We start from the raw sequence: 230,686 nt of genomic DNA, 5'->3' as shown, positions 1-230,686 counted from the left end.
CGAACGGGACGCTGAAGAGACTAATAAAGCTATGCTTTATTGTTCATAGTAGAGTAGATAACTACCCTACTGTTCACCAAAAAATGGCTAAAACCTAAGATAAAATTAAGTGGCATCCCGTACGAGATTTGAACTCGTGTTACCGCCGTGAAAGGGCGGTGTCCTAGGCCTCTAGACGAACGGGACACAGAAATTGCTTTTAAAACACTGCATATGCAGCTATTGCAATCTTTGGTGTCTGTTGAGGATTTCACTCAACTGGCACTAAGAACTTATTCACTTAACAGCGAAAATAAATTGGCATCCCGTACGAGATTTGAACTCGTGTTACCGCCGTGAAAGGGCGGTGTCCTAGGCCTCTAGACGAACGGGACGCAGAATACGCATACGAAACGAAGTTTCGTTATTCTGCGTAGAGTGAACGTTGAAACTTGTTTCAACTGAACAATCATTATTTGAATTATGTTAAACAACCCAAATTGCAGAATATTCTGTGTCTGATGAGACTTTCACTCACCTGGCACTAAGAACTTTTATTTACCTTTCGGTACAATCTATTTTCTAAAAATATTGGCATCCCGTACGAGATTTGAACTCGTGTTACCGCCGTGAAAGGGCGGTGTCCTAGGCCTCTAGACGAACGGGACACAGTAACAACTACAAAACTAGGTTTTAAAACTATGCTTTGTCGCTATTGTGCAAGTGATAAACAATGTTTAGCACTTAACATCGTATTGTCACATTATAGAATACTACAATAATAACAATGAAGTTAACTGGTGGAGCCATGCGGGATCGAACCGCAGACCTCTTCGCTGCCAGCGAAGCGCTCTCCCAGCTGAGCTATGGCCCCTCAACTTCACTTTCAACTACCTGACCTAGACTCGTTGAAAGCGAGGCGAATTCTAGGCAGTTGCACTAAAACTGTCAACACCTTTTTTGAAGAAAACGATAAAAAAGTGCAAATAAATGATTGTTCGTTCAATAATCGATCGCATTGAACAAATTTTGTTAGAAATTTGAAACAACCCTTCACAACTAGCGAACACTATTTAACCAATTATTATTCACTACTTTGTATAATATAACCGTTTTAATTATTCTATTGAATAATATTGTTTTGATAGAAAACAACACAATTTGGTAATTTAGTTGTTTTACCATTAATATAAATATACAACTATAAAAAATAATAAAGCAGATCCGTTACTTTATTTTCCATTAGATTTGCTTGGGATGATTTATGCAGTTAAAGAAATTAAAGGTCGTTGCCATTGGTGGCGGTCATGGATTAGGTCGAGTGTTATCCACCCTATCCTTTCTAGGTGACCAGCTAACTGGTATCGTTGCCACCACAGATAATGGTGGCTCTACCGGTAAGTTGCGTAAGCGCGCCAGCTCAATTGCTTGGGGTGATTTAAGAAATTGTCTAACCCAATTAGTCGATCAAGACTCTGTTGGTAGTCAGTTGTTTAATTTCCGCTTTGATGGCAAAGATGAACTCGCCGGCCACAATCTTGGCAACCTTATTTTATACGCATTAAACGATATCCAAACTCGCCCTCTTGATTCGATCAAACTAATTCGTCGCATATTAAGAGTGAAAACGCGTGTTCAGCCGATGTCTGAAACACCAACCGATCTTATGGCATTTTACGCCGAAGGCCGTTGTCGTGTTGGAGAGCTATCGGTAGATGATATGGCAACCATGCCGAAAAATATGATGTTAGCGCCACTGGTAAAAGCCATGCCAGAAACAATTAAGGCACTAGAAAACGCCGACCTAATTATTCTTGGTCCTGGTAGTTTTTTAACTTCAGTGGTACCGCCACTGTTAGTGAGAGATATTTCTAAGGCGATCAACAAAAGCAATGCTCATTGCGTTTTCATTGATAATATTGCCAAAGAAAACAGCCCTGCTGGTGAGCTATCCATCGATGAAAAATTAGAATGGATAACCTACAATATCGGCTGCCAACCTGTGGATACGGTTATTACTCAAAACCAAGAAGCAACCTCTGAATTCGTTAATTTAGTGATACAGCCACTGGCAAGTGATCGTGTGAATTATCGTCACGATAAAGTAAGGTTAGTAGATGCACTCGAACAATGTATCGAAAATTACGCATCTATTTCTAAGTTAGAAGCTGTTAATAATAAAGCAGTGAACCAGTAATAAAACCATGACCTATATATACTGAAAAGCCCGCAATTAGCGGGCTTTTTTTATGTCGTTAAAGAAAGTTGCTTAAAAATCGATTGTCACAACTCTCAAGGCACTTTAACGTCTATTTAGATGTTTTATCATCTTCACTAATACGGCTAGCGACAGCGCCAGTTTGACCTTTATATTTTGCATCTTCACGCTTATTGTACGGACGAATTGCATAATCAGACATTGTTTCGAAATTAAGCGCTGCAATTTTCATTAATGGACGCAAAGCTAATGGTAATTTACCAGAGTTGTAAAATTCTAAAACAATTTGACCCGACCAACCTGGATCGATTCGATGCGCAGTCACATGAACCATTAAACCAAGGCGTGCTAATGAAGAACGGCCATCTAACCAACCAACAATATTCGCAGGTAAAGTAACTGATTCATGAGTCACTGCAAGCGCCAACTCGCCAGGGTGCAAGAAAAATGCATCTTCATCGGCAATGTGAATTTCATCGCTCATTACCGTGTTCATTGCTTCTTGAACTTCAGCTTTAGGTCCACTTAAGTCAATATATGGTGCATTGTGGTCTTGAAAAACACGAAATTTATTACCAAGGCGGATATCAACACTTACCCCTGAAATCATTGAATCGTCAGGTGTCGGACTGATGACAATTTCACCGTCGTCAATTAAGGTTTTTATATCTTTGTCACAAAGTCTCATGTTCTATTCTTCTTTTATCGTTATTTGGGCGGTTAGTGGGCTACGATTATCTAATTGTAAGTACAATTCGGAGGCCATTTTTCGAGCTATTTTACGGTATAAATGGGTTATTTCGCTAGCAGTATTTGTTAAAACTGTTGAATTACCATTATCCATATCTTCACGCACTTCAATATCAAGCGGCAATTGTCCAAGCGTAGCGATTTTAAACTGCTTGCTTAGGGCTTCAGCACCACCTTTACCAAACAAATGTGATTGATGCTGACAGTTACTGCAAATGTGATAACTCATGTTCTCAATGACGCCAAGCACTGGCACCTGTACTTTATCAAACATACTTACACCTTTCATTGCATCTTTCAACGCAATATCTTGTGGCGTCGTTATAATTGTTGCGGCCGCAACCGGCACTTTTTGGGCAAGTGTTAATTGAATATCGCCAGTACCTGGCGGCATATCAATGATCAGATAATCTAAATCTGGCCATTCTGTTTCATTAAGCATTTGTGAAAACGCCGAACTTGCCATCGGACCGCGCCATACAGTAGCGTTATCTTCATCAACAAGAAAACCGATAGACATCGCCGTTAAACCACTAGCATCAAGTGGTTGCATGGTTTTGCCATCGACAGATGAAGGCCTTTGGTCGGCGATACCTAACATAGTAGGAATTGATGGCCCGTAAATATCGGCATCCAGTATGCCAACTTTCGCACCTTCAGCAATTAACGCATAAGCAAGGTTAACCGAAGTAGTCGACTTCCCTACTCCGCCTTTGCCTGATGCAATAGCGATAATATTTTTAAGCCCTTTAATACCATGAGTGCGAACCGCGTTTACCTGACAATCAATGAGCAGCTCGACATCAATATCAAATTCCAATACCAATTGTTGTGCCAAATTTTCAAGCTCGCCTTGGCATGGAAACGGAGTTTTAAAACTCAGTAAATAGGTATTGCCATCTTTGGTGATGGCAGGCTCAGGTATGATCGCTAAAATTCCTTTAGGGAAAACCTCAGAACTATATTGAGCGATATATTGGCTTATTGTATCTTGCATATTTTCGCCTTGATCTGGCTTGCTAAAGGGATTTTTAAACATAATGTCCGGCTTTTAGTGATTTTTATTAAATTTGTAATGAAAAAACGCCTTAAATTTTGTACTATCCGTCACCATATTTCCATTAAAATATTTTAACTTAGGCAATTAAGTCAATGACAAGCAATAATCGCAAAATTCTTGTGACCAGTGCGTTACCATACGCAAACGGCCCAATCCATTTAGGCCACCTTCTAGAATACATCCAAACAGATATCTGGGTACGCTTCCAAAAGATGCGTGGTCATGAAGCATATTATGTCTGTGCAGACGATGCTCACGGTACTCCTATCATGCTTAAAGCACAGCAATTAGGTATTACTCCGGAGCAAATGATCAACCAAGTGCGTGAAGAGCACATGGCTGATTTTGCCGATTTCCACATTGAATTTGATAACTATCACTCAACCCATAGTGAAGAAAACAAAGCCTTTGCCGAACAAATATACACACGTCTTGATGACAATGGCTACATCAAGCGTCGTACAATTTCTCAATTGTTCGATCCAGAAAAAGAAATGTTCTTACCTGATCGCTTCGTAAAAGGTACATGCCCAACTTGTAAGAGCGAAGATCAAAACGGTGATAACTGTGATAGCTGTGGTGCGACATATTCACCAACAGATTTAATAAACCCGGTATCGGTTGTTTCAGGTGCAACACCTGTGCTGAAAGATTCAGAGCATTACTTCTTTGACTTACCAGCGTTTGAGCAAATGCTTAAAGACTGGACGCGCAGTGGTGCGCTACAAGAAGAGATGGCAAACAAACTGAACGAATGGTTTGAGTCTGGCCTACAACAGTGGGATATCAGCCGTGATGCACCATACTTTGGTTTTGAAATTCCAAATGCGCCAGGTAAATTCTTCTACGTTTGGTTAGATGCTCCAATTGGATATATGGGTAGCTTTAAAAACCTATGTGATAAAAAAGGCATTAACTTTGATGAGTTTTGGAAAAAAGACTCAGAAGCTGAGCTTTACCATTTTATCGGTAAAGACATTATTTATTTCCATTCACTATTTTGGCCAGCAATGCTTAAAGGTGCTGACTACCGTCAACCGACAAGCGTTTATGCCCATGGTTTTGTAACCGTTAACGGTACAAAAATGAGTAAATCAAAAGGTACGTTCATTAAAGGCCGTACTTACCTTGAACACTTAAACCCAGAATATTTACGTTACTACTTCGCCGCTAAACTGACTTCTCGTATTGATGACTTAGATCTTAACCTTGAGGACTTCGCACAACGCGTTAATTCAGACATGGTTGGTAAAGTAGTGAACATTGCTTCTCGCTGTGCCAGCTTTATTAGTAAGAAATTTGACGGCATGCTGTCGGCAAACATTGATGATGAAGCACTTGCTAAAGAAGTTATGAACGCCGGTGACTCAATTGCCGCTCATTATGAAAGTCGTGAATTTGGTAAAGCGATGCGTGAAATAATGGCATTAGCAGACAAAGTAAACGAATATATCGCGATTAAAGAGCCATGGCAGTTAATTAAAGAAGACGGAAAGCAACAAGAAGTACAAGACATTTGTTCTTTAGGTATTAACTTGTTCCGTATTTTAATGATTTACTTAAAACCAGTATTGCCAGAGCTTTCAGCTAAAACAGCTGGCTTCTTAAACGATGAGCTTAACTGGGATGGTCATAAAGCGCTATTACAAGATCACAAAATTAATAAATTTAAAGCGTTAATGCAACGCGTAGAAATGGATAAGATTAACGCCATGGTAGAAGATTCAAAAGATAACTTGGTTGCTGCACAAGCAGAACCAGTAACTGGTCCATTAGCTGATGATCCTATTGCAGACGAAATTGGTTTTGAAGATTTCGCTAAAGTGGATTTACGTGTTGCTAAGATCGTTGTCGCCGAGCATGTTGAGAAAGCAGACAAACTGCTGCGTATCGAAGTAGATTTAGGCGGCGAAACTCGTCAAATTTTTGCGGGTATTAAGTCAGCGTATCAACCGGAAGACTTAGTCGGTAAATTAACGGTAGTTGTCGCTAATTTAGCACCTCGTAAAATGCGTTTTGGTATGTCTGAAGGAATGATTATTGCGGCAGGCCCTGGAGGTAAAGATATCTTTATTCTTAACCCAGATGATGGTGCACAACCTGGTATGCGCGTGATGTAAGATTGCCTAAAGGCCGCTACATTAAATTAAGCATTTAAAAGGGAGCGTTGGCTCTCTTTTTATTTTTGAAACGAATCTACCAATGCTTGTTAATTAGATAAAAACTGACTGACCTGTTGTGCTATTAACAACCCTTGACGTAATCCAGTTTCGGCAGCAGCAGACTTTTTCTCAGGCGCCAGCGGATCTTTCCCCATTTGTTGTTTCGCTATCAAATCAGGGGTGATCAAAAACACTTTTGCCCCATTGCTTTCAAGCAAGGTAATCTCTTGTTGTAAATTATTACCTGGAAAGCTGCCGTGCCCTTCCCCCATAGGAGAGAGAATTAGCACCTTATCAGCACCAATAGCAAGATCGGCGTTATTTAATGAACGGACGCCACCATCAATAAAATACTCACCGTTAATTTTGTGAGCGGGCCAAACAAGCGGAACAGCACAACTTGCGGTAACGGCGTCAGCAAGCATTACATTAGAACTTTGATTAAATACGGCTTTATCACCAGTTTCAGCATTTAAAGCAACTATATTAACAGCGCTATGCCAATGATCGCCGCTTAATCGAGATTTAACCGCTTCAAATCGCTGCGTTGTTAATTCAAATCCCCTTTTTAATGCTATCTCAGCAACTTTTTTTCGAAATGCTCGCGGTTTCTTCCAGTAAAAAAGCGCAGGGAGCAACTTAAACAATAACCACATTTTATTTAACTTGGGTTTAAATTCACTACTTTGCTTTGTTGACTGCACCTGATTTAGGTACAATTCGCCAATTGGCACCTCACTATATATTTGCGCCGCAACCGCAGAGCCTGCAGATGTGCCAATTGCTTTAGAGAATGATTGTGGCGATATATCGTGCTGTTCCAACGCTGACAAAATACCTGTCATCCATGCAATACCAGTTAAGCCACCACCACCGAGTACTAGAGTGTTTTTATTCATATTGTTTTAATATTGTTTTTAGTTTTTGTTATACAAAATTAATGGCAATTCGATAATTTGAGGTTACCATTCAATTTTAATTTTAGTGCCACTATCAACAAGCTCAAGCAACTCATCCATTTCTTTATTAGTCAACGCAATACAGCCATTGGTCCAGTTAAAACGCTGTACCAGCTTAGGATTTTTAGTCGACTCATTTTTTTGACCGTGGATCATTATTTGCCCGCCAGGATGAACGCCAAGTTCATTGGCATTTTTAATGTCATTCAGATTAGGGTAGTTAATATGAAAAGCTCGATAAAAAGCTGAGTTTTCTTTCTTGTAATCAAGAACATAGTTACCTTCAGGAGTCCTGTTATCCCCTTCTTGTACTTTGTGGCCTTTAGGGTTTTCACCAAGGGCGATATGGTATTGTTTGACAATCTTGCCTTGCGATAGCAGATACATTTTGCGAGCAGATTTATCTACTTTCACTAAATCGATAGTGAAATGTGCATTGTTAATGCTACTAATACTGTTGGCTACTGCTAACTGACAAAATGCCGTTAAACAGACAATTAAAAAGACTCGTTTAATGATCATATTATCGCGTTGTAATTCTCTTCTATTTTATCTGGCTTGCTAAGTAACCAGTTAAGGTTAAGATAGCCTGATACTACGAAATTAGGAAGCATTTAACAAATGCTAACCCATTGGTTAATTGACACCAATACCATTCAAATTGAGAAAACCTCTTTTCAGTAGATAGTTTACCCTTTACTTAAAGGCACTCTCTGCACATTATTTATTCTAGCAATTTATCAAACTCATGGTATTGAATACGAATGTCTAAAGATAAAAAACAAAACCCAACAATGATAGACGCTCCATTTGCAGCGGTTACAACAAAGTCGCCTGTAAATACTATAGGTATAGGCGAGTTATATGCCCAGGACCCAATAGAAGCTGATTTAAAAGTCTTTGGCCGCACCCACGATCCAATTACCCGCCGTGGATTTTTACGTGGCTTAACGGCAATGACAACCCTACTTGGCGCAGAAATCGTGTTTAGCCGATTTATGCCCGCAGGTCTCATACCTGCAGCACTGGCGCAAACAACCGAAAAGTTTATGATTGAAGGAAAAGATCCGGGGTTAATCGTACTAAATGATAAACCCATCAATGCCGAAACGCCTGCTCATTTGCTTGACGACAACATTACCCCTGCCAACAGATTATTCGTTCGAAATAATGGCATTCCACCAAAGAACATTGACGCAGAGAATTGGACACTTACCATAGCTGGCGAATCAGTTAAACAATCAAAAACCTATACCTTGGCTGAATTGAAGTCAAAATTTAAGCATCATACCTATCAATTAACCTTAGAATGCGGTGGTAACGGTCGTAGCGAGTTTAACCCACCAGCAAAAGGTAACCAGTGGACCACAGGTGCTATTGGCTGCCCAGAGTGGACTGGCGTGCGTCTGAAGGACGTATTGGCAGACTGTGGCATTAAAGACGATGCCGTTTATATTGGCTATCACGGTGCAGATTCACATTTAAGTGGCGATCCAAATAAAGCAGCAATCTCTCGTGGTGTACCAATCAATAAAGCATTAGAACAAGAGTCGTTAATCGCCTGGGCAATTAATGGCGAAGACATGCCGGTGATGAATGGCCATCCTTTGCGTTTAGTCTTTGGCGGTTGGCCGGCATCTACAGGCGGAAAGTGGCTAACAGGAATCGATATCCGTAATAAAGTTCACGACGGTGCAAAAATGACGGGAACTGCTTATCGAGTGCCTTGCGAGTCAGTAGCACCTGGGAGTAAAGTTGCTGACGAAGACATGTGCATCATCGAAAATATGCCGGTTAAATCACTCGTTACCTTTCCAAAGTCTGGAGTATTGCAAAAACTCGACACTAAGATGACCGTTAGAGGACACGCTTGGGCTGGCGATAAAAGCGTTGTTGCAATGCAAGTATCAATCGACTTCGGACAAACATGGCAAGATGTCACGGTTACCAAGCCTGTAAACCAAAACGCATGGCAACATTGGAAAACCGAGGTTTCTTTTCCAAAACCAGGATATTACGAAGTCTGGGCGAAAGCCACTGATTCGGACGGGATTAGCCAGCCAATGATTTTACCCGGCTGGAACCCTAAAGGTTATTTAAACAATGCCTGCCATCGAATTGCAGTAAAAGTTGTTTAGGAATAATGATGAAGAAATTACTCTCAATATCAATAGTCATGGCTCCAGTAGTTACTGCGTTAATTTTAGGATTTTCTGCAATTGCAGCACCAAATAAAACCTATGATATCGATCCGCCTACAGGGCTAATTATTGATGAAGGCTTTATTATGGTAAAAGCTCATTGTACTGCCTGCCACAGTGCCAAATTGGTGACTCAAAATAGAATGAGTCGTGATACCTGGCTAGAAACAATTCGCTGGATGCAGAAAAGCCAAGGATTGTGGCCGCTGATGGATAATGAGAAAGTGATTTTGGATTACTTAGAAAAGCACTACAGTCCTAAAGATACTGGTCGACGTAAAAATTTACCTGAGCATTTGTTACCAACTAAAGATTGAGTATTAAATTAGTTTTAGTCAGCTAATTTGTTGGCTTTGGATTAGGCTTAGCCAAATTAGCAATAAAAAACCCGCTTACGCGGGTTTGTTTATTTATATAAGCATCGAATCGTCGATTAAGACATATGCATGATCATGCTTGTCGGATCTTCTAGGAACGACTTCCAAAGATTACAGAAACGAGCGATTGTGCCGCCATCAATTACGCGATGGTCTCCAGACCAACTTACTTGCATAATTGAACGCGCTTCAACTTCACCTTTATCATTAAAACGAGGCAGTTTTTGCAATTTACCTAACGCAACAATTGCTACTTCAGGCTTGTTTATAATTGGCGTAGCAATTGTTCCACCTAGTGCACCGATATTAGAGATACTGATTGTACCGCCTTTAATATCTTGGGTAGCAACACGACCGTTACGAGCGTCATTGGTTAATCGACTTACCTCTTTCGCTACTTCAATAATTGAAAGGTTTTGTACTTGTTTAACATTAGGCACTAACAAGCCAACTTTTGAATCAACTGCCATACCAATATTATGATCATCAAAATACGTTAACTCAGTGCAATCATCGTTCACTTTCGTATTTACTAGTGGGAACTCTTTGATTGCTAATGACATTGCTTTCATAAAGAAAGGCATCATAGTTAATTTAATATCTTGTTTTGCATAAACTTCTTTAAGTTTTAAACGCAACGCAATAAGGTCAGTCATGTCAATTTCTTCACAGTAAGTGAAGTGAGGGATTGTCGATACTGAAGCAACCATCGCTTTCGCCATCGCAGCTTTAACACCACGAATCGGTTCAACTCTATTTTCGCCCGCTGTTGCAGAAACTGTCGCTGTAGCTGCTGTCGCCGCAGTGCTTACCGGAGCTTCATTAAAGTTAACAACGTCTTGTTTATATACACGACCTTTTGGTCCTGTACCTGGCACCTCATGAATATTGACATTTAATTCACGAGCCACACGTCGAACCGCAGGACTTGCTAATGCTTTACCTGTATTACTCTTTTGTGCAACAGGTGCTGCCTCGTCTTGCTTAGTAGCAACAGTCGGCGCTTTAACTGGCGCTGATGCCGCTTTTTGAGGCGCTGATACAGTGTGCGCAGTTGGCGCTGCAGCAGCTGGAGCACCACCGGTAATTTCAATAGCAAACAATGGCTGGTGTACTTTTGCAATGTCACCTTTGGCATAGTGAAGTTTAACCACTTTACCTGCATATTTTGCTGGAATTTGTACCAACGCTTTATCGGTCATTACATCGACAACGGCTTGATCTTCTTCGATCATATCGCCTTCGCTTACTAACCAATCAACAATTTCACATTCAACAATGCCTTCACCAATATCCGGTAAGATAAAGTCATCGATTACCGTTTCCGAGCTCGCAGACACTTCGGTTACAACAGCAGCTTCAACCGCTGGAGTTTCAACTGCTGGCGCAGCAGGAGCAGCAGCGTCGCCTTCTGGTGTCATAGCAAACAATGGAGAATGAACTTTGGCAATATCGCCTTTTGCGTAATACAACTTGTCAACAACGCCAGAATGCATTGCTGGGATTTGCACTAATGCTTTATCAGTCATTACGTCAGCAACAGGTTGGTCTTCTTTAATGTGTTCGCCTTCAGCTACTAGCCATTCAACCAGTTCACATTCAACAATACCTTCACCGATATCTGGTAATATAAAATCAATACTCATCGATAAATTCCTAGTAGTTAACCGAGGCCATAATGGCTTCAAATGTTTTCAATTCGTCTGGCATGTATTCTTTTTCATGTGCCAACGGGAATGGTGTATCAATACCACATACACGAGCAATTGGAGACTCTAAGTTTAAGAAACACTTGTCTTGAATCGTTGCTGCGATTTCACCAGCAAAGCCACCAGTTAATGGTGCTTCATGGTTAATCAATAAACGACCTGTTTTAGTAACAGATTGAGCAACAGTGTCCACATCCCATGGAAGAATCGAACGTAAATCAATTATTTCACAAGAAACGCCCTTCTTCTCTGCCATTTCAGCAGCGGCTTCAATCGTTTCCATTTGTGCGCCCCAACCTAATAGGGTGATATCACTGCCTTGTTTTACAACTTCAGCTTTACCTAACGGTAACTGATAATCTTCTTCTGGCACTTCGCCAATTGAAGCACGATATAACTTCTTAGGTTCAAAAAATACAACAGGGTTGTCGTCACGTATCGCAGCAAGTAATAAACCTTTTGCTTGATAAGGATTACGAGGAACAACAATTTTCAATCCTGGCGTATGAGCAAAGTATGCTTCTGGTGATTGAGAGTGGTATAAACCACCAGCAATACCACCGCCGTATGGCGTACGAATCGTAAGTTTACCAACGTTAAATTCGTTACCACTGCGATATCTAAATTTCGCAGACTCATTAACGATTTGGTCAAATGCCGGAAAGATATAATCAGCGAACTGAATTTCAGCAACCGTACAACTACCTTGAGCTGCTAAACCATTGGCAAAACCCATGATACCTTGCTCAGTTAAAGGTGTGTTAAAACAACGGTCTTTACCAAACTTTTCCTGCAAGTTACTGGTAGCGCGGAATACACCACCAAAATGGCCAACATCTTCACCAAAACATACTGTTGTCGGGTCGTCTTTCATCGCGATTTCAAGGGCATTATTGATCGCGTGTAATAAATTCATTTGTGCCATTATTTAATTCTCCCTGCCGTTACTGGGTAGGCATCTGGGTACTTCTTGATGTGATCTTTTAATTCTGCCAGCTGTTGCTTTAAATGCTCACTTGGCGTGTCATATACATCAGTAATTAATTCTTCAACTTGTGGTTTCTCGATAACTTCAGCAACTTTTACCGCTGCTAAAATCTCTTCTCGGTATGAATCAAATAACTCTGTTTCTTGTTCTTCATTCCACCATTTTTTCGCTAACATGTAGTTTTTCATGCGCAAAATAGGATCGTGATCAGCGTACTTAGCTTCTTCTTCACGAGTACGGTAGCCACTTGGGTCATCCGATGTTGAATGCGCACCTAAACGATAAGACATTGCCTCAATCATCATAGGTTTGTTTTCTTTAAGCACGTAAGCGCGAGCTTCTTGAGTTGCTTTTAAAACAGCAAGTAAGTCATTACCGTCAACACGAATTGTTTTAATACCGTAACCTACACCACGAGGGGCAATACCGTTACCGGCGTACTGCTCCGTTGAAGGTGTTGAAATAGCATAGCCATTGTTACGAACAAAAAATATTACCGGCGCGTTATGCACTGCGGCCATATTAAGTCCGGCATGGAAGTCACCTTCAGAAGCGGCTCCTTCACCGATATAACAAATCGTACAAGCATCTAAACCTTGTAGCTTTTGACCGTAAGCATAACCAGCAGCTTGTGGAACTTGCGTACATAGCGGCGATGAAATCGTCATATAGTTCAATTCTTTTGAACCGTAATGGATTGGCATTTGACGACCTTTACCCAAATCTTTTTCATTTGAAAACATTTGGTTCATAAAGTTTTCTAAGCTAAAGCCACGGAACATTAAAGCGCCCTGTTCACGGTATTGCGCCATGATCATATCTTGTGGCTCTAATGCTGCTGCACTACCAACACTTGCTGCTTCTTCACCTAAAGCGGTCATATAAAAACTTAAACGACCTTGACGTTGTGACGCAGTCATACGTTCATCTAATACACGGTGAAACGCTAAGGTTTTATAGATTTTGGTCGCAAGTTCTTGATCAAGTTCTGGTAAGTCAGCATTTTTATAAACGCTTCCATCTTGCTTTAAGATTCTTAAAATAGGAATGTTAACGGAATGGCCATCGATATATGTAGGTTGATGAACCGTTTCACTCTCTTGATACTTTTCAGTGTCCATAGTTTTCTCTTCTTACCGCATATGAATGCTAGTTAATTTCGTCTAAACCTTTGCTTATCAATAGCTTGTAAAGCTGATTTTACTTAGACGTAACATTAGTTGTAATTTTTGATTGCCGAGACTTTACAATTCAAGTGAATGAGTTGCAATTATTTGGCATAACTAAGAACCTCGCGCTTTAAAACGAGTGGAAATTTACCTTTACACCTTTGCCTAGTAACTAATCAATAGAGGTCGGGATCACTGTTAACAATGCTCTCTGGCCCAGAGCTACTTTGGCATTAGGGAAAATAATTGCTTCGCCTACTCGTGTAGTACGAAACTCTTTATCACCGTCTGTAGCAATCAAAGTATCAAGTGGATAGTCGGTGAAATTCTTAACATCATCAGAGAAATGCAAGAAGAAATCTTCATTTTCACGATTAACCGTTTGATAAATTTCAAATATATTAAAATCCTTTGGATCGAATTCTTTAACTGATAATTGCTCTGCACTGATCATTTGAGCAAGGGTTTGATGACAAGCTGCAAAACTGTCCATATCGTTTTGACCAAATGGTTTAACTTGACCAAGCTCAACGGTAAACGCATGAGCATTAAATTCGTTAGCTGAGTAGTAACTGAATGTTGTCGTTGGGCTATGTGATAACAATATAGTGCTTACACCACAGCTTGCTAATATCTCTAGTTGAGCTTTGCTGCGAGGCTTGCCGTTTAAGAATGGATAAACGGCAAATTTTTCATATTTAGAACCACGAATCGCCGTATGTAAATCGTAATGATAGCGAGTCCTGTCGCCGCTAATTTGACTACCTTGATCGAAGAAATCACGAACATAATCTTCTAATGCTTTGGCTCGAATACGCTCTGCGTTAACTAACCCTTCACCGTCGCTGTGAGTACCGCTAAATAGGCGATTTAGATTTTCCTCAACAAAGCGTTTATCTATGTTGATGGCACTTGGATTAGCAAACAAAAACAACACGCGTTGTTTTAATGCTAAATCGCCTGACATTAGATCTTTTACAAGCTGCTGGCAAATCTCTATAGGAGCGGTCTCATTGCCATGAACAGCACAAGAAAGGACAATATCGCTGTCTGTCACTTGATCGATTGGTTCAAAACAAATGACGCCTGTATCTAATACGCTAACTAAGCATTGTTGATTGTTATTTGGGTTTGTCAGAGTAAGGTTAAATGTTTGAGGTAATGCATCAGGGTATTGACAAGTAATCGCTAGAAAGTCACCAGTGGCTTTTAATTGTTCTGCAATTTCGTTTGTGGTGTTTTGTTTTTGTTCTGACATTGTGGCTGAAAATATTCCTGATACTAGTTTACACATAAATTAAAAATTTAGTTAAGACTGTTCTAAATATCGGTGCAAACAAAAGATAGTTTATGGAGGGGATTTTAGGTCAAAATATCAATAAGCGCTAATAACTTATTAATTCTAAAGCGACCAAAGCGTAAATTAAATAATACTTGTGCAAAAATACCGGTGTCAGAGTCCAGTAAATAGTTTTAGTGGACTCTGACACCGGAATCTAAGGTTTTATAAACCTGCGTTTTTAAATGCTGCGCTAACCAAAGTTTGAGCTTCAGAGATGATCAGCTGTAGATGTTGCTCATCAATAAAACTTTCGGCATAAATTTTATAAATTTCTTCAGTGCCAGATGGACGCGCAGCAAACCAACCATTATCAGTAACGACTTTCACGCCGCCAATGGCCGCATCATTACCTGGCGCATGGCTTAAAATAGCCACTATCTTTTCACCAGCTAAGGTATCTTGTGCAACATCATCTTGCGATAAAGATGTTAGTACTTTCTTTTGCGCAGTCGTAGCTACTGCTTCAACTCGGCCATATTTCGGTTCGCCAAGCTCTGCTGCTAATTCTAAATACCATTGATAAGGGTCTTTACCTGTTACCGCTAAAATTTCAGCCGCTAATAGACACATAACAAAACCGTCTTTATCGGTTGTCCAGCAACTGCCATCAAGTGCAAGGAATGAAGCGCCAGCGCTTTCTTCACCGCCAAAGGCATAACTTCCGTCTTTTAAGCCATCAACAAACCATTTAAAACCAACTGGTACTTCAGATAGTGGTTTTTGTAGTTTATTAGCAACACGATCAATCAATGAGCTCGACACCAAGGTCTTACCGATTTTCACTGATTCATCCCATTGGCGATGCGTTAACAAGTAATTAATCGCGACCGCTAGGAAATGATTAGGATTCATCAAGCCGCCGCTTTTGGTCACAATACCGTGACGGTCAAAATCAGGGTCATTACCGACACTAATATCGAAATCGTCCTTCATCGCGATTAAACCTGACATTGCATATGGCGATGAGCAATCCATGCGAATTTTGCCATCTTTATCAAGCGGCATAAAAGCAAAACTGGCGTCAACAACAGGATTAACAATTTTAATATTTAAGTTATGCAACTTGGCAATCTCTGGCCAGTAATCAATACCTGAACCACCAAGTGGATCAACACCAATCTCGATACCTGCTTTGCTAATCGCGTATAAATCGATAACGTCAGATAACTGTTTGGCATAAAAATTAATAAAATTCGATTTCGTTAAGTACTCTGATTGCATGGCAACAGTTAAATCAAGACGCTTTACGTCATTTAAGCCATTAGCCAAAATTTCGTTTGCACGTTGTTCAATTAACTTCGTTATCTCGCCTTCAGCCGGACCGCCATGTGGAGGGTTGTATTTAATACCGCCATCGCTAGGAGGGTTATGAGACGGTGTAATAATCAATCCGTCAGCTTGCGATTCATTGTTTTTATTATGATCAATGATTAGACGAGAAATAACTGGCGTTGGTGTAAAGCCGTGGTCATGTTGAATTACTACAGGAACATTATTAGCAATCAATACCGACAATGCTGAAGCAAATGCAGGCTCAGACAAAGCATGAGTGTCTTTACCGAGAAAAAGTGGTCCATCGAAACCTTGCTGCAATCGATATTCTGCTACAGCTTGGCAAATAGCTAAAATATGATCTTCATTGAAGCTAATCTTCGTTGCACTGCCACGATGACCAGACGTGCCGAAACTGACTTTTTGCTCAGCAACATTAACGTCTGGTTTTAATAGGAAATAATCGCTGGCTAATTTACCAAGATTAATTCTGTCTTCTGGTCGCGCTGGTTTTCCAGCATGTTCGTGTACACTCATCTAATTCCCTTACTTTAAAAACGTACGTTGTTTGTAATTACAAAAGGTCGCGAATTTTTTCTACATCGCTTTTACTATAACCTAATACAGTGGCAACGTTCGTTAACATTGATTTTTTCTTTGTAGTATTTGAGTTAGTAATCACCCAAAAATCTGTTTCTGGAATTTGCTTAGGTTTGGTTGAACTGCCCGCTTTTAATAATGCTTCCTCAGAATTTGAGAAATATAAACGGTCACGTCCACGAATATCCAACACAGCATCAAATTGTTTTGGTTGCACTCGATACAAATTAGACAATATTAATAAAAATCTGCCTACTGCCCCGCGTTGGGTAGCAAGCTCTTCTTTGTTAACCAGATCAAAAATACTCTGACGATTAATCTCATCATTTATTTGCTTCTCTGTTTTAACTGAGTTTTTAGTGTCAACTTGTTCAGTGCCTATTGGCTCTTTAACTTGTTCGTCGGCAGGTATGTCTGTAGCAACAACTGACGCTTGGTCGGTGTTGTTTTCTAATGGTTCTACGTTTTGGTCTACGTTGAGTAGTCGACGCAAAATGTCGGTTGCGCTTTCGCCTATAAACTTAGTGTTACTGGCGATGTATTGATATAGTTCGTCATCGATTTCGAGGGTTTTCATTTACGTTCCAATGATATTATTTTTCGAAAGTGGGAAGATTATACTTACCTTAAAGAAAACTTCCTACCCTGTTTTGCCGACATTTTAATATTTTTCTAAAGAATTTGAGTATCAAAACATTAATCTTTAAAATGCAGGCAAATATTAAGACCAATTAATGAGTAAAATCGTGCAAAAAGACAGTTTATTAAATTATGTTGAACGCGGCAGTGGTGAACCTATCTTATTGATCCACGGCCTGTTTGGTAGTTTAGAAAACTTAAATATGATCGCCCGAGCACTCGAGCAAGATTATCGAGTAGTCAGTGTTGATGTCCGCAATCATGGCAGTTCGTTTCATCACAAATCAATGAATTATAAAGACATGGCGCAGGATATTTTAGATCTTGTCGAGCATTTACAACTAGAGAATTTTCACTTATTAGGTCATTCGATGGGCGGAAAAATAGCGATGCAGTTTGCCCTACAACACCCGGAAAAAGTAAATAAGCTTATCGTCGCTGATATTGCTCCGGTTCAATATGAACATCATCACAACGAAATAATCTCAGGTTTATTGTCGATAGATATCGATGAGATAACAAACCGGAATGACGCTGATAAGCAATTAGCTCAATATGTTGACGAAGTTGGCGTAAGGCAGTTTTTGTTAAAGAACATTGCCAAAGGTGACCAATGCTTTTATTGGCGTGCAAATATAGAAAATATTGCAAATGATTACGCAGAAGTAGTCAAAGGCAATGAACATGATAGTGCTTTTGATGGAGAGACACTGTTTATCAAAGGTAGCAATTCAAACTATATTCTTGCCGAACATCGAGCCGAAATAGGCAAATTATTTCCAAAATCAAAAGGCCGTATTATTCAAGGCGTCGGTCACTGGCTACACGCCGAAAAGCCAGCAGCCTTTAATAAGATAGTCACAGATTTCTTAAAGCTAAACAATTAGCCGTAAAGTCGTTCAATTTGCGTTATTTTTTGCTGCAATCGAACATTGCTTTGTGCTATAGTGCCGCCGTAAATTCAAGGGTGAGCGTAGTATGATTTCCGAAAATTTAGAATTAATCGAATCTATTGGCCTAAATTTATTTTTTTTGGTGATATTTTTCTTCATTGGTATGTCTATTCATGACGTGATGAAAAAGAATGATGTACCGAGAAATGGCCGCTTAGTAGTCTATTTCGTATTATTTCTAGGTTGTGCCGGATTTATTGCGAAAGGTGTGATCCAGGTCATATGGGAAAGCAACGGTATAGGCTAGATTTATGGCAAAAGAAACAGCTGATACAACAACAATAGATTTATTTGTTGATGAAAAACGCCCTGGTAGGCCTCGAACAAATCCGTATTCAAGGGAAGTTCAGGTTAAAATTAATAAGCGTAACCAGGTTAAGCGAGACAAAAACAAAGGCTTAAAACGTGTTGAATTTAAGATTCATCAAGAGCTCTTTGATCAACTAGATGAGTTGGCAAAAGAGACTGGCGTAAGTCGCAGTGAACTCATAGAGTCACTATTAACCGAAGCAATGGCTTCGAAAAAGTAATTTAAAGATCGAAATATTAAGGGTTTAAACACATGGCAACTGTCGGACTTTTTTTTGGTAGTGATACAGGCAATACAGAAGCTGTTTCAAAAATGATCCAGAAAAAACTGGGTAAAAAGAACGTTGATGTTAAAGATATCGCCAAAAGTACTAAAGAAGATATTGCAGAATTTGATCTGTTAATTCTAGGTATTCCAACGTGGTATTATGGTGAAAACCAATGTGATTGGGATGACTTTTTACCAGAATTAGAAGAAATTGACTTCAACGACAAATTAGTCGCTATCTTTGGTCTTGGCGACCAAGAAGATTACGCAGAGTACTTTGTTGACGCCATGGCTCCGCTTCGTGATATCGTTGAGTCTAAAGGTGCAATCATGGTTGGTGGTTGGTCTACCGACGGTTATGAATTTGAAGCATCGAAAGCATTGTTAGATGAGAATACCTTTATTGGTTTGGCACTTGATGAAGATCGCCAACCAGAACTAACAGAAGAACGTGTGGATGCGTGGATTGAACAATTAAATGATGAAATGTGCCTTGCTGAGCTGCTTGATTAATTAATCCACATTTACTAACAAAGCATAAACCAAGCCTTTTTAATACAAAACCAGTGCAAAGCACTGGTTTTTTTGTCCTGATAATTGTTGTAGTTTTATTTCGGTTTATATCATTAACCAAGTAAAAGTATTTATAACAAACCCACCTATTGTTGATTAAACGTACAATAAACTAGTAAATGCAAATAATTCTTAATTAGTGCTTTCAACTGATCCGATTCCCCCCTATAATTTGGCTAACTTAATTTTTAGAAACACAGGTTATGCCAGATCAAAACGAAGAATTAAAAAGAGCTGGACTTAAGGTTACTTTACCTCGAGTAAAGATTTTAGACATATTACAAAACCCTAATAACCAACATATTAGCGCTGAAGATGTGTATAAAATATTACTTGAACAGCATGAAGAAATTGGCTTAGCTACAGTTTATCGAGTATTGAACCAATTTGATGATGCAGGCATTGTCACTCGCCATCATTTTGAAGGTGGAAAATCAGTATTTGAACTCTCACATAAAGCCCATCACGATCATTTAGTTTGCTTAAAGTGCGGCAAAGTAGTCGAGTTTGAAGATGATATTATTGAACAACGTCAAGAAAACATCGCGAAAAGTAATAATATAAAATTAACTAATCACAGTTTATATCTTTATGGTGAATGTGAAGACGAAGTAGCTTGCGAAGAATATAGAAAGTCTCACTCCTAAAAGTTCTGATTATTATCAGCTAATGTCCATAAATTGAGCCCAGCATAGCCTGGGCTTTTTTATGCCTTCGATTTGACACCTAATCCCCAATACCTGTTTAAATTGATGTCTTTGTCTATTCGTCGACTATACTAGAGCGTGAAACTTATCTTAGGGACTATGATGATGAAGACGACGATAAAAATTTATAATAGAGCTACCCGTTCGTTATTTACTGCGGTTTGTCGTGTTGGTTTTTGTGCTGGTTTTATTAGTTTACTCACATCTTGTGCCAATGAACCAGAGCCTGTCACGCCAGAGTGCGATTATCAGAACTATCTAAACATCAATAAAAGTGTGCAATCGTTTGTATGGGATAAGCAGCAAAACGATGTGCTAACCTCTGAGTGGCAGCAAATCAGCCTAAATCAAATTGCCAAAAAATATCAGTATTTACATAGAAAAAGTGAAGAGGACGTTCTGCAAGCTGAGAAAGAACTAACTTGGCTACAGACAAACCTTACAACATTAAAGAGTATCAATAATGATCTACTGACCAATATTGAGGCGCAAACATGCTTGGCCGGCACAGACGTTAAAGAACCTGGTTATATCGAAAAACAAAATGAAGCCATTGAATACATCTTAGAAAATTACCAAACATTAACTGACGATGTTGCTGAAAAAAAAGCAATGGTTGAAGGTAAAGTTAAAATGCAGCAATAGCGAGTGATTGTTCAATTGAAGTGACACAGAGATGACTGTGTACTTAAGTTGAACTTATTAGAAATTGAGTTTTTATCTTATAGACAATATTTATTTGAACTAAGATAGTTTATAATTTCCCATCAAATTAGAACTCACTAACAAAGCTAGCGCACCATGACCTCGTCGAAAAGTAACTCCGCCAATATAGGTTTGATCAATCCTAAAAGTCCTGAAAATGTTGGCTCTATTATGCGCGCCAGTGGTTGCTATCAGGTTGAAAGTGTTAGTTACACCGGTAAGCGTTATGGCTTTGCTTCAAAGTTCCAAACTGACACTAAAAATGTTTCTGAAAAAATTCCACTTTCAGAAGTAGACGATATTATTAATGCTAAGCCTGAAGGTGCAACGATTGTTTGTGTAGACTTAGTTGAAGGCGCGACTGCCCTGCCTGAATTTAAACACCCTGAAAACGCCTATTATATCTTTGGCCCTGAAGATGGCACCATAGCGCAAAAAATCATTGATTGTGCTGATAATGTGGTTTACATCCCCACCATTGGCTGCATGAATTTAGCGGCAACAGTAAACGTTGTTTTATATGATCGATTAGCTAAATCGAAGACGTCTATCGGCTCTGATGAGTTAATTCGAGCAAGTCGTGATACCAACAACAAAGTCAAAATTAAACGTTAGAGTAGATAGCAGAGAGTTACTTTCTATAAAGTCTAGTTATCTCTGACATAAGGATTAGTGCGACGCTCTTCACCAAATGTGCCCATCGGTCCGTGACCAGGAATAAACTTAACATCATCTCCCAACGGCCATAATTGGGTTTTAATGGCATTAACCAGTGTCGCTTGGTCCCCTTTAGGAAAATCTGTACGCCCAATCGAACCACGAAAAAGTACATCACCAACTTGCGCAAGCTTTGATTCGCGATGAAAAAACACGATATGTCCTGGCGTGTGACCTGGGCAAAAGTATACTTCGAGTGTTTCATTACCAACGGTAACTGTATCACCACCTTCTAACCATCGATTGGTTTTAAACACCCGTGCTCCAGGGAAACCGAATTGTTTAATCTGATGATCAAAGATATCAATCCAAAATTGGTCGTCTTTGTGTGGTCCTTCAATAGGCAAAGATAAGCTATCAGCGATATCTTGCGTGCCGCCAGCATGATCAACGTGAGAATGAGTTAATAATAATTTAGTTAGCTTTATTCCATGATTCTGTGCTTCAGCTAGCAAGCGCGGTGTTTCGCCACCAGCGTCAATAATTGCGCCTTCCATTGTTTGATCGCACCAAATTAATGTCGCGTTTTGTTGAAAAGGCGTAACGGGAATGATTTTATACTGCAGCATAGAAAGTTCTTCGTATTTCAAATTAGCCCAATAATAAGCAAATACGTAAGTTGTTTCTAGTGCAATAACGGCACTTTTGCATAAATTACAGCTGATGTGTTTAAACGACTAGCTCTTTGCTGATAATTTTACTTGCCTTTATAACCCGTAAATTAGTAAGCTCAGATAAATAAAAATGTCATAGTGATTATAAAAATGCTTCATTTTAAATGATCTCACTAATGACGATACAAAATAATAATTATAAGAAGTAATCTATATGTCTATTATCCGTGATTCTTTTCACTCACGTATCGGCTTTGTTTTAGCAGCCGCTGGTTCCGCTATTGGCTTGGGAAATATTTGGGGCTTCCCTACACAAGCTGCTAATAATGGTGGCGGAGCGTTCGTTTTCGTTTATCTCATGGTTACCGTTTTATTAGCTTTACCGGCGTTATATGCAGAAATGTATATAGGTAACCAGGCACAAAAAAATCCAGTTTCAGCATTAGAAGATGCCTGTGAAGGTGTTTCTCGAAATGTCGGCAAATATGCAGGTTTATTTGGCTTATTAGGCGCGATATTAATGTTAAGCTTCTATTCAATCGTTGCTGGTTGGATGCTATCTCATGCGCTATCGCCACTGGCACAGCTCAGTGGATTTGACTCTGTGGCGACTTGGTTAGGAGAGTCTAGTGATCTGCGCAATCTAATATTTACCCCTATATTTATAATTCTTAGTGCGCTAGTGATAAAAAAAGGCGTTCACGCCGGTATCGAACGTTGGTCTAGCCGATTAATGCCAATTCTTTTTCTATTGCTTGTTGCTTTGATCATCTATATTTTACAGCAACCTGGCGCTAGTGAAGGCATAGAGATGTACTTAGTTCCTGATTTTAGCCAATTAAAAGACCCGAACTTAATTATTGCAGCAATGGGACAAGCTTTCTTCTCTTTATCCATTGGTGTCGGCGGTATGATGGTATACGGCTCTTACATGAAAAAAGGTGAAGGTCTCGGTAAATTAGTGGTTTCGATCACCGCGTTAGATACGTTGATTGCTATTCTTGCAGGTTTACTTATCATCCCAACACTTTTCGTCGCTCAGCATATGGGTCAAGAAGTGTTTACTAATGGCCAACTCATTGGCGGCCCACAATTAATATTTTCGGTATTACCGACATTATTTGAATCAATGGGAACCGTTGGTGTTTATATTGCGCTTATGTTTTTCTCATTAATGTCGATGGCGGCACTTACTTCAACAATTTCAGCTACCGAAGTTCCTGTTTCCTACTTACTTGAAAGCAAAGGCTATTCGCGTGGTAAGGCTACACTCTTAGTTTCTATAATTGTCTTAGCCGCGTGTATGACCTTAGTGTTTAATTTTGACACATTATTTGATGCAGTAATTAGCTGGGTAAATACCTTCCAATTGCCGATAATGGGTTTATTTTACTTTATTGTGGTTGGCTGGATATGGAAGCGTGGCAATCTACTTAAAGACAAAGCGGTTATTGATGCCAAGCCAAGCTTAAAGCTTTGGGGCAACTATTTACGATTCGTATGTCCATTGTTACTGACCGTTGTATTTGTTAATACTGTGATGGCGATGTAATAGCCATTTAACGGCATTTAAGCGACAGATAAAACAAAAAAGGGAGCATCTGCTCCCTTTGTATTATCAATGAGCAAAAAGCTATTCGGTTATCGATAGCTTCTCATCTGTTAACTCAACTTGTTCAATTTTTTCAAATCGATTAGATATTTTATCTGCTGATGTATGAATTTGTTTCACATCAGTAGCTGCTTGGTCGATATGTTTGGCTAGATTGTCAAAACGAGTTCGAAAGCGACCAAAATCTTTACCTAAGAGCCCTAGATGCTCTTGTATTAAATGAACTTGCTGACGGGTTGCCTCATCCTTAATAACAGAGCGAGCCGTGGTCAAAATTGCCATAAGCGTCGTTGGCGAGGTTAACCAAACACGATTTTGATAAGCGAGCTCTACCAGTTCAGGGAAATGAGCATGGATCTCAGCAAATACTGCTTCAGCGGGAATAAACATGATCGCGCCATCAGACGTTTCCTTATCGATAATGTATTTGCCAGCAATATCGCCAATATGCTTTTTAATGTCTTGTTTAAACTGGCGCTCTGCAAGTTTGCGGTCACTTTCGCCAAGATGCACATCCATCATTTTCTTAAAGCTTTCTAATGGAAACTTTGAATCGATGGCAACGTTGCCGGTAGGCTCTGGCAAAAACAGCATGCAATCGGCAATTTTGCTATTACTCAAAGTATGCTGCAAAGCAAAGTGTTTTTCCGGTAGTACATTACGAATCAACGCATTTAATTGAACTTCACCAAATGCACCACGCGAGCGCTTATCACTTAGCACTTCTTGTAAACTCACCACATTGCCTGATAGCTCGGTAATTTTTTTCTGTGCGTCGTCAATTAGCGCTAGACGCTTAACAATATCATTGAATGTCTTGGTGGTTTTATCAAAGCCATCGGTTAAACGTTTTTCAACACCGGTGGAAATATCTTGTAAACGTTTGTCAGTGCTTTCGGTAAGTTCCTTCATCCGCTTCGCTAACACTTCAGCATTCATCGCCATCGATTTAGAAAGCTCTTCCCTGCTTTCTTTCGTGGATTTATTTAAATGGGTAACAAGCTGATTAATGGCAAACAATTGGTTTTTATTAAATTGCTCTTTGTGTTCGGCAAGTTGTTGTAGCAGTTTAATTTGTAGCACTGCGCCGGTATTTTCTTGACTAGAACGTAAATCTTGTATCTGTTTTACTAGTTGTGAGGCTCTATCTTGCGCAACTTTATTATCATTATTTTGATTGTTAACGGCGTTACTTAAGGAAGACACTTTGGCTAGCAGAATAACGGTCATTATGCTCAATAGCACAAGCAATGATAAAGCGACGTAAAGGAAAATTGATGGATCTATTTGGGCACTGTTCATGGCTAAAACCACTGGTTATTTTTACAGTCCATTTAATCATTAACGGCTCTTTAAGGTCAAGGAGTTATTTACTCAACCTAGACATATCAGTTTGATATTAAAAAAAATCCCGGCAGATGCCGGGATTTGAAATTGATTAATGGCTCAAATTACTCGCCGTTTTTCTCTAGATATTTATCCATCCAAACAAAAATTTCTCGATACCATTCTTTTAAATTATCTGGATTGCGAATATGGTGATCTTCATCTGGGAACATCACTAAACGAGACTCTAGGCCTTTACGTTTCATCGTTGTGAACGCACCTAAACTTTGGCCATAAGGTACACGGTAATCAAGTTCACCCTGGATAATTAACATTGGCATTTTCCAGTTGTCTACGAAGCGTGATGGATCATACTTGCTGTACTCTTCTTCTTTTTCCCAATATGGGCCAGTAAAGTCGTGTTCAGGGAACCATAGCTCTTCTGTTACATTGTAAAAGCTCTTCATGTCGAATAAGCCAGCATGGTTAACAATACAGTTGAAACCATCAGACCAGTTACCCATGATCCAATTCATCATGTAACCACCGTATGATGCGCCGAGCGCACAAGCGTTATCACGGTCTAACCAAGGTTGGCTTTTGGTGATGTAATCCATACCTTTTTGTAAATCTTCTAATGGACGAGAGCCCCAGTTTTGACTGATTGAGTCAGTGAATGCCTGACCGTAGCCAGTCGAGCCATGGAAATCTACCATCACTACGCCATACCCTTGTGCCGCCCAAAGTTGAGCGTTCCAACGATAGTGGAACATATTACCAAAGCTACCTTGTGGTCCGCCATGTACTAAAAACGCGATTGGATATTGCTCACCTTGTTTAAAGTTTGCCGGCTTAACTAAGTAGCCATGAACGTCTTCGTTGTTCCAGCCTTTAAACTTAAATTGTTCGAAGTCGCCAAGCTTCACATTAGCAAGCTTGTCTTTGTTTATGTCAGTTAACTGCTTAATGCCGTAACCGTCAGTTTTAACTGTATAAATATCTGCAGGGTGACCTAAGTCATGACGAGTAAAGTAAACACTATCACCGGCAATTGACACATCGCCTGAGTAACCTTGACTGCTGATTGTCGTTACTTCACCAAACTGAAGATCAATGTTAAAAATACTTTTTTGACCAACATCTTGCGCAACGGCAATAACACTGCGATTGTCGCTAGCAAATTGGAAGCTTGCAATTGAACGATCCCACAATGGCGCTACTTTTTGTGTTTCATTACTGCGTAAATCTTTTACATGCAAGGTGTACTTATCCGATTCATAAACCGGTGTATTCATTGCTTTATATGCAAGATAACGTCCGTCAGATGAATAAACAGGCATTGCATCCCATGCTTCATTATCGTCCGTTAAGTTATTGATTTTAGCCGATTCAATATCAACTTCAAAGATATCCCAATTCGTCGTCCATGCTTGATCATCACTAGGTAGCTTTGCCGAAAATGCGATGCTTTTGCCATTTGGATTGAACGATACTTGGCCAATTCCAGCAATATCGGAATCCCACGATGGCATTAAATCTTTGGCATTGGTGGCAACTTTACCTTGTTCAAGGTTCGCTACAAACAAGTGAGTATTAAAGTTATCTAACCAATGATCCCAGTGACGAACCATTAATTTATCGTAGGCACGAGTATTATGCTTTTTCGCCTTTTCAGCGTTCATTGCATCAATGGTACACTTGAACGTCTCACAACCTGGCATTACTGTAAACGCTAATGCGATTTGCTGCTCATCGCTTGATAATTTATAACCTTCAACCGAAAGAGGGAAATCGGTACGCTGAATCGCTTCACCACCAGTTAATGGTAAAAACCATAATTGCGTAGAACCGCTACGTGACGATAAGAAATAAACACCCGAGCCATCTTTTGCCCATACAACTGAAGATTCACTGGTTGCGTGACTTGTTATTTGTGATGTTTTACCGGTTTTGATATCTAAAAGGTAAAGGTGGTTAGTGTTTTTCTCTTGGCCTTTTTTTACACCATAAACAAGCTTGCTGCCGTTTGGTGAAATCACTACATCATGTAGTTGGTTTAAATTATTTAACGTATCAACCGTTAGAATATCGCTTTTCGCGTTAACAGTTGTGCTTAAAGACATTGCTGCTAGTGCAGCAATACTTAGGGTTTTATTGAACTTCATATTTTGTTTCTTTATTACTTCTAAATTAACTTTTGTTTAACTTGTTTCTAACTTTCGTTTTTAAAAATGACAAACGCCCTGTCGGGCGCTTGTTTTTCTAAATTTTAGGATTACGAATTATTCGCAGCATCCATTACTTCTATTTTGCCTTTCCAAATAGCTGGACCGGTTACATGTGCAGATTCACCAGTGCTATCCACAGCAACGGTTACTGGCATATCTTCTACGTCAAATTCGTAAATAGCTTCCATACCTAGTTCTTCAAAAGCAACAACGCGTGATTTCTTAATTGCTTTTGACACTAAATAAGCAGCGCCGCCAACAGCCATCAAGTACACAGATTTGTGATTCTTGATGCTTTCAACAGTACCTGGACCACGTTCAGCTTTACCAATCGTACCTAATAAGCCGGTTTCGGCTAACATCATTTCGGTAAACTTATCCATACGAGTTGCCGTTGTCGGACCCGCAGGACCTACAACCTCATCGCCTACCGCATCTACAGGACCCACGTAATAAATAAATTTATTGGTGAAGTCTACGCCTTCTGGTAAACCTTCACCTGACTCAAGTAATTGTTGGATCTTTTTGTGTGCCGCATCACGACCGGTCAAGATTTTACCTGAAAGTAATACCGTCTCGCCGGTTTTCCAGCTGGCAATTTCTTCTTTGGTTAAGGTGTTTGCATTAGCACGACGTACATTTTCGCCAACTTCCCATGTCACTTCAGGCCATTCTTCAAGTTTTGGCGGAGTAAGATCTGCTGGGCCACTGCCATCAAGATGGAAATGAACATGGCGAGTTGCAGCACAATTGGGGATCATCACCACTGGTTTAGAAGCAGCATGGGTTGGAACCGCATTAATCTTAACGTCAACAACCGTTGTTAAACCACCAAGACCTTGTGCACCAATACCCAGTTTGTTTACGCGTTCAAAAATTTCTAAACGTAATTCTTCTTCAGCATTTTGTGGACCACGGTCGATTAATTCCTGAATATCTACAGGATCCATTAAGCTTTCTTTCGCCAGTACACCAGCTTTTTCGGCCGTACCGCCAATGCCTATGCCTAACATGCCTGGTGGACACCAACCAGCGCCCATTGTTGGTAAGGTTTTTACTACCCAATCAGCAATTGAATCTGACGGGTTTAACATTGCCATTTTAGTTTTATTTTCACTACCGCCACCTTTTGCAGCGATCATTACTTCAACACCACTACCTGCAACCAAATCAAGATGCACAACAGAAGGCGTGTTATCTTTAGTATTGATTCGTTTACCAGCGGGATCTTTTACAATCGATGCTCGCAGTGGATTATCTGGATTGTTGTATGCACGGCGAGTACCTTCATCAACCATTTGTTGCACAGTTAATTCTGTTTTATCCCACTTAACGTCCATACCTACTTTCACGAAACAAGTCACGATACCGGTATCTTGACAGATTGGACGATGCCCTTCTGCAGACATTCTTGAGTTAATCAAAATTTGTGCGATTGCATCTTTTGCCGCAGTACTTTGCTCTTTGTTGTAGGCTTTTTCCAGGGCTTGGATAAAATCAATTGGATGATAAAAAGAAATATATTGTAAAGCATCTTCAATGCTATCAATAAAATCCTGTTGCTTTATAACAGTCATAGTGTTCTCACCGTCTATATCAATGTTTTAATAATACGTTTTACCGTGCGGTAACGTTTTATATTCTATATGTATAAGTCTAAATGTATAAATATCGGCATATCATACAGTGCAGCAAGGTTTATCACAATAAGACAAAGGGCTATAAATCAGTCAATTTCGCTTGCCGTTTTATCGTCAATGAAAAAGAAAATAATAAAATCGTCAATTGATAGGCGTAAGTTTTAACTTTTGATACAATGACGAGCAATTGAATGATTGCAAAAAAGCGGTAACACGGCACTGTGAATCAACAAAACGATAGCAATAAAAACGGCAATACCAATACTACAATGAGTAACCTATCGACCATCGATATGCCCCATTGGCAGCACTTACACCCTGAAACTTTATTTTCAATTTGGGCCAATGACAATTGGGCTTTTTGGTTAGACTCAGGCGAAAGTGACCATGTAGATAGTAACTACGACATCTTAGTGTTTTCTCCCGTTGCCACACTAAAAACATCAAATAAAAGCACGCGAATTAATTATCTCACCGAGGATAAAGTTGAAGTCTCGGCTGAAGATCCGCTGAAACTGCTGCAACAAGTGCAAAACAGAGTGTTTCCAAAACCATTTAGCAATCAAAGTAAAATGCCATTTATCGGTGGCGCTGTTGGCTACTTTAGTTACGATTTAGGTCGTCGTTTTGAACAATTGCCGGCAACAAGCTTACTTGATATTACGCTGCCAGATATGGCCGTAGGCATCTATAAACAAGCGATTATTTATAACCGTAAAAACTCTACCTATACATTAGTTTGCCATGACAATGACATCGAGCAATTAGCCGGGCGCATCGACTCATTAATTGCCAACTTTGAAGAGCAGCCAGACAATTTTACTCTAAATTGTGATTGGCGGTCTAATATGAGCAAACAACAGTACGCTGAAAAATTCGCTAAGGTGAAGCAATATTTGAACGCTGGTGATTGTTATCAAATTAACCTAGCTCAGCGTTTTAGCGCCTTATATCAAGGTAATGAATTTGATGCATATAAACGATTAAGGGCCAGTAACAAAGCGCCATTTTCAGCATTTATGCGCATTGAAGAAGGTGCGATATTAAGTGTATCTCCAGAGCGTTTCTTACAACTTAAAAATCGCAAAGTACAAAGTAAACCAATCAAAGGCACACGACCACGCTCAGCGATTAAAGAGTTTGATAAAGAGCATGCCGACGAATTGCAGAACTCGCCAAAAGATCGTGCTGAAAACTTAATGATCGTCGACTTGCTTCGAAATGACATTTCCAAAGTCTGTCGCCCAGGCTCCGTTAATGTTCCGTCATTATTTGAAATAGAAAGCTTCCCTGCCGTGCATCATTTAGTCAGTACCGTTGAAGGCATGCTTTCACAAGAATTTGATGGCACCGATTTACTGCGCGGCGCATTCCCTGGCGGTTCAATAACTGGCGCGCCCAAAATTCGAGCGATGGAAATAATAGAAGAACTAGAGCCTCACAGGCGAAGCGTTTATTGTGGTTCTATTGGTTATATTTCAGCGTGCGGTAAGATGGATTCAAGTATTACAATTCGCACCTTAGTATGTGAACAAGAGCGCATCCATTGCTGGGCTGGTGGCGGTTTGGTTGCCGACTCACAACTGGACAGTGAATACCAAGAAACGTTTGATAAGGTCAATAAAATATTACCCGTTTTACAAAATACGCCGAATAATACTAAAGCCATGGATTGAGCGATATATGAATAAGCAGCAGTTTTTGCAGAAATTTGCTTTTCATCACCTTGATGAACTGTCATCAAGTTATCAGCATGTTGGCGATTTAAAGCATGCAAGTGTGCTAATTCCCATTGTCGACCATGGGAATGAATTAAGTATTGTTTTAACCAAGCGGGCGAGTCACCTCAAGCACCATGCTGGGCAAATTAGCTTTCCGGGTGGTAAAGTCGAAAAACAAGATATTCACCTTATCGATACCGCATTGCGTGAAACCGAAGAAGAAATCGGCGTTAATCGTGATGAAATAAAGATTGTTGGCCAACTTAAGCCATACCATACCATTACGGGCTTTCACATCACCCCTATCATTGGTTTCATCCCTGATAACTATAACTTTGTTATCGACCAAAATGAGGTTGCCGAAGTTTTTTACGTGCCCTTCTCGCATTTTTTTGATGAAGATAATCACCTAAAAGTTGAATTTAGTCGTCAAGGTAATAAGCATAAAGTCTATTTTATGCCATATTTAAACTACAACATTTGGGGCGCAACGGCGGCAATATTAAAAGATTTGGTACAACACCTTAAATAAAATGTAATTGTGTTTGTAACCTTTCACCGCCTAAAGTAAAATCCGCTCAAATAAAAATCAGCAGGTTGTTTAATAGATTCAACGTGCATAATAATCAGGTTCAAACAAATGATCAGTGTTTTTGATATGTTCTCCATCGGTATCGGGCCTTCGAGCTCTCATACCGTTGGTCCAATGCGTGCGGCAAATTGTTTTATTGAAGCGCTTAAAGCAAACAACCTTTTTGACAATACCAACAAAGTAACCTGTGAGTTATTTGGCTCACTAGGTCAAACAGGTATCGGTCACGGAACCGGTAAAGCAGTCATACTAGGCTTACATGGTGAAGCACCTGAAAGCGTTGCAGTCGACAAAATTGATACTATTTTAGAAACCACAAATGCGACTGAACAAGTTATTTTAAATAATGAAAAGTCTATCGACTTTCCAAAAAAAGACGCAATAATTTATCACCGTCGCAAAACATTACCTGCCCATGCCAATGCCATGACTATCTACGCATTTAACAATGACGAAAAGATTTTTGAGCAAACCTATTACTCTATTGGCGGTGGTTTTATTGTCGAGGATAGTGAGTTTGAAAAAGAAAAAGATAAAGCGTTATCGCTGCACAATAACATCAAACGTCCTTATCGATTCACTTCTGCTGACGAACTAATTACCTTGTGTAAAGAAAATGGCTTAAGCATTAGTTCGTTAATGATGGCAAATGAGAAGTGTTTGAATGATGAATCATTTATTCGTGCTGAACTAGTGAAAATATGGAAAACCATGTTTTCTTCAGTTGAACGTGGCATGCGAACCGAAGGTATCCTGCCAGGTGGTTTAAAAGTAAAGCGTCGTGCACCTAACTTACATCGTCTATTGAATGTTGAAAAAAATGCCGACCCTTTGCAAGCAATGGACTGGGTAAACTTATTCGCTTTGGCAGTTAACGAAGAAAATGCAGCAGGCTCACAAGTAGTAACAGCGCCAACCAATGGTGCTGCTGGAATCTTGCCTGCAGTGCTTTGTTACTACGATAAATTTGTTAAACCGGTTTCTGACGAAGACTGTATTCGTTATTTATTAACGGCTGCAGCTATTGGTATTTTATATAAAACAAATGCCTCTATCTCTGGTGCAGAAGTAGGTTGTCAAGGTGAAGTCGGTGTTGCTTGTTCAATGGCCGCTGGTGCATTAACCGAAATTTTAGGTGGCAGCCCTGAACAAGTTGAAAATGCAGCTGAAATTGGTATGGAACATAACTTAGGGCTAACCTGTGACCCTGTTGGTGGTCTTGTACAGGTTCCATGTATTGAACGTAATGCCATGGGTTCAGTTAAAGCCATTAACGCCTCACGTCTTGCTATGCGCGGCACAGGTACACAAAAGGTGTCGCTAGATAAAGTAATCAAAACCATGTGGGATACCGGCAACGACATGAAGACTAAATACAAAGAAACGTCTCGTGGCGGTTTAGCGGTTAATATTATTGAATGTTAACCTTAACTTTAAATTGAAAAATCGGGACTAGAACGTTCTAGTCCCAATTTCTATCAAACACCATCATTACTTGCATATTCTCAAAACTAAAATTGCGCCAACAATTAGCCAACAATTAGCCAACAATTAGCCAACAATTAGCTAGCAATCACTTGTAACAACAATTCTGTCTTTTGCTTTAAAAGTATTTTATCACCTCGAGTTTCAACATTTAAGCGCAGCAGTGCTTCCGTATTTGATTGTCTTAAATTAAAACGCCAATCATCAAATTCCATTGATAGTCCGTCAAAACAGTCGATGTGAATTGCCTGTTTTTCAAATGCGTTTCTTACGCCATCAATGGCCTTGTTTACATTCGATGGGGTTAGATTAATTTCACCAGAAGTTGGATAAGCATTAATTTGCGACGTTACCATGGTTGATAACGATTGCTGCTCTGATGATAGAAGCTCTGTCGATAAAAGCTCAGTAACTAACAACCAGGGTATCATGCCAGAATCACAATAATTAAACTCTCGAAAATAGTGATGACCACTCATTTCACCGCCGTAGATTGCATTTTCGCTACGCATCTTGTCTTTTATATAGCTATGCCCTGCTTTACTCATCATCGCTTGGCCACCCTCACGTTTAACTATCTCTACAGTGTTAAACCATAAGCGCGGATCGTGAATTATCTTTTGCATGGTTTCTTTGTTTCTACTATTAGGTTTAGAGAGAAACGCTTGCGCGAGAAGGCCGACAACATAGTAACTTTCAATAAACCGTCCAGTTTCATCAAAGAAAAAACAGCGATCGAAATCGCCATCAAAGGCAACGCCAAAATCAGCGTTATTGTTGATTACTGCGGCTGCGGTTTCCGCCCGGTTTTCAGGCAACATTGGATTTGGCACGCCATTAGGAAAGCTACCATCTGCTTGATGGTGAAGTTTAATAAACTCGATTTTGGCGCCTTGTTTACTAAGTTCATTTTCAATAGCATCAATCGCAGCTCCTGCTGCTCCATTACCGCTATTGAGCACAATGCGCAAAGGTTTTAATTTACTCACATCGATAAAACTGAGCATGTGCTTGGCATACTCTGTTTTTAAATCAGCAACTTCAACATCTGCTGTTTTTGATTTGTGATTGGGCTTTTCGTCAAGAGTTTGACTGCTTGATAAAAAAATCTCCGCAGCGTTTTTAATCTCTAACAAACCGTTGTCATTTGAAATCGGTTTCGAGTGCCCAGCAACTAACTTCATGCCGTTATAATGTTTTGGATTATGAGATGCAGTTACTTCTATACCACCACAGGCATTAAGGTAGTTGGTAGCAAAATACAGCTCTTCACTGCCTGTCATACCAATATCGATAACTTTTATGTTCTCTGCGAGTAAGCCATTTATAACTGCACTTTTTATCAATGGTGAAGTTAATCGGTTATCCGCGCCTACCACTATCGTTTTCGGTTTACGAACTTGGGCAAATGCTTGGCCTATGGCATAAGCAATGTCTTGGTTAAAATCATCACCTATTTGTCCGCGAATATCATTGCTGTTAAAACAGTTTAACGACACCATTTAAGCTCTGCCGTAATCATCTTTAAAGCGTTCAATATCATCTTCACCTAAATAGTCGCCGCTTTGTACTTCAATGATCTCTAATGCTATTTTTCCGGGATTTTCGAGGCTATGAACCACGCCTGCGGGAATATAAGTGGATTGGTTTTCAGTTAATAAAAAGATTTCTTCGCCGCGGGTTACCTTGGCAGTGCCGGAAACAACAACCCAATGTTCTGCTCTATGCTGATGTTTCTGCATTGACAGTTTATGCTGTGGTAGAACTGTTATGCGTTTCACTAAATCTCTGCTGCCAACATCAATCGTATCAAAGTGCCCCCATGGTCTATACACCTGACGATGAATATTTGCTTCGGGCCGATTTAACGTTTCGATTTGTTGAACAATATTCTTAACCTGCTGCACATTATCTTTATTAGCGACTAATATCGCATCCTTAGTTTGAACAACAATCGTGTCACTAACGCCGACAGTAGCAACTAATTTACTTTCTGCGATCACTAAATTATTGGAGGAGTTACAGCTAAGCACATCGCCTTGGTGAACATTGTTATCACTGTCTTTGTCATGGATATCCCAAAGCGCCTTAAAACTGCCGACATCATTCCAATTTGCATCAAGCGGGACAACGACTCCGGAGCTGGTTTTTTCCATTACCGCATAATCAATCGAGTCACTTGGGCATTGAGTAAACGCATCATTATCAACTCGAATGAAATCAAGATCGCTTTTAGTATTTGCCATAGCGCTTTTGCAAGCACCGAATATATCAGGCCTGTGCAGCTCAAGCTCTTCAAGATAGCGAGATGCCTTAAACATAAAAATGCCAGCGTTCCAAAAATAGTCACCTGACTCTATATATTGTTTAGCGGTTGCTAGATCAGGTTTTTCAACAAAGCGTTCAATGGCAAAGCACTTAGCACTCATATCGTCTTTATCTGCTGCTGATTCACCAAGGGCTTTTCCGGCGCGAATATAACCAAACCCAGTTTCGGCTGTTTTGGCAACGATACCAAAGGTCACCATTTTACCTTGTTCAGCCCATTTTTTTGCCAGCTCTATCTGTTGCTGAAATGCACTAACATCTTCAATGTGATGATCGGCAGCCAAAACCAGTAATACTGCGTCTTTATGCTGTTTAAGTTGTTCTATAGCAGCTAACGCAATGGCGGGCGCCGTATTGCGGCCAACAGGTTCAAGTAATATCTTTCCTAAGCTATCAATACTTCTCAATTGTTCCGCGACAACAAAGCGGTGTTCTTCGTTGCAAATAGTGATGGCATTACCACATTTTAAACCTTTAAGGCGCGTTAAAGTCTGCTGCAGCATAGACTCAGAAGACGTTAAGTTGAGAAACTGTTTGGGCATTAACTTTCGTGATAATGGCCATAAACGTGAGCCTATACCACCAGCTAATATTACAGGAGTGATCATAGTTATATTCTTGATTAGTTTGCTAAATGATAATCTATTTTACTGAATTTTTCTTTTGCAATTTACTGGTCTATGTCGTGTAGGGCAAAAAAAACTCCAGCGTTAGCTAGAGTTTTATAATATTCAGGACTTGCGTTTTAATGGCAACTACTGCCTTAGAATAGCAATTAGCGTTTCGGTAGTTCAACACCTTCAAGGAAACGCTCTATCTCTTCATTATTTTTTAACAGCATTGCCTTAGTAACAATGTCTTTGGTCAAATGCGGCGCAAAACGCTCGATAAAATCAAACATATATTCACGTAAGAATGAGCTACGTCTAAAACCGATTTTAGTATAACTCGACTCGAATAAATGACTGGCATCGATCACGGTTAGATCTTTATCGTAAATAGGGTCAACTGACATAGATGCAACCACACCAATACCTAATCCCTCTCTTACATAGGTCTTAATTACATCGGCATCTGTTGCAGTAAGCACAACGTTAGGAGTTAACTCAGCTTTATCAAATGCTTTATCTAACATTGAACGACCAGTAAAACCAAATACGTAAGTAACTAACGGAAACTTTGCTACGTCTTCAATGCTAATGTTAGCAAGTCGAGCTAGTGGGTGATCATTTTTAACTATAATCGAGCGATTCCAGCGGTAACAAGGCAACATAACTAAATCATCAAACAAGTGCATCGATTCAGTTGCTATCGCGAAATCAACGTCGCCTTTCGCAGCTAAGTCGCTAATTTGAATTGGATTACCTTGATGAATTTGCATTCTTACTTTTGGATATTTGCTGCTAAATTGCTTGATGATTTCCGGCAGAACATAACGTGCTTGAGTATGAGTTGTCGCTATTTTCAAACGACCTTCATTTGGCTTGTTTTGCTCTTTAGCAATGGTATTAATGGCATCTGTTTTAGCAAGTATTTCACTTGCATAACGAATAATTTCTTCACCGGCAGGAGTTATATGAGTCAAATGTTTACCAGAGCGATTAAAGACCTGTACACCAAGTTCATCTTCTAGAAGACGGACTTGTTTACTGATCCCAGGTTGCGAAGTAAAAAGCTTTTCAGCTGTTGCTGAAACATTTAATTTGTTGTTGGCGATTTCAACAATATAACGTAGTTGCTGTAGTTTCATTTAATTCATTTTTCGATGCTAAAAAAATCAATATAACTGAAAGTTATAAGCAAATCTAGCTCTAATGTGTAATTAATTTTCATTTTATTTACATCAAATTAACCAACATATTAATGCGCTTATTTAGGCGACTAAAATCGCCACTATATATTTCAAATATAGATGTGAATATGCGCAATAAGCCTATAGAAGCGCAAAGCCTTGAGGTGCCATAGGTTTTTCAAATTTATAAAGATTAACATAAACAATAACTGGCTTTTTAATGCCTTCGTAGCTAAGTCGGTATCTATCTAACATACCACCACCAAAAGGCATCGATGAGTCTTCAAAACCACAACAACTGCCAACTCGTTCTACCATTACACGTTCACCGTGTGGCCCAAGTAAACCATCAAAATAATCATAATGTGCGCCCTCATATTTTGTGCCACGCAAAAAGCCGCCTAAATGTATCGGGTTATCTTGATTGAAGCCATAGGATGAGTCGTTTGACGTCATCGCAAATGATTCTTCAGAAAGTCGCTGCTTTGAACTGGAAGTTGAAGCACAGGCTGAAAGGCTGCCAATTAAAATGAATATAATTAGATTTTTTAACACGGATAATCCCTTATTTGTGTCGCCCATTGTCTAGGACTGATATTTAAAATAAAAATGCTGCTACTGGCTTAAAATAAAAAACACCAGACTGTTTTAATAATCTGGTGTTTTATAATATTTTTCAAGAATTTAATGCGGCAATTTTATTTTTTTGCGGCTTTCTTCTTTACAGCTTTCTTTTTAGTTTGCTCTTCGACCCATTTGCCGTCTACGTATTTAGCAACCCAGCCAGTCGCTTTTCCGTCGACTTCAGTCATCACGTATTGCTCTTTGGTTTTACGTGAATATCGAACAACAGCAAGATTGCCGTCTTTATCTTTTTGTGGCGCATCCGCTAAGTAATAAAACTTCTCAGAAATTCTATCCCTAAAACGGTGTAACTCAGCAACTTTAGGCGCACGTGTTTCTCTCGACTTAGGGAATGTACTTGCTGCTAGGAATATACCGGCAGCGCCATCTCTAAGTTTGAAGAATGCATCTGATTTCTCACACTTAAGCTCAGGTAAGTCAACTGGATCTTCTTTAGGAGGAGCAGCTTCACCGTTAGCAAGTAACTTGCGAGTATTTTTACAATCATCGTTAGTACAATCGAAATATTTACCGAAACGACCGTTCTTAAGCTCCATGTCAGCTTCACAGCGATCACACTCTAGAATAGGACCATCATAACCCTTAATCTTGAATTCGCCCTTCTCCAGCTCGTGACCGTCACACACAGGGTTATTACCACACACATGCAACTTACGAGTCTCATCAATCAGATAACTATCCATCGCCGTGCCACATTTGCCACAACGTTTCATTGCCATAAGTGCTTCTGTTTCTGCGTTTTCACTTAAAACACTTACCGCTTCTTCACCTGGTGTCAGGTTCATTGTTTGTGTACAACGTTCTTTTGGCGGTAATGCATAGCCAGAACATCCTAAGAACACACCAGTAGACGCGGTACGAATACCCATCTCACGATCACACTTAGGACACTCGATCTCTTTAATTATTACCGGCAAGTTTTGCTGCATACCACCTTCTTCGGTAGCCATATCAGCTTGTTGCAACTGCTTAGTAAAGTTTTTATAGAATTCAGTTAATACTTCTTTCCAGTATGACTTCGCTTCCGCTATCTGGTCGAGCTCCTCTTCCATTCTTGCGGTGAAGTCATAGCTCATCAAGTTTTTAAAACTTCCAGATAAACTATCCGTTACGATTTCACCCATTTTCTCAGCGTAAAAGCGTTTATTTTCAATTCGACAATAACCACGATCTTGAATCGTAGAAATAATCGAAGCGTAAGTCGATGGACGCCCAATTGAACGTTTCTCTAATTCTTTAACCAATGAAGCTTCACCAAAACGCGCAGGTGGCTTAGTAAAGTTTTGTGTAGGTTCAAGTTGTTTTAACGTAAGACTATCGCCAACGTTTAAATCTGGTAAATGAGTATCGTTGTCGCTTGCGCTCTTACCTGGACGAGAATGAACTTTTGTCCAACCGTCAAACTGCATTACTCGACCTTTCGCTTTTAAATCAAACTCTGCAGCAGTAACAGTAAGAGTGGTTAAGTCATAACGGGCAGCTGTCATTTGACAGGCAACGAATTGGCGCCAAATCAAATCATAAAGTTTACGAGCATCAGCTTCCATATCAAGCAATAAGGCTGCTTCTTTCTTTACATCTGATGGACGTATCGCTTCATGGGCCTCTTGTGCATTCGCTTTCGCACCATATAACTTAGCTTTTTCAGGTAAGTAATTTTGACCAAAATTATCTTGGATATACTGACGACAATTATCAACCGCTTCTTTGGAAAGGTTGGTAGAATCGGTACGCATATAGGTAATATGACCGGCTTCATACAAACGTTGAGCTAAGCCCATAGTTCTTTTTACGCCAAAACCTAATCGTGTACTTGCCGATTGTTGTAATGTTGATGTGATAAACGGTGCAGACGGCGTACTTTTTGACGGCTTATCTTCACGCTTACTAACGACATAACTTGCGTTTTCTAATGTCGAAACCGCTGCCATGGTATCGGCTTCATTGTTAGGTCTGAAGTTTTTGCCATTTTGTTTTGTCACATTAAGCGCTAGCGGATGTTCACTGGCTGTCAATGTATCAGCACTTACTTCCCAAAACTCTTCCGGAATAAACGCTTTGATTTCACGTTCACGTTCAACAACCAACTTAACAGCAACAGACTGAACACGACCCGCTGATAAACCACGAGCAACTTTCTTCCATAATAGAGGGCTTACCATGAAGCCCACAACACGGTCTAGAAAGCGTCTTGCTTGCTGAGCGTTAACTCCGTTCATATTTAGTTCGCCAGGCTCTTTAAACGCTTCCTGGATAGCATTTTCGGTGATTTCGTTGAAGACTACTCGTTTGAATCTGTCGTCATCACCACCAATAATCTCTTTTAAGTGCCATGCAATCGCCTCTCCCTCTCTATCCAAATCGGTTGCGAGATAGACAGTGTCGGCTTTGTCTGCAAGTTTTTTAAGTTCATCGACTACTTTTTCTTTACCGGGCAATACTGCGTAAGTTGCAGCCCAGTCTTTTTCTGGATTAATCCCCATACGAGCATACAAAGCGACCTTTTCACGTTTCGCTTTATATTTTGCTTTTTGTTCCGGAGTCATTTTACGTACTTCGGCAGGAGATTTCGTCGGAGCTTTTTTGCCAGCTCCGGAATGCGGAAGATCGCGGACATGACCAACACTTGATTTAACAATGTAGTCTTTGCCGAGATATTTGTTAATCGTCTTCGCTTTAGCCGGCGACTCGACAATTACCAGAGATTTTGCCATGAACCTATACTTTCCTGTTGTCAGGTTGAAGTTGCTCGCACAAATTAAGTACGCCACTTATATAAGAAATAATTCTATTTTTGGCTGAATTAAAAAAAGCCAATTGCTATTAGGTATATATGTAAAATTTACCAGTGACAAGCAATTATTTTTAATATCGAGATAAATTTATCTAAAATTCAACGAAATAATTGTTGCCATCATAATCAAAATGTATCGATAACTTAAAGAAAAATTTCAATATTTTTGATTGTCGACGCAATTCTGTACAACAAACATACAGATTTGGTTCAAAAATTATAACAACGGTGAATATGCAAAATGAGTTAAAACTCAGATGCATTGTTACAAACGTTGAACCGCAGAAAATAAAAAAGCCTCTTGCGAGGCTTTCTTTAAATGTAAACGCGTATCAAATTATGGCGCAGGAACAACTTCTTCCTCTTCAGGAACTGCTCCAATAACTATATCAATAGGTGAGAATACGTTAGTGAAGCCTGCTGGCGTTGTTACTTGAATAAGCAAGCTACCCGTTTTAGGTTCATCTTCACCTTCAATTGAAACACTAAACGATCTACCACCGTTGTGATTATCATTTGGCCATTCAAATGTATCTGGTCCAACAATGCTACCTGCTGTCGCCGTAAATTCAATGATAGTGCCTTTAGGCATAGGCTGGTTATGTAAATCACTAATAATAACACTCGCCCAACCAGTATTTTCACCAACTATGTATACTGTTGTTTCATCCAATAATGGATCTGGAGTAAAGTCCGGATCTAAATCGATTGCATTACCAGTACCGTTTGGTGCTAATTGAGCGTTACTGCCCGACATCACGATCACGATTTGTTCTCTGATATTAATTGATTTTACATCAGAACAGTTGGCAGAATTATCGGCAAATTCGGGTCTACGACCATCAGAACATAAGCTTCCGTTATATTTACTATCTGCTATATCGTAATCACCTTCATTATCAAAATCGAAAAACTCTTCGTTAGCCGCGCCTTCAACCGACGTATCAAAGATACCGTCTTCATTATGATCAACAAATGCTTCAGGCAAATCATATGGACGACCCGAAACATCCACACCATTATTGAAATTAGTAACTTCGTCACCAAGGTCAAATAATCCATTACCATTTGAATCAGCAAATGATTCCTCGCCAATAGCTGTCGCAAGAACAGTTGCACGACCACCGACCATTCGACCTAGTTCAAGATCAATTGGATTGATTACCTTCGGTTCACTATTTGGCGGAAGATTATCAGGGTCAGTGAATTCTGGACCTTGCGGGCGTGGATTTTGGCTTGTCCAAATTACATTACACTCCCCATTTGCAGTTACACATGAAGGTTCAATTGATCCACCTTCTGTTGTAAAAGATACAGCGGTACCATCTGGTACAGGGTTATTGAATGCATCAGAAAGTCTTGCAGTAACAATTACTTGAGTGCCAAAGACATCCCAACCTTCAGGGTTATACTCTGAAGCTGTTAAAGTGAAACTATCTTGGTCTGGAATACCTGTCGATATAACTAGTAGACTTGACTGTGAAGATATTAACGGTAAAGAACCGTTAATGCTGGCAGTAACACGCACTGGTGTGGCAATGGTTCCAGAATTTACTATTGCTGTTACTATGCCACCTTCACCAGTAGTTGCTGACATTTGCTCTAAATTGACACCGCCGGTTGTTGTATTTAATTCAAAATCAACATCCGCACCTTCAACAGGATCACCAAATTTATCCAATACTCTAAATTGAACAGCAGCAGTTTCCAATCCACCGACGCCTTTTAAAGCTATAGTTTCAGGAGCAACATTTATAAACTCAATACTTCCGACATCAGCGCGCAGTACATTTACTATTAAATCTTCTGCTAGGTTTAAACCACCTGCATTTGCTGTAATGTTTATTAAATCATCATTGATACAACCTTTAGCCAAATAGGTACTTGAAGCTGTACCATTATTTGTTGTAACCGGGCTATTTAACGTTGCATCCCCCGACAATACACAACTTGAGCTAAAGTTAACTTCGACTGGTAAAGTATATGGCGCACCATTTTCATCAACAATATCAACAGAGATAACGGCTGTTCCGCCTGCTGAAATTGAACCTACAGGGCCTGTAACGTTAACCATACTTAAGTTATTAGCTCCAACTACTAATAGTTTTTCGCCAGACTCTCCATCCTTTAAAGTTGCAGTAACCGTGCCCGCACCTAAATCGTTACCGGAATATATATCAACAAATGCCTGGTTCGCACCATCTGTAATTGCGGTAGGAACTGGAATTTCACCGATATCGGTTGTGAATGTAACAATGGTTGGAGAATCAATTCCAAAGACTGTAGCAATCAAGCGACCTGGAGTAGTTGCATTAATAACAGTTATATCATTGCCTGTATTTGGATCGACCAAGTTGACCTGAACACTAATACCATCCGCTTGGTCACCTGCTGTAACAAAGCCGATTGTCGCTTTTTCACCACTCATGCTTGTCGCAGTTACAAGACCCGCACCTTCAACGCTACCGGCTGTTAATATAATTGTCGCATCACCATTACTATCGGTTAGTGCTGTGCCACTTTTTGGATCTAAGAAACCTAATGTACTCGAGAAAGAAACGACTTCGCCAACTACTGGTCCATCATCATTGACAATATTCGCTGTTAAAATAGCAGAATTAAGGTTATCAAGTGCGGTATTTGAAATTGATAACGTAATAATTTCGCCGCCTGCTGTTTCATCCCCAGCGGTTTGGAAATTTACACGCGCAGTAGAACCACTATCTATGGTTGCACTTGCTACACCAGCACCTGCATTTTGGCCCGCTGTAAGTACAATCGTAGCAACACCAGAGCCATCCGTTAAGGCTGTGCCTGACTCAGGGTTAAGGTGACCTAATGTTGCTGCAAAGTTTACAATTTCACCAACAACAGGATTATTATCACTGTCAACAACTGTGGCAATTAAAGTAGAGTTATTTGTACTGTCTAATAAAGTGTTTGATAAGGTTAACGTGACTTTATTTCCTACTACTGGCAATGCATCGCCAAGAGTACTAAATCCTACAGAGTCAAATTCGCCGCTCGATAAAGCAGCCGTAACAATACCAGCACCTTCGATAGTACCCGCATTAAGTGTTATTGTTGCATTACCAAATGCGTCCGTTAATCTCGAACCTGAGGCTGGGTCTAAAACGCCTAAAGTGGTTGAAAAGTTAACAACTTCACCAGCAACATTACCATCTTCATCAGTAACATTTACCATAATAGATGCTGGAGAACTTGCACTAACATTTTGATTAGAGATACTCACCGTAACTTGCTTGCCAGCTAATTCTTGGCCATCACCTTCCGATGAAAAACTTACTTCACCGTAGATTCCGTTAGGCGTTGTTGCTCTGATTGTGCCCGCAGATTTTACATCGCCAGCATTTAATTGAATTGTTGCTTGACCTTGATCGTTAGTTAAGGTTTTACCAGATTTTGGAGATAAACTTCCCACATCTGTGGTAAATGTCATAACTTTACCTGCGACATCATTGTTTACTAAATCACTCAATGTCGCCGTAACAGTTACCGGAGCAGCTGCTGTTACATGGGAATCAGAAAGCGTCACTTCAACAATAAATTGAGCATCATTACCTGTGCCATCAATGTCATTAGGGTCGACACCGTCACCGGCAGTTTCGAACCCAACGGTACCAGATTCACCTGAATCAATTGAAGCAGTAACTGTACCTGCGCCTTGTACAGCGCCAGCTGTCAAAGTAATAGTCGCAAATCCGTTATCATTAGTTAATGCTGTAGGAGATTCAGATGCAAATGCGCCAAGATCAGATTCGAAAGAAACGACAATACCACTTACTGGTTTTCCGTCGGTAGTAACTTTGGCCACAACCTCAGCTGGATTGGATACATCAACAAAAGTATTATTAATACTAACATTAACAACTGTTATGATGTCGGTTGGATTTTCACCCGGATCGATGTTTTCTTCGCCGCCTATTGGATCACCGTCACCACATGCAGACAACAAAAACGTGAAAATTAGAAGGTAGAAAAATTGCTGGAATTGCTTCATAAAAAGCGCTCTCCCTGAGTTTATTTTTATTATGACTAAACTCATCTTAACCGATTAATTACAAAATAGTTACCCTTTAGCACAAAAAAAACATAGTCCTAAGTGATTTAAATAGACAATAATGAGTACTATGCTTAAAACTACACATTCTAATTAACAAACTGTTAACATTGAACGTCTTAGCAGTTATCGTCATAGTAGTATTAAATCTATTTCAACTAACAAAGTGGTTATTATGAATAAAGAAAGCGCGAATAGTTTAACTCGCCGAATAGTTATCGGCATGCTTGCCGGTATTTCTCTTGGCTGGATTTTCCAGTGGTTGTTACCGACCAATGGTGATTTACTTATCCCATTAGGATTCTTTGATTTTGCCGTAAGAGGCTTTTTCGTTGACGGTTTATTTGAGATTGGTGGTCAAATATTTGTGACCAGTTTGAAAATGCTTGTTGTCCCTCTCGTCTTCGTTTCAATAATCTGCGGAACTTGCTCCCTAACAGATACCTCAAAACTCGGCCGCATTGGTGGTCGCGCTATCGCTTTATATCTATTGACCACAGCAATCGCAATTACCATTGCCATTGGCGCAGGCTTATTATTCAACCCAGGTGAAGGAGTTAATATGGCAGCAGGTACAACCTTTGCTGCAACTGAAGCACCATCGTTAACACAAGTTATTATCGACATGTTCCCAAGCAACCCTTTTGATGCATTTGCCAAAGGTAATATGTTGCAAATTATCGTATTCGCCTTGTTATTCGGTATCGCTATTGCACTAGCAGGTGACGCAGGTGAGCGCATTGCTAAGCAGTTTGAAGATTTTAACGAAGTAATTATGCGTCTCGTTGTTATCTTAATGAACTTAGCACCATACGGCGTATTCTGCTTGATGACGACATTATTTGTTGACTTATCATTGTCCGACTTTGGTAGCTTAATAAAATACTTCTTCGTTGTCTTTGGCGTTCTTGTTGTGCATGCATTAGTTACTTACCCTGTAATTCTTAAAGTATTAACCGGTTTAAACCCGATTATCTTTATTAAGAAAATGCGTACAACAGCGTTATTTGCATTCTCAACGGCAAGTTCAAACGCAACAATTCCTTCAACGATGAATACAGCAACGAAAAAATTGGGTGTTCACAATTCAATTGCCTCATTTACTGTTCCTATGGGCGCAACCATCAATATGGATGGAACTGCGATCATGCAAGGTGTGGCGACGGTGTTTATTGCCCAAGTATTTAACGTTGATTTGACTATCACTGACTTCTTAATGGTTATCCTAACTGCTACTTTAGCGTCTATCGGAACCGCCGGTGTACCAGGGGTTGGTTTAATCATGCTTGCCATGGTACTTGCACAAGTTGGCCTACCAGTAGAAGGTATTGGTTTAATTATTGGTGTTGACCGATTACTCGATATGGTTCGGACAGCGGTAAACATTACTGGTGACTCGATGGTGACATTAGTTGTTGGTAAATCAGAAGGTCAATTTGATGAAACCATCTATAATTCTGCAGATGATACTAGTCGAGACCGTATCGACTTCCACCATTTGAAAGATTAGTAGCCTGAATTAGGTGTAGAGCTAAGCAGAAGTTTAGGTCTACACTCAGGTATTCCTAAAACACTAAAAAGGTCGCAATCGCGACCTTTTTTATTGTCTAGTTTTAACTAGTTTGTTTTTGTTAACTCACCTATTTTGAGCTAGCGCTTTATCAATCTATCTCTTTATCACAAATAACGATTCAATCAACGAACTGACGTTTAAATTTCGACGGGCAAATTTTTGTCCTGAGAGATTTCGTTGTGTTACCTTTTCAATTGAGAACTCCGCAAAAAGTTCATTAATTTCAGCACCTGTCACCGAAAATGGTGGACCTGTGAGTTCATCAACGGGGTATTCAAGAGTCAATAAGAATAATCTGGTATCATTGCCGATAAAACTCTTTAAGTGGTCAACATAGCGCTTACGCATAGCCTTAGGCAACGCAATAATGGCAGCTCGATCATAGATCCAATCAAACGAAGCTAATTGTTGAGGACAAAGCTCGAAGAAGTCACCTTGATAGATGCTTATGTTGTGCTTATGAGGATTTTGATGTGGCGCTGATTGATAGCATTTAAATGCTTTTTCAAAAGATACTTCAACGCTTAGATTATTATCAGCAAAAAAGTCCTGACAGGCAATGTCGCTAAGCTCATTGCCAACGACGTCGAACCGCTCTGCTAAGAACAATAAATCACTACTTTTGCCACACAGAGGTACGAAAACACGCTTATCCGATGGACGTATAAGCTCAGGAAGGTACTTTACCATTAAAGGTTGTAATTCATCTTGATGAAAACCGATGTGGGATTTCTCCCAGCATTCATGCCAAAATGTAGACTCCATTGAATCTAGCCTTCCTGATTATTTTTGTTCTCTAGAAAGCACTCTACAAAGTGCTTAACTTGGGAAAATACGATTATTTTGCCAAAGTTTACCAATAGTGTTTTCGATGCCAATAGACGCTGCTTTACCGAGTTTTTCTGATAACCCCTTGCGAATAACGTATTTGATTGAAACTACTTTCTTTTCTTTAGCACTTAGGTGCATGTAATCATCGCTGGTTTGAATATCATCTACTAAACCAAGCTCTTTTGCTTTAATGCCAAACCAATGTTCACCGGTGGCAACTTGAGCGATATCTAAGCTTGGACGATGCTCAGCAACGAAATCCTTAAATAACACATGTGTTTCTTCTAATTCTTCAACAAACTTTTCACGACCTTTGTCGGTGTTTTCACCGAACATGGTTAACGTACGTTTGTATTCACCAGCCGTTAATTGTTCAAAGTCGATATTATTTTTCTTTAACAATTTATGGAAGTTAGGAATTTGCGCTAATACGCCAATCGAGCCAAGAATAGCAAATGGCGCTGAGATTATTTTGTCAGCAACACAGGCCATCATGTAGCCACCACTTGCTGCTACTTTATCTACAGCAACTGTTAGCGGGATGCCGCGCTTTTGCAAACGATCTAACTGCGATGATGCTAGGCCATAACCATGCACCATACCGCCGCCAGACTCTAAACGAACAAGCACTTCATCGTCAGCCGTTGCAACCGTTAATACCGCAGATACTTCTTCTCTTAAGCTTTCAACTTCTTTTGCATCAATGCTGCCTTTAAAATCAAGTACGAATAAACGAGGTTTAGTCTCTAAAGTGCCCTCTTTCACAGCTTTCGCTTGTGCTTTAGCATCCGCTTTTTCTTGTTTCTTTAATTCTTTTTCATGAACTTTCAGTTCATCTTTGGTTAACAGGTGTTCAACCAATTCATGTTCAACGTCTTCAAATTGTTTTGATAAGTCAGTAACTTCTAACTCACCTTTTTTATTCTTTTGCTTGTGCGCTGCTCCTGCAACTGTTGCGACAATGGCAATAATGGCGATTACAAATGTGATCGCTTTCGCGAAAAATAAGCCATATTCATACAAAAATTCCAAGTTAATCTCCTAAAACCTGTTAAAACTTTCCAAACTTTCCATACTAGATAGCGCAGGTAAAAGTGTGGGTAAAATTATTATGTTTCGATTTTACACGAATAGAATAAAAAAAGGAGGCGTTAGCCTCCTTTTTATTCAATAATTTAGCAACAAATTATTTCAACACTAAATCTGCATCATTTACTTCAATTTTTGTACCTTTATACATGAAGTAGTTTGCCATTTGTGTTTGCATTTCTTGCGTCACTGCCGCTTCATTAATTGACTCAGGTTGTGGTGACGGGTCAAGCAATGAACCATGGTTACCATTAACAAACTTAACTGCTGCTGAAACACCATTTTCATCTTCAACATAAGTTGAAATTACTGGTAAGCCTAATAATGAAATTAGTGCATTAGAACCAGCTAATTGGTTACCTTGGCCGTCAGCTTTAGACGGGATAATCTGATCTTCAAGGTTATCCATACCATTACCTACCACAGTATGAACTAGGATATTTGAACCATTGCTTTGAACTGTGCCTGCAAAGTTAATCGGGTCTGCAGAATCTAAAATAGATTGCGTTGCAAACGTAAACAGTGCAAAGGAGCCATCAAATGCTGAAGCCATTCCCGCTTCTTCAAAAGCAACCCAAGCAGCAGTGTAGTCATCACCAAAGCCAGACGCTACAGCAAAGTTTCGGAAATCTTCAGAGCCAGACGCCGCAAGTAAACCTTTGATTAATGGACCAAAAGATGGAGACTCCATAAGGAAGTTACCAATACCGCCACCAGGAACTGATAATGTCGCTGCATCAACTTTAAACTTAGGATCGATAGCTATAGCTGGAACACCAGGAATAGAGTCACCAACAGTGGTATTCGTCATTGCTAAGAAAGCAACACCAGTAATTGAACCAAGTGATTGGCCAGTGTAGTACACTTCATTGCCATTGATACCTTCATCAACACCCATAACCGTATTTAATGCCATACGAAATGCTAATGTATCGGTAATACTTTGACGCATATTACTCAATCCAGTAAGTAATGAACCTAAGTTCAAATATGCTACAGGATCAACCACTGCGTTCATCGGACCGTAACCACGAGAACCGTGTAATGGATGATCGATAGCAGCTGTTGCAAAACCAGCCATTGATAATGCACCAGTGATCGCCAACATATCTTCTTTAGAGCGGGTAATACCGTGTTGGTACATCACTACCGGCCAGCCATTTTCAGGCACTTCTAATAGTGGCATACCTTGTTTGCCACGAATCTTGTTAACCTCGTTGATATCTGGTGTAGTCATTAATACGTCAAGATTTTGACGTTCAACCAATGCAGGAATTGGGTTAAATTTAGTTAGGTTACGGTCGGTATCAATACCGATATCTCGTAAACCAAATGCCATACAGAACCCATCGTTGGCACTGATAGGCCCTTCTGGGATCATTGCCGGATCTGCGCCTGCCAACATAGCACCTGAATCACAATTCGCTTTCCATGGTGTATTAACCGGTGCCGCAGGGTTAGCTTCAGTTGGTACTGCTGAGTAGTAACGAACGTTATTAACAGAACCTACGTGTACTTTCGCCGCTGTATAAATAACACGAGGATCCGTTTCGTCAACAATTTCAAAACCCAATAAATCTGCTGCAGACTGACCAATATACTGAACACCAGTGTACGGTGCAGTGCTCGGGTCAGCTAAATCGCTTACAATCAATTTTTTAGCAACGTCTAATACATCAGTAGTTGATTGCGTGGTCATTGCCATTGTGTAGATGATGCTTTCACGTTGAATGCCAAACTCTTCAGCAACATTTTCATAACTATTGATGATAGCTTGCAATCCACGTTGTGCAGGATCTGCTAATGGACTTGCATTGATATCGTTTTGCATTAGATCATAAGTTGTAGATGGGTAGATTTGATTACCATTGGTATCTTCTAGACGATCAGTTAATGCAACGATATATGTTGTTTTTGGTTTTAATGGTTTTAACGGTACAAACGCTAAATCATCGCCTAATGCTTGAATAAAGTAATCTTCAGTAATATTCAATTGACGAACAGTTTTACACACTAGAGATGGATTAATTTCAGCACAATCTGGGTCTTCTAGGTTCGCTCCCATAACCACTTCGTATACTGAAACCGCATTACTGTTGTATACGGCAGAAGGGTCAAGGCTAACACCGTCAGCAAAATCAAAACCAATAACAAATGGTTGGTTAGTTGACCAACCATCAAGGGCATTAGCCGCAACTAAAGGATCTGATAAATCGGTCGGATCATCAACCGGTAAGTTTAAGGTAAAATCTGCAGTGTTAGCAGTCGTCGGAGAGAATAATAAATCATTCGGGTAGGACAACAAACCGTTTGATGGGTCAAATGTAACGCGCGATGCTGATAAAGGCGCAGTAGATTGAGTACCTGCCTTGTTATTCTCGGCCTGTACATCTGCAATGGTTTCGTCATCACACGCTGTAAGACCTAAAGTGGCGGTAACCGCCAGACTAACGAGTAGTTTATTCATTTTTTCTCCCCAAAACGAAAACTTCTAAATGCTATTTATTATTATTTTTCAGCATTAATGTATTTAATTAGTTTTACTTCACCAGTCAAAGAAAGTACAAAAAGCACTCATAAGACCAGTAGTATTTTCTTCTAAGTTAGCGCAAGATTAACTTTAATTCTACTTATATTTTAATTTCCTTAAAATATTAACGAAATCACCATTCTACATTGACAAATTTTTAACAAATGAAATTTTTTAGTCGAATCCGGCGGTCGCAAAAGGTAGAATAGCGTTAAGTTAATTTTTCAAAGTAAAACCCTATGTTCAAATATCAAGCCCCAGAAAATTGTCTCTCAAATAAAACCATTCTCGTCACTGGTGCCGGCAGCGGTATAGGTAAAAGCGCAGCGATTCACTACGCAAAATACGGTGCAACTGTGATCTTATTGGGTAAAACCGTAGAAAAGCTTGAACAAGTGTATGATGAAATCATCGCTGCAGGCTTCGCTGAACCAGCAATTGTACCGCTTGATATGAAAGGTGCGACAGCACAAAACTATAAAGATATGGTCAACACAATCATCAGCCAATTCGGTCAAATAAATGGCGCATTGCTCAATGCGTCTATCTTAGGTGAATTAACACCATTTACTCAAATTGCTCAACAAACCTGGGATGATGTAATGCAGGTAAACGTCAATGCACAAATGCAGTTAGCGCAAGCGTTGATTCCCGCGATGGTGCAGAGCGATGCTGCCTCATTAGTATTTACTACCTCTGGAGTTGGCAATAAAGGTAGAGCATTTTGGGGCCCATATAGCGTATCGAAATTTGCAACCGAAGGCATGATGCAATTAATTGCCGATGAGTATGAAGGTTCAAGCTTACGTTGCAACGCTATTAACCCCGGCGGCACAAAAACTAAAATGCGAGCAAGCGCCTTCCCTGCTGAAGACAAAACAGTATTGCCTGAAGCTGATGAAATCATGCCGTTATATCTGTACTTAATGAGCGATGATAGCGTCGGAGAAAACGGAAAGCGCATTAACGCCCAACAGTAATCCAAAGCTTTAAAATAAGTAGGGTCAGATCATACTTTATTTCGAAATAAAGTATGATCTGACCCTACTTATGCTTTCTAGGTTAAATAGCCCATGGTAATACGAGGGTTGCCACCAAAGTCAGTGAATGTTTGGATCTGCTTAAATCCGTAATCCGATAATAATTGCTGCACTTGCAGATGTTGTTCAAAACCATGTTCTAAGTATAGTTGTCCATTTACTGCTAAATGCTGTCGACTGATATCGATAATATGCTTAATATCTGACAAGCCGTTTCCGTTCGCAACTAAAGCCGATTTCGGCTCAAAACGAAGATCACCTTCAGTTAAATGGGTATCGTTTTCATCGATATAAGGAGGATTAGAAACGATTACATCAAAGCGTTTATCTTTAGCAACGGCTGAAAACCAATCACTTTGATAAATCTTAACCTGAGATAATTGCAGATGTTTGGCATTATTGTTTGCTAATAACACCGCCTCATCGTTAAAATCCAACGCTTCGATTTGCCAATGTGGTTGTTCACTGGCAAGCGCTAACGCAATTGCCCCGGTCCCTGTGCCTAAATCTAATACTGATAAGTCATTGGTAGCATCTGCATTATTGTCTAACACCGCTTCTACCAAGGTTTCAGTATCTGCGCGGGGAATTAATGTACAGGGTGCTACGAAAAACTCTAATGACCAAAATTCACGTTTTCCTGTGATATACGCGACCGGCTCACCTTTTAATCTGCGTTCGATAAAACTTAACATCAATTCGCTTTGTTCTGCGCTCAAGTGCTTTTCAGGCCAGGTAGATAAATAACTTAGTGGTTTATCAACAACAGCAGAAAGTAACGCCCTGGCATCAATTTTTGCATCGTCTTTATCTAAGTTCTCAGAACGTAAAAAGCAGTTTTTAGCGTGTGCTAAAAACTGCTCTATGGTATTTAATTCAGACATAGTGTTTAAAACGTCTAAATTTAGTTTTGTTCAGCAAGTGCAGCTAATAAATCAGCTTGGTTCTCTTGCATAATCGGCTCTAGTACCAACTGTAAATTACCTTCGATCACTTCATTTAAGCGGTAAAGCGTTAAATTGATGCGATGATCTGACATTCGACCTTGAGGGTAGTTATAAGTACGAATACGTTCTGAACGATCACCTGATGCAACAAGGCTACGACGTGAAGACTCTTCTTCACTACGACGTTTATCATCCTCTTGTTGCTGTAAACGAGCCCCTAAAACTGACATCGCTTGCGCTCTGTTTTTATGTTGTGAACGTTGATCCTGACACTCTACGACTAAACCCGATGGAATATGAGTAATACGAATAGCAGAATCGGTTTTGTTAACGTGCTGACCACCAGCACCCGATGCACGGAAGGTATCAATTTTTAAATCTGCTTTGTTAATTTCAATCGCTTCAGATTCTGGGATCTCAGGCATAACAACAACTGTACAAGCAGAGGTATGAACACGGCCTTGAGATTCAGTTTCAGGTACGCGCTGTACACGATGTCCGCCACTTTCATACTTCATTTGACCATAAACACCTTCACCGTTAATTTTAACAATGATTTCTTTATAGCCGCCATGCTCGCCTTCGTTCATGGTAATGACTTCAGTTTTCCAGCCTTGTTTTTCAGCGTAACGGCTGTACATACGATATAAATCACCGGCAAAAATCGCCGCTTCATCACCACCAGCACCGGCACGAATTTCAACAAAACAGTTGTTATCGTCATTAGGGTCTTTCGGTAGTAACAATATTTGTAATTCTTGTGACAGAGTTTCTATTTGCGCTTTTGCTTCTTTAAACTCTTCTTGTGCCATGTCTCGCATATCAGGATCGTCATCTTTTAACATTTCCTGAGCCATAGCAAAGTCATCTTCTGCGCCTTTGTAATCGCCAAATACTTTAGTAACGCTTTCCAATTGAGAAAACTCTTTAGACAACGCTCTGAATTTTTCTTGGTCACCGATCACATCGGGATCTGACAATAGCGCTTGTACTTCTTCAAATCGTTCTACGAGTATTTCAAGCTTTTGATATACAGAATCTTTCATTTAATTATTTTCACCAAAAGGTTAGGTTTTAAGTTGGTTTCTTCGACTACTCGGTTTAAATCTAGTTATCTTTCTTATCTAAATCAAAAACATCGTGAAGATAGATTATTTTATCAAGCTCGCCGCCTTGGGCAGCCTGTTGAATAGCACGCGTCGGTGCGTGCATTAAATTATTCGTTAATTTCGTCGCCATTTCTGCTAGAACTGCTTCAGGATCTTTATTATTAGCCAGCTGTTGTTTCGCTTTGTACAGCAGTTCATCACGCTTAGATAAGCATTGGTTGCGATATGAAATAACAGCATCTTGAGTATTTAATCCTCGTAGCCATGCCATAAAATCATCGCTTTGATTACCAACGATTTTTTCCGCCTGCTCTGCCGCCTTACGACGGTTTTCCATATTTTGCGCAATAATACCCTGCAAATCATCGACGGTATATAAAAATACGTCTTCAAGCTCGCCAACTTGTTCTTCAATATCACGAGGTACGGCAATATCGACCATAAATATTGGTCGGTGACGACGCTTCTCTAATGCACTTTCAATCATACCTTTACCAATGATAGGTAATGTAGAGCCAGTAGAACTAATAACGATATCAGCGTTGCCAATATGCTCAGGTATTTGTGCTAGAGTAATGACGTCCGCACCAATACTTGTTGCCATTTCTTGAGCACGAGCAACGGTTCGGTTAGCGACGGTAATTTTACCTACTTTGTTGTCATACAAATGTTTGGCAACCAACTCTATGGTTTCACCTGCGCCAATAAGCAAGACATTCGACTTTTCTAATTTAGCGAAAATATGTTTTGCTAAACTCACCGCCGCAAACGCTACCGATACAGCACTCGTACCTATTTCGGTTTCTGTTCGAACTTGCTTAGCAACGCCAAATGTTCTCTGGAACAAACGTTCCATCACCATTTGCATTGAGCCCGCAGCTTTAGCCTGTGAATACGCCTGCTTCATTTGCCCTAAGATTTGTGGTTCACCCAAAATAAGTGAATCTAAGCCACACGCAACGCGCATCATATGATTGACCGCTTGTTGGTTATGATGCCAATAAAGCGTTGGCGAAATCATACTCGCAGGAACATTATGATAATTTTCCAACCAACCAGTGATATGTTGTTGTACTTCAGATAACGGCTTATCTTGAACAAAATAAAGCTCTGTTCGATTACAGGTAGAAAGAATGGCTGCTTCTTTGCAATTTAATTGCTCAAGCATTTCTTGTAAGGCGTGGGTTAAGTTATCAGGAGTAAAAGCCACCTTCTCACGCACAGAAACTGGCGCGGTTTTATGGTTAATTCCAACTGCAAAAATTGACATAAATTTAGATAAACTGCCTGTTAACTTAGTTCATTCATTTAACTTTAATTACACTTGTTTAACTAAAGAACTGAACTATTACTTGTATTAACTTGTTAAATATTTATCATATTTAACATAATACTCATTACATATAGTTTTTAATTTTACGTAAATTGGCCAATGATTGAAAGCGTCTTACACAAGAATTAAAAATAAAAATAAGGTTTTCACGTTAAATGCGAAGCAAAATCAATATTAGCAGCAACAAAGTTTCCATTTTCGCCCTGTACTTCTCATTGCTAATTTTAGCTGGCTGTCCGACTACCCCTATTCCTGATGATACCCTTTATCAAGCTGAAAAAGAGCGTAATGAACAATTATCAAAACTGGAATATTGGACCATTAAGGGCAAAATTGCATTTATTGAACCTGACCAAAAACAAAGTGCGAACTTGTATTGGCAACATGGTAAAAATAACAGCAAGCTTACGCTAACGACTTTTCTAGGGGTTAATGTTCTTACCCTAACCTCTGAAGCCGGTGTACATACTTTAAAAGTAGATGGCAGAACTTATGTCGATGAAGATCTAGAACTGTTATTACAATCAGTCACAGGCGTTGGATTACCAGTTACACAGTTAATGTATTGGTTAAAAGGTCTAAAAGCCCAGGATTCAGACTTAATTACGTTTTCACCAACGACCAACTTGCCAACGGATTTAGTCGCCCATTACAATGATAAAGACTGGCATATAAAATACGCTAGCTACACCTTAGTTGAGAAATTTCGTTTAGCTAAAAAAATCACCATTAAACATCGAGATTTAACTATTAAAATGGCTATTCATTCATGGAATGTTGATCAGTGAATACAAACAATTTAACGCATACAACCGACGAGTATAAATTTCATAACTTCTCCTCAGTTGCAAAAATCAATCGTTTTTTGCATATCACCGGACGTCGCAGCAATGGCTATCATGAACTACAAACCGTATTCCAGTTTCTCGACTTCGGTGATGATTTAAGATTTCGCTTGCGTAATGATAGCAACGTCAACTTATTAACACCTATTGATGGCGTAGATAACGACAGCAACCTCATCGTCAAAGCAGCAAAAATGCTACAACAGCAATCTAACACCTCTAAAGGTGTTGATATCGAGCTAGTGAAACGTTTGCCAATGGGCGGAGGTTTAGGTGGTGGTTCGTCAAATGCCGCTACAACCCTGTTAGCGCTCAATAAGATTTGGAATACGCAGTTTAGCATTGATAGGCTGGCTGAAATGGGATTAGCCTTGGGCGCTGATGTCCCGGTATTTGTGCGTGGGAAAACATCCTTTGCAGAAGGCGTCGGCGAGTTTTTAACTCCGATAGCTGTCGATAATCCTTGGTTTTTAGTAACAATTCCAAATTGTTCGATCGCTACTGGCCCTATATTTCAACATCCCGAACTTCCTCGAAATACTGCAAAACTGGCGATAAATGAGATTAACATCGAACAATGCCGTAATGATTTTGAAAAACTCGTTAGAAAAACTTACCCTGAGGTTGAAAAGACCATAGCTTGGTTGTTAGAATACGCGCCATCGCGATTGACCGGAACCGGTGCTTGTGTATTTTCAATTTTTGCCAATAAAGCAGATGCTGAAAAAGTACAAAACCTGTTACCAACAGGAACAAAGTCTTTTGTTGCTCGAGGTCTAAGTCAATCACCTATTCTAAATGAACTCTAAAGCTAAGTTATCAGACTAAGCCAGGGTAAATTTGAATAGGGTAATTATATCAATGCATTTGTATTGAAATTGCTAACACTAGGTTAGCCCACACAGCATTAACTGATTCATTCAAGTTAACCGCAGTTTTACTGCGTTTAACGACGATTATAAGGTTTAGTGTATTATGTTTAATGTCAAAGTTTCTGAGGAACTGACAGTGCCTGACATGAAAATTTTTGCGGGTAACGCCACCCCTGAACTGGCTAAGAAAATTGCAGACCGTTTATACATCCAATTAGGTGATGCAAAGGTTGGCAGTTTCAGCGACGGTGAAATAAGCGTTGAAATTACTGAGAACGTTCGTGGATCGGATGCGTTTATCATTCAATCGACTTGTGCTCCAACTAATAACAACTTGATGGAGCTTATTGTTATGGTTGATGCCCTTCGTCGTGCATCAGCTGGACGTATTACCGCAGTAATCCCTTACTTTGGTTACGCTCGTCAAGATCGTCGTGTACGTTCTGCTCGTGTACCAATTACAGCGAAGGTTGTTGCTGATTTCTTATCTAGTGTTGGTGTTGACCGTGTACTTACTGTTGATCTACACGCCGAACAAATCCAAGGTTTCTTCGATGTTCCTGTAGATAACGTATTTGGTTCGCCTATCCTACTTGAAGATATGCTTGAGAAAAAACTGGAAAACCCAGTAGTTGTTTCTCCTGATATTGGTGGTGTTGTTAGAGCACGTGCTGTAGCAAAACTATTAGATGATACTGATTTAGCGATTATCGACAAACGTCGTCCAAAAGCAAACGTATCACAAGTAATGCACATTATTGGTGATGTTGAAGGTCGCGACTGTATTATCGTTGATGACATGATTGATACCGGTGGCACGTTATGTAAAGCAGCTGAAGCATTAAAAGAACACGGTGCTCGTCGCGTATTTGCATATGCTACTCACCCGGTTTTATCTGGTAATGCAGCGGATAACATCAAAAACTCTGTTATTGATGAAATGATTGTTACCGACTCTATTCCATTGTCACCAGAAATCAAAGCATTGGATAATGTTCGTCAATTAAGCCTTGCAGGCATGCTTTCTGAAGCAATTCGTCGCGTTAGCAACGAAGAGTCTATCTCGGCAATGTTTGAAGCATAATATTTAGTCATTAAAATGCTAAATACTTAGGAAATTAATCCTAAGCTACAAATTCAAACAAAAAAGTGCGCTTAATAGCGCACTTTTTGTTTGTTAACGGCGCGAAAAGTGTTATTATGCCGCGCCTTTTTAGCACAAGTTAAATATTTAATGGTTTATTAAATATTACTTTTAACCTAAAAAGCGTACCCAAACTGGGTTTTAAAGATTATTTTTGGTCGCAAAAAATAATCAAACTTTTAATTTATTATATAGAGAATCATTATGGATTTATTCACATTAGATGCTGAAGTACGTACTGACATCGGTAAAGGTGCGAGCCGCCGCCTACGTCACGCGAACCTTGTTCCAGCAATCGTTTACGGTTTAGACAAAGAACCAGTATCTATCACTTTAGAGCACAAGCATGTTTACCGTGCACAGCAAGAAGAAGCTTTCTACTCGCACGTTCTTACTTTAAACATCGCTAAAAAGCCGGTTAAAGTTGTAATCAAAGATATGCAACGTCACCCGTTTAAAGATCAAGTAATGCACTTAGACTTCTTACGAATCAACTCTAAGTCTACTTTACATACATCAGTTCCAATTCACTTCATCAACGAAGAAGAAGTAACTAAAGCTGGTAACATCGTTGTTCATAACTTGAACGAAATCGAAGTTGAATGTTTACCGAAAGACTTACCTGAGTTCATCGAAGTAGACGTTGCTAAGTTAGAAGTTGGTCACCCACTACACTTATCTGATATCGCTCTTCCTAAAGGCGTAACATCAGTTGAGCTTGCTAAAGGTGAAGGTCATGACCAAGCTGTAGTATCAGCTAACACTCCAAAAGCTGCTCCAACTTCTGATGAATCAGAAACAGCTGCTGAAGGTGATGCAGAAGAAACTACTGAAGAATAATCGCTAAGGACTTTCCTTGACGACTAATATTCAGTTGGTTGTGGGCCTGGGTAATCCAGGCCCCGAATATACCAAAACCCGACATAACGCGGGAGTCTGGTTCGTAGAAGAACTAGCAAGACAGTACAATATTTCCTTATCGCCCGATAAGAAATACAACGGCCTCTACGGTAAGGGTCTCATTGGCTCAAACGTTGTGCACCTACTTATCCCTACTACCTTTATGAATCGCTCCGGCAAAGCAGTTGCTCCGCTAGCGAATTTTTTCCGTATCCCGGTTGAAAATATTCTTGTCGCTCATGACGAGCTCGATTTAGATCCCGGTGTTTGCAAAATTAAACTAGGTGGTGGCCACGGCGGTCATAATGGCTTACGCGATATCATAGCCTGTATGGGAAATAACAAGAATTTTTATCGACTGCGGATTGGTATTGGCCATCCGGGTCATCGTGATCGCGTTACCGGTTACGTGCTTGGCAAAGCGCCAGCAAATGAACAAGCGCAATTAGAACAATGTGTCGACGAAGGTGCACGTTGTTTTGAGATCTGGGAAAAAGACGGTCTCAAGAAAGCGCAAAACAGATTACATTCATTCAAAGCCAGTTAATGGCTGAAACGATTAGGAATTATCATGGGATTTAAATGTGGCATCGTTGGTTTACCAAACGTTGGTAAATCTACTCTATTTAACGCATTAACCAAAGCAGGTATTGAAGCGGCAAACTTTCCGTTCTGTACTATCGAACCAAATACTGGTGTTGTTCCTGTACCTGATCCTCGTTTAGATAAACTTGCAGATATTGTTAAACCTGAGCGTGTAATCGCAACGACAATGGAATTTGTTGATATCGCAGGTTTAGTTGCAGGTGCCTCAAAAGGTGAAGGTTTAGGTAATAAATTCCTAGCAAACATCCGTGAAACTGATGCGATTGGTCATGTTGTACGTTGTTTCGATAACGAAAACATCGTTCACGTTGCTGGTGCAGTTAACCCTGCTGACGATATCGACGTGATTAACACTGAATTAGCATTAGCAGATATGGATTCTGCAGAGCGAGCAATTGTACGTCAACAAAAACGTGCTAAAGGTGGCGATAAAGACGCTAAATTTGAAGTACCTGTACTTGAAAAAATCTTAGCTCACGTTGAAGAAGGACATATGATCCGTTCACTTGGCTTAGAAAAAGAAGAAATAGCAGCTGTTGCTTACCTAAACTTCCTAACTTTAAAGCCGACCATGTACATTGCTAACGTTAATGACGACGGCTTTGAGAACAACCCTTACTTAGATCAAGTACGCGAAATCGCAGCGAATGAAGATGCTGTCGTTGTTGCCGTTTGTGCTGAGATTGAAGGCGAATTATCTGAAATGGACGAAGAAGATAGAGCCGAGTTTATGGAAGATTTAGGTATCGAAGAGCCTGGCCTTAACCGCGTGATCAATTCAGGTTACGGTTTATTGAACTTACAAACATACTTCACCGCGGGTGTTAAAGAAGTACGCGCGTGGACTGTAAGAATCAATGCTACGGCACCACAAGCAGCCGGTGTTATCCATACTGACTTTGAGAAAGGCTTTATTCGAGCTGAAGTTGTAGGTTTTGATGACTTCGTTGAATTTAACGGTGAATCAGGAGCTAAAGAAGCGGGTAAATGGCGCTTAGAAGGTAAGGATTACCGAGTTAAAGATGGTGATGTAGTTCACTTCCGCTTTAACGTATAGCTTAGAAGCTGATACAAAAAACACAAAAAACGCGGCTATTGCCGCGTTTTTTATATTTAGAACTTTTTTATTGTTCCGCAATAATCTTTAATTTCGTGCTCTCCGGGAGCAATGATTGATAATGCTCTTCAATTTGCGTTCGTTTTAATTTTAACGTCGGCGTAAGCAACTCATTTTCAATTGACCACTCATCTTTACATAAAAACAGATAATCGAGTCGTTGATGTGATTCTAGCTCGCTATTCACATCATCGAGAGTTTGTTGCAATGATTGCTGTACACTCTCATGGTTTCTGTCAATACCTTCGGCAAGTACAACGAGGGCTAATGGTTGTTTACGTCCATAACCAATGACACAGGCTTGCTCAATTTGAACATTGATCGCTAGCATTCGCTCAATTGGTACAGGAACAACGTATTTTCCTTTTGAAGTTTTAAACTGCTCTTTAATACGACCAATTATTTTAAATGCACCATCTTCAGTTATTTCACCTTTATCGCCGGTATGGAACCATTCACCAGTAAATGACTCGGCAGTGATTTTAGGACTTAAGTAATACTCTTTAAATACACCATCACCACTAATTAATATTTCACCTTCATCAGATAATTTCATCTTCACACATTCGACCGGTCGGCCAATAGTACCAAGTAACTTAGATTCAAACGGGAAGTTACCACAAGATAAACCAGAGGTTTCACTCATGCCCCAACCTTCGCCAATATCGACGCCAATTTTTTGATACCATTTTAATACTTCAACTGAAATTGGCGCACTGCCACTAGCAAATACGCGAGCATGATGAAGACCAAGTTTTGTACGGATCTTTTTCGCAACGATTTTACCAATAAACGGGATTGCTAATAAGAAGTTAAGTTTCTTAGGTGGCATCTTCGCCAAAATTTGTTGTTGAAACTTCACCCACAGTCGCGGAACTGATAAGAAGAATGTTGGCGCTGCATACTTTAAGTTATCGATAAAAGTATCTAGTGATTCAACAAAAAATACTTCGACCGCTTTTTCATAAGCTACCATTTCAACAACACAGCGTTCGGTAATGTGCGCCAGAGGTAAGTACGACAATACTCTATCACCAGGTGCAGCACTAATAACAACAGACGTTGCGGCGCCGGCAGAGGCTAGGTTTAAGAAACTAATAACCACACCCTTTGGTGCGCCAGTCGTTCCTGAGGTATAAACAATAGACATACAATCATCAATGTCAGCCTGATGAACATCTTCTATGGCAGTAGACTCATCAATGGCATCAGCCCAACTAAATTTAGCTTCGTAAGTAGAGCCTGGCATAGCAATTGTTGTTAAGTCGGCATTAATACCACTCACTGCAGCATCAATAGAGTCTAAATTGCCTACAACCATTGCTTTCATTGCTGAATGTTCAATAACATATTCAATCGTGGTTTTACCTGCTGTAGCGTAAATTGGAACACTGACAAGGCCTGCCATCATAATCGCAAGATCAGTAATAAACCAATGGGCACTATTCTTAGCCAATATGCCAATTCGGTCACCAGCTACAAAACCTTGTGCTTTAAAGAAACCAGCTAACTTTCGTGCTTGCTGTTCAGTATCAGCAAAGGTATAGGTTTGATGCACGCCATTTACCGGTTGGTGTAAAAACGGTTTTTCAGGGCGTTCTGTTGCATGTCGTAAGAAATGCGTTAATGGTGTTTGATAAGTCATAGTCATCTTTTTATTGTATTTATTCGATTAATATTGCATTCAGTATATGGAATTTTAGGCTAATAACAAAGTGGTTATACCAGTTAAAGTGAATTTAATTGCCTTAATTAAGGTATTAGAGCACCTAATTCGGCTATATTGGAGCTACATAACACAAGTGCGGATATACATTGGTCGAAAATGAGTGCCTTAATTCCTGTGGAGTATCAGTGACATCAGGAGTTTTCGAAATAGTAATGTGATTAAAATAGATATTAAATATCTTATCAGCACGTTATGAATTAGAGAGGTCCCGTGTCTCGCTTAGGCTCGATAACTGCTCCTCGATAACTGCTCCTGCGTTATTCTTACTACATACATCCATGTATTAGTGAGTTATTCTACCTACGCACATCCATATGCTAGTCGCACAGGATGACATATTTCTTTGTTTCTATTTTAATTTCAGGCATAAAAAAACGGCGCATGCAGGTTCTTTTCAGTAACTTGTCAAAACCTTAGAGAGGTTTTATGTTCCAGCTTATAGAGGTTTTACGTTCTCAAGCTCTTGTTTGGCGAACCTTTTGGGCGCAAAGGTCAATACAACAAGATCCTGAACCAAGTTCAGGAAGTCGAGTATTTTAACGCATCAACTTTAAACACAAATTACTGAACACAATTACTGAACACAATTACTGAACACAATTTCCAGACATAAAAAAACCAGCGCATGCTGGTTCTTTTCAAGTAACTTTGTTAAAAGCTCAAGCTTATAGAGGATTTACGTTCTCAGGCTCTTGTTTCGCGGCCTTTTGGGCCGTAAGGGTCAATACAACAAGATCCTGAACCAAGTTCAGGAAGTCGAGTATTTTAACGCATCAACTTTAAACACAAATTCCGACCACAATTACTGAACACAATTTCCAGACATAAAAAAAACAGCGCATGCTGGTTCTTTTCAGTAACTTGTCAAAAGCTTATAGAGGTTTTACGTTCTCAGGCTCTTGTTTCGCGGCCTTTTTGGCCGTAAGGGTCAATACAACAAGATCCTGAACCAAGTTCAGGAAGTCGAGTATTTTAACGCATCAACTTTAAACACAAATTACTGAACACAATTACTGAACACAATTTCCAGACATAAAAAAACCAGCGCATGCTGGTTCTTTTCAGTAACTTGTCAAAAGCTTATAGAGGTTTTACATTCTCAGCTTGTGGTCCTTTTTGACCTTGAGTTACTTCAAATTCTACTTGTTGGCCTTCAGCTAGTGTACGACGACCACCTGTATCAACGATTGCACGGAAGTGAACGAATACGTCAGGACCGCCTTGTTGTTCGATAAAACCAAAACCTTTCTCGTCGTTAAACCACTTTACTGTACCTGTTTTTGAATCAGACATAATTTTATTCCTAATTTATAATTTTATTATTGTTTACGTTAAAACGTAGACATTTCCAACTCCGACATGGAGCATAATAGCTTGTTCATGTTTTACTTTTATGTCGAGATGTTGGAACGAGTTGTACTTATAAATCGAAATAAATGGTATTGCATTTTCAAAGCTTGCAAGCCGAGTATACGCCATTAACAACGCTTTTCAAGAAAAAAAGTTTATATTTGATAATAAGTTAATGGAATTGATAAGACCAAAAGATGCTATGTACAAAACTAAAATTTTAATATTAATGGGCTTTTAATTTATTTCAATATTCCAGCCTAACTCTTTAAAGACAAATAGCCACTGTTCATCTAATGGCGCAGAGATGGTTATTTTCTCATCGGTGATCGGGTGTAAGAATTCAAGTTGTTGGGCATGTAACATCAATCGTCTAAAACCAAAGTGCTTACCAAAAAACGGATTTTGCTTATTATCACCGTAATTTATATCACCAATAATTGGGTGGCGTAGGTGTGCTAAATGACGTCTGATCTGGTGTCGTCGTCCCGTATGTGGCTTAAGTTTGATTAATGAATAACGAACAGAATCAAATTTACCGAGCGGAATTGCTAACGATGACGTTGCTATCGATTGATAATCGGTAACGGCATCTTGAGCTGGCTTATCTTGATTAACGTATTTATCACCCAGTTTATCGAGCTTTTCTTTTAATGGATAATCGACCTGCCCTTCACCATTTAAGTGGCCTCGAGTAATCGCATAGTAGGTCTTTTGAATAGTTTTATCGGTAAACGCCTGCCCCATTTTACGAGCAACGTCTTCCGATAAACCGAATAATAATACGCCAGAGGTTGGTCTATCGAGTCGATGCAATGGATACACATATTGACCAACAAGATCTCGCACTAACTGCAAGGCAAAGTATTTTTCATGGCGATCCATAAAAGAACGATGCACAAACAACCCACTCGGTTTATTTACCGCAACTAAGTGTTCATCTTGATAAAGTATTTCTAACTGTGGCGGAGACTCAACACTTTCGTCTTCAACACTAACGCTTGCTGAATTTTCGGGATTGTCATTTATCATGTTAATTTACTAGTTATATTGCTTTTAGTTTACAGTGACTACTGATTGCTTAGCGTAGCGTCAATATCGGCGATAACCTTAATTAGGTTATTCGCTTTTTCACCAAGATGTTTAAATGCTTCTTCTGCCATCGGCGTCAAACTAATTTGACTTGGCAAGGTCATCCCCTGTTCAATCATCAGTTTTATTTTCACGATAAAGATAAACTGTAACCATTGCTCAAAAGATAATGTGTCAATACAAAATGGCTGTGTTGACGCTAAAGCCTCTCCGCTGGGCGGCTGTGTCTGCCACAAATTTTGCATCGTTAACTCTTGCTCTAGATGTTTAAGTAACTGTAAAACTTTAGATTGCAATTGCTGACCCTTTTAATGAATTGCTTAGTGTTTTATTTAAGTAAAGTTTATTTAAATAAATGGAGTTGCGCTGCAATTATATTTATAATGCGACCACTTTTGAACTACTAATGCTGACGCACCGCAATTATGACGCAAATATCGACTATTTCCGAGTTACTAAAATTATCGAATTCCAAATATCGAATATTTGATATCGGTCGTGTCGTGCAAAAAATTGCCAAGCAAGACTTTGAAAAAGTAGAGCAAGCGATGCAACCATACCCTTACCCAATACAAGGACATGCATGCTTTGCAATCGCCTTTTGGCAAGAACAAAAATCAGCACCTTATTTATGGTTCGTAAAGCTACCATTAGACGAGCGCGGTTTACTTAATCAAGGTTCAAGAAATCACTATTTGGCGATAATCCTAGAGGCCCTTGGTAGCGATTTAACGCAAGATCCGACCGAAAAACAAGAAGAGTTATTACAAGCTAATCCGTATAACTTTACGCCGAGCCAATACAAACTAGCGACTTTGAATGCGTTAATTAAACGTGATTTAAAGCAGAATGCATCTGAGTATTACGAACATTGTCAACTGTACATGTCTGGTAAACTTGGATTAGATAATTGGCAAGGAGTCGGAGTGCAAGGCATTGCCGATTTCGCCGCTCGAATCGATGATAAGCAAAATGCTGCAAGCTTAATTGATAACTTGGCGATGCTGCCAGAGCAAGTATTTAACATTTTATGTGGTGCCTTAGAAAACCATCCGTTGCCAATTGACCTTTTAACCAAGGTAATTGCCTTAGCAAAAGAGGAAATAGCTCAACAGGATGTAGACTTCTCTCGTCTATCGAACTTATTAAGAGCTATGTCTGCCAACGCCGAAAATCCATTGTTAGTGCAATTCATTACAGACATATTAAACAATGAACAGCTAAATAATTTAAACCTTTTAGTGACCATCTCTGGTCGCTGTTACCCAGCGTTAATTGTTCATAAACAACTGATGGCATTTTTAGAAAAATTAGTCACTTGTGTCGGACAGGAAATATTCGTCGCAGTATTTAAAGATTTAATCGCGATCCCTAAAATAAGACCAACCTTAATGCAATGTATTAGAGATCCACAGCGCAGTGACGTGCTAGGAAATGCGATTGGTCAGTTATTTAATCAAGTAAAAAACTAATCAAGCTCCAGTCTTGAAAAACGAGCATACAAATACAACATAGTAATAAATCAACAAATAAAATAAATTGAATCTATCGGTTCAATCTCAACGTTAAAGGCATATATGATGGCAGAAATTTGGGTATTACTAATTGCTTGTACGATCATTTGGTACTTTAACCACTTACGTAAAGTTGCAGAAAAAGCACGTAAAGTCGCGACTCAACATTGTGAACAATTAGAGCTACAGTTTATTGCGATTGCTCGTGTTAAAACTCGTTTTAGTGCAAGTAAACGTTTAGGCATTTTTGTAAAAAGCGATTTTCAGTTTGAATTTAGTGGCGATGGTGAATCTAGCTATAAAGGACTATTGCATATGCACGGATTAAAACCTGCGGGTTTTGATATGCCTGCTTATAAGTTTTAATCTCGATTTTTGAATATCGGCAACGCTAAAACAAAAAACCTTTTCCCTCTTAAAACAGCTGATTTAATTGAATTTTATAACTTGCGTGGTTAATTTACATAAAATTAACACTCAAAATTTGACCTCAATCAAGTTCCATTCCCACAAAAAAGCGCATTATTTTTCTAAAGGAGAAATGATGCTATGGGTAAAGACGTATCACAAAAATCGTTTACAGATAATGATTACAAAGTTTTCCAACAGGCTCTGTACCATCAATTAACGCAACTAAAAGACATTTTAGCAAGGGACCATTTTGGTGACGAAACGCTGAAATTTGGTGCCGAGCTAGAGATGTATCTTATTGATGATAATGGACAGATAAGTCCATCAAACCAACTCTTGCTCAACCAACTTAGTGATCCTCAATATCAAGTTGAACTCAACAAATATAACTTGGAGCTAAACCTTAGTGCGGTCAAGCAAAACGGTAAGCCGTTCACAGCAATTCGCAATGAAATGCTTGAGAAAACCGCACAGCTCGAACAAATCGCCGCTAAAAATAATATCAATGTTTTACCCATTGGTATTTTGCCGACGCTGAAGAAGCAAGATATAAATCATCAATTGATGACTGATTTAAGTCGCTATCACTGTTTATCGAATCATTTATTTGAACAGCGAGGCGATGCTTTTTCAGTGAACATAAACGGTGAAGAGCCGATCACCGAGCGCTTTGATGATATTTGTGCTGAAGGTGCTAATACATCCTTTCAAGTTCATATGATGACCCAATATAAAGATTTTAATAATGTCTTTAATGCCGCGCAATTAACCATCCCTTTAGTCACCGCAATAGGCGCTAATTCAGCGATATTCCTCGGTAATCGAGTTTGGGATGAAACTCGAATAGCGCTTTTTAAGCAATCACTCGATATTCGTCATCAACACCAATACCAATGGCATGAACCAACACGAGTGAATTTTGGTTTTGGTTGGCTAAAAGATAACGTCTGGGAATTATTTGCTCAATCAGTAGCGCTCTACCCGCCTATCTTGCCAGCACTATGCGATAACGACAGAGCCAATAATGAACGCCTTGAAGAGCTTAATATGCATATGGGAACACTGTGGCCATGGCATAGACCAGTTTATGATCATCACGGCAATGGCCATATGCGTATTGAATTTCGAGCAATACCCGCAGGCCCAACAAGTATCGATATGGTGGCAAATGCGGCGTTTGCAATTGGTTTAGCTAATGGCCTAAAAGATGAAGTAAACGACTTTACTGCAATTATGCCATTTCGTTATGCCGAGTATAACTTTTATCGTTGCGCTCAATATGGGCTCGATGCAAAAGTCCTTTGGCCACTCAATCATTGCTATAAATTAGAAGAAGTAAGTATTTGCGAAGTGATAAAACAATTACTTCCTAAAGCCAAAAAAGGATTACTCGATTTAGGCATTGATAAAGATGAAGTCGAAACTTATCTTGGCGCGATAGAGCAGCGCTTAGAACAAGGCGTCACCGGCGCGATATGGCAAAAGAAGACTGCCCAACATCTTGAGCAAACGCTCGATAAAGACGAGGCCTGCCAACAACTAGTAAAACTTTATTTAAATCAATGTCGAAGCGCTAAACCAGTTAGCCAATGGGAACGATTATGGTCGTAGATTATAACGAAATTAACTTTCTTAAAGACCCTGATTTAATTTGTTTAAAATCTGATTATGACCAGTTTTTAATGTCATTAACAGGGCCAACTGTCATTGATATATCTGGCATAGATAGTAGTCGCACCCGAGTTATTACAACTCTGATCCACGGCAATGAACCGTCAGGGTTAATTGCAATTCATCGATGGTTGACTCACCTAAAGCCTCAACAACGGCCGCAAACGAACCTACGTTTTATTATTTGCTCGGTCGAAGCCGCCAGTGCTAGCCCAATATTAAGTCACCGTTTTTTAGAGGGTGCGTTAGATTTGAACCGCTGCTTTAATAAAGAACTCGATTACGGCTATTTTAAACGAGCCAATATTATTGCTAAAGCGATTAAAGAGGTGTCACCTGAAGTGGTTGTTGATATCCATAATACTTCAGGTTTTGGCCCCGCATTTTCTGTATGTACTGACAAAACCGAGATGGCCCTTTCGCTGTCAGCACTATTTTGTCATTCGTTAATTATATCTGATATTAATCTGGGCGCACTGATGGAAGTCGACTTTGGCTGTCAGGCCGTAACGATTGAATGCGGTGGTAGTCAAGATCAACAGTCCCATGAAATCGCGTATCAAGGGTTGTGCAAATTGACCTCATTTGACGACATTAGCCGCTATCACTTTGAACGAGACGTCGATGTTTTTCTGCAACCTCTTAGGTTGCAAGCTAAACCTAGTTGTGACATTCATTATGGGCAAACAGATGAAGGAAAAAGCGGACTTACATTAGTGCAAAATATCGAACAATTTAATTACGGCACATTTTGGAAAGAGCAAATGCTTGGTTGGTTAGATAACAATGGTTTGGAGAATTTACAAGTCATCAACCATGCCGGAAAAAATGTGGTCGAGCAGTATTTTGAATTACGTGAAAATCAACTAGTCGCTAAGATAGATCTTAATTTATTTATGGCGACCTCTGTAACGCACATCGCCAAAACCGACTGCCTATTATATTTTGTACCACATAAGAATCAGTTTTAGAGGGTAGTTATTAAGGGTTATTAAGGGCTATTAATAAACCGATATTAACAAGGTGAGCGCCAATAACATTGGCGTTACGTTAGCAACAATCACGTTCAAGCCTAGCAGGGGAATAAGATTACCTTGTTCAACAAACTGCTGACTATTAAGCTCTTTAACGCCGTCACTGGACACTAAATTTTTAAGAGCGACAAACACATACAGAGCCACAACCAGCGGCATTAAGGTAAAAAGAGCGATCATCGGAAAGAATTCGAACACACAGCTGATTATCACAATGACGATTGCAGCTATTGATAATAGGCCGTAAATAAGCGCCGCAGATTGATAACCATAGCGTATTACAAAGTGATCACGACCAACGGTTTTATCTGCTTCTGCATCAGGAAATTGGTTTAGTAATAGCAAATTACTGACCACAATGAGAGCGATAATACTTGCCAAAATAGCGGTAAGATTGAGGGTATTAGTCAATACAAAATGAGTACCAAGTACGATTAATGCCCCAAAACCCACTCCAGGCGCCAATAGGCATAAAAGAGGTTGGGTGTTTATATATCGGGTATAGGTGATAATAATAGCAACACCAGTTACGCCATAAGCACCAAGCCATAAGCTATTGATGGTAAGTAAATAAAGACCAATTATTATGGTCAATAATAGCGCCCCTATCGCAACCATTTTAACGCGATTAAGCACGCTAGGCTCAGCAACTATGGCGCCGCTGCCACCACTAAATGGTGTTTTCGATGTTTTTAAGTCTAAACCGGAAGTGAAATCTTGATATTCATTAATGGTGTTTACCGCGACATGAGCACTTAACGCGCCAATTAAACACAGCAATAATTCTAAAATTGATACTGGGTAATCGCCATAAATACTAGTAGAAAAACCTAAAAACACACAGCCAAGCGCTAATGTTAAAAACTTTAATCGCATTGCTTGTACAACATAGTTCATCGCTAATGGCCTATCTGTTATTTTTTGAGCTTTCGGTTAGAGCTTTTACCTTTAGCTACCTTTATACATGTTTTGAAATTGTTTGACTGAAAAGCCATTTAAGAATTGATCGCCAATTTTTAACACCGGCACACCACGAAAACCGGTTTGATTGAACTCTTTGCGTCCTGCCGGTGAACTAACGTTACACAAACGATATTTCACCCCTTGGCTGTCTAAGTACTTTTTTGCTGTCTCACAATGAGGACAACGATTCATGGTATACAAAGTGACGCGTTTCATATGTTCGATATACCCTAAAATGGTTATCTATTATGCTCTAACTCAACCGCTTCAATGATTTTCGACGGCTTAGTTAAATACAAGTTGTGGTTTAACATAACTAAATTGTCATCTACCGCAAGCAATAACGCAGGAAATGCTTCCGTGCGAATAATCTCTTGCATCTGAACAATTTCAGCTAATACGTAATTTGATTCTTTCGATAATTCGTTTTTAAATACTTTTGCTGGTGGCGATAACTTAAACTTGGCATTAATTTCTTCAAAATCATCTTTATCAATAAAAGCGACATTATCGACAAAGTGTTGTTTTTGTAATTCGTTTAATACGTCTAACGCAATATATTGCTGCTTAGCACAGATCCACGCCATAAAATTAGCAGCCATCGATGCATTTTTGCTTGTATCGGCATACTTAATATATTCCATACCAAAATTTGCGGCGCTTTGGCGCGACACCGTATCGGCTTGTTTAGCGCCGGCACAATCGGAGCCATCGTAATGAGCGACATGCCATAAATGCACATTGGTTTCAGGGTATGCTTTTACAATTTCGTTAACTAATGCTGTAGATGCATAGCTCCAAGGACAGTGACTGTCGTAAATAAAAAATAATTCTGATTTCATTATGTTTATCTGCAAATAATTGAATTGGTGTAATTTTAATTAGTTTAGCAGTAATTAGCTAGCTGCAAATTAAAAAACCTCATATTAAAACCCTTTTCTTGCACTATACTTTCCTAACCATTAGTTATCGAAAACTAATGGTTCTTAACTAAAGATAAAGAGGAACTTGATTATGGCAGAAGAATATTCTTGGGCTTTATCAATGCATCAGATCGAAAACTGTAGTTGTAGCCACGGTTGTGGTTGTCAATTTAGTGGTTTTCCAACTAGCGCCAATGGCGGTTGTGATGCGGTATTAGGCTTTATCGTAATTAAAGGACATTATGAGGACCTAGACCTGAGTGGTTTAAAAATGGTCTTTGCAGCTAGCTGGCCAGGTGCAATGCATGATGGCAATGGTAAAGGTGTGTTGTTTATTGATCGTAGTGCGAACGAAGCGCAAGTAACAGCCTTGGCAACCATAATGTCTGGTCAAGCAGGTGGCATGCCAGTCGCGGCTCTTGGCACACTGTTTAGCGAGTTTGATGGGCCTATTATGACTGACATAGAACTTGAGCGTCAGGATTATACTTCAACGGTCTCGATTAAGGGCGTCGTTGAAGTAGAGCAAGAGCCACACATTAATCCAGTGACCGGTGATATCAATGAAGTACACATAACCTTTCCTGGTGGCGGTTTTATGTGGAATGATGGCTTTGCCGGTAAAACTAAATTAATGAAAATTGATCACAAAAACATTGCCTTTAGCTATTCTGATTCATTTGCAGCAAATGCGGTTGTTAACTGGCCAAACGCGTAGTAAAAGGTTATTTGACTAAGTGAAATACTAAATAAAAATAATACGAGATATTTGCATTGAATTTGACCTTAAATCGGTCGCTAACTATCGTTAGCGTCACAGCTTTGATCTTGATGAGTTGGTATTACATGGTTTATGCGATGACCATGAATATGTCTCCGGTCGCGACTTGGAGTGTTACCGATCTGTTTATGCTATTTGTCATGTGGGCGATAATGATGGCCGGCATGATGTTACCTTCTGCCTATCCTGTGGTGATGTTAGTCGAAAAAATTAATCAAAACCAATCGCAGCTTACTAGCTATGCATCAAGTATCTTTTTCGCTTTTGGTTATCTCATTGCTTGGGCTATATACAGTGTATTGATCACCTTGGTGCAATATATATTGCACCATTTAGAGCTTCTTTCTCCAATGATGGATAGTGCCAATCAACAGTTCACAGTTGCCATATTGATGGTTGCCGGGATCTATCAATTTACGCCATTGAAGCAGCAATGTTTAAAATTATGCCGCTCTCCTATGACTATGCTTACGCAAAAACTTAAACCAGGAAAGCTTCAAGCCATTTGGCTTGGTATTAGCCATGGCAGCTATTGTGTTGGCTGTTGCTGGGCGTTAATGGCAATACTGTTTGTCAGTGGTGTAATGAATATCAAATGGATATTAATTCTCACTATTGTGGTCATGGTTGAAAAAATGGTGCCTCGAGGCGACTTAGTTGCCAAAGCATTAGGCCTTGGCCTTATTATCTATAGCTTGATAGTTATCAGCTCTAGCTAAGCTTATTGAACATAATCAAATCTAAACTATCTCCCCTCTTCGCTTTTTGACAAAACACTAACGTTGTAATTCAGCAAATGGTATATTGTCGCCATTAACGTTATGGTAAAAAATTGAGGTTGTTCTTGAACAAAGTACTAGTCATTGGCTATGTTTGGCCCGAGCCAAATTCATCGGCTGCAGGAAGCCATATGATGTCTATTTTGCGCCTTTATAAGCAGCAAGGTTGGACCGTTGAATTTGCAACGCCAGCACAGCGCACCGAACATATGATCAACCTTGATGACGAAGGCATAACTAGCAATAGCATTACATTGAACTGCGATAGTTTTGATCAATATGTCAGTGATTTTGCCCCTGATATTGTGATGTTCGATCGCTTTATGATGGAAGAACAGTTTGGTCATCGAGTGGATAAACAGTGTCCCAATGCACTTAAAATTCTAGATACTGAAGATTTGCAATGTTTAAGGAATGCTCGACACCAGGCGCATAAATCAGAGCGCGAGTTAGTTAAAGCCGATTTGCACAGTGATATCGCTAAGCGAGAAATCGCAGCAATATTGCGTTGTGATATTTCATTGATTATTTCTAGTTATGAAATGGCGCTATTAAATGAAACTTTTAATATCAGCCCAAGTTTATTGCATTATCTACCATTTATGGTTGATATCGATAGATGCCCTAGCCAGACATTAACGTTTGAACAGCGTAAACACTTTATGACCATTGGCAACTTTAGACATGCGCCAAACTGGGATGCAGTGCTTTATTTACAAAAAATTTGGCCATTAATCCGCAAACAATTACCTGATGCAGAACTACATATCTATGGCTCGTATCCACCGCCAAAGGCAACGGCTTTAAACAACCCTAAAACCGGTTTTTTAATTAAAGGCTGGGCAGAAGATGCGTTTGAAGTAATGGAGCAATCTCGTGTATGTTTGGCACCAATACGTTTTGGTGCTGGCATTAAGGGTAAGTTATTGGATGCGATGATCATGCAAACGCCAAGTGTGACAACCTCTATCGGCGCAGAAGGGATGCATCAAAACAACAAATCAAATCAATCCATTCAATGGCCAGGCTCTATCATTGATGATGTTGAAGGATTTGCTGATGCTGCAATCGAATTGTATGGTGATGAAAACAATTGGCAACAAGCACAAAACAATTGTTCTAAACTGTTAGCTACAACCTACGATAGCAAGGCTCTTGGTGCGCAGCTAATTGAAAAAATAAACGCTACCATAGAGCAGCTCGATGAGCATAGGCTAAGTAATTTTACTGGCGCGATGCTTAAGCACCATACCATGGCTAGCACTAAGTACATGTCGCAATGGATTGCCGCTAAAAACAAACTTGAATAGTTTAAAATCAAACGCCCTTTCTTAAAAAAGAAAGGGCGTTTTTATTACTAATTAAGCTGTATTTACAACTCAGTGTTTCTATTCGTACTTTTATTCGTAACGTAGTGCTTTAATTGGGTTTGAACGAGCCACTCTATATGAATTACTCGCAACCGTTGCCCAGGCAATGAATAATGCAAATAATGCGGCGATCACTGAAATCCCTAGAATAACGCTATTATCGATTCGATAAACAAACACTTCTAACCAATCGCTCATTAGCCAAAATGCGATTGGCCATGCAATGATATTAGCAATTAGAACTGGCTTGCTGAACTGCCACACTAATAACTTAACAATATCAAATACACCAGCGCCCATGACTTTGCGAATACCAATTTCCTTAGTACGTCTGTCAGCGGTGAAGCTCGCTAAACCAAATAGTCCTAAACAAGCAACTAAGATAGCTAACGCCGAGAACGCTGCAAACATTTTCGCTTCACCTTGTTCATTTTGGTATTGCTCGGCAATATCATCTTCAACAAAGCTGTAAGAGAATGGTACATCTGGTACTTGTTGTTGCCAAACCTTCTCTACCGCAGCAGTGATCTCTTTCGGGTCGCCGCTAAACTGAACACTCAATGAGTCGCCCCACTCTGCTTGCAAAAAGTAAACCTCTGGGCGAATAGTTGATTTTAAGCTGTCAAAGTGAATATCTGGCACTACGCCAATCACTTGGTAATTCGCTTCTAAATTCTCTCCAGGATCGCCTCGACCGGTGACTACGATTTTACCGAGTGCTTCTTCAGGAGATCCTAAACCAAGACGACGCAATGCAGATTCATTCATAATAATGCTGCCGTTAAAGGTTTCACCCGCACGCAGCTGATCAGTTGTAGGCGCTATGTCGTTACGGTTTTTATCGTAACTGCGACCAGTCAGTAACTTAATGTCATAAGTATTGAAAAAGTTATAACCCACATTACGTTGTCCAATAATAATACTTTCTGCATCGGTCATATCTGGTGTGCGTAACGTAGTATTATTTTCATTGGTGTTACCAGGGGTTTCACCTGACCAAGTCACTTTATTGGCTTGCGCTAAACGCTCTACTTCTTTAATTAACACGTCGTGCTTTTCATTGGCTGCATCTCGACCTAATCGATGAACGATCAACATATTATCTTTGTTGTAACCCGCATCCATGTTCTCTGCATATTGCATTTGACTATAGACAACGCCAGTTGAAATAAACAAACCAATTGATACCGTAAACTGAAGAATAACAAGCGCTGCACGTAACTTTAAAGACGCGCCAGTTTCTGCTGATTTATTCGCTTTTAATACCGTCGCAGGTCTAAAGCCAGACAATACAAACGCAGGATACAAACCACCAATAACACCAACAAATAACGCTAAACCGATCAAAGTGCCAATATTAGTAAAGTTATAATCTAACACTAATTCTTTGTTTAATACTTCGTTGTAAAGCGGCAATGCCAGTTCAATTATCCCTAACGCAATAACCACCGAAATCAATGTCATTAATACCGATTCACCAAGAAATTGGGCAATTAAATTGCCTCTTGAAGCTCCCATTACTTTACGCAGCGACACTTCTTTAGCACGTTGGCTCGCACGTGCAGTCGATAGGTTCATAAAATTAATACTAGCGATTAATAGAATTAACACCGCTATCGCACTGAAAGTAATGACAGTTGACTGATTGCCTTGCTCGCGCATCTCACCAAAGCCGACAGCCTTAAGATGTAAATCTTTAATATTCATCGCTGACATTTCAATGAAATCAGACGCTTTAGCATCGTCCCCCCCCATTGGTAATTGTGGGAAGTTGTTATTAACAAAATCAGCTAATCTAGCGTTGATTTTATTAACGTCATCAGCATTTTTAGTTTTAAAATACAACTGCGAATTTACCGAGAACCAAGCTTCAAAGCGCCAAGGTTGCTCGCTCCAATCTTTTTCATCAATGACTACAAATGCGGGCAACTCTAGCTGTGATTGCTCTGAAATATCAGCAATTACTGCTGCAACTTTGTAATCACGTTTGAATTGATCAAAATCTAAAGTTAGCACCTGGCCGATAGGGTCTTCGTCGCCAAAGTATTTCTTCGCCACGGTTTCGTTTAATACCAGTGAATGATTATCTTGCAATGCAGCATCGATATCACCTTTAAGTGCTTTAATGTTAAAGACTTTATTAAAGTCAGCATCTACCAACTTTACTGGTTCAACGAACACCTGACCATTGTGCTTAATAGTAGGACCGGAGTTGGCAATTCGTGCTGCATACTCAATCTCAGAGAAGTCTTTCTTCAGTGCTTCCATCGCAGGACCTGGCGTTGATACTGCCGGCATTGGGTCTCGCCCAGGGATTGAAAACACAATGTGCATACGGTTAATTTTATCTGCATCAGTCCATGTATTATCAAAGTTCATTTCATAGCGAACAAACAATAATATTAACGTACAAGCCGCTAAACCAATGGCCAAACCAAAGATGTTGATGCTAGAGAACAGCTTATTTTTTACTGTGTTACGCCATCCGGTAACAAAATAATTTGCAAGTAACATGATATTTTCCTTCAATTATTATCAGTAAAATTAAGATACAGCGCGTAATGTTTCTGGAACGACGCTGCCATCAAGTAGGTTAATAACACGTGACGCATATTCAGCATGACTCGGAGAGTGGGTAACCATAACGATGGTTGTACCTTCTTTATTCAATGACTGCAGCATTTCCATCACTTCTTGACCGTGATGTGTATCAAGGTTACCGGTTGGCTCATCGGCCAAAATCATGCTTTGTTTACCAACAACTGCGCGAGCGACAGCAACACGTTGTTGTTGACCACCTGATAACTGACTCGGCATGTGCTTAGCACGATGTGAAATACCTACTTTTTCTAACACCTCAGCAACGCGAGTTTTGCGATCGCTTTTTGAAATGTTGTGATAAAGCAATGCAAGCTCAACGTTCTCTTCAACACTTAACTCATCAATTAAGTTAAAGCTTTGAAATATAAAACCGATATGTTTTTTACGAATTGCAGCCAACTGCCCTTCACTGTATCCAGCAACGTCTTCATCTTTAAAGATGTACTGACCTTCTGTTGGGCTATCAAGCATACCTAAGGTATTTAATAGCGTTGATTTACCACAACCTGAAGGTCCCATGATTGCGACAAACTCACCACTTTTAATATCAATATTAATTGCATTAAGTGCCGTTGTTTCAACTTCGTCTGTTTGGTAACGTTTTGATAGGTTTTTAAGTGTTAACATGTTTATTCCTTGAAATTTTAATTTAATTATTTTTTATATTTTTGATTTAGTATTTATGGTTTTAGTCTGAATTTTCGAGTTTAAGATTTTAGTTTTAAACGGCTCATATCAATGAAGCTAGAATAAGGCGATGTAATTACCTTCTCTCCGTCTTCAAGGCCGTCTAATACTTCGATGAATCGGTTGTTGCGACGACCTAATCGCACGTTGCGTTTTATTGCAGTTTCGCCATCATCGCTGACAACAAATATCCAGTTTCCACCGGTATCTTGGTAAAACGCTCCGTTAGGGATCAGCATTACTTGTGAAGAATCACCCAATGTCAGTTTGCTTTGTAAGGTTTGACCGCGACGAATTCCTGTTGGTTGGCTGTCGACAAAGTTTAAATCGACTTCAAATTGGCCGTTGTTTACGTGTGGATAGATTTTAACAATCGTTAATTGGTAATCTTTACCTTTGTGATTAACAACCGCTTGCTGACCTAAGTCGATGCGTCCTAGATAGAATTCATCAATGCCAGCTTGTAATTTGAATGAACTCGGATCGTCAATTTGACCTAGGCGCTCGCCGCGACTGATTGACTGCCCGACTTCAATATCAAATCCAGAAAGCTTGCCGTCCACCGGCGCTTTCATATTTAAGTTGTCCATATTGTTGCGAGCAAACTCTAAGCTTTGCTCTAAACGCTTTCCGGTTTCTTGTAAAAATGCTAATTGCTGTTCTTGCATGCGAGCATCAGTCTTTTGGCTTTCTAAGGTGATCACTCTTCGATTGATGTAGTATTCGAGCAGATCTTCGTTTTCACGCAACGCATTATCAGAAATACTGCCCTGCTTAAATATTTTACGTTCCCGCTCAACTTGGCGAGTTAATCGCTTAATCTGGTAATCAATTTCAATTAGGTTGCGCTTATGGCTTAATTTGTTTTGCTCAAGAGAGAGTTCAATACTGCGCATATTATTAAGCTGCTCTGTTACGGCAGCTTCATTGCGCATTACATCAAGCTGTAATTGCGTATTTGATAATTTAACGATTGGCTGACCTTGCTTAACAATTGTGCCATCTTCGATCAGAACCTTTTCTACTCGACCGCCTTCAATAGCATCTAAGTAAACAGTTTTAAGAGGAGTAACTCGACTTCGTACCGGGATAAAGTCCTCAAAAGTACCACTTGCTACTTGAGAAATTGTAATTCGACTGTCATCAACGGCTAATGATTTACCGCTGCTTTGTGCCGAATATAACTTGCCGATAAAAGCGATTGAAATAACCACTAGTGATGCAACGCCAATTTTGCCCCATGGTTTTGATTTTTTTTCTATTTTTCTATCCATTGTTCACAACTACTTGTCTAAAGTTATTAGTTAGACGTTAAAACAATCAATTTGGTTTAAACGACTAACTAATGTTAATAATTAATTAACAGATAGCAGTATCTATGCCAACTTTTAAAACTTCCATATTTATTGACGTGTAGCAGAATATATATATAAAAATCAGATTAAATAAAATTCGAAATTAGGTGTTTATGTTAATTTTTAGTGTTATTAACCAAGGTGAAATCAGTAAAACTGCCAATACTATTTAGCTCAGCAATCGGAGTTGCCATCATGTAAAGTGAATCATATTTGGTATTAATGACACTTTATTTTTGTTTTACGCCATATTAAACGATTAGATTTATAGGTATTATTGCCAGCAATTAAAACAATAAAGTGGTGTTGTTAGTAAATGATCATTCTCGGGTACTTAGCCGCTGTCCTTATGGGGATCGTCTTAGGGGTTATTGGCGGTGGTGGTTCAATCTTAACCGTACCAATTTTAGTCTATCTAATGGGCGTTGCTCCTGACATTGCTACGGGTTATTCGTTGTTAATCGTTGGTGCGACCGCCGCCTTTGGTGCGAGTCGTTACTTTAAGCAAGGTCTAATTGACATAAGCTCTGCCCTTGCCTTTGCTATCCCCTCGATTATTGCAGTTTACTTATCTCGTGCATTTTTGATGCCTGCAATACCCGAACAAATAATGACTTCGCCATTTTCAATTTCTAAAAATACGGCGATCATGGTGTTATTCGCATTGCTAATGCTAGCATCAGCAACATTAATGTTAAGGAAAGCCTATAAAAAGCAAGCAAACGCAACTTCTATTGACCAAATCTCAACGACGACTAAAACGCCTAACTGGCCGCTTATTATGTTTGAAGGTGCCGTTGTTGGTGTAGTTACTGGCATACTTGGCGCCGGCGGTGGTTTCTTGATAATCCCTGCTTTAGTACTTTTCTTAAGTATGCCGATGCTAAACGCCGTTGGCGCGTCATTATTTATAATCGCGTTAAAGTCACTGATAGGATTTATTGGTGACTTGCAATCGGGCATAGAACTGCAACTGCCACTTTTACCTTATATGATGGTTGCAACATTTATTGGAATGGCGATCTCTACCAAAATATCCGGAAAACTCGATGGCAACACGCTACAAAAGATCTTTGCATTCTTTACTTTAGTTATTGCAATAGTGATTATTTTTAAAGAAATTTATTAGAAAAATTAAGACTTTTCATTGAATTGAGAGTCAAAACATTGATATTACAGAGAAATTAAAGCAATCTAATTAAAAATAATTAATTGGAAATGGAAATGGAAATGGAAAACCAATTACCGAAGCCTTTAATGTTAGTAATGTCTTTAATACAAGGGATATTGTTAGCTTTCATTTATCGCAGCGCAGAAGAACAATTTTGGCCAGGAAATGATCCTGTATGGCTGATGGCATTAGCAACGTTTACTATTGCATTTCCGCTTTTGACATTGCTCACAATCACCAGACAAAACCTCAAAGCCTCTATTACGTATATATTACCCTTTACCATTGTTATTTCATTACTCGCCGCTTATGTGGGGTTTCAACAAACACCGGTAGAATATATTAACAATAGCTACGTTGTATTTGTGTTTTCATGGACTATTTTAATTGCCTCATTTAAAGCACTAATGTATATCCAACAATTGAATAGTGGTGAAAAAATAACTTATAGCTCGTTATTCAAGTATTCTTGGCGTAACGCCATAATTTTCGCCGAAAGCTTACTATTTACACTGATATTCTGGGGTATCCTACACCTAGGAGCGGGCCTGTTTTCTGTTCTAGAAATAAATATCTTCAAAGAAGTTTTAGAAAAAGACTGGTTTGTAATTCCCACGCTAACATTTGCCTTTGGTTTTGCCATTGTTGTTTTTAGAAATATCACTCATACCGTTGATACTATTGCAAAAATTTTACAAACCTTAATTAAATTTCTGCTACCTGTCATCACTATTGTATCTATTGGCTTTTTAGCCACCTTGCCATTTACCGGTTTAGAAAAGTTATGGGGCACAGGCAGTGGTAGTTTATTAGTATTGTGGTTACAAGCACTGACTTTATTCTTCGTTAATGCTGTTTATCAAGAAGCTGCGCACGAGCGCCCATACAACTTAATTGTACATCGAGTTATCTTTATTGGTGTGGCATTGCTACCAATATACACGCTAATCGCATCTTATGGTTTATGGTTAAGAGTCGATCAATACGGACTTACTGTATCGCGTTTATGGGGCATTTTAACCTGTGCACTATTAGGAACGTTTGCGATTGGGTACTTAATTGGCATTATTAAAAGAAAGGATGCATGGCTAGAAACGCTAAGCACAGTAAACATTCGAATGGGCTTAGCGGTACTCTTAGTAATGTTACTAATAAACTCTCCAGTCCTTAATTTTCAGGCTATTTCTGCCTCAAGTCAGATTGCAATGTTAAAAGAAAAAACGATTAAAGTTGACGATTTTGATTTTTATTATTTTGGCCAAAACTTAGGACGACAAGGCTATTTGCAGATGCAACAAGTTAAAGAAGAAATTGGCAATGAACATCCCGACAAGGTCGCCGTTATTGATAGAATGTATACACGCTCTTCTTTCAACAAGAGAAAATACGGTAACAAAGAGCAAGATACACTTGCTGATTTTGAAAAATTAATTACTTATTGGCCTAATAAAGAGAGTTTTCCTGAAGATTTGACTGTCGCTGTATTTAACAGCGCAACCGAACAAGTATGGAGTACGATTAAGGATAAAAACTACTACTTTATATCCATTGATATGAATGAAGACCATACTCCCGACATAGTGGTTATCTCAGAACATAATTACTCGACAACCGCCAGACTTTGGCTCTTAGAAGACGAAAAATGGCAATCCAAGTACATGAAAATTTCGAACCCAAGTAAAAATAAGTTTCTGAAAAGCCTAATCGAACAGTCAGAAATTCAAGTGACCAAGCCACAATGGCAAACCTTGAATATTGGCGACATGAAACTGAAGGTACAGCTCTAATTTTGTCATCCTATTAACCCCCTACTACGCCGCAAAAATGGCGAAACCACAAGGAAGTGGTTATAAGGGAAAGCTAAACGATTATTTAAATAGTAAAACTAGTTAACCTTTTTTTCTCCCGCATGCCATAAAAAAAGGTTATCCACTTCAATCACGCCTTCGACTTTACCCGTTATTTGTAGGTTGTAATCTTTGTGTTCAATATTTACGCTGTCATGTTTACCATAAAGCGTTGGGCCATTTTCTACTTGAAAAACAAATTCATCATCGTTTAATTCCAACATCACTTCATACCACTGGTTGTCTTTAAAAGTAAATTGCTGTTCATCTATCGTAGTTTTCTCACGATCAACCAGTAATTTAATATTATTTTCACCAAAGTAAACTCGACGTATATGATGGCCAGACTCAACCATAGGTATTAATTTAGAACCACTCCCTGCTGACAGCTTAAACTTATAGCTAAAAATAATGTTTTTATGTTTATTATCAAGCTGCAGTCGCGGAATATTACCTGTATGACCTTTTTTTCCTGATTGAATTTTCTTTTCTTTGTAAGCTTTACTCGACTCTTTACCAACCAATCTACCATTTTTTACTTCCCAATTAGTTCCTTGTCGAGCTAACAATGACTCGTATCTTGGCTTTATTTCAAAAGACGTATCAAACGTATATTGCGATATCAACTCACCATAATTAACCAATTTAGGCGTTAGTGAGTGATTTAAATCGGCAGGCTTGGCGTGACTAAAAAAAGGGATAACAATGCTAACAACAGCCCAAAGAGGTAATTTTTTCATTATAAAGAGGCTCAACTGAATTACAGATACAAAAAACTCTACCCTTATTTAGATTAAATAAAAAGGTACTTTACAAAAGGTTTACCTGTATTTCTCGAAAGTAGTTGAATCAGTTTTTCATTAGTGACGGAAAAAACGTCTGCTTAAGAAAGAGTACGCTACTATGGATGTTGCGAATGCCGACATCACATGGATGTGAATAATGGCGGTAAACAACATGGATGTTGCGAATGCCGACATCACATGGATGTGAATAATGGCGGTGACGGAGAGATTCGAACTCTCGAAAGGTTGCCCTTTACACACTTTCCAGGCGTGCTCCTTCAGCCACTCGGACACGTCACCTAATTTGGGTTGGTTAGATGGCTGAGCACGCCTTGGCGTGTTTATACACCTTGGCAGCCACTCGGACACGTCACCTAATTTGGGTTGGTTAGATGGCTGAGCACGCCTTGGCGTGTTTATACACCTTGGCAGCCACTCGGACACGTCACCTAAATTTTTAACAGATCCTGAAACAAGTTCAGGAAATCGAAATATGCTATTTTCGATAAGCTATATACAATTTTCAATATGCAATAACTGGAATATCTCGACGAGCGCGTATGTTAGGGAATATTCAAACAGGACGCAAGCATAATTAGCGCTAAGCTAACTATTTGTTTGCTAAAACATCAATTTAGAATTCAATCGCCGATTAAATCAAAGCAACGACTATTTACCTTGTTGTTGTTTTTTCAGTTCCGCTGAAAAATCTAACATGCGACCTAATGATTTCAATGCGCCGTCTCGAACGTCCATATCAACAAAGATCTCACGTCCGCTACCGTCGATTAGAGAGTCGTGGATGGCCTGTAAGCCGTTCATTGCCATCCAAGGACAATGAGCACAACTTCTACACGTTGCGCCTTCTCCTGCCGTAGGAGCTTCAAAGAACTCTTTGTCAGGACAAAGTTGCTGCATCTTGTAGAAAATACCTCTATCAGTAGCAACAATGAATTTTTTGTGCGGCATATCTTGAGCAGCTTTAATTAACTGACTTGTTGAACCTACAGCATCGGCAAGAGCAACGACAGATAGCGGCGATTCAGGGTGAACCAATATTGCTGCGTCTGGGTGTAATGCTTTCATATCGCTTAATGCTTTGGTTTTAAACTCATCATGAACGATACAGGCCCCGTCCCACATGATCATATCTGCATCGGTTTGTTTTTCAATGTAAGCACCAAGGTGTTTGTCTGGACCCCACAAGATCTTTTCACCTTGATCATCTAGATGCTCAACTATTTCTAATGCGCATGAAGACGTAACGATCCAGTCTGCTCTCGCTTTTACTTCAGTTGAGGTATTGGCATAAACAACAACGGTGCGGTCAGGATGTTGATCACAGAAGTTACTAAATTGTTCAATCGGACAGCCTAAATCTAGTGAACAGGTAGCTTCAAGAGTTGGCATTAATACTGTTTTTTCAGGCGTTAACACTTTTGCTGTTTCGCCCATAAACTTAACACCGGCAACGATAAGCGTCGTCGCAGGGTGCTCTCTACCAAAACGAGCCATTTCAAGAGAATCAGCAACACAGCCACCAGTTTCTTCAGCCAATGCTTGAATCTCAGGGTCTGTGTAATAATGAGCAACAAGTACCGCATTTTTTTCGATTAACAATTGCTTGATTTTTTCTTTGTAATCAGCTTTTTCTGTTTCGTTTAACGGTACAGGTTTCGCAGGAAAGGTGTAATCAAAATCAACAGCTAAAGTTGTCTCTAACATTCTCTTGGACTCTTAAAAGGTTTAAATCGTATAAGGAGGCGTATTATAAGAGATTCAATTACAAATGTGTAGTAATCAAGGTATGTCTATTGAATTACCTTTATCGTTATTCTTTTTGTCACTCACTTTGCAATAGATAACCATGTAATTAGTACAAACATTACAAGCAAATATAAACAACATCATCAAAAGAATACTATCGTAATAATTATCGCTTTCGAATGGTCCCATATGCAATATTGACATGATTAATATAAAACAAATAACGGCTAATTGTGCTAACGGTAAATCGACATAAAGACGTTTAAAAGCCAATACAGAAAGTAGAACAGGAATTAATAGTATCGCTAAACTAAATATTTCATACGCTACCCAAACCAACAACAATGATAAAAGAGAAGTAGCAATTAGAGCGTTAAAATTTTCACTTATACTTCTATTCGTTGCTTGGTCGGCACTTAACATTTCTGAATAAATGCCGTAAACCAGAAGCATGCCTACAGTGTCTGAAAAGCTGATATTGATCATCATATTGAACATTTCACCTGAAGTGATATACCCTCCCCAGACCATGTTTTGAGTTAACAACAATCCAGCAACGAGTGACGGCAAAATACAAACAAAGCATAAAAATAAACTTAAAGACTTATAGTCATCCAATTCATCAATTTTAAAAAAGCGCATAAACACATAACCTAAATATGGTGCAAAGCCATCAATGATAGAAGCAACAGTGGTATGTATTATTGAGCTCGCAGTATTGTCTAATTGCATACCGCTATAATTAGCCACAAAACTAGCAACAATAATGAAAGGTAGAGCTACTTGTTTATACTTTATATACATAATCAGCGCTAAACCAGCAGGCAGCCAAAATAGCGTGATATTAGTCGGCTTTAATGAAAATAGAGTCATACCAACTTTAGCGATAATAATATACAAAATGCTAAGTACAATTATGCTTAATATGCTTTTAGAGCTCTTTTTATTGTTATAAAAATCTTGAGTCAATCCAAGTCACCTTATAATTCTTTAATTATTCGCTATATTGAAAGAAAAATACTATTTCTTAAATGTTTAGGCATTAAATAATTAATATGCCAGTTAGTTTTATACCCGGCAAGTATCTTGTTTATTATCACCTGTTGAAAATCTATAGGCTGTTCGTAATAACAAAATCTAGATGTGCAAACAAAGTAATCTAAAGTTGATTAGTTTTCGTAATATTTATAGTCGCTAAGTTGTCACTGTTTATTGGATTACTTATTCCACTAATTTAATGTATTAATTCTGACAGCAGCTACTATTAAAATATCAGCAACTTAGATATACCAAATTACATTAATGGAAAGGATCAGAGCATGACCGAAAAAACTTACACACCACCAAAAGTATGGCAATGGAAAAAAGATAATGGTGGAAAGTTTGCAAATATAAACCGACCAATTTCTGGCGCAACCCACGATACTCAATTGCAAAGTGGTAACCACCCTTTTCAGTTATATTCTTTAGCTACTCCTAATGGAGTCAAAGTCACTATTTTATTTGAAGAACTTTTAGCGCTAGGGATTAAAGAGGCTGAGTATGATGCCTATTTGATTGATATTGGAGAAGGCGATCAGTTTGGCGAAGGATTTGTTAACGTAAATCCAAACTCAAAAATTCCAGCGTTAATTGACCGAAGTGGCGAAAAAGATATTCGAATTTTTGAATCTGGTGCAATTCTAATGCATTTGGCTGAAAAGTTTTCTCAGTTTATTCCTAGTGATCCAGCGGAAAAAGCAGAGTGCTTGTCTTGGTTATTTTGGCAAGTAGGAAGCGGTCCTTACTTAGGAGGTGGGTTTGGTCATTTTTACGCTTACGCACCTGAGCACTTTGAATACCCTATAGACCGTTTCACTATGGAAGTGAAACGACAGCTCGATGTGCTGGATAAGCACTTAGCGAATAATCAGTTTTTATGTGGTGACAACTACACCATTGCCGATATGGCCAATTGGCCATGGTATGGTTCGTTAATACTGGGGAGACTATATGACGCAGCAGAATTCCTGCAAGTAGATTCATATAAACATGTTACCCGTTGGGCTAATGAAATTAACGAACGAGAAGCGGTTATACGCGGAAGAATGGTTAATAGAAATTGGGGTGAACTAACGGAACAACTTCATGAGCGACACGACAGCAGTGATTTTGAAAACAAGACCCAGGATAAATTAGAGTCATAGATATTTCTACAAAGAAAGTACAGGAATCAAGGGAGTAAAGTGGTCGGTCGTGAAAAATTTAAACTTCGAGATTGTTGAGTTAGCGGTTAAAAGCCTTGGCTTTAAAGTAAATGCGATGGATATAAAAGGAGTAAGGTGGTCGGTCGTGAAAAATTTAAACTTCGAGATTGTTGAGTTAGCGGTTAAAAGCCTTGGCTTTAAAGTAAATGCGATGGATATAAAAGGAGTAAGGTGGTCGGTCGTGAAGGATTTGAACCTTCGACAAATTGGTTAAAAGCCAACTGCTCTACCAACTGAGCTAACGACCGATAAAATACAAATAAGAAACTGAGAAAGTGGTCGGTCGTTAAGTATTTAAACCTTCGACCAAACTATGTTAACGGTTAAAAGCCTCGGCTTTTACTGAAAACATCCACAAACTCTTGTTAGAGAAAGTGGTCGGTCGTGAAGGATTTGAACCTTCGACAAATTGGTTAAAAGCCAACTGCTCTACCAACTGAGCTAACGACCGATATAGTTTCTTTATTTAAGCAAGTATTTCCAATCTTTAATAACTTAAAGAGTGGTCGGTCGTGAAGGATTTGAACCTTCGACAAATTGGTTAAAAGCCAACTGCTCTACCAACTGAGCTAACGACCGATATATACCTTGCTTGTTAATTATTTCAGTAATAGGAAGACATCCTATAGAAATAATTAATTCACTTTCGACTTTAGATCTTAAAGAAGAAAGTGGTCGGTCGAAAAGAATTTATACCTTCGACCTATATGGAGTTAACGGTTAAAAGCCTTTGGCTTTTAATTTTATCTCCCACCAACTTACAAAAGCGTACTTAAGAAGAAAGTGCTTGGTCGAGAAGAATTTAAACCTTCGACCCATATGGAGTTAACGGTTAAAAGCCTTAGGCTTTTAATTTTATCTCCCACTAACTTACTAAAGCGTACTTAAGAAGAAAGTGGTCGGTCGTGAAGGATTTGAACCTTCGACAAATTGGTTAAAAGCCAACTGCTCTACCAACTGAGCTAACGACCGACATATTTTTTACATTGCGACTTGGTGCCTCAATGCGGGGCATATGATACTGATAATAAATATTAGTGCAACAACAAATTTAAGTTTTTTGAAAAAATAAGTTTGTATGTGTAAAAAGACAGCAGATAGAGCAAGTTATCGTCAATAAATGTAACCCATTGTAAGATAATTTTGCTCTAACGTTTATTTTTGTCTGAATTGGACAAAACAACTTTTGTGCTTATAAGCTCGATAAACGAGTTTCTGCAAGTTTTGCTGCAGAACTACCTGTGTATTCACTAATCAATTTAGTATAGATAGATTTTGCTTTTGCGTTGTTATTTTGTTTTTGTGCAACCATGCCAAGTTTTAACATCGCATCAGGTCGCTTAGTTGAATCTTCGTAGTTATCAATAACATTTGAAAATTCAGTTTCTGCACCGCTAAGGTCGCCTTTATTGAACAATAATTGGCCTAACCAATAATGCGCATTAGCCGAGTAGCTTGAATTTGGATATTTTTGATTGAAGCTCTTAAATTCAGCAATTGCTAGTTCATACTTACGCTCTTTAAGAACTAGATTAACCGCACGGTCATATAGCTGGTTCTCTGATAAGTTAGAGGAATAGTTTACTGATTCATTTGAATTGGTAGCAACAGGCGTCGTATTTGCCGCTGACAATCTACGTTCTATATCTTGGTATAGTTCGCGTTGACGCTGCAAAATTTGTTGGATGGTATAAGCCTGCTCTTCCGTTGTACCACGCAGTTGACTTACTTCTGTTTGCAACTCATTTATTTGTTGCTGCATATCGTTAAGTGCGCGATTACGAACTTGTAATGCACGTTGCAAGGTTGCAACATCATTACTTGGGTTAACAGTATTAGTTTCTACCGAGGTAGTTTGATTGATATCTAAAACCGGTGCTCCCTCTTCAGCCAGTGCAGAAAATGCACTGACTGCGAGAGCAAAACCGACAACAATATTGTTCGATTTCATTTAATACCTTACTGATATTATTTATTAGTACGCTAGTACCTTATTAGTATACTAATACGGCACGACGGTTTTTAGCGAAAGCACCTTCAGAGCGGTCGCTAACTGCCGGCTTTTCTTCACCGTAGCTTACTGTTTCAATTTGTGATGGCATAACACCTGAGTTTTCTAGGTATTTTTGTACAGCTTGTGCACGACGCTCGCCTAATGCGATGTTGTACTCAGGAGTACCACGCTCATCAGCATGACCTTCTACTACTATGCGTGCATTAGAGTTTTCTGTTAGGAATGCAGCATGTAGGTCTAAAATTTGTGCAACGTCAGCCGGAAGTGCTGATGTATCGAAATCGAAGTAAACTGTGCTTGAAGCAGCTAATTGAGCTTCTTTTTCAGCCTTGATTGCTTCCATTTCAGCAGCTTTTTGAGCGGCCGCAGCTTCAGCAGCAGCTTGCTCTTGTTTTGCTTGCTCTTCTGCAGCAGCTTGGTTAGCAGCGATTTGAGCTTGGTCTTCATCAGTTGTATCGTTTGATGAACATGCAGCTAATACCGATAATGGTAGTGCAATTGCAATGCTTTTAACTAATTTGTTTAAACGCATTTTATTTTCCTTATTATTAAATTAAAAATTTTATTGTTTTTATTAAACTGTTTATAAATATGGTGACCATGATGGTGCTTTAACTTGCCCGTTTTTAACCGGCAATCTAGCTTTAAACCTTCCATCAACTGAAACCAATCCCAATACTTGGCGATTTCCATGCAAAGTACTGTAAATTATCATGCCACCATTTGGGGCAATACTTGGCGATTCGTCTAATCGAGTCTTGGTTAGTACCTGAACCGGATTCATTGAATCTAACTCTTGCTTAGCAAGATGGTATTGTCCTTGTGTTCTATTCACCATTATAAGATGACGACCGTCAGGGGTAAATGAACCACCAAGATTCATTTCACCATCATAGGTTAATCGCCTTACTCTACCATTGTCTAAATTTACGCGATATAACTGAGCTTTTCCACCCCGTTCTGACGTAAATACTAAACTATTTCCATCTGGTGACCAATTTGGTTCGGTATCAATGGCTCTATGATTAGTAATTCGAGTGATATTTTTACTGGCAATATCCATAACATACACTTCTGGATTGCCATCTTTTGACAATACCATTGCCATCTTTTTGCCATCAGGAGACCAACGTGGTGCACCGTTAATTCCTTTAAAGCTTGATAATAACTCTCGCTCAGCCGTGTATATATCTTGGATAAAAATTTGTGCTTGTCTGTCTTCAAAGGTTACATACGCAAGTTTGCGTGCATCTGGAGACCAACTAGGCGACATTAATGGCTCTGAGGAACGTAGCAATACTTGTTCGTTGTAGCCGTCATAGTCAGCCATGACTAATTGATACTTCTTATCACCACTGTCACGAACAATGACATAAGCAATTTTTGTTAAAAACGCGCCTTTGGTTCCCGTTAATTTCTCATAGACAACATCTGAAATTTGATGTGCTTTGGTTCTTAATAAATTACTCGGAACATATTGAGTTGGCTTTGAATCGATTAGGATATGATCATTGCTTTGCACTAACTTGCCATTTTGCAATGCTTTGCTGTTGCCGCCAGTCATTTGCGCACGAACGACATCAATTAATTTAAAAGATACTAAAAAACGGCCATCGGGTGTTTCTTTGATAGAGCCCGTTACAATTGCTTCAACGCCAGTATTAATCCAGGCTTGATAATCAATGTTATCAAGTGACGTTGGCATTGCTGGCAAATCCATCGCAGGCAATGGATTAAACTTACCGCTGCGCAGTAAATCATCACTGATCACTTTGCTAACGTTTTCAGGTAATGCTGTAGTCCCTTCATAGGAGAAAGGTAATACCGCTATCGGACGAGCGGTATTAACACCGCCGGTGATAACTAATTCTAATTCTGCATGTGATTTACTCACAACAGCTAAGAATAAAACTAAACTAACAGATAATTTTTTAAACATAACGATTTATTATTTTCCAACTACTCATATTCTGATTGGTATTTTAGACTGATATTTTTCAATTTCTTAAACACTTCAGGGTCTTCAGACACTGGTAATGTACCGGTTTTATTCACCGCCTTTATTGCTTCACGACAAACAAACTGATCACCACCAGCTGATTTTACATCAATCACAAAGCCACTTGCAGCTAAGTTAATTTTCAATTGACAATGTTTACCAGCATAACTTGGATCGTCGATAAAGTTTCGCTGAATTGCTTGTTTAATTAACGCCGAATACTTGTCAACTTCGCTCATTACTTGTTGTGAACGAGCGCTGTTGCGCGATGCCATCTCTTCAAGCATTTGCTGCTCTAAAAGTCGCTCTTGCTCAGCACGCTCCGCGGCTTCTTTTTTCTTACGCTCAGCTTCTGCTTTACGTTTCTTTTCATCCTCTATTTTTTTACGTCGACGCTCTTCTGCAGCTTTCTCTTCCTTGATACGTTTTGCTTTTGCATCAGCGGCCGCTTTTTCAGCTTTTTTGCGTTCTTCGACTTTCTTCTTACGATTGTTCTCTTCTTTAAGCGCTAATGCTTTCGCTTTCTTCGCCGCATCATCGGCTTTTTTCTTTTCGACTTCTTTCTTTTTGCGATCAGCTTCTAACTTTTTAATTCTGTCCGCTTCTTTTTGACGCTTCTTGCGAGCGTCATCGGCTCTGCGTTCAAGTTCTTTTATCCGCGCGGCTTCGCGATCTGCGATCGCTTGCTTTTCTTTACGTAATTTTTCAACTTGTTTATTAAGCTTAGCTTGATCAATAACAACAGCGTCAATAACCTGCATCTGAGGTTTGGGAGTCGGCTTAGGTTTTGGCGTAAAATCAGTATTAAGCATTAACACTATACCCATTACAATATGAACGGCTACCGCAGCAGAAATAGCGATTATATATTCTTGCTTAACCGTTTTACCGTCAGGCAAATAGGTAAACACTGACATGCAGCGGTCAACCCATTTACCAATTGTGTTTTTCAGTAACGCTAACACTCGTTATTGCTCCGGTGACTCTGTCATTAAACCAACAGATGGTACACCTGCATCTTGCAATAACACCATCAATTGGATTATCGCATTGTACGATACATTACCATCGCCATTTACCACAACCGGTGTGTCAGGCTCTACCTGTAATCTAGCTTGAACTAAGGTTGCCAATTCATCAGGTGCTAACGCTTCAGATTTACTGTCACCAACATTCAAATAAAATTTACCGTTTATATCTACGCTTGCCACCAATGGTGTTTTCGAATCCTGAGAAAGCGATTCAGAATCAGCCTTAGGCAAATCTACTTTTACACCTTGAGTAATTAAAGGCGCTGTTACCATAAAAATGATCAACAACACCAACATAACATCGATGTAAGGAACAACGTTTATTTCAGCCACTCGTTTTCGCTTTACTCGAACGTACATAAAATTTCCTACTGCGCTTGCTGTTGATTACTCGCCACAGATTGGCGTTGCAAGATGCTTGAAAACTCTTCCATAAAGTTACCGTAGCTGTTTTCTAGCTTTTCAACGGTATGTGAAAAACGGTTGAATGCCATTACTGCAGGAATCGCTGCAAATAACCCCATTGCTGTTGCAATTAGTGCTTCAGCGATACCAGGAGCAACCATAGCAAGGGTTGCCTGCTCTACAGCACCAAGAGCAATAAATGAGTTCATAATTCCCCAAACCGTTCCGAACAATCCGATATAAGGACTGATAGAACCAACCGTAGCTAAGAATGATAAATGAGTTTCTAATGTGTCTACTTCACGTGATAAGGCAACACGCATAGCTCTGTGTGTCCCATCGACTACAGCTTGCGGACTGGCATTTGATGATTTACGGATGCGAGCAAATTCTTTAAAACCTGCGACAAATAATAGCTCAAGACCGTCTGCATGGCCGCGAGCACTAATTTCTTTATATAATTTACTAAGGTCAGCACCAGACCAAAATTTATCTTCAAAATTCTGAGCATTAACCTGCGCTGAATTTAACGCTTTCGAACGTTGAATAATCATCGTCCATGAGGCAATTGAAAAACCAAGTAAACACAGCATTACTGATTTAACCAGTAAGCTTGCTTGTAAAAATAAATCAAAAAATGATAGTTCAGCGTGCACTGTCTAATGCTCCTAAAATTTGTTCGGGAATGGCGCAAGGTCGGCCGCGTTGTAAATTGACGCTAGCAATTAATACAGATAACTCACACAAAATAACGCCTTGTTGGTTTGTTATTGTCTGCTCAAATACCATGCTTGCCTTTTTTAAATTCGTTATTGTTGAAGTTATGGTAAGCAAATCATCGAGTTTCGCTGACGCTTTATTATCCATCTCAACTTTTCTGACTACAAAACCAAGGTTTTGTTCAAGAAAAAATGATTGATTGATATTTAAACTTCGAAGCCACTCAGTTCTTGCTCTTTCGGCAAACTTTAAATAGTTGGCGTAATACATGATGCCACCAGCGTCGGTGTCTTCATAATATACGCGGATTTGATATGTAAATGCGTTATTGTTGTTTGTCATTCGCAGATTAGCACAATTAAGTATGAAGCCTTATCTTACGCGATTTTAAACCCTGCACTCAAGTAGCAAATGAGTTTTAATAACAACATTTTTTAATTTAAATGGCTTAGTTTAAAAAAATGTTTTGTTGGTAATCTTACAGAACATCCATCAAATTAGTTTCTGGATAATTTTTTTTAATCAAAAAACATCGGACCAGCTTAAATATAAACAATAAATTCAACAACTTAAACGACAGGTTATTTAGTAACCAATAATCCCCCTGTATATCCATTAGTTTTTCTAATGGATGATATAAGTTTATTTCGCTTGTTTACTTTATATTTACATCCTAGAATACGCCCATCTCAGAGACATCACATTGATTTATCAATGCTCCTGAATTTATTTAACTTCCTATATTTCAACAAACTGTTGTGGCCTGCACCGTGTGCAGGCTTTTTTTTTGCCTACAGGATGTAGGTATGTCGCGGTTTCAGGGATGAAAAAGAACGACGCGTGTCTTTGTAATAGTTTCGGTAGTCGTTGTTCCATTAACTGAACCTCATTTAGTATTCGACGCCTCTCTATGTAATAGTTTCGGTAGTCATTGCTCCATTAACTGAACCTCATTTAGTATTTGACGCCTCTCTATGTAAAAAATACTGGTGTCAGAGTCACTAAGTAAATAACTAGGGTCAGATCCTAGTTTATTCGTTTCTTGTAGTAACACTTCGTAGTTGCTAATCATTTCAACACCCAGTAAATTAATAACCAACTATTTTATTTATCGCTCAACGACAACGGACCATAATGCAACTTACTGATATACCAGTTTTTGTCGCCGCTAAACATCTAATCGCCCAAAATCAGCATTTTTGGTTATGTACTATTCTCAATACCTATGGTTCTGCACCACGGCCTATCGGCTCAGTTTTTATTACCGATGGTGAACATCGCTATGGCAGTATTTCTGGCGGCTGTTTAGAAGATGCGTTCGTCGAAATGCTGAATCAAAATAAGTTCAAGAAACACAATCAATTATTTACCTATGGCGATCATGCTACTGAACAAGGCGTTGTTCGCGAACTGCCTTGTGGTGGCACAATAGAACTGCTGATTGAATACATCGAAGTAAATAACAGTAGCACCGAGCACTTTTTACAATGCTCGAATCACGCCGTCAATAGGCTTCCTTTTAAACGTCAAATGACGTTGCAATCAAATACTCGAGAATGTTTGGAGCTTAAAGATTTTGCGGTGAAACAAGTTGAAAAGTCTGCCGATACTGTTGGGCTCAATTATTCAAAAGTATTTACTTTGCTGCTCATTGGTATTGGCCAAGTAACCGAAGAAATTGCGCGGTTAGGTTTACAAGCTGGATTTGAAGTTAAGGTCTGCGATATGCGTAAGCAGCTTGCTTCAAGTTGGACGTTTGATAAAGAAAATGGCGGCGTTGATATTATCTGGATGTCGCCGGATTTATTCGTTGAGCAATACGCAGATGAGCAAAGCGCTGTGCTTGCTCTTGCCCACGACCCGAGTATTGATGATGCGGCCTTGATGTCAGTCTTTGACACCAAAGCTTTTTATATCGGGGCTATGGGCTCACATCGAACCACTGAAAATCGCATAGAACGATTAACTCGAATTTGTGAAATTAAACAGCAGCAACTATCGCGTTTACATGCCCCTATTGGTTTAAATATTGGTAGTAAAACGCCGTTTGAAATCGCTATCTCAACACTGGCGGATATTATTCGAATAAAAAACCATGTAAGCAAAGAGCAACTTTAAATGAATGTTGCTCTGATCCTCGCCGCCGGCTCTTCTGCTCGATATGGAGCAGATAAAAGGTTATCAGGAAACCCGCCACTAATAATGCAAACAATTAGCATGGTACAAAAACATTTCAATCACGTGTATGTTTTGCATCGTCATATTGATCCAAAATTACAATCTTTACTAGCGCCGTTAGAATTAAACTTAGTTGCAGCGCCAGTCGATTCTCAAGATATGGGAGATAACATCGCCCACGGCGTAAAAACCATTGAAAGTGATATTGCCAATGTGAATAACATCAGCGTATTTCTTGGTGATATGCCGTTTATGGAAAGTAGTACGATTAAATCATTGTTGTGTTTGCTTGCTAGTGACAATATTGTGCGCCCTACTTTTAAGGGTCAACAAGGACACCCTGTATGTTTTGGCAATGAGTTTTTTGATTCGTTAAAAACGTTAAACAATGTCGATGGCGCAAAATCTGTGATTCAAGCAAACTTAAATCGATTAAATTTGCTTGAGGTTGATGACATAGGGGTTATTAAAGATATCGACACTAAACCTGATTGGCATCAGTGAAAGTGACTCTATATAAAAGCGCTAATGCTGAGGCCAATACTAACTCTTATACTTAAACCTATGAGCTTGGTTTATCCAAGCCAAAATGCAGGTAGGCATTATCAGTGACAATTCGACCACGCGGCGTACGTTGTAAAAAACCTTGTTGTATTAAGAATGGTTCAATAACGTCTTCAATTGTTTCTCGTTCTTCACCGATTGCTGCTGCAACATTATCTAGCCCTACCGGGCCGCCGCCAAATTTATCAATAATGGCAAGTAATAACTTACGGTCCATTAAATCAAATCCTTCGTTATCAACTTCAAGCATATTTAATGCTTTTGATGCTGTATCTTGGCCAACAACGCCTTGGCTTTTTACTTCCGCGTAATCTCTTACACGGCGTAACAAACGATTGGCAATACGAGGTGTTCCGCGCGATCGTTTAGCCACTTCTAAAGCGCCTTCATCGTTTAAATCCACGTTTAAGAAATGTGCTGAACGGGCAATGATATCTTTTAAGTCACCGACCTTATAAAACTCTAACCGTTGTACTATGCCAAAACGGTCTCTTAACGGTGATGTTAATGACCCAGCACGAGTTGTTGCGCCGATTAATGTAAAAGGTGGTAAATCAAGTTTTATTGAACGAGCTGCAGGTCCTTCACCAATCATGATATCTAATTGATAGTCTTCCATCGCTGGATATAAAATTTCTTCAACCACAGGGCTTAAACGATGAATTTCATCAATGAACAATACATCATTTTCTTCAAGGTTCGTTAACAGTGCGGCTAAGTCCCCTGCTTTTTCAAGTACAGGACCTGATGTAGTGCGAATATTAACACCCATTTCATTGGCAACAATGTTTGCTAACGTCGTTTTACCTAATCCTGGAGGGCCAAAAATTAATAAATGATCCAGTGGTTCATTACGTTTTTTGGCCGCTTCAATAAAGATTTCCATTTGCTCTTTTACATGGTCTTGACCAGTGTAATCATCAAGCATTTTAGGACGAATCGCTCTATCGACGGTCTCTTCTTCGCGAGTAATGGTTGGTTGTATTAAACGATCTGCTTCAATCATAATCTCTATATCTTATTTAGTTCGGTTAAACCATCGATTTAAGGGCATCGCGAATCAGCTCTTCTGAGCTTAAATCTTGTTTATAGACAGCTTTCACAGCTTTATCCGCTTGCGCTGGTTTATAGCCTAATGACACAAGTGCAGTAATAGCATCATCCTTATTAGAGCTGGCGATAACAAACTTCGCTTCTTCAGCTTGATTATCAACACTTATCGTATCGGTCATTGGTGTTGCAATATCATTGCCCCAATCTTTTAATCGATCGCGCATTTCAATTAACAGTCGCTCTGCTGTTTTCTTGCCGACACCCGGTATTTTTACTATGGTCGCAACATCATCTAAATTTACGCAATGGACAAATTGACCGGCTGACATATTGGATAAAATGGCTAACGCTAACTTAGGGCCAACGCCATTTACTTTAATCAATAAGCGAAACAATTTACGTTCGGTAGGGTTAGCAAAACCATAAAGTAATTGAGCATCTTCACGCACAACAAAGTGAGTGTAGATTATGGTTTCTTGTTCAAGCTGAGGTAAATGATAAAAGCTGGTCATTGGTAATGTCACTTCATAACCAATACCGTTACATTCAATGAGTATTTCTGGCGCTTGTTTTTCAACTAAAATGCCACGTAATCGACCTATCACCAGCACTTCCTTTTATATATTTAGATGTGTTTTTAAGTCCATACAGTACCACTGTATAAATATATAGTAAAGTCTATATTTTTAAATTCACAAGTAGGGTCAGATCCTGTAGGATCCCCACGAATTTATAGTTAAACATTAAGCGGCTCCAACATAAATTTATTGAGCTGCTTAATTGCACTTTTCCACTCTTCTTTTTCAATACAAAATCTTAAGTTCCTTACGGCTCTTAGTGCGATGAATTGATATGATAATACGGCTCTGGATTTAACACTATTAGCCTGGTATTGACGGTTTTTCCCTTGTATAACTAAAGCCATACCAATGAGCATTAGAATATACTGCGCTATAAGTGCGATAACAAGCAGTACTAGTATTCGCAGCCTTTTTCGACTATTACATACATTCATATTAAGACCGGTTTTTACATCACGAAAGCTCTCTTCTATTTGCATTCTAGTGGTGTAGATTTTAACTACTTTTTTAGCAAAACCTAGCTGTTTTGAACACAGTGACGTTGTGAGTAACCAAGGCTCTCGCTCTCGTTTCGCATTGGCTTTTGATTTGCCACTTCGACGACGCCTATTACCTTTTGCAACAAGATCTTTTCGCCCTTTATTTCGAGATTTAAATATTACGAAGTTACATGTTATTGGATTGCAACGAGCCACATCAAAACGACCAAGCGATTTAGGGCGCGTCGTTGCAAGCTTGTATAACGCTTTAACTGGGAGCCAATCTTTATCTTGTTTACAGAATGTACGGTTTCTCATTCTGCCAACATAATCCCAATTCAGTGATTGAATCATATTAAACCAGGGCGTTCTGAATCCGGCATCTGTAACAATAATTGGCCGACAAGTTGAGGGCAGCATATTTTTCAAAACCATCATAAAGTCTTTATGAACCTTAGGTTTTTCTTTGCTTGATTGGGGATGAACTTCTTCATATAAAGTTAACGACCGACCGTTAACTGCTATCGCAGCGCGTATTAAGAAATTTTCTTGGCGCGCATCTAAATCTGACCAATCCACCAGGATGACAGGATGCTTTTGCGTCCCAACAAGTTTGCGAGTTAGTGTCTCGTATATGCTAGGAATTTCGGCATGTAAGTGAACATTACTACAAAGTCTATCACTTCGTTTGATTTGGTGTTTTTCAGATGTTTCGCTAAGTATGTTGCGCCCTAAATTCGTGACAGATAAATCAGCCCCTCGAATTAGACTAGTAATTAAACATTTAAGGCTATTTCGACGTACTTTGTGCATTTTCGGGGTGACAAAAGATAAGGTTTGATTCAATATATGGTCTACATTCATGGCTTGCTCTTGGGATTATTTTTGTTTGGCGATAGATCTGATCACCAAAAGCCATGAATGTTCCCCAGATTTTTTAATTCCTACGAAATTCTTGAATCACAAATTTCGTGGGGATACCTCAGGGTCAGATCATACTTTTCTATGGTAGTTTTCAATAGATGTAAAAAAGTATGATCTGACCCTACTTATTTCAAGTTAGTTAGCGGAGGCGGCCGCGTACTGTTTTCTTTGCTTGACCTGACATTTTAATCAACGAATCGTAACTATGGGCGTGACATATAGCGACTGCCAATGCATCGGCGGCATCCGCTTGTGGTGGTGCCGGCAGTTTTAAAAACGAAGTCACCATGTGCTGTACTTGTTCTTTATCTGCGGCACCGGTGCCAACTACCGCCTGTTTAATTTGTCTTGCTGAGTATTCCGCAACTTCAATACCATTGTTGGTCGCTGCAACAATCGCCGCTCCTCGTGCTTGTCCAAGTTTTAATGCGCCGCCAGGGTTAACCCCCATAAACACTTGTTCAATAGCAAACATGTCTGGTTTAAACTGCAGGATCAATTCTGATACGCCGGCAAAAATGATTTGCAGACGCTCTGGATGATTATCTCCGGCCGATAGAGTTTTTATGCAACCGCTGCCAAGGTAGCTAAATTTCCGACCTTGTTTTTCAATAACGCCATAGCCGGTTAATCTCGAACCTGGGTCTATGCCTAAAATAATACTCATTCAGTTGTTATAGGTTTCGTTGATGAATTGATGTGTTTTAACTATGCCATTGAGTTCTAAAAATAGAAACCCGGAATCTTAGTTTTAATTTAGTTTAAACTGGTTTTATTTGGAAATTGTATCCGCAGATAATAAAAAGGCTAGCGCATGCTAGCCTTTAAAACACTGTTGCGAACGAGCTATTATTCTGCTTCGTCTGCACTTGGCTCTTGTGGAATGGCTTGGATGCCTAATTCTACAAGTTGCGCGGGGTTGGCTTTACCAGGAGCGTTAGTTAAAGGACATGCCGCCGTAGTTGTTTTCGGGAATGCCATAACATCACGAATTGACGTAGCGCCTGTCATTAACATTACAATACGGTCTAAACCAAATGCTAAACCTGCATGAGGTGGAGTACCGTAACGCAACGCTTCTAATAAGAAACCAAACTTCTCTTCTGCTTCTTCGTCGCTAATGCCAAGAATTCTAAATACTGCCGCTTGCATTTCTGAATCGTGAATACGAACAGAACCACCACCTAATTCACAGCCGTTTAATACCATGTCATAGGCATTAGATAACGCGCCAATTGGATTGGCTTCTAATTCTTCAGCAGTAAGCTTAGTCGGAGCAGTAAATGGGTGATGTAGTGCATGTAAACCACCTTCGATTTCTTCAAACATTGGGAAATCGACAACCCATAAAGGCTTCCACTCATCAGTGGTTAAACCTAGGTCTTCACCAAGCTTAAGACGAAGCGCACCTAATGACTCAGTTACAACATTGTAGCTATCTGCACCAAATACAATAATGTCGCCAGAAGCTGCATTTACGCGAGATAATAACTCAGCAACCGCTTCGTCAGATAAGAATTTCAAAATCGGTGATTGTAAACCTTCACGACCAGCGTCAATGTCATTTACTTTCAACCAAGGCATACCTTTAGCGCCGTAAATACCTACGTATTTAGTGTAATCGTCAAGTTTCTTACGTGAAAGACCTGCTGCAGCGCCTGGAACTTTGATTACTGATACACGACCTTTTGCATCGTTCGCTGGACCTGAGAATACTTTGAACTCAACGTCTTTAACGATATCGGCAATATCAACAATTTCTAATGGGTTACGTAAATCAGGTTTGTCAGAACCGAAACGAGTCATCGCTTCTTCGTAAGTCATGTGTGGGAATTTACCTAAATCAACGTTTAGTAATGATTTAAACAATTCTTGAATCATTGTTTCAGCAACATCCATTACCTGATCAGCAGTCATGAATGATGTTTCAATATCAATTTGAGTAAATTCAGGCTGACGATCAGCACGTAAATCTTCATCACGGAAACATTTAACGATTTGGTAGTAACGCTCCATACCAGACATCATCAGTAATTGTTTAAATAACTGAGGAGATTGCGGTAAAGCAAAGAAGTTACCTTTTTGCGTACGACTTGGTACTAAATAATCACGAGCACCTTCTGGTGTCGCAGCCGTTAAAATTGGTGTTTCAATATCCATAAACCCTTGAGACTCAAGAGACTCACGAACTTGTGATGTTACCTTCGAACGAAAACGTAAACGCTCTGTCATTTCAGGACGACGTAAGTCTAAGTAGCGATACTTAAGACGATTTTCTTCACTGTTTTCTTGGTTAGAATCTAGTGGTAATGGAGCAGCCTTATTTAAGATAGTTAATTCTAAACCAAGTACTTCGATAGCACCGGTCTTCATATCTTTATTTACTTGCGACTCAGGACGGGCACGAACTTTACCCTTAACTTGAATACAAAATTCGTTACGCAAAGTATTCGCAATAGCTAAAACTTCTGGTAAGTCTGGATCAAAAACTACTTGTACAATACCTTCACGGTCACGCATATCTACAAAGATCACGGCACCTAAATCTCGACGACGGTTTACCCATCCACATAATGTAACTTCTTGACCAACATGAGATTCGTTAACCTCACCACAAAATACGCTGCGCATTGTTTATTTATCCTGACTTACAATTCAAATTTGATACAAGGCTCAACCGACTTTAAGCGAAACTAAATCTATGACTTAATCAAAAACTTAATCCGAAACTTAAACGGGAGCTCTTTTAAAGCGCCGTATTATATAACAAACAGCGCCAATGTCACCTCAATTCACTTTGCATTTAGTCAAAAAATTACAATAAAGAAATGAACAGCCCATTTAATGGCTAACTAACGACTAATTAACCGCGGATCAATTAACAGCAACGACCGCTAAATTTTTCCCAATCACATACGAATCAGTAAGTTATCGAGCAGACGCTGTAATTCACTGATTTAATTTAGTTAAAAGTGACTTTAATTTTTATAACGTCGCAATTTAGGATAAAATAGCGAAATAATTGGTTAGCAAACAGCACAGAACAAATTAACGTATGAGTTCACAAGATAAAGATCTAATTTATTCTTCACCACAATCAGTGGTTAACGATTTTCGCTTTGATGCGCAAGTCGTTGAAGTATTTCCGGATATGATCAAGCGTTCAGTACCCGGCTATAGCACGATTATTGAAACCATTGGTCAATTAAGTGCGCGCTATGCTCAAGACAATACCAACATCTACGATTTAGGCTGTTCACTCGGTGCTGCAAGCTTGGCAATGCGTCAAAATATTGTCGCTGAAAACTGCAATATTATTGCCATTGATAATTCCAAAGATATGGTTGAACGCTGTCAGATGCATGTCAATGCGTTTAAAGCCACCACTCCTTGTGAAGTCAAACAAGGTGATATTCTGACTGAAAATATGCAAAACGCATCAATGATAGTGCTTAATTTCACCTTGCAATTTATCGCTCCAGAGCAACGTCAAACACTGTTAAACAATATTGCCAACGCATTAGTGCCAGGCGGTATCTTAGTTCTTTCTGAAAAAATTTATGATCACGATCCTGTCTGTCGTGATTTACTCAATGATCTTCATCACAACTTCAAACGAGCCAACGGTTACAGCGATTTAGAAATTGCTCAAAAACGCGCTGCCATTGAAAACGTAATGAAACCAGATGAATTATCAACACACATAGAACGTCTTACCCAAGCAGGGTTTAACCATGCCACGCCTTGGTTCCAGTGCTTTAACTTTTTCTCTTTAATTGCCATCAAATAAGAACAAACATGAGTTTTTTTAATAAGTTTTATCAACAAATTGCCGCTAACCGATTAAGTCATTGGTTAACTTGTTTACCAAAACAACTAAGCGATTGGCAGCAAAATGAACTGCATGGCGAATATGCAAAATGGCAAAAAACCTTAGATGCACTGCCGCCACTCGAGCCAACGGATGTTGATCTTATAAATAGCGTCAGTGTTGGCGCTAATAGTGGTATTCCTGAAGGCCAACAAAAGCGCATTGAAAACCTGTTAAAGAATTTCAAACCATGGCGTAAAGGTCCATACCAAGTGCATGGCGTTGATATCGATACCGAATGGCGTAGCGATTTTAAATGGGATCGTTTGCTACCTCATATTAGCGATTTAAATAATCGTTATGTCCTTGATATTGGCTGTGGCAGCGGTTATCACTTATGGCGTATGCGTGGTGCCGGAGCTAAATTTGTTGTTGGTGTCGATCCAACCCAATTATTCATGATGCAGTTTCGCTCGATTCAACACTTCATCCAAGATGATAATGTCAACCTATTACCCTTAGGTGTTGAACATTTACCTGAGCTAAAAGCTTTTGACACGGTTTTTGCTATGGGTGTGTTGTATCATCGCAAATCTCCAATCGACTTTTTGCAACAATTAAAAGCCCAACTAGCCCCTGGTGGTGAGTTAATATTAGAAACACTGATCATAGAAGGTGATGAAAATACCGTGCTGGTGCCAGGTGAGCGTTACGCTAAAATGCGCAATGTTTGGTTCTTACCAAGTGGTGCAGCGTTAGTTCATTGGATGGAGCGTCTTGGCTTTAAAAACGTGCGTGTTGTCAATACCGACCAAACGGCTTACGAAGAGCAGCGCAAAACCGATTGGATTGATACCGAATCATTACAAGACTTTCTTGATCCAAATGATCCAAATAAAACCATCGAAGGTTACCCTGCTCCGCTTAGAGCGATTGTGATCGCTAATGTTTAACCTACGTTTAACCCACATAGACTAGTTTTACTTTTATTTTTCTGTAACTTAGGTATGTTAGTCAGAAGGGAATTTGTTTTACCTAATAAATTGTGAACGATGTGAAAGCAAGCGAAGAATAGTTACAACGAGAATGGCCTCACATCCGCCATTATAATTAATTAAAGGTGTATTTATGTTAAGAATTATTGCTCTTATTTTGCCATTATTGTTGATGTCTTATAATGCGAATGGCATAGTTCGCCAACGATACCCTATACTCCCGCCAAATTTTGATAAAATCTCTCAAGGGATTATGCACTCAGTTTGCGACAGAGCTATGCAAGGTAAAAACTCTGGTGGTTTTGATGGTTTAATGAATGACATTAGAAAGTATTACGGTGATCCAAGAGAGTTCTTTTATAAGTACGTAATGAGTTTACCCTGCCGAAGCCCGTCAGTAAGTCTCGCTGATTCAATACTGAAGAAAGACTTTATCAACACTGCATTTAGTAATATTTTTATGAAATTTGGCGGAGTTGATCCTAATTCATTTGTTGTAATTAAAAGAGAAGGATTAATTTTTGAAGGGCCTTTGCATGTTGTATACAAGCACCTTGAAAAGCATTTCAAAGACTCGCCAAATTATGGCCCTGAATACCGTGGTGTTGTTATGAGACTGACAGTTAAACGGTTTGTAAACGGAACGCCAAAAAGCTGTAAAGAGCTTCAAAAGGAAGATCCGAGAATGCCGTGCATTCTGCCTCTACCGAAGAAATAGGGTTAAATAAAACCGTTGAAGGTGGTTATCACCGAACGGCGAAGCCCCGCCTAGAAAAATTGCAGGTTATAGCTATCAATATAACCATTGCCAACGTTTAACTCATAATGAGTTAATTTTACTGTTATTTTTCTGTAACTTAGGTATGTTAGTAATTAAGGACTTTACTGATATACCTTAGCGCTTATGAATAATGATTGGTTAGAACGTCGTAAAAACAACAGCTCGGATAGACAGCAGGATCATCGCTCACCATATCAACGAGATCGAGCACGTATTCTTCACTCCGCTGCATTTCGTCGCTTACAAGCGAAAACTCAAGTCATGGGCGTTGGCCAAAGTGACTTTTACCGCACACGTTTAACCCATTCATTAGAAGCCGCACAAATAGGCTCTGGCATTACCGCTCAACTGCGCAGTAAATATGCTGACCAATGCCAACAATTATTACCAAATGATGATTCACTAATAGAAGCGATTTGTTTAGCACATGACATTGGCCACCCGCCTTTTGGTCACGGTGGTGAAGTCGCACTAAATTACATGATGCACAATTTTGGTGGTTTTGAAGGTAATGGCCAGACATTTCGTATTGTCAGCAAACTTGAGCCTTATACAGAACATTTTGGTATGAATTTAAGCCGAAGAACCTTATTAGGTTTGCTTAAATATCCGCAAATTATTGATAAATTATCTCACCATGAAGTGCCTGCAATTCCGGTTAATTTTAGACAATTAAAAGCCAGTGATTGGCATCCACCCAAAGGACTTTATGCTGACGATGTAGATATGCTTGATTGGTTGCTTAAGCCATTAAATAATGCCGATAAAGAGCAGTTTCAGCAAATCATTCATCGCCCGCAACAACATGATAAAACTCGTTATAAATCATTAGATTGCTCTATTATGGAACTCGCTGATGACATTGCCTATGGTATTCATGACTTAGAAGATGCCATTGTCACGAATATGGTCAGCAAAGACATTTTTATTGAACGAGTGGTTAAGCCATTAAATGCGATAGATGATAGTGATTTAAGTGCGATTGTGAAAACCTTAGCGGATAAACTATTTTCAAAACAACACCACTTACAAAAAGATGCGATTGGCTCATTAGTAAACTACCTGATTACCGCGATTGAGTTAGTCGATTTAAATAAACAAGAAAGTGATTTTGCAGAGCCTTTATTGCGCTTTAACGCACAACTTCCTAGTGACGTTGGCGCAGCGTTAAAAATATTCAAAGACTTTGTTTATGATCATGTGATTAAACAAACTCAAATTCAACGTATGGAATACAAAGGTCAGCAAATTGTGATGGAGCTATTTGAAGCGTTTGCTAGCGACCCACAACGTTTATTGCCGCAATCTACATGTCAGCGTTGGCTGTCGGCCTGTGAAAACAGTCAAAATCCACAACGCATTATCGCTGATTATTTGTCAGGCATGACCGATGAGTATGCCACTAAAGTGTACAACGGTTTGTTTTTGGCGACCGCGGTGCAAAACGTCGATGATGATTATTCATAAAGCAACACGGTTTAATGTGTTGCTTTTCTTAACCCAGTTTTGAGCCTAACGCAGTTTTGAGCCTAACGCAGTTTTAAGCTTAACGCAGGTTTAAAGCGATCTTATGATGTCAGTCGACTGGTTGCCATTGACTAATTCATTAAACTCATCAGCTAAACGTTCACTTTCGCTTGCCACCGTTCGAAAATAATTTTGCCGCTGAGTTTCAGTTAGTTCGGCAAAGTCTTTACGATCAGGTATTTTTTGATAAGGCAATGACTGCACAAATTCAGCACTTGGACAAAGAATTAACGTGTTGTCAAAATGTTCCTTGTTGGCAAAACGGCTTTTAATGTATTTATCAAACCAACCAGGTTTAAATTCATTGTAGAAGTGCGGATACAATACTAAACCATCATCTTGTTCCGGTAAGAATTGTTGATCAAAATGATAATCGATGATGCCACCATCACGGTACATACCATTACCAGCACCTTTAATATTTTTTACGCCATTAATCAACAAAGGTATTGAACCTGTTGCTTGCAATGCTTGGCTTATATTTGCGCTTTCAAGGGCAACGACTTTAGAGCCTATGCCATCGTGGTAATCGAAAGGGATGTAGTCAACATCGTTGCTAAAAATTACTCGTTGATAATACTTGCCTAAATGACGTCGACTAATGCGGTTTGCCGCTGCCGAAGTAATTAAACCGGGAAGTTGCAGAGCTTTGTGTTCAAAGCGAGTTAAACCAAGAGACTTTGCAACAACTACGCTAGATTTTACTTGCTTATTAGCGACAATGTCAGCGCCGTTTTGCTCGCCCAGCACATAAGCTAATAACTGTTCGGATTGGGCTGTTATTTGCTGAATATTGGCGTTGGCTGGGTAAGATAATCCACTATATCCTTCAATTAAACGATTGATTGCCTTTAATGGTTCATTTTGACCATAACAGCTGAATCGCCACGCACCGGCGGAAGATCCAAGCGTATAAAGCGGATTATTGTTTCGCTGTTGAAAGTATTCACCACAAAAATATCGATCAAGACCTGCTAATACGAACCATTTAGGTCCGCCACTGGCACCAACAATGAGTTTGAACAGCTCATTACTTAACCCCTTTTCTTTAATCATTGCCAGTGCTGATTGGCCAGCATGGAGTGTTAACGCTGGTTGCTTGTTAATAATATTCATTAAATTAAATGTACTCAGAGGTCATTGTTTAAAGATCATTGTTTAGAGATCATTGTTTGGTTCGTGGTTCTTTTAATTAAGCTTATGCTGTTTTTTTTATCGCTATTTCTTAAAGTTACTTCTTACAGTAAAGCGCACAAATAGCACCAGCTGGATCTTTAATCATCACATAGGTATCGCTACCGCCCATCGATTTTACTGGTGTGATCAACTGCCCACCTTTTGCAACCACAGCAGCAATAGAAGCATCTAAATCAGCGACTAAAAAATATGGCATCCATACCGGTGGTATATCAGCGTTTACCGATTTAGCATGACAAACGCCAGCTTGCGCATGTCCATCACCAGGTCGAGTCATGGTATAGTCATTGTAATCGCCCATGCTGCAAGCTTCGCTTTTCCAACCAATAACTTCACTGTAGAAATCTTTCAATGAATCTGCGTCATCAACGGTTAAATCGAGCCATGCCATATCGCCAATTTTGTTGTCGTTCATACTTGCTCCTTTGTTAGTGTCTATCAGTAGTGGTTTAAAGTTCTACAGGATCGATAAGTTTCGGGTTTTTAGGGTAAAAGTTATCTTTCAATTTATCTATGTGCTCAAAGTGCCTTGTATCTTTATACGGAAGTTTCATAAAACCAGATATTCCGGTGCCATTGATTAATGGGATCAAGTCAATAATTTCTTTTAAGCACTGTTTAAAATCATCTTCTTTGTCATGATCGAGCAACATAAAGTAACTGTGAATTTTCAAATGCCCTTCCAATACCTCAAAAATAATACAACCAGTATGATGAATTAAGTTTAACCGTTTCAATACCGTTATCATCTTGTCAGGCAAACGCAGGTACTCATCGGGATCTTTGCCATCTTCAAAGTATGAATGCAATTGACTATTATGCTCAACTTCAGCAAGTTTACTAATTTCATAGGGAATAAATTGTCCCGCGTTTGGCGTAAACGGTTGGTTAGAATTGTCGCGTTCAAAATGAATGGTATCACGGGCATTAAACAGACAAGACTTAAAAATACCAATACGAAATATGCCTTGCGCCAGTGCTACCATATTATTGACTGCTGACTTAAATGAGTACTCTAACGACTTATCAAATAACGATAGATTAGAATCGACAAATACCCCTTCTTTTTCCCAGCGGATCACTAACCCGCCCACTACTGGGAATTTAGCTAAACGACTAACTGCAGCAACAAATGCTTTTTCAGTATCCCCCATTCCAGCTAAGAAATTTTTGTAATACTTTTCAAGTTGTACATCATCAACATCAATAAGACTTTCTTTATTAGCTTGCGCTCGAAGAAATGACTTACGCGAGCCATAAACGACTGTGTCTATTTCACTATCATGTTGTCTCAACCAAACCGGGATAATTGACTCAATTGGTTTCTTTGTTGGCTTATCCGCTAAGACAATATTTTTTAACATTGATAGATTATTAAATAAATAATCTCCGGCTTTACGTCTGAGATTTTCATCATCACTGAGCATGGCATCGAGCGTTTTAGCTAACATCTTCGGTAAGCCTAGACTTGATGCCGAAATCACTTTACTGCCATATCGACAAGACTGACCTGAGGCTAATGCATATAAGGTTGCTGCCATACCTTGTTCATCATATCGAGGTGACGACAATGCGCCGTTTAATTGTTCTTCACCGATAAAATAAATGTCTCCCATGCGAGCATTCGAGTGCTGTAAATCGCCACTCATCAAGTCCATCACGTTACTTGCAGTACTGTTACCATCTTTATCCATTTGCGCCCATACGGCTGAGCCCCAATCAATTAATTGAATATCTTGAGTGTTAGGATCAATCACAATATTTGATGGTTTAATGTCACCATGTACTATCGGTTTTTGCCGTAAGTTGTTCTTGGGATTTCGAATAAACTGCAAAAGCTCAACCAATTGAATGGTCAAGTCCACTATTTGCTCAGCAGGTAAAGGGCCAACTTTATGGGAAAGCTCATCTAAATCAAGCCCTGGTGCTCGACTCATGTGTAGTATATTTTGACGTTTTATCTTTAAGTATTCATAAAGATGAGGAATTTTAGGATGGCGAAGTACACTCTGCATTTCAGCTTCTTCACCTAACCTGTCTTGTACATGCTGTGGCAATGTTAAGCGCGAAAATTTAAATACCTGTTGTGTGCCAAAATCATCTTCAGCACAGAACACAAATCCATAGGCACCTTTACCTAATAGTTCGACCTGATGGTAACCTAATTGTTTCAGCTGCGTTTTACAAAGCTCAATCCATTGTTTTAATTTAGCCGCATCTTTATGGGACAACAGATAAATCGATTGGTCATTAGCAATATAAAAATGCTGCAATTTTTTTTGCGTCAATTTTGTTCTCTAACTTTTATTCGCAATATACGATCATTATTGCAAGCATAGCCTCATTTGTGAACACACGGATTTAAAAAGGCAACAACAAATTGCATTAAAAAGTATTAAAATGCGAAATAAACAGCTTTAAAATTAGCTTCTATATGCTAATGTTTAAATATCGAAACTAAAGAGATTTCCGCCGTGTTTTCAACTTTCAAGTTCATCCCCCAATTATCGGCATTAATACTTATATGTTTAAGTCTAAGTATTAAACCAGCTATCGCTGAGAACCGCGATTTTGCTCAAATTCAAAAAAGCAAAACATTACGCGTACTAACTTGGTCAGGAAATGAAACTTACTTGCCTCGTGCTGGCTCCCCTCCAAACTTTGAACGACAATATATTGAGGACTTTGCCAATAAACACCAACTCAACACTGAATTTATCGAAGTACAAAACTTTGACGAATTAATCCCAAATTTATTAGCAGGTAAAGGCGACATCATTGCCTCGAACATGACGATTAACCCGATACGTGCTCGCGAAGTTAACTTCAGCCAACCAATTTTTGAAAGCACAGAGTTCATCATTAAAGGTAAGAAAGCGAAAGCATTAGTTAATGCCAAAGATTTGGCAAAACGTGAAATTGCCGTTCAACAAGGTACTAGCTATGCGTTAACCGCCATTGGTTTAGCGAAAGTCTATCCCGATCTAAAAATCACCGAGATTCCACCTAATCTTAGCCACGAAGAAATATTAGATAAAGTGGCTAGCGGCGAGTATGACTTAACTATTATTGATAGCAATATTTTGCAGTCAACATTAAAGTATCGCAACGATATCGTTAAATCATTACAGGCCAATGTACCGAAGAATATAGGTTGGGCAGTTAACAAGCTGAACCGTAATTTAATGGTCAACATAAATAACTTCTTAGTGAATGAAAAACTAACCATTAATAAGAAAGCGCCTGTCAAGAATGAATGGGATATTATTAGTGAACGCCGCACAATACGTTTTGTGATGCGTAATAACATTTCTTCGTATTATATGTGGAAAGGTGAACTCATGGGCTTTCATTATGAGCTTGCTCGAGATTTTGCTAAAGCGCATAGACTTCGTTATGAAATACTTGTAGCGCCGGATAATCAGGCGATGTTTGAGTATATCAAGCAAGGTAAAGCAGACATAGCATTAGGATTTTTCACGCCGAATCAATATCGCATTGAAGATGGTTTAGCTTTTTCTAGGCCTTACCATTACGCCACGGAGCAATTAGTAACTGACGTTAACGATCCGGTAATAAATGGAGTCGAAGATCTTAAATTTAGAAATATAGCCGTACGTAAATCGAGTTCTTACTGGCAAACAATCAGTGATTTGCAAACATTAGTACCTGAAATTGTGGTTACTGCTGTCCCTGAAACATACGATACAGAGCGTATTATAGACGGCGTTGCTACAGGCGAATTTGACATGACTATCGCTGATAATCACCTAATTGATTTGGAGTTAAGTCTGCGTGACGATGTAGTCGCTAGTATTAATATGGGTAAGGAAAAGGCACAATCTTGGGCGATAAAATCTGGCCAAAATGTCTTGCTATCGAAAGTTGATAATTACATCAAACGCACTTATCGTGGTTTGTTTTATAACGTCATCCACAACAAATATTTTGAAAATGATAAAACCATGGATCGCCACCACGATGCCGTGCAAGACTTGCAATCAGGTGGGCAAATATCCCCTTACGATGATGTGGTAGAGAAATATGCCAAACAATATGGGTTTGATCCTAAATTACTGATTGCGCAAATGCATCAAGAGAGTCGCTTTAATCCTAAAGCGGTGTCATATGCAGGTGCTCAAGGGTTATTTCAAGTGATGCCAAGAACGGCGAAACAATTACGAATTTCGAATATGATGAACCCCGAAAATGGCATTCACGCTGGAATTAAATATTTGCATTGGGTGCAAGATAGAATGAAAGCGCAAAACGTTAGAGATGATCAGCTCATCTGGTTTGCTCTTGCTTCCTATAATGCTGGCCATGGGCATGTTAATGATGCGATTCGATTAGCGAAACAAAAAGGCTGGCGCGGTGATGTGTGGTTTGATAATGTTGAACGGGCAATGCTGCTTTTATCACAACGACAGTATTCATCTAAAGCTCGCTATGGATACGTTCGCGGCAATGAGCCAGTAACCTACGTTCGCAATATACGCCACAAATTTCAGATAATTCAAAGTTTAACTGCAAGCGAAGTTGCTACTTTAAATTAATTGCTTTTTGAAGGTTAATAGTCGAAATTTTAAGAATAATTCTGTTAAAAATTATAGTGTACACTCAAATAGGCAGCGGATAGGGTTTCATCAACGTCTTTGCGATTAGTCAGGTGATTATCGTCCTCCGCGCTTAAGCTTGCTTCAACGTATTCAACACCTAAACGTAATACCCAATTTTCATATATGTCTAGCTCTAAACCTCCGCCAACCAACAACCCTGCCCCGGTCCAAATATCTGATCCTTTATGGTTTTCTATACCGTGACTTTTATGCCGCTCAGTAAAAATCATTAAGCCTAATCCTGTTTTAAAAAATGCCGAAAAGCGCTCTGTAACATCAAAATGTAAAACCGGAGTGATAGTAATTACCGTTAGATAGGATTCTTTAATTGGATAGCTAGACTCTCGTTCATTTAGATCAGAAATGACGTAGATAGACGACTCTATTGCCCATATGTGATCAAAATTAAACCCCGCGTATAGACCATAACCATTGTTATCGCTTTTAGTCACTATTTCTGGCTCTTGTTGAAATATATTATTTTCAAACTGCTCTTCAGTTTCGCCATCGATAAACATCAGGCCAACATAGAAGTTTGATGTGTTTTCAACAATTGCCTTTGGCTCATCCTGTTCATTTTCCTCGGCAAGCGCCGAAGCGTCTGCAGTAACGAAAACAGAAAGGAGCAAAAAACATTTGAGCCAAGTCATTAATTTCATAACCATTTTTACACGTAGTTTTGTATATAGGTTGCTTTTAGACTAATTATAGACTGTTAAAAACGCACGCACATAAATACGAAACTTTTTTGAATTCGCGAGTAGTTGTAAACTAATTTGGAAAGTGTTTTTTAAAGGTTAGAACAAAGGCTAAATGATAAAAATAAAGCGCATCACTAGAAAATGATGCGCTAATAGGGTTTTATTGACAGTGAATGTTTAGCTGTCGTCGTTTGATAATTTGTTTGAATTTTCTCTTAGACGTTTACGATAGTTAGCTTTCGCAAGTTTTTGCATATCCGCAACTTTATCACTTTCGTCAACGATCTCGCGGCCTAATATTGTTTCAATGGCATCTTCAAGGGTAACAATACCTGCAGTTTGACCAAACTGGTCCTCCACTAAAAACATATGCTCTTGACGTTTTATAAAAACATCTAATAAGTTCAATACTGGGAAGTTTTCAGAAATTCGATATAAGTTGCTCGCGATATCTTTTAAAGCGGCTTCACCGTTACCTTGCCTTTCTTGCTCGTACAATTCGCTTTTAATGATGACACCGGTGATATTATCGATACTGCCTTCATAAATAGGGATACGGGTAAAATTGGCAGTACGTTCACTGTTTAATGCTGTTTTGACGATAGTTTCTTGATCAAGTGCATGAACCACAGAGCGCGGGGTAAGAATATCTTCCGTTTTCGCATCTCGTAATTTTAAGATATTACCCACAAGTTGGTTTTCCGAGCTCACCAAAGCCCCGTCTTTATAACTTAAAGATGCGACGGCCAATACTTCTTCTCGACTAGTTTCATTGCCAGATTTTGACGAAAAAAGCTTGGTTAAACGGGTTGAAAGCCAAACCAGTGGAAACACAATTTTTACTAAGAAATTGATGATATACGCCGACGGTATCGCTAGTTGACGCCAGAAATTTGCACCGATAGTTTTTGGAATGATCTCTGATAAATACAAAATTGCTAACGTTAATAGAAAAGCAATTAACGTTTCCCATTTCTCGCCAAAGACTCGAATCGCTTGGGCACCAACACCTGCCGCGCCCATAGTATGAGCAAAGGTGTTTAAAATCAGGATACTAGATATCGATTGATCTAGGTTATTTTTCACTTTGGCAAGCACTTCACTGCCACGTGATTTCTTATTCTGAACTTGAGCAATGAAGCTTGGAGAAATAGAAAGTAAAACCGCCTCAAGTACCGAGCAGATAAAAGAAATGCCGATAGCGATTGATAAATAAACAATTAACAGTGTCATTGAAATCCAATTAAAAAGTAGTTACTAGTTAAGTTTAACGAAAACTTACTATAAATGTTATTACAAAATGTACTGCTCTAAAACCCAGTTTAGTGAGCCATGTGCATCAAACAATGTGTACAAACAATGTGTACAAACAATGTGTACAAACAATGTGTACAAACAATGTGTACAAACAATGTGTCCAAAATAAGTTAAAAATTCAGTAAGTTAAAATAGCTTAGTACTGCACAAATCCAAACCAAAGTCATAAACGATAAAGCAACAAATACAATGGCCGAGCCAATATCTTTAGTTCGGCCAATCAATACATCATGCTCCAAACAAACTTTATCGGCGAGCGCCTCTAACGCTGAGTTTACTAATTCGGCAAACACCACAAAAAGCAAAGCAAATATGAGCACTAACCAATGCAGTACTGAACTTGCCAAAATAAAACTAAACGGTAAACAAATTAACGCCATTATCGTTTCTTGACGAAACGCTGCTTCATTAATCCAAGCAGCTTTAAATCCTTTCATAGAACAATGAGTTGCTTTAATGATGCGCCCTAATCCATGACCATTTACTTTATTCGTTTTCGCCTCTTCGCTCACAATAATGCCCTTTAATTTTATTTGTGATTAAAACTCAGTTTAATATAGCAGTTTAAAGTTTCTAATTCAGTTGTCTAACACTGTTTTTTATCTGTAGCGATCTCTTTACTCAAAGTTGTTGATAATTGACCAATAATTATTGCTTTATAGGGTCATATTGCATAAGGTATACGGTATATAAAATTAACTCTTTTCGGTCTAAGATTAGTTAGATAATTACCAAAGCGAAAAGAAAGAATAAAAAGAAAAATCTCATTTAGGGAAGGATAGATCGCTAACCATGTCGACTTTTGCGCGCATACTTATTAAAAACATTATTTTTGCCATTCTATTCAGTGCCTGTTACTTAAGTTTCAGCATTTACAGTTTAACGCAATTTATTACTGAACATCAGCAAGATCACCAAGTGACTTTAAAGAAAATTACTGAGCATTATCAAGGTGATGACATTAAAGGTTTTGCTAAACAACTTCGCCTTGCCTTTGAGTATGATTATTTACAAATATCAAACTTAGATGGTGACGTGATCTATCACTTTGAAGAAAAACCGTCGATGATGAATATCGTCGAGACCAGCAATGGTGATATCGCTCCTGCCCGTATTAAAAATAATAACCTATCCGTTTATATTGATTTCAAACTTAACTACGACGAAGTATTCAAAGTTTACTATCCATTAACTGGTTTTGTGTTTTTATCGCTTTTATTAGTGGTCTTTGTTGGCAGTTTGGTGACCGGCAGTATCGCTTCAAAGGCAAATCGTGTTGCCTCGAAGAAGGTTTCAGAGTTAATTGCCAGTGAAATTAAGAAAACCATTGAAAGCAGTGGTAAAGATGAAAGTCAGTTAAAGCTTCCAGCTGAATTCCAAGATGTCAATACCGTATTGTCACAGCTCAAGGGCTTCGTAACGACCAAGTTTATGAAGACGCAACAATTAGAGCAAACTGCCTATAGAGATCAATTAACCGGCTTGGAAAATCGCAGTGGCTTTGTCGACTTCTTCCAGCGCTTTAGTGAAGCCAGTGAAAACACCTTTGGTGTGTTAATGGTTACTCGCTGTTCTGAATTACTGACCATCAACCAAGTTCATGGTTATCAAGAAGGTGACCGTTATCTAAATCAAGTAGCTAACATTTTAAGCGCGCACATTATTAATATTGATGGTGCAAAAGTATACCGCTTAAATGGATCTGACTTTGCAACCTTCTTGCCAAACATTACTTTAATGGCATCTGAGAGCATCGCCGAAGAATTACGAGCCCTATTCAATGATTATCAACAACATACGGATTTCGATTCAATTGCATTTACTGGTATTGTTAAACTCGATTTTAACTTAGCCTTAGGTGAGTTATTAGCGCTTGCAGACACTGCGGTAAGTTTAGCGCAAACTAAAAATCGTAATGCATGGCATATTCAATCAGCATCTGATTTATTGGAAGCGAGCAAGACTAAACTTGGTCATCAGAATTGGACCAAAGAAATTAGTTACGTTATTGAGAATCAAAGCGTTGATTTACTCAATCAAGTAATTGTCCCAAGTGGTCGAAATAATAAAATTTATCACGAAGTGTTATCACGCTTTACAGGCTCAGAAGGTCAAGTATTACCAACGGCAGCGTTTATCGCTATGGCTGAAAAACTCGATAAAATCGTCTTGGTTGACCGTTTAGTAATTGAGAAGACATTATCGGAAATTAAGAGTAAAAACCTGACCAGTAATGGCTTTGGCATAAACTTGTCGATACGTTCAATCCATGATCAACATTTTGTTATCTGGTTAGAGCGTCGCATGTTAAGAGACCACGATATCGCCACTCGTTTGGTATTTGAAATTGCAGAATACGGCTTAGATCAAAACATTAAAGCAAGTAGTCACTTTATTGATACCATCCATCGCGTTGGTGCTCGCGTATGTATTGAACACTTTGGTATTGGTATTACCTCATTTAAGTTCTTTAAAGAACTTTCTCCAGATTATATTAAGATGGATGGTAGCTACACCCATAAAATCCAGGAAGATAAAAACAACCAATACTTTTTGCGCCTAATGATCGATTTAGCACACCGTTTAGGCATTCGAGTATTAGCTGAGAGTGTGGAAACACAAGAAGAGAAATTTACTTTCGATGAAATTTTTGTTGATGGTTGTCAGGGTTATTATTTAGGTAAACCTGAAAAAATATAGTCCGTTAAATATCGACTGAATAACGCATTTTGTGCAATAAATGTTTAGATTTCTATTCAGCGATTATTTAATTGAACACCAATAATAACAACAAGTTGTTAATTGCCTGATAAACTAGGATAATGACAGCAATATTCTATGATTAAATTTAATTAATGACTGATTATCTTTTACTTTTAGTAAGCACTGTTTTAGTAAATAACTTCGTGCTTGTTAAGTTCCTCGGTTTATGTCCATTTATGGGGGTTTCATCGCGCACTGAAACCGCCATCGGTATGTCTTTAGCAACAACGTTTGTTTTAACGTTAGCGTCGTTGCTGAGCTACTTATTCAGTACCTATATTTTACAACCGTTAAATTTAGAATATTTGACAACAATGGGCTTTATCTTAGTCATTGCCGTTGTCGTTCAGTTTACTGAAATGGTAGTTCATAAAACCAGTGCCAATCTTTATCGTTTACTCGGTATTTTCTTACCGCTTATTACCACGAACTGTGCCGTGTTAGGTGTTGCCTTACTCAATCTTTATGAACAACATAACTTTTTCGAATCTATTGTATACGGCTTCGGCGCTGCGGTAGGTTTTTCCATTGTTCTGGTTATGTTTTCAGCGATGCGTGAACGTTTAGTCAATGCCGATGTGCCAAAACCATTTGAAGGTGCAGCAATTGCGATGATAACGGCTGGTCTTATGTCATTAGCCTTTATGGGCTTTACCGGATTGGTGAAGCTTTAATGGATATGTTAATTGCAATCGTTGTATTTGCCTTAATTGCAGGCGCTTTTGGCGCGCTATTAGGGTTTGCTTCAGTCAAATATAAAGTTGAAGGCGACCCTTTAGTCGAACAACTTGACGCGTTATTACCGCAAACCCAATGTGGTCAATGTGGTTATCCTGGCTGTAAGCCTTATGCAGAAGCTGTAGCAAACGGCGACGCAATAAATAAATGTGCACCAGGCGGTGACGATACCATTAAAAAAATCGCAGACTTAATGGGTGTAGAAGTTCAACCTCTCGATGAAACCCACGAGGCCGATAACACCCCTAAAGTCGCCTTTATTATCGAGGAAGACTGCATTGGTTGTACTAAGTGTATTCAAGCCTGTCCTGTTGATGCCATTACTGGCGCAGCAAAAGTAATGCACACTGTGATAGTCGATGAATGTACCGGCTGTGATTTATGTGTAGAGCCTTGTCCTGTAGATTGTATTGAAATGCGCCCTATTGCTGAAACACCAGAGACATGGCAATGGGATCTGCAAGCCATTGACGTAAGAATGATAGATTAGGAGCAAACATGGGATCTATTATTGAACGTATTGAGGCAAATCGCTTTTTCGACTTTAAGGGTGGAATTCACCCACCTGAACAAAAGTTTCTCACCAATAACAAGCCAATTCGCAGCATAGCATTAGCCAAGCAATTAATTCTGCCGCTAAAACAACATATTGGTAAAGCAGGTGATGTTATTGTAAAAGTGGGTGACAAAGTATTAAAAGGGCAAAAACTAACAGAATGCTCTAACCCAATGACTGTACCTGTTCATGCACCGACCTCAGGCACCATCACAGCAATTAAACCTGGTACTTTAGCGCACCCATCAGCGATGCAAGACTTGTGTTTATTTATCACTCCAGATGGCAATGAAACTTGGGTTAAACGAAATATTGTGAGCGATTTAAAAACGCTTACTAAAGAAAATGTCATTGATAAAATCGCCAACGCTGGTATTGCGGGTATGGGCGGCGCAGGTTTTCCAACCAACATCAAATTGAACATCAAATCTGGTATTAACTTTTTGATCATTAATGCTGCTGAATGTGAACCATACATCACCGCTGATGATTTATTAATGCAAGAACAAGCCAGTGCGATTATCAATGGTATTGAAGTTTTAAATTACTTGCTTGAACCGAAAAAAGTATTGATCGGAATAGAAGACAATAAGCAAAAATCGATTGCCGCATTACAAAAAGCCAGTGCTCACCTTGATCATATTCAAGTGTGTGTTTTACCAACTAAGTACCCAACAGGCGGCGAAAAGCAGCTTATTAAAGCGCTTACAGACATCGAAATAAAGAGCGGTTCACTGCCAATAAACCATGGCATGGTAATGCAAAATGTCGGTACCGTATTCGCCATTTCAGAAGCAATTTTTAATGATACGCCTCTAATTAAAAGAGTGGTAACCGTAACAGGACAAGCATTAGCAAAACCGCAAAACATTTGGGCACCGCTGGGCACCCCTATTGCTCATTTACTCGAACAGTGTGGTTATGACGAAGTTAAAGACCCTCGTATCATTATGGGTGGTCCATTGATGGGCTTTACTCTGCCAAACTTAAACGTGCCGGTAGTAAAAACCACAAACTGTATATTAGCACCCACGGTTCAAGAAATAGCGCCAGCACAAAAAGAAGTGGAATGTGTGCGTTGCGGTCAATGCGCCGAAGTGTGTCCAAGCATCTTGTTACCGCAAGAGTTACAGTGGTATGCAAAAGCAAAAGATTACAACAAACTTGAAGAGCTTAATTTATTTGATTGTATCGACTGCGGTGCATGTGCTTACGTCTGTCCAAGCCAAATACCATTAGTACAATATTATCGTGTAGCAAAAGCTCAGATCCGTAGTAATAAGGTACAACAGGTCAAAGCGGACAAAGCTAAACTACGTTTCGAAGCGCGTAACCTGCGCTTAGAAAAAGAAAAAATCGCCCGCGAAGAAAAGCATAAGAAAGCAATGGCGGCTCGCAAAGCTGCGATGAGTAGCTCAGAAGCTAAATCAAGTAATGATGCAGTGGCTGCGGCATTAGCGCGTGTTAAAGCGAAAAAGGCCGGTACCGCAGTATCAACGCCAACACCAGGCGATAGTCCAAAAGCTAGAGCAGCAGCAGCTATTGAACGTGCTAAAGCGAAAAAAGCTGGAAAAGCGATTGAAGCAGAGCAAAATACTGAAGCGGTTTCTCCTGTCGCAGCAGCGGTTGCACGAGCAAAAGCAAAGAAAGCGGCTAAACTCGCTGAACAACAAACTGATGCACTAACGCCAAGTACTGAAGTACCTGCGAAGAACGACAAAATCGCAAGCCAAGAACCAGATAAAGATAAAGACAGCCAAGATAAAGACAATCAGGTTAAACAAGACGCCGCAGCAAAACGTAAAGCCGCTGCGATAGCAAAGGCTAAAGAGAAAGCCTTAGCGAGAAAAGCAGCTCAAACATCTGAGCCAAGCTCTGAATCAAATGTTGAAGCAAAAACTGAAACCGATGGAAAATCTGAGGTTAAAGTTAAAACTGCACCAGCTAAAAAAGCAGCGGTTAAAAAAGCACCTGTGAAGAAGACAACTACTGCTAAAGATAAAGTCGACAAAGCTGAAGCTAAAAGTACAGCGGTGACAAAGACTGCAACTAAAGCTCCTGCTAAAAGTGCGTCAGCTAAAAGTGCACCGGCTAAAAGTGCACCGGCTAAAAAGGCTCCGGTGAAAAAGCCTGCAACGGCGAAAGCTGAAGATAAAAAACCAGCTGTCAAAAAGGCCCCGGTAAAAAAAGCACCTGCTAAAAAAGCACCTGCTAAAAAAGCACCTGCTAAAAAAGCACCTGCTAAGAAAACAGCAGCGAAAAAAGCTGATGCTCCGCAAGATGACCTGTTTAGCGATACTACTGTATCGACAGATACTACCGATGATGTAAAAAAACAAAAAATTGCCGAAGCTATCGCGAAAGCAAAAGCCAAAAAACAAGCAGCTAACAAGGTCGACACGGAAGATGCTCAATCAACAACGGATGATGCAGCAGCAATTAAAAAACAGCGTATAAGTGAAGCGATTGCAAAAGCGAAAGCAAAGAAAAAAAACGCTCTCGATAAACAAGATAAAGAGTCATAAACATGGCATATTGGATAGCAAGTTCACCACATAATCATATTCAAGCAGAAACTCCTAAGTTAATGCGCTTAGTGATCATGGCTGCAATTCCTGGTATTGCCGCTCAATGCTACTTCTTTGGCTGGGGCAGTCTAATTCAAGTCTTGTTTGCCATTGCTTTTGCGGTATTAGCCGAAATTACCTTTTTGTCCATTCGTGATAAAAATATCAAATCTCAAATAACCGATTATTCAGCGGTACTTACTGGCTTGTTAATTGGTGTTAGCGTGCCATCTCTCGCGCCTTGGTGGATAACCGCTATAGGAAGTATCTTCGCTATAGTTGTGGTTAAGCAGCTTTATGGCGGCCTTGGTTTCAACTTATTTAATCCAGCAATGGCAGCCTATGTTCTACTGTTAGTCTCATTTCCACTTGAAATGACTTCTTGGCAACCAGCAAAAGATTTATTGGTTTATGACATCAGTTTCTTTAACCATTTATGGTTAATTTTAACGGGCTATACCTGGGAAGGTTTCTCCGTTGAACAAATTCGTATGAATATTGACGGCGTCACCATGGCAACACCACTTGATACCCTTAAAACAAGTATATCAATGGGACTAACCGTAAATGAAAGTAATGTCAGCTCGGTTTTTGGCGAGCATTTCAGCTTAGGTTGGGAATGGGTTAACGGCGCATTCTTATTAGGCGGCCTAATTTTAATCGCCAAAAAAGCCATTGATTGGGTAATTCCAGTGAGCTTTTTAGTGTTTTTGTTAGTATTTTCATTTATCGCCTATAGCGTCAGTCCTGATAGCAGTGCATCAACCATGTTCCATTACCTATCAGGCGGCACTATGTTAGGTGCGTTCTTTATTTTGACCGATCCAGTATCTGCATCAACGACACACAAAGGTCGAATTATTTATGCTGGTCTTGCTGCCCTACTCGTTTACTTGATTCGAAAATTTGGTGGTTACCCTGATGCTATCGCGTTTGCAGTCTTGCTATGTAACATGGCCGTACCGCTAATTGATCAATATACTCGACCACAAACCTTCGGTCATAAAAAAGGGATTAACTGATGAAAACAGTCATCTCTCACAATGCCAAAATACTGGCGATTTTTGCCGTGGTTTGTACCGCAGTGGTATCACTCGTTAGCATGTTGACCAAAGACGAAATAGCCAAACAAGAACAACAGCAACTGTTATCTACTTTGCACCAAGTAATCGCGCCTGAACGCTTTGATAATGACCTTTACCACACCTGTCAGTATGTTCAAGACACACAACTGTTAGGCTCTAAAGATACTCAAACCTCATATTTAGCGATTAACGGCGAAGATGCGGTAGCAGTTGCGATCACAGCTGTCGCACCAGATGGATACAATGGCAACATTCACCTATTAGTGGCCATTAATGTTGATGGCTCTGTCAGCGGCGTGCGAATATTAAAGCATTTAGAAACTCCTGGATTAGGTGACAAAGTTGAAATCAGAAAAAGTGACTGGGTGCTAAGCTTTAACGAACGTGAATATGAAGGCGTTAAAGATAAACGTTGGACCGTTAAAAAAGACGGCGGTATTTTTGATCAATTTACGGGCGCTACGATTACGCCACGAGCTGTGGTTAAAGCAGTCAAGAACGCGTTAATTTATTTTGACCAAAACAAGTCCAAGTTATTAGACGAACAACACGCTTGCCGAGGCAATAATGAGCAATAAAAACGAATACAAAGAGTTAGTATGGCAAGGGTTGTGGAAAAATAATCCTGGCTTAGTGCAACTACTCGGCCTATGTCCGTTACTTGCAGTTACAACAACCGTAACCAATGCTCTAGGATTAGGTCTTGCGACTTTACTTGTGCTTATTGGCTCTAACGCCACTGTCTCGCTAATTCGAGATTGGGTACCAAAAGAAGTACGAATCCCTATTTTCGTATTGATCATTGCTGCGTTCGTTACTGTGGTGCAATTGTTAATGAATGCCTACACCTACGGTTTATATCAAGCCCTAGGGATATTTTTACCATTAATCGTGACTAACTGTGCCATTATTGGCCGTGCTGAAGCATATGCTTCAAAGAACCCTTTAAAACAAGCCAGTTTTGATGGCTTAATGATGGGGTTAGGTTTTGCATTTGTTCTTATTGTCTTAGGCGCAATTCGTGAATTGCTTGGACAAGGCACATTATTTGATGGCGCGGAACTATTACTTGGTGATTGGGCAACAGTGCTGCGTATTGAAGTATTTAAATTTGACAGTAACTTCTTATTAGCAATACTTCCTCCCGGCGCATTTATTGCCATGGGCTTTTTAATCGCGGCTAAAAACGCCATCGATGAACGCATCGCTAAACGTGCACCTAAGCCAGAAACTACGACCAGTATTGAGCGCGTTAGAGTAAACTTTGACGGTTAATAAAATGCTCATTAGCAAAATAAAATAAATTAAAAATGAATAAACAAAAACGCTATGAAATGTTATCTCGTTTGCGCGATGATAACCCTAATCCGACTACAGAATTAGACTTTAACTCACCGTTTGAGTTACTTATTGCGGTGTTGTTAAGCGCCCAAGCGACCGATGTTAGTGTGAATAAAGCGACGGCAAAGTTATACCCTGTCGCCAACACGCCACAAGCTATCCTTGATTTAGGCTTAGACAAATTAAAGAGCTATATTAAGACTATTGGTTTATTCAATACAAAAGCGGTAAACACACTTAAAACCTGTCAGATGTTGGTTGATTTGCATAATGGTGAAGTGCCAGAAGACAGAGCCGCTTTAGAAGCTTTACCTGGTGTTGGCAGAAAGACCGCTAATGTTGTGCTCAATACAGCCTTTGGTTGGCCAACAATCGCAGTAGATACTCATATCTATCGAGTATCGAATCGAACCAAGCTGGCAATGGGTAAAACTGTAGATAATGTTGAGCAAAAACTGCTAAAAGTTGTACCAGCTGAATTCAAGGTTGACGTACATCACTGGTTGATTTTACACGGCCGCTACACTTGTGTTGCTAGAAAACCAAAGTGTGGCGCCTGTATTATTGAAGACTTATGCGAATATAAAGAAAAGAACGATTAAGGAAAACACAAATGCGAATTTTACATACCATGCTGCGCGTTGGCGATTTAGAAAAATCGATTAGCTTTTACCAAGATGTTTTAGGCATGCGTTTATTACGCAAAAGTGAGAATGAACAGTTTCAGTATACGTTAGCGTTTTTAGGTTATGACGACATGGCTCATTCAACGGTGTTAGAACTTACCTATAACTGGGGTGTAGAAAGCTATGACCACGGTGATGCATTTGGTCATATTGCCATTGAGGTTGATGATGTATACAAAGCCTGTGAGCAAATTAAATCCCTTGGCGGCATTGTCTCACGCGAGCCTGGCCCTGTAAAAGGTGGCACAACAGAAATTGCTTTTGTAAAAGATCCTGATGGCTATGCTATTGAGCTTATTCAAGCAAAAGAAGATTAATTCATGGCACTTAAAGCGACCATATTCAAAGCGAATATCAGCATCTGCGATATGGATCGCAACTACTATGACACATTAAACTTAACCATTGCTCGTCATCCGTCCGAAACCGACCAACGAATGATGGTACGCATTTTGGCATTTATCATTCATGCCCATGAGCAATTACAATTTACTAAAGGACTGAGCTCAGACGAAGAGCCTGAAATTTGGCAAATAGATTACAGTGAGCAAATTCAATTATGGATTGAACTCGGCCAAATTGATGAAAAACGCATCAAAAAGGGTTGTAATCGCAGTGAGAAAGTTGCCATTTATACCTATGGTTCTTCGGTTGAGAACTGGTGGAATAAAATAAAAAGCAAAGCTTCTAGCTATAAAAACCTCGACGTTTATCAAGTGAGTGAAAACACTACAGATCAATTATGCGATTTAGTCAGTCGTACTATGGAGCTACAGTGCACCATAGACACTGGACAAATATGGCTTTCAAATCAAAGCGATAGCGTTCATATCGAAATGAATACATTACAGCAATTCGACTAAATTAGTCATTGCTATCAGCAAACTTTGCCCTATACTGTTGGCAAATAAATTTTGAGTCAAAAAATTATGCAATTAAAAACTTCAGTTATTACATCAACTGTTGCAGCCCTGTTGCTTGCAGGCTGTCAGCAAAACGCCGCAGACAAGACGACACAACCTACTCCTGCTCCTACAGAGCAAGCGAGTACAGAGGTTGTTGAACAAAGCGAATCTGCTAAATTAAATGAGTTTTTCGAAACCATGTTTAAGGATGCAGTTAGCCGCTCTCCACAATTCCAAACGCAACTTGGTATCAAAGATAACAATGACAAGTGGAATGATATCAGCGAAGACAACGCGTTAGCTGAACTAAACATTAGCAAACAAAACCTCGCTCAACTTGAAACCTTTGACGTGAGTAAGCTCGATCCACAAACGGCACTAAGCTATCAACTAGCGCACGATTCAATTTCGGCACAAATTGAGGGATACAAGTGGCGTCACCATAACTACCCAGTTGATCAAATGCACGGTTTACAGTCTCGCATCCCGTCGTTTTTAATTAACCAACACGGCATTACCAATGTCGATGATGCTAATGACTACATTAGCCGAATTAAAGGCATTCGAGTATTAGTTACACAACTACTTGAACAATTAAAAATTCGTGAAGACAAAGGCATTGTACCGCCAACATTTGTTTTCCCTCACGTTATTCGTGATTCACAAAATTTAATCCAAGGCGCACCATTTAATGGTGATAGCGAATCTATTTTATTGGCTGATTTCAATAAAAAAGTGAACGCTTTAGAAATATCTGCAGAGCAAAAGCAGCAATTAACCGCCGAAGCGACAACTGCGCTTATTGATTATGTTCAACCTGCTTACCAAGACTTGATCGACTTCTTAATTCACCAAGAAGCGCGTTCAACTAATGATGCTGGCGCATGGAAATTCCCTGAAGCAGATGCTTTTTATAAGCATGCCCTAGCCCGAATCACTACCACTGATTTAAGCGCTGAAGAAATTCATCAAATTGGTTTAAGTGAAGTTGCCCGTATTCACGAAGAAATGCGTGTTATCAAAGATAAAGTTGGCTTTAAAGGCGACTTAAATGAGTTTATGGTCTTTATGCGTGAAGACGACCAATTCTATTACCCGCAAACAGAAGCAGGAAAGCAACAATATCTTGACGAAGCAACGGCGATCATTGATACCATGAAAACCCGTTTGGACGAGTTATTCAATGTACAGCCAAAAGCTGAAATGATTGTTAAACGCGTTGAAGCGTTCCGCGAAAAATCAGCTGGTAAAGCGTTCTACAATAGCCCTGCTCTTGATGGCAGTCGCCCAGGGATTTACTACGCAAACCTTTATGATATGAAAGCGATGCCAGTTTATCAAATGGAAGCGTTAGCCTACCATGAAGGTATTCCAGGTCATCACATGCAATTAGCGATTTCACAGGAATTAGAAGGCTTACCTACGTTCAGAAAGTTCCTACGATTTACTGCCTATATTGAAGGCTGGGGTTTATATTCAGAGAAAGTGCCAAAAGAGATTGGTTTTTACCAAGACCCTTATTCTGATTTCGGTCGTTTAGCGATGGAATTATGGCGCGCGGTACGTTTAGTCGTTGATACTGGTATGCACGATAAAAAATGGACGCGTGAGCAAAGCATCGATTTTTATGTAAACAATACCCCTAACGCCAAATCAGATGCGATAAAAATGGTTGAACGTCATGCGGTAATGCCAGCTCAAGCAACGGCATATAAAATCGGTATGTTAGAAATCTTAAAACTTAGAAGCAAGGCACAAGACGCGCTTGGCGATAAGTTTGATATCCGTGACTTCCATGATGTTTACTTGAAAAATGGCCCACTACCTTTGACTATCATTGGTCAAAAAGTTGATGAGTACATTGCAAGCAAGAAGTAAGTAGCAGAAGCAGCTAGAATAAGTATCTAGCAAAAGTTATCGCTAGTGACATAACCGTCACTAGCGTATTCAAAAAACTGAGTCGCAATAGCGGCTCTTTTTATTTAACACGCTATAATTAATAAAGTTTTCACCAATTTAAGTACTAGTGGTACACTTATTTTAAGATTCAAGAAATAAACACCTATTAATGACCATTAATCGATATTTTACTCGCGTATTCATAATCTTGTTAGCCCTTATCATCGCTAACATTACCGCATTCTATGTTTACCAACAATCGCTGCAATCGATGAATGCATTGGAAGATGATCGTCTCTCAATCGTTGAAATTACCAACCATGTTCGTGACACTTCCGATAAGCTTACCCGCACCGCTAGAACCTACGTCGTTACCGGTGATAAAAACTATCGTGACTATTATTTTGAAAGTTTAGAAATAAAAAATGGTCACCGTAAACGTCCTGACAACTACTTTAGTATTTACTGGGATAAGCTGCACACACTTCAAGAAGGTAAACGATTTTCTGACGTACCGCTAAATCAAATTGTTGCCGATTTAATTTACCCTGAGTCTAAACTTGAAGAATTAAGAAAAGGCGTGGTGCTGTTTGACAAAATTAATTTGGTTGAACAACAAGCCATTAGTTTGTATCAGCAAGACCCTGTCAATAATCAACAGACTGCTATCGACCTTTTATACGGCAAAGCCTACCTTGCAGACAAAAGTGAGGTGATGGTTAAAATTGATGATTTTGAAGATAAATACGATCAGTGGCATGTGCGCAAAACAGACAAGCTCGAACAACAAATTGCGTACTACGAACTAATAAAATTAGTGTTGCAATTTTTGTTCATTCTTGCCCTTATCAGCGTTCGATTCTATTTGATTAAAAACGTTTCTTCACCAATTGAAAAACTCACTGGTTTGGCAAATCGAATTGCTAATGGCGACTTCTCAAAGAGGCCTACAATAGATAAGAATCCAAGCGATATGGCGTTATTGCTTAATTCAATGAATCAGATGCAAGACGAAATTGCCAAAACCGTGCATCAATTTGAACAACAAACAGAACTCGCTCATCAAGCGCAACAACAAGCAGAAGCGGCGAATAAATCACGCGGTGAGTTTTTGGCGAATATGAGTCATGAGATCCGCACACCGATGAACGGTATTATTGGTATTTCTCAGTTACTGCAGCAACAAGAACTTAATGATGACGATAGAGTTTATGTTGATAAAATTTTACTGTCGGCAAGACAGTTACTCGACATTCTTAATGATATCCTCGACTTTTCTAAGATAGATAGTGACAAACTAACCATCGAAAACATCGAGTTTGACTTAAACAGTGTGTTTGAACGCATCAGCAATGTATTGGCTCTATCAGCCCAAGAAAAAGGTCTTAGCCTTAATTTTGATATTGACAGCGATGTAAATACTCAGTTTCTTGGCGATCCGGTTAGACTTGGTCAAATCTTAATGAACTTAACGTCGAATGCGATTAAGTTTACTGAACACGGCAGCGTTACTATTAGGCTAAATAATAGCCAAGATAAAAACGCCATTGAATTTTCAGTGATTGATAGCGGTATCGGCCTTTGTGCTGAAAAAATTGAACAAATATTTAAACCGTTTTCACAGGCTGATGGTTCGATCACTCGAGTCTATGGTGGCTCTGGTTTAGGCCTAACCATATGTAAACGTTTAGCTGAGCTTATGGGCGGCGATATTAGCGTGAATTCCGTTGCCGGTGAAGGCAGTTGTTTTGTGTTTAAATTACCGATTATTAAAAACCTCGACCCGAAAAAAGTTAGTCTAAATAAGAAACCAGTTATTGTATTTAGTGACAATAGCCATAACCAAACCTTGATTGAGCGCAATTGTCATTTACATGATATTAAATTTGACGCGTTTGCGTTGCAGCGTTTGAGCAATCCAGTCGATTCAGAGTCGCAAATCGAATTAACTGCATCTACTTTAGTTATTATCGACTTAGCTGGCATTGATGAAGGGCAAATTAAAGCGCTAATCGACACCAGCAAAGCTTGGTTAGAGCAAGAGAATGTCGATTTGTTGTTATTAACCAATCTAAATCAATTAGAATGTAAAGAGCAGTTCTCGTTTAAAGAATCGCTCAAAACGGTTCATTGTCCAATCGTATTTAACGATATCGCCAAGCACTTTAATAGCGACAACGGTACCAATAATAAGCCTGTTTTTAGTAAAGCATTTAGCGGCGTAAAAGTGTTATTAGCAGAAGATTTTAAATTAAATCAAATTGTTGCTAAAGGTTTACTGGAAAAGCTTGGTGCAGAAGTCGATATTGCAGAAGATGGTCAACAAGCCATTGACGCCATTGCCGAGCAAAACTATCAATTAGTGTTTATGGATATTCATATGCCAGTTATGGATGGTCATCAAGCGACTAAGATTATTCGTGCGAACAAAGACTATGATCACATTCCTGTTATCGCCTTAACCGCCGATGCACAGAAAGAACATATTGGACAATGCGTTGAGTCGGGTATGGATGATTTTTTATCCAAACCATTTATGCTTGCTGATATGGAAGCGATGTTACACAAACACTTAAAATAAAAAAGCCGAGACTTCGGGGCAATAGAAACTATTTAATAGAAACTAGAAGGCAAAGAATCGGCAAATGAAAAGGCTTTAATGAGTGGTCTTTTCAATTACTCATACTAAACAGAAATTATGACGGATTTATGACAATCAAAAATATTTTAAAAATTATTCCTTTAGCAATACTTTCAGTCAGTTGCGGCATGTCAGTAGACACTAATTTAGATAAAGAAAACTTTGATGAATACTTTGCAACCGGTGGCGTTGTTATGTATCAATCAGAAGATGAATTCCCAGGTAAAAGTGACTTTTTAGGGTTAGTCGAAGGTGATAGTTGTAAGCTCAAAAGTAACGATAAACCAGCCAATGAAATTGACGCTAGAACAATGGCAAGAAACCGCGCAGCAGATATGGGCGCTAACGGTGTTATCTTTACCAGTTGTACCTTAATCGAAGACCAACAATGCCTCGAAGCCATGGTTTGTTATGGCAAGGCATATGCTATCGACGAGCCAAAGTCATAGCTCCAAGAAAATAACTCTTAGTAAATAGCTCTTAGCTAATAGCTCCGCAGCTTTAGCATTAAAAATAAAACTATGACTGAAAATAACGTTCAATTTCAATCTATAGGTACAGTTCACTCTCCCTATAAAGAAAAGTTTGCCATTCCAAGGCAACCTGGATTGGCAACCGCCGCTAAAGGCAGCGTTGAGTTGACACTTTCTGGCGATCAGCAGCAAATGCTGCGCGACATTGAACAGCATTCACATCTTTGGTTGATATTTGTTTTTGATAAAACCGCTGAATATGGCTTCAAGCCATTGGTTAAAGCGCCGCGTCTTGGCGGCAACAAAAAAACCGGTGTGTTTGCCACGCGTTCAACCTTTCGCCCCAACCCTATTGGTATGTCGGCAGTTAAGCTAGAGGGTATTAGCAAAATTAATGACCACTGGCATATTCATGTTAGCGGCTTAGATTTATTAGATGGCACGCCGATTATCGATATTAAACCTTATATCCCCTATTCTGACGCTATTGCTACAGCAAGTTCTGAAATGGCACAAGATGCAGAGCAGCATCAACTTCAAGTCAGTTTTAATGAGTTAGCTGCTACGCAATTACAAACGTTGGCAAAGCATTATGATTCACTTGAATTGTTAATTGAACAAGTTCTCAGTCAAGATCCAAGACCGGCTTACAAAAAGCAATCTGACGATGTTCAAGAGTACGGAATGAGTTTGTTTGACTTAAACATTCGCTGGCAAATTGCCGGTGAGCACTGCACCGTAATCGATATAAGCGTAAAATAGATAAGCCGCCTCAATTTGTAGATGACTTCTTAGCACCTTGCTCGTATAATCCCCCGCTTAATCAATGTATTGCTTTAACAAGGCTTGATTAAGCAAAACAAAAAATACAATTTGAATTCATTTCAATACGCACCAGATTTACGTTCTGGCTAGCAGGAGAAAAATTATGTCACAATATGTAGTTTGTGCATTATATAAGTTTGTCACTTTAAATGACTTTAAACAGTTACAAAAACCGTTGTTGCAAACCATGCAAGATAACGACGTTAAAGGTACACTTCTACTCGCTGTAGAAGGCATAAATGGTACCATCGCGGGCTCCCGTCAAGGCATAGATAACGTGTTAGCATTTTTAATGGCTGATTTACGTTTAGCTGATCTTTCTTTCAAAGAATCATTCACTGACAACGCGCCATTCAAGCGTTGTAAAGTAAAGCTTAAAAAAGAAATCGTAACCATGGGTGTTGAAGGTATTGACCCGAAACAAGTGGTCGGTACTTATGTTAAGCCACAAGATTGGAACGAATTGATTTCAGATCCAGAAGTATTATTAGTTGATACTCGTAACGATTATGAAATCGAGATTGGCACCTTTGAGAATGCAGTAAATCCAAATACTGAAACCTTTCGTGAGTTTCCTAAATACGTGGCTGATAACCTTGATCCAGCAAAACATAAGAAGGTCGCGATGTTTTGTACCGGTGGTATTCGCTGTGAAAAATCAACTGCGTTTATGAAAGAACAAGGTTTTGAAGAGGTTTATCATCTTGAAGGCGGCATACTAAAGTATTTAGAAGAAGTGCCACAAGATAACACTATGTGGAAAGGCGATTGTTTTGTATTTGATGATCGCGTAACCGTTGATCACGACCTGAAAAAAGGTAAGTACGATCAATGTCACGCATGTCGATTACCAATTACCGAAGAAGATAAGCAATTAGACAGTTACGAAAAAGGCGTTAGCTGTTACCGCTGTATCGATAAAGTCACTGATGAACAACGTGCACGCTATGCCGAGCGCGAGAAACAAATCAACTTAGCCAAAGCGCGTGGTGAAAACCACATCGGCGGTGACGTAAGTAAAACCATCGCAGAACGCAAAGCGCAAAAGCTTGAAGCAATAAAGCGCCAACAAGAAAAGCAAAAATAGCGATAAGCATTAATATATATCTAGTCACGCTAAATTTGAAAATTAAGCATAAAGCTACTATTATTGTACAAATTTTGTTCAATTGAGAATTTAGTTGTGGCAGATAATAACGCTAATGATGAACCTTTAAATAATCGACATCCTCTTGATGATTCCGTTATTGTTGAACAAAATAATTGTCAACAAGACCAACAAGAATCTCCCCATACCTGGTGGTTAAATACCCGCCGTCGCTGTCATAAACACGCAACAATTAAACGCAACCACATCCGACGAAGACATTATTAATAATGTCTATATAACTGTTTTTCGCAGTCGATAAGACGAAGAAGCCAGCTAAACCTTAAAAATCCAAACTTTATCGCGATTAATCGCGCAAATTCGTTTTGCCTATCGCCATACTGCTGTTAGAATATCGGCAATTTTTTATTCTTACCAAAATAACTTTTGGTATCACAACATTTGGAATTTTAGTTCAATGCGCACTAGCCAATATTTACTTTCTACCTTAAAAGAAACTCCAGCAAACGCTGAAGTGATCAGTCACCAATACATGCTTCGTGCCGGCTTAGTTCGCGCAGTAGCGTCAGGCTTGTACAACTGGTTACCCACTGGTCTTAAGGTACTTAAGAAAGTTGAAAATATCGTACGTGAAGAAATGACACGTGCTGGCTCTATTGAAATGCTAATGCCAATGGTTCAACCTGCCGATTTATGGCAAGAATCTGGCCGTTGGACAGACTACGGCCCTGAGTTGTTACGTATGGAAGATCGTCACAATCGTCCATTCGTATTAGGTCCAACGCACGAAGAAGTTATCACTAAACTGATCAGCTTTGAGTTAAACTCTTACAAGCAACTACCACTAAATTTATTCCAAATTCAAAATAAGTTTCGAGATGAAATTCGTCCTCGCTTCGGTGTAATGCGTGGTCGTGAATTCTTAATGAAAGATGCTTACTCATTCCATTTATCTGCGGAATGTTTAGATAATACATACAACAATATGCATGCAGCATACTGTCGTATCTTCGACCGTTTAGGTTTAGATTACCGTCCGGTAATTGCAGACACTGGTTCTATCGGTGGTGATGCGTCACACGAATTTCACGTGTTAGCAGACTCAGGTGAAGATGATATTGCTTTTAGTGATGGCAGCGAATACGCCGCAAACATCGAAAAAGCAGAAGCGTTAGCACCAACAAGCAAAAGACAACCGGCAGAACTTGGTTTAAACAAAGTTGCTACTCCTGATGTACATAGCATCGAGCAAGTATCTGAGTTTTTAGACGTTGCTGCGACACAAGTAGCGAAAACATTGCTGGTATTAGGCGAATGTGAAGAAGGTGAAAAAGCCCCTGTTATTGCATTAGTATTACGTGGCGATCACGAACTGAACGAATTAAAAGCTGAAAAAATTGACGGTATCGCAAGCCCGTTAACTTTTGCTAGTGATGAAGAAATTAAAGCTGCTGTTGAGTGTGATGCAGGTTCAATCGGCCCTATTGCATTAAACATTCCAGTGATTGTTGACCGCAGCGCTGCGGTACTAAGTGACTTTGTTTGTGGCGCAAATGAAACAGGCTTCCACTTTACCGGCGCAAACTTTGATCGTGATATTAAAGACTACCAAGTCGCTGATATTCGTAACATCGTTGCTGGCGATCCGAGCCCATGCGGAAACGGTACTATCGAAATCAAACGTGGTATCGAAGTTGGCCATATTTTCCAACTTGGTGAAAAATATGCAAAAGCAATGGGCGCAGCGGTATTGAACGAACAAGGTAAAAACCAAACATTAACCATGGGTTGTTATGGTATCGGTGTTTCGCGCATTGTTGCCGCAGCAATTGAGCAAAACCATGATGATAACGGTATTATCTGGCCTGATGCTATCGCACCATTTAAAGTAGTTATCATTCCAATGAACATGCACAAATCTGCACGCGTTCAAGAGACAGCTGAGAAGTTATATGCTGACTTAACAGCTGCAGGCGTTGAAGTGTTATTCGACGACCGTAAAGAGCGTCCTGGAGTAATGTTTAAAGATATGGAATTAATTGGTATTCCACATCACATTGTTGTTGGCGAACGTAACCTTGATGCCGGTGAAGTTGAATACAAGCAACGCAAGACCAACGAAAAATCAATGCTTAAGATAGAAGACGTATTAAGCGCTATTCAAGCGAAATAATTCTTCGAACTAGTAATTAAAAAAGGGGTTAGCAGCAATGCTAACCCCTTTTTTTGTTCAAAATAATAATAAGTAGGGTCAGATCATAATTTAAGGCTTTAATAATAAGTAGGGTCAGATCATAATTTAAGGCTTTAATAGTTAAGTGAAGCTTGAACTTTTCTAGTTAGAGTATGGCGCAGGACTGTGTCACAGAATGTTCAAAAAGTGTGATCTGACCCTACTTATTTTATCTTTGCCACTTGTCCCAATAGATCTTGCGGTCAAAACGTTTTGATATATTTTTGTTAAGCTCATGGAAACTGGTCAGTTTGTCATTGCGTCCATTAATACATTGCCAGACAAAGCGATGGCAATTGTTGTCAATCAAACCATACTCTTGGTAGGTGTATATTTGTTTAACTGCGCGCTGACAAGTTAATTCGTCGGCAATCGCTTCCCCTTGCGAATCACAGGCGACAAATATTTCACTACCACTGCGCTCTTTTAAAAATCGTTCAGGTGATATCGCTTTAATCAAACCAGAGCCATGCAATTCAACAATCGTATCGTCGTCAATCAATATACCGGTATGTTCTAAAATTCCGCCTAGCCCACAACAAACAACCGCGCCAGGTCGGACAATGGCTAACTTTTCATTACTAAACACTTCAGTTGGGTACTTGGCAACGCCGCTATCATGTCGATGACTGTTACCACGACTTTCGATATCGGTTGTGTTTGCTCGGCGCAGATCTTGCTTTTTACGGCGCGATTCTACTTCAGATAAAGCAACCCCAGAGGCTATTGCTGCACCAATCCATAATAACGGTAATGGCATAATACTCCCTCACATTGAACCTTAAGTGCTCAAATGAATTCACTTATGGCGGGCGAAAATAACGTTTAAAACGTCATTTATACAAAATAAACTAAGTTTAGTTATTATTTATAACTCTAATGTTGATAAATTTCACAAAAAAAGTGTCAGTAAGTGTTTCAAAAGTCTATGATTTAAGTATGCTAGGATTCTATGTAGTGCTTGTTCTCTGGTTTTATGCTCTTTCTTTATTCATCGCTTGAACAAATTACTGTTCAAATATAAAAAGAAGTTCAGAAAATTAGCTAAACAATTTTCCAAATTAAGAAACCTAAGCCTACATCAACACTAACTATAAAATTAGCAATAAAACTAACAATAAAACCATAAGCAGTAATGTAATGAGTGAATATCTAAAATCAGCAAAATTATCTGGTGTTTGTTACGACATCCGCGGCCAAATTGCCGAAGAAGCTAGACGATTAGAAGAAGAAGGCCATAAAATTTTAAAACTAAATATCGGCAATCCTGCCCCATTTGGTTTTTTGGCCCCGGATGATATTCTCCGTGACGTGATCCATAACCTGCCAACAGCGCAAGGTTATAGTGAATCTAAGGGTATATATTCTGCTCGTGTTGCGGTAATGCAGTACTACCAACAGTTTGGTTTAAAAAACCTAAACGTTGATAATATCTTTATTGGCAATGGCGTTAGTGAGCTTATTGTGATGGCAATGCAAGCATTGTTAAATAGTGGCGATGAAGTGCTTATCCCTGCTCCTGATTATCCATTATGGACTGCTGCCGTTGCTCTTTCGGGCGGTACACCGGTGCATTATCGTTGTGATGACGAAAACTTTTGGTATCCAGATATCGACAATATCCGTGCAAGTATCAACGACAAAACCAAAGCAATCGTATTAATAAATCCAAATAACCCAACGGGCTCCGTGTACCCAAAAGAGATCTTGCAACAGGTATTAGAGTTAGCGAAAGAACACAACTTGATCGTTTTTTCTGACGAGATTTACGATAAGGTGCTTTACGATGGCGCTACTCATACTCCTACCGCAAGTTTAACTGAAGATGTATTAGTAGTGACTATGGGGGGCTTGTCTAAAAATTACCGTATTGCTGGCTTTCGAGCCGGTTGGATGATGTTAACCGGTCCGTTATTAAGAGCTCAAAGTTATTTAGACGGTTTGACTATGTTAGCATCGATGAGACTTTGTGCGAATGTTCCGTGTCAGCATGCAATACAAACCGCTTTAGGTGGATATCAAAGTATTAATGAGTTGGTGAATGACGGCGGCCGCTTAAAATCACAATTAGACATTGCCCACAAGATGATCAATAACATTGATGGCTTAAGCTGTCATAAAGCAAAAGGTGCAATGTACTTATTTGTTAAGGTTGACGGCGAAAAGCTCGGTATTACCGATGATGAAAAAATGGTGTTAGATATCTTACGCCAAGAGAAAATATTGTTAGTGCAAGGCTCGGCATTTAACCTAAAAGAAGGCATTTATTTTAGGTTGGTATTCTTGCCACACACTGAAGATTTAATTCAAGCAATCAATCGCTTAGAGCATTTTTTCAAGCATTATAATCAATCATAAACTAGGCTTAGCATACACCTTTAATAAGCGCCTTTTACAAACACCTTAACCTGACGTAACAAAACGCAATGTGAGCAACTATGACAGATAATAACAACAACCAACAAAGTACATTTTTAGCATGGATGTTTCGCATGCCATTAATTAAACGTTGGGCGTTAATGTACTGTGTTAAATCTGAAAACATTGCCGAGCATTCACATCAAGTCGCAATTGTTGCCCATTTACTTGCGGTGATTCGTAATAAAAAATTTAATGGCAATTTAAATGCCGACCGCGCTGCGACCATCGCGCTATATCACGAAGCAAGTGAAACTCGTTATGGTGATGTCGTTAGCCCAACGAAATATGCCAATGCTGAAATCAGTCGTGAATTTAAAAAAATTGAAACCTTAGCAGAAAAAGAGTGCATTGAATCTCTGCCCGAAGAATTTCGTGATGTTTTTGATGAACTGATTGTGCAAGATCACGTTGATAATGAGTACAAAGCCATTGTTAAAGCGGCCGATATCTTAGTTGCCTATATCAAATCCCTCGATGAGATAAATCATAATAATCCTGAATTTCAGCACGTAGAAATAAACTTAAAAAACAAACTCGACCAGCTAACCGGTGACATGCCTGAAGTGGAGTATTTTATGAGTATATTTTTGACCGCATGCACTGCTACTGTCGATAAGCTAAGCAGTCAAAACTAGCCTAGCCCTGCACTCGCTACCTATGCACTATCTTTGCACTACCTATGCTCTATCTAGTCATTTAATCTAAATCGACTGTGCATATAAACATTTCCTCTTTGATATATTTTATTCGCAATAAATTAACTGCTTAAGCAGTGTTAATGCTGTTATTAAGTTGTTACAATCAGTCTCAATAACTTTTGGTGTTTCTGATTTTAATCATTAACTTAAAAGGGAATGTGGTTATCGATGACTCTTAATATACGATTCATCTTTATTTATTCCACAGCTGTTCCCGCAACTGTAATTAGGGCTTATTTAACATACCACTGAATGAACACTCATTTGGGAAGGGTTAAATAAGGTTATCTCTATAAGCCAGGATACCTGCCATCTGTTAGTTACAACTAAATGAGTTGCCAATTACTCGATTCAGTTGTAAATGTTTTAATCGTGCGGGTAACGCGAGAAGAAGATTATGCTGATAAGATAAGCTGTTTATTAGAGTTTATCGGTTAGCCATCCCTTCTGCTTTATTCCTGCACATCAATGATTCATAACTGAACCATAACTGACACATAAGTAACTATTGCAGCGAATGACAAATACCGTATTAAAAGCCCAGCAGCTTTCTTGGAAAGTAGCGGATAAAACCATTATTAGTGACATAGGTTTCGACTTATCGAAAGGCGAAACTGTAGCTATCGTTGGTCCTAATGGCGCCGGTAAAACGTCGTTATTAAAGTGTTTGTATGGCGAGTATCAAAACTTTTCTGGTACAGTCTATCTTAAGGGTAAAAGTCTAAAGTCAATTCACGCGAGAGACATTGCCAAACAAATTGCGGTTGTCAGTCAAACCACAAGCTCGGTATTTAATTTAACGGTCATCGATATCGTCCGCATGGGTTTAATTCCCTACAAAAGTTTTTTTGAATCTGATACCAATGCCGATCTTGAAATCATCAAAAATGCGTTAAGTAAAGTCGACTTACTCGATAAAAAAAATCAAAGTTTCAGTACTCTTTCAGGTGGTGAGCAGCAACGTGTATTGATCGCCAGAGCGGTCGTTCAAACAGCAGATATTTTAATAATGGATGAGCCAACTAACCATTTAGATATCTATTACCAACACCAAATTCTAAAACTAGCTAAATCTTTAAATATCACATTATTATTAACCATTCATGATTTGAACCTTGCCGCTGAATACTGCGATAGACTAGTGTTAATGAATCAAGGTAAGGTTGTGGCAAATGCCTCTCCAGAGCGAGTTTTGACGGCGCAAACTCTAAAAGAAGTATTTGCTCTCGATTGCGCCGTAGATAAAAACCCGTTTACCGATAAACCGCGCATCACGTTTGCCACCATTAATCCAAATATCAATGCAGATACAGATACCCAAACTAAAACCATTGCTAAGGATAAAAAATGAAGCCTTTGCAATATAGATACTCAATGTTAATGCTGCTAGCAATCGTCATAGCAACATTCATTTTATCAATTGGTTTTGGCGTTAATGAAATCGATCATCGCGCTGTATGGCAATGTTTAACTGAAAGTTGCGAAAAGCCGATTTACCAAACAATTTTATATGACATTCGTTTACCCCGCGTACTGCTTGGCTTTTTAGCCGGTTTTGGTTTAGCGATTGCCGGTGCGTTGATGCAAAATGTCACTCGTAATCCGCTCGCCGACCCGTACTTATTTGGTATTGTTGCTGGCGCTGGCCTTGGTGCTACGTTAGCCACTTTATTGCCGGAAAGTATTCACCATATTTCGCTGCCATTAGCATCCTTTGTCGGCGCTTTAGCCGCCGTTGCTTTGGTGCTAGCCGTGGTCGTTAACAACAACTGGCGCAGGGTTTCTCATCTTTTGCTTGCCGGTGTTGCAGTGTCATTTTTATTAAGCTCGATCACCAGTTTTATTCTCTATATGGGTGAAGCATTCTCCTCAAACCGGGTGATATTTTGGTTGATGGGTTCATTAACTCGCGCCGATAACACCGCATTGATGTGGATATTTCCAGTGGTGTTAGTTTCAACATTGATTGCGTTTAGTGTCGCAAGACAGCTTGATGCTCTGCTGCTTAGCGATGAAAGTGCTCGCACCCTTGGCGTTAAAGTCGCCCGTTTACGTATCATTGTTTTAGTTATTTGTGCGGCTAGTACAGCAGTGATTGTTTCCTATTGCGGCGGTATAGGTTTTGTTGGCCTGATGATCCCACATATCGTACGCTCTTTTGTCGGCATTACTACCAGCCGGTTACTCATTGGCTCAGGATTACTCGGTGGCTGCTTCCTAGTTTGGGTGGACGTTGTTGCCCGTATTGCGTTAGATGGTCAGGAAATTCCTATCGGTGTTATTACCTCTGCCATGGGCAGTATTTTCTTCTTATTATTAATGCGCAAAATGTAAAGATCACAAACATGACTATCGACCAATTAAATACCAAATACAAAGATCAAATCGTCGCGATTATCGACCAAAAAACCAAGCCTTTAGGAGCTCTCGGTCAACTGGAAGCGTTGGCGATGCAATTGGCTTTGATTCAATCGAATCGACAAAACGCGTTGGCGCGAAAATTATCTATAAGCAAACCAACTGCCCTAGTGTTTGCCGGCGATCATGGCATTAGTGAAGAAGGTATTAGCATTGCGCCAAGTGACGTTACTAGACAAATGGTTTTGAACTTTATCAATGGTGGCGCTGCGATTAATTGTTTTTGCCGCGCCAACAATATTGATTTAAAAGTAATTGATGCAGGCATCATTGAGCCAATCGACGAGCAAATTAAACTACAAAACCCACAATTTATAGAACAACGCCTTGGTCGTGGCACAGATAACTTTTCAAAAACGGCAGCGATGTCGGAGCAACAAGTTGAGCTAGGCTTAGAATATGGTAAAAAAATTGCTTTGGCACAAATCAATGATGGCTGTGAGCTTCTTATACTTGGTGAAATGGGTATCAGTAATACCAGCAGCGCAACGGCAATATTAGCGGCAATAAGTAATGCGCCAGTAGCCGAATGCGTCGGTAAAGGTACCGGTATTAATGACCAGCAGTTGCAGCACAAAACTAAATTGATTACCGACGCTGTTGCAAGACTTGAGAATCAACAGCCAATGGATCTGATGAGAGAATTAGGCGGCTTTGAAATAGTGCAAATGGTCGGTGCAATTTTAGCCGCAGCGGAGCAGAAAGTAGCAGTACTGATTGATGGCTTTATTGTCGGTTCTGCGGCATTACTCGCGACAAAGCTAAACCCAAATATTGGCCAATATCTAATTTTTGCTCATCAATCCAATGAGTCTGGCCATCAACTAATGTTAGCGCAGCTTGCGGCGACACCATTATTAAAGCTTGAGTTAAGATTGGGTGAAGGTACTGGCGCGGCTTTAGCGTTACCACTTTTAGTTGCCGCAACTCATTTTTACAACGATATGGCAAGTTTCGAGCAAGCGGGAGTGACGGTTTAACCGCTGATGACTGTTATGACGAATATTAAGTATCAGTTAAATTTATTTTTCTTAGCGCTAAGTTTTTTTAGTCGACTACCTGTGCCGAGAAATTTAAATTATTCGCCCCTGTTACTTAATCAATCCAGTCGCTATTTTTCTTTAGTTGGCATCGTTCTAGCGTTTTGTGTGGTTGGCGTTTATCAGCTAAGTGTCAGCGTATTACCGCTGAGTGCTTCGGTGCTACTGGTGATGATTGCAAGTGTCATGCTCACCGGCGCTTTTCATGAAGACGGCTTGGCTGATATGGCTGACGGAATCGGCGGCGGTCTTACCGTTGAGAAACGATTATCGATTATGAAAGATAGTCGCTTGGGCACTTATGGCACCATTACTTTAATGCTGACCTTAACATTAAAATTTATCTTACTTTTCGAGCTAGCCCAGCAAAACTTATTAGTTCTAGCGGTTCTTGTCTCGTACCCTCTTTCAAGAGCGTTAGCGGCGAGTTTAATCTATGACATGAATTATGTCAGCGACGAAGAACTCAGTAAAAGCAAGCCTCTCGCAGCAAGACAGTCAAGCAAAGAGCTGTTGATTTTATTTATCATTGGCATCCTACCAAGCGTATTCTTACCGCCGCAAACGGTCATCATTATTGTTTTTGTTTTATTTATCTTTAGACAAGGTTTTAAAGCGTGGCTTAACAGCCGTTTAGGTGGTTACACCGGTGATTGTTTAGGGGCAGCGCAACAGATTGCTGAATTGCTCATTTACCTTATCATTTGTGCAACCATTCTAACGTATAAGGCAGATGTTGCGATGAAGGTGACATTATGATCCATTTAATTTTAGGCGGCGCTCGCTCTGGAAAATCATCCTATGCAGAGCAGTTGTGCGCAGATATCGCCGAGTCAAACCGGTTCACATCACCGATGCTCTATGTTGCAACTGCGCAAGACTTTGGCGATGAAGAAATGCACGATCGCATCGCAAAGCATCAACAAAACAGAAACGATGACAATAAAAATTGGCGTTTAATCGAGTGTCCAATCGCATTGTCCGAGCTGTTATCTGAGCTGTTATGTAAGTCGAGCAAAGATAAAAATGTGCAAACTGAGCCAGCAAGCATCATCCTCATAGATTGCCTAACTCTGTGGTTAAACAATATTATTTTCAAACTTGGTGATGACGCCAAGCAATCGCAGATAGAGCAATATAGCGAGCAGCTTATTAACGTGGTGTCTCGTTATAAAAACTGTACTGAACAGCACCTTGTTTTGGTTGCTAATGAAGTTGGCTTAGGAATAGTCCCTTTGGGTAAAGTAAACCGTTTATTCGTAGATAACGCCGGCTGGCTAAATCAAAAGCTAGCTCAACAAGCCGATCATGTTTCCCTGATCACTGCGGGTATTCCTATGCTCTTAAAAGGTAAAGAGCTAAAAGGCCAAGCTATAAAAAGACAAGGGCGAGACCATGACTAATATTTTCCTAATGCGACATGGCAAAGTTGACGGCCCCCCTGCACTATACGGCAGAACTGACGTATCGGTAGTAAAAGAACATGACCAACAGCTTTTAACGCAGTTACTCACTATTCAACATCAATTTAGCTACGTGCTCAGTTCGCCGTTAAAACGCTGCAAAGAATTGGCCACAGAGTTTTCAAAGGCTAGTAACAAACCATTAGCGGTTATTGACTCACTCGCCGAAATTAATTTTGGTGACTACGATGGTGTTGCCTTTGATTCAATCCCTGAGCATTGGCCAACTCTCGAACAGTTTTGGCAAAATCCGAGCAAAAACCAATTGCCTAATAGTGAAAGTCTAGAACTGTTTGTTGAGCGATTGCGCTCATCATGGCAAAGCCTATTGCAAAGATATCAAGGTGAGGATTTACTGATCATTTGTCATGGTGGCGTGATACGTATGCTATTAAGTTTGGTATTAGACTTAGATTGGCAAAATCCTAAACTGTTTAGCGCGCTAACGGTTAATAATGGCAGCATCACTAAGCTAAGCAAACATGAACACGCCGATTACTGCCAGGTAACAACCATTGGCGCACCTATAGAGTCAACAATTTCGTCAACTGCAGCGTCAACAAGAGTAGCGCTTAAGGAGGTGAGTGATGACTAATGCTTACCAAACGACTAGCTCTTGCCAAACGCTGATGGTACAAGGAACAACGTCAGATGCTGGGAAAAGCACGTTAGTTGCTGCTATTTGTCGCGTTTTGTCACGAAAAAACGTTAAGGTGGCACCATTTAAACCGCAAAACATGGCACTAAATAGCGCGGTAACCAGTGACGGTGGCGAAATTGGTAGAGCACAAGCTGTGCAAGCTCACGCGGCAAATATTGAGCCCGAAGTAGATTTCAATCCAATTTTGCTCAAACCAAATTCTGATACAGGTGCGCAAGTAATAGTCCACGGCAAAGCGTTAACCTCTATGGAAGCACAAAGCTATCACGATTATAAAAAGGTAGCGATGCAGGCTGTTTTACAATCTCATCAACGCTTACAACAACGTTTTGACTATATTGTCGTTGAAGGCGCTGGTAGCCCCGCAGAAATCAACCTACGCGAAGGAGATATTGCCAATATGGGCTTTGCCGAAGAAGTCGATTGCCCTGTGATATTAATCGCCGACATTGATAGAGGCGGCGTTTTTGCCCACCTTGTTGGTACTTTAGATTTACTCAGTGAAAGCGAACAAAAACGGGTTATTGGCTTTGTTATCAATCGTTTTCGTGGTGACATTAAGCTTCTGGAATCTGGGTTAGATTGGCTCGAGCAAAGAACGAACAAGCCTGTTTTGGGTGTTCTCCCTTATTTACATGGACTGTCTATTGCATCGGAAGATAGCGTTGATACTCAACAAGTCGAGAGCTCGAAAGCGGCAAAATTAAAGGTTGTGGTTCCTGTCTACCCGCGGATGAGCAATCACACCGACTTTGACGCCCTGCGTTGGCATAATGAAATTGATGTCGAGTTTTTCTACCCGACAGATGATAACAATCATCAACCACTGCCTAATTGTGATTTAATCATTCTACCAGGCAGCAAAAACGTGCAAGCTGATTTGGCATTTTTAAAATCGAAGGGATGGCACCATTGTATTAAAAAGCATTTACGTTACGGTGGTAAGGTGTTCGGCATTTGTGGTGGATTGCAAATGTTAGGCGAAACCATTGCCGACCCATTTCATGTCGAGAGTGACATTAACGAAAGCCAAGGATTAGGCTTACTGCCACTTTCAACCACGATAGCAAATGCAAAAACGTTAACCAAAGTCGAAGCAACGCTTGTACTTAATAATAAACAAGCGAATGCCCAAGGTTATGAAATTCATGCAGGACAAACATCCATTAAAAATCAGACGCTTGACCGTATTTTTGTCAATGACTTAGGGCTTGGTTATCAAAGCAACGATCAACAAATTCTCGCGACTTATTTGCATGGCATTTTTGATAACCATGACGCGTTATCATTAATCATGCAATGGGCTGGAGTAACAATTAACAAAGCGCCAAGCTTTGTAGAACAACAAAACACAGCGATAGATAAATTGGCTGATTCAGTAGAACAGCATCTCGATATCGCGCATATACAATCTTTAACGATGAATTGGCATAGCCAGTCAAATAGTAAGTGAAATAGCCAGATAGGTGACGAAAGTACAATGACTAACGACAACAGCAAATTAACTAAAGAGAAAAAACACCAAGCCCGTCAACAAAAGTTGAAGGAAAAGGTTGATCAACGAATCGCAAATGCGACCAAAGAGAAAGGCCTATTACTGGTTATCACCGGTAATGGTAAAGGAAAGTCAACCTCAGGTTTTGGCACTGTAGCTCGCGCTGTAGGTCATGGTTTGAAAGCCAGTGTTGTACAGTTTATTAAGGGCACTTGGGAATGCGGCGAGCGTAATTTGTTAGAGCTACATGACGTTGATTTTCATGTTATGGGCACAGGTTTTACTTGGGAAACTCAAAATAAAGAAGAAGATACAAAAGCGGCGCAAAGCGCTTGGTCAGATGCCAAAGTATTATTATCTGATGACAGTATTGATGTTGTTTTATTGGATGAAATTACTTACATGGTGACTTATGGCTACATTGATTTGGAAGACGTTGTAGAGTGTTTAAACAAGCGCCCTGCTCATCAACACGTGATCATCACAGGCAGAGCATGTCATCGCCAGTTAATCGAATTAGCCGATACCGTTTCGGAAGTACAATCTATAAAACATGCATTTGATAATGGCATAAAAGCGCAAGCTGGAATTGATTGGTAATTGCGTTCATTGCGGGATTAAATCTAGCACTAAAGCAAATTAAGTAAATTGAATGAATAAAAATACGAAAATAATGTTGTTGATATCCGCCCTCGTGATTTCAGCCTGGACAGTAAAAATAACATTTTTTGCTTCCTCAGATGTTGTTGATGCTCTGATAGAAAACATTGACGGTGAAGTTGTCGCCAACGATAAAACAAATGAATTTAGTCAGCAAAAAATCATAACTTTAGCGCCCCATGTCGTTGAAATGTTATTTGATATTGGTGTTGGTGATCGGATCATTGGTACCACAGAGCATTCAGACTACCCGGCACAGGCGTTAGAAATTCCACTACTTGGTAATTATGCTCGCCTGAAAATTGAAGATATTCTTGCGCTTCAGCCTGATCTTATTATCGCTTGGCGCACGGGTAACCCTAGCGACGATCTCGAACGATTAGAGCAACTCGGTTTAAAGGTCGTCTATTCTGATCCAAGATACCTCAGTGATGTCAGCAAAGAACTACGTTTATTTGGTAAATTGACCGGTGCCAATGAACTTGCTGAGCAAAAAGCAAGTCAGTTTGAAAGCCGTTTAAATGCATTGCGCGAGCGCTATCAAGACAAAAGCAATATCAATGTGTTTTATGAATTATGGTCAAAACCATTAACCACCATTGCCCAGCAAGCTTGGCCGCAGCAGCACCTAGAAGTTTGTGGAGCAAACAACATATTTGTTGATTTGGTTAATGACTATCCGCAAATCAATATTGAACAAATTATCATTAACGATCCACAATTAATTATTCAGCCAATGTCTAATGCAGAGCCTAATCCTGACGCCATTGATTGGCAAAAGTTTAAGCAAGTAAAAGCGGCTAAATACCAACAACAACTTAAACCCAATTCCGATATATTGCACCGGATGAGCTTTAGATTGTTAGATGAATTAGAACAACTGTGTATTGACATAGATAAGTCACGAGACTTTTACCACAATCTATCGTCAGCGACGCAAAACTAGGAATAACAGCAAGCGCATAAAATTGCTGACACTTTCACCTGATGGAGTGCCTCGTGCTTGGGGGCTAGCGTGTTAAGGTGTTAGGTTGTTAGCGACGTTTGCTAAAAGAATTTAAAGACATTAATCACTAAATCGTGTGGCCTTTAATACACAATGCCAACTTAGATTGGCAATTATAAATTGTTGAAATGCTTGTGTGCCAAAAAAAATGAAACCGGCATAGAGCAAGCTTTACGGGAATCAGGTGCGTTTGTCACAAATCCTGAACTGCCCCCGCAACGGTAATTTTGCCAATGTTTTGGTAAATAAGTCCGGAGACCGATTTCAACATAATTTTTTTCAGGTGCGGTGGGCGCCTTTAGTGAGGAAATAATGAAAACAACAATCATAGCAACAACCCTAATCTCATTAGGATTTTCAGCAACGTTCAGCCAAGTAGCATTTGCTACAACTGAAGCAGAAAATGCAGTAGAAGTAAAAAGTAGAAATGTTGATGACAGGGTTTTAGTCACAGCAAACCGTAGCCAACAAGACAAATTTTTAGCGCTATCGGCAAATACGGTAATCACTAGTGACGACATTAAAGCAATGCAAGTGTCTAACGTGAGTGAAGTTTTAGATACTGTGGCGGGTATTAATGTAGTTACTCAAGGTGGCACAGGACAAACAAGTTCTATATTTATGCGTGGCACAAACTCGAATCACACCTTAGTGCTAATAGATGGCGTAAGAACAAGCTCAGCATCAACTGGAGCCACTAATTTAACAGCAATTTCACCAAGCCAAATTGAACGTATTGAAATAGTTAAAGGTCCACGAGCATCACTTTGGGGTAGCGATGCCCTTGGCGGCGTTATCCAAATATTCACCAAGCAATTACAGTCAGGTGAAGGCAGCATTACACTCGGAGCTGGTAGCCATAACCTAAAAGAGGCAGCTGTAGCACTAGGCATAGGCGATAATGAACATAATTTAACTTTGAGTGTGGCTGCCGATCGAGCCGATGGCTTTGATGTATATCAACCAGCTCAACCCGATGATGACGGTTATGATCGTTCAAGTGTAAGCCTTAACGGATTAACAACTGTTAATGATGCAGTTTCACTAAACTTAGTTGCTCGCTTTGAGGAAGGTAATGGTGAGTACGATAATGCATGGGGCAGTGATGAAGGGGACCATGAAAATTATTTAGCTAAAGTAAGTACTATTTATCAAGGAGATAAATTTTTTACGGAACTATCCCTTGCGACAAGTCAAGATGAAACTGAAAGCTTTGGTAATGGTGCTATGGCGAGCCTCTTTAAAACTGAACGCGAGCAAATAAGCTTGATCAACCAGTACAGTTTTACTGAGCGAAGCTCTATAGCGTTAGGTGGCGACTTTTACAATGAAGAAGTATCAGGTACCACAACTTATAGCGAGACAGAGCGTAACGTTTCTGCTGTATTTATTCAGGGGCGTCAGCAAGTAAATAAATTCTTATTTGAGGGCGCTGTTCGTTATGACGATATTGAACATGTGGATACGGCAACTACCTATAATACATCGATAGGCTATCAACTGTCTTCTGATTGGTTAATTAGTGTTGCTCATGGTACTGGCTTTAAAGCACCAACCTTTAGTAACCTTTATTCTTCATATGGTAACCCTGACTTAAAACCAGAAGAAATAGAAAATACAGAATTTTTAGTGCGCCATAAATTAAATTCAGCATTTTTCACAGGTAGCATTGAGATTAGTGCTTATGATTCAGAAATTGAAAATTTAATTATCTGGGTTAATGAGTCATATAGCTATGAAGGTGTAGGACTCGCTAAAGTTAAAGGTGCAGAATTGACAGCTGATGTAAGTCACAATGACTTTTCACATCAATTAAACTTCGCTTATATTGACACTGAAGATACTGCAACAGGAAAAGACTTACTGCGCAGACCTGAACTAAGCGCAAGTTATGCATTAAGTTATTCTTGGCAAGAATTTTCGTTTAATAGCTTAGTTTCTTACCGAGATGAAAGTATTGATTTCGGCGATGTACAATTAGATAGTTACGTATTAGTTGATTTAGGTTTAAGCTACCAGGCATCAGGTAATTTAAGTTTTATGACTAAAGTAAATAATGTTTTTAATGAGCAATATGAAACTGCCAACAACTACATAACCGATGGTGTAAATTATAAAGCATCTGTTACCTATAAATTTTAGAGGCACTCCACCTCTAAATTAAAAAGCTATGTATTACTCTTATACATAGCGATACGTTTTAAGCAGAGGCCAGAGTTAAAAAAGTAACTCTGGTCTTTTAATTCTAAATATTTAAATTCGTAATACTTTTTATTCACAATTGACCTATTCTAAAAATTAAGCTTTTACTATGCAGTGCTTGAGCTTTTCTATAAGCTTAGTAAATACACTCCCACAAGTAACATAGTGCTCATTAATATGATTGATTTCCGTTCAGACACAGTAACTAAACCAAGCTCCGAAATGCTCGATGCAATGTTAGCAACGCCCCTTGGTGACGATGTTTATAAAGACGATCCTAGCGTCAATGCATTCGAGCAAAAAATGGCAACATTGAGTGGTTTTGAAGCCGCTCTGATTATGCCCTCTGGCACGCAATCAAACCTATGTGCCCTCCTTGCCCACTGTGGTCGCGGAGAGGAATATATTGTTGGTCAAGATTATCATACTTATATATATGAAGCTGGCGGCGCCGCGGTATTGGGCTCAGTGGTACCGCAACCAATCAGAGTAAAGAAAAATGGTGAATTAAGCATAGATGACATTCGTTCGGTAATTAAGCCATACGATCAACATTTTGCAAAATCTAAATTGATCAGTTTAGAAAATACCCACAACGGCAAAGCTATCGAATTAGATTACTTTAAACGTGTGCGCTCACTGGCTAATGAAAACGGTTTAATCGTCCACCTTGATGGCGCTCGTATATTTAACGCAATTACCGAATTGAACATCGAGCTTAAACAAATTTGCCAATACGTAGATTCTATCTCAATTTGTTTTTCAAAAGGCTTAGGCGCCCCTATCGGCTCTGTACTTTGTGGCGATCGCGAATTTATCGAGCGTGCTAAACAGATCAGAAAAATGGCTGGCGGTGGCATGCGTCAAGCAGGACTGTTGGCAGGTGCAATGGATTATGCCCTAGAGCATAATGTAAAGCGCCTTCAAAACGACCATGACAATGCGTTATTGCTTGCGACTAAACTAAGCAACATTGAGCAATTTACCGTAGAACACCAAACCAACATGGTTCATATTGATGTCGATAGCAGTATTAACCAAGAGTTATTGGCGAAACTATTAGCCGCTGAAGGAATTAAAGTTTCGCCAGGCGGACGTTTGCGTTTAGTCACCCATTTAGATATTGCAAAAGCTGACGTTATCTATGCCAGTGAAACAATAAAAGACATTATCGAAATGATGTTAGAAGCGCAAAAATAGCGCTAATTTCATGAGTTAAAACAAGAAATAAAACAAGTAGGGTCAGATCACACTTTTTCGAGCTAAAAAGTGTGATCTGACCCTACTTATTGAAGTTGGAAAGTAGCTTACATTAGTCTTTTTGGAAGCGGTACACCGAACCAATATTCAGAATTTGCGTTAACTGATCAAGCGATTCACGAGATTCAATTAATAACTGAGGATCACGTAAATCATCAAAGTTTATCTGCTCACGGTAATGCTTATCTACCCAACCAGTAAGCTTGCCGTAAAGCTCATCGTTCATTAAACAATTTGGATTAACTGCAGCAAGTTCTTGCTCATTCATCGCCACGCGTAAACGCAAACACGCAGGACCACCACCGTTTTTCATACTTTCATTTACATCAAAGTACTTCACTTGTTTGATTGGTGTATTTAACGTAACTAGCTTATCTAAGTAAGCCTTCACTCTTGGGTTATCATGACAATGCATAGGCGCAATAATTGCCATTGTGCCATCATTTAGTGTGATGATTTGTGTATTAAATAAGTAAGTAGAAACCGCATCCTGGACACTAACATCTTTACTATCGACTTTGATGCAATGTAATTCTTCAGAGCCAAACTTGCCACTTAACTCATTAATAAAGCGATCAGTTTGTAAGAATGCTTGCTCATGGTAGAACAATACGTTTTGGTTACCAACAGCAATTACATCATTATGGAAAACACCTTGGTCGATAACATCAGGGTTTTGCTGAACATAAACCACTTTGTCATCACTTAAACCGTGTAAACGAGCTACTGCTTGGCTAGCTTCTATTGTTTGACGTGCAGGATATATTTTCGGTGCAGGCATAGCAACATTAAATGCGTATTTACCAAAGGTAAAAATCTCGACGCCCTTTTCACCATACTCGTTACATAAACGTGTGTGATTTGCCGCGCCTTCATCACCAAAGTGATCGTTGTCATTTAAATGTAAATGGTGATTAAAGTGATTGTCATCGTTAAATACCGCTTTTAACAAGCTACCTGTCGTTGTTGGCTCTAATGAACGGTGAAACTTGTTCGTTAAGTTTGCTGGGGTAAAATGTACTTTGCCATCATTGGTATCCGCTGATGGCGAAACGGTGGCAGCATTCGCTGTCCACATACTTGAAGCACTGCAACATGCCGATAAAACACTTGGTGAGTGTTTATATGCTTGTTCTAATACATTTGCATCAGTACCGGAAAAACCTAAACGGCGTAAAGAGAAAATGTCAGGACGCTCTTGCGGTGCGAAAACACCTTGGTTCATGCCCATATCATGAAGTGCTTTCATTTTGGCAAGACCTTGTAATGCTGCAGATTTAGGACTAGATGCTTCGTTAGCATTCGATTTGGATGCAACATTACCTTCACTAAGTCCTGCATAGTTATGAGTAGGACCTACTAAACCATCAAAATTCACTTCAAAACTTTTCAATTTTCTCTCCTCTTTGCTCAGCATTATTTACAGTTTTATGACAAATATGTCGCCATATCATTAAAAAATGCAAATCAGCTAAGTATGTGATTTCCGGCTATTGTAGCTCTTTTTGAGGCCTAGTAAACGCCATTTTCACATTAAATTCGAATAATTAGTCTAATTTGTAAATTACTTGTTGACATTAGTGTTCAAACAAATTAAATATAAATCAACCTTAAGCAAATAAAAATTATCGATGTCTAAAATCATTATTGTCATTAACCTGCTAATTGTCGTGGTTTTACTACCAAGGCAAGGGTTTTGATTAGAATTTAAACATCGCATAAAAATTCACAAAACCCTCGCTGTAAAAACCGAGGGTTTTGTTTTTTCTGGACGAAAAAAACTTTATAAAAAAGGCACAATATGACACAAGAGCACTTATCAGGGGCAGAATTATTAACAAAAGCCCTGGCAGAATTAGATGTTGAATACATCTTTGGTTACCCCGGCGGATCCGTTTTAGATTTATATGATGCTATCTTCAAGCAAGATAAAGTCAGCCACATTCTAGTTCGTCATGAGCAAGCGGCTACACACATGGCGGACGGCTACACACGTGCGACAGGCAAATGTGGTGTCGTGGTTGCAACATCAGGCCCTGGTAATACTAACTGTATCACTGGTATCGCTAATGCTTATATGGACTCCATTCCAATGGTATTGTTAGCTGGTCAAACGCCTTCAGGGCTAATTGGTAGTGATGCATTCCAAGAAACGGACATTATTGGTTGTTCTCGTCCTATCGTTAAGCACAGCTTCGCCTGTCGCGACGTTAATGAACTGCCTAACGTGTTAGCTAAAGCATTTTACATTGCGATGACAGGCCGCCCTGGACCTGTTGTAGTTGAGTTGCCAAAAGATATTCTTAATCCTGATATTAAAGTGCCATTTGTCATGGAAAAGAATGTAAAAATGCGCTCTTACAATCCAACAATCAAAGGTAACAAGCGACAGATCAAAAAGGCTATTGAAACCGTTACAAATGCCAAAAAACTTGTGGTATACACAGGCGGTGGTATTATTTTGGCCGATTGTGCACCGCTACTAACCGAATTTGTTGAACGCTTGAATGCACCATGTACGAATACCTTAATGGGCTTAGGCGGCATTAGTGGATTGCATGAAAACTTTATTGGCATGCTAGGTATGCATGGCTCTGTTGAAGCGAATAAAGCAATGGCTGGCGCCGATGTTATTCTAGCGCTAGGTGCCCGCTTTGACGATCGTGTAACCAACAAGTTAGAAAAATTCTGTCCAGATGCTACCGTTGTTCACGTTGATATTGACCCAAGTTCAATTTCTAAAAACGTTAATGCTCATGTGCCAATTGTCGGTTATGTCGATATTGTTCTTAAGCAATTTATGGAGCAACTAGATGAGATAGGTCACAAGCCAAATAAAGATAATTTCAAAGACTGGTGGCAAGAAATTAATGAGTGGCGAAAACTTAATAGCTTTAGTTACGAAACAGACCCTGAACTCATTAAACCACAACAAGTGATTGAGTCTATCTACAAGCACACAAACGGTGATGCCTACGTAACCTCAGATGTTGGTCAGCATCAAATGTTTGCTGCCCAGTACTACCCATTTAAAGAACCTCGAAAATGGATCAACTCAGGTGGTTTAGGCACCATGGGGTTTGGCTTCCCTGCAGCTATGGGCGTTAAAGTAGCCTACCCTGATGCAGACGTTGTTTGTGTTACTGGTGACGGTTCGATTCAAATGAACATCCAAGAGCTAGGCACGTGCTTACAATACAATATTCCTGTTGTTATTGTTTCATTAAACAACCGTTCACTTGGTATGGTAAGACAGTGGCAAGACATGATTTACAGTGGCCGTCATTCTCATTCATACATGGATTCTCTACCTGATTTTGTAAAGTTAGTTGAAGCCTATGAACACGTTGGCATTCAAGTAAACCATCCCGACGAGTTAGATGGTGCAATTGAAAAAGCATTTTCAATAAAAAACCGTTTAGTATTTGTTGATGTGCTAGTTGACGAAAAAGAACACGTATATCCAATGCAAGTGCGCTTTGGCGCGGTCGATGACATCTGGCTTAAGAAAGGAGTAAAAGTATAATGCGTCGTATTATTTCCATTATTTTAGAAAATGAGCCTGGTGCATTATCACGTATTGTTGGTTTATTTTCGCAGCGTGCATTTAACATTGAAAGCTTGTGTGTTGCAGCAACTGAAGAGCAATCACTTTCACGTATCACTATTTCTACCTTTGGTGACGATAAAGTACTTGAGCAAATCACTAAGCAAGTAAATAAGCTGATTGATGTAATTAAAGTATCTGACTTGACCGATAGACCGCACATTGAACGTGAAATTGTCTTGGTAAAAGTACTCGCCATGAATGGTAAAACTCGTGATGAAGTTAAACGTTTAACAGACATATTCCGCGGCGACATTATTGATGTTGGTAAGCAAATTTATACGGTTCAACTAACGGGTGACGAAGATAAGGTTTCATCATTTATCAAAGCAGTTAGTAATGAAACTGAAATCATCGAAGTAGTACGTTCTGGAACTGTCGGTATCGCCCGCGGTGAAAAAGCGCTACGCGTATAACCTAAAAACTGGGGTCAGAGTCAGATTTAATCAACTGAATAAACCTGACTCTGACCCCAGTTTATTTAATCTATGGATATCTTTAGCGCTGATAAAGCGGATAAAAAAGACATAAAACGATTTTACAAAAGTCAGCGATATAGCGCCGGTTTTTTAGGTGACGATCGCTGCTTTTTAGTAAGAGATACTGCAGTTAAGAACACGCCAATCATTGCATCGGTCATTGTTTCCTATTGCTCCACTTCACCTTTTCTACATGCCTTAGTTGTTGACATTAAACACCAAAAACAAGGGCTTGCAACGGCGCTTATCAAGCATTGCCAGCAACATTTTAATTCACTTGTGTGCTTCTGCGAACCAAAATTAGCAAGTCTCTACTTGGCTAATCGGTTTCAGGTAATCAATGATATAAAAATGGCAAAATCTATGCCTGAACAACTTACTAGCCGATTTGATAGCTACCGCCAGCACACGCCATCTCTACTTGCTTTGTCGGCAAAACAGAGCGAATAAACTGTCGTGTTACAGGCAGCAAAAAGCCGAAGCGACGATAAGTCGCTTCGGCTTATTAAAGTTTACAGATAGCTCTTAATAAAAGATAAAATGTTATTTTCTTGAATTATTTCATTGTTGTAATGAAAACGAACTTCAACCGGTAATCCTTCAAGAGTCACTTCTGGTGCCGGAGTGATATCTAATGTCACTTTAATTGCCGGTTTATTGCCGTCAAATGGACCAGATAAAATGTCAGGCAGCTTTTGCGATAGTTGCGTTGGCTTATTGATAACACCTTGATGCGTATCACCATTAGGTAATGTAATTGTTGCTGTTTGTCCTAGTTTTGCATAATCCATACGCTCCGGAGACAAATAAACATTCACCACCGCCTGGTCCAAGTTTGAAACGGATATTAGCGGCTCGCCTGCCGACACGTACTCGCCTTCATTAACCAAAATATCATTAACTACGGCATCTTTAGGTGCGTCTACAGTAAGCATATTTTCAATTGCTCTTGCTTTAGATATTGCGAGCTCAATATCCATCATCGTCTTGGCCATTGCGCCATTTTTATGATTATTGACTGCAGCTTCATGAGCAATCAACGCATCTTGATATTGGCTTTGTGCAACCAATTGGTTTTGCTCAAGCATTAATTGCTGGTGCAAAGGTAACACGCCTTGATCAGAATATTTTTCATAACGCTTAGCCATCTGGTTTTGCTTAAACTGACCACTTTTATAGGTGGCAATCTGTTGCTTATGAAGAGACTCTAAATTAATGATGCCCTTTTCCTGCTCTTCTTTGAACGATTTATGTTTAGCAAGTAATAAGTTCAGTTCTTTTTCAACAACCGGTGAACTTAATTCAACCAGCGTTTGGTTGCTTTCAACCCTATCGCCAACATTAACGTCGATATTTTTAACATAGACATCATGTGTTGCTTTTAGCGTAATTGGCTCGGTCGTTAAAATACCATCAGCTGTAACCAACAATTTATCATCAATCATATACCAGCTAAAAATAGCCAAAGGCGACAATATTAAAGTTAACAACAGGTACCAACGCATTTTAAACGCCAGCCTTTTCGCCGGTGCATAAATGACTTTAAAACCATCATTACTGTTAGCATTTTTCTGCTTTTCAGTTTGAAAATTAATCTTCATTAAAATTTCTTTCCTTTCTTCAGTACCCACCAAGGGGCCATATTACTTTCTTCATGGCCACGTCTAAATACTTCATTAAGTATCGCGATAGCTGAAAAAACTCTTGTTACTAATGTGTATATTGGAAACGGAAAATACAGTAACCAATAAATTATTTTCATATCTTGTCGAGGTCGCTCTGATATGGCGAACAAAAAGATAAAAAAGTGTATTAAACTCAACACCAAATAAACGAAAAACTGGACGATTATCATCGCCAAAAATAATTCCATGTTATAGTAGGTGATCAAATAAATATTGAATAACACCACCAATAACGGCATTAGAATATTCTGCAAGACACCATAAATAAGGGTAAATACAAACCCCTTAAAGCCTAATAATTTAGGGCTAAAAGCATATGGATGTTTTCGTAAATATAAAAACAGTAAGTCGCCATCCCAACGCATTCGTTGCCAGAATAATTCGCTCCATGTTTCAGGCGCATCGGTGTGACCGATTGCTTTGGTTGCAAACGGAATACGAATATTCGGGTGTCGCGTCATGTATTGTTTAATGCGAACGGTTAAGTCCAAATCTTCGGCACTATGAGTATCCCAGCCACCGATTTGTTGTAAAAACTTTCGTCTAAAAGCGCCAAAGGCACCGGATATATTGTTGATTAAGTTCCACTCTGCAAGACCTGTTTTACCCGCTTGCATAGAGATCATATACTCCAGAGCTTGCATGCGCGTCACCATCGATTTGTTCCAATTGCGCACTCGCAAAGAGCCGCCAACCGCAGGTACGTTAGGATCTTCAAACTCTTTCATCATTTCATAAACCATGCTGTTATCAAATGAAGTATCGCCGTCGACGTTTATAACGATTTCACCTTTAGCACGATATAAACCTGCATTTAACGTACTTACTCGTCCACCACGTTGCCATTTCGGCAATATATCGATGGTTCGATTATGATATTTTTTCGCTAACGGTAAGCAATCAAGGGCGGCTTGATACGTATCTGCATTCTGTTTGGCGCCATCAATCACCGGAATAATTTGAATATTGCCAGGATAAATTTGTTCACATAGTGTCAAAATTGTATCTTTGATCGCATCGCCTTCACCGTAACAGGTGATAATACAACTCACGCTTGGCGCTATTTTTAATGGTCCACGCAGTTTTGCTCGACGATACCAGAATACAATTCCGGTAAAAGTAGTGAATAATAGCGGGATCTCAACCACCATTAACATTGGAAAATAAATTACCAATACATCGCTATGTTCTTTTAAAATATTTAGTGTTGAATACACTAAATATTCGATAAAACCAAATTCCATTAACCAGTTAACTCTTGTGCGCGCTCAGCTAACCAAAATTCGATATCACTACCCATAGCAACATCGGGTAAAAGATTTAAGGTAATGCTCAATTCCAGAGGGTTGTCTTGTTGCTCTTCTGAAATTGCAGCTAATTTACCTTCTATCACTTCTTTACCACCTTTAATAATGCCAGGAAGCAAGAAGAACAATGTGTCGTCACTATATTGACAAAATATATCTGTGGTTCTCAACAAGCTGCGTAAGCGTTCGTTGAACGCTTCAAGCTGGGCTGTAAGCAATACAGTTGACATAGTTTGGCTTAATTCAATCAAGTTACTAAATTTCATGCCAATAAATAGGTGTTGCTCACTTTGACGTTGACCCATTTTGTTGAGCCAGTTTGTCATCCACGAAAAGTGTTCGCGAGTTACAGGCTCACCAACCGAAGTCGCAAGTTGTTGCGGATCATTACCGGTTTTAATTTTGATAATGCCGTTGTGGCCTATACTGAAACTGAAATATTCTTTAGTAATTAAATCATCTACGTCATTGTTATGACCACAATCAAAACAATTTGCCGAAACGCTCGATTCAACAAAGCGATTGTTACAACTGTTACACACTTTATCTTCAATCGGACGGTCGTAATCTGTGCCGATATGGCGTAGCGTGCTCATACAATTTGGACAAACCATCTCGCCTGAACGAATAAAACTTTGTTGCTCGCCAACATGACCACAAGGAAAACAATGCAGCGCATGCAAAGTTTTCAAATCGATAGAGCCACAATCACCACAACTATCAACATAGTTAAGTAAAGTTGAGTGACATGAAGAACATTGGCGAATGCGATCTATCAAGCTTTCTTGAACTAAGTTACCAGCTTTCACCATGCGATTTAGCCAATATTCTTTACCTTGGCCTTCATCCCATAATTCTAAAAATGGATATTGATAGCTTACGCCTTTATTTATTACTCGAGATGGACGTAGCGTTCGAGCTTCGTTTAACCAAAGGTAGGCTAACAATTTACTTTCTAAATTGTCATTAGTATTAAGTTGTAATTCAGATTGTCGTTGTAAAAATAAATCAATCTTTTTGTCTAATACTGGAGGCAAGATACCATCAACCATAGCAAGTTCACTTAAATTGCTACTGTTGGTATAGATTAAGCAAGCAAAATTAACACTGTTACTACGAATGGAATTTAACCACTTTTGAAACAGTTCTTGATCGTTAATTAGCAAGATAACAGCTGCATAAGGCTGATCTAAGTTAACATTGTTTGAGGTAGCAGAAAGGCTGACCACTTCATGTTCTGAAGTGATTTGTTCACCTGCTTGTTCACCTACAATTAAAACTTTTGTCATATCTCACCATTTATCAATAAATACTGTTAATTAGGCATTTCACCAATTATGACGGCTATTAAAGCAAATTTATGATTTAGATACTAGATAATATTTGTTGTTGAAACGTTAATATTTTGTGAGAACAAAAGTGAGAAGCTCGTAAGTGAAATATTACTCCGACTATTGCTGAAAATTCACTATTTTTCTACGTATGAGTATAAGCTCAATTTAGCGACATCGAAAATAAACCTAATTGACCGGCGGCCTATTAAATTCAGCTTTATTTTAATGGTTCACATCATTGAGAAGGGGAAAATAACTTATTGAATAAGTGCTGGTTGTTCTGCTATAGGAGTTGTTTTTAAGTCACCAATGTATTGACCTAAATATTTAGCATCTTTGGCTACACCGCCTAAGGTTGCAGATCCTCGAGTATACATCCAAGGTAGACCAATATAGTAAATACCATCGATATTGGACACGCCGCGATAGTTAACTGGATAACCACTGTCATCAAGATCAATATCGCCCATCCAACTAAAGTCAGGTTTAAAACCCGTTGCCCAAATGATATTTTTAACCGAGCTAAGTTCACAGTTAACACAGCGAATACTGTCATTTGTTGCATCTAATGTACGGCCTACATTAGTCACGTTAATGCGCGCAAGTAACGCTTTTACATCGGTACCAATAACCGGCTGCATGCGCTTGTTAATTTGCTTACCAAGCCAGTTATATTTACTTAAACTTAAAACGCCAAGTTTTTCCAACCACCACCACAACGTTTTACCTAAAAACTTTTGTGGTAATGAGGCTAGACTGGTAATGCCAGAGCAATAGGTTTTTTCACCTAAATCTGCAACTTCAGATAAAATTTGAACACCTGAATCACCACCACCAACGACTAAGGTTTCACCTTTTTGTAATTGCTTGGGATTACGGTAATCACTGGCATGAATTTGAGTGACGCTAGGATTAATCTTAGTCGCAAATTCTGGGGTAAATGGTGTATGAAATGGGCCTGTAGCGACGACCACATTTTTACAAATAAGATCACCAACATTAGAGTTTAATTCATAGCCATTTGCCGTTTTGTGCAGTCCTGTAACTAGCGTATTTAACTGCACAGGTAATTGAAAATGCTTAACGTAACGTTTTAAATAGTCGGCCACATCGTGTTTATTCGGGTATTCACGAACGCCTTCAAAAGCAAGACCTGGTAAGTTATTAAATTCACGTGTAGTAAATAATGTCAGCGAATCCCAACGTTTTAACCAAGCACCGCCAATCTCGTCATTGCCGTCAACAATTAAAAAATTCATTCCTAGTTTTTTTAATTCATAGCCCATTGCAAGACCTGCTTGCGAACCACCAACAATAATAAAATCGTACATTAAGTTTACTACCTAGAGTCTATGGCCTTAGAGAGGTTTAACTAACGTTTAACAAAAGTTAATACTAAGGTTTTATACTAAAGCTTCATTCTGAGACCGCTATAGTAACAAAATCCCATAGCGAATAGGGGTTGATGCCAGCATTAGCACTCCAACAAGTGGAAACAATACTGCACAGTTGTTTAATATCAGTACTCAAATTTACTAAAACTCGCTAAAACCAAAGCCTTCAACCAAAGCCTTCAACCAGAGCCTTCAACAAAAATATCTTGATCTTCATTTGCAGTTTACAGTTGTTTAATATCGAGAATTAAGCTGCTGATTTATTTGATTATTAACAGCTCTATCCTAAAATTAAAAAGTACCAAAACACATTATCTTCCTTGTCGTTAAATTAGAGCCATCTATGTTTCGTGTAAAAGAGTTAACTATGCGTCAATACTTCTCTCGGGATTTGAGTTGGCTTGCGTTCAATAAACGCGTGTTACAAGAAGCCCAAGATAATAGTGTGCCTCTCATTGAACGATTACGTTTTCTTGGCATATTTTCCAACAATCAAGACGAGTTCTTTCGCGTTAAATTTGCAGACTTGAAACGTAATGCCTTGATCAAAAAAGCCGAAGGAAACCTCAATGCTCATGACATGTATCAACAACTAATTAATGAAATACATGAACAAGTGTCATCATTTAACAGTGAATTTAATGCTACTTATGAACAAATTTTACGAGAGTTAAGCACGCAAGGTATTGATATTGTCACCCATGAATCGCTATCTAGTGAGCACCAACAGTGGCTCAAAACCTACTTTAAAGACAAGGTATTGCGCTATATACAACCATTGATAATTTCCAGTAGAATGAATTTAGCGTCCTGTATTGACGATCACCTAATATATCTTTTTATTGAGCTACAGCATAACGACAAGCACCAGTATGCTGCTCTTGAAGTGCCCTGTATTGATAGCGAACGTTTTGTTTTATTACCAAAGTCAGTAGAGGAAAATCAAAAAATAATATTGCTCGACGACATTATTATGTTTTCACTCGACAGTATATTTAAAGGCTTGTTTGAGTTCGATGCAATCAACGCTTACTCCTTTAAAGTGACCCGCGATGCCGAGTACATCATGAGCGAACAAGATATTGATGATTCTATATTAGTTAAGATGTCGAAAGGCATAAAACAGCGTTTACACGCAGAGCCAGTAAGGGTCGTCTGCGACCAAGATATTTCCATACGGGTAGAAAAGAAGTTAAAAAAATTATTGGGTTTAACCAGTTTTGATCAAACATCCGCGGGCAACCGTTACCGCAATTTTAAAGACTTTATTGGCTTCCCGAATGTTGGTAAAGCCAACCTTAGATACAAAGAATGGCCTGCCTTAAACTGCAACGAATTTAGCAAGCACGACACCGTTTTTGACGCGATCAGTGAAAAGGATATTTTATTGCACTACCCCTATCACAAGTTTCATGATTTTAAAGAGTTTGTGCGCCAAGCCTCATTTGATCCGAAGGTGACCTCTATTAAGCTCAATATTTACCGTGTTGCCGAGCGTTCGCAAATTATCGGTTCATTGTTAGACGCGGTTAAAAACGGCAAGAAAGTCACTGTTAATATCGAACTAAGAGCACGCTTTGATGAAAGTAATAACATTGAGTGGGCAAAAGTAATGACCGATGCCGGCATTAAAGTATTATTCGGTATTCCGTCATTAAAAGTGCATTCAAAATTGTGTTTAATCAACCGTCAAGAGCAAGGCAGGATCGTTAAGTATGCATTGATTTCAACGGGTAATTTTAATGAAGATACAGCTAAATACTATACCGATTATGCTTACTTTAGCAAAAAACAACAAATAGCCGAAGAAGTCGATAATGTCTTTAAATTTATTGAGCACAGCTATAAACAATATAAATTTAATCACTTGTTGATATCACCAATTAATCAGCGCAAAAAGATCAATGAATTAATCAAAGCTGAAATCCATAATGCCCAAGCTAACCTACCAGCAAAAATTACCCTAAAACTAAATAATTTGGTTGATAAAGACTTAATCGACAAGCTTTATAAAGCAAACAATGCTGGAGTTGAGGTAAACCTTATTATTCGCGGTATGTGTTCACTCGTGCCAAACCTTGAGGGCTTAAGTGAGAATATTCGGGTAATAAGTATTATCGACCGCTATTTAGAACATTCTCGAGTGATGGTGTTTCATGCCAATGGCGCGAATATTACCTATATCTCTTCTGCCGATTGGATGACTCGTAACATAGAAGACAGAGTTGAAGTCAGTGTTCCTATATATGAAGAGTCATTAAAACAGCAAATATTAGATACCTTAGCATTGCAGTTAAACGATAATTGTAAAGCTCGTATAATCGACCAAGAGCAGAAAAACGACTATGTAAATACCCAAAAACAATATCGAACCACGGCAACCAAGGCCTACTTAAAAGCAGATAATATAGCTAAGCTAGACAAGGAAAAATCCTGCAGCCCCCATCAATCACAATTTGAAATTTATCAATACATAAAGAAACGTGAGCAAAGGTGTGATAGCCATGACTAACAACATAGCAGCAACTAAAACAATTGCCGTAGTTGATCTAGGCTCAAATTCATTTCACTTAGTACTCGCGCGAATCGTAGAAAAAGATGTGCAAATACTACTTAAAGAGAAAATTAAAGTGCGTCTTGCCAATGGTCTTAGCGACGATTTGAACTTAGATCAATCAGCAATAGAACGCGGTTTAAAGACGTTAGAAACTTATAACCAAACCTTATTAGGCTTTCATCCAGATGATGTTAATATCGTCGCCACTTACTCACTGCGAGCGGCTAATAATTCAGCGGAGTTTATTGAAAAAGCAAAAGCGATCATTCCCTACCCGATAAATATTATATCCGGACAAGAAGAGGCGCGACTGATATATCAAGGCGTTGCCCATAGCGTTCACTCGGTCGGTAAACGCTTAGTAATTGATATTGGCGGCGGCTCTACCGAGCTCGCTATAGGTGAAGGCTTTGAGACCTTTACTTTAGCGAGTCGTAATATTGGCTGCGTTAATTTAAGCAAGCGTTATTTTGCTGATGGGAAAATCACTAAGCAGCGATTTAAACAGGCATTCTTGCATGCTGAGCAGGAAATTGCGCCTATCGTAAAAACATACAAAAATGTAGGTTGGCAGCATTGCATTGCTACTTCCGGTACCGCATCCGCGCTGATAGAAGCGGTAAACGGAACGATTGTTACTGGCAACAACAATGACGATCATAGCCTTAACTCAAGCGCTAACCAAAGCTCTAACTTAAACGCTAACGCAATTCTTAGGTCCCAACAGCGACTGACTCTAGAGGACTTAAAAACATTAAAACAAAAGCTACTGAAATTTGACTGCTTTGATGAAATCGATTTAAAAGGCATCAGCGATGACCGTAAAGGTGTCATTGTTTGTGGTTTAGCGGTCATGCTCGCGGTAATGAAAATGCTCGACATTGATTCTTTAGAATATTGCGACAAGGCGCTGCGTGAAGGCGCTTTATATGAAATGGAAGAAAAATTGCAGCATCATGATATTCGCGAACGTAGCGTAATGAGTTTACGCAATCGAGTATCGGTTGATAACGAGCAAGTAGAACGCGTACTTAAAACTAACCAAATCCTGTTTGACGGCGTAAAACAAAGTTGGTCATTAGATAAGATAGTTGATGGGAAATTATTGTTAGATTGGGCGGCAAATTTACATGAGATAGGTGTCCATATCAATTCAACCAATAGCCATAAACACTCGGCTTATTTGACCGAACATTCAACAATGCCAGGGTTTAACCAAGAGCAGCAATTACTGTTAACTACCCTGCTTAAGCACTGTCGGAAAAAATTAAAGCCTCATGAACTCCCTCAATTTTCACTTTATAAGACCGATCAGGTATGCAAACTTGTTTGCCTCTTTAGATTATCAATTTTGTTAAATCAAAAACGCCAAGACAATTATTTAGTTAACTGGCACGTCGCGGCCAAGAAAGAGCACTTAATTTTGAGTTTTGAACATCAATGGTTTGCAACAAAAGATTTGTTTAAATCGATATTAGAGCGTGAACAAAAGCAATTTGCCAAGGTAGGAATAACGTTAACTATTGAGCAAGTTTGAAAGAAAGGTTTTTATTGAGCTGTCGCATTATCAGCGTTAACTTGCTCCACCTTGACCCTCGTCAACTTTCACGGTGACTATCGTGAGGAAGCTTGACCGGTTTACACAAATAACCTTTAGTATGGGATGAACGTGCGCAGGTTTTGCAAATAAATCTAGGCTTGTCCACAATATGCCATAGCTCATGCAAGTGACCCTCGATCTCTTTTTTCTTCCACTTACACAATGCTTTAACCATTCAACCACCTAATTTTCTGCGCCAAACGACTTACCTTATTAAGTTTAACCAATAAATTGCAATGCTGCCGTTTATTTTAACGAGTTATTATTTAATATATATCTAACTGATACCTAATCAAGCTAGACCCCTTTATAACAAGAGATAAGCGATATTTTTTCACTCAAACCAAATAGACAACAATTGAACTCAAAATGACTCGTATTGACCTTTATATAACGTTGCGAAATTGTTATGTTATTTGCTCTAAAAATAACCAATACAAAATATGCTTTTTAAAACCATGAACAAAATACAATGTACAGCATTGTTATTCGCCAACGTTATGATGACGTCAGCAATAGCAAATCCTGGGGAGTTTGACGATATGTCAGCTCTTACCATTGTTGACGCTTCAACAAAAAGCAACCTGCAGCTCAACCAATCACATAACCTGACAGCGCCCAAGCAAAGCGTGAATAACGATAGCTGGTTGTATGGGTTTGGCTCGACCTCTGCACCTTTACAAGTGATTAATAGCGACTTTACAGAGCTTGCCGTGGCTGCTCCACAACGCTCTTTTGTAAAACAACCTGACCAAGTTACGGTTGCTATAGACAATAAACAGTTACAACTTAGTGATGAAGACGATGGCAATATATTTATTGAAGGACTTTCTAGCTTATACAACAGCGCAGAAAACCTTACCGTCAAAGTCACTAGCTTTGTTGGTACCCATTTTCATTCCATCTTTTGTGACGAAGAAGAGCAACAACCAATCGCTAATGTTAAATCTCAATATGTTTACGTAAAACCAAGCAATGACGTTACTTTTTCAATGAGCTATACATTGCCCACACCAACCAAGCATCAATTCGATTTTGAAAATAACAATCAAGGTCTAAGCATCTTTGGCAAAAATTTCGATGTGATTTATGAACTTGAGAAACATGAAAACGCTGTCCATCCAATGTTAAATATTGACCAAGAAATAGAGTTCGAAATCGGCTTCAGCTCAGCCATGTAACCGTTCAACAAAGTTGTAAACACGCCTAGTCATATAACAATCTAAATATTTTTCTTAATTGCTGCGGTTTGTTTGGTTTGTTTGCTATGCTTTCTTTATGAGCAAAAAGCAATATATAGATAAATTTTTTGATATCGACATCAGTGATTCAGCCATCACCATTGGCATTAAAGATATCAGCTGGCAAGCACCTTATGAGCCAGAAATAACCACCAACATTATTGCTACTCTAGCGCCTGACACCAATGACAAAACCATTGATAATGTGATCAATGATACCTTAAATAACCCAGCCTATTTTATTACCTGCGCGGAATGCAATGAGCTTAATTTAAAAACTCATATGTTTGATGATTTACTTTGTCCAGGATGTGCCTCAATCAACCACGGAATCACTAATTAAGAGCACTTAATTGAAAGCAGCGATTGAGCAGGTATATGACTGAGTGCGTCAAATTAGTCCGTCACTTCTTTCGAACTATCGATTGTTTTAACTTTTATTGTCAAAATTAAAGCTTAAAAAGGTAAAACCAGATTCTGTGCGGGCAAGGATAATTTGACTTGGAGTTTTGCAAACCTTGGTGACACTAACGATGGCTTTTAATTCATCCTCTTTTAAACTTCTAATTTCATCTGTGACGAATATAAAGCTTTCAGCAGTAATTTTATCTAACTGCCATTTTTGATACTGACAATCAAAACCAGCGAGCTTAACTGCTTGCTTGGCCAATACATTAGCTTTTGGGCTTAACGAAACCTGTTCGAACTTAGATGACATTCCTTTCCCTCTAAATCTTATATTTTGATTAATTCTTTTTTGTTTTCACTTTAGTTTTAGTACAAATTTAACCGCCGTCAACAAGCATTCAATTTAGCAGTTAAATAAGATACATAATAGAAATTCACTTTAACTGGCTATTATTGCCTTTTCAATGCTTTGAAATACAAATTTACAATTAACAAAAAGTGGAATAAAAAAAACCAGCGATGCTTAACCGCTGGTTTAGTATGTTTCTAAAGGTTATAAAGCTTATCTTCTATTTACTACTATGGGGTTTACTCTTTAGCTTGCTCAAGTAAATCAAACATAAACGCATAGGTAAACGCTCTGTCTATATAGCGTTTATAACGACCTGATGCACCACCATGACCCGCGCCCATATTTACGTGGAACATCAACTCATTATCATCAGTCTTCATATCTCTCAGTTTTGCTACCCACTTCATCGGTTCAAAATATTGCACCTGTGAATCATGCAACCCGGTGGTCACTAACAAGTTAGGGTAATCTTTTGCTTCCACTTGATCGTATGGAGAGTACGACAACATATAGTCGTAATATTTTTTCTCTTTTGGATTGCCCCACTCGTCAAATTCATTGGTAGTTAATGGAATAGACTCATCCAACATCGTCGTTACCACATCAACAAACGGTACTGCTGCAATGACGCCGCGATATAACTCGGGTGATTGATTGATAATAGCCCCCATTAATAACCCTCCAGCACTGCCGCCATAGGCAAATAATTTATCTTGGTGAACGTATTTTTCCGCAACTAGGAAGCGACTCACATCAACAAAGTCATTAAATGTATTGATTTTGTTTAATAATTTACCATCGTCGTACCATTTACGACCAAGCATTTGACTACCACGAATATGGGCATGTACATAAACAAAACCACGATCGATTAAGCTAAGTAAATGACTGGCAAAATAAGGATCATTGGTTGAGCCGTATGAGCCGTATGCATATTGTAAAACTGGATTAGTCCCGTCTTGCTTAAAGCTGTCATTTTTATACAAGATACTCACCGGAATATCGACGCCATCACGTGACTTCACCATGATGCGTTTTGACGTATATTGACTGGCATCGTAGCCACCAACCACTTCAACTTGCTTAAGTAGCGTTTTGCTCATATCAGCTAAATTAATGTCAAAAACCGAGCTTGGAGTAGTCATACTAACGTAACTTACTCGCACTTGCTTAGCATTGAAATCAACGTTCTTTTCGAAGTCAACCGAGTACAATGATTCATCAAATTGAACGGTTTCTGCTTGACCACTTTTATAATCAAGCATCGCCATACTCATCAAGCCCTTGGTACGCATGGTATAGACAAGTTTATCTTTTAATACCAATATACCTGAAATAAAAGTGTCATCGCTGTGAGCAACTACATCTTGCCACTTATCCTTATCCGCTAACGTTTCTTTGCTGGCTTTTACAATGCGATAATTTGCCGCTTTATAATTGGTTTTGATATAAAACTCATCGCCATATGGATATGCTTCATATTCAAGATCAGCTTCAATTGGATGAGCTAAGCTGAATTTAGCAGACGCATCATTGGCGTCTAACATCGACACCCCCAAACTTACCGTAGAGCTATGGTAGATCCCGACGTATTGACTATCTAGCGTCTTATAAAGATATGTATAAAAGCTGTTGTCAGTTTCTTCATACATTAGCTCATCACTTGACTGGTCAGTACCTAAAACGTGACGGTAAACTTGGTAACCTAATAGGGTTTGCGGATCTTTGGCAAGGTAGTACATCGATTTAGAATCGTTTGCCCATATTACTTGACCGTTAGTACCAGTGATTTGGTCTGCTAGCATCTCTCCGGTTTCAAGATTTTTAAACTTAATTGTGTATACACGGCGACTTAGCGTATCTTCTGAATAGCCGATAATCTTATTGTTTGCAGTAATTGACCAATCACCTACGGCATAATACTCCAAGCCTTCTGCCATTTTATTGACATCAAGTAAGACTTCTTCTTTGGCGCCAGCCTCATCTTTAGTGCGCACGTAAACGGGATATTCACTGCCAGGGATAAACTTACTTTGATACGAATATCCGTTATCAATAAACGGCACTGACGTATCGTCTTTCTTTAAACGCCCGATCATTTCTTCGTATAAGGTTTTTTGAAAATCTTTGGTATGGGCCATTTGTTGCTGAGCGTAATCTTCTTCCGCTTGCAAATGGGCGAGGATCTCTGGGTCGGTGCGCGTGTCATCGCGCATCCAATAATAATCATCAATACGTACATCACCATGGATTTCCATTTTATGAGGTATTTTTTTCGCTATTGGTGGGGTGAGTATTTTTTCGTTCACTTGGCTAGTCTCGGTTTCTGTTGAGCATGATTGCACGAACAAAGCCGCCACTGCGAGCGTTAAGATGCGTTTCATCATTTTCCCTTTTTCGAAATTATTATAAGTTTGGTTAAGCTTTTATGTATTAGCTTTTTGCATTTTGTTGCTTAAAACAGCTTAACGCTGTTTTTATTTGAGAGAAGCCATCAACGATGTGTAAACGCAATGACAGCTCCTTTAAAACTAAGCACTAAATGTAGTCAATTAACGCTAATATTGCCACTAAGTCACTGCATTATATCTGTAAAGATTTTATTCCATTGAAATAGCCACGCCAGTAGCGCCATCTTCAACATAACGGGCCTTACATAAGAATAAACGTTTGTTAGCAATGCCCTGCTCATTCATATATGCCTTTAATGTTGACGCTCGTTTCTTAGCGAGTGCGGCTAATTGCGCGCTAAGAGCTTCATCTTGATAGTTTATTTCAAGAGCCGCTCTATCAGCTAAGTTACTCTCACCACAAAGCTGTAAATCAATTTCATCACGTTGCTTTAACACCTCTACAAGCTTATTGGCGTAATCTCGCTGCTTAGTTTCTAATTCGGCGCTATTAACCGTAAATACCATGTCATCAAAGGCAATCTGATTTGCGGCATCTACTAGGTATTCCGCTGCCATAAACGCTGCGCCATAAGGTTGCAGCGCATATTTTAAGAAACCAACAGAGCCTTTTTTCACCGCTTGAGTAATAGACTTTTGAATCAACGAATTGATGTTTACATCGGTGCCACCTTCGGTTTCATCGAGGCTGCCTTTTACTGGGATTTCAATATCAATAACGCCTTTATCATCTTCTAACACCGTTATTGCCATTGGAATAGGTAAGGTAGACACCACTTTGCTTTCATCAATATCCTTGACCTGTAACTTGCGAATTACGACATCGTTAGTCATATCGATTTGATTATTTTTAAGGGCAAGATTAAATTGATGATCAAATTGACCACGGACAAACTGATAACCCGCAAATTGCTCAATAAATGGTGACAATGTCACTAAAGACATATCTTCGATTTTCCCCACGGCGTTAATATCGATTGGCGTTTTATTGAAGATACCGTCACCGTTGACGTCAATTATTGCGGTTTTATTAAGCTGGGTTGTTAATGCAAATTTACTGCGCCTAATATTAGACTCCGTATCTGAGTCCATCGAGGATGCATTAGTAGCAATATTTTCTAAAGCCAATTTACTAATATCAATTTGCAGTTTATGAGGTTGACCATTTAAGGTTTTCGTCACATGAATAAATGCCGGAGCGGCAAGGTCAAACGAATTTACTTCGATAGCTAATGGCGATTCTGAGGTTTCTACTTCGCCCGCTTTAACTTCTTCTTTAGCTTCTTTTTTAACTTCTTCAGCCCCTACCTTTTTATCGTCGACATTAAAGCGTTGTTGCACTGGCTCTAACATGGTCAGCCAATTCAGCTGGTTTTGTTCATCAAGTTGCATAGACGTGGTTAAACCCGCCATAGCAATGTGATTAAACGATAGTGTTTTCGATGTTTGTGTTGTTTGCTTATCTAAAGAGATTTGTTCAATGCGCAGTTTGTCGAGTGTGTTGGTGATTTCTACTTTGGAATGAGATTTAACCTTTTTGTCAGTATCTTTAGCCGCTTGGTTTTGGCTAAACCAAGATAAATTTGAAAACTCTATCGCTTCCACGTTAAGCGCGGAATCTTCGTCTATTTCCAATTGAGTGATGTTGAATTGCTCAAACCCAACTAACAAATTTGATTCATGATCATCACCGCCTCTCGAAGCATTAACTTGCTCATCGACAACTGAAAAGCCTAATAACTTGGCATCAACACTACCAGAAACCACTGCGTTTTCTGGCAACTGTTGATAGGTTATCGAATAGCTTGGAGCAAGACTGCTTAACTTAACCACAACGGCTTTGCTTGTAACATTTAAGTCGGTAGTGGTTAAATCGCCCTTAAAATTAAGGTACAAAAGGTTGTCGGTATCGCGAAGGCCATCAACATAGAAGTTGATATCGGTTTTCCCCTCCAATACATCTACCGCTATTGGTGAATAAAGGTTTGTCAGTGTTTTAAAGTCATTAAAATCAATATTCTGAAGCGTTACATCGCCTTGAACTGATGGCGTTACTGCTAACGGGTTAGCAGTAAGTTGGGCATTGATACTGGTATCATTTAATTTCGACACTAAAGTTAACTCGGCCGGATAATCATGCCAAGTAGAGACACGGGTTAAAGAAAATTGCTCAATCACATAACGACCAGAAAACTGACGAACATTAATATCAACTTCGATATTTTCTAAGCGCACTAAATCAACATCAAGATTAGGTATTTTTAAACCTTGTTCAGGTTCTAACTCAGGCTCTAACTCAGGTTCTAGCTCAGCTTCAACAGAATCAATCTGCTCTTGCTGCGCTTCAGCAAGAATAGGAATAACTACCTCAAAACCACCGTCATCATTTTCGATGACTGCCAGTTTAGTGTCTTTGATTTCGATTAATTCTGTTTCAATGCCGCCACTAAACAATCCTTGCCAGCGATAGTCAGCACGCATTAAGCCAATCACCAGTTTATCTTCGCCAGCAACGCCAATACGCACATTCTCAATTTGCAACGTACCAGTAAACAGGTTCAGATCAACATCTTCTATAGTGACGTTATCAAAGCCCTGCTCGGTGATTTTACTGATCACATAAAACCGACCGGCTTCTGGCAAGGTAACTAGAATAAAGGCGATTATAAGGATCAAGCTTAAAAACAATTTACGGCGACGTGTCATTTAACTATTCAACTGCTTATTTAAAGGTTAGTGGTAAGTGTTTATTCGACCAAAATGGACGATCACTATTTGAAGTCAATAAACTAGTTATAGAGTATTCGAAACGAATTAACAAAATAAATCACGTTTACTCATTTCCCCATACCTCCACTAGCTGCTTAAGTTGCTTAAGTTGCTTAAGTTGCTTTTGATATAGTTGCTCAAATCTCTGTAATATGAGCAATCAATTAGCTTCAACGATTAACGTTAAAGCAATAACTATACGCCATTAACGTATAGCACTTAATATCAGTCAATTTACCGTATTTGAATCGAAAGGTTTATTAAAACTGAAACCCAAGCACTTGCCAGTGGTTATCATATAACCAATAAAGCCCAGCGATATTGAGCAAAACCATAAGAATTAATTCGACTCTAAAAGACAGTTTTTTGGATTTGTGACGCAATTTTTGTTGAGCGAAAACAGCACCCGGCCAGCCGCCGACTAATGCAAATAGATGCAAGCTTCGCTCGCTGGTTCGCCAGTATCCCTTTTGCGCTTTGTGTTTATCAAAGGCATACAACCAAAATGTGATCACGCTCAACACCGCATAAGCTGCGCCAATGCGCCATGGAAGCCATTGCACCGCTACTAAGCCAATAATGGCTACCATGAATGAGCTGGCAAACAATAGTGCTACTGTATTTTGTTTTTGCGCTGATTTGGTCTTCAATTTTTGTCCTGAAAGCGTTGCCTTAATAGCGCAAGGTCTATTTTGTTTATCTTTTGATAATTGATAAGTAATGACTTGTCCGACAACCGGTCTTGTACCACGATGTTCGAAATCTTTTATGTGCACAAAAACTTGCGGTCCTTTTATCATCGGGGTGATGAAGCCAAAACCTTTGTCATCATTCCATTGGGTTAACTTTCCTTTATGTCGCATAGCTTATGCTAGACCTCTTCCTTATTAATTTCCTTGGCTGTTGAAAATACTGTCAAATATCGCGCCATAAAACAAGCTGCGTTTTAAAATGGAAAATTTGATTCCCTAATTAGGTCAAACTCAATATACTCAAACAATGTAGCAATTAGTTTGCTAACAATAATAAGCACAAATACTCGCTATGGATTACATAAATAAAACAGTAAAACAAAAGTCGACAAAAGCTAAACAAAGAAAAACTCGCGCGATAGCAAAACTTATTGTCAGCACGGCTTTTGTATCTCTATCGTCCTATGCAGCTTACGTACTAATAGCGAGTCCTTCAGCGAAAGAGCAAACTGCTGAGCATGCGAATCCTCATCAAAACGTGGCGAAGACGCAATCATCTGTAACAGCAAGCGTCCCGAAAGTTGAAGTTGCACCAGCACCAAAAGAGCAATTCGATTATCCAAAAATTTTAGCGATTGAAAAAATTACTGGTGAGGAAAGCAATTATGATATTCCTGCTGCAACTCCGCACCAACTTCGTTGTGGCGCGTTTAAAAACAAAGATGATGCCAATAAACTTGCCGCCAAACTCAACAAAATCACTAAGGTAAGAGTAACACCGCAAGGCTCTTGGCATGTGGTAACCAGCCCATTTTTGCAAAACAAAAGAACAGCAGAAAACCTCAAGAATAAGATCAGAAAAACTGTTAACGTTTATGATTGCGTTTTGAGAAAACAATAACCGGCAAGACTAAATTTTGTTTTCGTGTCGCCTTCATTTTTTAACCGCAAATTTTTATCAATTACTCATTAGTTCTTCTTGTTAATTTACCTTGACCGACAAGTATAAATTATTCGTTTTTTATTCTCCCTTAACAATCTCAATTAAAAACTTGCAACTGATTGAATTTTAACCATTCTAGACATACACTGGATAAGTTAAGATCGTTAAAAAATACAATTGAGAGAAGCAACAAACAGAGCAAAAAGCTAATAATAACAATGACAAGGATTTGCAATTTATGAAGAGCATCGTAGGTGAACTAAGACGTCGTAACGTTTTCAAAGTTGCCAGCGTCTATTTGATCACCGCCTGGATCATCATACAGATTGTGTCTGTTATCTCCCCTTACTTACATTTACCCACCGTGTTTGGCACAGCCATCACTGTGATTTTAATGATTGGATTCCCGGTTGTTTGTATCTTCGCCTGGGCATTTGAGCTTACTCCCGAAGGCATTAAACCCACCAAAGAAGTTGATAAAGACGAGTCAATTTCTCATCACACCGGAAAAAAACTGTCGATGACGTTAGCGGTGTTATTAGTCGCGGTTGTTGGTTTTGTTATTTACGACAAGACCATTGCGGATGAGCCAGTACAAGCGCAAATACAAGAGCAACACCAAAACAACTCAATAGACCCCAATTCACAAATCACAAACACTCAGGTCAATTCTCAATCTAATGCACAACCTAATGTACAAACTAATGCACAAACCAATAGCCAAACAAATCAAAAACCTGCGCTAAGCATCGCCGTACTGCCGTTTGTGAATATGAGTAGCGATCAAGAAAATGAATTTTTCTCCGATGGTTTAACCGAAGAAATACTGAATAAACTTGCCCGCGTACCAAAACTGCAAGTCACCGCCCGTACTTCATCCTTTTTCTATAAAGGCACTAATGAAGATTTACGCGATATTGGTAACAAGCTAGGGGTAAGTTACATACTCGAAGGCAGCGTCAGAAAATCAAATGATATTGCCCGCATTACCGCACAACTTATCCGCGTTACCGATGGCTTTCACCTATGGTCAGACACCTACGATAAAAACACTAAAGACACCTTTGCGGTGCAAGATGAAATCGCGACCAATGTTACCAAAGCCTTAGATATCATACTCGATGAAAAATCACGTATGGCAATGCAAAACGCTGGTTTAGGCGATGTTGAAGCCTTTATCGCCTACCAAAAAGGCATTAAACAATATAACAAGGCGCATGGAAGCAGCACAATGCTACAGGACCTTTTAACTGCGAACGACTACTTCAACGAAGCCATCAAACATGCACCTGATTTTTCCGAAGCCTATAGTTATAAATCCGACTATTATACTCACACCGCCTTAGGTGATGACCCCGAAAAAAGCAGTCAAGAAAGAGAGCAAGCACTAAGCACAGCAATAGCGTTGTTCCAAATGGCAGTAGATAGGGAGACTAACATAGAATTACAAGGATACTTACAAATATCCAAAATACTGTTATCAAACAACTGGAGCGAACTTAAGCAACATATCGCTAACATAGCAGAAGTCACTCAATGCCCGAGATTAAGTTGGCTTGAAATGGTAAGGTCTTTTGGCTATGAAGAACTTTTATACAAAATAAACAAAATGAGTTTACGTTGCGATCCATTAAACGATGGCTTTAAAATTAATATGATTGCCGCGTTAGTCGACACCAAGCGTTATGATGAAGCACTTAGATTAATTGAAAAGAGAGAATTGACTCATTTGACACCTGAATTGCTTTTTGTTAAATCTGATGTGTATTTATTGCAAAAAAACTTTGCCGCCGCCAAATCTAGTATTGAAAAAATCAACGACCCCAAATTCCGCAATTTTGCTATATTAAGGTATAGCGCCGCACAGGGTGACAAAGACGAAGTTATTAGATCCATGGACAAAATAGCCGATTTTAGTAACACAACTGAAGAGCCGCTGAGAAGAAAATTACTTAGCTCAGCAATGTTAGGTGACAGGGACAGCGCTAACCAGCTTGCTGCGCAACTAGAAGAACTACCATTTAGCACATACAATTTGCTTCAAGTGGTTGAAAATTGCCGTTGTGGCGCACCGTTTGATTTAGAGTTTACGCCAATACTTAAGAAGAGATTACAAGAGGCAAATCTGCAATGGCCACCAACCAAACATTTCGACCTGCCACTTAAAGACTGGTAAAACAAAAGCCCAGAATCAAAGACGACGCCAAAGACAGAGCCAACACTTAGGCTTATTTAAGCACAATACCTAGCACGCGCATTTTCATAGGAAGACATTACCTGCTCGCTTGGTTTGAGCTTATAGGTTTTCATTACTCGCATAAAACGTGAGATGTACTGACATTGATTTGCCGGCGGTAACCACTCATCAACACCCTTCGCGCCCTTTTGACGATTTAAACCACGTTCAACACTTAACAAGTTAGCCGGGTCATTAGCAAATGCGACACGCTGCGAATAACTCCAATCACTTGCACCATGATCCCATGCCCACTTAAGCGGCACCACGTGGTCTATATCAATCACACTCGCATCATAGATAACATTACCAGTAAATGGTGAGATCCACTTACCAGCGCGCACCTTACACTGTTTAGCGTCTTTAAAATGCACAGGACCAACCGATTGACTCACCAACGCTTCCATACGGGAGTTTTGGCAATCTTTATCTAAATCAGCCCAACCACTGCCAAATTGACTGCGTTTGTAATAGGTTAAGTTATTTGAAGATACGTTAGCATTTGATTGAGTAACTGATTGATCATAAGACTGACTAGGCGATTGCATCCCCTTTGGCATACGACCACCAGAGTTTAAACAAGCAGAAAGAGAAGAGAACGAATCGAAGTTTTTAACGCGTGCATAATAAGGACTATCAACAGAATGACAGATAGCTGACTTAGATTTTTTAATCTCAGCGGCAAACACATCACCACTGAACAGTATACTCACCGCCACAAGGCAGACTACAAAGTATTTTTGCACGTTGAACCACTAAATGTTTTTGCCAATAGATATTAAACTCTGTCGGCACTAGACTCCGGATACAATTATCTTAACAAGTTATTAATATAAAAACTGTTTGAATATGTAAAAACAAAGAAGGGAAAACATTTCATAGAACAAAGGCTACAATTTTTTAAAATTCGATTAAGAATAGCAATCCATCACAGCCCTATAGCAACATCTATCAGGCATAGCAAAAGAAAATCATTTTAAACATCAATGACCACTACACCCTATAGCTATTTATTAAAATATAATACTCAAAGAGCCCTATTCTTTGTGTGCTAACTTTTGATTAATCTCAACCACATTTTTGAGAATATCTGCAAATAAAAACACAAGACCGCCGCCTAAAACAATGGAAATGGCTAAAGTTAAACCGGTTATAAAACTGACTAAAAACATAACTCCCAAAGAAACAACTATAAGTAACCAGAAAAATATAGTCCACAGTGCTAAAAAGAACGATGTTGAATCTCCTATCCCATGGACAGACCCATCTTGGACTGCAACTTGCGTTGGATTGGCATTGTCAGCAGGTTTGATACCTCTATTACTACCTAAATACTTATAGCCTTTTTTCTCAAAAGATTCTACAGCCTTAAATCTCCAAGTGTCTTTTTCGGATGCTTTGAAACCATTAGCATAGCACTCAACTATTACATCAGCAGAACTGATAAGCGAACCACTCTCTTCTTGGCCTTCCTTAATTTCAATTTTTCTCAGTTCTTCTAACAATACCGCGTCGGTTTTACTTGAAGCATAGACTAAAAAACTACATATAGATGGTGAATGTACAACATATAAATTCATGATTTTCCTTAACATTATTAATTATTCAAAGTAATACTAAGCGAAAAATAATTAGTTTGAAAGAGTAGTATGTAAATATTCAAATTGCGTCATCGACAATGTAAAAATGACTCACTTTCGAAAATAAAAAAAGTTCTTCAGCGAGAACAACTATTCTAAATACTGTCTCAAATGCTAATTTGATAGAGCTAATTTAATCGATCTAACGGATAGGTATAACGTGTGTGATGTTAACGGTGATTGTTGAAATCCAAACTGTTTATAAAACTCGATTACGTCTTGATTGATAGCGTGTACCACAACAGCTCTTACCCCGATGTTTTGTGACACCTGCAATATTCTAAGTAACGCATCTTTTAACAGGTGCTTACCAAGTCCTTTTCCCTTAAAAGAATGATCTACCGCAAGCCTAGATAAAATGATAATTGGGATTGGGGCTGGCATATTACGTTTAAGTGCTGCTGATACGTATTTATGTTCAATACTGCCAGTTGATAAAGAATAGAAACCTGCAACGTTATCGCCTAAACAAGTTACGAAGGTTTTTGAAGCGCCACTTTGTTGGTTTTTAAGAGCCCGTTTGTAAAGCCACTGATTTAACGTATCGTTTTCGCAATCAAAATTGCAGCAGTTGTGCTTATGATTTAATGCAACAGGAACACAAAGTTGCATGTCTATTTTGCTTCCCATGGGGATTTTTCTGACATTAACTTGCTTAACTTATAATGTGCAACGGGTTCATTTATCGCTTGCTCAAATTGAGCAAATTGCTCTTCATCTAAATTAAAAATCCGCTGATCGAGCAATACATTCTCTGCTTCTTTGCATGCAACATTAAGTATAAACGTGCTGCGATCCATATTTAAAGCCGCAGCAGCTTTCGTTAATAAATCTTGCTGCGCCGGCTCAACACGCATATTTATTGGGGCTGTCTTAGCCATAACCACCTCGTATATCGATTAGATACACAAAGTTTAGTGTATCTAATCGATACACACAAGTTAGCGGTTCATAATTCTTATTTTACTAATGAATATGAGTCGTATCGATAAACCTAAAGCAGAATTACTTATTTAGATCGTACAATTTAAAACACTTTTTATTCTTCAAAAACCTTATAATTTCTAACAAGTTATTTAAATAATATTAAACTGTTATTACAAACTCTAATTTATAGACCGAAATTTCTAGAACAATATAGAGTGATAAAACAAAGGAAAAGGTAAAGATAAATGCAAGCTTCAAAATCTCGATTTAACATTAAAAACAGCATAACTGCTTTTTTTACCAATAAGTTTAAATTTTTGTATTCCTTCGTGTTTACTTTATTTGTTGTGACTAGCAGCGTAATTTTTATCTACGCTCCTTCTTATAAAACGGTAGAAATAACAGGTACTGAAGCTAAGCGTTCACAAGTTGATGAAACCAATGCACAAGCCTACGTTGATACGTATTACATCTACACTACAGAAGTGAATAAATCGTTTGTACTACGCAATGAAGATAACTGGGTTTACTTTAAATTTGATAGTGCCGACACACAGGCAGAAGCTCAAAACGTTCAAGGCACAACATCTGTTGTAAAGTATTACGGTTTCCGCTCAAATATTTTATCAATATTCCCTAACGTATTATCGATTGAAAAAACAAACACACCAGTAAATGGTTTATCTTGGTTAGGCTATGTTGGTTTAACATTAAACTTTATATTGTTTAGCTACTTCGCATTTAAACTTATTCGATTAAGAAGAAGACTTAAAGCCAGCATTACGTTGCCAGAAACAAGCAAAGAACAGTTGGAAGATAAGTCATAGAAGCTAGCTCATAAACGTTTCTCAGTGCAAATGACAAAAGCATAAAGCTCTTAAAAACAAAAGCCAGAATGTAATATTCTGGCTTTTGTATTTTGACCGTTTAATAAGCCGAACAGTACTGAAAAATTTAGGTTTCGAACTTAAATTTTTTTGCAGAATTGATTACGCCGAAATGACCATTTTTCCTGATTTAGGAAAATAGCCCACGACTTTATCGATCATAATCTCATTGCCGATAATGCCAGTAGTGTTTGCCATCATAAGGCTTGCACCTAACGTTTCCGGCAATGAGCCACAGCGCAAATTAAAGCTACTACCATCTAGTTTACAATCAATAAGGTAGGTATCCGTTTCAAAATCACCATAACCATGGTAAAAGTCAACACACTTACCGGCATGCTCAAAGCTAGATAGACAGTCATCTTGTAAATAAGAAATTTGCGCACCAGTATCAAAAAACATTCTAAATGTATTACCAGCAATAACTGACTCAACAATCGGTATGCCCATACACTCATCAAGCTCTAATACAATACCTGGCAATTCTAAATCAACGTCAACAAACGTTAATTCACCGTGGGCAATATCAAAGACCAAATCAAATTGATTTAAAATATTTGCACCAATAAGCCCTGCGACTTCCATACCAACATAACCTGAAATAGCACTTGCGTTTAACCCCTTTGCGCCATTGCCTACTTGAAAGCTTTGTCCCATCAACTCAATAGAATCAATGTCACCAAAGGTAACAGGAGAGCCAGTATCAATTAACCAGTCCTTGCCATCAAGAGTGATAAACAAATGTTGTTTGATAAATTTTAACGGGTAAATTTTCATTTTAGATCTTAAGTTTAAAATTGAATGCCCTTAGATAATAACAATACAACTTGCTTACCGTTGTTAATTGTTAGTTAAATATTAATTAAACCTAGAATCATTCAATCATAGCTGAAGTAATATAATTTAGCCTGATTCTATTGCACGATTATTTATTCTTAAATTTAGTTCTTAAGCTAACAAACAATGACCTATTGTCAATTTAGTGGTGTTTTTATAGATAGACTCTCATATATGATTTTTTGTTTAATATTTTGAGGTGAAATTTAAAAACTCATTGAAAATTTTATCAAACTCATCTTCCAAAACATATGAATCAGGATTGGGTTTATAGCGCAATTGGCTTTTTTCGAAAGTGAAGTCCTCACTCCAAGCAAATGATTCTTGGCTTGGCCAGTATTTTCTTCCTTTCTCAATCCATAAAGCTAATAAAGGAAGATCGTCTCCAGAATCATACCAGTTAAGTGCAATCATGATTATAATTTGCTCACCATGCCATTCACATTGAACTCGTGCATTAATCAACGGATACTCCGGCCAATATGTAGTGCTTTTAATACTATCGAGGTCGGGAACGATGTCGCCCCAATCATCACGTGTTTTAATAATTAATTGGAGTTTATTTTGTAGTTCGCGGCGAAACGTATGATACACCTCATTAGCTTTCTTATATCGTGTGATACCTTCATAAATAAATGTATCTATTGCATTACTCATCTTTAAACCCTCGTTCTAATATATTAAGTTTTGTCGCAAGGTTATCCCTTCGCTTTTGAGCTAACTGCTGAATATCAAAACCAATGATTAATTGTTCTATTGCCCCAATAAACGCGTAAGCCCAACTTTTCCATGCAATGTTCTCACTATAAAAAAATGACTTACGTAATGCTATTGCAACATCGTCCCAAGTAATAGGAGTAACAATAGTTAATGATTTAGTTTTACGACTTACGTTATCCCAATCATCATTTTGTGATGATAATAAAAGAATAAAATTTTCCCATTTATCTTGCTCTACCCTATACTTACTGCGAAATTCATCACTAGTAGCGAAAGTCTTCTCTAAGTTCCGATCCCCAACCTTTATTTCTAAGTGAGTATAATTTTCATTGTCCCAATTCAGTATTAAATCAGCTCTATAATTAATATGAAAATCTTCTCTCAGAACTTGATTCGGTTTGGCAAATTTTAAAGGGGTGTCTGCTTTATCTTTGAACAATATGTGCGCAAATACGCCGGTTGTAGATGTTTCAAGAAAAAAAGCTAACCAATCAGACCAATCTTCTTCCCTTGTTAGCCTCAAAGGGCGGAACTGTTGCCAGTTTGTATGAGTAGGATCACCACCAAATTGCTCTAAAAAGTTATCCCATTTCTTTAATAGCGGGGTTAGTAATCGTAACTCCTGCTCAATCAACGCATCATGTGACACTTCGATGCCATCAAAAACATCCCAAGCGACTGTCTGTTTTTTATCGTCAGACTGTTTTTTTAAGTTAGGCTTCTTTTTAAGTTTTCGTTTCTTATTTTGTGAAGCAGTTTGCGATGATGGTGTATAAAATTGCTGGTCAATCAATTCATCGTAGCTTTCGCCCAGTTGATCAAATACTTTCCAACCAAGTGGAATTGATGATTTATTGTTTTTTTTATTTTTAGTTTTGGTTGATATTGTGAAATATAGTTTTGAAATACCTACAGGTTCGATAGCATTATAAGGTCCGATTAGTTCTTCATATACAAACCAAGAAAGCAAAGTATTCCTTTGCTCTAAAGAATTGTTTTTATTGCTATTATTCAATGGCATATTCTCAACAACATATTGATGTTCTACCATTAATATAGACAATAGAATGAAGATATAAAATTAAGTTATTAAACTAAAATAATTAGTTGCAAAAAGGAACATATCGTAAACACCAGTTCCATAACCACTAGCCATTTTGCCTCTAGATTAAAAAGTCGCGCCTTAGCTAAGCTTTCAGAGTCGTCAAACAAATAGCTATTCAAAAGTAAGCAGTGACCATACTCATAGTTCCACCTGGTTGCAGTAAATCGACTTATGTTGAAAATAAATAGCTAGCAAATAAAGTACTGCTTGCAGCGACTGAAACATTCAAAATTGTCTCTTTACCTGCCTCGCTTACGCCTTTATTGCCATTTAAAACATCTATAGCGTCTTTACCCGCAGAAATTAATAATGTGATTGCAGCAATGTCAGTTGTAGCATCTAGGCTACTATCTGCAGAAAGCTTTGATATTACCGAATTCATATCTGCTGTTAATTCTTCATTAGAAAACCCAGAGTTTTGAACACCTTCAAATGCTGAAGATACCTCACTAGTAGCAATAACATCCACATCAGGATATTTATCAAAATGATGTGAGATGCCGCTGCTATCCTGCAGAGCTTTTAATTGAGCTTCTTGCACTGTTTCACCAGTATCTACCGAATAGATTTGAATATCTGCGCCAGGTTCATTGGTTTTATCAAAAACTCTCGCTTGTTGGTCAACATTCTGTCGGTTAAATTCTTCGATAAAAAGTAACTCGTGATAAATTCCTTTAGCATTATTAGCAACGCCTTTTAGGCTTTCTGATGAAAAATCAGATAAAGCTTCGCCCAATTCTAAGTTCGTATATTCACTCCATTCATTTTTCATACGTTTAAGTGCTTCAATAGCAATCATATTTTCAGATGTATTCTCAATTTCACTGCCACTTAATAGACCTAAGATCACACCTGAAATAACAAATATAGGATTAATTTTTAATGGGGTGTTCTCTATATAAGATTCAAATCCCCCAATTACATTCCCTTGAAAATCTGTTAATGCATGCTCTTGAAACAGTAATTTATTAGTTTCATCTAACTGTTCCATAATTATATCTTTCTGGCTTGTAAGCTGCTCATTCAACGGAAGTATTATGTCGTTAAGCAATGCTTTTGCTTCGGTGAGACTTAACTGAACACTTTCTTTTACTAACACTTCATCGATTGCAGCGATAAATAGCGATGAACTTTCAATTATTTTGCGTTCTTCTTCAGATAAAGATTCTATATTTCGTGGGGTACTGCTCAAAGCTGAATAAGCAGCAGCACCTATAACTAAACCAATACCACCGGTTAGAACAGAACCTGCGACCATACCACCACCAACTAGAGAACCTATCCAAGCTAACGTAGCACTATTTGCAGCTGCTCCAGATAGACCAGCTATTGCAGTTCCCGTACTTGCACTACCAAATGTACTAACCAAAGCGAACAAACCACCGACACTTGCTATGCCCGCTACTTTAGCTGTAACAGCTTTACCGAAATTAGACGCAAATTTCTCAGACTCTTTCATACTTATTTGTAATATGCATGAGTTTATATATAGAAGCTCTTCTCTGGCCTTTGTTAATAAATCTCTTGCATCTTTTGGCGCTTTATATACTTTAAACTTTCCTCTGCACCAACCATACCCGAGCACAACTTGGTCTTTGGTAACACCAATTTTGTCAGATATCTCGTACTTCTCAATTTGTTTTTTTGCAGGAATAAAAACAGAATCGTTAATTGAATCAGACAATTGATTTAGCTTCATTTTCAACTCTGACTCATCATAACTAGCGCCAACATTGCTTAGTTTAGCCTTTACTTCTTCAAGAGCTTTTTTTGTATTCGTAGAGATACCTAAATCACGGTCAGCTTTTTCTACTCTTTCAGATATTGAATCTATACTTTTCGAAAATTTATCGGAAACACCTAGTTTATTGTCAATCCCTTTTAAACTTTCGCTTAACTTGTCAGAAGTCTTTTTTGAAAATTTTGATATTTCTTTCCACATAAGTCTGATTCTTTTGAAATTTTAGATGTTGGTTTTAAGTATATTATATGCTTTAAAAAATACTATAAATGTAATGAAATGGTAATTACATTATTTTAATTAGTTTATTGTGCTTTCCTTTCAAAACAAATATTATTGCCCATAACATCAAGAGAAGAGTTTAACTCTCGCCAACCTGTTTTGTTTCTCAAACAAAATAAGGTGGTATCTGCCTCAGCAGGATGAGCCCTTATAGGGAATTCAAACTACTTCTCTTCCATGTTTAAATTTAATAACTAACTGGAAGAACAATGAAATTTAACATACTTCAAAATACGCTTTACACTTCTAACGATAAAGCGATTAAAACTTTTTCGTGCCCTTTAGAAAAAGAATGGTCGAACTTATCGACAACAACAAATCAACGCATTAAATATTGCGCCTCATGCTCTAAAAACGTAATGGATATAAATGGCTTTAAAGAACAGCAAATAATTGCTCTCGTTACTGTTAATCCAGACCTTTGTGCTCACTTAACAATTAATAACTCTATTGAAATTATTGGTGATAAACCTAAAGAGACGTTTTCAAGGTGCAAAGTCCCAGATGAAAATAAGCATTTACCTGTAGTAATCACTGCTAGGGGTCGAAGCTCAATTAACGAATTCATCAAGCAAGGCTATGTTGTAGAAATTAAAACATCAAACTTTGATGATGCTATACACACGAACATTAGATGGTATATAGACACCGCCGATGGTTTGATTAAATATTCTGGCCAATATGAACGAGAGCCTAATGAACAATGGACCCAAGAAGCTCAAGGTTATTTAGGTTCACCGTTTGCAGCATACATAATACCAAAAGGAACACTTCCAAACTCTAAAGTGTATATTCCTGATGTTATCGAAAACATTGTTGAATCTACACATCATAATGAATACAGATTAAAAACAGCGACCGCTAATTGGGATGGAAAATTCATCAAGATCAATAAACCTAAAGTCCGACATTTAATGGGATAACTCATGAGTTTAATTTTTCATATCCCTCATTCATCAACATTAATACCTGAAGAATATCAATATCAGTTTGCTATAGATGACTCGGAATTAAAGTCAGAGCTTAATAATATGACTGATTGGTTTACTCACGATCTTTTTCATGATGCTAGTCAAAGCCTAGGTAAAGAACTTGTATTCCCTATCAGTCGCCTGCTAGTAGACCCTGAGAGGTTTTATAACGATGACGATGAACCTATGTCAAAAGTTGGAATGGGAGTCTTATACAGCAGAACGGCGACAGGTGCGCCTCTAAAAGATGACAAGTTTATTAAAGATGAATATAGAAGCGAATTATTGGGTAAATACTATTTCCCGCATCATAAAAGACTTTTTGACCTCGTTAACGAAAACCTTAGTGAGAGTATCCGAGTACTTATTATCGATTGCCATAGTTTTCCCTCAAAACCGCTACCGTATGAACAAGAACGATGTTATCCAAGAACCGATATATGCATTGGCACCGACGCTTTTCATACACCTAAAAATGTTACTGAAGAGCTTAAACGTGGTTTTATCAATGAAGGTTTATCAGTAGCAATTAATAAACCATTTAAAGGCACTATTACACCGATTGATTTTTATCAAAAAAATCCCAATGTTTGCTCGATCATGATTGAAGTGAATCGAGCAATTTATATGAACGAAAAAAACATCACCAAACTCAAGAGCTTTAACAAAGTTAAACGCATTATCCAAAAGGTGATATTTAACACAGCAATTAAAAACAATTTTACAGGTAAAAACATGCCCCAACATACATTATATGTACATACTGATTTCGCAAACCAAGTGACTTTAGATAGCACAGTGATAGATGATAGCGACACCTTCGGCAATTTAACCTGGACAGAATTCTTAACTGAAGTTTTGAATGAAGATTTAGATTACAAGATCGATGAATATTGTTACTTAGAACAGCATGGAATTGATTCTAGCTATTTAGATGAAATGATTAGTGGTGACATTATAAATAAATATTATGATGAAATAGCATACTATACAGATAATATATCGCCCACTAGCCCAACTGTAGGCGCTTTTCAATTAATTAGAGAATTGGAAACTGTAACAACAGATAAAGATGGCAATGCCGAAATAAATGGCGTTGAACTATCTCAATCTACTGCTACTGGCTCTAGAAAATATACATACATAAAAGATGAAAGTGCAGGTAATTGGTTAAAAGAAGCTTTTGCTAATGAAGGAATTAGTGTTGATATTAAGTTTGTTTAAATAATAAAAAACTCAATCAAAGATATGTTTTGATTGAGTTTTTAACCAAATCTATTTAACTAAATTACTAGAACTATTAATTGTTATCATTAATATGAAGTATATATACTTAACCAAAAAACATATCTAATATGACTCAATAAAGTGACTAGATTAAATCATACGAGTTGAATCTAAATTAATTTGTTTCCAAGTTTTTTTAAATTCAATTTCAGGAAACTCGGGCAACCCATTTTCTTTAGCCTTTTCGATGTTCATTTGATAATAGATTTTGTAAAACCCAGGACTATCTATATAGTTAGATTTTATAAACTTCAAAAATTTATTATAACTAGGATTATTAGATGGTATAAAAGCAGGCCGTGGGTTTGATTTAGGCTTAGGTTTAGGTTTAGGTTTAGGTATAGCAACATCAACAATTAGAAACTCATTGGCTGTTGTTGGAAAACAAACAGCGGCATCATATTCGGAGATTTCTTCTAAAAATGTCTTATACTCGCTAGTTGTAGTTACATCGTTGGACTCCAAAAACAACTCTAAATCTCCTTTAGCTATCTTTTTTTTATTCTTTATCATCTCATAAGAAATATAGTTAATAGAATCAAGAATATAATCATTGTCTGCATTGAGTTCTTTATAATAAAAATAATCGGCGTTAATTTCTTTCCACGAGCGTTTATATACTTCACTTGGCTTTTTCGGGAAGTCATCTAATCTAAATTCATCACGGTTCTTTTTATACTCCAACACGTATTTTTTAGCAGTATTTAGACCCTTTCGTATGATGAAGAAAATAAAATCTCTATATTCAGCGTGAATTTTTTCTAATACTATTGATAATAATTGAGGTATAGATTTCGATTTTCCGTATTTTCTTTCAAGAGTTAATTTTTTATAAACTAGTTCAAAAGATAAATCATGCTCTTCACCAAACTCTTTACATAATTTTTTAAGTTTAAATTCTTCCAGAATTCCAACCATATCCGATTGATATTTTCTAATAGCCAACTCAAAATCGTCATTATACTCTTTCAATAAATCTCTTAAGAGTGCTTTCGATATTTGATAGGTATCACTTGCATAATCAAGTGCGTCTTTATAACTATCAAAAATTTCCCCAAATATAGAAAGTTTAATACTTTCCTCGGGTTCAGGCCTGACAATATTTCCATCTATTTCGTATTGAAACCCTTTAAATTTATATCTTTCATAAGCTTCTTTTCCTAATTTAATTCCAGCGAGGATACTCTTCGACAAAGGTTCATCTAAATCATCAACCTCTTTTTCACCCCACAACTCGTATATTGAAAGAGCTTTAGAATATTTTTTCTTTATGCCTTTTTTTACAATTTCAACATGCTCACTAAAATAAGGTGATCTATTCCCTTTTAAGTAGGTTTTGCATTCAGAACAAATTGGTACTTTTATATAGTCTGCACTTTTATTTCTTATAAACCGATTAGAATATTTTTCTGGAGGGATAAAATCATGATAATTTGAATCATCTGAACAGTAATAACATTTGTTGAAAAACTCAGAATCTGAAGCGAAAAGCTGTTTGTATAAATCTGACATAAGAGCCTGATATAGGTTAAATTAATTGAAGAAGGTAAGTTATTCAGTTGCGATTCACACAACTGAAAAATAGTTTTGTATTATTTTGTTGCCAATAAAGCCAGCATCTCTTGTCGGACGATAGGTGATTCACGCATTACACCTAACATTACAGATGAAGTCATTGAAGAGTTTTGTTTTTCAACACCTCTCATCATCATACACATATGCTTAGCCTCAATAACAACACCGACACCAATTGCTCCGGTAACTTCTTCTACGCACAGTGCGATTTGTCTCGCTAGGTTTTCTTGAATTTGTAGCCTTCTAGAAAACATATCAACTATTCGAGCAAATTTTGATAACCCAAGAACTTTTCCTGAAGGTATATAAGCGATATGACACTTTCCAATAAAAGGTAATAAGTGGTGTTCGCATAGTGAATATAACTCAATATCTTTAACCAATACCATTTCGTCAGCATCTGATTCAAATAATGCTCCATTGACTATACCATTTAAATCTTGCTCGTATCCTTGGGTTAGGAACTTCATGGCTTTAGCTGCACGTTTAGGGGTATCAAGTAACCCTCCCCTTTCAGTATCTTCACCTATATTACGTAGGATACTTTCGTAGTTTTTTTCTAGGTCCGCATTATTCATTATTTATATTTTTCTCTAGTCTAAGCTCTTAATAACTGATTCAATGTCTTCGTCTTCGACTACATTAATCATTTCCCGAACTTCATTATGCTCTATTTTGCAACCGAGTAGTTCCCTAGCAATATTCGAAGCTTCCTGCTTACAGCCATGATGGTTATTTTCAAGTGTGAGGATTATTTTAACTAATCCCTTTTTGATTGAATCATTATCCATATGTCTTCTCCTGGAATAAATCTATCTAAGATTTATATCTCAATAATCCTATATATGCAATCTAAAACCAGAAACCGGGCAGTATTAACAAAAAATATAAAATTATTTTTGTTAGGCCCTTTTTTCGGCATTTTATTGTAAGACAAGAGCTTGCAAAACTATCACTTGAGTACAATTAAATTAAGGCTTAATTTTATCCATTTTCGACTCGCCGAACAGAAACATTTGTGTATAATGCAATGCTAATAATTATAATTATAAATCTAATAAAATCACGATGTAGGCGCTAAATGACTATCGAAATATATAAAGAATTTACTTTTGAAGCTGCACATAAATTACCTAATGTGCCTGATGGACATAAATGCGGGCGACTCCACGGCCACTCATACAATGTTAGAATCCATTTAAAAGGCACTGTAGATAAAAATTCAGGTTGGTTTATAGATTTTTCAGACGTAAAAACTATCTTCAAGCCTATATATAATCAACTAGATCATCATTATTTAAACGACATTGAAGGATTAGAAAACCCTACGGCAGAAGTTATATCAAAATGGATTTGGAATAAATTAAAGCCTGAATTACCGGAACTATTTGCAGTTGAGTTAATGGAAACGTGCACATGTGGCGTTATTTATAAAGGCCAATAATTTTGAATGTACACCTAATTACCAACTGCACAAACCTAAAAAAGAGTAATATTATAGGTAAAGTTCAGTTGAAAGACCTTATTAACGAGCATGAGACTGATACCATTGTTGACTCATGGTACAAGCAACTAAACAATGCTGAACAAAAACTTCCTGCAAATAAAGTGTACTCAGGTGACCACTGGAAAGTGGCTTTAAGCATTATGACCCAAAGTATAGATTTATGGGTTCTTTCTGCTGGGTATGGATTAATTCACAATTCATCACCTATCGGCTCTTACGATGCAACATTTTCAAAAGGAAGTGAAAATTCCATAGATAGAACAGGATTAGGCAATAGTGAATGGTGGAATTCTATACACCAATCAAGGGATTCTAATGTATTCAAAACTAGTTCACTAAAAACATTAGTGACAAATAATCCGAATGATGTGTTTTTTATAGCGACTTCACCAGATTATTTAAAAGTAATCGAAAGTGAACTTTGCGATCTCGTGTCGCAAAACAAACTAACAAAAAGCAACTTGGTTATTGTTTCGAGTAAGCAAAATTTAAATGAAAAACTAATTCCATATTTCTTAGAGTCAAGTGCAGATTTTAGTAGCACTTTAAAAGGTGCTCGTGTTTCATTAAATATAAGATTGGCCCGATATCTATTGGAACATATTGAATCTATTGGTTTTGATTACAATAAGGTACTTGAAAAATATAATCACTTAAAGAAAATATCAGTAAAAAAAATGGCTAAAAACCGTCAAAAGCTTACAGATGAAGAAATAGGCGAGTTTATTAAGAATGAAATAAATCTCAATCAGCAAACAAAAATTTCAGCCACTTTATTGTTAAATAAATTGAGAAATAGAAACCACGCTTGTGAGCAAAAAAGATTTAATCGTTTATTGAAAGATATACGAGAGAAAAGTTTGGTCTAGTATCACTCTAATAAATATCCAGTAGAATACAATTACCCCAAATATATAGGTTTAATGTGACAACTTTTAATTACTATTTTCCAGACAATTTAGATTTTGTTGATCCTAAATTTAATGGTATTACCAATGAAAAAACTAAGAATCATAGAAAATATGACGATGACGCATATCCGCATGAAATATTAAAAGATTTACCTTATAACGGAATGCTTGTTTCTCTAGCTGGTGTTGGAACAATGCAAAAGAAAGGTAAATACTACACTCAAGAATTGACCGAAGACTTTTATTATTACGGTGCTAAGAAGTTTTTAAGACTTGATAATGATAAATTCAAAAATGTTTTGCTAATGGGCGATTGTGGAGCTTTTGACTATGTAAATGAGCCTGAACCACCTTACACTTTAGATGAATTAATTGAATTCTATGAACGTGGTGGTTTTGATTGTGGCATTTCACTCGATCACATTGTTTTCCAATATGCGAAAGATGATGAAGCTTTAAATAAAATCCCATATGCTGATATTAGAGAAGCAGAACGAAGAATAAACATAACCCTAAAAAACGCTGAAGAGTTTTATATAAAAACTCATCAAGATGACCCTAAAAAGCGAAAATTTATAGCTTATGGTGTTGCGCATGGTTTTGACAAAGAGTCATTTATTTCTTCAGTTAAGAAACTCGAGGAAATAGGTTATCGACATATAACAATTGGCGGTATGATCAAGTCCAAAACACCAGACTTATTAGACTTATTGGAAACTCTTTCCACCACTAAAAGCGCAGAAACACAATTCCACTTACTAGGTATATGTCGTTTTGAAAATATTCCAGCTTACGCAAAATATGGTGTAACTAGCGCAGATAGCACATCTCCACTAATGCAAGGCATTAAAGCTGGAAAATATTTTGACTTTAACGATGAGAGCCATGAGTTAATTCAATCACTATCAATTCGAATTCGTCAATGTGACCATGAAAATGTGCAAAAATTAATTGATAAACACCGAAATGGTATAAGAAACTTAGTTTCGCAAATGCTAGCGAATAATGAAATTGATATCGACCTCTCTAACAAAGCATTGTCTACAAATGAATGTGTAAAAAGGCTTGAGTCAGATTGTATTAAGAAGTTAATAAAATATGATGCCAACGGTGAAGGCTTTGAGTCGACATTCAAAGCTTTAATGGCATATGAAAAAGTTACAACACCTGATTATCTAGTCAAAGAAATGACATCTGTTAAAAAGGCAACACTTGCTAAAGATAAACATAGAGTGCACAACTTTTTAAGGGAAAGACCTTGGAAGAATTGTTCTTGTGGTATTTGTGAAAGTGGAATAATGAATATAGTGTTCAGATCTAACCAAACAAATCGCCGAAGAGGAATTCATAACTTGGCAATGGTGACAAAACATAAAGATAAGGTCATTGATGTTTTAAAGAATGCTGAGGTTGAAGCCTAATGGAAAAGATCATATTGAGAATCCAAGTAATCAAAAAACTTGTAAATGGCGTTGAGGTTTTTAGTGGCTGGGTTGAAGGAAAAAAAGTTAGAGATGTTGCTAAAATAGTTCATATTACTAGGGAAGGTAAATATATTCATGGTTACCAACGAAGCGAATTACCTAAACATATCGAGTCTATAAAAGATTATGTCGAATCACCAAAATCGGCTATTTTAGCTAATTTAGTTATCGGTTTTAATAAGTCAGTAACTTTCACTCCGCTAGAAGAAGGCAGCGAATTTGGACATTTAGAGGTTCCATACTATCCTGAAGGTCCTTCAATGGAGTTGCCTGGTGCAATAGTTGATGGACAGCAACGTTCAGGTGGGATCAAAAATAGTTTTCATGAAAGCTATCCCTTGCCTGTTTCTATATTCATTTCTGAAGATGAAAATGATTATATTCAACAATTTCTAATTCTTAATTTAGGTAAGCCACTAACTTCCGTTCAATTAAACGCCTTAGCGCTTAATGATAATATATATAAACCGCCAGCATTAGCTGTAAAAGCCTTCCCTTTATCGATATCAGAAGAGTTAGGTTTTGGCGATAACAGCAATGGCAGACCGCCCTTAAAGGGATTAATAAAATCTAATGGAAACCCACAAGGTAAAATAGCTGAATCTTCTATTACTGAGTTTGTTTCAAATGTAGAAAGAATGATACTTAAATCTATCAACATTAGAGTACATCAAGAATTAACTAAAGAATCTAAAAAACTATTTGTGCAGATTATTAACAATTTTTGGATAGCCATTACTGATGTTTTCAAACATGAATGGGAGAATATCTCTAAGAGTATGAAAGATACCTATATAATTCATGGTACGAGCATCTTTGGTTTTTCGTTTTTATGCCGTCACATGATAAGAGTGTTTTTAGAAGATAAACCAAAAGGCGAAGTTCATATTCCGTCTATTGAGTTTTTTATGCAAGAATTAAAATTGATTGCTCATAAATGTCACTTTAGTAAAACATCATGGAATTTAGGACTCATTAAAAGCGACGAAGAAGGAGGTGAAGATATTAAGTTCTCTAGAAGGTGGCATGACTTTCAAAATACAACTTCAGAGAAGCAGTTGTTTGCCGGTAATTTATTAAAAATTTACGAAGTCGAAAAAGGTTTTAAAACTGATCATGATGTTTATTTTAGCTAATAATAATAAGGAAATTATGTAAATGAAAAAGCTTGTTGTAGTCTATTCTGGTGGTATGGATTCTTTTACGGTTTTAAATAAAGCGGTTAAAGAAGGGTTTGAAGTATATGCTTTATCTTTTGATTATGGGCAAAAACATAATAAAGAATTAATCTGTGCAAAAAATGTTTGCAGAGACCTAAATATTACCCACAAAATATTAGATATAAAATCTATATCGAGTTTGTTTACAAGTTCTTCACTAGTTTCGAGTGATATAGATGTACCAGATGGTCATTATGAAGAAGAAAATATGAAGTCAACGGTTGTACCAAACCGCAATATGATTTTAATCTCGCTGGCCATTGGATATGCTGTTGATATTGAAGCTGAAGGCGTTTGGTATGGAGCACATGCTGGCGACCACACAATATACCCAGATTGCAGACCTGAATTCGTAAATGTAATGGACCAAGCTTCTAAAGTTGCCAATTTTGAACCCGTTTATATACATGCGCCATATTTGGATACTGATAAAATTGGCATACTTAAAGATGGGTTAGCTTGGGGACTCGATTACTCGAAAACTTGGACCTGTTATAAAGGCCAAGAAAAAGCCTGTGGCACATGCGGTTCTTGTGTTGAAAGATTAGAGGCTTTTGAGGTCAATAACTGCATAGATCCAATAACATACCGAATATAATAGAAGTGTTAAAAGGGTCATAACTAACTATCATGTTAACAAAGCCACTTTCTGATAAGTAACTTTCAAATTGTTATAGCTCTAACTTAAAGTACATAAATAGTACATAAATAGTACATAAATAGTACAAAATCATATCAATTTGAATACGTTAATACACGAAGCATTTTAACTATTCGTATGATAAATTTATTGCCTTTAGTAATAATTTAGCTCTGTACAAATAATCAATTTATTAAGTAAATTGAAAAATACAAATTTATTTATGTTGTATTTCTAAGAACTGATTAAAACATCTAATGATACTACTAGAGCCTTTACCTAGTGGATAAATTAGATCTTTTCTTTTATCCGTTATCGCATAAAATGCTTGATGTGCTGCACTTTTTGCCGCGAAGACAAAGTAATCAGCGGAATTAACTAAATGCTTTAACGCTTCCGTGGCAGACTTATCATGATTAGTAGCGATATCAAGTTCAGGATACATTAGCTTCAAAGCCGTAGATGAGCGTTTTAAAGCCGTTTCGGTTAATGAATAGATTGCTAATTTTTTTCCTGATAAGTCAATCTTAATTTTTTGCTCTACTTTTTCTTCTAGTTCTGATGGTAAATGATCAACAGTTCCAATTAATGCTTTACATGTATCTCGTATTACGAATTTTTGAATAGGGGTAAGTCTGACCCAATTTTGAATTACAAAACTTTGTATGCTGTTCCATAAAGTAAGCCTGGTATTTTTACAGGCACAAGGACTATCATATAAATTTTCAAAAACCTCAAGGCAATGCTCTAATGCATTTATGCTTTCTACATTTGACCAGCACTCAGCAATGGCATCCACCATCGCAACATATTGAGTTTTAGAGTGAGGCTGTAACAGTAATTGATCAATTAAATCATTACATAACAATAAGTCTTCTATTGAGTTATTTTCATCTATTACCAAAGTAAGCATTAAATGCTCTATTGAGTCAGGTGATAATTTAGTTTCCGTTTTTTCGACCCATTCTATAAATAATGGTAAAAGATCCCTTAAGATTAAAGATGCTGCTGAGTTTGATAAACTTTGAATGCCGACGTTAAGCTCATCGATATCAACATCTGACTTTTTCCAGTATTCAAATTGCTGTGCAACAACTTGTATAATGTTTTTTATTTCATTTGCTGGATTATCCTGAGATAAATAATTGAATACGCTATTCCATCCAATGATCTCAGTTTGTTCACCATATTCTTTGTCTAAATTTTGCCAAATATTATTAATTGCTACTTTTTCAAGGAGTCCGCTTATTATTGAACTTGGATAGTTACTTAGCCTTAAGTAAATTCGTTTCGCTATAGCATAATCAGCAAATAAAGATTCTTGCAACAAACTTTGTGCAGCTTGAGTGCATGGTTCTTCACACAATAATGTATCCAAATGACTAACCTTTGATATTTCAGACTGTATTTGAATATGAGGTTGAGTTAAACCAGCCCAAACAGCTACACTTTTAACCCAATTGGTATCTATGATATCAGGGGCAAATTGGTTAACTTTTGCATTACTATAAGCACAAGCACCTATCACCCAACTCTGCCATTCATGAATATACTCTTCTGACTTAGGAATATCAGGTGGTGAGAAAAATAATGTCTGATATGGCAATAAACTTTGTTTAACTAAGTCTAAATCTGAGTTTTCAATATTGAATGTGTTAAATATTTTTTCTTTTATGGTCCTTAGAAATATCGCTTGTAATTTTCTTGGTACCCTCCCAGAAAGTAGATCAGATACTTTAGGATGAAATAATATATCATTCCATTTTGAAGCAGCATAAAGTGCTTGAAATTCAATTGATAAAATATTTCTATTACTTAGTGATTGTTGTACTTTTAACTCCAAATAACAATCGTAGGCGCTTTCCCCTCTTCTATGTTTGCATGCGGTAAAAAAACTTCTAAGTATGGTGCCAACAGGTCGCTTTATTGTACGAAGTAAGTTGGGACGCTCATGATATTGTTGAATTAGTTTATTTAATGAATCAAAAACCCAATAAACACTACTTTTATCCACGTTAATAGCAATAGGTATAGCCAGTCGACAAAAACCATGTTCTAATTTTTCTAGTAATACCTTCTCGATGGCATCACTACTAGATTTATATTCAACAGGATCTAAATATATATAAGAATTGCCTAAATAGGCTTTAACCATGCTTATTATTTCATTCAACTGGAGTAGATTATCACTTACAACATAAAACCATAATTGTTTGTTTTCATCTAACCTGGGTACAATAAAAGGTAGTTTTTCGGATTCTGCGTTAGATAACATTTTAAACAAATGTGATTGTAATGGTTCAGGATAACTACCACTTCTTATTTTATTGAGATCCCAATTATTGCCATCATCAAAAAAACGAAGAATGTTATTTTTCATAGTCGATGCCACCATATAAATTTTCGAATTCTAACTTCGCTTCTAAAATAGCATCAGCATCTAAATTTAGTACTAATTGCTCTTCATTTTTGTGAGTGCCGCTATATGTAAAGTTCATACTACCAGCTAAAAAATATGAAGGTGTTAATAATCCTTTAGTATGCAACTTTTCGGATTTCATTACCTTAAGCGCACCGGGGTCATCAATTTTCTGTAATAATCGCTGTTCGAACGCATCATTAATAGCATCATTATTAGTCACTAGATTTAATTTACAACCGGACTCAATAGCATATATAAGAAGCTCACTGAATTTCACGATGCGAGTTCCCCAAACCGGATTTAATGCATCCCAATCTCCTGTTCGATTGTCTAGTAAATCAAAGTCGGTCAACCATGGAGAAACAAGCCATAAGTTATCTGGTGATAGGCATGAACCAACAAGCAAATTACTTAAGGTTTCTTTTAATTGTCGTATACCAAATTTATTATTAATAAAAATAGTTCTAGAAGATCTCATTGACATTAGACAACAGCCTCCGCTAATTCGATAGTTAAAATAGCTGACTCTTTTTTATATTGCACAGATTTTACTCGAGGGTAAAAGAACAAGCCGTTCGTATCTACAGGTGTCACATGCAATTCAGATATTGCTTTACATATATTCGTTTTTAATTTTTGAGGGATCACCAGTTTTGCAACTCCATGCTCTCTAATAAGTTCATGCAACTGAGATAGCCAATCCGTTTCATGTAAAGATACCTCAGAAATATCATCTCGACATAATTGAGCAGCCAAAAGCCTCTCTGTTCTGTATCCATCAGTCTTAAACTGATTATAAAATGATAATACTGACTGTCGAACAGCACTTCCTCTTGGCCAGAGCACTGATTGAATTTTACATGCAGAATCAAAAATTTGCGTAGATTCAATGGATGAATTTTGAGTAGCAAGTAAAAATCCAATTATATTCATTGGTAGCTCAAAACCTAAAAGATGTTCAATTTCTTTCCACTTGCTCATGTAGTTGAACAAATTTTTGTCAGATTCACTGCTACTTCCAGATTTTACTATTCGACTATGGAGAACGGCACTAAAACTATGAGAAAATTGGAACCCCTCTTTTATTAAAGATAATTTAAGAGCTTTATTTGCATCTATTCTTTGGTGATGTGATTTTGAATCACGTAAATTGTAAAGTGCATCCGTTATATTGGTATTTTCTTGACTCAAGCGGAGTAACGCATTTAAATCACTATCAAGTCTTTCATAGTCTCCAGGCTCAAAGCTACGAGTTAATATACCTAATATGCGATGAGGATCATCCGCATACAGATCTTGTAACTGAGTTATAACACCAGAACCGCCACTATCTTGTTCAGATAGCCAAATAGTTAATGTATTAAGATCATCATCAAAAACAGGATCGACTATCAATGTTTTTTCATCAATTTGAGGCATAGCAGTGCAAACCATCTGCTGAATACCAGCAGATAATGTATTACCCAATATCTTTTTTGCCCAATTTTTAAAATCATGATGCTCAACTAGCTCACAGTATAAAATATTAGCCAACTCTGAGATTTGTTTAATAAAGATTGGACTCGCTAATTTTTCTATTAACGCTTGTTGCAACTTTTGATCTCTCAGTTCAACTGAATCCTCGCCTTCATGAGAAGTTAATGTCATATCCTGTTGAAAAAGTAATGATGGTATCTCATTTAACGAATAACTAGATTTGTCAGTTAATACTAACTCAATAGCCTTTTTTACATTACCGTCATGCTTAATACTTTCTAAAGAAACGATCGCTAAAAAGCATTCAAACAACCAATCTGACATGAAGATATTTTGCTCACAAATATTACTTTTTCTTATTTTGTCTTGTAAGTAACTTGTTCTTAACACCGAAACTAATTCTTTATCATTTAACCAAGAATCAAAATTATCCGAACCAATTTTAAAAGTGAAACGCATAGCGTCGACTGTTAATCGTGTGCCAATTCCTACTTGTTTATTTTCTTTCCTCCAATTAAAGTTGATTTTAGCTTTTTCATTTGTGCGCTTAAATTTCAATTCACTTTCTGAACCAAGATTAAAACGAATAATATCAATAGGAGTCATGGTTCTGTGAGTATAAAAATTTATTTGTTCAAGATGACGACTCCATATGTTACTTGAAGGGGGCGATAAATATTCAGAATTAGCCCCTGGAATAAATTCAGATTGCCACTGCAAAAAAGCATTACTGGTTTCTGAAAGTACTTTTTGATTAAACATAGACTTAGGGTAAATCTGGTAAGGTTTATATACTTTAATGCTTTCAGATTCACCTTTTACTTTAAATTCACCAATTTCATTTAAACTTGGACCAAAAGCACTTTCTATGTCAAAAGGTTGAGATGTGTTATGTAAAGCGATTGAAGGTTCAAAATTTTCAGGGACTAACCAATCTGATGACTGACCGCTATAGGTGGAGAATCTTTTAGAAATTCGACCTGGAGCAAACTCTTTCATAGCTTGAAAAAATCGCATATTTTCCCAATAAACTTCATTGTTTTGTCTGACTAAGCCTATATCTACCGCTGGTAAATTTAAATCTGAAAATAACTGATCTGGAATAAAGTCAGGAACAGGAGATCCCCATCGTTCGTTGTGGTCTTTCCAAGGTACACATTTGTTATGATTAACATCCCATACTCCCCAGTGAGTTGTGATATTTTTTCTTAAAGTAGGTAAAAACTCAAGCAAGATAGGTCTAGGGGATTGCCACAAGACTGAGTTCACTTGAGGCTCTGTTAGCTGAAGTGCATTTTTCAAATAATCAGACAACTCACTTTGTAATCGACTTCCTGATAAAATAGTTTCATCCACGATAGTTAATAATTCTGTAAGTGCACTTTTAATGTCACCCGTTTTATTATCTTTAGGTTGATTTAATAAAAGCCAATAGTTTTTATTCATTTTAACACTTAACCAATCTAGTGTTGCCATGGCAGACTGCATCTTATGAATATGGATATTATCAATTGGCAAGCCTAGCATTTTAATTTCAGGATCTAATAGGCGTTCGTAATGTTGAAAAGTTTCTCTATCTTGACCGAATTCTGATAATACAATTACGGTCCAAGGTCTTGTTTCTCGAGAACGACCTGCTCGCCCTTTGCGTTGTAGGTATGAAGCTACGTTCCTTGGTGCCTTATGTTGAATAACAGCCCCTACCTCAGAATCGTTAAAACCAACTTCTAAAGTAGCGGTTGCAACAACAACATCAGATTTTTTATCTACACCAACATCTTGACTCGAAGTTCTTGATACATTTGCTCGGTCTGAATCATTCAATGAAAATCCATGATATTTTAAAGCAGACCAATCTTGTCCGTAAGCTAATAGAGTTTCTTGAGAATATTCACTATCGTTGGGATTTCTTAGTTTTGCTAACGGTCCACTTGAATTATGAACTAAACGATTACCTCTTTGCCACCAACCTTCAGCATCGGCAAGTTGAGAAAACAGACGGTTGTTAGCATCTAGATCATCGGTAAAAATGAAGGTTTTGGTACCCCAAGTACTCTCAGATGGTTTTTCTTTATGATGGTCTAAAATCCTACGAGTTAACATTGCAGACTGTATCGTTGTAGACAATAACGCCGTTTGAGAAACAGGGTCACCTCTTAAGGCAAGTAAGTATTCAGCACCTTCAGACTCCATCTCTTTGGTTAAAGGTTCAACAGATTTAACTCGTGAAATATTGGTACCAGTTAAATTAGCAAAGAAATTTTCTGCATCTGACAGTGTTGCAGATAAACCTACAAAGTGTGGTGAACTATTAGAGACCTTCATCCAGCGACGAAGTAAATAAGCGGTTTGTGCACCTTGATTTCCACTATAAGTATGAACTTCATCAAGGAGAACTAAAGGGATTGGCTTTTGAGTTTTTATACCAAAAAGATGCTGACGTTTAGGGTTACCCAAATTAAAATTTAACATTTCGGTAGTAGTAAATAATATATCAGGGGGATTATTTTCTATTGATTTACGAGTCAGGGCCACTTCTTCACTATTTATTTCACTGCTACATAAATGACAAACCAATCTCTCATTGTTTTTTTCAATATCAGACTTGTTCCAGCGCATTTCACCATCACAACCTTTGGTTCCACATTGTACTAGGCCAGAATGAAAATAATCTTTATTATTTTTTAGCGCATACCTAGCTTCATGGGGTGTATTACCAAATAAGGCTCCAATACGGATTTTACGTCCACATTTATTTAGGGTTATTTCGTCTAACTTACGACAAGCACTCCAGGTTTCATTGAACTGATCTTTAAGGAGTTCTTGCCTTGGATATAAAGCAAGTACACGGACCCGTTGCGAATTATCTTCTATGATATCTTTAGTCAAGGCTGATAATGCTGGTAGATAAAAAGCCATAGTTTTACCACCACCAGTGCCAGCACAAGTAATCGTTGCAGAAGGGAATCGCGTTCTTATTTTGTGTTTATTCCAAGCTTTCAAAGTTCTTAAGGTAGACCTTACTTGAAATCCTGACAACTGGAATTTTCCTATTTGATTCCTCAAAGCTTGATGAACCAAGCTATCAGAAAGCCCTTCTTTATTGCACTGACTAATTAATGAGTCAGATGATATGTTCCTTAATGGGTAATACCTTTGGCGCCTCAAAAAGCGAAAATCAGAAATCAATGATTTAGATGCTTCTAACTTCTGTCCATGCATCCACTGCCTTAAATTGCGGAATAAATATACGCCATGAGCCATTCTACTCCGATATACAGTCTCCGTAACCATATTCGATTTAACTGATACTATAAATGCTTTTCTAATGAGTTCATCTAGAACGTCTTCAGGATATTCGTCAGGAATAGATGTTTCAATAATATTGAATATTTCATCTTCAGTAAAATAACCATCGGTATCTCCCCAACTCAGTAGCTTAAATTCTTGTTCTTCAATAGCATCTAATGCTTTTTGTAGTTGCGCTAATTCCATTAATTTATCCCTTACTTGCGTTTTACTACAAAATTATCTATTTCATTGTTTTCTTCTAACCAAGAGATAACCTCTGGAGTTAGATAACGAAGGGGGGCAACAGCATTATTGAATCCTCGACTCAGTTCATTAAATAGCTTTTGAACACCTTCAGGTAAGTCGAACTCCATATTGTTATATAATGAATTTAAATTTGTAGCTAAAGCCTTGACCTCTTTAATTGTAACTTTACTTTCAGGTAATGCATCGGAAAGAATATTAAACTGATTTCGATCTTTAACAAAGTCACTATAAATAGCAGATAAATGTGGGATATTTTTTTGTGTATCTAGCATGACATCAGATACCTCAAATGAATTTTTAAGTTCTGAAACCCAAGATGTCCAAAGAAGTTTATGTTTGTTAGATATTGAGTTAATTACTGAATCTAATAAAGCTAAAGTTGTTGTTAGGGTATTATTTGTATCTTGTCTCAATTTATAATCTAGTTCATTCCAAGTTGATATTAAGTTTTGAAAACTAAGATTGATATTGTTTAATTCTACCTCTTCCTCCTCCGTGAAATTTAATATATCAAATTCTTCAGAATTAGAAAAAAGCACATCATTATGTAAATTTACTTTGCACAACTTACCTTGTACAGATAATAATTTATTTGAAATAACATCATATTCACTTAAAGCAATTTGATGTTCGCTCCCATCAATGGTCTGCTGCAATTCAGTGTCTAAAGCAGTTATTTGATCTAAAAACTTAGGCATCAGAACTCTCCTTTCCTGACATTTTTTGAACCTTTTCATGAATATCAATGAAAAGGCCATTTAATTTTTGTTTTGCCTCTTCTCTTGCAGAACCACCACTTTGAATATTAATATTTTTTAACCTTTGTAAATTTGTAGTGTTCACAGTATTCCAAGAAACGAGAATCTCTTTTACATCTTCAGCATCATTTCTAACAAATTTATTTAAAGCATTAATCACATTATTTACTTCAAATGGCGAAAACATCACCATCGCAGATTTAACCGAATACCAGTGCTCCCCTTCTAATACTTTATTTATAAGGTTAACCATTTGTCTAGCAGTCAAGTTTTCTTCCAAGCCTCGATATTGTCCGTTCGCAGACATTTTTTGTATTGTGTCTATTAACTGCTTTAATGCATCTTCAAACAACTCTTTGGTATCGGTATCATCTAATATTTTAAATGATGAATAATCTGAGGATAAACTTTTCTGAACTTTATTTATATCTCTGGCATAAGGGTTAGTATCAACCTTCAAGCCTTTTAATGATTTAAGAACTAAATCGCCTTCAAGCGCGTGATGGTTAATTGAAACTAAATCGAGCCAGTCTTTTTGGGTTTCATCCCAATCGTATAAGACACGTCTGCGAGTTTCATCCCACAAATCTATGCCAGTATCTACAAAAGAAGATTTCAAACTTTCTTTAGATTGACAGAAATAGGCGAGTTTTTTTAGAGTGTTAAAATCCTTTGAACTCGGATTTAACCCCATTACCAATGCGTAATGCTTGGTTAAGTTTACTTTTAATGTTTCACGTAGTTTATTTGTAATTTGAGATATTGCGTTAGGAACCCATTCACTAGCAAAGTTTTGATAGATACAATAATGTTCATAACCGCCTTCATAGTCCCAACTTTGTCTATTATTATGATTAAAACACATCACAGCAATCAAAAAAGCCCGATATTTCAAGGAGTCATTTTTAAACTCTTCTTCACTACCAAATGATAAAACTGTGCCTATTGGGTCATTTTTGTTATATGGAATTTTAATTAATACACGAGAACCTGCTTTTAAACTTGGAAAAGAAGATGATTTTAAATTTTGCCATTTTAAAAAGTTTGTTTTATTTGCAATTATTAAATTAAGTAATGTTTTTCTTAGAATGTTCGCTGCATCTTGAGGAATATCTCCACTCTCAAACCAAGTATCAACTTTGTTTACTATTTCGGCTACTATATTTTCAGGTTCTGTTCCAGATTCTGTTCCAGATTCTGTTCCAGATTCTGTTCCAGATTCTGTTCCAGATTCTGTTCCAGATTCTGCTCCAGATTCTGCTCCAGATTCTGTTCTAGATTCTGTTCTAGATTCTGTTCCATTTTCGTAAGTTCGTTCAGTTGACTCCAATAAATCAGCAAACTCATCTAGCGAAAACTCTCTTGCTATATCAGAAGAAAGAATCCCTGCTAACTCTGATATTTTTTGAGCACCGTATCCCCATATAGCAGCGAGAGTATATGCACGCTGTAGAATGCTTCTATCTAAATTAAGATAAGAAGCAATTGTAGTATTAAGTTTAAATTCATCTAACCCTTCAGGTGGAAATATTTCATTTTCATATTTAAAACGAAATTGTTTTAAAATAGGTTTGAGAACGCTTTGAATAATTGATCTAGGATTATAAAAAAATTCTTTGGTTTTTCTATTCTTACAATGCTTATTTACCAATGCTTTAATTGCATACTTATTATAGGGAAATAACGGGTAGCCATTTGTTGATTTACCAAAAGCAGATACTCGCTCGACAGCTTCAATATCTTCACTTTGAAATATTGGTACATTGGTTTTATATAACAGACCGGCTTCCATCATCTCTTTCAGTTTGCTAGAACCTAACCTAGCTGCGTTTAAATATTTACCACAGAAATTTTCAATTCTTTCATATAAAATATTTTCATTATTTATCGTGTTTACTATTTCCCATTCAAACTCGGCTCTATGCCATAAAGAATTTCGATGCCCTAAATAACTAGCATAATTTGAAGTCACAGCTATGGCTGAATGTAAAGAACAACAACCTTCTAAGGGGCCTTCAGATAAAACCTCCACCATTTCTTCTTCTATAGCGGATATTAATGAAAAGTCCTCCACTAAAACAACTAGTGTTTTTCCGTTTAGATGCTTTCTTATTTCTCGGAATAACTCAGAAAAATTTCCGCCATGTAAATTAAAAAAGTGTTGAAAAACTTGATTACAAGCATCGCTTATAACTGTATTGAAAACATCTACGGCAGATTGTCTGGAGTTAATGTCGGTATTAAACTTCTGATTAATAATATAATTCTTGGCTTTAGCTCCTAAATCACCTAACTCAGTGCTAAAGTCTAAATCTGAAACTTTTAGTTCATAATCATTATTAGTCCTTTCTTCATCATTAGCTCCCGAGGTAAGTCTTTGTGCTAATTGATAAATAAAGCCTGTTTTTTCTAGTAGAGGACCGTGAAAATTCTGGTCTGCCAACAGTGCAGGTAAAGCATTTTTATTTGCATGTTGTTGAATTATTTTATAGCGATTAACTTCTTCTGGTGTAGGTGTTTTGCCAGCAGGAGCAAAAGGCTTTTCTTGTAATTCTTCTAAACGTTGTCTCAAAAAAACATTTAAATGATCAGCAACATCTTTTGTACTTAATTGTTGACCTACCTCTTTAATTTTTCTTCTTGCTGTGTCAAAAACATCACCATCTAAGCCGTCAAGTAAAATAGTTAAGACGTCTCTTAAGCTCGCTCCCTTTGGAATACGTCTTACAATCCAATCCCTAGTATCAGGATCGTTTCTTAAACGTATATCCATCAACCTGATTAAATGAGATTTACCAGAACCAGCCTCTCCAATAATAGGAACTGTATAATCTATAGATTTAATATGTTTAAGAAGTTCATTTTCTGCGTTAACTTCATATTTCTCTATATTTTCAGTCTTATATTGCTGCGTCACGAGTGACATAGGTTCGTGAACAGCCATAATTATATGATCAGGTAGTTTTTCAGCTTCAATATTAATGCAATTTTCAATTTCACTCAGACTCGGCCAATACTCATGTAACATTATACTGCTCCTGGCATATATCTAATTTCACTAACCGATGGTTTATTGTGAAGTGAAGAGAAACTCATTATGTTTTTATCATCTGATTTTGAAGGAGGAAAGTTAATAATCTTCAATGCCTGCAATCTACATAAAGCATGACTTAATGAACGAGAAAATTTAGAACTTTCAATTTTCATACTTGGACCTTTCGACATTATTTTTTCGACTTCTATTCTATAATAACCTTCATCTAAAACAGGTATCAAAGACGCTAATTTAATAATAAAGTCCTTAATAGGTAAAGTCCTAGTATTAGCAAATATTAACGGTAATACTGGTAATATAGCCCTAGTGGGATCAGCTATATATTGACTTGTTTTATCTTGAACCTCTACAAAGCCCAAAAAATGAGCAAATTCTAAAAAGTAAGACTTTTCGGAGTCATTTAATCTATATTCCTGAAAATAACTTCCTAAATAGTTATCTAAGGAATCACTAGAAATAATTTCAGAACCTTTACTCCAAAGAGGTGGCGCAAATATTGGAGTTGATAAAACAAATGCTAACGTTCTATAAATGGGAGCTATTTTATTATTCTTATTATTTAAAAAATCTGTGTCGTATATGCACTCAGAATCTGTAACTCTAAAAAGCTTTCTATATACATCATTTGCAATAGTTGAGATATCAGGTTCAGTTTCATATTTTTCTAACAGATAGTATTTCCCATCATTATCTACATCCCACAACTGTCTAGTGTCATTATTCCAAAAATTTAAGTTTCCTTTAAACCGTTTTATTTGATCATGTGCACGAAAAATACTTTCAGGACGACATACTTCATATAATTCGTCTTGGTTAAATTTATTTGGATTACGATACAGAACTCGATAAATTAAACATAGTAAATTTATCTGACTTTCAGGACTCGCGTTATTAATAAGTGCCATTAGCTAATACTCGATAAAAAATTATTTAAACTGATTGCGTGAGGGTCAGATAACCACCATTCCCTATTAGGATTAATTGGCGTTGTTAATTCTTGTTTTGCCAAAATTAACTTAAGTGCTTGATCATGCTCAACAGAAAAATCAGGGAATTGGGAGAAATCATTAGGTACAATTACTAGTTCAGGCCAGTAATCGTGTCTATTTACACCATAAAGGTTAGGGTTTTCATATAGTGGTTCAAATGCCCAGAACTGACTAAAACCTCTTGGTAGATAGGATTGAATAGCCTCAACATGGTTAAAATCAGTACGGATTATATTTATTTGCTTGTTTTCCAATAAAGACGATACCCATGATATAGAAGCTCGAATCAGCGATTTTACAGGATCTCTTCGACCATTATTTTCTGTAACGGGATAATAAACCCCTTGAAGCGATGTATTCAAGTTTAATCCAGGACGCCATTCAACAAGTTTCTTAAGACCATAAATTTGTGCAAGCCGCCCAAGTACAGGAAAAAATATAGTCACATTTTCTCGTTTGGCACAACTTGGACAACCACCACAGATTGGCTCTGGTAATATTTGATGTATGGTATAAAAAGCACTCAAGACTGAAGAGAAGCACTCTAAATCACTATTTTTTATCCATTGCTTTAAAACAGAAAAATTTTTACTTTGGTGTTGTTTTTCTTTTATTCTCTGTGGACCGACTTTCTCATCCCAAGTACTTCTATCGAGATGGTTATCATCTAAAGGGACAATTGTTACTTCATTATAATATGTTGAGTAATAAGCAGAAGTATTTACTTGATGCTCTTTTTCATTTAAGTTAGGCTCCCATTGAGGTGGGGTTGGTTCGATAAACTCAATATTGATTAAGCCAGACCTTTGCATTAGTAATAAAGTACGCCAATTCCATTCTTGATTACTAATACTCTGATAATTTAGTCCTTTATGAATAGTGGTAAGATCAACAATTCTTTTACCGTTAAGTGTCTCCTTTCCATGCTCCCAAAGATCAATCCATTTTTCTAAGCCCAAACCTACAGTTATTAATTTAATATTATTGAGTCTTTTGGCAGTATCGAAATCCTTCTCTTGATAGATCAAAAGTGACTGACTTGCATTACCATCGCGCCCAGAACGCCCGACCTCTTGATAAAATCGGTCTATATTTTCAGGTAATGCTACATGTACAATACTTCGTACATCATCTTTATCCATGCCGACACCAAATGCCGAAGTAGCAACAACGATATCTGATTCATTATTCTTCCAACGCTCTAGAATTTTTTCGCGTTCTTGGTTATCTGTTGCACCGGTAAATAATTCAACTCGCCCCAAACCTTTACTCAGTATAAAATCATAAACGGACTGGGCATCTTGACGTGTTACGGAATATACAACCATTGGTTTGGGTAATTCAGATATAGCCTGCCAAATTGAATTTTGATGCTCTTCAAATGAATTTACTTTATGTACCTTATATTGAATTTCAGGTCTTAAGAAGCTGCCATGTATTTCAATTATATCTTTACCTGGTACAGCAAATAATTCAGTTAATACTTCAATCGAATTTTGAGTAAAAGTTGCTGACATTAAAGTACATTTTATGCCTGATTTCGACTTATCTCTTAAAGCATGCACAAGCGCAGAAAATATTTGAAAGTCTGGCCTGAAGGATACGCCCCATTGCTCAACTATATGTGCTTCATCGATCACTATATTAGCCAAAAGATTATTATTAGCTGCGTAGAATAATGTAGGTAGTAAAGAACGGCATGCGGATTCAGGTGAAGTAACAAGTACTTTTTGCTCACCATTTCTTATTTTATTTTTTATATCCTCATGCTGTTGACCAGTCTGTTGTCCATGCCAAAAATAACTACCTCCATGATCAACATTCATTGTTTTAAACAACTCTCTAACTCGTTTACCTTGTTCAATAGCTAGACCAGTTGTAGGAACAATAATCAGTGTTAATTCATTATCTTCTGAATACGCCGCCAATGAATGTGCAATTAAGGTTTTCCCTACTCCGGTAGGTAAATTAATAATTAAAGTATTATTTCGTTCAGTCAACAATGCAGTTCGCACTGACATTTTTTGAGCTTCGCCTTTGTAGTGTGTGAAATCAAGGTTATTTAATTTGGCAATTAAAGAAGGATCCATAGGATAACCCTGAACATTTCTTCTTTTTTGCATTTTATATAATGGTTTTACTTCATCTAGGTTAAATAAAGAAGTTATATTATCTGTTAAAGATATATTTTCCCTGAAAGCATCAAGACTAAGTCCCAATGAGTCTATTTCAACGTCAGTTACTTCCAAACAAATAGGTAAGCTAACTTCTAGAATAGGGCAAGCACATAATGCATCTTTGTAAGCTAACAACTTGTCTATCTTAGTAGCATTTTCGGACAAAAGTACTACTATCAATCGCTTATAATAAAGATTAGTTAAATCTAAATTTGAATCTAAATTTGAATCTAAATTTGAATTTGATTCAAAAAGAGTGGCATGTAAATAATGCCATTCGGTTATGTCATTCATTGTTATTTTCCATATAAAATCACGACACTCATGGACAAACATTCAAAACTTAACGAGTCATTTTCTAGATAATTACTTTTTAAATTTGTTGCGCTATTTTCATATACTTTATTAACAGTATCTGCCCAACTTTCTTCAGGGAAGTGTTCTTCAATAAATGACCATCGTTCAGATCTCAAATTTACATCCTTATACATTGCAGACTTGGTTTCACCATGCGATTCATATGGTTTTTCAAGTAAGTTAATAATATTAGGATTGTCAATTTCAGTACCTGATGAGAAGTACCACTGTGTATCTATTTTAGGAGGAAAAACTTCATCAAATTTTTTCTGATTTGTACTTGTGGTTTTTGATTCTTGGTGGGTAACTAACCATTCTAGCTTGAACCCTGCGACCGGTTGCGGCAGTTTAGTATTTTGGAGTATTCGGATACGAGCACTACAAATTCCACGGCGGTCATTTAATAACGTTTTATAAATGGCTTCTATGAAAGGCTGACCATACCTAAATGGGTATATCTTCTGTCCTTGAGAACAAATTGTTCTATCAAAACTCATTAATTCAGTCATTGGACTCTTGTATGTACTATTCTCAAAATCCAAACCAAAAATACAATCAGAAATAAAAGTATTAATATCCATCAATGTATTCTTCGTATATATATACTTGAACGTTCCTAAAATCTCACCAGGTAATTTTTTAAAGTGCAAACAATCTTTAATCCAAATACTCATAAGTAAAGCGTCACTCTCAGCCTCATCATCGGATGTAATTAATGAATCGGTAAATATTGATACTGCCTCAATATCTGCCTCCATACTATTTAACTGCTCTTGTATTATTACTTTTTGCCTTTCTTGGTAAACTTGGCCGTTTACTCCACCTAATAGTTCAGATAAGTTAGATAAAACATTAACTCCTTGTACAATCAAATTAGACATAGCCTCATTTATAAACTCTTCTAATACATATTGTAAACTCGCAACTGAATTATTAAAAATACCAACATCTCTATTTAGTAAATCAAACCAAGCTTTGCTAAATGATTCACAATTAGGAAGTAGCACGATACTCTTAACCGGATACGCTTTAATATCCGCACTATAACGATTAACCCTACCAAGTCTCTGCTCAATACGAGAAAACGATAAAGGTAAACTGTAGTGTAAAACTGATTTACGACCACCATGCAGATTAAGCCCATCTTCCCCTTGCTTATCACAAACTAATACTTTTATATTTGGAGACGAACAAAATTTTGGCTTACTGTCTACCTGATGTAACTCAACTTGATTACCAAACTCATTTTTTAAAGTTTGATATACATGCATGGAAACTTTATTTTCGCCACAAAAAACGATAAGTTGGTTATTATCATTTTCATTAATGCATGACTTTATTACCTCAATCAATTTAGAGTCTTTTTGTTGCTGCTCTTGAGTTGAAAATTCAATTAACGATTCCAACACATCAACTTCAAAAGGCATCATTTCGCCTTGCTCTAATAATATCTTCGCCCTATTACCTATTAGCATTGGACTTGTTAAAGCATCTTCTAACCAACTGTAATAGTTATCTTGGGTAATAGCTTGTGTAGGTTGACCTGACTCTAAGTACTCATTTCTATAGCCATCTAAATATTGTTCTATTGATATAGATTGTTTATCTATAGACCATACTTCTCTAGTCACACCATCGAGTCCAGGAAAAAGAAAAGCTACACTTGGGTCTTCTCGGCGGTTTCTCAATAATCTTTGATGCAATCGATAGTTTTCCCCTAAATATTGTCGTAAAACCTTGATAGCTGTTGTTCTGGTTTCACTAGAACTATTGCTTGACCAATCAACAAGTGGTCGAGTTTCATCAAGTAGTTGATTTAATTTTTCATCAAAGGGAAACATTTCGGCAATTAAATTCAGATTATCTGTTAATGTGAAATTATCATTTGAATCATTTAACGACTGATATATTCCACCTAAACGTTCTCTCTCTTCTATTTTAGTTTTAAAAGATTGTAATCCACTGTCGGTTAATTCGTATGATTCAGGAGAAAGAAGATGAAGCATAGACAAAAAATTATTTTCATTACCGGTTAAAGGGGTACCAGAGAGTAATAAGCATGTTTCACTATTCTTTGCGGCGTCGGCAATTTGGTCATACTTATATTTTTCTGTTAGCTTATCAGACCAAGCCAAAGGAGATATAAGGTGGGCCTCATCTATAACTAATACTGTAGGAGTGTTGTCTAGTAAAACTTTACTAATATTACTATGTGAACATATGAAGACAGTATCATCATAAAGAGCATCAAGAAAAAATCGTTCTTCAAGTTCATTCTTCCATTGTTCGACGAGGGGGTCTGGTACTGAAATAATAACTACTGAATCTGGATTATCAATGATTAATTCTCGGATAATCATTCCCGCTTCTATGGTTTTCCCCAGACCAACTTCATCAGCTAACAAATATTTTTTATTATCATCTTGAAGTACCCTACGAACAATAGCCAATTGATGCGCTTCCAATTCGACACTTGTACTTAATAGCGAAGACAGTGATCTGCAAGCGCTTCGTTGCTTTATATAAGAAGACATAAATTGTGAACGCGGTTCACTATAGCGAGGAGAATCTGTCGTTCTTGAAGCCAAAAAAGCTTTAACATCAATATTATCTTTATTGGCAATATTTAAAATGTATATTTCTGAAATATCTAAACTTTCTTGCTCTCCTGAACGATATATAACCAAGTGAAAGTCATCTGGCCGACTACCACCATATCGAGCCCTTTGCCATTTAGATGATTGACTATTTTTACAATAGATTACTGCTTCGTCATGTAATTGCGTTAGATTGAGTTCACTAATTAGACAAGTTTGAATCCGAGAATTTGGTGATAAAGGAGATTCAAAAAATGAGATTTCTGCAAATCCAGTTTCTTCATTTATTAATACAACTTTGCCAATACCGGAAAAGCACTTTGAACGAACCAAGACACCTATGCTTACCATCTTTAATATTCCTTTGAATGAACAACTATTTTAGAAAAAAATAGAGATGCTACCTTAATAGAAATCTTTTGGTTATTTTGTATACTTTTGTAACACAAAAACATTAGCTAACTCCCTGTAAACTATTTTATAAAAGGTTGTACATCTACACTATATTAAACAACTAAAATTAACAATTCGATTAGTAAAAATTATTCTATTCCAATATATTTATGTACCTGCACTGATAATCTCCAATTATTCGCTATACATGATTTTATCGCTAAGGCGGTAGCCCTTTCTTTTTGGCTTATAGGTTGGATATATACTTGTTTATTAACAATATCATGCTCACCCAGCAGTCTTTTTAAATCATCGATGTGCTGCTCCGTTGCCACAGGGAATTTGATCTCATTTGCCCTTAAAACTGCGGATTTAAGGACTTTGAAACCGCCTTTCATATTGATTTTAGGCGATACCGTTACCCAGCAATTATCAGTAACTTTAACTTCAAAAGTACCTGATGTTTCTACTTGGCAACTATATCCATTATTTTCTAATTCACTACATAGTGGGCTTAAATCATACATGCATGGTTCTCCCCCGGTAATTACTACGTGTTTGGCTTGATAACCTTTAGCTAGGAATACAGACATAAGTTGTTCAATAGTGAAATTTCCCCACCTATCATCTTCAGTCTTTTTGGCTAAAATATTTTCTTTATCAGATTCTTGAATGGGTAATATGTCCCAAGTATGTTTAGTATCACACCAAGAACACCCTACGGGGCAACCTTGCATTCGAATAAATATTGAAGGCTGACCTGTAAAAGTCCCTTCGCCTTGAAGTGTTTCGAATATTTCGTTAATTTTATAGTTCATCATTTTCCAATTCTAAGTATGATTAAAATTCTATGCTAATTTAGAATTCTATTATTTTCTCTTTCCAGCCATAATCAAAACCACTATGTTTTGCTATCCAATGCTGGTTTTCAACAACTTTAGCCAACTCTGCTGCAAATCTATTTGGGTTTGCAAGTTCGCTGTCATTACTTAATTCTAAGTCCGTTAAATACGGTTGGGCATAGCTGTTCCATTTTTGGTTTTCCATAATGCTCTTATTATACTTAAGTGCATCATATTGAATTTCAAGAAATTTATCTAAATAAGTTTTTAAACAGGGTAAGCTATTTGATTTACTGCTATTTGAAGATCTTGATACCGGTACCAAATTCCAAAGCCTGTCGTGACATACAAAAGACCAAGGCAAAAAGTGATCTAAGCTAGTCTTAATTTCAATCAATGGTTCGCCTGTATAAATACAACGAGCGTCTTGATTTGCCGTAAAATATGAGTTCCAAAAAGTTAACTGCGAATTCAAACTACTTCTAGAACCTGGTGGTTCAAGTTTAAGCATGATAGATGGCACTGCAGGGTTGTTTTTTTGTAAGTATGTCGCCCACTCAATCTTTATATAATTGAACAATAGGCTGTAATGCTGTTTTATATAATTGAACCACTGTGGGTGTATTTCAATTGCGTTGATGGATTTATCAATTTTATAAAGCGGTATTAACGAGTCAAATTCATTTATCGCTAATTCATAGATGATGTTATTTTTTGAAGATTCTTTTTGGCCCCGCAATTGTTGGCTAAAAAATGGCGACAACAAGCGATATTGAACAAACTGAGATAATTTATTTCTAACTTGCTTTACATCAACTGATTCAACAATTTCTTGCCTTAGTTTATCTCTAAATCCCAAACTAGTTAGTGAAATTTTCTTCTTATACTTGAAGTTTTGGCTTAGAAACAAATTACCTATTTGGTCTTGTTTGCCAAACGATAATTTAAAAAATTGGTTTGGATACCAAGCTGTTACTAGCATGTCAATGATCAAATCATCTAGTGATAATAATCGCTCGTCGGTGGCGTTAACTCTATCAATTATTGCATTCAAAAACAGAAACTTATACGAGGTAGAAGTATCTTTCAATAATAGTTGAAAATAGTTACTTAGATTCATTATTTATTCATCTCTTTAGATAACATAACAGTTTCCCAAGTAACATCATTACGATTTAGTTTATCAACGGCATCAGATAATTGTGTCAAAGATAAACTATAGCTTATGGCCTGCTCTTTAATCTTATCAATGCTTATTGGATGAGATGTTCTACCATCATTGAAAGTTCCAATTCTCAAAGTAATAATGATCAACCCATTATCTTTTAAAAGTTTGGCTAGCGTTTTTAACGATTGTTCCTGCTCGCTTTCTGTCAAGTGCATCCATACAGCACTGACTAAAATCAGATCATATCTTTGTTTTAACTTTTGGGTTTTATGGAGAATGGGTAAAGAATCACTTAACCAATTAATGTTTGTGTTCGTGAATGTTTGTTTCGCTAAACTTAACAGCTCACTGGCAGGCTCTACAGCAGTTACCTTTAACCCACGACTTGCAATAAAATCAGCATCTCTACCGGCGCCAGCACCAATGTCTAATACATGGCCAGTTTTAGGTAATAAATGCATCCAAGTTTGGTGAACTGACTCTGCGGCTACTGAGGTATATTGTTCAAGTAACTGCTTTGCTTGTTTGTTATAGAAATTGATGTTGTTATTCAAAGCTAAACCTTTTTATTGTTAATGTTTAACAACCGGATAAGTCGCCTCACCCCAAATCTCATTTGGGCTGTCCATCATAATTTCGATGGTAATTGGCACAAACTTTTGGAGAAAACTTACTGCGTCTCGCATTTGATCTCGATTGACATAACTGTTCCATGTTGCGCCGCCATGCATGGTTTGGTTTCGTAATGTATATAGCCTAGAAAAGATAACGCTTAGTGTTGTTTCTGTATTCTTATTACCGATTGCTTTCGTAGCTGCTGTGTTTGCAGCTTGAAATCGTTGCTTCCAGGTATCTTCATCAATTTTTTGATTTTGAAAATCCCAAAATGCTTGGAACACATATTGGTTATTCAGTAGTACTCGTATGCTTGAAGTGAATTCATTCCATATAAGATTATCAAGCTGATTTTTTGTATCTAAGGAGATCAACCTGGTTATAAAGTTTCTGAAGGTTTCTTGCTCTGTAAAACGTTTATGATCGTCTATTTCAAATGCATAGGCTGCGTTAAATGCTATCCATAAGAATATAAACTGTGCATCTAGATCATCTTGCTCTTTTTCAGCACGCTGTAACCAGCTTAAAGAACGGTGTACTCGTAACGCTAGATTTTCAGAATAGTTATCGCGCTCATTGCGATGACGGTGCTTAAGTGTAGTGAAGTTTTCAGTCATAAATGGGTTATTATTTATTATTCATTTAACCAGTATAGTTAAATGTATTTAATCGTCGCCTTAGCTGCCAAATCAGTGGCATTTTGTTTCATGTTTGATTCGGTATTTTTATAATATTGAACACGATTGGCTTCAGCTAAGTTTTTTGCTTTAACGTTATGCTCTCTTGTTTGTTTTAACGCTTCTTTTTGCTGCTCTAATTTTTCAATTTGTTTATCAATGGATTTAATTGATTCATCTATGTCGGTCGAGGCTTTTGCCCTGCTTTCGTTTTTAGGCATAGCTTTGTTTGAAGCAACGTTTTTCTTGGTAACCTTATTTTGTGTCGCAGCATTTTTCACAACATAGTTATTTGCTATGTCCTTGCTGATGCTTTGGTTGGGTATTTTATTGTTAAACGCGTTTGTAGCTTGATTGCGTCGCGTAACAGATTTAGAAACTGTGTTTTTAATTGGAGTGTCTGGCTTACGCATTGCAATAACGGCTTTACTCAAACCGCTAAAGAATAATTTTAAAATGAACTTGGCGATTTTAAATGGGATCATCACCATTAAAGCCATAACTAGTAATGGAAAAGTGATCGGAAAAAACAGTAAAAACCAGAACATAGAAGAAGACGCTTGTTGCTCCTCTTCTGTGTATCTTCGGTTTGAACTAAATGCGCCAAACAGCGCAGCAATACCTGCAAATTCTAAAAAGCTTAAACCTTCTTCAACGCCAGCTTCATGGTAATCGTACTCATCAAAGCTATCTTCATAGCGATATTCATGGCCGTCAAATTCACCGCCATTTAGTTGGTCACTGAAGAACTCGTCGTTAGGGTTATGCTGTGAACTCATAGGCTAATTAAGATTAATGAAACAGAGCGTACTAGGCTTGTTTCATTAATTTGCAACACAGTGCAAAAGACAGTTTTGTAAAGTAGTAAACAACATTAGGTATAAGGAATAAAAGTTTTGACGGCATGGCCGCGATAAAATTGATGGCTTTGTTTGATTTGATGTTTGATGAATATGGCATTTTAAACTCCTTAAATATGTTGTTGATGATTGTATTTTATAGAGTTTTTAATTTGATTCTGTTCTCAAATGTTACTGCATTTTGAAGAACAAACATGCTACAAGGCTTGTACTGTATGCTTGTTGCATTGTTTAAACAAATAAAACATAAAATTAACACCTTTTTAACGACACTCTTTTGCAATGTATTACATTTTGTTAACAGCTATTTCCAGGGAAAGGTTTACTATTAAACACAGTTAACTTTCATAGTTTTCCTCCCTGAAATGTATTTTTGCCTCGCTCCTTAGCGAGGCTTTTTTTTGTCCCAAAGAAAAATCATTCCCGATGATTTTTTGTTTATCAAAATGCCCCTATCCAAAGCACTAATTTAAACTTCAATCTAGTAAACAATATAAAGTTTGCTTTACTTAAAGCAGGCACATTACTTTTTAAGGTTGTTCATGTTGTTCGTAATCGCAATTACTCTAACTGCTTTGATTGGTTATTTAGCTCAAACCACAGGTTTATGTATGGTGCGAGGTGTAAATGAAACAATCAAAGGAAATCCAGAGTTTTTAATCGCTATTCTCTTAAGCGGCGTTCTTTCTTGGATTGCGTTTATAACTGCTGATATTTATAACGTGCAACTGGAATTGCCTGTGTATTCTGCTAGTTGGTGGTTTGTATTAGGCGGGATTGTATTTGGCTTAGGTACTGCTTTAAATCAAGGGTGTGGAGTATCTACTTTAGGCAAGTTGGCCAGAGGTGATTTAAACATGCTTCTGACTATCACAGGTTGGCTTATAGGTTGGTCTATTCTTTCATTCTGGCAACCAGAAACAGTACATGTTGAAATATTTCATAATAAGATTTTTGTTCTAGGAATATTAATTTTACTCACTATTTCTATAGTAACTTGGGCGTTACTAGGTGATAAAAAAAGGAAAACACTTTGGTTTTCAATGTTAGGTATTGGATTGTTGGCTGGTTTTTTATTTCTATATGAGCGTCATTGGACACCAAGCGGTTTACTTCGCGACGTAAGCAATGCGCTAATCCATAAACAACAGGTTTGGCCTTCGTTTGAACGGTATCTTACTTTTATTGCTTTAATTTTTGGGATGATATTTGCGGCGTGGCGCACGAAGAAATTTAAATTAATAAATATTAATTACAAATCTTTTTTAGTTCATACCGTAGCAGGTACTTTAATGGGAATAGGCGCAGCATTAGCGTTGGGTGGTAACGATTCGCAGCTATTAATTTCCTTACCTATATTCTCTCCGGCAGGAGCAACCAGTGTATTGTTTATGCTGATAGGAATTCGAATTGGATTATTTCTAAACCAATTTGTTATAGAGTACTAAAACTTTACTAACTATCAATGTCTCAGAATAGATGGTCGTTTGACAAATTAATTACTATATATTTCACCAGTTAACTTATAAGTTTAACAAAGAAATAGTTAAACTTTAGGATGAAAGTATTATCAACAAAAGTGGTGATGTCCTTATCCGTATCACTAATTATTATCTCCATAAAGTCAGAGCTAAATCCTAATACATCTTCTGTTTTCGGTAATAAATACATGTGATAAAAAGAATACGTATAAATATAGGTATAATGCTTTAGAAGTCATGTAAAGGTGTTTACTACAGTTTGTCTCTTTTTTACTCTAATAGCGAAAACGCCAATAAACCAGACTGTTTATATGTTAAAATTAGTAACTTCAATTTACTTTTAGCCACTCCGTCAGGCAAAAGCGCGATTTTTTTTTGAATCATTTGAACATCACTATAAGCCAATCTAACTCCATGCATTTCTAGAAACAAATTAACGCGTTCAACTGTAATTGAGCTAGACACTACCTTGGCATTACTAAGTAGCACTGTTTTTAGATTATAACTTTCTTTTAAACTTAAAATCTTCGTACGCACTAACGTATCTATGATGCTTTTTATGGATTCAGCGCATACTATATGCTTGAAAAGCGACGCTTTTCCATTCAAATCTAACCGATTCCATTCAACAGGTAACTTCCAAGCATCACCGCAATCAAAGCAGTGCCCACCAAAACGACTACCAATCGCTGCAGATGGCACAGTACTAAATTTTCCAGAGCCTCCACAACGTTTACAGTTGCTAGCTATCTTTCTCTGTTCTGCGCGTTCAAGAATAAATCCTAGGCTTAGTTTACTCGGCCGACTCACCAATTGAATTGGGATTATGCCTTTCATCATTTGACTTCCTCTCCTTTCATAATTAATAATTTTGGGGCTTTATTTAATTGATTAATTTAATACAGCTACATTGTAAGATAATCAAAAGTATCATTTGGGCATGCATTTATTTTTTACTCGTATTGATTATCTTTTAATACTTATGGTTTAATTAAGATTAATGAAACAAAGCTTACTAGGCTTGTTTCATTAATTTGCAACACAGTGCAAAAGACTGTTTGGTAAAGTAATAAACAACATTAGGTATAAGGAATAAAAGTTTTGACGATATGGCCGTGACAAAATTGATAGCTTTGTTTGATTTGATGTTTGATGAAAATGGCATTTTAAACTCCTTAAATATGTTGTTGATGATTGTATTTTATAGAGTTTTTAATTTGATTCTGTTCTCAAATGTTATTGCTTTTTAAAGAATAAACACGCTATAAGCCTTGCGCTGTATGTTTGTCGTATTGTTTAAACGAATAAAACATAAAATTAACACCTTTTTAACGACACTCTTTTGCAATGTATTACATTTGGTTAACAGCTATTTCCTGAGAAAGGTTTACTATTAAACACAGTTAACTTTCATAGTTTTCCTCCCTGAAATGTATTTTTGCCTCGCTCCTTAGCGAGGCTTTTTTTTGTCTTCGTTAAATTAACCTCGAACAAAATGTGCTGTTATATTATTTAGTCCAGATTTTTGATTGATTACCGCTATTTTGATTTGCTTCTCTAAATGCATAAGTTGAAGTAATAAATTTCCCTTCTTTATAGGTGACGTTTCAACTTTTAGTTTATTTTGATGCTCTAGTACTTTTTTTCTAAGTCGCGATAAATCGCAAGTTTGACGATAAGAGTTCATTTGCTTAATTACCTTTTAGCTAGTTTATTTGAACTATTTTAAGTCAATTATCAATTAACTGTTGGTATCAAAAATGTTCAATTATGACCAAACATGACTATGGTCATACCGGTATTAGTCGATATGACCGTTACTGCATTACGCTATATCAATTAAACGGTTTAACTTTGCAGGCTCTATATGATTTCCTTGGCAATTGTCGGTTAAGAACGTAACGATATGCTCATCTAATATCGAACCTTTAAGCACATTCAAGCGTAAAAGAATAGTTGCTATTGCACCGCTGATCTGCTCTTCATTCAGACTTTTTATAATATCTTCGATAGCCATTAGAATATTCTCAGGTAAACCAAAAATTTCTAAATCAAGCATGTTTGGAACTTCAGTATGCTGATTTATCGCATCTAAATGGATGTTTAGTTTAGTTAGAAACTCTAAAACTTCATCAACAGGATCAGCTTGTCTTCTTAAGAAAGCAGGTATATCAAAACTATCTGAGCTACTAAAAGACGATGATTTAGAATATCTTTTCAAACTACCTTGTTGAGCAGCTGGTGATTTCATACTGTAAGATTCCATAGGCATGCTCATGCAATGTGCATCTGCCATGTCTATATTTATATTTCGCTGCATCTCTACCTGCATTTGCGGTACATGCTTTAACTTTGGCATTTGGCTTTGCTTTTCTTCGCGCTCGGCAACCATGATAAAGCTGGTGTAGTCGCTAATTTGCTCATAGGTTTCTGCCAATATTTGTTTTTCGCTATGGCTTGCTTCAAACATACGTTGGGTCACAGTGATCGCGGTTAACGCTTTTGCTTGCATGCCTGTGGCTTGTTGCCAAGGTATTGTTTGTTGTGTGCTTTGCTCTTCATTCGCTTGTTGTAAACAAACCAAATCTCGCTCTGGTAATTCTTTACCCATCATATAAGCAATGCTTGGCATTTGATTTACAAAGCTTGATGGTAAGCTTTTCCAAGTGGTGTGCGGCACTTGTTCAAAGCGTTGCTTACCTTTTGCCGATTTCATCTGAGCTAACAACGTTGCGACTTTGTCAGCAATGTTTTCATTAGGGTTAACAAAGATTGCATAACCGCCCGTTTGTTTGGCTATTTCTGATAACAACGATTCATTCACTGAATTACCTAGGCCTAGCACTGAAACACGACAGTTACTTTCTTGGGCTTGGATAATTAACTTAAAAAGTTGCTCTTGGTCACGCCAAATTTCACCGTCGGTTAACAACAAAATATCACTTTGTTTTTGCTGTTTAGCATTTTCTAGTGTTCGTTTAAGCGCTTCGATTAATTCGGTGCCGCCTAAGTCTGCTCTAAGATTTGTAATAGCTCTGCGCAGCGTTGATTTGGCTTTACCGGTAAATGGCTGCCAGTTTGCCAATACTTGTTCAAAGCTACTGCCAAAGCGAAATAGGTTGATATTATCGTTGGCATTAAACATATCAAACAAACGCGCCATACCATCTCTGGCCTGCTCTATTGAATAACCCCTCATAGAGCCAGAGCAATCGACTAACAGTTGCACATTTGCGTTTTGTACTGCTAATGCTTGTTTGGCAGGAATCGTTGCCATTGCGGCGTATTCATTATGCTGGCTTTGGTTATTGTCAGGGCTTTGGCAATAAATCGCTGTTGCTGGTTGGTTAGGGCTAAGGGCAATATTGATCACAAAGTCTTGATCTAAGTAACCGTCAAATTGATATTCTTGGTTTGATAACGCCTTTAAATTAAATGCACTCTCTAAGCGCTGTGCTTGTAATGCGTCACCCACCTTTAAGGTACCTGAAAACGGATGCTCTACTAAAAAGTTAGTTTTGGGGGTATTAAACGGATCTAAGTGTGAACGGCCATAATTGTTGGCTATGACTGTTGGTAAATAATAACGTGCACTGCTTGGCGTTAACGTAAGCAGTGTCGCCAGTGTTAGTTCAAACTTAACCGTGTCATTTGGTGCTAGATTACCGACATTGATTTGAAATAAGCCATCTTGTATTTTTTCAACCAAAATAGACGTATCGCCATTGCTTACGGCTTCTTCATAATCATTTTCTGCTACGCTTTTGCCTTTAACCTGTCCTTGATATACCTCATCGTTTAATGCGGTTTGAAAACTGATAAAGCCAGCTTCTTTTGGCAGTGGGAATTGATATATACCTTCAATATTGTCATCGGTGTTGTTCACAAACTCTTGGCAAATAGTGGTTACGGCAAGTGGAAAGTAAAACTCAATGTGAGCTGTTACTGACGTTAATAAAGATTCGTTGTTTGTTGTGTTAGTCAAAGTGTCTGTTTCAATAAAATTTGGTTCAAGTGGATCAAGTATGATCGGCTTACGTGTCTTTTGATTTAATTTTCGTTTTAATGAATCTTTGATGTCTTTAATTAGGGTTGTCATTATCTTGTGCTGTCTCTTCTAATGTTGGCTTTGCTTGTACTATCTGCTCTAGCGCTTTAATGGTTTGTTGTGCCAATGCTCTTAGCTGCTTGGTGGTTAACTGTGCTTGATTAGCATCTATCTGCAAGGTAACTCCTTTGGCTAACATCACTTGGCTTACCACCGAAATACTGCCCGGCTCAGGTAATGGCTCTGGCGGTAAATCGTCAACGTCTGACTTTTGTAAAATTGCTTGAATTTTTTCAAGGGATAAACCGGCTTCTTGCCATTTTCGAATCGTTAACAGTTGCTCTAAATGTTCGTTGCTATAACGGGCAGTCTTTCGTGCACCTATTGGTGAACTCACCATTTCTCTTTGAATGTAATACCTCACCTTTCTTGGCGTTATATCGGCAAGTTGGCAAAGAGTATTTAGATCAAATGTCGTGTTACTGTCGTTGTGCATGCTTAAACCTAAGAGTTATGTCGTTTGTACTTAAGGGTTAATGTAACAAATGCTGAAATACAAAACAATTATTCAACACCTTTATTTAACACCTTTAGTGTTACTTAATTTATACGATCAAAATGGATCATGCAAGATCATTTTTAAAGATCAGTTATGGGTTTGTGCTAAGAGGCTGAATTTAAATAAGTTATAAAGGAATTATTTTTGAGTGCATTAAGCGTTGTAGCTTTGGGTTTTCGATCGAAAAAGCCAAATTAACAGAAGACTAACTTAAGATTAACAACAAACTATTGCAGTGTTTTACATTTGGTTAACAGCTATTTCCAGGGAAAGGTTTACTATTAAACACAGTTAACTTTCATAGTTTTCCTCCCTGAAATACTTTTTGCCTCGCTCCTTAGCGAGGCTTTTTTTTGTCTCGTACTTCCTGTACTCGCTCCTTCGGAGTGCTTCGCAAAGAAAAATCATTCCCGATGATTTTTTGTCTTGAATAAAATTAAATAGATTCCCGCGTGCGCGGGAATGACGGTTAAGGGAGATCCCCGCATGCGCGAGGATGACGGATCTTTGTTTTTTGGTTTAGTGAATTATTTATGAGATCCTGAAACAAGTTCAGGAAGTCGATTTTTATAAGGAAGTCGACTTCTTAGTTCCCCAGGCGCGAGGATGACGCAATGTTAGATTCCCACCTTCGTGGGAATGACGATAAGGCGTGGGAATGACGATAAGGCTTGGGGTTACGTATATTGCGATGGGAATGACGTAATACTTCGAAATTTAAAATACAGTGATCCGAATTATCATTAAAACTGTATTAATTAGCTTAAAAGTAACTACACTTATTCTATACCTAACTTATATATCTAATCATTCAAGGGACTATCATGTATAAAGCTTATGCGGCTAATCAGCCATCTTCTGCGCTAGAACAAATTTCTATTGAGCCTTCAGCTATTGGGGCACACGATGTCGAAATTGATGTGCAATATTGTGGTATCTGTCACTCTGATCTCAGTATGCTTAACAATGAATGGGGTATGAGTAGTTATCCATTAGTGGCAGGTCATGAGGTAGTTGGTACAGTTGCTCAAGTTGGCGATCACGTTACTCATTTAACGGTTGGTCAAACTGTGGGCCTTGGTTGGCACAGTGGTTATTGTGATACCTGCTCTAGCTGTATGTCTGGCGATCATAATTTATGTTACTCAGCAGAAGGTACAATTGTTGGTCGCCACGGCGGTTTTGCCGAGAAGGTAGTAGCAAATGCAAGTTCCGTTGTTGCCATTCCTGATGGGTTAGATTTAGCGACCGTTGGGCCGCTATTTTGTGGTGGTATTACTGTGTTTAATCCACTGGTTCAATTCGATATAAAGCCTACTGATAAAGTCGCGGTAATTGGTATTGGTGGTTTAGGCCATATGGCAATTCAATTTTATAACGCTTGGGGTTGTGAGGTTACTGCGTTTACTAGCTCTGATGATAAGCGTGAACAGGCGTTATCATTTGGCGCTCATCATACAATTAACTCTCGTGATCCTGACGCGATAGAGGCAGCCACTGGTCGATTTGATTATGTGATCTCAACAGTGAACGTCAAACTTGATTGGAACCTTTATGTGCAAACATTAAAACCAAAAGGACGTTTGCATTTTGTCGGCGCAACATTAGAGCCATTAGATCTGCAAGTGTTCCCATTACTGCTTGGGCAACGTTCAGTGTCAGCGTCACCGGTTGGCAGCCCAGCGACGATTTCTCAGATGTTAGACTTTGCTGCGCAGCACAAGATTAAGCCATTGATTGAAGCCTACCCTTTTAGTGAAATTAACGAAGCAATTGCAAGATTGGAAAGCGGCAATGCGCGTTACCGTGTTGTTTTAAAGTGGTAATAACAGGTTAAAGCTGGAAAGCGCTGAAATTTGGATGTTTAACATTGTTGTAACAACAAACTATTGCAGTGTTTTACATTTGGTTAACGGTATTTTTTCTAGATTCGTTTAATATTAAACACAGTTAACTTTTCATAGTTTTCCTCCCTGAAATGTATTTTTGCCTCGCTCCTTAGCGAGGCTTTTTTTTATCTCGAACATTATTAAATAGATTCCCGCCTTCGCGAGAATGACGAAAATGGTGGGAATGACGAAAATAGTGGCGGTGACGAATATTACGGGGATGACGATTAAAGCCCTATTTTGAATTAATTTAAAATATTGTGATCCAAATTATATTTATCACTGTATTACATAATAGTTAACCTAGTTTTGGCTTTACAGTTGGAGCGAAGTGTTGATTGACATATTTTCTAGCTTTGGAAATACTTCTGCCCCGTTCCCCGACGGGGCTTTTTTTTGTTTCAATAATTAATTTAACTTGCTCTGTAGTACTGTTAAATACTCTTTAGTACACTACTCTGGTGTTCATTTTAATTTAAGCGTCAATGAAGTCATTTAATATTCCGTTAGTGTTTCACCCTATTTATTCGCAATTAGAGTTGCCAGTTCGTCATCGATTCCCTATCGATAAATATCGTTCTATATATCAGCGCTTAAAAGACGATGGCGTTGCTGAAAGTGTTTTTAATACGCCACAGCGATTCAGCGTAGATAAAGCAAAGGCAATGCTGGATGCTACTTATGTTGATGAACTTGTGTCAGGGTCGCTTGGTGCAAAAGAGATGCGCCGAATTGGCTTTCCTTGGTCAGAGCAATTAGTAAAACGTACCTTTACCGCGGTTGGTGGTACATTGTTAACAGCTAAGCTTGCTGTTGAACATGGCATCGCGATTAATTTAACTGGCGGCTATCATCATGCCTTTGCCGACTTTGGCTCAGGGTTTTGCATGATCAATGATTTATACCTGGCGGCAAATAAAATGCTAGAAAACGACGATATTAATCGTGTTTTGATTTTTGATTGCGATGTCCATCAAGGCGATGGCACCGCTGCATTATGTGAACAGCGAGACGATATCATTACGGTGTCGCTTCATTGCGAAAAGAACTTTCCCTATCGCAAGCAAAACTCTAATTTAGATTTTGGTTTAGATAAGCACCTAGAAAATGAAGAGTATTTGCAGTCGGTTAAACAAGCCTTAGATTTAGCGTTAAATAGCTACGAGATTGATGCAGTCATTTATGACGCCGGCGTTGATATTCATCAACATGATGATTTGGGGTTGTTGAACGTTTCAACCGAAGGGATATATTTACGCGATAGACTTGTGTTTGATACGTGTAAGGACAGAGCATTACCTGTTGCCGCAGTCATTGGCGGTGGTTACCAGCGTGATATCGATGCACTGACCGAAGTGCACTATCAATTATTCAAAGCTGCATTTGATAGTCAATAATTCGTTATTAAGCTGTTTTGATTTGCAGCTTCGCAGCTATACTCCTTAGCACCTTCGCACCTCCTGTTAACAAGGTTTTAGGAACACTCTTTTGCAATCAATTACATTTGGTTAACAGCTTTAATTTTTATATCGGGTAGTATTAAACACAGTTAACTTTTTTAAGTTTTCCTCCCTGAAATGTATTTTTGCCTCGCTCCTTAGCGAGGCTTTTTTTTGTCTCGAACATCCATGTTCTCGCTCCTTCGGAGTGCTTCGCAAAGAATTTTATTTAGAAATATTTCAGATGGATTGTTCTAATTGGTGTTGTCAGCGTATCCACTACCTATTGCACTGAACGGTAAATCTAACTCTAGCTCAGGTACTTGCTTGCCAATCCAAGCAACAAAGGTATTGCTGTTCGGTCCAGGGAATACACTGTATTCATTCGCCCAAGGATAGGTTTGTATTGCCAGCTTTATTTTAGGTATTAGCTCTACTGCTTTATCGCCTTTAATCGATAGGATTAATTCAGGTTTGGAACCATACCAATAACGATCAGGCGTTTCGGTGTTAAATTCGCGGATTGCGGATAAGCCTCGCTTGACTTGCCAGCCTACAACTTCATAAACCGTATATTCATCGGCACCTTTATCTTTAATCGCAACCCAAGGGTGGACCGCAAACCAGCCACGCCAGCTAAAGGCATCGGCCGCATAGACTTCGATAATTGCACGATTATCTTCACTCGGTATAGAGGCAATGCCGGCAGGCTCCCTACTTGCCGTGCGCCAATCGTTATTGGCACAACCGGAGGTTAATAGCGTAACCGATAAAACAATGAATAAAGTGATTAAACGATACAACTGTTCATGTCCTTTATGCTTTGAGGTGAATATTCAGAGTATTACTATATCAATAATAGGATAACGGTTTATTTTAACAAGCCCGCTAAATAATGAGATTACGGCTTAAGGCTCTATTCTTTGTCATGTTTGCACTAGTTTGCACTAATTGGCACTAATTTGGCACTATGCCGCTAGCTTAGACAAAAGGTTGATGGCGTTTTCAAATCACCTTTTGTGCTCAATCACATTAGATTTTTACCAGCAAGTATAAAATTTTAATACTTTTAGTCGCAGTCAATGCTACTTTTTTTAATTGTCTTTCAACCACTTCCTAACTTAGTTAACAATAGCTTAACACTTAAACCAAAGACTCTAATACAGAGCCTAAACAAATAACTAAAGGCAGGGAATAAAATGAAATATTTTTTAATAATAATGGCCGCAATACTAAGTTTTAATGCGAGTGCCGAAGATAGATTTAGATTGAGCGTGTATCAAGCACCTATTGTGGAATTTAGTTATGACGACCAAGACGTAGAACTTGAAGATCAGTCTGCAACATCGATTCGCTTAACCGGTTTTAGCAACACGACGTTAGGAGGCCTCAGTAATTATGTCGAGTTCACTACATTAGATGATAAATTAGCAGACTCCCCATCACAGAGTGTTGAATATCATTCTCTAATGTTTGGTTTAGGTTTAGATAAAATTACCAATACTAGTCAAGAGCATATCGACTATTACTTTAATGCCGGCATAGGGCTTGGTATTGCGACGTTAGATTTTGATGGTTCTGAAACCAACCTTATTGGTGATTTATCAGCGGAAGTTGGACTGTTATTTTTTGACAAATTAAGCGTGGGGGTTGGCGCTAAATATCAGCAATTATTCTCATCAGAAAAAGAGTCTTTTTTGATCGGCAATGTGAGTATGACTTATTGGTTTTAATCTTAACTAAATAAATCGAGTTATTTATTGAACTAATGCATGTAACGAGCAGAGTTAACACAATCGTAACAACAAAGTATTGCAGCGTTTTACATTTGGTTAACAGCTATTTTCTGGGAAAGGTTTATTATTAAACACAGTTAACTTTCATAGTTTTCCTCCCTGAAATGTATTTTTGCCTCGCTCCTTAGCGAGGCTTTTTTTTATCTATTAATACAGCTCCATTAATACAACTCAACCACTATAGAATCACAACTATCGTTAAAACAAGCGGTGATTGTTTGTGGTCCTTGACCAAGTTGTTTGGTTTTAATGATGTTGTTTGGTAATAACCTGTCATTTAAATACCAATTGGCAAGATCGTTATTGGCGATTGCGACAAACTCGGTTTTACTACCCATAAACATTTGGCTATTGTCTTTAGGATGTAAAATGCTTACTCGTTGGTTTTGTTTTTGCAGTTTAAATTCTTTGGTTTTCATCCAATTTTGTAATACCTGTGGCCACTGATGAAGTTGCTCTAAACCGCCATTACTTTTAATGGTTAACGGAGTCTTACCTTTGATGGTATTAGCTGTTTTTAAATTAATGCAATCATCGTTATTCACATAATCTTGGCTTAATCCGCTAGGCCAGCAAATTGATTTACTGATAACTTGCTCAGGTTTATCGATACGCAGCACATCTTTGGGTAATAAATCAAAGACATCGAATAAAATAGGTCCAGCCTGTTTAGCACCAGTTTGACCGACAAATGGTGCGCCATCGGGTCTGCCAACCCATACGCCGACAGTATAATCATTACTTGTGCCGACCGCCCAAGCATCACGGTAACCGTAACTGGTACCTGTTTTCCAAGAGATCTGGCGATGATATGCCGCGGCAGCTCTATCTGGCGGGTCGATTTCGCTCAAGATCTCTTTGATGATCCATGCCGATTCTTTGCTAAGTATTTGCACACCAGTAAATGCTTGCTCCGTTGGTTTCTGCTGGGCTTGAGTTTTAGGAAAAATTAAACGTCCTTGACGTGATAGTGACGAATACAGCGCCACTAAATCAGTCAATGTTATTCCCGCGCCGCCAAGGGCAATACTTAAATTAGGTTGTTCGACGTTTAGGTGAACGCCGGCGTTTTCAAGATTAATAACAAAGTTTTCCGGCGTTAGCTTATCAAGCACCAGCACAACCGGTACATTCTTCGACATCTTTAATGCAACATCGACCGATACTGCGCCATCAAAACGTAAATCGAAATTCTTTGGCTGATAATCGCCAAAACGCATTGGTACGTCGGTTAATAAACTCTTTGAATGTATGATGCCGCTGTCCATCGCCATGCCATAAATAAACGGTTTTAAGGTACTACCCGGTGAACGTATCGCTCTGCTCATATCAACGTGACCAAAACGATTGTTATCAAGAAAATCAGCTGAGCCTTTATAGGCAATAACCTCCCCCGTTTGATTATCCATAACCAATACCGCAGCCGACAATCGACTATCTTGTGTTTGCATACGCTGACTAATGATACTTTCTAAATCCGATTGCACATTATGGTTAATCGTGGTGGTAATACTATTTTTCAGCGGTTGCTGCTGCTTTAAGTGCCTTGCCAACAAAGGCGCAAGCATCTTAGAAGACTTTCGCTGTCTTGATACTGGCTCTTGTTGATAAAAACTGGCGTTGTTTGAGTCAATTAAATTCGCTCGTTCTAAACGCCCTAGTACTTTATCTCTAGCACTTTTGGCTTTGTCAGGATTGATATCTGGGCGATACACTGACGGTCTTTGTGGCAATACAACTAAAAGTGCTGCTTCGGTTTTGGTAAGGTCTTTGGCATGTTTTCCAAAATAGCGTTGGCTTGCCGCTTGCACGCCTTCAATGTTTCCGCCCATAGGCGCATAGGTTAGATATAAACCTAAAATCTCATCTTTGGAGTATTTAAGTTCAAACTGTAATGCGCGAAATATTTGCTGCAGCTTACCTGCGTAGCTACGTTTATTTGGGTATAACAAACGCGCGACTTGCATGGTTAATGTGGAACCACCAGAGATAACACGGCCATTGGTCACGCGCTGTCTTATGGCGCGCGCCAATGAAAATGGGTTTACCCCCGGATGGTCATAAAAATGCTTATCTTCGTATTCAAGTAATGCATCCAAATAGAACGGACTCACTTGTTCAACCGTGGTTTCGATGCGATAAATGCCCTGCTTGTTGGCAAATTGACGAAGTAGTTCTCCCTCTTTGGTATATACCGTTACTGCCGCATCAGTGCGTTGATCAATGTTTATCGGGTAAATGGCGTTAAGCGAAAAGAAGGTAATCACTAAAACAGCCGTTAAGAACAACACAGCTCTAACCCCTTTATGCTGATATAAACGCTCATTAAACTTCATCATGCTTCCCGTTTTAGTGCCTGCTCTATCGACGCTTGCTATATATACGTTGGCTTTATTCGTCATCACTGAACATATTTTTCAGAGTGCCTAACATCGACTCTTCCGGCTTTTCGATGATGATCTCAATCGCTTTGACCGGCGCAGGAGCAAAAGCAAAACGCTCAGGGTTGTACATATCTTCAATATAACCTTTAGGCATTATTGCTTGTCCGGGAGTTTCTGCGCGGATCACATAGTGAAATTGATAGCTGCCGTAACGTCTAATATCAGCGGAAGCAATGAATCTATCGTTACGATATTCAACATGATTAGCTGTCGTATTAGTTAGTTTATTGCTAGCTAAAATGTCGTTGGCATCGGTAAAATCAGGGTTTTCAATAACAAAGCCAGATGGAATAAAATCAACTAACATGGCGTTATCTAGCTTTTCTTCAACATCGATAACCACACTAACAATAAGCTTTTCACCGACAGGGACTGGCTCACCATCGTATGTTTTACCATCGTGTGTTTTGATGGATTTAGTAAACGTTTTGGTTGGGATGGTTGAGCGCAGATAACGATTATTATTGTTATAACCTTTAGCGCGAATTTGAATAAACAGCTCATGTGCATTGGTGTTTTCAATCACCGTACCTATGCTAATTTTAGTATCACTTAAGCCCTGATAATTTTGAGTTTGAGAGTCAATATCAAGCGTAAAAGCTTTATCATTGCCTTTTGATAGCGCTATACCGGCCGTTACTAATGCGGTTTGCTCTTGCGTGCTTAAATAGTAACGTTTAGGAAGTGTATCTTGTAATTTCGCCACTAACTCATTGCGCAAACGGGTAATGTTGGTTGGCAATTTCATTTGTTGTTCAAGCTCTGAAATTATTGCCACTGTTTTGGCATAATCTCGAACCAGTGAGCCGTAATCGCCTACCCAATAATTATACTTTTCTCGTTGATAACGTTTAATGTTATCAAAATAGTACTCCGCTTTATTTACATCACCTAATAACAAGGCTGCACCAGCAATATGAGCGGCAGATAATGACGAATTTAAAGGCGTAATTTCTATTTGTTCAAGCTGGGCATAGCTTATTTTATTTGCTTTTGCTAAAACCCAAGCAGCGTAATAAAGTGCAGACGAACCTTCCGTCGCTTTGTATGAGCTAATGCGAGTCATCGCAGAGGACAACATTTTCGTTGGCACAATGTTTGGGTATTTTTGCGCGGTTTGAAATAGAAAATCGGTGACATAAACACTTAACCAAGGTTCTTCTTTGCCATATTTATTCCACAAACCAAAACCACCATTGGCTTTTTGCATTTTGGTAAGACGCATAACTGCGGCTTCTAGCATTTGCTCTGCAGACTTATTTTTAATAGACAGATCATAATAACGATAACGTTGACCACTTTTATCAGCCGCTTCTTCTTTAACTTTATCAAGAATTGGACTGTCGATTAACCAAGGCATTGCCTTCGATGTAGTTTGCTCAGCACAGCCATAAGGATATCGAAATAGCCCTGTCGCATATTCAAGCGGATCTAAAAACGGTACCGGCGAAAAGCTTAACTCGCCCATATCGCGTTTAATTGGCGATAAACCGTTCCAATATTGTTGATTAATGGCAAAGCGTTCACCTGGCGCTATAGTATGTGATGATTTTTTCGTTAAAATAGGCAATGGTGAACGCACTGGAATGGTCCAGCTTCGCGTTTGGCTAAAATCATCTGCTGCAATATTAATACTAACCTTGGCGTGATCATCAACATTTAACACATTAAACGGTACGGCCACCGATGCTCGTTCACCATCAGCTAGCTTTGTATTGATTTTGGTTTCACCATCTAGCACCAGCGTATCTGTTGTACTTACCGCCGCAGTGATGGTTTGGCTTTTGCCTGAGTTGTTGAACACTTCGAGCATTACTTGACTATTATCTCCTGGGGTTAAAAACCTTGGTACAGCAAGCTCTGCAACAATAGGTGAGGATATTTTTACATCTTTAGTTTGCTGGCCAAATTGCTGTTCGGTAAACACTGTAGCGACAACTTGTGCTTCACCGTTGTAATCTGGTAACTCTAACGTTACTTCCGCATTACCTTGAGCATCGAAAGCAACTAATTCACTCATTAAGGTGATAGTTTTACTTTCAACGAGGTTATCTGGTTTTTGATTTGCCATAGCCGCGGCGTCACCACCGTAACGATGCGTCAAAAATGAATCCGGACGTTGTTGGTAAATGCGTGAATATAAATCGACAACATCACCTGCGTAGCGACGTTGGCCAAAGAAGTGCTCGTTGATGTCTGGAACTTGGTATCCGGATAGATTAATGATGCCTTTATCGACAACAGATAGTGTTAACCATGCTTGACTTTGACTATGTTGCGGGCTTGAGGTTGAAATGGATGTACTGAGATTTTTCAGCGCATTAGTATTGATAACAAATTTCGTTTTCGTTAAAGGTCGTAATTCGCATTCATGACTAATGGAGACATCGAGTTTACGGTTTTCTCGATTCAATTTGACTGGTTTTACCGCAAACATTCTGCGCGGCATACCTCGCTCGTTGCCAACAAGCGTTGCGGTCACGTATAAATCATGACGATTTAAGTCTTTATCAATTGGAATTTGTATTGCTAACTCTTTATTTGAGCCTGATTTACTTTCTTGCTTAGCGCTTGATTTAGTATATTCAAATGTTTGTTGCCAATTAACTTCGCTAGATTCTAATGTTACTAACAAGCTACCGCTTAAATCGCCAATTACCGTCGCATTAATCGTATCGCCGCTATTATACAGTGGTTTATCAAACTTAAGTGTTAATTCATCAGGTTTAACTGGTTGCTGTGTATAACTGTTATTACCCCAACCTGCATTAAAGTTATATATGGTTTTAAAGCCGTCTTCATTGGTTGCAATTAAACGGTAATTTCCGTATTCAACATCCATCGAAACGCGCTCTGATTGCCCAGCTTTTAAGTTCACCGATTTAATTGATACCGGGCGCCATTCATTGTCACGATGTAAATCCCAGCCACCTGATTCACTGTAGGTCCAGTAATAACCACCGCGGTTTCGTTCTAAGGTGTAATCTAAGGTGCCTGGTAATAAGCTCTTGCCATCGGCAGCAATTAGCGCTAAATCAAATTGTACGGTTTGGAAATATTTCGCTTGCTCAAAAAGTGGATTGATACCGGCAATGGTTTGATCTCGCCAAATAAACACATCGTGCTTACGACTTACTGAAGCACCACCCGTTTCAAGCAGTTCGAAATTAAACGAAGCATTAACAGGTGCTTTAAGTTTGTCATCATTAATCAATGGTAGCGTTAAATTGGCATTGCCATTAGCGTCTAATTTAATTGGCTTAATATTTGGTAAGTCACGGCTGTATACAGTAAATCTTTGACCAACAAAATAGTCACTGTATTTACCTTCAAAGTGATTCACCGAATGGTAATAGGGGCTTATTTTTAGCGTGTTGCCATTGGCCGCTGCGCCAAATAAATAACGACCGTTAACTTTCGCGCCCAAGGTAGCTTTCGAGATAAGCTGTTCACTTTCAAGGTCTACCACCAAATCCATGCGCTCTGGCACAAACTCACTAACATTAAAAGCAAAACTGTTTAAGATCAGTTTACTGTTTTTATTAGGTTTAATTTGTGCTGTCCACTTACCTAGCACTGCCGACGATGATATTTGATAATCGGTACGATAATAGCCGGCGGTTGGCATTTTGGGATTTGCTTCGTTTGAGTTTTGACTAGCAGTTTCTATGGTAGTTTCATCAAGCCATCGACTCGAAACAATACGACCATCAGGTTGAACAAACTCTACGTATAGGCGTTGCTTGGCAACCGATTGACCATCGTCATCA

At 38.3% G+C, this 230,686-nt stretch carries 189 protein-coding genes, 10 tRNA genes and 3 riboswitches (2 of these 202 cut by a window edge); of the genes, 91 read left to right on the top strand and 108 right to left on the bottom strand.

The window, feature by feature from the left end; translation table 11 throughout:
* The 5 genes from LT090_RS06520 to LT090_RS06500 form a co-directional block, all read right to left on the bottom strand.
* Window positions 1-10, bottom strand: a tRNA-Glu gene (locus LT090_RS06520) (it extends 66 nt beyond the left edge of the window).
* Window positions 11-110: 100 nt separating this feature from the next.
* Window positions 111-186: transfer RNA gene (locus LT090_RS06515), tRNA-Glu, on the bottom strand.
* A gap of 112 nt (window positions 187-298) precedes the next feature.
* Window positions 299-374, bottom strand: a tRNA-Glu gene (locus LT090_RS06510).
* 197 nt (window positions 375-571) lie between these two features.
* Window positions 572-647: transfer RNA gene (locus LT090_RS06505), tRNA-Glu, on the bottom strand.
* A gap of 130 nt (window positions 648-777) precedes the next feature.
* Window positions 778-853 (bottom strand) — tRNA-Ala (locus LT090_RS06500).
* 390 nt (window positions 854-1,243) lie between these two features.
* On the opposite strand from LT090_RS06500, the gene LT090_RS06495 reads away from it, so the two are divergent.
* Complete coding sequence (locus LT090_RS06495; protein ID WP_068545134.1) at window positions 1,244-2,176, top strand: gluconeogenesis factor YvcK family protein; 933 nt, start codon at window positions 1,244-1,246, stop codon at window positions 2,174-2,176.
* Between the two features lie 112 nt (window positions 2,177-2,288).
* On the opposite strand, the gene dcd is transcribed toward LT090_RS06495, so the two are convergent.
* Together dcd and apbC are read right to left on the bottom strand one after the other, a co-directional pair.
* Window positions 2,289-2,885, bottom strand: coding sequence for a dCTP deaminase (gene dcd / locus LT090_RS06490; protein ID WP_068545133.1), 597 nt, complete (start codon window positions 2,883-2,885; stop codon window positions 2,289-2,291).
* Window positions 2,886-2,888: 3 nt separating this feature from the next.
* On the bottom strand, window positions 2,889-3,944 hold the full coding sequence (gene apbC / locus LT090_RS06485) for an iron-sulfur cluster carrier protein ApbC (protein ID WP_198360650.1): 1,056 nt from the start codon (window positions 3,942-3,944) through the stop codon (window positions 2,889-2,891).
* 155 nt (window positions 3,945-4,099) lie between these two features.
* Here apbC and metG point away from each other — a divergent pair, with 155 nt between their 5' ends.
* Window positions 4,100-6,127, top strand: coding sequence for a methionine--tRNA ligase (metG, locus tag LT090_RS06480; protein ID WP_068545132.1), 2,028 nt, complete (start codon window positions 4,100-4,102; stop codon window positions 6,125-6,127).
* A gap of 89 nt (window positions 6,128-6,216) precedes the next feature.
* On the opposite strand, the gene LT090_RS06475 is transcribed toward metG, so the two are convergent.
* Entirely contained in the window at window positions 6,217-7,068 is an 852-nt protein-coding gene (locus LT090_RS06475) for a patatin-like phospholipase family protein (RefSeq protein ID WP_068545131.1), read from the bottom strand.
* 63 nt (window positions 7,069-7,131) lie between these two features.
* Window positions 7,132-7,650, bottom strand: a complete 519-nt coding sequence (locus tag LT090_RS06470; protein WP_082897057.1) for a L,D-transpeptidase family protein — start codon at window positions 7,648-7,650, stop codon at window positions 7,132-7,134.
* Between the two features lie 272 nt (window positions 7,651-7,922).
* Between LT090_RS06470 and LT090_RS06465 the strand changes: the two genes are divergently transcribed.
* A complete protein-coding gene (locus LT090_RS06465; RefSeq protein ID WP_068545339.1) occupies window positions 7,923-9,266 on the top strand; it encodes a sulfite oxidase in 1,344 nt (447 codons plus the stop codon).
* Window positions 9,267-9,274: 8 nt separating this feature from the next.
* Window positions 9,275-9,646: a hypothetical protein gene (locus LT090_RS06460; RefSeq protein ID WP_068545130.1), complete on the top strand. Its 372-nt coding sequence runs from the start codon at window positions 9,275-9,277 to the stop codon at window positions 9,644-9,646.
* Window positions 9,647-9,762: 116 nt separating this feature from the next.
* Here the strand turns inward: LT090_RS06460 and LT090_RS06455 are convergent, their stop codons facing one another.
* From LT090_RS06455 to seqA, 6 genes are all read right to left on the bottom strand, one after another.
* Window positions 9,763-11,352, bottom strand: a complete 1,590-nt coding sequence (locus tag LT090_RS06455; RefSeq protein ID WP_068545129.1) for a dihydrolipoyllysine-residue acetyltransferase — start codon at window positions 11,350-11,352, stop codon at window positions 9,763-9,765.
* A gap of 10 nt (window positions 11,353-11,362) precedes the next feature.
* Window positions 11,363-12,340, bottom strand: coding sequence for an alpha-ketoacid dehydrogenase subunit beta (locus LT090_RS06450; protein WP_068545128.1), 978 nt, complete (start codon window positions 12,338-12,340; stop codon window positions 11,363-11,365).
* Window positions 12,340-13,524 (bottom strand): thiamine pyrophosphate-dependent dehydrogenase E1 component subunit alpha, encoded by a 1,185-nt coding sequence (locus LT090_RS06445; protein WP_068545127.1) that lies wholly within the window; start codon window positions 13,522-13,524, stop codon window positions 12,340-12,342. The genes LT090_RS06450 and LT090_RS06445 overlap by 1 nt, the downstream gene beginning before the upstream one ends.
* Window positions 13,525-13,744: 220 nt before the next feature.
* Entirely contained in the window at window positions 13,745-14,830 is a 1,086-nt protein-coding gene (gene astE, locus LT090_RS06440; RefSeq protein ID WP_068545126.1) for a succinylglutamate desuccinylase, read from the bottom strand.
* Between the two features lie 246 nt (window positions 14,831-15,076).
* Window positions 15,077-16,723, bottom strand: a complete 1,647-nt coding sequence (gene pgm / locus LT090_RS06435; RefSeq protein ID WP_068545125.1) for a phosphoglucomutase (alpha-D-glucose-1,6-bisphosphate-dependent) — start codon at window positions 16,721-16,723, stop codon at window positions 15,077-15,079.
* Window positions 16,724-16,760: 37 nt separating this feature from the next.
* Entirely contained in the window at window positions 16,761-17,363 is a 603-nt protein-coding gene (gene seqA, locus LT090_RS06430; RefSeq protein WP_068545124.1) for a replication initiation negative regulator SeqA, read from the bottom strand.
* A gap of 157 nt (window positions 17,364-17,520) precedes the next feature.
* On the opposite strand from seqA, the gene LT090_RS06425 reads away from it, so the two are divergent.
* From LT090_RS06425 to LT090_RS06395, 7 genes are all read left to right on the top strand, one after another.
* Window positions 17,521-18,312 carry an alpha/beta fold hydrolase gene (locus LT090_RS06425; RefSeq protein ID WP_068545123.1) on the top strand — a complete coding sequence of 264 codons (792 nt, stop codon included), beginning with the start codon at window positions 17,521-17,523 and terminating at the stop codon, window positions 18,310-18,312.
* A 91-nt stretch (window positions 18,313-18,403) separates the two neighbouring features.
* The gene (locus LT090_RS06420; RefSeq protein ID WP_068545122.1) at window positions 18,404-18,625 is read left to right on the top strand and encodes a DUF2788 domain-containing protein; all 222 of its coding nucleotides are present in this window, start codon (window positions 18,404-18,406) and stop codon (window positions 18,623-18,625) included.
* A 4-nt stretch (window positions 18,626-18,629) separates the two neighbouring features.
* Window positions 18,630-18,908 carry a LexA regulated protein gene (gene ybfE, locus LT090_RS06415; RefSeq protein ID WP_068545121.1) on the top strand — a complete coding sequence of 93 codons (279 nt, stop codon included), beginning with the start codon at window positions 18,630-18,632 and terminating at the stop codon, window positions 18,906-18,908.
* Between the two features lie 32 nt (window positions 18,909-18,940).
* The gene (fldA, locus tag LT090_RS06410; RefSeq protein WP_068545120.1) at window positions 18,941-19,468 is read left to right on the top strand and encodes a flavodoxin FldA; all 528 of its coding nucleotides are present in this window, start codon (window positions 18,941-18,943) and stop codon (window positions 19,466-19,468) included.
* 263 nt (window positions 19,469-19,731) lie between these two features.
* Window positions 19,732-20,175, top strand: coding sequence for a ferric iron uptake transcriptional regulator (gene fur, locus LT090_RS06405; protein WP_068545119.1), 444 nt, complete (start codon window positions 19,732-19,734; stop codon window positions 20,173-20,175).
* A 159-nt stretch (window positions 20,176-20,334) separates the two neighbouring features.
* A complete protein-coding gene (locus LT090_RS06400; protein WP_157726591.1) occupies window positions 20,335-20,880 on the top strand; it encodes a hypothetical protein in 546 nt (181 codons plus the stop codon).
* A 156-nt stretch (window positions 20,881-21,036) separates the two neighbouring features.
* Window positions 21,037-21,555: an RNA methyltransferase gene (locus LT090_RS06395; protein WP_068545117.1), complete on the top strand. Its 519-nt coding sequence runs from the start codon at window positions 21,037-21,039 to the stop codon at window positions 21,553-21,555.
* Window positions 21,556-21,587: 32 nt separating this feature from the next.
* On the opposite strand, the gene LT090_RS06390 is transcribed toward LT090_RS06395, so the two are convergent.
* The gene (locus LT090_RS06390; RefSeq protein WP_068545116.1) at window positions 21,588-22,226 is read right to left on the bottom strand and encodes an MBL fold metallo-hydrolase; all 639 of its coding nucleotides are present in this window, start codon (window positions 22,224-22,226) and stop codon (window positions 21,588-21,590) included.
* A 259-nt stretch (window positions 22,227-22,485) separates the two neighbouring features.
* Between LT090_RS06390 and LT090_RS06385 the strand changes: the two genes are divergently transcribed.
* Window positions 22,486-23,823, top strand: coding sequence for a sodium-dependent transporter (locus tag LT090_RS06385; protein ID WP_068545115.1), 1,338 nt, complete (start codon window positions 22,486-22,488; stop codon window positions 23,821-23,823).
* Window positions 23,824-23,904: 81 nt separating this feature from the next.
* On the opposite strand, the gene LT090_RS06380 is transcribed toward LT090_RS06385, so the two are convergent.
* The 3 genes from LT090_RS06380 to LT090_RS06370 form a co-directional block, all read right to left on the bottom strand.
* Window positions 23,905-25,185 (bottom strand): DNA recombination protein RmuC, encoded by a 1,281-nt coding sequence (locus tag LT090_RS06380; protein ID WP_068545338.1) that lies wholly within the window; start codon window positions 25,183-25,185, stop codon window positions 23,905-23,907.
* A gap of 149 nt (window positions 25,186-25,334) precedes the next feature.
* Window positions 25,335-27,374: a S9 family peptidase gene (locus LT090_RS06375; RefSeq protein ID WP_068545114.1), complete on the bottom strand. Its 2,040-nt coding sequence runs from the start codon at window positions 27,372-27,374 to the stop codon at window positions 25,335-25,337.
* Window positions 27,375-27,484: 110 nt separating this feature from the next.
* Window positions 27,485-29,014 (bottom strand): fumarate hydratase, encoded by a 1,530-nt coding sequence (locus LT090_RS06370; RefSeq protein WP_068545113.1) that lies wholly within the window; start codon window positions 29,012-29,014, stop codon window positions 27,485-27,487.
* A 332-nt stretch (window positions 29,015-29,346) separates the two neighbouring features.
* On the opposite strand from LT090_RS06370, the gene pabB reads away from it, so the two are divergent.
* From pabB to LT090_RS06355, 3 genes are all read left to right on the top strand, one after another.
* A complete protein-coding gene (pabB, locus tag LT090_RS06365; RefSeq protein WP_068545337.1) occupies window positions 29,347-30,753 on the top strand; it encodes an aminodeoxychorismate synthase component I in 1,407 nt (468 codons plus the stop codon).
* Between the two features lie 7 nt (window positions 30,754-30,760).
* A complete protein-coding gene (locus LT090_RS06360) occupies window positions 30,761-31,330 on the top strand; it encodes a CoA pyrophosphatase (RefSeq protein ID WP_068545112.1) in 570 nt (189 codons plus the stop codon).
* Window positions 31,331-31,438: 108 nt separating this feature from the next.
* Window positions 31,439-32,815 (top strand): L-serine ammonia-lyase, encoded by a 1,377-nt coding sequence (locus tag LT090_RS06355; RefSeq protein ID WP_068545111.1) that lies wholly within the window; start codon window positions 31,439-31,441, stop codon window positions 32,813-32,815.
* Between the two features lie 137 nt (window positions 32,816-32,952).
* Here the strand turns inward: LT090_RS06355 and LT090_RS06350 are convergent, their stop codons facing one another.
* From LT090_RS06350 to LT090_RS06325, 6 genes are all read right to left on the bottom strand, one after another.
* Complete coding sequence (locus tag LT090_RS06350; RefSeq protein ID WP_068545110.1) at window positions 32,953-34,377, bottom strand: phosphohexomutase domain-containing protein; 1,425 nt, start codon at window positions 34,375-34,377, stop codon at window positions 32,953-32,955.
* Complete coding sequence (locus LT090_RS06345; protein ID WP_068545109.1) at window positions 34,378-35,811, bottom strand: mannose-1-phosphate guanylyltransferase/mannose-6-phosphate isomerase; 1,434 nt, start codon at window positions 35,809-35,811, stop codon at window positions 34,378-34,380. It abuts the gene before it with no gap.
* Window positions 35,812-35,978: 167 nt separating this feature from the next.
* A complete protein-coding gene (gene cysB, locus LT090_RS06340; protein ID WP_068545108.1) occupies window positions 35,979-36,953 on the bottom strand; it encodes an HTH-type transcriptional regulator CysB in 975 nt (324 codons plus the stop codon).
* 183 nt (window positions 36,954-37,136) lie between these two features.
* Window positions 37,137-37,550, bottom strand: coding sequence for a hypothetical protein (locus tag LT090_RS06335; RefSeq protein ID WP_068545107.1), 414 nt, complete (start codon window positions 37,548-37,550; stop codon window positions 37,137-37,139).
* Between the two features lie 143 nt (window positions 37,551-37,693).
* Window positions 37,694-40,354, bottom strand: a complete 2,661-nt coding sequence (gene topA, locus LT090_RS06330) for a type I DNA topoisomerase (protein WP_068545106.1) — start codon at window positions 40,352-40,354, stop codon at window positions 37,694-37,696.
* 417 nt (window positions 40,355-40,771) lie between these two features.
* Window positions 40,772-44,455: a beta strand repeat-containing protein gene (locus LT090_RS06325; RefSeq protein WP_068545105.1), complete on the bottom strand. Its 3,684-nt coding sequence runs from the start codon at window positions 44,453-44,455 to the stop codon at window positions 40,772-40,774.
* Window positions 44,456-44,690: 235 nt separating this feature from the next.
* Between LT090_RS06325 and LT090_RS06320 the strand changes: the two genes are divergently transcribed.
* Window positions 44,691-46,025 carry a dicarboxylate/amino acid:cation symporter gene (locus tag LT090_RS06320; RefSeq protein WP_068545104.1) on the top strand — a complete coding sequence of 445 codons (1,335 nt, stop codon included), beginning with the start codon at window positions 44,691-44,693 and terminating at the stop codon, window positions 46,023-46,025.
* Between the two features lie 156 nt (window positions 46,026-46,181).
* On the opposite strand, the gene tmpT is transcribed toward LT090_RS06320, so the two are convergent.
* The 3 genes from tmpT to LT090_RS06305 all read right to left on the bottom strand — a co-directional run bounded on the left by tmpT (window position 46,182) and on the right by LT090_RS06305 (window position 50,475).
* The gene (gene tmpT / locus LT090_RS06315; RefSeq protein WP_068545103.1) at window positions 46,182-46,853 is read right to left on the bottom strand and encodes a thiopurine S-methyltransferase; all 672 of its coding nucleotides are present in this window, start codon (window positions 46,851-46,853) and stop codon (window positions 46,182-46,184) included.
* Between the two features lie 54 nt (window positions 46,854-46,907).
* A complete protein-coding gene (gene sohB, locus LT090_RS06310; protein ID WP_068545102.1) occupies window positions 46,908-47,951 on the bottom strand; it encodes a protease SohB in 1,044 nt (347 codons plus the stop codon).
* Window positions 47,952-48,105: 154 nt separating this feature from the next.
* Entirely contained in the window at window positions 48,106-50,475 is a 2,370-nt protein-coding gene (locus LT090_RS06305) for a VolA/Pla-1 family phospholipase (protein WP_068545101.1), read from the bottom strand.
* A gap of 302 nt (window positions 50,476-50,777) precedes the next feature.
* Here LT090_RS06305 and LT090_RS06300 point away from each other — a divergent pair, with 302 nt between their 5' ends.
* Window positions 50,778-51,518: a YciK family oxidoreductase gene (locus LT090_RS06300; RefSeq protein ID WP_068545100.1), complete on the top strand. Its 741-nt coding sequence runs from the start codon at window positions 50,778-50,780 to the stop codon at window positions 51,516-51,518.
* 77 nt (window positions 51,519-51,595) lie between these two features.
* On the opposite strand, the gene prmC is transcribed toward LT090_RS06300, so the two are convergent.
* The 3 genes from prmC to hemA all read right to left on the bottom strand — a co-directional run bounded on the left by prmC (window position 51,596) and on the right by hemA (window position 54,904).
* On the bottom strand, window positions 51,596-52,462 hold the full coding sequence (gene prmC / locus LT090_RS06295; RefSeq protein WP_068545099.1) for a peptide chain release factor N(5)-glutamine methyltransferase: 867 nt from the start codon (window positions 52,460-52,462) through the stop codon (window positions 51,596-51,598).
* 20 nt (window positions 52,463-52,482) lie between these two features.
* A complete protein-coding gene (gene prfA / locus LT090_RS06290; RefSeq protein ID WP_068545098.1) occupies window positions 52,483-53,571 on the bottom strand; it encodes a peptide chain release factor 1 in 1,089 nt (362 codons plus the stop codon).
* A gap of 61 nt (window positions 53,572-53,632) precedes the next feature.
* A complete protein-coding gene (hemA, locus tag LT090_RS06285; protein ID WP_068545097.1) occupies window positions 53,633-54,904 on the bottom strand; it encodes a glutamyl-tRNA reductase in 1,272 nt (423 codons plus the stop codon).
* 218 nt (window positions 54,905-55,122) lie between these two features.
* Here hemA and lolB point away from each other — a divergent pair, with 218 nt between their 5' ends.
* The 6 genes from lolB to ychF all read left to right on the top strand — a co-directional run bounded on the left by lolB (window position 55,123) and on the right by ychF (window position 60,391).
* Window positions 55,123-55,755: a lipoprotein insertase outer membrane protein LolB gene (gene lolB, locus LT090_RS06280; protein ID WP_068545096.1), complete on the top strand. Its 633-nt coding sequence runs from the start codon at window positions 55,123-55,125 to the stop codon at window positions 55,753-55,755.
* A complete protein-coding gene (ispE, locus tag LT090_RS06275; RefSeq protein WP_068545095.1) occupies window positions 55,752-56,621 on the top strand; it encodes a 4-(cytidine 5'-diphospho)-2-C-methyl-D-erythritol kinase in 870 nt (289 codons plus the stop codon). The genes lolB and ispE overlap by 4 nt, the downstream gene beginning before the upstream one ends.
* 199 nt (window positions 56,622-56,820) lie before the next feature.
* Entirely contained in the window at window positions 56,821-57,768 is a 948-nt protein-coding gene (locus LT090_RS06270) for a ribose-phosphate pyrophosphokinase (protein WP_089152991.1), read from the top strand.
* A gap of 264 nt (window positions 57,769-58,032) precedes the next feature.
* The gene (locus LT090_RS06265) at window positions 58,033-58,668 is read left to right on the top strand and encodes a 50S ribosomal protein L25/general stress protein Ctc (RefSeq protein ID WP_068545093.1); all 636 of its coding nucleotides are present in this window, start codon (window positions 58,033-58,035) and stop codon (window positions 58,666-58,668) included.
* A 16-nt stretch (window positions 58,669-58,684) separates the two neighbouring features.
* Window positions 58,685-59,275, top strand: coding sequence for an aminoacyl-tRNA hydrolase (gene pth, locus LT090_RS06260; protein ID WP_068545092.1), 591 nt, complete (start codon window positions 58,685-58,687; stop codon window positions 59,273-59,275).
* A gap of 24 nt (window positions 59,276-59,299) precedes the next feature.
* Entirely contained in the window at window positions 59,300-60,391 is a 1,092-nt protein-coding gene (ychF, locus tag LT090_RS06255; RefSeq protein WP_068545091.1) for a redox-regulated ATPase YchF, read from the top strand.
* A gap of 67 nt (window positions 60,392-60,458) precedes the next feature.
* Here the strand turns inward: ychF and LT090_RS06250 are convergent, their stop codons facing one another.
* From LT090_RS06250 to LT090_RS06235, 4 genes are all read right to left on the bottom strand, one after another.
* Window positions 60,459-62,096 (bottom strand): AMP-binding protein, encoded by a 1,638-nt coding sequence (locus LT090_RS06250; RefSeq protein WP_068545090.1) that lies wholly within the window; start codon window positions 62,094-62,096, stop codon window positions 60,459-60,461.
* 1,164 nt (window positions 62,097-63,260) lie between these two features.
* Window positions 63,261-63,473, bottom strand: coding sequence for a cold-shock protein (locus tag LT090_RS06245; protein WP_157726590.1), 213 nt, complete (start codon window positions 63,471-63,473; stop codon window positions 63,261-63,263).
* A gap of 294 nt (window positions 63,474-63,767) precedes the next feature.
* Window positions 63,768-64,562, bottom strand: a complete 795-nt coding sequence (gene truC, locus LT090_RS06240) for a tRNA pseudouridine(65) synthase TruC (protein WP_082897055.1) — start codon at window positions 64,560-64,562, stop codon at window positions 63,768-63,770.
* A gap of 38 nt (window positions 64,563-64,600) precedes the next feature.
* A complete protein-coding gene (locus tag LT090_RS06235; RefSeq protein WP_068545087.1) occupies window positions 64,601-64,918 on the bottom strand; it encodes a YqcC family protein in 318 nt (105 codons plus the stop codon).
* Between the two features lie 129 nt (window positions 64,919-65,047).
* On the opposite strand from LT090_RS06235, the gene LT090_RS06230 reads away from it, so the two are divergent.
* From LT090_RS06230 to LT090_RS06215, 4 genes are all read left to right on the top strand, one after another.
* Window positions 65,048-66,094 carry a DUF3549 family protein gene (locus LT090_RS06230; RefSeq protein ID WP_068545086.1) on the top strand — a complete coding sequence of 349 codons (1,047 nt, stop codon included), beginning with the start codon at window positions 65,048-65,050 and terminating at the stop codon, window positions 66,092-66,094.
* 105 nt (window positions 66,095-66,199) lie between these two features.
* A complete protein-coding gene (locus LT090_RS06225; protein WP_082897054.1) occupies window positions 66,200-66,502 on the top strand; it encodes a DUF3301 domain-containing protein in 303 nt (100 codons plus the stop codon).
* 183 nt (window positions 66,503-66,685) lie between these two features.
* On the top strand, window positions 66,686-68,158 hold the full coding sequence (locus LT090_RS06220) for a glutamate-cysteine ligase family protein (RefSeq protein WP_068545084.1): 1,473 nt from the start codon (window positions 66,686-66,688) through the stop codon (window positions 68,156-68,158).
* Window positions 68,149-69,189, top strand: a complete 1,041-nt coding sequence (locus LT090_RS06215; protein WP_068545083.1) for a M14 family metallopeptidase — start codon at window positions 68,149-68,151, stop codon at window positions 69,187-69,189. The genes LT090_RS06220 and LT090_RS06215 overlap by 10 nt, the downstream gene beginning before the upstream one ends.
* A 30-nt stretch (window positions 69,190-69,219) precedes the next feature.
* Here the strand turns inward: LT090_RS06215 and LT090_RS06210 are convergent, their stop codons facing one another.
* Genes LT090_RS06210 through LT090_RS06200 form a run of 3 tightly spaced genes read right to left on the bottom strand, consistent with a single transcriptional unit; the run spans window position 69,220 to window position 71,057 of the window.
* Window positions 69,220-70,149: a prenyltransferase gene (locus LT090_RS06210; protein ID WP_082897053.1), complete on the bottom strand. Its 930-nt coding sequence runs from the start codon at window positions 70,147-70,149 to the stop codon at window positions 69,220-69,222.
* A 51-nt stretch (window positions 70,150-70,200) separates the two neighbouring features.
* The gene (locus LT090_RS06205) at window positions 70,201-70,431 is read right to left on the bottom strand and encodes a glutaredoxin family protein (protein ID WP_068545082.1); all 231 of its coding nucleotides are present in this window, start codon (window positions 70,429-70,431) and stop codon (window positions 70,201-70,203) included.
* A gap of 23 nt (window positions 70,432-70,454) precedes the next feature.
* The gene (locus tag LT090_RS06200; protein WP_068545081.1) at window positions 70,455-71,057 is read right to left on the bottom strand and encodes a protein-disulfide isomerase; all 603 of its coding nucleotides are present in this window, start codon (window positions 71,055-71,057) and stop codon (window positions 70,455-70,457) included.
* 172 nt (window positions 71,058-71,229) lie between these two features.
* Between LT090_RS06200 and LT090_RS06195 the strand changes: the two genes are divergently transcribed.
* The 3 genes from LT090_RS06195 (at window position 71,230) to LT090_RS06185 (ending at window position 74,008) form a co-directional block, all read left to right on the top strand.
* Window positions 71,230-71,856, top strand: coding sequence for a DUF1326 domain-containing protein (locus LT090_RS06195; RefSeq protein WP_068545080.1), 627 nt, complete (start codon window positions 71,230-71,232; stop codon window positions 71,854-71,856).
* 140 nt (window positions 71,857-71,996) lie between these two features.
* On the top strand, window positions 71,997-72,638 hold the full coding sequence (locus LT090_RS06190; protein ID WP_068545335.1) for a DUF2182 domain-containing protein: 642 nt from the start codon (window positions 71,997-71,999) through the stop codon (window positions 72,636-72,638).
* Between the two features lie 125 nt (window positions 72,639-72,763).
* Window positions 72,764-74,008 carry a glycosyltransferase gene (locus LT090_RS06185; RefSeq protein ID WP_068545079.1) on the top strand — a complete coding sequence of 415 codons (1,245 nt, stop codon included), beginning with the start codon at window positions 72,764-72,766 and terminating at the stop codon, window positions 74,006-74,008.
* A 90-nt stretch (window positions 74,009-74,098) separates the two neighbouring features.
* Here LT090_RS06185 and LT090_RS06180 read toward each other — a convergent pair whose 3' ends face one another.
* From LT090_RS06180 to LT090_RS06170, 3 genes are all read right to left on the bottom strand, one after another.
* Entirely contained in the window at window positions 74,099-76,582 is a 2,484-nt protein-coding gene (locus LT090_RS06180) for an ABC transporter permease (protein ID WP_068545078.1), read from the bottom strand.
* Window positions 76,583-76,612: 30 nt separating this feature from the next.
* The gene (locus tag LT090_RS06175) at window positions 76,613-77,296 is read right to left on the bottom strand and encodes an ABC transporter ATP-binding protein (protein WP_068545077.1); all 684 of its coding nucleotides are present in this window, start codon (window positions 77,294-77,296) and stop codon (window positions 76,613-76,615) included.
* A gap of 80 nt (window positions 77,297-77,376) precedes the next feature.
* Window positions 77,377-78,630 carry an efflux RND transporter periplasmic adaptor subunit gene (locus LT090_RS06170; RefSeq protein WP_068545076.1) on the bottom strand — a complete coding sequence of 418 codons (1,254 nt, stop codon included), beginning with the start codon at window positions 78,628-78,630 and terminating at the stop codon, window positions 77,377-77,379.
* Between the two features lie 397 nt (window positions 78,631-79,027).
* On the opposite strand from LT090_RS06170, the gene LT090_RS06165 reads away from it, so the two are divergent.
* The gene (locus LT090_RS06165) at window positions 79,028-79,840 is read left to right on the top strand and encodes a sulfite exporter TauE/SafE family protein (protein ID WP_068545075.1); all 813 of its coding nucleotides are present in this window, start codon (window positions 79,028-79,030) and stop codon (window positions 79,838-79,840) included.
* Between the two features lie 101 nt (window positions 79,841-79,941).
* Complete coding sequence (locus tag LT090_RS06160) at window positions 79,942-81,669, top strand: DUF4153 domain-containing protein (RefSeq protein WP_068545334.1); 1,728 nt, start codon at window positions 79,942-79,944, stop codon at window positions 81,667-81,669.
* A gap of 98 nt (window positions 81,670-81,767) precedes the next feature.
* Here the strand turns inward: LT090_RS06160 and LT090_RS06155 are convergent, their stop codons facing one another.
* From LT090_RS06155 to LT090_RS06140, 4 genes are all read right to left on the bottom strand, one after another.
* On the bottom strand, window positions 81,768-82,469 hold the full coding sequence (locus tag LT090_RS06155; RefSeq protein ID WP_068545074.1) for a hypothetical protein: 702 nt from the start codon (window positions 82,467-82,469) through the stop codon (window positions 81,768-81,770).
* 257 nt (window positions 82,470-82,726) lie between these two features.
* A tRNA-Ser gene (locus LT090_RS06150) sits at window positions 82,727-82,814 on the bottom strand.
* Between the two features lie 369 nt (window positions 82,815-83,183).
* The gene (gene nadA / locus LT090_RS06145) at window positions 83,184-84,239 is read right to left on the bottom strand and encodes a quinolinate synthase NadA (RefSeq protein ID WP_068545073.1); all 1,056 of its coding nucleotides are present in this window, start codon (window positions 84,237-84,239) and stop codon (window positions 83,184-83,186) included.
* 75 nt (window positions 84,240-84,314) lie between these two features.
* On the bottom strand, window positions 84,315-85,250 hold the full coding sequence (locus LT090_RS06140; protein ID WP_068545072.1) for an MASE1 domain-containing protein: 936 nt from the start codon (window positions 85,248-85,250) through the stop codon (window positions 84,315-84,317).
* A gap of 350 nt (window positions 85,251-85,600) precedes the next feature.
* Between LT090_RS06140 and yghU the strand changes: the two genes are divergently transcribed.
* Window positions 85,601-86,467 carry a glutathione-dependent disulfide-bond oxidoreductase gene (gene yghU, locus LT090_RS06135; RefSeq protein ID WP_068545071.1) on the top strand — a complete coding sequence of 289 codons (867 nt, stop codon included), beginning with the start codon at window positions 85,601-85,603 and terminating at the stop codon, window positions 86,465-86,467.
* Between the two features lie 232 nt (window positions 86,468-86,699).
* On the opposite strand, the gene LT090_RS06130 is transcribed toward yghU, so the two are convergent.
* From LT090_RS06130 to ybgC, 11 genes are all read right to left on the bottom strand, one after another.
* Window positions 86,700-86,775 (bottom strand) — tRNA-Lys (locus tag LT090_RS06130).
* Window positions 86,776-86,902: 127 nt separating this feature from the next.
* Window positions 86,903-86,978 (bottom strand) — tRNA-Lys (locus LT090_RS06125).
* Between the two features lie 52 nt (window positions 86,979-87,030).
* Window positions 87,031-87,106: transfer RNA gene (locus tag LT090_RS06120), tRNA-Lys, on the bottom strand.
* 317 nt (window positions 87,107-87,423) lie between these two features.
* Window positions 87,424-87,499, bottom strand: a tRNA-Lys gene (locus tag LT090_RS06115).
* Between the two features lie 220 nt (window positions 87,500-87,719).
* Window positions 87,720-88,478, bottom strand: coding sequence for a tol-pal system protein YbgF (gene ybgF, locus LT090_RS06110; RefSeq protein ID WP_068545070.1), 759 nt, complete (start codon window positions 88,476-88,478; stop codon window positions 87,720-87,722).
* Window positions 88,479-88,521: 43 nt separating this feature from the next.
* Entirely contained in the window at window positions 88,522-89,073 is a 552-nt protein-coding gene (gene pal / locus LT090_RS06105; protein WP_068545069.1) for a peptidoglycan-associated lipoprotein Pal, read from the bottom strand.
* A 51-nt stretch (window positions 89,074-89,124) separates the two neighbouring features.
* Window positions 89,125-90,480, bottom strand: a complete 1,356-nt coding sequence (gene tolB, locus LT090_RS06100; protein ID WP_068545068.1) for a Tol-Pal system beta propeller repeat protein TolB — start codon at window positions 90,478-90,480, stop codon at window positions 89,125-89,127.
* A 20-nt stretch (window positions 90,481-90,500) separates the two neighbouring features.
* A complete protein-coding gene (gene tolA, locus LT090_RS06095) occupies window positions 90,501-91,505 on the bottom strand; it encodes a cell envelope integrity protein TolA (RefSeq protein WP_226996527.1) in 1,005 nt (334 codons plus the stop codon).
* A gap of 3 nt (window positions 91,506-91,508) precedes the next feature.
* On the bottom strand, window positions 91,509-91,931 hold the full coding sequence (gene tolR, locus LT090_RS06090) for a protein TolR (protein WP_068545067.1): 423 nt from the start codon (window positions 91,929-91,931) through the stop codon (window positions 91,509-91,511).
* An 8-nt stretch (window positions 91,932-91,939) separates the two neighbouring features.
* Window positions 91,940-92,632 carry a protein TolQ gene (gene tolQ / locus LT090_RS06085; RefSeq protein WP_068545066.1) on the bottom strand — a complete coding sequence of 231 codons (693 nt, stop codon included), beginning with the start codon at window positions 92,630-92,632 and terminating at the stop codon, window positions 91,940-91,942.
* Complete coding sequence (ybgC, locus tag LT090_RS06080; protein ID WP_068545065.1) at window positions 92,622-93,038, bottom strand: tol-pal system-associated acyl-CoA thioesterase; 417 nt, start codon at window positions 93,036-93,038, stop codon at window positions 92,622-92,624. Before ybgC ends, tolQ begins: the two co-directional genes overlap by 11 nt.
* Before the next feature lie 792 nt (window positions 93,039-93,830).
* Between ybgC and LT090_RS06075 the strand changes: the two genes are divergently transcribed.
* Window positions 93,831-94,814 carry an XdhC family protein gene (locus LT090_RS06075; RefSeq protein ID WP_068545064.1) on the top strand — a complete coding sequence of 328 codons (984 nt, stop codon included), beginning with the start codon at window positions 93,831-93,833 and terminating at the stop codon, window positions 94,812-94,814.
* The gene (locus LT090_RS06070; RefSeq protein ID WP_068545063.1) at window positions 94,815-95,378 is read left to right on the top strand and encodes a nucleotidyltransferase family protein; all 564 of its coding nucleotides are present in this window, start codon (window positions 94,815-94,817) and stop codon (window positions 95,376-95,378) included. It begins immediately after the preceding gene.
* Between the two features lie 58 nt (window positions 95,379-95,436).
* On the opposite strand, the gene ruvB is transcribed toward LT090_RS06070, so the two are convergent.
* From ruvB to aspS, 5 genes are all read right to left on the bottom strand, one after another.
* Window positions 95,437-96,444, bottom strand: coding sequence for a Holliday junction branch migration DNA helicase RuvB (ruvB, locus tag LT090_RS06065; RefSeq protein WP_068545062.1), 1,008 nt, complete (start codon window positions 96,442-96,444; stop codon window positions 95,437-95,439).
* 25 nt (window positions 96,445-96,469) lie between these two features.
* Window positions 96,470-97,096, bottom strand: a complete 627-nt coding sequence (gene ruvA / locus LT090_RS06060; RefSeq protein WP_068545061.1) for a Holliday junction branch migration protein RuvA — start codon at window positions 97,094-97,096, stop codon at window positions 96,470-96,472.
* A gap of 131 nt (window positions 97,097-97,227) precedes the next feature.
* Window positions 97,228-98,415 carry an IS4 family transposase gene (locus tag LT090_RS06055; protein ID WP_070795903.1) on the bottom strand — a complete coding sequence of 396 codons (1,188 nt, stop codon included), beginning with the start codon at window positions 98,413-98,415 and terminating at the stop codon, window positions 97,228-97,230.
* Window positions 98,416-98,614: 199 nt separating this feature from the next.
* Entirely contained in the window at window positions 98,615-99,142 is a 528-nt protein-coding gene (gene ruvC / locus LT090_RS06050; protein ID WP_068546612.1) for a crossover junction endodeoxyribonuclease RuvC, read from the bottom strand.
* Between the two features lie 182 nt (window positions 99,143-99,324).
* A complete protein-coding gene (aspS, locus tag LT090_RS06045; protein WP_068546611.1) occupies window positions 99,325-101,106 on the bottom strand; it encodes an aspartate--tRNA ligase in 1,782 nt (593 codons plus the stop codon).
* A gap of 424 nt (window positions 101,107-101,530) precedes the next feature.
* Here aspS and cmoA point away from each other — a divergent pair, with 424 nt between their 5' ends.
* From cmoA to LT090_RS06025, 4 genes are all read left to right on the top strand, one after another.
* Window positions 101,531-102,265, top strand: a complete 735-nt coding sequence (cmoA, locus tag LT090_RS06040) for a carboxy-S-adenosyl-L-methionine synthase CmoA (protein WP_068546610.1) — start codon at window positions 101,531-101,533, stop codon at window positions 102,263-102,265.
* An 8-nt stretch (window positions 102,266-102,273) separates the two neighbouring features.
* The gene (cmoB, locus tag LT090_RS06035) at window positions 102,274-103,239 is read left to right on the top strand and encodes a tRNA 5-methoxyuridine(34)/uridine 5-oxyacetic acid(34) synthase CmoB (protein ID WP_068546609.1); all 966 of its coding nucleotides are present in this window, start codon (window positions 102,274-102,276) and stop codon (window positions 103,237-103,239) included.
* A gap of 175 nt (window positions 103,240-103,414) precedes the next feature.
* Complete coding sequence (locus LT090_RS06030; RefSeq protein ID WP_068546608.1) at window positions 103,415-103,999, top strand: hypothetical protein; 585 nt, start codon at window positions 103,415-103,417, stop codon at window positions 103,997-103,999.
* A 186-nt stretch (window positions 104,000-104,185) separates the two neighbouring features.
* Window positions 104,186-105,529 (top strand): anti-phage deoxyguanosine triphosphatase, encoded by a 1,344-nt coding sequence (locus tag LT090_RS06025; protein WP_068546607.1) that lies wholly within the window; start codon window positions 104,186-104,188, stop codon window positions 105,527-105,529.
* 90 nt (window positions 105,530-105,619) lie between these two features.
* On the opposite strand, the gene LT090_RS06020 is transcribed toward LT090_RS06025, so the two are convergent.
* The 3 genes from LT090_RS06020 to LT090_RS06010 all read right to left on the bottom strand — a co-directional run bounded on the left by LT090_RS06020 (window position 105,620) and on the right by LT090_RS06010 (window position 109,074).
* Window positions 105,620-106,705, bottom strand: a complete 1,086-nt coding sequence (locus tag LT090_RS06020; protein ID WP_068546606.1) for a hypothetical protein — start codon at window positions 106,703-106,705, stop codon at window positions 105,620-105,622.
* Window positions 106,706-106,820: 115 nt separating this feature from the next.
* Window positions 106,821-107,201 carry a VOC family protein gene (locus LT090_RS06015; protein WP_068546605.1) on the bottom strand — a complete coding sequence of 127 codons (381 nt, stop codon included), beginning with the start codon at window positions 107,199-107,201 and terminating at the stop codon, window positions 106,821-106,823.
* A gap of 34 nt (window positions 107,202-107,235) precedes the next feature.
* Window positions 107,236-109,074, bottom strand: a complete 1,839-nt coding sequence (locus tag LT090_RS06010) for a protein kinase domain-containing protein (RefSeq protein WP_068546604.1) — start codon at window positions 109,072-109,074, stop codon at window positions 107,236-107,238.
* Between the two features lie 186 nt (window positions 109,075-109,260).
* On the opposite strand from LT090_RS06010, the gene LT090_RS06005 reads away from it, so the two are divergent.
* On the top strand, window positions 109,261-111,342 hold the full coding sequence (locus LT090_RS06005) for an MltF family protein (protein ID WP_068546603.1): 2,082 nt from the start codon (window positions 109,261-109,263) through the stop codon (window positions 111,340-111,342).
* 44 nt (window positions 111,343-111,386) lie between these two features.
* Here LT090_RS06005 and LT090_RS06000 read toward each other — a convergent pair whose 3' ends face one another.
* The 3 genes from LT090_RS06000 to LT090_RS05990 form a co-directional block, all read right to left on the bottom strand.
* Window positions 111,387-112,064 carry an outer membrane beta-barrel protein gene (locus LT090_RS06000; protein ID WP_157726632.1) on the bottom strand — a complete coding sequence of 226 codons (678 nt, stop codon included), beginning with the start codon at window positions 112,062-112,064 and terminating at the stop codon, window positions 111,387-111,389.
* Window positions 112,065-112,283: 219 nt separating this feature from the next.
* Entirely contained in the window at window positions 112,284-113,339 is a 1,056-nt protein-coding gene (locus LT090_RS05995; protein ID WP_068546601.1) for a CNNM domain-containing protein, read from the bottom strand.
* 194 nt (window positions 113,340-113,533) lie between these two features.
* Window positions 113,534-113,935, bottom strand: coding sequence for a diacylglycerol kinase (locus tag LT090_RS05990; RefSeq protein ID WP_068546600.1), 402 nt, complete (start codon window positions 113,933-113,935; stop codon window positions 113,534-113,536).
* A 280-nt stretch (window positions 113,936-114,215) separates the two neighbouring features.
* Between LT090_RS05990 and LT090_RS05985 the strand changes: the two genes are divergently transcribed.
* From LT090_RS05985 to LT090_RS05905, 17 genes are all read left to right on the top strand, one after another.
* On the top strand, window positions 114,216-116,123 hold the full coding sequence (locus LT090_RS05985) for an EAL domain-containing protein (protein WP_068546599.1): 1,908 nt from the start codon (window positions 114,216-114,218) through the stop codon (window positions 116,121-116,123).
* Window positions 116,124-116,278: 155 nt separating this feature from the next.
* Window positions 116,279-116,860 carry an electron transport complex subunit RsxA gene (rsxA, locus tag LT090_RS05980; RefSeq protein ID WP_068546598.1) on the top strand — a complete coding sequence of 194 codons (582 nt, stop codon included), beginning with the start codon at window positions 116,279-116,281 and terminating at the stop codon, window positions 116,858-116,860.
* Window positions 116,860-117,414, top strand: coding sequence for an electron transport complex subunit RsxB (gene rsxB / locus LT090_RS05975; RefSeq protein ID WP_068546597.1), 555 nt, complete (start codon window positions 116,860-116,862; stop codon window positions 117,412-117,414). The genes rsxA and rsxB overlap by 1 nt, the downstream gene beginning before the upstream one ends.
* An 8-nt stretch (window positions 117,415-117,422) precedes the next feature.
* Window positions 117,423-120,005 carry an electron transport complex subunit RsxC gene (gene rsxC / locus LT090_RS05970; RefSeq protein WP_068546596.1) on the top strand — a complete coding sequence of 861 codons (2,583 nt, stop codon included), beginning with the start codon at window positions 117,423-117,425 and terminating at the stop codon, window positions 120,003-120,005.
* A gap of 2 nt (window positions 120,006-120,007) precedes the next feature.
* Entirely contained in the window at window positions 120,008-121,069 is a 1,062-nt protein-coding gene (gene rsxD, locus LT090_RS05965; RefSeq protein ID WP_068546595.1) for an electron transport complex subunit RsxD, read from the top strand.
* On the top strand, window positions 121,069-121,710 hold the full coding sequence (gene rsxG / locus LT090_RS05960) for an electron transport complex subunit RsxG (RefSeq protein ID WP_068546594.1): 642 nt from the start codon (window positions 121,069-121,071) through the stop codon (window positions 121,708-121,710). The genes rsxD and rsxG overlap by 1 nt, the downstream gene beginning before the upstream one ends.
* On the top strand, window positions 121,700-122,407 hold the full coding sequence (locus LT090_RS05955; RefSeq protein ID WP_068546593.1) for an electron transport complex subunit E: 708 nt from the start codon (window positions 121,700-121,702) through the stop codon (window positions 122,405-122,407). Before rsxG ends, LT090_RS05955 begins: the two co-directional genes overlap by 11 nt.
* 35 nt (window positions 122,408-122,442) lie before the next feature.
* Window positions 122,443-123,075 carry an endonuclease III gene (nth, locus tag LT090_RS05950; RefSeq protein ID WP_068546592.1) on the top strand — a complete coding sequence of 211 codons (633 nt, stop codon included), beginning with the start codon at window positions 122,443-122,445 and terminating at the stop codon, window positions 123,073-123,075.
* An 11-nt stretch (window positions 123,076-123,086) separates the two neighbouring features.
* Window positions 123,087-123,476, top strand: coding sequence for a lactoylglutathione lyase (gene gloA, locus LT090_RS05945; RefSeq protein WP_068546591.1), 390 nt, complete (start codon window positions 123,087-123,089; stop codon window positions 123,474-123,476).
* Window positions 123,477-123,479: 3 nt separating this feature from the next.
* Window positions 123,480-124,022, top strand: coding sequence for a YaeQ family protein (locus LT090_RS05940; protein WP_068546590.1), 543 nt, complete (start codon window positions 123,480-123,482; stop codon window positions 124,020-124,022).
* Between the two features lie 66 nt (window positions 124,023-124,088).
* Entirely contained in the window at window positions 124,089-125,942 is a 1,854-nt protein-coding gene (locus LT090_RS05935; RefSeq protein WP_068546619.1) for a DUF885 domain-containing protein, read from the top strand.
* 190 nt (window positions 125,943-126,132) lie between these two features.
* Window positions 126,133-128,544, top strand: coding sequence for an ATP-binding protein (locus LT090_RS05930; RefSeq protein WP_068546589.1), 2,412 nt, complete (start codon window positions 126,133-126,135; stop codon window positions 128,542-128,544).
* Between the two features lie 128 nt (window positions 128,545-128,672).
* A complete protein-coding gene (gene rcsF / locus LT090_RS05925) occupies window positions 128,673-129,053 on the top strand; it encodes an Rcs stress response system protein RcsF (protein WP_082897173.1) in 381 nt (126 codons plus the stop codon).
* Between the two features lie 72 nt (window positions 129,054-129,125).
* Window positions 129,126-129,839 (top strand): tRNA (N6-threonylcarbamoyladenosine(37)-N6)-methyltransferase TrmO, encoded by a 714-nt coding sequence (gene tsaA, locus LT090_RS05920; RefSeq protein WP_068546588.1) that lies wholly within the window; start codon window positions 129,126-129,128, stop codon window positions 129,837-129,839.
* A 166-nt stretch (window positions 129,840-130,005) separates the two neighbouring features.
* Window positions 130,006-130,989, top strand: coding sequence for an oxygen-dependent tRNA uridine(34) hydroxylase TrhO (trhO, locus tag LT090_RS05915; protein ID WP_068546587.1), 984 nt, complete (start codon window positions 130,006-130,008; stop codon window positions 130,987-130,989).
* Between the two features lie 96 nt (window positions 130,990-131,085).
* Complete coding sequence (locus LT090_RS05910) at window positions 131,086-131,277, top strand: hypothetical protein (protein WP_157726631.1); 192 nt, start codon at window positions 131,086-131,088, stop codon at window positions 131,275-131,277.
* A 190-nt stretch (window positions 131,278-131,467) separates the two neighbouring features.
* Window positions 131,468-133,183: a proline--tRNA ligase gene (locus LT090_RS05905; RefSeq protein WP_068546585.1), complete on the top strand. Its 1,716-nt coding sequence runs from the start codon at window positions 131,468-131,470 to the stop codon at window positions 133,181-133,183.
* A 229-nt stretch (window positions 133,184-133,412) separates the two neighbouring features.
* On the opposite strand, the gene LT090_RS05900 is transcribed toward LT090_RS05905, so the two are convergent.
* Window positions 133,413-134,003, bottom strand: coding sequence for a hypothetical protein (locus tag LT090_RS05900; RefSeq protein WP_068546584.1), 591 nt, complete (start codon window positions 134,001-134,003; stop codon window positions 133,413-133,415).
* Window positions 134,004-134,383: 380 nt separating this feature from the next.
* Between LT090_RS05900 and LT090_RS05895 the strand changes: the two genes are divergently transcribed.
* The 13 genes from LT090_RS05895 (at window position 134,384) to ltaE (ending at window position 148,507) form a co-directional block, all read left to right on the top strand.
* Window positions 134,384-135,601: a pyridoxal phosphate-dependent aminotransferase gene (locus tag LT090_RS05895; protein WP_068546583.1), complete on the top strand. Its 1,218-nt coding sequence runs from the start codon at window positions 134,384-134,386 to the stop codon at window positions 135,599-135,601.
* Window positions 135,602-135,681: 80 nt separating this feature from the next.
* Window positions 135,682-136,299 carry a 5'-deoxynucleotidase gene (gene yfbR, locus LT090_RS05890; RefSeq protein ID WP_068546582.1) on the top strand — a complete coding sequence of 206 codons (618 nt, stop codon included), beginning with the start codon at window positions 135,682-135,684 and terminating at the stop codon, window positions 136,297-136,299.
* A 166-nt stretch (window positions 136,300-136,465) separates the two neighbouring features.
* A riboswitch (cobalamin riboswitch) is annotated at window positions 136,466-136,690 on the top strand.
* A 189-nt stretch (window positions 136,691-136,879) separates the two neighbouring features.
* Complete coding sequence (locus LT090_RS05885) at window positions 136,880-137,713, top strand: ABC transporter ATP-binding protein (RefSeq protein ID WP_068546581.1); 834 nt, start codon at window positions 136,880-136,882, stop codon at window positions 137,711-137,713.
* A complete protein-coding gene (locus tag LT090_RS05880; RefSeq protein ID WP_068546580.1) occupies window positions 137,710-138,696 on the top strand; it encodes a FecCD family ABC transporter permease in 987 nt (328 codons plus the stop codon). Before LT090_RS05885 ends, LT090_RS05880 begins: the two co-directional genes overlap by 4 nt.
* A gap of 11 nt (window positions 138,697-138,707) precedes the next feature.
* A complete protein-coding gene (gene cobT, locus LT090_RS05875; RefSeq protein WP_068546579.1) occupies window positions 138,708-139,760 on the top strand; it encodes a nicotinate-nucleotide--dimethylbenzimidazole phosphoribosyltransferase in 1,053 nt (350 codons plus the stop codon).
* A 15-nt stretch (window positions 139,761-139,775) separates the two neighbouring features.
* Window positions 139,776-140,579 (top strand): adenosylcobinamide-GDP ribazoletransferase, encoded by an 804-nt coding sequence (locus LT090_RS05870; RefSeq protein WP_068546617.1) that lies wholly within the window; start codon window positions 139,776-139,778, stop codon window positions 140,577-140,579.
* Window positions 140,576-141,223, top strand: a complete 648-nt coding sequence (gene cobU, locus LT090_RS05865; protein ID WP_193408720.1) for a bifunctional adenosylcobinamide kinase/adenosylcobinamide-phosphate guanylyltransferase — start codon at window positions 140,576-140,578, stop codon at window positions 141,221-141,223. The genes LT090_RS05870 and cobU overlap by 4 nt, the downstream gene beginning before the upstream one ends.
* Entirely contained in the window at window positions 141,216-141,878 is a 663-nt protein-coding gene (locus LT090_RS05860) for a histidine phosphatase family protein (protein WP_068546577.1), read from the top strand. Before cobU ends, LT090_RS05860 begins: the two co-directional genes overlap by 8 nt.
* Window positions 141,871-143,397, top strand: a complete 1,527-nt coding sequence (locus tag LT090_RS05855) for a cobyric acid synthase (RefSeq protein WP_068546576.1) — start codon at window positions 141,871-141,873, stop codon at window positions 143,395-143,397. The genes LT090_RS05860 and LT090_RS05855 overlap by 8 nt, the downstream gene beginning before the upstream one ends.
* 27 nt (window positions 143,398-143,424) lie before the next feature.
* Window positions 143,425-144,039 (top strand): cob(I)yrinic acid a,c-diamide adenosyltransferase, encoded by a 615-nt coding sequence (gene cobO, locus LT090_RS05850; protein ID WP_068546575.1) that lies wholly within the window; start codon window positions 143,425-143,427, stop codon window positions 144,037-144,039.
* 52 nt (window positions 144,040-144,091) lie between these two features.
* Window positions 144,092-145,045: a cobalamin-binding protein gene (locus LT090_RS05845; protein ID WP_082897172.1), complete on the top strand. Its 954-nt coding sequence runs from the start codon at window positions 144,092-144,094 to the stop codon at window positions 145,043-145,045.
* Window positions 145,046-145,216: 171 nt separating this feature from the next.
* A riboswitch (cobalamin riboswitch) is annotated at window positions 145,217-145,386 on the top strand.
* A gap of 31 nt (window positions 145,387-145,417) precedes the next feature.
* Window positions 145,418-147,247 carry a TonB-dependent receptor domain-containing protein gene (locus tag LT090_RS05840; protein ID WP_068546574.1) on the top strand — a complete coding sequence of 610 codons (1,830 nt, stop codon included), beginning with the start codon at window positions 145,418-145,420 and terminating at the stop codon, window positions 147,245-147,247.
* Window positions 147,248-147,472: 225 nt separating this feature from the next.
* Window positions 147,473-148,507: a low-specificity L-threonine aldolase gene (gene ltaE, locus LT090_RS05835; protein ID WP_418361250.1), complete on the top strand. Its 1,035-nt coding sequence runs from the start codon at window positions 147,473-147,475 to the stop codon at window positions 148,505-148,507.
* Window positions 148,508-148,619: 112 nt separating this feature from the next.
* On the opposite strand, the gene astB is transcribed toward ltaE, so the two are convergent.
* On the bottom strand, window positions 148,620-149,960 hold the full coding sequence (gene astB / locus LT090_RS05830) for an N-succinylarginine dihydrolase (RefSeq protein ID WP_068546572.1): 1,341 nt from the start codon (window positions 149,958-149,960) through the stop codon (window positions 148,620-148,622).
* A 408-nt stretch (window positions 149,961-150,368) separates the two neighbouring features.
* On the opposite strand from astB, the gene ilvB reads away from it, so the two are divergent.
* From ilvB to LT090_RS05815, 3 genes are all read left to right on the top strand, one after another.
* Window positions 150,369-152,093, top strand: a complete 1,725-nt coding sequence (gene ilvB / locus LT090_RS05825) for a biosynthetic-type acetolactate synthase large subunit (protein ID WP_068546571.1) — start codon at window positions 150,369-150,371, stop codon at window positions 152,091-152,093.
* Entirely contained in the window at window positions 152,093-152,590 is a 498-nt protein-coding gene (gene ilvN / locus LT090_RS05820) for an acetolactate synthase small subunit (protein WP_068546570.1), read from the top strand. The genes ilvB and ilvN overlap by 1 nt, the downstream gene beginning before the upstream one ends.
* Before the next feature lie 72 nt (window positions 152,591-152,662).
* Entirely contained in the window at window positions 152,663-153,103 is a 441-nt protein-coding gene (locus LT090_RS05815; RefSeq protein WP_068546569.1) for a GNAT family N-acetyltransferase, read from the top strand.
* Between the two features lie 62 nt (window positions 153,104-153,165).
* On the opposite strand, the gene LT090_RS05810 is transcribed toward LT090_RS05815, so the two are convergent.
* The 4 genes from LT090_RS05810 to LT090_RS05795 all read right to left on the bottom strand — a co-directional run bounded on the left by LT090_RS05810 (window position 153,166) and on the right by LT090_RS05795 (window position 158,310).
* A complete protein-coding gene (locus LT090_RS05810) occupies window positions 153,166-154,254 on the bottom strand; it encodes an HlyD family secretion protein (RefSeq protein ID WP_068546568.1) in 1,089 nt (362 codons plus the stop codon).
* Window positions 154,254-155,582 carry a glycosyltransferase family 2 protein gene (locus LT090_RS05805; protein WP_068546567.1) on the bottom strand — a complete coding sequence of 443 codons (1,329 nt, stop codon included), beginning with the start codon at window positions 155,580-155,582 and terminating at the stop codon, window positions 154,254-154,256. Before LT090_RS05805 ends, LT090_RS05810 begins: the two co-directional genes overlap by 1 nt.
* The gene (locus LT090_RS05800; protein WP_068546566.1) at window positions 155,582-156,934 is read right to left on the bottom strand and encodes a TackOD1 domain-containing metal-binding protein; all 1,353 of its coding nucleotides are present in this window, start codon (window positions 156,932-156,934) and stop codon (window positions 155,582-155,584) included. The genes LT090_RS05805 and LT090_RS05800 overlap by 1 nt, the downstream gene beginning before the upstream one ends.
* A 302-nt stretch (window positions 156,935-157,236) precedes the next feature.
* Window positions 157,237-158,310 (bottom strand): flavin-containing monooxygenase, encoded by a 1,074-nt coding sequence (locus tag LT090_RS05795; protein ID WP_068546565.1) that lies wholly within the window; start codon window positions 158,308-158,310, stop codon window positions 157,237-157,239.
* Window positions 158,311-158,716: 406 nt separating this feature from the next.
* Between LT090_RS05795 and ppk1 the strand changes: the two genes are divergently transcribed.
* From ppk1 to LT090_RS05775, 4 genes are all read left to right on the top strand, one after another.
* The gene (gene ppk1, locus LT090_RS05790) at window positions 158,717-160,885 is read left to right on the top strand and encodes a polyphosphate kinase 1 (protein ID WP_068546564.1); all 2,169 of its coding nucleotides are present in this window, start codon (window positions 158,717-158,719) and stop codon (window positions 160,883-160,885) included.
* A complete protein-coding gene (locus tag LT090_RS05785; protein WP_068546563.1) occupies window positions 160,878-162,467 on the top strand; it encodes a Ppx/GppA phosphatase family protein in 1,590 nt (529 codons plus the stop codon). The genes ppk1 and LT090_RS05785 overlap by 8 nt, the downstream gene beginning before the upstream one ends.
* Before the next feature lie 521 nt (window positions 162,468-162,988).
* On the top strand, window positions 162,989-163,711 hold the full coding sequence (locus LT090_RS05780; protein WP_157726630.1) for a hypothetical protein: 723 nt from the start codon (window positions 162,989-162,991) through the stop codon (window positions 163,709-163,711).
* A 97-nt stretch (window positions 163,712-163,808) separates the two neighbouring features.
* Window positions 163,809-164,114 (top strand): hypothetical protein, encoded by a 306-nt coding sequence (locus LT090_RS05775; protein WP_068546561.1) that lies wholly within the window; start codon window positions 163,809-163,811, stop codon window positions 164,112-164,114.
* Window positions 164,115-164,201: 87 nt separating this feature from the next.
* Here the strand turns inward: LT090_RS05775 and LT090_RS05770 are convergent, their stop codons facing one another.
* The 4 genes from LT090_RS05770 to LT090_RS05755 all read right to left on the bottom strand — a co-directional run bounded on the left by LT090_RS05770 (window position 164,202) and on the right by LT090_RS05755 (window position 170,574).
* Window positions 164,202-164,489, bottom strand: coding sequence for a hypothetical protein (locus LT090_RS05770; protein ID WP_068546560.1), 288 nt, complete (start codon window positions 164,487-164,489; stop codon window positions 164,202-164,204).
* A gap of 278 nt (window positions 164,490-164,767) precedes the next feature.
* A complete protein-coding gene (locus LT090_RS05765; protein ID WP_068546559.1) occupies window positions 164,768-166,915 on the bottom strand; it encodes a S9 family peptidase in 2,148 nt (715 codons plus the stop codon).
* 216 nt (window positions 166,916-167,131) lie between these two features.
* Entirely contained in the window at window positions 167,132-169,648 is a 2,517-nt protein-coding gene (locus LT090_RS05760) for a DUF748 domain-containing protein (RefSeq protein ID WP_068546558.1), read from the bottom strand.
* Window positions 169,649-169,971: 323 nt separating this feature from the next.
* A complete protein-coding gene (locus tag LT090_RS05755) occupies window positions 169,972-170,574 on the bottom strand; it encodes a DUF1294 domain-containing protein (RefSeq protein WP_068546557.1) in 603 nt (200 codons plus the stop codon).
* A gap of 181 nt (window positions 170,575-170,755) precedes the next feature.
* Between LT090_RS05755 and LT090_RS05750 the strand changes: the two genes are divergently transcribed.
* Together LT090_RS05750 and LT090_RS05745 are read left to right on the top strand one after the other, a co-directional pair.
* Window positions 170,756-171,304, top strand: coding sequence for an SPOR domain-containing protein (locus tag LT090_RS05750; protein WP_068546556.1), 549 nt, complete (start codon window positions 170,756-170,758; stop codon window positions 171,302-171,304).
* A 280-nt stretch (window positions 171,305-171,584) separates the two neighbouring features.
* Window positions 171,585-173,522 carry a hypothetical protein gene (locus tag LT090_RS05745; RefSeq protein ID WP_068546555.1) on the top strand — a complete coding sequence of 646 codons (1,938 nt, stop codon included), beginning with the start codon at window positions 171,585-171,587 and terminating at the stop codon, window positions 173,520-173,522.
* A 56-nt stretch (window positions 173,523-173,578) separates the two neighbouring features.
* Here LT090_RS05745 and LT090_RS05740 read toward each other — a convergent pair whose 3' ends face one another.
* The 4 genes from LT090_RS05740 to LT090_RS05725 all read right to left on the bottom strand — a co-directional run bounded on the left by LT090_RS05740 (window position 173,579) and on the right by LT090_RS05725 (window position 176,103).
* Window positions 173,579-174,328, bottom strand: a complete 750-nt coding sequence (locus LT090_RS05740) for an HNH endonuclease family protein (protein ID WP_068546554.1) — start codon at window positions 174,326-174,328, stop codon at window positions 173,579-173,581.
* Between the two features lie 291 nt (window positions 174,329-174,619).
* Window positions 174,620-175,162, bottom strand: a complete 543-nt coding sequence (locus LT090_RS05735) for a hypothetical protein (protein WP_068546553.1) — start codon at window positions 175,160-175,162, stop codon at window positions 174,620-174,622.
* Between the two features lie 174 nt (window positions 175,163-175,336).
* Window positions 175,337-175,852: a GNAT family N-acetyltransferase gene (locus tag LT090_RS05730; RefSeq protein ID WP_082897171.1), complete on the bottom strand. Its 516-nt coding sequence runs from the start codon at window positions 175,850-175,852 to the stop codon at window positions 175,337-175,339.
* Window positions 175,837-176,103 (bottom strand): type II toxin-antitoxin system TacA family antitoxin, encoded by a 267-nt coding sequence (locus LT090_RS05725; RefSeq protein ID WP_068546551.1) that lies wholly within the window; start codon window positions 176,101-176,103, stop codon window positions 175,837-175,839. Before LT090_RS05725 ends, LT090_RS05730 begins: the two co-directional genes overlap by 16 nt.
* 291 nt (window positions 176,104-176,394) lie before the next feature.
* Here LT090_RS05725 and LT090_RS05720 point away from each other — a divergent pair, with 291 nt between their 5' ends.
* Window positions 176,395-176,976 carry a DUF1523 family protein gene (locus tag LT090_RS05720; protein ID WP_068546550.1) on the top strand — a complete coding sequence of 194 codons (582 nt, stop codon included), beginning with the start codon at window positions 176,395-176,397 and terminating at the stop codon, window positions 176,974-176,976.
* Window positions 176,977-177,138: 162 nt separating this feature from the next.
* Here LT090_RS05720 and LT090_RS05715 read toward each other — a convergent pair whose 3' ends face one another.
* From LT090_RS05715 to LT090_RS05700, 4 genes are all read right to left on the bottom strand, one after another.
* Window positions 177,139-177,813, bottom strand: a complete 675-nt coding sequence (locus LT090_RS05715; protein ID WP_068546549.1) for a hypothetical protein — start codon at window positions 177,811-177,813, stop codon at window positions 177,139-177,141.
* Window positions 177,814-178,059: 246 nt separating this feature from the next.
* Entirely contained in the window at window positions 178,060-178,530 is a 471-nt protein-coding gene (locus tag LT090_RS05710) for a hypothetical protein (protein ID WP_068546548.1), read from the bottom strand.
* Complete coding sequence (locus LT090_RS05705; protein WP_157726629.1) at window positions 178,523-179,608, bottom strand: hypothetical protein; 1,086 nt, start codon at window positions 179,606-179,608, stop codon at window positions 178,523-178,525. The genes LT090_RS05710 and LT090_RS05705 overlap by 8 nt, the downstream gene beginning before the upstream one ends.
* Window positions 179,609-179,867: 259 nt before the next feature.
* The gene (locus LT090_RS05700; RefSeq protein WP_068546546.1) at window positions 179,868-181,640 is read right to left on the bottom strand and encodes a hypothetical protein; all 1,773 of its coding nucleotides are present in this window, start codon (window positions 181,638-181,640) and stop codon (window positions 179,868-179,870) included.
* A gap of 139 nt (window positions 181,641-181,779) precedes the next feature.
* Window positions 181,780-181,894, top strand: a riboswitch (SAM-I-IV-variant riboswitch).
* Window positions 181,895-181,930: 36 nt separating this feature from the next.
* Here LT090_RS05700 and LT090_RS05695 point away from each other — a divergent pair.
* Entirely contained in the window at window positions 181,931-182,644 is a 714-nt protein-coding gene (locus tag LT090_RS05695; RefSeq protein WP_068546545.1) for a hypothetical protein, read from the top strand.
* Window positions 182,645-182,647: 3 nt separating this feature from the next.
* Window positions 182,648-183,916: an N-formylglutamate amidohydrolase gene (locus tag LT090_RS05690; RefSeq protein ID WP_068546544.1), complete on the top strand. Its 1,269-nt coding sequence runs from the start codon at window positions 182,648-182,650 to the stop codon at window positions 183,914-183,916.
* A gap of 153 nt (window positions 183,917-184,069) precedes the next feature.
* Here LT090_RS05690 and LT090_RS05685 read toward each other — a convergent pair whose 3' ends face one another.
* The 3 genes from LT090_RS05685 to LT090_RS05675 form a co-directional block, all read right to left on the bottom strand.
* Window positions 184,070-185,491: a hypothetical protein gene (locus LT090_RS05685; protein WP_068546543.1), complete on the bottom strand. Its 1,422-nt coding sequence runs from the start codon at window positions 185,489-185,491 to the stop codon at window positions 184,070-184,072.
* Window positions 185,492-185,571: 80 nt separating this feature from the next.
* The gene (gene folE / locus LT090_RS05680) at window positions 185,572-186,132 is read right to left on the bottom strand and encodes a GTP cyclohydrolase I FolE (protein WP_068546542.1); all 561 of its coding nucleotides are present in this window, start codon (window positions 186,130-186,132) and stop codon (window positions 185,572-185,574) included.
* 15 nt (window positions 186,133-186,147) lie between these two features.
* Window positions 186,148-186,345, bottom strand: coding sequence for a hypothetical protein (locus LT090_RS05675; protein WP_068546541.1), 198 nt, complete (start codon window positions 186,343-186,345; stop codon window positions 186,148-186,150).
* 290 nt (window positions 186,346-186,635) lie between these two features.
* Between LT090_RS05675 and queD the strand changes: the two genes are divergently transcribed.
* The 5 genes from queD (at window position 186,636) to queC (ending at window position 191,274) form a co-directional block, all read left to right on the top strand.
* Complete coding sequence (gene queD / locus LT090_RS05670; RefSeq protein ID WP_068546540.1) at window positions 186,636-186,998, top strand: 6-carboxytetrahydropterin synthase QueD; 363 nt, start codon at window positions 186,636-186,638, stop codon at window positions 186,996-186,998.
* Between the two features lie 68 nt (window positions 186,999-187,066).
* Complete coding sequence (locus tag LT090_RS05665) at window positions 187,067-187,930, top strand: hypothetical protein (protein ID WP_157726628.1); 864 nt, start codon at window positions 187,067-187,069, stop codon at window positions 187,928-187,930.
* 56 nt (window positions 187,931-187,986) lie between these two features.
* Window positions 187,987-189,393 (top strand): tRNA-guanine transglycosylase DpdA, encoded by a 1,407-nt coding sequence (dpdA, locus tag LT090_RS05660; protein WP_068546538.1) that lies wholly within the window; start codon window positions 187,987-187,989, stop codon window positions 189,391-189,393.
* A complete protein-coding gene (locus LT090_RS05655; protein WP_068546537.1) occupies window positions 189,393-190,592 on the top strand; it encodes a DGQHR domain-containing protein in 1,200 nt (399 codons plus the stop codon). Before dpdA ends, LT090_RS05655 begins: the two co-directional genes overlap by 1 nt.
* A 22-nt stretch (window positions 190,593-190,614) precedes the next feature.
* Window positions 190,615-191,274 (top strand): 7-cyano-7-deazaguanine synthase QueC, encoded by a 660-nt coding sequence (queC, locus tag LT090_RS05650; RefSeq protein ID WP_068546536.1) that lies wholly within the window; start codon window positions 190,615-190,617, stop codon window positions 191,272-191,274.
* Between the two features lie 259 nt (window positions 191,275-191,533).
* On the opposite strand, the gene dpdD is transcribed toward queC, so the two are convergent.
* The 13 genes from dpdD to LT090_RS05585 all read right to left on the bottom strand — a co-directional run bounded on the left by dpdD (window position 191,534) and on the right by LT090_RS05585 (window position 213,179).
* Entirely contained in the window at window positions 191,534-193,696 is a 2,163-nt protein-coding gene (dpdD, locus tag LT090_RS05645; RefSeq protein ID WP_068546535.1) for a protein DpdD, read from the bottom strand.
* Complete coding sequence (dpdK, locus tag LT090_RS05640; RefSeq protein WP_082897170.1) at window positions 193,686-194,222, bottom strand: phospholipase D-like domain-containing protein DpdK; 537 nt, start codon at window positions 194,220-194,222, stop codon at window positions 193,686-193,688. The genes dpdD and dpdK overlap by 11 nt, the downstream gene beginning before the upstream one ends.
* On the bottom strand, window positions 194,222-198,709 hold the full coding sequence (gene dpdJ / locus LT090_RS05635; protein WP_068546534.1) for a protein DpdJ: 4,488 nt from the start codon (window positions 198,707-198,709) through the stop codon (window positions 194,222-194,224). Before dpdJ ends, dpdK begins: the two co-directional genes overlap by 1 nt.
* An 11-nt stretch (window positions 198,710-198,720) precedes the next feature.
* The gene (locus LT090_RS05630; RefSeq protein WP_068546533.1) at window positions 198,721-199,470 is read right to left on the bottom strand and encodes a hypothetical protein; all 750 of its coding nucleotides are present in this window, start codon (window positions 199,468-199,470) and stop codon (window positions 198,721-198,723) included.
* Window positions 199,463-202,558, bottom strand: coding sequence for a protein DpdH (dpdH, locus tag LT090_RS05625; protein WP_070795901.1), 3,096 nt, complete (start codon window positions 202,556-202,558; stop codon window positions 199,463-199,465). Before dpdH ends, LT090_RS05630 begins: the two co-directional genes overlap by 8 nt.
* Window positions 202,558-203,490 carry a protein DpdG gene (gene dpdG, locus LT090_RS05620; protein WP_068546530.1) on the bottom strand — a complete coding sequence of 311 codons (933 nt, stop codon included), beginning with the start codon at window positions 203,488-203,490 and terminating at the stop codon, window positions 202,558-202,560. Before dpdG ends, dpdH begins: the two co-directional genes overlap by 1 nt.
* Window positions 203,490-206,045: a protein DpdF gene (gene dpdF, locus LT090_RS05615; RefSeq protein WP_068546528.1), complete on the bottom strand. Its 2,556-nt coding sequence runs from the start codon at window positions 206,043-206,045 to the stop codon at window positions 203,490-203,492. The genes dpdG and dpdF overlap by 1 nt, the downstream gene beginning before the upstream one ends.
* 2 nt (window positions 206,046-206,047) lie before the next feature.
* Complete coding sequence (dpdE, locus tag LT090_RS05610) at window positions 206,048-209,056, bottom strand: protein DpdE (RefSeq protein ID WP_068546526.1); 3,009 nt, start codon at window positions 209,054-209,056, stop codon at window positions 206,048-206,050.
* A 191-nt stretch (window positions 209,057-209,247) separates the two neighbouring features.
* On the bottom strand, window positions 209,248-209,916 hold the full coding sequence (queE, locus tag LT090_RS05605) for a 7-carboxy-7-deazaguanine synthase QueE (protein ID WP_068546614.1): 669 nt from the start codon (window positions 209,914-209,916) through the stop codon (window positions 209,248-209,250).
* Between the two features lie 40 nt (window positions 209,917-209,956).
* A complete protein-coding gene (locus LT090_RS05600; RefSeq protein WP_068546524.1) occupies window positions 209,957-211,060 on the bottom strand; it encodes an HNH endonuclease domain-containing protein in 1,104 nt (367 codons plus the stop codon).
* Window positions 211,060-211,662: a class I SAM-dependent methyltransferase gene (locus tag LT090_RS05595; RefSeq protein WP_068546523.1), complete on the bottom strand. Its 603-nt coding sequence runs from the start codon at window positions 211,660-211,662 to the stop codon at window positions 211,060-211,062. The genes LT090_RS05600 and LT090_RS05595 overlap by 1 nt, the downstream gene beginning before the upstream one ends.
* Window positions 211,663-211,680: 18 nt before the next feature.
* Window positions 211,681-212,340, bottom strand: coding sequence for a HEPN domain-containing protein (locus tag LT090_RS05590; protein WP_068546521.1), 660 nt, complete (start codon window positions 212,338-212,340; stop codon window positions 211,681-211,683).
* A 38-nt stretch (window positions 212,341-212,378) separates the two neighbouring features.
* A complete protein-coding gene (locus LT090_RS05585) occupies window positions 212,379-213,179 on the bottom strand; it encodes a hypothetical protein (protein ID WP_068546519.1) in 801 nt (266 codons plus the stop codon).
* Between the two features lie 623 nt (window positions 213,180-213,802).
* Here LT090_RS05585 and LT090_RS05580 point away from each other — a divergent pair.
* Window positions 213,803-214,708 (top strand): YeeE/YedE thiosulfate transporter family protein, encoded by a 906-nt coding sequence (locus tag LT090_RS05580; RefSeq protein WP_068546517.1) that lies wholly within the window; start codon window positions 213,803-213,805, stop codon window positions 214,706-214,708.
* Between the two features lie 303 nt (window positions 214,709-215,011).
* Here the strand turns inward: LT090_RS05580 and LT090_RS05575 are convergent, their stop codons facing one another.
* From LT090_RS05575 to LT090_RS05560, 4 genes are all read right to left on the bottom strand, one after another.
* A complete protein-coding gene (locus LT090_RS05575) occupies window positions 215,012-215,581 on the bottom strand; it encodes a hypothetical protein (RefSeq protein ID WP_068546515.1) in 570 nt (189 codons plus the stop codon).
* Window positions 215,582-216,221: 640 nt separating this feature from the next.
* On the bottom strand, window positions 216,222-216,428 hold the full coding sequence (locus tag LT090_RS05570) for a hypothetical protein (protein ID WP_068546513.1): 207 nt from the start codon (window positions 216,426-216,428) through the stop codon (window positions 216,222-216,224).
* Window positions 216,429-216,566: 138 nt separating this feature from the next.
* Window positions 216,567-218,840: a VIT and vWA domain-containing protein gene (locus tag LT090_RS05565; RefSeq protein WP_068546512.1), complete on the bottom strand. Its 2,274-nt coding sequence runs from the start codon at window positions 218,838-218,840 to the stop codon at window positions 216,567-216,569.
* Window positions 218,824-219,285, bottom strand: a complete 462-nt coding sequence (locus LT090_RS05560; RefSeq protein ID WP_068546511.1) for a MerR family transcriptional regulator — start codon at window positions 219,283-219,285, stop codon at window positions 218,824-218,826. The genes LT090_RS05565 and LT090_RS05560 overlap by 17 nt, the downstream gene beginning before the upstream one ends.
* Window positions 219,286-220,172: 887 nt before the next feature.
* Between LT090_RS05560 and ahr the strand changes: the two genes are divergently transcribed.
* The gene (gene ahr / locus LT090_RS05555) at window positions 220,173-221,174 is read left to right on the top strand and encodes an NADPH-dependent aldehyde reductase Ahr (protein WP_068546509.1); all 1,002 of its coding nucleotides are present in this window, start codon (window positions 220,173-220,175) and stop codon (window positions 221,172-221,174) included.
* A 548-nt stretch (window positions 221,175-221,722) separates the two neighbouring features.
* Complete coding sequence (locus tag LT090_RS05550; RefSeq protein ID WP_068546507.1) at window positions 221,723-222,634, top strand: histone deacetylase family protein; 912 nt, start codon at window positions 221,723-221,725, stop codon at window positions 222,632-222,634.
* A 296-nt stretch (window positions 222,635-222,930) separates the two neighbouring features.
* On the opposite strand, the gene LT090_RS05545 is transcribed toward LT090_RS05550, so the two are convergent.
* A complete protein-coding gene (locus LT090_RS05545; RefSeq protein WP_068546504.1) occupies window positions 222,931-223,479 on the bottom strand; it encodes a DUF3750 domain-containing protein in 549 nt (182 codons plus the stop codon).
* Window positions 223,480-223,875: 396 nt separating this feature from the next.
* Here LT090_RS05545 and LT090_RS05540 point away from each other — a divergent pair, with 396 nt between their 5' ends.
* Window positions 223,876-224,409 (top strand): hypothetical protein, encoded by a 534-nt coding sequence (locus tag LT090_RS05540; protein ID WP_068546502.1) that lies wholly within the window; start codon window positions 223,876-223,878, stop codon window positions 224,407-224,409.
* Window positions 224,410-224,633: 224 nt separating this feature from the next.
* On the opposite strand, the gene pbpC is transcribed toward LT090_RS05540, so the two are convergent.
* Window positions 224,634-226,874, bottom strand: a complete 2,241-nt coding sequence (gene pbpC, locus LT090_RS05535) for a penicillin-binding protein 1C (RefSeq protein WP_082897168.1) — start codon at window positions 226,872-226,874, stop codon at window positions 224,634-224,636.
* Window positions 226,864-230,686, bottom strand: partial view of an alpha-2-macroglobulin family protein gene (locus LT090_RS05530; protein WP_068546501.1) — the 3' portion only. The gene runs 1,085 nt beyond the window's last position; the window shows 3,823 of its 4,908 coding nt (coding positions 1,086-4,908); its start codon lies beyond the right edge, outside the window; its stop codon occupies window positions 226,864-226,866. Before LT090_RS05530 ends, pbpC begins: the two co-directional genes overlap by 11 nt.

The sequence above is a fragment of the Thalassotalea crassostreae genome (assembly GCF_001831495.1).
Classification (GTDB): Bacteria; Pseudomonadota; Gammaproteobacteria; order Enterobacterales; family Alteromonadaceae; genus Thalassotalea_A; species Thalassotalea_A crassostreae.
This window is presented reverse-complemented; position numbering and strand designations above follow the sequence as displayed.

Excerpts from the sequence above, each read along its gene's own strand:
- LT090_RS06495 (WP_068545134.1), top strand. The coding sequence starts at position 1,244 with ATGCAGTTAAAGAAATTAAAGGTCGTTGCCATTGGTGGCGGTCATGGA.
- dcd (WP_068545133.1), bottom strand. The coding sequence starts at position 2,885 with ATGAGACTTTGTGACAAAGATATAAAAACCTTAATTGACGACGGTGAA.
- apbC (WP_198360650.1), bottom strand. The coding sequence starts at position 3,944 with ATGCAAGATACAATAAGCCAATATATCGCTCAATATAGTTCTGAGGTT.
- metG (WP_068545132.1), top strand. The coding sequence starts at position 4,100 with ATGACAAGCAATAATCGCAAAATTCTTGTGACCAGTGCGTTACCATAC.
- LT090_RS06475 (WP_068545131.1), bottom strand. The coding sequence starts at position 7,068 with ATGAATAAAAACACTCTAGTACTCGGTGGTGGTGGCTTAACTGGTATT.
- LT090_RS06470 (WP_082897057.1), bottom strand. The coding sequence starts at position 7,650 with ATGATCATTAAACGAGTCTTTTTAATTGTCTGTTTAACGGCATTTTGT.
- LT090_RS06465 (WP_068545339.1), top strand. The coding sequence starts at position 7,923 with ATGATAGACGCTCCATTTGCAGCGGTTACAACAAAGTCGCCTGTAAAT.
- LT090_RS06460 (WP_068545130.1), top strand. The coding sequence starts at position 9,275 with ATGAAGAAATTACTCTCAATATCAATAGTCATGGCTCCAGTAGTTACT.
- LT090_RS06455 (WP_068545129.1), bottom strand. The coding sequence starts at position 11,352 with ATGAGTATTGATTTTATATTACCAGATATCGGTGAAGGTATTGTTGAA.
- LT090_RS06450 (WP_068545128.1), bottom strand. The coding sequence starts at position 12,340 with ATGGCACAAATGAATTTATTACACGCGATCAATAATGCCCTTGAAATC.
- LT090_RS06445 (WP_068545127.1), bottom strand. The coding sequence starts at position 13,524 with ATGGACACTGAAAAGTATCAAGAGAGTGAAACGGTTCATCAACCTACA.
- astE (WP_068545126.1), bottom strand. The coding sequence starts at position 14,830 with ATGTCAGAACAAAAACAAAACACCACAAACGAAATTGCAGAACAATTA.
- pgm (WP_068545125.1), bottom strand. The coding sequence starts at position 16,723 with ATGAGTGTACACGAACATGCTGGAAAACCAGCGCGACCAGAAGACAGA.
- seqA (WP_068545124.1), bottom strand. The coding sequence starts at position 17,363 with ATGAAAACCCTCGAAATCGATGACGAACTATATCAATACATCGCCAGT.
- LT090_RS06425 (WP_068545123.1), top strand. The coding sequence starts at position 17,521 with ATGAGTAAAATCGTGCAAAAAGACAGTTTATTAAATTATGTTGAACGC.
- LT090_RS06420 (WP_068545122.1), top strand. The coding sequence starts at position 18,404 with ATGATTTCCGAAAATTTAGAATTAATCGAATCTATTGGCCTAAATTTA.
- ybfE (WP_068545121.1), top strand. The coding sequence starts at position 18,630 with ATGGCAAAAGAAACAGCTGATACAACAACAATAGATTTATTTGTTGAT.
- fldA (WP_068545120.1), top strand. The coding sequence starts at position 18,941 with ATGGCAACTGTCGGACTTTTTTTTGGTAGTGATACAGGCAATACAGAA.
- fur (WP_068545119.1), top strand. The coding sequence starts at position 19,732 with ATGCCAGATCAAAACGAAGAATTAAAAAGAGCTGGACTTAAGGTTACT.
- LT090_RS06400 (WP_157726591.1), top strand. The coding sequence starts at position 20,335 with ATGATGATGAAGACGACGATAAAAATTTATAATAGAGCTACCCGTTCG.
- LT090_RS06395 (WP_068545117.1), top strand. The coding sequence starts at position 21,037 with ATGACCTCGTCGAAAAGTAACTCCGCCAATATAGGTTTGATCAATCCT.
- LT090_RS06390 (WP_068545116.1), bottom strand. The coding sequence starts at position 22,226 with ATGCTGCAGTATAAAATCATTCCCGTTACGCCTTTTCAACAAAACGCG.
- LT090_RS06385 (WP_068545115.1), top strand. The coding sequence starts at position 22,486 with ATGTCTATTATCCGTGATTCTTTTCACTCACGTATCGGCTTTGTTTTA.
- LT090_RS06380 (WP_068545338.1), bottom strand. The coding sequence starts at position 25,185 with ATGAACAGTGCCCAAATAGATCCATCAATTTTCCTTTACGTCGCTTTA.
- LT090_RS06375 (WP_068545114.1), bottom strand. The coding sequence starts at position 27,374 with ATGAAGTTCAATAAAACCCTAAGTATTGCTGCACTAGCAGCAATGTCT.
- LT090_RS06370 (WP_068545113.1), bottom strand. The coding sequence starts at position 29,014 with ATGACTGTTATAAAGCAACAGGATTTTATTGATAGCATTGAAGATGCT.
- pabB (WP_068545337.1), top strand. The coding sequence starts at position 29,347 with ATGAGTAACCTATCGACCATCGATATGCCCCATTGGCAGCACTTACAC.
- LT090_RS06360 (WP_068545112.1), top strand. The coding sequence starts at position 30,761 with ATGAATAAGCAGCAGTTTTTGCAGAAATTTGCTTTTCATCACCTTGAT.
- LT090_RS06355 (WP_068545111.1), top strand. The coding sequence starts at position 31,439 with ATGATCAGTGTTTTTGATATGTTCTCCATCGGTATCGGGCCTTCGAGC.
- LT090_RS06350 (WP_068545110.1), bottom strand. The coding sequence starts at position 34,377 with ATGGTGTCGTTAAACTGTTTTAACAGCAATGATATTCGCGGACAAATA.
- LT090_RS06345 (WP_068545109.1), bottom strand. The coding sequence starts at position 35,811 with ATGATCACTCCTGTAATATTAGCTGGTGGTATAGGCTCACGTTTATGG.
- cysB (WP_068545108.1), bottom strand. The coding sequence starts at position 36,953 with ATGAAACTACAGCAACTACGTTATATTGTTGAAATCGCCAACAACAAA.
- topA (WP_068545106.1), bottom strand. The coding sequence starts at position 40,354 with ATGGCAAAATCTCTGGTAATTGTCGAGTCGCCGGCTAAAGCGAAGACG.
- LT090_RS06325 (WP_068545105.1), bottom strand. The coding sequence starts at position 44,455 with ATGAAGCAATTCCAGCAATTTTTCTACCTTCTAATTTTCACGTTTTTG.
- LT090_RS06320 (WP_068545104.1), top strand. The coding sequence starts at position 44,691 with ATGAATAAAGAAAGCGCGAATAGTTTAACTCGCCGAATAGTTATCGGC.
- tmpT (WP_068545103.1), bottom strand. The coding sequence starts at position 46,853 with ATGGAGTCTACATTTTGGCATGAATGCTGGGAGAAATCCCACATCGGT.
- LT090_RS06305 (WP_068545101.1), bottom strand. The coding sequence starts at position 50,475 with ATGAATAAACTACTCGTTAGTCTGGCGGTTACCGCCACTTTAGGTCTT.
- LT090_RS06300 (WP_068545100.1), top strand. The coding sequence starts at position 50,778 with ATGTTCAAATATCAAGCCCCAGAAAATTGTCTCTCAAATAAAACCATT.
- prmC (WP_068545099.1), bottom strand. The coding sequence starts at position 52,462 with ATGTCTGAATTAAATACCATAGAGCAGTTTTTAGCACACGCTAAAAAC.
- prfA (WP_068545098.1), bottom strand. The coding sequence starts at position 53,571 with ATGAAAGATTCTGTATATCAAAAGCTTGAAATACTCGTAGAACGATTT.
- hemA (WP_068545097.1), bottom strand. The coding sequence starts at position 54,904 with ATGTCAATTTTTGCAGTTGGAATTAACCATAAAACCGCGCCAGTTTCT.
- lolB (WP_068545096.1), top strand. The coding sequence starts at position 55,123 with ATGCGAAGCAAAATCAATATTAGCAGCAACAAAGTTTCCATTTTCGCC.
- LT090_RS06265 (WP_068545093.1), top strand. The coding sequence starts at position 58,033 with ATGGATTTATTCACATTAGATGCTGAAGTACGTACTGACATCGGTAAA.
- ychF (WP_068545091.1), top strand. The coding sequence starts at position 59,300 with ATGGGATTTAAATGTGGCATCGTTGGTTTACCAAACGTTGGTAAATCT.
- LT090_RS06250 (WP_068545090.1), bottom strand. The coding sequence starts at position 62,096 with ATGACTTATCAAACACCATTAACGCATTTCTTACGACATGCAACAGAA.
- LT090_RS06245 (WP_157726590.1), bottom strand. The coding sequence starts at position 63,473 with ATGTCTGATTCAAAAACAGGTACAGTAAAGTGGTTTAACGACGAGAAA.
- truC (WP_082897055.1), bottom strand. The coding sequence starts at position 64,562 with ATGATAAATGACAATCCCGAAAATTCAGCAAGCGTTAGTGTTGAAGAC.
- LT090_RS06230 (WP_068545086.1), top strand. The coding sequence starts at position 65,048 with ATGACGCAAATATCGACTATTTCCGAGTTACTAAAATTATCGAATTCC.
- LT090_RS06225 (WP_082897054.1), top strand. The coding sequence starts at position 66,200 with ATGATGGCAGAAATTTGGGTATTACTAATTGCTTGTACGATCATTTGG.
- LT090_RS06220 (WP_068545084.1), top strand. The coding sequence starts at position 66,686 with ATGGGTAAAGACGTATCACAAAAATCGTTTACAGATAATGATTACAAA.
- LT090_RS06215 (WP_068545083.1), top strand. The coding sequence starts at position 68,149 with ATGGTCGTAGATTATAACGAAATTAACTTTCTTAAAGACCCTGATTTA.
- LT090_RS06210 (WP_082897053.1), bottom strand. The coding sequence starts at position 70,149 with ATGAACTATGTTGTACAAGCAATGCGATTAAAGTTTTTAACATTAGCG.
- LT090_RS06205 (WP_068545082.1), bottom strand. The coding sequence starts at position 70,431 with ATGAAACGCGTCACTTTGTATACCATGAATCGTTGTCCTCATTGTGAG.
- LT090_RS06200 (WP_068545081.1), bottom strand. The coding sequence starts at position 71,057 with ATGAAATCAGAATTATTTTTTATTTACGACAGTCACTGTCCTTGGAGC.
- LT090_RS06195 (WP_068545080.1), top strand. The coding sequence starts at position 71,230 with ATGGCAGAAGAATATTCTTGGGCTTTATCAATGCATCAGATCGAAAAC.
- LT090_RS06190 (WP_068545335.1), top strand. The coding sequence starts at position 71,997 with ATGACCATGAATATGTCTCCGGTCGCGACTTGGAGTGTTACCGATCTG.
- LT090_RS06180 (WP_068545078.1), bottom strand. The coding sequence starts at position 76,582 with ATGTTACTTGCAAATTATTTTGTTACCGGATGGCGTAACACAGTAAAA.
- LT090_RS06175 (WP_068545077.1), bottom strand. The coding sequence starts at position 77,296 with ATGTTAACACTTAAAAACCTATCAAAACGTTACCAAACAGACGAAGTT.
- LT090_RS06170 (WP_068545076.1), bottom strand. The coding sequence starts at position 78,630 with ATGGATAGAAAAATAGAAAAAAAATCAAAACCATGGGGCAAAATTGGC.
- LT090_RS06165 (WP_068545075.1), top strand. The coding sequence starts at position 79,028 with ATGATCATTCTCGGGTACTTAGCCGCTGTCCTTATGGGGATCGTCTTA.
- LT090_RS06160 (WP_068545334.1), top strand. The coding sequence starts at position 79,942 with ATGGAAAACCAATTACCGAAGCCTTTAATGTTAGTAATGTCTTTAATA.
- LT090_RS06155 (WP_068545074.1), bottom strand. The coding sequence starts at position 82,469 with ATGAAAAAATTACCTCTTTGGGCTGTTGTTAGCATTGTTATCCCTTTT.
- nadA (WP_068545073.1), bottom strand. The coding sequence starts at position 84,239 with ATGTTAGAGACAACTTTAGCTGTTGATTTTGATTACACCTTTCCTGCG.
- yghU (WP_068545071.1), top strand. The coding sequence starts at position 85,601 with ATGACCGAAAAAACTTACACACCACCAAAAGTATGGCAATGGAAAAAA.
- ybgF (WP_068545070.1), bottom strand. The coding sequence starts at position 88,478 with ATGAAATCGAACAATATTGTTGTCGGTTTTGCTCTCGCAGTCAGTGCA.
- pal (WP_068545069.1), bottom strand. The coding sequence starts at position 89,073 with ATGCGTTTAAACAAATTAGTTAAAAGCATTGCAATTGCACTACCATTA.
- tolB (WP_068545068.1), bottom strand. The coding sequence starts at position 90,480 with ATGTTTAAAAAATTATCTGTTAGTTTAGTTTTATTCTTAGCTGTTGTG.
- tolR (WP_068545067.1), bottom strand. The coding sequence starts at position 91,931 with ATGTACGTTCGAGTAAAGCGAAAACGAGTGGCTGAAATAAACGTTGTT.
- ybgC (WP_068545065.1), bottom strand. The coding sequence starts at position 93,038 with ATGACAAACAACAATAACGCATTTACATATCAAATCCGCGTATATTAT.
- LT090_RS06075 (WP_068545064.1), top strand. The coding sequence starts at position 93,831 with ATGCAACTTACTGATATACCAGTTTTTGTCGCCGCTAAACATCTAATC.
- LT090_RS06070 (WP_068545063.1), top strand. The coding sequence starts at position 94,815 with ATGAATGTTGCTCTGATCCTCGCCGCCGGCTCTTCTGCTCGATATGGA.
- ruvB (WP_068545062.1), bottom strand. The coding sequence starts at position 96,444 with ATGATTGAAGCAGATCGTTTAATACAACCAACCATTACTCGCGAAGAA.
- LT090_RS06055 (WP_070795903.1), bottom strand. The coding sequence starts at position 98,415 with ATGAATGTAGACCATATATTGAATCAAACCTTATCTTTTGTCACCCCG.
- ruvC (WP_068546612.1), bottom strand. The coding sequence starts at position 99,142 with ATGAGTATTATTTTAGGCATAGACCCAGGTTCGAGATTAACCGGCTAT.
- aspS (WP_068546611.1), bottom strand. The coding sequence starts at position 101,106 with ATGCGCAGCGTATTTTGTGGTGAGGTTAACGAATCTCATGTTGGTCAA.
- cmoA (WP_068546610.1), top strand. The coding sequence starts at position 101,531 with ATGAGTTCACAAGATAAAGATCTAATTTATTCTTCACCACAATCAGTG.
- cmoB (WP_068546609.1), top strand. The coding sequence starts at position 102,274 with ATGAGTTTTTTTAATAAGTTTTATCAACAAATTGCCGCTAACCGATTA.
- LT090_RS06030 (WP_068546608.1), top strand. The coding sequence starts at position 103,415 with ATGTTAAGAATTATTGCTCTTATTTTGCCATTATTGTTGATGTCTTAT.
- LT090_RS06025 (WP_068546607.1), top strand. The coding sequence starts at position 104,186 with ATGAATAATGATTGGTTAGAACGTCGTAAAAACAACAGCTCGGATAGA.
- LT090_RS06020 (WP_068546606.1), bottom strand. The coding sequence starts at position 106,705 with ATGAATATTATTAACAAGCAACCAGCGTTAACACTCCATGCTGGCCAA.
- LT090_RS06015 (WP_068546605.1), bottom strand. The coding sequence starts at position 107,201 with ATGAACGACAACAAAATTGGCGATATGGCATGGCTCGATTTAACCGTT.
- LT090_RS06000 (WP_157726632.1), bottom strand. The coding sequence starts at position 112,064 with ATGAAATTAATGACTTGGCTCAAATGTTTTTTGCTCCTTTCTGTTTTC.
- LT090_RS05995 (WP_068546601.1), bottom strand. The coding sequence starts at position 113,339 with ATGACACTGTTAATTGTTTATTTATCAATCGCTATCGGCATTTCTTTT.
- LT090_RS05985 (WP_068546599.1), top strand. The coding sequence starts at position 114,216 with ATGTCGACTTTTGCGCGCATACTTATTAAAAACATTATTTTTGCCATT.
- rsxA (WP_068546598.1), top strand. The coding sequence starts at position 116,279 with ATGACTGATTATCTTTTACTTTTAGTAAGCACTGTTTTAGTAAATAAC.
- rsxB (WP_068546597.1), top strand. The coding sequence starts at position 116,860 with ATGGATATGTTAATTGCAATCGTTGTATTTGCCTTAATTGCAGGCGCT.
- rsxC (WP_068546596.1), top strand. The coding sequence starts at position 117,423 with ATGGGATCTATTATTGAACGTATTGAGGCAAATCGCTTTTTCGACTTT.
- rsxD (WP_068546595.1), top strand. The coding sequence starts at position 120,008 with ATGGCATATTGGATAGCAAGTTCACCACATAATCATATTCAAGCAGAA.
- rsxG (WP_068546594.1), top strand. The coding sequence starts at position 121,069 with ATGAAAACAGTCATCTCTCACAATGCCAAAATACTGGCGATTTTTGCC.
- LT090_RS05955 (WP_068546593.1), top strand. The coding sequence starts at position 121,700 with ATGAGCAATAAAAACGAATACAAAGAGTTAGTATGGCAAGGGTTGTGG.
- nth (WP_068546592.1), top strand. The coding sequence starts at position 122,443 with ATGAATAAACAAAAACGCTATGAAATGTTATCTCGTTTGCGCGATGAT.
- gloA (WP_068546591.1), top strand. The coding sequence starts at position 123,087 with ATGCGAATTTTACATACCATGCTGCGCGTTGGCGATTTAGAAAAATCG.
- LT090_RS05940 (WP_068546590.1), top strand. The coding sequence starts at position 123,480 with ATGGCACTTAAAGCGACCATATTCAAAGCGAATATCAGCATCTGCGAT.
- LT090_RS05935 (WP_068546619.1), top strand. The coding sequence starts at position 124,089 with ATGCAATTAAAAACTTCAGTTATTACATCAACTGTTGCAGCCCTGTTG.
- LT090_RS05930 (WP_068546589.1), top strand. The coding sequence starts at position 126,133 with ATGACCATTAATCGATATTTTACTCGCGTATTCATAATCTTGTTAGCC.
- rcsF (WP_082897173.1), top strand. The coding sequence starts at position 128,673 with ATGACAATCAAAAATATTTTAAAAATTATTCCTTTAGCAATACTTTCA.
- tsaA (WP_068546588.1), top strand. The coding sequence starts at position 129,126 with ATGACTGAAAATAACGTTCAATTTCAATCTATAGGTACAGTTCACTCT.
- trhO (WP_068546587.1), top strand. The coding sequence starts at position 130,006 with ATGTCACAATATGTAGTTTGTGCATTATATAAGTTTGTCACTTTAAAT.
- LT090_RS05905 (WP_068546585.1), top strand. The coding sequence starts at position 131,468 with ATGCGCACTAGCCAATATTTACTTTCTACCTTAAAAGAAACTCCAGCA.
- LT090_RS05900 (WP_068546584.1), bottom strand. The coding sequence starts at position 134,003 with ATGCCATTACCGTTATTATGGATTGGTGCAGCAATAGCCTCTGGGGTT.
- LT090_RS05895 (WP_068546583.1), top strand. The coding sequence starts at position 134,384 with ATGAGTGAATATCTAAAATCAGCAAAATTATCTGGTGTTTGTTACGAC.
- yfbR (WP_068546582.1), top strand. The coding sequence starts at position 135,682 with ATGACAGATAATAACAACAACCAACAAAGTACATTTTTAGCATGGATG.
- LT090_RS05885 (WP_068546581.1), top strand. The coding sequence starts at position 136,880 with ATGACAAATACCGTATTAAAAGCCCAGCAGCTTTCTTGGAAAGTAGCG.
- LT090_RS05880 (WP_068546580.1), top strand. The coding sequence starts at position 137,710 with ATGAAGCCTTTGCAATATAGATACTCAATGTTAATGCTGCTAGCAATC.
- cobT (WP_068546579.1), top strand. The coding sequence starts at position 138,708 with ATGACTATCGACCAATTAAATACCAAATACAAAGATCAAATCGTCGCG.
- LT090_RS05870 (WP_068546617.1), top strand. The coding sequence starts at position 139,776 with ATGACGAATATTAAGTATCAGTTAAATTTATTTTTCTTAGCGCTAAGT.
- cobU (WP_193408720.1), top strand. The coding sequence starts at position 140,576 with ATGATCCATTTAATTTTAGGCGGCGCTCGCTCTGGAAAATCATCCTAT.
- LT090_RS05860 (WP_068546577.1), top strand. The coding sequence starts at position 141,216 with ATGACTAATATTTTCCTAATGCGACATGGCAAAGTTGACGGCCCCCCT.
- LT090_RS05855 (WP_068546576.1), top strand. The coding sequence starts at position 141,871 with ATGACTAATGCTTACCAAACGACTAGCTCTTGCCAAACGCTGATGGTA.
- cobO (WP_068546575.1), top strand. The coding sequence starts at position 143,425 with ATGACTAACGACAACAGCAAATTAACTAAAGAGAAAAAACACCAAGCC.
- LT090_RS05845 (WP_082897172.1), top strand. The coding sequence starts at position 144,092 with ATGAATAAAAATACGAAAATAATGTTGTTGATATCCGCCCTCGTGATT.
- LT090_RS05840 (WP_068546574.1), top strand. The coding sequence starts at position 145,418 with ATGAAAACAACAATCATAGCAACAACCCTAATCTCATTAGGATTTTCA.
- ilvB (WP_068546571.1), top strand. The coding sequence starts at position 150,369 with ATGACACAAGAGCACTTATCAGGGGCAGAATTATTAACAAAAGCCCTG.
- ilvN (WP_068546570.1), top strand. The coding sequence starts at position 152,093 with ATGCGTCGTATTATTTCCATTATTTTAGAAAATGAGCCTGGTGCATTA.
- LT090_RS05815 (WP_068546569.1), top strand. The coding sequence starts at position 152,663 with ATGGATATCTTTAGCGCTGATAAAGCGGATAAAAAAGACATAAAACGA.
- LT090_RS05810 (WP_068546568.1), bottom strand. The coding sequence starts at position 154,254 with ATGAAGATTAATTTTCAAACTGAAAAGCAGAAAAATGCTAACAGTAAT.
- LT090_RS05805 (WP_068546567.1), bottom strand. The coding sequence starts at position 155,582 with ATGGAATTTGGTTTTATCGAATATTTAGTGTATTCAACACTAAATATT.
- LT090_RS05800 (WP_068546566.1), bottom strand. The coding sequence starts at position 156,934 with ATGACAAAAGTTTTAATTGTAGGTGAACAAGCAGGTGAACAAATCACT.
- LT090_RS05795 (WP_068546565.1), bottom strand. The coding sequence starts at position 158,310 with ATGTACGATTTTATTATTGTTGGTGGTTCGCAAGCAGGTCTTGCAATG.
- ppk1 (WP_068546564.1), top strand. The coding sequence starts at position 158,717 with ATGTTTCGTGTAAAAGAGTTAACTATGCGTCAATACTTCTCTCGGGAT.
- LT090_RS05785 (WP_068546563.1), top strand. The coding sequence starts at position 160,878 with ATGACTAACAACATAGCAGCAACTAAAACAATTGCCGTAGTTGATCTA.
- LT090_RS05780 (WP_157726630.1), top strand. The coding sequence starts at position 162,989 with ATGAACAAAATACAATGTACAGCATTGTTATTCGCCAACGTTATGATG.
- LT090_RS05775 (WP_068546561.1), top strand. The coding sequence starts at position 163,809 with ATGAGCAAAAAGCAATATATAGATAAATTTTTTGATATCGACATCAGT.
- LT090_RS05770 (WP_068546560.1), bottom strand. The coding sequence starts at position 164,489 with ATGTCATCTAAGTTCGAACAGGTTTCGTTAAGCCCAAAAGCTAATGTA.
- LT090_RS05765 (WP_068546559.1), bottom strand. The coding sequence starts at position 166,915 with ATGAAACGCATCTTAACGCTCGCAGTGGCGGCTTTGTTCGTGCAATCA.
- LT090_RS05760 (WP_068546558.1), bottom strand. The coding sequence starts at position 169,648 with ATGACACGTCGCCGTAAATTGTTTTTAAGCTTGATCCTTATAATCGCC.
- LT090_RS05755 (WP_068546557.1), bottom strand. The coding sequence starts at position 170,574 with ATGCGACATAAAGGAAAGTTAACCCAATGGAATGATGACAAAGGTTTT.
- LT090_RS05750 (WP_068546556.1), top strand. The coding sequence starts at position 170,756 with ATGGATTACATAAATAAAACAGTAAAACAAAAGTCGACAAAAGCTAAA.
- LT090_RS05745 (WP_068546555.1), top strand. The coding sequence starts at position 171,585 with ATGAAGAGCATCGTAGGTGAACTAAGACGTCGTAACGTTTTCAAAGTT.
- LT090_RS05735 (WP_068546553.1), bottom strand. The coding sequence starts at position 175,162 with ATGAATTTATATGTTGTACATTCACCATCTATATGTAGTTTTTTAGTC.
- LT090_RS05730 (WP_082897171.1), bottom strand. The coding sequence starts at position 175,852 with ATGGGAAGCAAAATAGACATGCAACTTTGTGTTCCTGTTGCATTAAAT.
- LT090_RS05725 (WP_068546551.1), bottom strand. The coding sequence starts at position 176,103 with ATGGCTAAGACAGCCCCAATAAATATGCGTGTTGAGCCGGCGCAGCAA.
- LT090_RS05720 (WP_068546550.1), top strand. The coding sequence starts at position 176,395 with ATGCAAGCTTCAAAATCTCGATTTAACATTAAAAACAGCATAACTGCT.
- LT090_RS05715 (WP_068546549.1), bottom strand. The coding sequence starts at position 177,813 with ATGAAAATTTACCCGTTAAAATTTATCAAACAACATTTGTTTATCACT.
- LT090_RS05710 (WP_068546548.1), bottom strand. The coding sequence starts at position 178,530 with ATGAGTAATGCAATAGATACATTTATTTATGAAGGTATCACACGATAT.
- LT090_RS05700 (WP_068546546.1), bottom strand. The coding sequence starts at position 181,640 with ATGTGGAAAGAAATATCAAAATTTTCAAAAAAGACTTCTGACAAGTTA.
- LT090_RS05695 (WP_068546545.1), top strand. The coding sequence starts at position 181,931 with ATGAAATTTAACATACTTCAAAATACGCTTTACACTTCTAACGATAAA.
- LT090_RS05690 (WP_068546544.1), top strand. The coding sequence starts at position 182,648 with ATGAGTTTAATTTTTCATATCCCTCATTCATCAACATTAATACCTGAA.
- LT090_RS05685 (WP_068546543.1), bottom strand. The coding sequence starts at position 185,491 with ATGTCAGATTTATACAAACAGCTTTTCGCTTCAGATTCTGAGTTTTTC.
- folE (WP_068546542.1), bottom strand. The coding sequence starts at position 186,132 with ATGAATAATGCGGACCTAGAAAAAAACTACGAAAGTATCCTACGTAAT.
- LT090_RS05675 (WP_068546541.1), bottom strand. The coding sequence starts at position 186,345 with ATGGATAATGATTCAATCAAAAAGGGATTAGTTAAAATAATCCTCACA.
- queD (WP_068546540.1), top strand. The coding sequence starts at position 186,636 with ATGACTATCGAAATATATAAAGAATTTACTTTTGAAGCTGCACATAAA.
- LT090_RS05655 (WP_068546537.1), top strand. The coding sequence starts at position 189,393 with ATGGAAAAGATCATATTGAGAATCCAAGTAATCAAAAAACTTGTAAAT.
- queC (WP_068546536.1), top strand. The coding sequence starts at position 190,615 with ATGAAAAAGCTTGTTGTAGTCTATTCTGGTGGTATGGATTCTTTTACG.
- dpdD (WP_068546535.1), bottom strand. The coding sequence starts at position 193,696 with ATGAAAAATAACATTCTTCGTTTTTTTGATGATGGCAATAATTGGGAT.
- dpdK (WP_082897170.1), bottom strand. The coding sequence starts at position 194,222 with ATGTCAATGAGATCTTCTAGAACTATTTTTATTAATAATAAATTTGGT.
- dpdJ (WP_068546534.1), bottom strand. The coding sequence starts at position 198,709 with ATGGAATTAGCGCAACTACAAAAAGCATTAGATGCTATTGAAGAACAA.
- LT090_RS05630 (WP_068546533.1), bottom strand. The coding sequence starts at position 199,470 with ATGCCTAAGTTTTTAGATCAAATAACTGCTTTAGACACTGAATTGCAG.
- dpdH (WP_070795901.1), bottom strand. The coding sequence starts at position 202,558 with ATGTTACATGAGTATTGGCCGAGTCTGAGTGAAATTGAAAATTGCATT.
- dpdG (WP_068546530.1), bottom strand. The coding sequence starts at position 203,490 with ATGGCACTTATTAATAACGCGAGTCCTGAAAGTCAGATAAATTTACTA.
- dpdF (WP_068546528.1), bottom strand. The coding sequence starts at position 206,045 with ATGAATGACATAACCGAATGGCATTATTTACATGCCACTCTTTTTGAA.
- dpdE (WP_068546526.1), bottom strand. The coding sequence starts at position 209,056 with ATGGTAAGCATAGGTGTCTTGGTTCGTTCAAAGTGCTTTTCCGGTATT.
- queE (WP_068546614.1), bottom strand. The coding sequence starts at position 209,916 with ATGAACTATAAAATTAACGAAATATTCGAAACACTTCAAGGCGAAGGG.
- LT090_RS05600 (WP_068546524.1), bottom strand. The coding sequence starts at position 211,060 with ATGAATCTAAGTAACTATTTTCAACTATTATTGAAAGATACTTCTACC.
- LT090_RS05590 (WP_068546521.1), bottom strand. The coding sequence starts at position 212,340 with ATGACTGAAAACTTCACTACACTTAAGCACCGTCATCGCAATGAGCGC.
- LT090_RS05585 (WP_068546519.1), bottom strand. The coding sequence starts at position 213,179 with ATGAGTTCACAGCATAACCCTAACGACGAGTTCTTCAGTGACCAACTA.
- LT090_RS05580 (WP_068546517.1), top strand. The coding sequence starts at position 213,803 with ATGTTGTTCGTAATCGCAATTACTCTAACTGCTTTGATTGGTTATTTA.
- LT090_RS05575 (WP_068546515.1), bottom strand. The coding sequence starts at position 215,581 with ATGATGAAAGGCATAATCCCAATTCAATTGGTGAGTCGGCCGAGTAAA.
- LT090_RS05570 (WP_068546513.1), bottom strand. The coding sequence starts at position 216,428 with ATGAACTCTTATCGTCAAACTTGCGATTTATCGCGACTTAGAAAAAAA.
- LT090_RS05565 (WP_068546512.1), bottom strand. The coding sequence starts at position 218,840 with ATGACAACCCTAATTAAAGACATCAAAGATTCATTAAAACGAAAATTA.
- LT090_RS05560 (WP_068546511.1), bottom strand. The coding sequence starts at position 219,285 with ATGCACAACGACAGTAACACGACATTTGATCTAAATACTCTTTGCCAA.
- ahr (WP_068546509.1), top strand. The coding sequence starts at position 220,173 with ATGTATAAAGCTTATGCGGCTAATCAGCCATCTTCTGCGCTAGAACAA.
- LT090_RS05550 (WP_068546507.1), top strand. The coding sequence starts at position 221,723 with ATGAAGTCATTTAATATTCCGTTAGTGTTTCACCCTATTTATTCGCAA.
- LT090_RS05540 (WP_068546502.1), top strand. The coding sequence starts at position 223,876 with ATGAAATATTTTTTAATAATAATGGCCGCAATACTAAGTTTTAATGCG.
- pbpC (WP_082897168.1), bottom strand. The coding sequence starts at position 226,874 with ATGACGAATAAAGCCAACGTATATATAGCAAGCGTCGATAGAGCAGGC.